Origin of the sequence: Aromatoleum toluclasticum ATCC 700605 (genome assembly GCF_000378245.1) — a bacterium.
Taxonomy (GTDB): domain Bacteria; phylum Pseudomonadota; class Gammaproteobacteria; order Burkholderiales; family Rhodocyclaceae; genus Aromatoleum; species Aromatoleum toluclasticum.
This window is the reverse complement of sequence record NZ_KB899497.1, coordinates 1-230686: the sequence shown is the minus strand read 5'-3', so window position 1 is coordinate 230686 and position 230686 is coordinate 1. Positions and strand designations below refer to the sequence as shown.

At 66.7% G+C, this 230686-nt stretch carries 211 protein-coding genes, 1 tRNA gene, 1 other RNA gene and 2 pseudogenes; 87 read left to right on the top strand and 128 right to left on the bottom strand.

All coding sequences use genetic code 11. The features are described 5' to 3' along the window. Positions 1-204: 204 nt before the first annotated feature. From F464_RS0113965 to F464_RS28535, 4 genes are all read right to left on the bottom strand, one after another. Positions 205-450: a CDGSH iron-sulfur domain-containing protein gene (locus F464_RS0113965; protein ID WP_018990446.1), complete on the bottom strand. Its 246-nt coding sequence runs from the start codon at positions 448-450 to the stop codon at positions 205-207. Positions 451-571: 121 nt separating this feature from the next. Beyond that, on the bottom strand, positions 572-1165 hold the full coding sequence (locus tag F464_RS0113960) for a YceI family protein (protein WP_018990445.1): 594 nt from the start codon (positions 1163-1165) through the stop codon (positions 572-574). A gap of 26 nt (positions 1166-1191) precedes the next feature. After that, on the bottom strand, positions 1192-1734 hold the full coding sequence (locus F464_RS0113955; RefSeq protein WP_018990444.1) for a cytochrome b: 543 nt from the start codon (positions 1732-1734) through the stop codon (positions 1192-1194). A gap of 38 nt (positions 1735-1772) precedes the next feature. Further along, on the bottom strand, positions 1773-2645 hold the full coding sequence (locus F464_RS28535; protein WP_040395111.1) for an SDR family oxidoreductase: 873 nt from the start codon (positions 2643-2645) through the stop codon (positions 1773-1775). Between the two features lie 108 nt (positions 2646-2753). Here F464_RS28535 and F464_RS0113945 point away from each other — a divergent pair, with 108 nt between their 5' ends. Continuing rightward, positions 2754-3650, top strand: a complete 897-nt coding sequence (locus tag F464_RS0113945; protein ID WP_018990442.1) for a LysR family transcriptional regulator — start codon at positions 2754-2756, stop codon at positions 3648-3650. A 4-nt stretch (positions 3651-3654) separates the two neighbouring features. Here F464_RS0113945 and F464_RS0113940 read toward each other — a convergent pair whose 3' ends face one another. The 3 genes from F464_RS0113940 to F464_RS0113930 all read right to left on the bottom strand — a co-directional run bounded on the left by F464_RS0113940 (position 3655) and on the right by F464_RS0113930 (position 5486). After that, positions 3655-4368 carry an ABC transporter ATP-binding protein gene (locus F464_RS0113940; RefSeq protein WP_198292264.1) on the bottom strand — a complete coding sequence of 238 codons (714 nt, stop codon included), beginning with the start codon at positions 4366-4368 and terminating at the stop codon, positions 3655-3657. A 2-nt stretch (positions 4369-4370) separates the two neighbouring features. Beyond that, positions 4371-5075, bottom strand: a complete 705-nt coding sequence (locus F464_RS0113935; protein WP_018990440.1) for an ABC transporter permease — start codon at positions 5073-5075, stop codon at positions 4371-4373. Between the two features lie 102 nt (positions 5076-5177). Then, positions 5178-5486: a hypothetical protein gene (locus F464_RS0113930; RefSeq protein ID WP_018990439.1), complete on the bottom strand. Its 309-nt coding sequence runs from the start codon at positions 5484-5486 to the stop codon at positions 5178-5180. 281 nt (positions 5487-5767) lie between these two features. Here F464_RS0113930 and F464_RS0113925 point away from each other — a divergent pair, with 281 nt between their 5' ends. After that, a complete protein-coding gene (locus F464_RS0113925) occupies positions 5768-7099 on the top strand; it encodes a protein kinase family protein (protein WP_018990438.1) in 1332 nt (443 codons plus the stop codon). Between the two features lie 6 nt (positions 7100-7105). Here the strand turns inward: F464_RS0113925 and thiS are convergent, their stop codons facing one another. The 5 genes from thiS to F464_RS0113900 all read right to left on the bottom strand — a co-directional run bounded on the left by thiS (position 7106) and on the right by F464_RS0113900 (position 13213). Continuing rightward, positions 7106-7357 carry a sulfur carrier protein ThiS gene (gene thiS / locus F464_RS0113920; RefSeq protein WP_018990437.1) on the bottom strand — a complete coding sequence of 84 codons (252 nt, stop codon included), beginning with the start codon at positions 7355-7357 and terminating at the stop codon, positions 7106-7108. 19 nt (positions 7358-7376) lie between these two features. Next, positions 7377-8648: an NAD(P)/FAD-dependent oxidoreductase gene (locus F464_RS0113915; RefSeq protein ID WP_018990436.1), complete on the bottom strand. Its 1272-nt coding sequence runs from the start codon at positions 8646-8648 to the stop codon at positions 7377-7379. Positions 8649-8741: 93 nt separating this feature from the next. Continuing rightward, complete coding sequence (locus F464_RS0113910) at positions 8742-10589, bottom strand: aldehyde ferredoxin oxidoreductase family protein (RefSeq protein ID WP_018990435.1); 1848 nt, start codon at positions 10587-10589, stop codon at positions 8742-8744. Positions 10590-10604: 15 nt separating this feature from the next. Further along, positions 10605-11081, bottom strand: coding sequence for a 4Fe-4S dicluster domain-containing protein (locus F464_RS0113905; RefSeq protein WP_018990434.1), 477 nt, complete (start codon positions 11079-11081; stop codon positions 10605-10607). Positions 11082-11179: 98 nt separating this feature from the next. Continuing rightward, positions 11180-13213, bottom strand: coding sequence for a sigma-54-dependent Fis family transcriptional regulator (locus F464_RS0113900; RefSeq protein WP_026295993.1), 2034 nt, complete (start codon positions 13211-13213; stop codon positions 11180-11182). A gap of 251 nt (positions 13214-13464) precedes the next feature. Between F464_RS0113900 and pedF the strand changes: the two genes are divergently transcribed. Together pedF and F464_RS0113890 are read left to right on the top strand one after the other, a co-directional pair. Then, positions 13465-13926 carry a cytochrome c-550 PedF gene (gene pedF / locus F464_RS0113895; RefSeq protein WP_040395108.1) on the top strand — a complete coding sequence of 154 codons (462 nt, stop codon included), beginning with the start codon at positions 13465-13467 and terminating at the stop codon, positions 13924-13926. Beyond that, positions 13916-14758 carry a substrate-binding periplasmic protein gene (locus F464_RS0113890; protein WP_018990431.1) on the top strand — a complete coding sequence of 281 codons (843 nt, stop codon included), beginning with the start codon at positions 13916-13918 and terminating at the stop codon, positions 14756-14758. Before pedF ends, F464_RS0113890 begins: the two co-directional genes overlap by 11 nt. 141 nt (positions 14759-14899) lie before the next feature. Here the strand turns inward: F464_RS0113890 and F464_RS0113885 are convergent, their stop codons facing one another. The 9 genes from F464_RS0113885 to adh form a co-directional block, all read right to left on the bottom strand. Continuing rightward, positions 14900-15712 (bottom strand): ABC transporter permease, encoded by an 813-nt coding sequence (locus F464_RS0113885; RefSeq protein ID WP_018990430.1) that lies wholly within the window; start codon positions 15710-15712, stop codon positions 14900-14902. A 16-nt stretch (positions 15713-15728) separates the two neighbouring features. Further along, entirely contained in the window at positions 15729-16925 is a 1197-nt protein-coding gene (locus F464_RS0113880) for an ABC transporter substrate-binding protein (RefSeq protein WP_018990429.1), read from the bottom strand. 11 nt (positions 16926-16936) lie between these two features. Next, a complete protein-coding gene (locus F464_RS0113875; protein ID WP_018990428.1) occupies positions 16937-17914 on the bottom strand; it encodes a PQQ-dependent catabolism-associated beta-propeller protein in 978 nt (325 codons plus the stop codon). 56 nt (positions 17915-17970) lie between these two features. After that, positions 17971-18756: an ABC transporter ATP-binding protein gene (locus F464_RS0113870; RefSeq protein ID WP_018990427.1), complete on the bottom strand. Its 786-nt coding sequence runs from the start codon at positions 18754-18756 to the stop codon at positions 17971-17973. 4 nt (positions 18757-18760) lie between these two features. Continuing rightward, the gene (locus F464_RS0113865) at positions 18761-19525 is read right to left on the bottom strand and encodes an ABC transporter ATP-binding protein (protein ID WP_018990426.1); all 765 of its coding nucleotides are present in this window, start codon (positions 19523-19525) and stop codon (positions 18761-18763) included. Further along, on the bottom strand, positions 19526-20347 hold the full coding sequence (locus tag F464_RS0113860; RefSeq protein ID WP_018990425.1) for an ABC transporter permease: 822 nt from the start codon (positions 20345-20347) through the stop codon (positions 19526-19528). It abuts the gene before it with no gap. Next, positions 20347-21339 carry an ABC transporter substrate-binding protein gene (locus F464_RS0113855; RefSeq protein ID WP_018990424.1) on the bottom strand — a complete coding sequence of 331 codons (993 nt, stop codon included), beginning with the start codon at positions 21337-21339 and terminating at the stop codon, positions 20347-20349. The genes F464_RS0113860 and F464_RS0113855 overlap by 1 nt, the downstream gene beginning before the upstream one ends. Before the next feature lie 229 nt (positions 21340-21568). Further along, the gene (locus F464_RS0113850; protein WP_018990423.1) at positions 21569-21850 is read right to left on the bottom strand and encodes a DUF779 domain-containing protein; all 282 of its coding nucleotides are present in this window, start codon (positions 21848-21850) and stop codon (positions 21569-21571) included. Positions 21851-22036: 186 nt separating this feature from the next. Beyond that, positions 22037-23557, bottom strand: a complete 1521-nt coding sequence (adh, locus tag F464_RS0113845) for an aldehyde dehydrogenase (protein WP_018990422.1) — start codon at positions 23555-23557, stop codon at positions 22037-22039. Positions 23558-23910: 353 nt separating this feature from the next. Here adh and F464_RS0113840 point away from each other — a divergent pair, with 353 nt between their 5' ends. Further along, on the top strand, positions 23911-25488 hold the full coding sequence (locus F464_RS0113840; protein WP_018990421.1) for a sigma-54-dependent Fis family transcriptional regulator: 1578 nt from the start codon (positions 23911-23913) through the stop codon (positions 25486-25488). A 12-nt stretch (positions 25489-25500) separates the two neighbouring features. On the opposite strand, the gene F464_RS0113835 is transcribed toward F464_RS0113840, so the two are convergent. Further along, positions 25501-26406, bottom strand: a complete 906-nt coding sequence (locus F464_RS0113835) for a DMT family transporter (protein WP_018990420.1) — start codon at positions 26404-26406, stop codon at positions 25501-25503. A 324-nt stretch (positions 26407-26730) separates the two neighbouring features. Here F464_RS0113835 and rocF point away from each other — a divergent pair, with 324 nt between their 5' ends. From rocF to F464_RS0113815, 4 genes are all read left to right on the top strand, one after another. After that, entirely contained in the window at positions 26731-27672 is a 942-nt protein-coding gene (rocF, locus tag F464_RS0113830) for an arginase (RefSeq protein WP_018990419.1), read from the top strand. Positions 27673-27868: 196 nt separating this feature from the next. Next, positions 27869-28477 carry a hypothetical protein gene (locus F464_RS0113825; protein WP_018990418.1) on the top strand — a complete coding sequence of 203 codons (609 nt, stop codon included), beginning with the start codon at positions 27869-27871 and terminating at the stop codon, positions 28475-28477. 164 nt (positions 28478-28641) lie between these two features. Continuing rightward, entirely contained in the window at positions 28642-29445 is an 804-nt protein-coding gene (locus tag F464_RS28530) for a flagellar brake protein (RefSeq protein ID WP_018990417.1), read from the top strand. Positions 29446-29606: 161 nt separating this feature from the next. Further along, entirely contained in the window at positions 29607-31469 is a 1863-nt protein-coding gene (locus tag F464_RS0113815; RefSeq protein ID WP_018990416.1) for a potassium transporter Kup, read from the top strand. Between the two features lie 9 nt (positions 31470-31478). Here the strand turns inward: F464_RS0113815 and F464_RS0113810 are convergent, their stop codons facing one another. The 9 genes from F464_RS0113810 to F464_RS0113770 all read right to left on the bottom strand — a co-directional run bounded on the left by F464_RS0113810 (position 31479) and on the right by F464_RS0113770 (position 40377). Continuing rightward, positions 31479-32072 (bottom strand): HD domain-containing protein, encoded by a 594-nt coding sequence (locus tag F464_RS0113810; RefSeq protein WP_018990415.1) that lies wholly within the window; start codon positions 32070-32072, stop codon positions 31479-31481. 16 nt (positions 32073-32088) lie between these two features. After that, complete coding sequence (gene hmpA, locus F464_RS0113805) at positions 32089-33330, bottom strand: NO-inducible flavohemoprotein (protein ID WP_018990414.1); 1242 nt, start codon at positions 33328-33330, stop codon at positions 32089-32091. 207 nt (positions 33331-33537) lie between these two features. Next, positions 33538-34353 carry a 3-keto-5-aminohexanoate cleavage enzyme gene (gene kce, locus F464_RS0113800; RefSeq protein ID WP_018990413.1) on the bottom strand — a complete coding sequence of 272 codons (816 nt, stop codon included), beginning with the start codon at positions 34351-34353 and terminating at the stop codon, positions 33538-33540. A gap of 7 nt (positions 34354-34360) precedes the next feature. After that, on the bottom strand, positions 34361-34762 hold the full coding sequence (gene kal / locus F464_RS0113795) for a 3-aminobutyryl-CoA ammonia lyase (RefSeq protein WP_018990412.1): 402 nt from the start codon (positions 34760-34762) through the stop codon (positions 34361-34363). A gap of 10 nt (positions 34763-34772) precedes the next feature. Continuing rightward, entirely contained in the window at positions 34773-35537 is a 765-nt protein-coding gene (kamE, locus tag F464_RS0113790; RefSeq protein WP_018990411.1) for a lysine 5,6-aminomutase subunit beta, read from the bottom strand. 1 nt (position 35538) lies between these two features. After that, positions 35539-37086, bottom strand: a complete 1548-nt coding sequence (kamD, locus tag F464_RS0113785; RefSeq protein ID WP_018990410.1) for a lysine 5,6-aminomutase subunit alpha — start codon at positions 37084-37086, stop codon at positions 35539-35541. Then, complete coding sequence (gene kamB / locus F464_RS0113780; protein ID WP_018990409.1) at positions 37083-38156, bottom strand: lysine 5,6-aminomutase reactivase subunit KamB; 1074 nt, start codon at positions 38154-38156, stop codon at positions 37083-37085. Before kamB ends, kamD begins: the two co-directional genes overlap by 4 nt. Further along, positions 38149-39186 carry an L-erythro-3,5-diaminohexanoate dehydrogenase gene (kdd, locus tag F464_RS0113775; RefSeq protein ID WP_018990408.1) on the bottom strand — a complete coding sequence of 346 codons (1038 nt, stop codon included), beginning with the start codon at positions 39184-39186 and terminating at the stop codon, positions 38149-38151. Before kdd ends, kamB begins: the two co-directional genes overlap by 8 nt. A 9-nt stretch (positions 39187-39195) precedes the next feature. After that, the gene (locus tag F464_RS0113770) at positions 39196-40377 is read right to left on the bottom strand and encodes a KamA family radical SAM protein (protein ID WP_018990407.1); all 1182 of its coding nucleotides are present in this window, start codon (positions 40375-40377) and stop codon (positions 39196-39198) included. 166 nt (positions 40378-40543) lie between these two features. Here F464_RS0113770 and F464_RS0113765 point away from each other — a divergent pair, with 166 nt between their 5' ends. Continuing rightward, the gene (locus F464_RS0113765) at positions 40544-40975 is read left to right on the top strand and encodes an Lrp/AsnC family transcriptional regulator (RefSeq protein WP_018990406.1); all 432 of its coding nucleotides are present in this window, start codon (positions 40544-40546) and stop codon (positions 40973-40975) included. Between the two features lie 139 nt (positions 40976-41114). Beyond that, entirely contained in the window at positions 41115-44399 is a 3285-nt protein-coding gene (locus F464_RS0113760; protein WP_018990405.1) for a DEAD/DEAH box helicase, read from the top strand. Positions 44400-44588: 189 nt separating this feature from the next. On the opposite strand, the gene F464_RS0113755 is transcribed toward F464_RS0113760, so the two are convergent. The 5 genes and pseudogenes from F464_RS0113755 to F464_RS31610 all read right to left on the bottom strand — a co-directional run bounded on the left by F464_RS0113755 (position 44589) and on the right by F464_RS31610 (position 47310). Then, positions 44589-44882 carry a type II toxin-antitoxin system RelE/ParE family toxin gene (locus tag F464_RS0113755; RefSeq protein WP_018990404.1) on the bottom strand — a complete coding sequence of 98 codons (294 nt, stop codon included), beginning with the start codon at positions 44880-44882 and terminating at the stop codon, positions 44589-44591. Continuing rightward, positions 44870-45142 carry a CopG family ribbon-helix-helix protein gene (locus F464_RS0113750; RefSeq protein WP_018990403.1) on the bottom strand — a complete coding sequence of 91 codons (273 nt, stop codon included), beginning with the start codon at positions 45140-45142 and terminating at the stop codon, positions 44870-44872. Before F464_RS0113750 ends, F464_RS0113755 begins: the two co-directional genes overlap by 13 nt. A gap of 47 nt (positions 45143-45189) precedes the next feature. Further along, positions 45190-45885, bottom strand: a complete 696-nt coding sequence (locus F464_RS31615) for a hypothetical protein (RefSeq protein WP_026295991.1) — start codon at positions 45883-45885, stop codon at positions 45190-45192. A 163-nt stretch (positions 45886-46048) separates the two neighbouring features. Beyond that, positions 46049-46135, bottom strand: a pseudogene (locus tag F464_RS31970) (hypothetical protein); the annotation flags it as partial. Next, positions 46135-47310 (bottom strand): DNA methyltransferase, encoded by a 1176-nt coding sequence (locus tag F464_RS31610; protein ID WP_026295990.1) that lies wholly within the window; start codon positions 47308-47310, stop codon positions 46135-46137. The pseudogene F464_RS31970 and the gene F464_RS31610, both read right to left, overlap by 1 nt. Before the next feature lie 224 nt (positions 47311-47534). On the opposite strand from F464_RS31610, the gene F464_RS32030 reads away from it, so the two are divergent. Further along, complete coding sequence (locus F464_RS32030; protein ID WP_084600500.1) at positions 47535-47783, top strand: DUF4160 domain-containing protein; 249 nt, start codon at positions 47535-47537, stop codon at positions 47781-47783. Then, positions 47770-48186 (top strand): DUF2442 domain-containing protein, encoded by a 417-nt coding sequence (locus F464_RS0113735; protein ID WP_018990402.1) that lies wholly within the window; start codon positions 47770-47772, stop codon positions 48184-48186. The genes F464_RS32030 and F464_RS0113735 overlap by 14 nt, the downstream gene beginning before the upstream one ends. A 15-nt stretch (positions 48187-48201) precedes the next feature. Here the strand turns inward: F464_RS0113735 and F464_RS0113730 are convergent, their stop codons facing one another. From F464_RS0113730 to F464_RS0113695, 8 genes are all read right to left on the bottom strand, one after another. Continuing rightward, positions 48202-49257, bottom strand: a complete 1056-nt coding sequence (locus F464_RS0113730) for an arginine N-succinyltransferase (protein ID WP_232428923.1) — start codon at positions 49255-49257, stop codon at positions 48202-48204. Further along, on the bottom strand, positions 49250-50263 hold the full coding sequence (locus F464_RS0113725; RefSeq protein ID WP_018990400.1) for an arginine N-succinyltransferase: 1014 nt from the start codon (positions 50261-50263) through the stop codon (positions 49250-49252). The genes F464_RS0113730 and F464_RS0113725 overlap by 8 nt, the downstream gene beginning before the upstream one ends. Then, positions 50257-51303, bottom strand: coding sequence for a GlxA family transcriptional regulator (locus F464_RS0113720; protein WP_018990399.1), 1047 nt, complete (start codon positions 51301-51303; stop codon positions 50257-50259). The genes F464_RS0113725 and F464_RS0113720 overlap by 7 nt, the downstream gene beginning before the upstream one ends. Before the next feature lie 24 nt (positions 51304-51327). Beyond that, complete coding sequence (locus F464_RS0113715) at positions 51328-52110, bottom strand: ABC transporter ATP-binding protein (RefSeq protein WP_026295989.1); 783 nt, start codon at positions 52108-52110, stop codon at positions 51328-51330. Between the two features lie 110 nt (positions 52111-52220). Further along, positions 52221-52955, bottom strand: a complete 735-nt coding sequence (locus F464_RS0113710) for an ABC transporter permease (RefSeq protein WP_018990397.1) — start codon at positions 52953-52955, stop codon at positions 52221-52223. A 16-nt stretch (positions 52956-52971) separates the two neighbouring features. Next, entirely contained in the window at positions 52972-53562 is a 591-nt protein-coding gene (locus F464_RS28520) for an ABC transporter permease (RefSeq protein ID WP_018990396.1), read from the bottom strand. A gap of 289 nt (positions 53563-53851) precedes the next feature. After that, complete coding sequence (locus F464_RS0113700; protein WP_018990395.1) at positions 53852-54643, bottom strand: ABC transporter substrate-binding protein; 792 nt, start codon at positions 54641-54643, stop codon at positions 53852-53854. Positions 54644-55106: 463 nt separating this feature from the next. Beyond that, positions 55107-57416, bottom strand: a complete 2310-nt coding sequence (locus F464_RS0113695) for a cadherin-like domain-containing protein (RefSeq protein ID WP_018990394.1) — start codon at positions 57414-57416, stop codon at positions 55107-55109. Between the two features lie 322 nt (positions 57417-57738). On the opposite strand from F464_RS0113695, the gene F464_RS0113690 reads away from it, so the two are divergent. Continuing rightward, on the top strand, positions 57739-58041 hold the full coding sequence (locus F464_RS0113690) for a hypothetical protein (RefSeq protein WP_018990393.1): 303 nt from the start codon (positions 57739-57741) through the stop codon (positions 58039-58041). Between the two features lie 76 nt (positions 58042-58117). Here F464_RS0113690 and F464_RS0113685 read toward each other — a convergent pair whose 3' ends face one another. The 3 genes from F464_RS0113685 to F464_RS0113675 all read right to left on the bottom strand — a co-directional run bounded on the left by F464_RS0113685 (position 58118) and on the right by F464_RS0113675 (position 61888). Then, on the bottom strand, positions 58118-58969 hold the full coding sequence (locus F464_RS0113685) for a hypothetical protein (RefSeq protein WP_018990392.1): 852 nt from the start codon (positions 58967-58969) through the stop codon (positions 58118-58120). 79 nt (positions 58970-59048) lie between these two features. Then, the gene (locus F464_RS0113680; protein WP_018990391.1) at positions 59049-59903 is read right to left on the bottom strand and encodes a cache domain-containing protein; all 855 of its coding nucleotides are present in this window, start codon (positions 59901-59903) and stop codon (positions 59049-59051) included. Positions 59904-60085: 182 nt separating this feature from the next. Continuing rightward, positions 60086-61888, bottom strand: coding sequence for a methanol/ethanol family PQQ-dependent dehydrogenase (locus F464_RS0113675; RefSeq protein ID WP_018990390.1), 1803 nt, complete (start codon positions 61886-61888; stop codon positions 60086-60088). Positions 61889-62240: 352 nt separating this feature from the next. Between F464_RS0113675 and F464_RS0113670 the strand changes: the two genes are divergently transcribed. The 5 genes from F464_RS0113670 to F464_RS0113650 all read left to right on the top strand — a co-directional run bounded on the left by F464_RS0113670 (position 62241) and on the right by F464_RS0113650 (position 66505). Further along, positions 62241-63032: a quinoprotein dehydrogenase-associated SoxYZ-like carrier gene (locus F464_RS0113670; protein WP_018990389.1), complete on the top strand. Its 792-nt coding sequence runs from the start codon at positions 62241-62243 to the stop codon at positions 63030-63032. Then, on the top strand, positions 63029-64012 hold the full coding sequence (locus tag F464_RS0113665) for a quinoprotein relay system zinc metallohydrolase 1 (RefSeq protein WP_018990388.1): 984 nt from the start codon (positions 63029-63031) through the stop codon (positions 64010-64012). The genes F464_RS0113670 and F464_RS0113665 overlap by 4 nt, the downstream gene beginning before the upstream one ends. Further along, positions 64002-65375: a sensor histidine kinase gene (locus F464_RS0113660; protein WP_018990387.1), complete on the top strand. Its 1374-nt coding sequence runs from the start codon at positions 64002-64004 to the stop codon at positions 65373-65375. Before F464_RS0113665 ends, F464_RS0113660 begins: the two co-directional genes overlap by 11 nt. Further along, complete coding sequence (locus tag F464_RS0113655; RefSeq protein WP_018990386.1) at positions 65359-66006, top strand: response regulator; 648 nt, start codon at positions 65359-65361, stop codon at positions 66004-66006. The genes F464_RS0113660 and F464_RS0113655 overlap by 17 nt, the downstream gene beginning before the upstream one ends. A gap of 193 nt (positions 66007-66199) precedes the next feature. After that, entirely contained in the window at positions 66200-66505 is a 306-nt protein-coding gene (locus tag F464_RS0113650) for a hypothetical protein (RefSeq protein ID WP_018990385.1), read from the top strand. Between the two features lie 85 nt (positions 66506-66590). Here F464_RS0113650 and F464_RS28510 read toward each other — a convergent pair whose 3' ends face one another. Then, entirely contained in the window at positions 66591-67055 is a 465-nt protein-coding gene (locus F464_RS28510; protein ID WP_018990384.1) for a hypothetical protein, read from the bottom strand. Between the two features lie 116 nt (positions 67056-67171). Continuing rightward, positions 67172-68350, bottom strand: coding sequence for a methyltransferase (locus F464_RS0113640; RefSeq protein WP_018990383.1), 1179 nt, complete (start codon positions 68348-68350; stop codon positions 67172-67174). Between the two features lie 304 nt (positions 68351-68654). On the opposite strand from F464_RS0113640, the gene gstA reads away from it, so the two are divergent. From gstA to F464_RS0113625, 3 genes are all read left to right on the top strand, one after another. Next, the gene (gstA, locus tag F464_RS0113635) at positions 68655-69260 is read left to right on the top strand and encodes a glutathione transferase GstA (RefSeq protein WP_018990382.1); all 606 of its coding nucleotides are present in this window, start codon (positions 68655-68657) and stop codon (positions 69258-69260) included. 252 nt (positions 69261-69512) lie between these two features. Next, entirely contained in the window at positions 69513-69995 is a 483-nt protein-coding gene (locus F464_RS0113630) for a glutathione peroxidase (protein WP_018990381.1), read from the top strand. Positions 69996-70085: 90 nt separating this feature from the next. Further along, positions 70086-70451, top strand: coding sequence for a YajD family HNH nuclease (locus F464_RS0113625; protein WP_018990380.1), 366 nt, complete (start codon positions 70086-70088; stop codon positions 70449-70451). A 31-nt stretch (positions 70452-70482) separates the two neighbouring features. Here F464_RS0113625 and F464_RS29930 read toward each other — a convergent pair whose 3' ends face one another. The 5 genes from F464_RS29930 to F464_RS0113600 all read right to left on the bottom strand — a co-directional run bounded on the left by F464_RS29930 (position 70483) and on the right by F464_RS0113600 (position 77753). After that, positions 70483-73320, bottom strand: coding sequence for a PAS domain S-box protein (locus F464_RS29930; RefSeq protein ID WP_018990379.1), 2838 nt, complete (start codon positions 73318-73320; stop codon positions 70483-70485). Between the two features lie 180 nt (positions 73321-73500). Then, positions 73501-74763: an NTP/NDP exchange transporter gene (locus tag F464_RS28500; RefSeq protein ID WP_018990378.1), complete on the bottom strand. Its 1263-nt coding sequence runs from the start codon at positions 74761-74763 to the stop codon at positions 73501-73503. Between the two features lie 62 nt (positions 74764-74825). Next, positions 74826-75614: an NADPH-dependent F420 reductase gene (locus tag F464_RS0113610; protein ID WP_018990377.1), complete on the bottom strand. Its 789-nt coding sequence runs from the start codon at positions 75612-75614 to the stop codon at positions 74826-74828. Between the two features lie 57 nt (positions 75615-75671). Beyond that, positions 75672-76637, bottom strand: coding sequence for an aldo/keto reductase (locus F464_RS0113605; protein ID WP_026295988.1), 966 nt, complete (start codon positions 76635-76637; stop codon positions 75672-75674). Between the two features lie 174 nt (positions 76638-76811). Continuing rightward, complete coding sequence (locus tag F464_RS0113600) at positions 76812-77753, bottom strand: DMT family transporter (RefSeq protein WP_018990375.1); 942 nt, start codon at positions 77751-77753, stop codon at positions 76812-76814. 118 nt (positions 77754-77871) lie between these two features. On the opposite strand from F464_RS0113600, the gene F464_RS0113595 reads away from it, so the two are divergent. Continuing rightward, entirely contained in the window at positions 77872-78654 is a 783-nt protein-coding gene (locus F464_RS0113595) for an AraC family transcriptional regulator (RefSeq protein WP_018990374.1), read from the top strand. An 11-nt stretch (positions 78655-78665) separates the two neighbouring features. Here the strand turns inward: F464_RS0113595 and F464_RS30955 are convergent, their stop codons facing one another. Next, positions 78666-78821: a hypothetical protein gene (locus tag F464_RS30955; protein WP_018990373.1), complete on the bottom strand. Its 156-nt coding sequence runs from the start codon at positions 78819-78821 to the stop codon at positions 78666-78668. Between the two features lie 28 nt (positions 78822-78849). Between F464_RS30955 and F464_RS0113585 the strand changes: the two genes are divergently transcribed. After that, positions 78850-80955 (top strand): DUF1631 family protein, encoded by a 2106-nt coding sequence (locus F464_RS0113585; protein ID WP_018990372.1) that lies wholly within the window; start codon positions 78850-78852, stop codon positions 80953-80955. A 429-nt stretch (positions 80956-81384) separates the two neighbouring features. Here F464_RS0113585 and F464_RS28495 read toward each other — a convergent pair whose 3' ends face one another. The 9 genes from F464_RS28495 to F464_RS0113540 all read right to left on the bottom strand — a co-directional run bounded on the left by F464_RS28495 (position 81385) and on the right by F464_RS0113540 (position 91581). Beyond that, a complete protein-coding gene (locus F464_RS28495; RefSeq protein ID WP_051092292.1) occupies positions 81385-81855 on the bottom strand; it encodes a MaoC family dehydratase in 471 nt (156 codons plus the stop codon). A 116-nt stretch (positions 81856-81971) separates the two neighbouring features. Further along, positions 81972-82991, bottom strand: coding sequence for an NADPH:quinone oxidoreductase family protein (locus tag F464_RS0113575; protein WP_026295987.1), 1020 nt, complete (start codon positions 82989-82991; stop codon positions 81972-81974). A 14-nt stretch (positions 82992-83005) separates the two neighbouring features. Beyond that, positions 83006-84658 (bottom strand): acyl-CoA synthetase, encoded by a 1653-nt coding sequence (locus F464_RS0113570; protein WP_026295986.1) that lies wholly within the window; start codon positions 84656-84658, stop codon positions 83006-83008. A gap of 17 nt (positions 84659-84675) precedes the next feature. Further along, on the bottom strand, positions 84676-85428 hold the full coding sequence (locus F464_RS0113565; protein WP_026295985.1) for a nitroreductase: 753 nt from the start codon (positions 85426-85428) through the stop codon (positions 84676-84678). 91 nt (positions 85429-85519) lie between these two features. Beyond that, on the bottom strand, positions 85520-86878 hold the full coding sequence (locus F464_RS0113560; protein WP_018990367.1) for an MFS transporter: 1359 nt from the start codon (positions 86876-86878) through the stop codon (positions 85520-85522). Between the two features lie 375 nt (positions 86879-87253). After that, entirely contained in the window at positions 87254-88273 is a 1020-nt protein-coding gene (locus F464_RS0113555) for an AraC family transcriptional regulator (RefSeq protein WP_026295984.1), read from the bottom strand. A 304-nt stretch (positions 88274-88577) separates the two neighbouring features. After that, positions 88578-89645: an alkene reductase gene (locus F464_RS0113550; protein ID WP_018990365.1), complete on the bottom strand. Its 1068-nt coding sequence runs from the start codon at positions 89643-89645 to the stop codon at positions 88578-88580. 66 nt (positions 89646-89711) lie between these two features. Beyond that, positions 89712-90524 (bottom strand): SDR family NAD(P)-dependent oxidoreductase, encoded by an 813-nt coding sequence (locus F464_RS0113545; RefSeq protein ID WP_018990364.1) that lies wholly within the window; start codon positions 90522-90524, stop codon positions 89712-89714. A gap of 55 nt (positions 90525-90579) precedes the next feature. After that, complete coding sequence (locus F464_RS0113540; protein ID WP_018990363.1) at positions 90580-91581, bottom strand: NADP-dependent oxidoreductase; 1002 nt, start codon at positions 91579-91581, stop codon at positions 90580-90582. Between the two features lie 232 nt (positions 91582-91813). Between F464_RS0113540 and F464_RS0113535 the strand changes: the two genes are divergently transcribed. From F464_RS0113535 to F464_RS0113515, 5 genes are all read left to right on the top strand, one after another. Further along, positions 91814-92257, top strand: coding sequence for a winged helix-turn-helix transcriptional regulator (locus F464_RS0113535; RefSeq protein WP_018990362.1), 444 nt, complete (start codon positions 91814-91816; stop codon positions 92255-92257). 509 nt (positions 92258-92766) lie between these two features. Next, entirely contained in the window at positions 92767-94080 is a 1314-nt protein-coding gene (locus F464_RS29925) for a M23 family metallopeptidase (RefSeq protein ID WP_018990361.1), read from the top strand. A 325-nt stretch (positions 94081-94405) separates the two neighbouring features. Then, positions 94406-96271, top strand: coding sequence for a glycosyltransferase family 39 protein (locus F464_RS28485; RefSeq protein WP_018990360.1), 1866 nt, complete (start codon positions 94406-94408; stop codon positions 96269-96271). Positions 96272-96651: 380 nt separating this feature from the next. Continuing rightward, positions 96652-97563 (top strand): MlaD family protein, encoded by a 912-nt coding sequence (locus tag F464_RS0113520; protein WP_026295983.1) that lies wholly within the window; start codon positions 96652-96654, stop codon positions 97561-97563. Then, positions 97560-98180, top strand: coding sequence for an ABC-type transport auxiliary lipoprotein family protein (locus F464_RS0113515; RefSeq protein ID WP_018990358.1), 621 nt, complete (start codon positions 97560-97562; stop codon positions 98178-98180). Before F464_RS0113520 ends, F464_RS0113515 begins: the two co-directional genes overlap by 4 nt. On the opposite strand, the gene F464_RS28480 is transcribed toward F464_RS0113515, so the two are convergent. Next, entirely contained in the window at positions 98125-98751 is a 627-nt protein-coding gene (locus tag F464_RS28480) for a cytochrome b (protein ID WP_018990357.1), read from the bottom strand. The genes F464_RS0113515 and F464_RS28480 overlap by 56 nt on opposite strands. 318 nt (positions 98752-99069) lie before the next feature. Between F464_RS28480 and F464_RS0113505 the strand changes: the two genes are divergently transcribed. From F464_RS0113505 to F464_RS0113455, 11 genes are all read left to right on the top strand, one after another. Then, positions 99070-99399, top strand: a complete 330-nt coding sequence (locus tag F464_RS0113505; RefSeq protein ID WP_018990356.1) for a hypothetical protein — start codon at positions 99070-99072, stop codon at positions 99397-99399. Between the two features lie 148 nt (positions 99400-99547). Then, complete coding sequence (locus tag F464_RS0113500; RefSeq protein WP_040395101.1) at positions 99548-101749, top strand: TonB-dependent receptor family protein; 2202 nt, start codon at positions 99548-99550, stop codon at positions 101747-101749. Positions 101750-101865: 116 nt separating this feature from the next. Continuing rightward, positions 101866-102288: a hypothetical protein gene (locus tag F464_RS0113495; RefSeq protein WP_018990354.1), complete on the top strand. Its 423-nt coding sequence runs from the start codon at positions 101866-101868 to the stop codon at positions 102286-102288. A 134-nt stretch (positions 102289-102422) separates the two neighbouring features. Further along, positions 102423-106466 (top strand): EAL domain-containing protein, encoded by a 4044-nt coding sequence (locus F464_RS0113490; RefSeq protein WP_018990353.1) that lies wholly within the window; start codon positions 102423-102425, stop codon positions 106464-106466. An 83-nt stretch (positions 106467-106549) separates the two neighbouring features. Continuing rightward, complete coding sequence (locus F464_RS0113485; protein ID WP_018990352.1) at positions 106550-107500, top strand: chitosanase; 951 nt, start codon at positions 106550-106552, stop codon at positions 107498-107500. 205 nt (positions 107501-107705) lie between these two features. Further along, positions 107706-108500 carry a caspase family protein gene (locus F464_RS0113480; protein ID WP_018990351.1) on the top strand — a complete coding sequence of 265 codons (795 nt, stop codon included), beginning with the start codon at positions 107706-107708 and terminating at the stop codon, positions 108498-108500. A 60-nt stretch (positions 108501-108560) separates the two neighbouring features. Further along, positions 108561-114344, top strand: coding sequence for a CHAT domain-containing protein (locus F464_RS0113475; RefSeq protein ID WP_018990350.1), 5784 nt, complete (start codon positions 108561-108563; stop codon positions 114342-114344). Positions 114345-114478: 134 nt separating this feature from the next. Then, positions 114479-115048, top strand: coding sequence for a carbonic anhydrase (locus F464_RS0113470; protein WP_018990349.1), 570 nt, complete (start codon positions 114479-114481; stop codon positions 115046-115048). A 149-nt stretch (positions 115049-115197) separates the two neighbouring features. Next, positions 115198-115638 carry an Hsp20/alpha crystallin family protein gene (locus F464_RS0113465; protein WP_018990348.1) on the top strand — a complete coding sequence of 147 codons (441 nt, stop codon included), beginning with the start codon at positions 115198-115200 and terminating at the stop codon, positions 115636-115638. A 13-nt stretch (positions 115639-115651) separates the two neighbouring features. Continuing rightward, positions 115652-116032: an Hsp20/alpha crystallin family protein gene (locus tag F464_RS0113460; RefSeq protein WP_018990347.1), complete on the top strand. Its 381-nt coding sequence runs from the start codon at positions 115652-115654 to the stop codon at positions 116030-116032. A 314-nt stretch (positions 116033-116346) separates the two neighbouring features. Further along, a complete protein-coding gene (locus F464_RS0113455) occupies positions 116347-117168 on the top strand; it encodes a mechanosensitive ion channel family protein (RefSeq protein WP_018990346.1) in 822 nt (273 codons plus the stop codon). 13 nt (positions 117169-117181) lie between these two features. Here the strand turns inward: F464_RS0113455 and F464_RS0113450 are convergent, their stop codons facing one another. Genes F464_RS0113450 through acsA form a run of 5 tightly spaced genes read right to left on the bottom strand, consistent with a single transcriptional unit; the run spans position 117182 to position 122385 of the window. Further along, positions 117182-117433: an acyl carrier protein gene (locus tag F464_RS0113450; protein WP_018990345.1), complete on the bottom strand. Its 252-nt coding sequence runs from the start codon at positions 117431-117433 to the stop codon at positions 117182-117184. 36 nt (positions 117434-117469) lie between these two features. Next, on the bottom strand, positions 117470-118639 hold the full coding sequence (locus tag F464_RS0113445) for a dihydrolipoamide acetyltransferase family protein (protein ID WP_018990344.1): 1170 nt from the start codon (positions 118637-118639) through the stop codon (positions 117470-117472). Next, positions 118632-119615, bottom strand: coding sequence for an alpha-ketoacid dehydrogenase subunit beta (locus tag F464_RS0113440; RefSeq protein WP_018990343.1), 984 nt, complete (start codon positions 119613-119615; stop codon positions 118632-118634). The genes F464_RS0113445 and F464_RS0113440 overlap by 8 nt, the downstream gene beginning before the upstream one ends. Next, on the bottom strand, positions 119612-120622 hold the full coding sequence (gene pdhA, locus F464_RS0113435; protein WP_018990342.1) for a pyruvate dehydrogenase (acetyl-transferring) E1 component subunit alpha: 1011 nt from the start codon (positions 120620-120622) through the stop codon (positions 119612-119614). The genes F464_RS0113440 and pdhA overlap by 4 nt, the downstream gene beginning before the upstream one ends. After that, positions 120619-122385 (bottom strand): acetate--CoA ligase, encoded by a 1767-nt coding sequence (acsA, locus tag F464_RS0113430; protein WP_018990341.1) that lies wholly within the window; start codon positions 122383-122385, stop codon positions 120619-120621. Before acsA ends, pdhA begins: the two co-directional genes overlap by 4 nt. 419 nt (positions 122386-122804) lie before the next feature. Here acsA and F464_RS0113420 point away from each other — a divergent pair, with 419 nt between their 5' ends. Continuing rightward, on the top strand, positions 122805-123458 hold the full coding sequence (locus F464_RS0113420; RefSeq protein ID WP_026295979.1) for a COG3904 family protein: 654 nt from the start codon (positions 122805-122807) through the stop codon (positions 123456-123458). Positions 123459-123517: 59 nt separating this feature from the next. Beyond that, positions 123518-126304 (top strand): AMP-binding protein, encoded by a 2787-nt coding sequence (locus F464_RS0113415; protein ID WP_018990339.1) that lies wholly within the window; start codon positions 123518-123520, stop codon positions 126302-126304. Here F464_RS0113415 and F464_RS0113410 read toward each other — a convergent pair whose 3' ends face one another. Then, a complete protein-coding gene (locus F464_RS0113410) occupies positions 126305-127204 on the bottom strand; it encodes a LysR family transcriptional regulator (protein WP_026295977.1) in 900 nt (299 codons plus the stop codon). A 143-nt stretch (positions 127205-127347) separates the two neighbouring features. On the opposite strand from F464_RS0113410, the gene F464_RS0113405 reads away from it, so the two are divergent. From F464_RS0113405 to F464_RS0113375, 5 genes are all read left to right on the top strand, one after another. Continuing rightward, positions 127348-128463, top strand: a complete 1116-nt coding sequence (locus tag F464_RS0113405) for an S-(hydroxymethyl)glutathione dehydrogenase/class III alcohol dehydrogenase (protein WP_018990337.1) — start codon at positions 127348-127350, stop codon at positions 128461-128463. A 19-nt stretch (positions 128464-128482) separates the two neighbouring features. Then, a complete protein-coding gene (gene fghA / locus F464_RS0113400) occupies positions 128483-129328 on the top strand; it encodes an S-formylglutathione hydrolase (protein WP_018990336.1) in 846 nt (281 codons plus the stop codon). Between the two features lie 120 nt (positions 129329-129448). Further along, positions 129449-131062, top strand: coding sequence for an MFS transporter (locus F464_RS0113395; protein ID WP_228216273.1), 1614 nt, complete (start codon positions 129449-129451; stop codon positions 131060-131062). A 423-nt stretch (positions 131063-131485) separates the two neighbouring features. After that, complete coding sequence (locus F464_RS0113380; protein WP_018990333.1) at positions 131486-132712, top strand: exonuclease SbcCD subunit D; 1227 nt, start codon at positions 131486-131488, stop codon at positions 132710-132712. Beyond that, entirely contained in the window at positions 132709-135771 is a 3063-nt protein-coding gene (locus F464_RS0113375; protein WP_018990332.1) for an AAA family ATPase, read from the top strand. The genes F464_RS0113380 and F464_RS0113375 overlap by 4 nt, the downstream gene beginning before the upstream one ends. A gap of 57 nt (positions 135772-135828) precedes the next feature. Here the strand turns inward: F464_RS0113375 and F464_RS0113370 are convergent, their stop codons facing one another. The 5 genes from F464_RS0113370 to F464_RS0113350 all read right to left on the bottom strand — a co-directional run bounded on the left by F464_RS0113370 (position 135829) and on the right by F464_RS0113350 (position 142262). Further along, complete coding sequence (locus F464_RS0113370; protein WP_018990331.1) at positions 135829-136950, bottom strand: mechanosensitive ion channel family protein; 1122 nt, start codon at positions 136948-136950, stop codon at positions 135829-135831. Further along, positions 136947-138095 (bottom strand): osmoprotectant NAGGN system M42 family peptidase, encoded by a 1149-nt coding sequence (locus F464_RS28475; protein ID WP_018990330.1) that lies wholly within the window; start codon positions 138093-138095, stop codon positions 136947-136949. Before F464_RS28475 ends, F464_RS0113370 begins: the two co-directional genes overlap by 4 nt. Continuing rightward, complete coding sequence (ngg, locus tag F464_RS0113360; protein WP_018990329.1) at positions 138085-139854, bottom strand: N-acetylglutaminylglutamine synthetase; 1770 nt, start codon at positions 139852-139854, stop codon at positions 138085-138087. Before ngg ends, F464_RS28475 begins: the two co-directional genes overlap by 11 nt. A gap of 16 nt (positions 139855-139870) precedes the next feature. Next, on the bottom strand, positions 139871-141649 hold the full coding sequence (locus F464_RS0113355) for an N-acetylglutaminylglutamine amidotransferase (RefSeq protein WP_018990328.1): 1779 nt from the start codon (positions 141647-141649) through the stop codon (positions 139871-139873). Positions 141650-141785: 136 nt separating this feature from the next. Further along, positions 141786-142262, bottom strand: a complete 477-nt coding sequence (locus F464_RS0113350; RefSeq protein ID WP_018990327.1) for an NUDIX hydrolase — start codon at positions 142260-142262, stop codon at positions 141786-141788. Positions 142263-142388: 126 nt separating this feature from the next. Here F464_RS0113350 and F464_RS0113345 point away from each other — a divergent pair, with 126 nt between their 5' ends. Then, the gene (locus F464_RS0113345) at positions 142389-142754 is read left to right on the top strand and encodes a hypothetical protein (RefSeq protein WP_018990326.1); all 366 of its coding nucleotides are present in this window, start codon (positions 142389-142391) and stop codon (positions 142752-142754) included. 54 nt (positions 142755-142808) lie between these two features. On the opposite strand, the gene arfB is transcribed toward F464_RS0113345, so the two are convergent. From arfB to F464_RS30950, 3 genes are read right to left on the bottom strand one after another with little or no spacing between them, the layout of a single operon-like run. Next, positions 142809-143213 carry an alternative ribosome rescue aminoacyl-tRNA hydrolase ArfB gene (gene arfB / locus F464_RS0113340; protein ID WP_018990325.1) on the bottom strand — a complete coding sequence of 135 codons (405 nt, stop codon included), beginning with the start codon at positions 143211-143213 and terminating at the stop codon, positions 142809-142811. An 18-nt stretch (positions 143214-143231) separates the two neighbouring features. Further along, complete coding sequence (locus tag F464_RS0113335) at positions 143232-144086, bottom strand: PA4780 family RIO1-like protein kinase (protein ID WP_018990324.1); 855 nt, start codon at positions 144084-144086, stop codon at positions 143232-143234. Then, positions 144083-144328, bottom strand: coding sequence for a VF530 family DNA-binding protein (locus F464_RS30950; RefSeq protein ID WP_157353768.1), 246 nt, complete (start codon positions 144326-144328; stop codon positions 144083-144085). The genes F464_RS0113335 and F464_RS30950 overlap by 4 nt, the downstream gene beginning before the upstream one ends. Here F464_RS30950 and F464_RS0113330 point away from each other — a divergent pair. Beyond that, positions 144327-144522 (top strand): annotated as a pseudogene (locus tag F464_RS0113330) (hypothetical protein); the annotation flags it as partial. The gene F464_RS30950 and the pseudogene F464_RS0113330 sit on opposite strands and share 2 nt — an antisense overlap. Positions 144523-144614: 92 nt before the next feature. Here the strand turns inward: F464_RS0113330 and F464_RS0113325 are convergent. The 11 genes from F464_RS0113325 to F464_RS0113275 form a co-directional block, all read right to left on the bottom strand. After that, a tRNA-Ala gene (locus tag F464_RS0113325) sits at positions 144615-144690 on the bottom strand. A 53-nt stretch (positions 144691-144743) separates the two neighbouring features. After that, positions 144744-145802, bottom strand: a complete 1059-nt coding sequence (locus F464_RS0113320; protein WP_018990322.1) for an L-threonylcarbamoyladenylate synthase — start codon at positions 145800-145802, stop codon at positions 144744-144746. Beyond that, positions 145789-146940 (bottom strand): 5-(carboxyamino)imidazole ribonucleotide synthase, encoded by a 1152-nt coding sequence (locus tag F464_RS0113315; protein ID WP_018990321.1) that lies wholly within the window; start codon positions 146938-146940, stop codon positions 145789-145791. Before F464_RS0113315 ends, F464_RS0113320 begins: the two co-directional genes overlap by 14 nt. Further along, positions 146937-147440: a 5-(carboxyamino)imidazole ribonucleotide mutase gene (gene purE, locus F464_RS0113310; protein ID WP_018990320.1), complete on the bottom strand. Its 504-nt coding sequence runs from the start codon at positions 147438-147440 to the stop codon at positions 146937-146939. The genes F464_RS0113315 and purE overlap by 4 nt, the downstream gene beginning before the upstream one ends. A 3-nt stretch (positions 147441-147443) precedes the next feature. Continuing rightward, on the bottom strand, positions 147444-148316 hold the full coding sequence (folD, locus tag F464_RS0113305; protein WP_018990319.1) for a bifunctional methylenetetrahydrofolate dehydrogenase/methenyltetrahydrofolate cyclohydrolase FolD: 873 nt from the start codon (positions 148314-148316) through the stop codon (positions 147444-147446). 138 nt (positions 148317-148454) lie between these two features. Then, the gene (locus tag F464_RS0113300) at positions 148455-149066 is read right to left on the bottom strand and encodes an indolepyruvate oxidoreductase subunit beta (RefSeq protein WP_018990318.1); all 612 of its coding nucleotides are present in this window, start codon (positions 149064-149066) and stop codon (positions 148455-148457) included. Positions 149067-149074: 8 nt separating this feature from the next. Next, positions 149075-150946, bottom strand: a complete 1872-nt coding sequence (locus F464_RS0113295) for a thiamine pyrophosphate-dependent enzyme (RefSeq protein WP_026295974.1) — start codon at positions 150944-150946, stop codon at positions 149075-149077. Between the two features lie 113 nt (positions 150947-151059). Beyond that, complete coding sequence (locus F464_RS0113290; RefSeq protein WP_026295973.1) at positions 151060-152700, bottom strand: methyl-accepting chemotaxis protein; 1641 nt, start codon at positions 152698-152700, stop codon at positions 151060-151062. A 127-nt stretch (positions 152701-152827) separates the two neighbouring features. Next, positions 152828-153427 carry a c-type cytochrome gene (locus tag F464_RS0113285; protein WP_018990315.1) on the bottom strand — a complete coding sequence of 200 codons (600 nt, stop codon included), beginning with the start codon at positions 153425-153427 and terminating at the stop codon, positions 152828-152830. A gap of 31 nt (positions 153428-153458) precedes the next feature. Further along, on the bottom strand, positions 153459-154094 hold the full coding sequence (locus tag F464_RS0113280; RefSeq protein WP_018990314.1) for a response regulator transcription factor: 636 nt from the start codon (positions 154092-154094) through the stop codon (positions 153459-153461). Further along, a complete protein-coding gene (locus tag F464_RS0113275) occupies positions 154069-156798 on the bottom strand; it encodes a PAS domain S-box protein (RefSeq protein ID WP_018990313.1) in 2730 nt (909 codons plus the stop codon). The genes F464_RS0113280 and F464_RS0113275 overlap by 26 nt, the downstream gene beginning before the upstream one ends. Positions 156799-157020: 222 nt before the next feature. Between F464_RS0113275 and F464_RS0113270 the strand changes: the two genes are divergently transcribed. The 14 genes from F464_RS0113270 (at position 157021) to F464_RS0113205 (ending at position 173355) form a co-directional block, all read left to right on the top strand. Then, positions 157021-158199, top strand: coding sequence for an ABC transporter substrate-binding protein (locus tag F464_RS0113270; RefSeq protein ID WP_018990312.1), 1179 nt, complete (start codon positions 157021-157023; stop codon positions 158197-158199). 371 nt (positions 158200-158570) lie between these two features. Continuing rightward, positions 158571-161240: a pyruvate dehydrogenase (acetyl-transferring), homodimeric type gene (aceE, locus tag F464_RS0113265; protein ID WP_018990311.1), complete on the top strand. Its 2670-nt coding sequence runs from the start codon at positions 158571-158573 to the stop codon at positions 161238-161240. Between the two features lie 21 nt (positions 161241-161261). After that, the gene (gene aceF, locus F464_RS0113260) at positions 161262-162947 is read left to right on the top strand and encodes a dihydrolipoyllysine-residue acetyltransferase (protein WP_018990310.1); all 1686 of its coding nucleotides are present in this window, start codon (positions 161262-161264) and stop codon (positions 162945-162947) included. A gap of 12 nt (positions 162948-162959) precedes the next feature. Then, a complete protein-coding gene (gene lpdA / locus F464_RS0113255) occupies positions 162960-164744 on the top strand; it encodes a dihydrolipoyl dehydrogenase (protein ID WP_018990309.1) in 1785 nt (594 codons plus the stop codon). Positions 164745-164935: 191 nt separating this feature from the next. After that, positions 164936-165097: a hypothetical protein gene (locus tag F464_RS30945; RefSeq protein WP_018990308.1), complete on the top strand. Its 162-nt coding sequence runs from the start codon at positions 164936-164938 to the stop codon at positions 165095-165097. A 109-nt stretch (positions 165098-165206) separates the two neighbouring features. Next, entirely contained in the window at positions 165207-167021 is a 1815-nt protein-coding gene (locus F464_RS0113245) for a GGDEF domain-containing protein (protein WP_018990307.1), read from the top strand. Positions 167022-167238: 217 nt separating this feature from the next. Continuing rightward, positions 167239-168369 carry a flagellin gene (locus F464_RS0113240; protein WP_018990306.1) on the top strand — a complete coding sequence of 377 codons (1131 nt, stop codon included), beginning with the start codon at positions 167239-167241 and terminating at the stop codon, positions 168367-168369. 80 nt (positions 168370-168449) lie between these two features. Next, positions 168450-168818 carry a flagellar protein FlaG gene (locus tag F464_RS0113235; protein WP_018990305.1) on the top strand — a complete coding sequence of 123 codons (369 nt, stop codon included), beginning with the start codon at positions 168450-168452 and terminating at the stop codon, positions 168816-168818. A gap of 16 nt (positions 168819-168834) precedes the next feature. Continuing rightward, positions 168835-170259 (top strand): flagellar filament capping protein FliD, encoded by a 1425-nt coding sequence (gene fliD / locus F464_RS0113230; RefSeq protein WP_018990304.1) that lies wholly within the window; start codon positions 168835-168837, stop codon positions 170257-170259. Positions 170260-170273: 14 nt separating this feature from the next. Next, positions 170274-170684, top strand: a complete 411-nt coding sequence (gene fliS, locus F464_RS0113225; RefSeq protein WP_018990303.1) for a flagellar export chaperone FliS — start codon at positions 170274-170276, stop codon at positions 170682-170684. Between the two features lie 11 nt (positions 170685-170695). Next, positions 170696-171028, top strand: coding sequence for a flagellar protein FliT (locus F464_RS0113220; protein ID WP_018990302.1), 333 nt, complete (start codon positions 170696-170698; stop codon positions 171026-171028). A 47-nt stretch (positions 171029-171075) separates the two neighbouring features. Next, the gene (gene fliK, locus F464_RS0113215) at positions 171076-172239 is read left to right on the top strand and encodes a flagellar hook-length control protein FliK (protein WP_018990301.1); all 1164 of its coding nucleotides are present in this window, start codon (positions 171076-171078) and stop codon (positions 172237-172239) included. After that, positions 172226-172546, top strand: coding sequence for an EscU/YscU/HrcU family type III secretion system export apparatus switch protein (locus F464_RS0113210; protein ID WP_018990300.1), 321 nt, complete (start codon positions 172226-172228; stop codon positions 172544-172546). Before fliK ends, F464_RS0113210 begins: the two co-directional genes overlap by 14 nt. Before the next feature lie 38 nt (positions 172547-172584). Further along, positions 172585-173355 carry a flagellar brake protein gene (locus F464_RS0113205; protein ID WP_018990299.1) on the top strand — a complete coding sequence of 257 codons (771 nt, stop codon included), beginning with the start codon at positions 172585-172587 and terminating at the stop codon, positions 173353-173355. A 67-nt stretch (positions 173356-173422) separates the two neighbouring features. On the opposite strand, the gene fliE is transcribed toward F464_RS0113205, so the two are convergent. From fliE to F464_RS0113190, 3 genes are all read right to left on the bottom strand, one after another. Then, entirely contained in the window at positions 173423-173743 is a 321-nt protein-coding gene (gene fliE / locus F464_RS0113200; protein WP_018990298.1) for a flagellar hook-basal body complex protein FliE, read from the bottom strand. Between the two features lie 228 nt (positions 173744-173971). Continuing rightward, positions 173972-175405 carry a sigma-54-dependent transcriptional regulator gene (locus F464_RS0113195; RefSeq protein ID WP_018990297.1) on the bottom strand — a complete coding sequence of 478 codons (1434 nt, stop codon included), beginning with the start codon at positions 175403-175405 and terminating at the stop codon, positions 173972-173974. Next, a complete protein-coding gene (locus F464_RS0113190; protein WP_018990296.1) occupies positions 175402-176574 on the bottom strand; it encodes a sensor histidine kinase in 1173 nt (390 codons plus the stop codon). The genes F464_RS0113195 and F464_RS0113190 overlap by 4 nt, the downstream gene beginning before the upstream one ends. Before the next feature lie 163 nt (positions 176575-176737). On the opposite strand from F464_RS0113190, the gene fliF reads away from it, so the two are divergent. The 13 genes from fliF (at position 176738) to fliR (ending at position 188119) form a co-directional block, all read left to right on the top strand. After that, on the top strand, positions 176738-178393 hold the full coding sequence (gene fliF / locus F464_RS0113185; RefSeq protein WP_018990295.1) for a flagellar basal-body MS-ring/collar protein FliF: 1656 nt from the start codon (positions 176738-176740) through the stop codon (positions 178391-178393). Then, on the top strand, positions 178390-179391 hold the full coding sequence (fliG, locus tag F464_RS0113180; RefSeq protein ID WP_026295971.1) for a flagellar motor switch protein FliG: 1002 nt from the start codon (positions 178390-178392) through the stop codon (positions 179389-179391). Before fliF ends, fliG begins: the two co-directional genes overlap by 4 nt. Before the next feature lie 39 nt (positions 179392-179430). Continuing rightward, positions 179431-180147 carry a flagellar assembly protein FliH gene (locus F464_RS0113175; RefSeq protein WP_018990293.1) on the top strand — a complete coding sequence of 239 codons (717 nt, stop codon included), beginning with the start codon at positions 179431-179433 and terminating at the stop codon, positions 180145-180147. Then, on the top strand, positions 180144-181547 hold the full coding sequence (gene fliI, locus F464_RS0113170) for a flagellar protein export ATPase FliI (protein WP_018990292.1): 1404 nt from the start codon (positions 180144-180146) through the stop codon (positions 181545-181547). The genes F464_RS0113175 and fliI overlap by 4 nt, the downstream gene beginning before the upstream one ends. Before the next feature lie 94 nt (positions 181548-181641). After that, positions 181642-182097 carry a flagellar export protein FliJ gene (gene fliJ, locus F464_RS0113165; protein ID WP_018990291.1) on the top strand — a complete coding sequence of 152 codons (456 nt, stop codon included), beginning with the start codon at positions 181642-181644 and terminating at the stop codon, positions 182095-182097. Positions 182098-182175: 78 nt separating this feature from the next. Continuing rightward, positions 182176-183453 carry a flagellar hook-length control protein FliK gene (locus F464_RS29920; protein WP_018990290.1) on the top strand — a complete coding sequence of 426 codons (1278 nt, stop codon included), beginning with the start codon at positions 182176-182178 and terminating at the stop codon, positions 183451-183453. Positions 183454-183545: 92 nt separating this feature from the next. After that, positions 183546-184106 carry a flagellar basal body-associated FliL family protein gene (locus F464_RS0113155; RefSeq protein WP_018990289.1) on the top strand — a complete coding sequence of 187 codons (561 nt, stop codon included), beginning with the start codon at positions 183546-183548 and terminating at the stop codon, positions 184104-184106. A gap of 9 nt (positions 184107-184115) precedes the next feature. After that, positions 184116-185120 (top strand): flagellar motor switch protein FliM, encoded by a 1005-nt coding sequence (gene fliM / locus F464_RS0113150; RefSeq protein WP_018990288.1) that lies wholly within the window; start codon positions 184116-184118, stop codon positions 185118-185120. Beyond that, positions 185113-185589, top strand: a complete 477-nt coding sequence (fliN, locus tag F464_RS0113145) for a flagellar motor switch protein FliN (protein ID WP_018990287.1) — start codon at positions 185113-185115, stop codon at positions 185587-185589. The genes fliM and fliN overlap by 8 nt, the downstream gene beginning before the upstream one ends. Positions 185590-185835: 246 nt before the next feature. Further along, complete coding sequence (gene fliO / locus F464_RS0113140) at positions 185836-186270, top strand: flagellar biosynthetic protein FliO (protein ID WP_018990286.1); 435 nt, start codon at positions 185836-185838, stop codon at positions 186268-186270. An 82-nt stretch (positions 186271-186352) separates the two neighbouring features. Next, entirely contained in the window at positions 186353-187045 is a 693-nt protein-coding gene (fliP, locus tag F464_RS0113135; RefSeq protein ID WP_198292266.1) for a flagellar type III secretion system pore protein FliP, read from the top strand. 16 nt (positions 187046-187061) lie between these two features. Further along, positions 187062-187331, top strand: coding sequence for a flagellar biosynthesis protein FliQ (gene fliQ, locus F464_RS0113130; RefSeq protein ID WP_018990284.1), 270 nt, complete (start codon positions 187062-187064; stop codon positions 187329-187331). Positions 187332-187339: 8 nt separating this feature from the next. Continuing rightward, positions 187340-188119, top strand: a complete 780-nt coding sequence (gene fliR / locus F464_RS0113125; protein ID WP_018990283.1) for a flagellar biosynthetic protein FliR — start codon at positions 187340-187342, stop codon at positions 188117-188119. 6 nt (positions 188120-188125) lie between these two features. Here fliR and F464_RS0113120 read toward each other — a convergent pair whose 3' ends face one another. The 12 genes from F464_RS0113120 to flgB form a co-directional block, all read right to left on the bottom strand. After that, complete coding sequence (locus F464_RS0113120; protein ID WP_018990282.1) at positions 188126-188575, bottom strand: hypothetical protein; 450 nt, start codon at positions 188573-188575, stop codon at positions 188126-188128. Between the two features lie 19 nt (positions 188576-188594). After that, on the bottom strand, positions 188595-189509 hold the full coding sequence (gene flgL, locus F464_RS0113115) for a flagellar hook-associated protein FlgL (RefSeq protein ID WP_026295970.1): 915 nt from the start codon (positions 189507-189509) through the stop codon (positions 188595-188597). 13 nt (positions 189510-189522) lie between these two features. Next, positions 189523-190968: a flagellar hook-associated protein FlgK gene (gene flgK / locus F464_RS0113110; protein WP_018990280.1), complete on the bottom strand. Its 1446-nt coding sequence runs from the start codon at positions 190966-190968 to the stop codon at positions 189523-189525. 64 nt (positions 190969-191032) lie between these two features. After that, positions 191033-192043, bottom strand: coding sequence for a flagellar assembly peptidoglycan hydrolase FlgJ (flgJ, locus tag F464_RS0113105; protein ID WP_018990279.1), 1011 nt, complete (start codon positions 192041-192043; stop codon positions 191033-191035). Between the two features lies 1 nt (position 192044). After that, positions 192045-193160 carry a flagellar basal body P-ring protein FlgI gene (locus F464_RS0113100; RefSeq protein ID WP_088179119.1) on the bottom strand — a complete coding sequence of 372 codons (1116 nt, stop codon included), beginning with the start codon at positions 193158-193160 and terminating at the stop codon, positions 192045-192047. Between the two features lie 28 nt (positions 193161-193188). Then, the gene (locus F464_RS0113095) at positions 193189-193866 is read right to left on the bottom strand and encodes a flagellar basal body L-ring protein FlgH (protein ID WP_018990277.1); all 678 of its coding nucleotides are present in this window, start codon (positions 193864-193866) and stop codon (positions 193189-193191) included. Positions 193867-193876: 10 nt separating this feature from the next. Beyond that, the gene (gene flgG, locus F464_RS0113090) at positions 193877-194659 is read right to left on the bottom strand and encodes a flagellar basal-body rod protein FlgG (protein WP_018990276.1); all 783 of its coding nucleotides are present in this window, start codon (positions 194657-194659) and stop codon (positions 193877-193879) included. A gap of 136 nt (positions 194660-194795) precedes the next feature. Then, positions 194796-195536, bottom strand: a complete 741-nt coding sequence (gene flgF, locus F464_RS0113085; RefSeq protein WP_018990275.1) for a flagellar basal-body rod protein FlgF — start codon at positions 195534-195536, stop codon at positions 194796-194798. 38 nt (positions 195537-195574) lie between these two features. After that, entirely contained in the window at positions 195575-196834 is a 1260-nt protein-coding gene (gene flgE / locus F464_RS0113080) for a flagellar hook protein FlgE (protein ID WP_018990274.1), read from the bottom strand. Between the two features lie 36 nt (positions 196835-196870). Further along, positions 196871-197548 carry a flagellar hook assembly protein FlgD gene (locus tag F464_RS0113075; protein WP_018990273.1) on the bottom strand — a complete coding sequence of 226 codons (678 nt, stop codon included), beginning with the start codon at positions 197546-197548 and terminating at the stop codon, positions 196871-196873. A 19-nt stretch (positions 197549-197567) separates the two neighbouring features. Continuing rightward, positions 197568-197972, bottom strand: coding sequence for a flagellar basal body rod protein FlgC (gene flgC, locus F464_RS0113070; protein WP_018990272.1), 405 nt, complete (start codon positions 197970-197972; stop codon positions 197568-197570). A gap of 17 nt (positions 197973-197989) precedes the next feature. After that, entirely contained in the window at positions 197990-198394 is a 405-nt protein-coding gene (flgB, locus tag F464_RS0113065) for a flagellar basal body rod protein FlgB (RefSeq protein WP_018990271.1), read from the bottom strand. A gap of 239 nt (positions 198395-198633) precedes the next feature. Here flgB and flgA point away from each other — a divergent pair, with 239 nt between their 5' ends. From flgA to F464_RS0113050, 3 genes are all read left to right on the top strand, one after another. Beyond that, positions 198634-199353 carry a flagellar basal body P-ring formation chaperone FlgA gene (gene flgA / locus F464_RS0113060; protein ID WP_018990270.1) on the top strand — a complete coding sequence of 240 codons (720 nt, stop codon included), beginning with the start codon at positions 198634-198636 and terminating at the stop codon, positions 199351-199353. An 88-nt stretch (positions 199354-199441) separates the two neighbouring features. Continuing rightward, entirely contained in the window at positions 199442-199738 is a 297-nt protein-coding gene (gene flgM, locus F464_RS0113055; protein ID WP_018990269.1) for a flagellar biosynthesis anti-sigma factor FlgM, read from the top strand. A 4-nt stretch (positions 199739-199742) separates the two neighbouring features. Continuing rightward, positions 199743-200216: a flagella synthesis protein FlgN gene (locus F464_RS0113050; RefSeq protein ID WP_018990268.1), complete on the top strand. Its 474-nt coding sequence runs from the start codon at positions 199743-199745 to the stop codon at positions 200214-200216. 140 nt (positions 200217-200356) lie between these two features. On the opposite strand, the gene F464_RS0113045 is transcribed toward F464_RS0113050, so the two are convergent. The 12 genes from F464_RS0113045 to fdhD all read right to left on the bottom strand — a co-directional run bounded on the left by F464_RS0113045 (position 200357) and on the right by fdhD (position 214314). Beyond that, positions 200357-200764, bottom strand: a complete 408-nt coding sequence (locus F464_RS0113045; RefSeq protein WP_018990267.1) for a thioesterase family protein — start codon at positions 200762-200764, stop codon at positions 200357-200359. 74 nt (positions 200765-200838) lie between these two features. Continuing rightward, positions 200839-202923 (bottom strand): CoA-binding protein, encoded by a 2085-nt coding sequence (locus F464_RS0113040; protein ID WP_018990266.1) that lies wholly within the window; start codon positions 202921-202923, stop codon positions 200839-200841. A 76-nt stretch (positions 202924-202999) separates the two neighbouring features. Next, positions 203000-204358, bottom strand: a complete 1359-nt coding sequence (paaK, locus tag F464_RS0113035) for a phenylacetate--CoA ligase PaaK (protein WP_018990265.1) — start codon at positions 204356-204358, stop codon at positions 203000-203002. Continuing rightward, positions 204348-205688, bottom strand: a complete 1341-nt coding sequence (gene padI / locus F464_RS0113030) for an NADH-dependent phenylglyoxylate dehydrogenase subunit beta (RefSeq protein WP_026295968.1) — start codon at positions 205686-205688, stop codon at positions 204348-204350. Before padI ends, paaK begins: the two co-directional genes overlap by 11 nt. A gap of 10 nt (positions 205689-205698) precedes the next feature. After that, positions 205699-206967 carry an NADH-dependent phenylglyoxylate dehydrogenase subunit epsilon gene (gene padH, locus F464_RS0113025; protein ID WP_018990263.1) on the bottom strand — a complete coding sequence of 423 codons (1269 nt, stop codon included), beginning with the start codon at positions 206965-206967 and terminating at the stop codon, positions 205699-205701. Positions 206968-206974: 7 nt separating this feature from the next. Further along, positions 206975-208228: an NADH-dependent phenylglyoxylate dehydrogenase subunit alpha gene (gene padG / locus F464_RS0113020; protein WP_018990262.1), complete on the bottom strand. Its 1254-nt coding sequence runs from the start codon at positions 208226-208228 to the stop codon at positions 206975-206977. Next, positions 208225-208524 carry an NADH-dependent phenylglyoxylate dehydrogenase subunit delta gene (padF, locus tag F464_RS0113015; RefSeq protein ID WP_018990261.1) on the bottom strand — a complete coding sequence of 100 codons (300 nt, stop codon included), beginning with the start codon at positions 208522-208524 and terminating at the stop codon, positions 208225-208227. The genes padG and padF overlap by 4 nt, the downstream gene beginning before the upstream one ends. Then, positions 208521-209093, bottom strand: a complete 573-nt coding sequence (padE, locus tag F464_RS0113010) for an NADH-dependent phenylglyoxylate dehydrogenase subunit gamma (RefSeq protein WP_018990260.1) — start codon at positions 209091-209093, stop codon at positions 208521-208523. The genes padF and padE overlap by 4 nt, the downstream gene beginning before the upstream one ends. Positions 209094-209248: 155 nt before the next feature. Beyond that, the gene (locus F464_RS0113005; RefSeq protein WP_018990259.1) at positions 209249-210157 is read right to left on the bottom strand and encodes a DmsC/YnfH family molybdoenzyme membrane anchor subunit; all 909 of its coding nucleotides are present in this window, start codon (positions 210155-210157) and stop codon (positions 209249-209251) included. Between the two features lie 7 nt (positions 210158-210164). Continuing rightward, complete coding sequence (locus F464_RS0113000; protein WP_018990258.1) at positions 210165-210812, bottom strand: 4Fe-4S dicluster domain-containing protein; 648 nt, start codon at positions 210810-210812, stop codon at positions 210165-210167. Further along, positions 210809-213568 (bottom strand): molybdopterin-dependent oxidoreductase, encoded by a 2760-nt coding sequence (locus F464_RS0112995; RefSeq protein WP_018990257.1) that lies wholly within the window; start codon positions 213566-213568, stop codon positions 210809-210811. The genes F464_RS0113000 and F464_RS0112995 overlap by 4 nt, the downstream gene beginning before the upstream one ends. A gap of 20 nt (positions 213569-213588) precedes the next feature. Then, a complete protein-coding gene (gene fdhD / locus F464_RS0112990) occupies positions 213589-214314 on the bottom strand; it encodes a formate dehydrogenase accessory sulfurtransferase FdhD (RefSeq protein ID WP_232428918.1) in 726 nt (241 codons plus the stop codon). Between the two features lie 372 nt (positions 214315-214686). Between fdhD and paaX the strand changes: the two genes are divergently transcribed. After that, positions 214687-215643: a phenylacetic acid degradation operon negative regulatory protein PaaX gene (gene paaX / locus F464_RS0112985; RefSeq protein ID WP_018990255.1), complete on the top strand. Its 957-nt coding sequence runs from the start codon at positions 214687-214689 to the stop codon at positions 215641-215643. Positions 215644-215718: 75 nt separating this feature from the next. Here paaX and F464_RS0112980 read toward each other — a convergent pair whose 3' ends face one another. From F464_RS0112980 to F464_RS0112960, 5 genes are all read right to left on the bottom strand, one after another. Beyond that, entirely contained in the window at positions 215719-216909 is a 1191-nt protein-coding gene (locus tag F464_RS0112980) for an MFS transporter (protein ID WP_018990254.1), read from the bottom strand. 20 nt (positions 216910-216929) lie between these two features. Continuing rightward, on the bottom strand, positions 216930-217337 hold the full coding sequence (locus F464_RS28460) for a MarR family winged helix-turn-helix transcriptional regulator (RefSeq protein WP_018990253.1): 408 nt from the start codon (positions 217335-217337) through the stop codon (positions 216930-216932). Positions 217338-217694: 357 nt separating this feature from the next. Next, positions 217695-217889: a YfhL family 4Fe-4S dicluster ferredoxin gene (locus F464_RS0112970; protein WP_018990252.1), complete on the bottom strand. Its 195-nt coding sequence runs from the start codon at positions 217887-217889 to the stop codon at positions 217695-217697. 89 nt (positions 217890-217978) lie between these two features. Further along, positions 217979-218818, bottom strand: coding sequence for a 2-oxoacid:ferredoxin oxidoreductase subunit beta (locus F464_RS0112965; protein WP_018990251.1), 840 nt, complete (start codon positions 218816-218818; stop codon positions 217979-217981). Between the two features lie 2 nt (positions 218819-218820). Next, positions 218821-220548, bottom strand: coding sequence for a 2-oxoacid:acceptor oxidoreductase subunit alpha (locus F464_RS0112960; RefSeq protein ID WP_018990250.1), 1728 nt, complete (start codon positions 220546-220548; stop codon positions 218821-218823). A gap of 168 nt (positions 220549-220716) precedes the next feature. Between F464_RS0112960 and F464_RS0112955 the strand changes: the two genes are divergently transcribed. Genes F464_RS0112955 through F464_RS0112940 form a run of 4 tightly spaced genes read left to right on the top strand, consistent with a single transcriptional unit; the run spans position 220717 to position 222065 of the window. Further along, entirely contained in the window at positions 220717-221178 is a 462-nt protein-coding gene (locus F464_RS0112955) for a MarR family winged helix-turn-helix transcriptional regulator (protein WP_018990249.1), read from the top strand. Beyond that, entirely contained in the window at positions 221175-221414 is a 240-nt protein-coding gene (locus F464_RS0112950; protein WP_018990248.1) for a VF530 family protein, read from the top strand. Before F464_RS0112955 ends, F464_RS0112950 begins: the two co-directional genes overlap by 4 nt. Next, the gene (locus F464_RS0112945; protein ID WP_018990247.1) at positions 221411-221608 is read left to right on the top strand and encodes a hypothetical protein; all 198 of its coding nucleotides are present in this window, start codon (positions 221411-221413) and stop codon (positions 221606-221608) included. Before F464_RS0112950 ends, F464_RS0112945 begins: the two co-directional genes overlap by 4 nt. Before the next feature lie 13 nt (positions 221609-221621). Then, complete coding sequence (locus F464_RS0112940; protein WP_018990246.1) at positions 221622-222065, top strand: OsmC family protein; 444 nt, start codon at positions 221622-221624, stop codon at positions 222063-222065. Positions 222066-222125: 60 nt separating this feature from the next. Here the strand turns inward: F464_RS0112940 and F464_RS0112935 are convergent, their stop codons facing one another. From F464_RS0112935 to F464_RS0112910, 6 genes are all read right to left on the bottom strand, one after another. Continuing rightward, on the bottom strand, positions 222126-223055 hold the full coding sequence (locus tag F464_RS0112935; protein WP_018990245.1) for a SphA family protein: 930 nt from the start codon (positions 223053-223055) through the stop codon (positions 222126-222128). Between the two features lie 26 nt (positions 223056-223081). After that, on the bottom strand, positions 223082-224524 hold the full coding sequence (locus F464_RS0112930; RefSeq protein WP_018990244.1) for an aldehyde dehydrogenase family protein: 1443 nt from the start codon (positions 224522-224524) through the stop codon (positions 223082-223084). Between the two features lie 9 nt (positions 224525-224533). Then, a complete protein-coding gene (locus tag F464_RS0112925; protein ID WP_018990243.1) occupies positions 224534-226081 on the bottom strand; it encodes an FAD-binding oxidoreductase in 1548 nt (515 codons plus the stop codon). 40 nt (positions 226082-226121) lie between these two features. After that, positions 226122-226520 (bottom strand): hypothetical protein, encoded by a 399-nt coding sequence (locus F464_RS0112920; protein ID WP_018990242.1) that lies wholly within the window; start codon positions 226518-226520, stop codon positions 226122-226124. A gap of 6 nt (positions 226521-226526) precedes the next feature. Further along, a complete protein-coding gene (locus F464_RS0112915) occupies positions 226527-226826 on the bottom strand; it encodes a c-type cytochrome (protein WP_018990241.1) in 300 nt (99 codons plus the stop codon). Between the two features lie 484 nt (positions 226827-227310). Beyond that, positions 227311-228600 carry an integron integrase gene (locus tag F464_RS0112910; RefSeq protein WP_018990240.1) on the bottom strand — a complete coding sequence of 430 codons (1290 nt, stop codon included), beginning with the start codon at positions 228598-228600 and terminating at the stop codon, positions 227311-227313. 217 nt (positions 228601-228817) lie between these two features. On the opposite strand from F464_RS0112910, the gene F464_RS30940 reads away from it, so the two are divergent. From F464_RS30940 to F464_RS30935, 3 genes are all read left to right on the top strand, one after another. Next, positions 228818-229027, top strand: coding sequence for a hypothetical protein (locus F464_RS30940; protein ID WP_157353762.1), 210 nt, complete (start codon positions 228818-228820; stop codon positions 229025-229027). Between the two features lie 186 nt (positions 229028-229213). Continuing rightward, positions 229214-229278, top strand: an RNA gene (locus tag F464_RS30355) — hammerhead ribozyme type II. Between the two features lie 858 nt (positions 229279-230136). Continuing rightward, positions 230137-230502 carry a hypothetical protein gene (locus tag F464_RS30935; protein ID WP_232428915.1) on the top strand — a complete coding sequence of 122 codons (366 nt, stop codon included), beginning with the start codon at positions 230137-230139 and terminating at the stop codon, positions 230500-230502. Positions 230503-230686 lie beyond the last annotated feature (184 nt).

Genomic DNA, 230686 nt, shown 5'->3' with positions numbered 1-230686 from the left:
GGTCGAGGATCCCGCAATCGAGCCAGGCCGGAACGCGCTCGTGACGCGATTATCACCTCGGCGTTGGCGGGATCGGCATGCTTTTACAACTGCACACACGAAGGGGAATGTTGCGGGTGAAATTCCCCAAAAACAACTAATAAACAGAGGGTTGCCCCGACCGCGAGACCTACGGCAGGGCGGCCCCGCCCCGGAGCTACATGCTTACAGCTTCTGGTGGGCGCCGTCACACATCACGCCGTTGCCCGACTGCTTACAGCCGCAGAAGTAGGCGGTCTTCGACTCTTCGGCCTTGTACTCGACCGGAGTGAAGCTGCTGCCCTGGTGGGAGCCGTCGCAGAACGGCTGCTTGGTGCTCTTGCCACAGGAACACCACCAGTAGCTCTTGCCGGCCTCGATGTCGACGGCGTAGGGGGATTGCTGGGCGATCTTTGCGGATTCGTTCGACATGAATCAATTCCTCGTGCAGTGGATAAAAGACCACCCCGGTTTCCGGGGTGGCAAAGGTGATCCCCAGGGGGAGGGATCAATGGAGACAAAGAGAAGCGGACGGTCTGGCTGGCGGAATCGTTTATTTCGCAGCGCGGCGTTCGGCTTCGACGTGGAAGCTGACCTTGATCTCGTCCGCGACGATCGAGGTATCGGACCAGGTGCCGTCGCCGATGGCGAACTCCAGGCGCTTGAGGGTGAAAGCGCCGTCGAACGCAGCAGTGTTGCCGTTCTGCGTGACGGTTACCGGAGTCGTCACGTCGCGGGTTTTGCCCTTGATCGTGAGCTTGCCGGTCATTTCGTAGCGGTCGCCGCCGAGGGGTTTCACGGACGACGAGACGAAGGTCGCGGTGGGGAAGGCCTTGACGTCGAACCAGGGCTTGCCGACGACTTCACTGTTGGCGTCGGACGAGCCGGCATCGATGCTGCCGAGGTCGAGATCGAGGCGAACGGTGGACTTCGCGGGGGCGGCCGGGTCGAAGGCAAGATCGACATTGGCCTTCTTGAAGTAGCCCTTGACGGGCACGTTCATCTGCTTGAAGACGAAATCGATACGGTTCTTTGCCGGCAGCACCTGATCGAACGTGCCGGCCGGTTGCGCTGCGTATGCGCCGGTGCCTGCCAGCGGTAGAACGAGAGATACGAGTGCGGTGGCAAGGATGCGGTTGCATTTCATTGTGTGTATTCCTTTGACGGTCCGGTTCAGCGTTTGAGCAGGGGCACCATCCTCGCCAGCGTTTCGTCGCGGTCGATGATGTGGTGTTTGAGCGCGGCGGCGATGTGCAGGCCCACGAGGATCAGCAGGCCGGACGTGAGGACTTCGTGAGCCGACTTGAGCACATTGCCCAGCGCTTCGTCCTTGCCGACGAGATCGGGCAGCGGAACGAGGCCCAGATAGACGACCGGGAAGCCCTTGGCCGAACTCATCAGCCAACCGCTGAGCGGCACTGCGATGATCAGGGCGTAGAGCACGGCATGGGTGATCGACGCCACGGCACGCTGCCAGCCGGGCATGGTGCCCACCGGAGCGGGCACCGGCTTCGTGAGGCGCAGGAACAGGCGGGGGATGAACAGCAGCAGCACCGTGAAGCCGATCCACTTGTGCCACGAGATGAGCTGCAGCTTGCGCGGCGACAGGGACAGATCGGTCATGTAGTAGCCGAGCGGCAAGGCGACGAGCACCAGGATCGCAATCATCCAATGCACGACTACTGCCGGTTTCGAGTACTGGTCCGGAGCATTCATCGCGTTTCCCCTTGTTCCTTTTGTTTTCGTTTCAGCATTCAGATTGCGCGGAAGAATTCCGCAATGAGGCAGTCGATCGACTTGGGCGGATGACCGACCAGTGCGGCGAAATCGTTGGTGGTACGCGCCATCCGGTTCGTGGCGACCGCGGTGAACATGTTGGCCATTGCGCGGGCGAGCCAGGCGGGCATGCCGACGCCCTCGAGCACGCGGGCATAGACGTCTTCGTCGACCGGTTCGTAGCGCAGCGTCTTGCCGGTCGCAGCCCCGACACGTGCAGCGAGGTCATGATAGTCGTGAGCGGTCTGGCCGGTGAGCTCGTAGATGCACTTTTCGAGCCGCGGCGCGACGGCTGCGGCGGCGATCGCGCCGGCAAGCTCGTTGCGCGACAGGTAGCTGACCGAGCCCTCCCCGGCCGGCAACTGCAGCAGGCCGTTCTGCAGCGCACCGGCGAAAGTCATCGGCAGGAAATCGGCGTACATGCCGTTGCGCAGGATGGTGTGGCCGACGCCGGACGCGACGAGCGCTGCCTCGCTGTCGGCATGCACCTGCGCAAATTCGGATGGCGACGCGGCGTCCGCGTCGAGGAAACTGGTGTAAAGGATGTGTTCGACCCCGGCGGCACGTGCGGCTTCGATCGCGTTGCGGTGCTGGGCGATGCGTTGTGCCTTGGGGCCGTCGGTGGACACGATCACCAGGCGCGATACGCCGGCGAAGGTCGCACGCAGGGCTTCGGGTGCGTCGAAGTTGCCGCAGCGCACTTCGATGCCGCGCGCTGCCAGCGCGCCGGCCCGCTCGGGATCGCGGACGCTGACGGCAAGCCGGCCGGCACCGGCCTCCGGCAGCCGCACGGCAAGCTGCTGCACTATCTGCAGGCCCAACTGCCCCGTTGCTCCGGTTACGAGAATCATCTGTTTAGCCCTGCGTAATGAGTCGTTAGCGTATGGGCGCACTTTATGGGATTGATTGGCCCTAAAATAGCGGAACCAAGCAAACTCTTTGTTGCATCGAGGACAACAATGGACCGTCTGCAGGCAATGGAAGTGTTTGTTCGCGTTGCGGAAGCCGGCAGTTTCACCGCCGTCGCGGATCGGTTGAATGTCGCGCGATCGGCAATCACGCGGCAGATCGCGGCGCTGGAGGCGCACCTCGGGACGAAGCTGCTCGCCCGCAGCACAAGGCGCCTGAGCCTCACTTCTTCGGGGTCGGCCTACCTGGAGAAGTGCCGAGAGATCCTGACCCTGGTCGAGGCGGCGGAAGGCAACCTGGAAGGCGAAAAACAGGCGCCGCGCGGGCAGATTCGCGCCAGCGTGCCGATGAGCTTCGGCGTGCGCCACCTGATGCCGCTGGTCGCCGACTTCATCACGACTTATCCGGAAGTCAGCGTGGACGTGGAATTCAGCGACCGGCGCGTGAATCTGATCGAGGAAGGGATGGATTTCGCCGTGCGGATTTCGGAGCAGATCGATCCGTCGCTGGTGATCCGCCGCTTGAGCCGCAGTTCGCTGACGGTGGTCGCCTCGCCCGAGTATCTGGACCGGCACGGACGGCCGCAACATCCCGACGACCTGCTGCAACACCACTGCCTGACCTACACGCTGGGGTCCAGCCTCGGCTGGAGTTTCAGCGTGAACGGGGAGTCGTACTCGGTGCCGATCAAGGGGCGTTTCCGCGCCAACAACGGCGATGCCCTGCTCGATGCCGCGATCCGCGGGCTGGGCATCGTGCGCGAGCCGACCTTCCTGACCTCGCAGGCAGTTCGCGCGGGGCTGCTGGAGGTACTGCTGCCGGAATTCTCGACGACGGAGTTGCACATCTACGCGGTATTTCCCGGCACGCGCTATGTGCCGCACCGCGTGCGCACGTTGGTCGACTATCTTGCGGAGCGAATCGGGCCTGTCCCCTACTGGGACTGAGCGCTCAGAAATTCATCCGCCACGGCAGCTCGCCCTGGATGAACAGGCGGGCTTCGTCGGATGCAGGGCGGGCGAAGAAACGTTGTACCGAGGCGTGTTCGCGCACCCGTCCGGCACTCATGAACACCACGTCGTCGCCAAGGCGGGTGGCCTGACCGAGATTGTGGGTGGTCATGACGATCCGCGTGCCGTCGGTGCGGATCTCGCGGACGATGCGTTCGACTTCGGCCGTCGCGGAGGGGTCGAGGCTGGCGGTGGGTTCGTCCAGCAGCAGCAGACGCGGTGCGGTCACCCAGGCGCGGGCGAGCGCGAGACGTTGCTGTTCGCCACCGGACAGCAATCTGGCGCTATCGGAGGCGCGCGCCAGCAGGCCGACGCGATCGAGCATGCGTGCCGCGCGGCGGCGGCGCTCGATGCGCGGTACGCCGTGGGGCTTGAGCGCAAGGGCGACATTTTCCAGCACCGGGGCGCGCAGCATCATCGGATGTTGGAACACCATCATCACGCCAAGATGAGGACGCGCACCGCCCCCCCAGTCGATCTGTCCGCCGGTGGGTTCGAGCAGGCCGCAGATCGTGCGCAGCAGCACGCTCTTGCCCGCACCGTTGGGACCCAGCACGAGCGTGATGCCCTCGCCGCCCAGCTCGAGCTCGATGCCGTCGAGGACCATGCGGCCGTTGGGCTGGAAGCGGACGTCGTGCAGGCGCAGCGGAAACATGGTCAGCCGTACCTGCGCATCGCCCACGCCCGCATCGCGAATGCCGCGGCGTTGAGGACGAGAATGACCGCGACGAGCACGATGCCCAGTGCGATCGCGAGCGGCAGGTCGCCCTTGCTGGTTTCCAGCGCGATCGCGGTGGTCATGACGCGCGTGGCATGGTCGATGTTGCCGCCGACGATCATCACGGCGCCGACTTCGCTCATTGCCCGCCCGAGTCCGGCGAGGACGGCGACGAGCAGGGAATGACGACAGTCATACAACAGGGTCGTTACGCTTTGCAGCCATGTGAAGCGCATGGCCCTGAATTCCTCGGCATAGCGCTGCCAGGTGTCGTCGATGATCTGTCGGGCGATGGCGGCCATCAGAGGGACGACGAGCAGGGTCTGCGCGGCGACCATCGCAGCGGGCGTGTAGAGCATTCCCAGCTCGCCGAGCGGGCCCGAGCGCGACAGGATCAGATAGACGACCACGCCGACGACGACGGAAGGAGCCCCCATCAGGCCGTTGATGACCACGAGCGCGGCGCTGCGGCCGGGAAAGCGGCCTACGGCGAGACAGGCGCCCAGGGGCAGGCCGAGGAGCGTACCGAGGATCACGGCCGAACCGCTGACCTGCAGCGACAGGCTGACGATTTCGACGGCGCGGTGGTCAAAGGTGGCGAGGAGAGCGAAGGCGTCGGAGAAGGTCGCGGCGAGTCCGTACATTGGCCGGAGCATAGCGCAAGCGCCGCGCTTAGGCAGCCCTGCGCCGCATGCGGATCGGAAATCGCCTCATCTGCCACCTGACTTGTCATCTCGCCTGGCCGCTCACCCGCCGCCCCGCTGCATTGCGCGGTCCAGCGGAAGGAGCAGCGCCCTGCGGTCGGATTCGTTCCCGCCGGAGAATTCGTAGCGCACACCTATCGTCTGCAACTGAAGCGCGCCGAGCCGTCGCATGCCGCGCGCTGCGACATGGATGTCGAGGCGGGTCGAACCGGCGTACAGGCGAAAATGATCAGGGCCGACGGTTTCCACGGCGCAGGGCGATCCCTTGCGCAGATCCCGCTCGAACTCGGCTGCGGAGGCCGTGACCTCCCGTTCAAAGCGCTCGGGCACAGGGCCGCTGACGAATGCCATGGAGTGCTCTCCTTTCATTGGGGGCTCGCCATCCCCAGGATTTTGGGCAATTCACCCGGAATCGGGGGAACGGCGGCGGTGCATTTCAGGGTACTTGAACAATCAAATCAGCCACTTGAGTTTTCTGGCGGGCTGGCGCACTTGTTGCAATTGCAGTGATGGCGTCCCGCACCGTCGCATGCGGGACGCCAGATGACAACAAACCTCCAACCCCATCGCGCCACGATCGGGTAATGCCTCCGGCCCATGCAGGACCGGGTTCGTGGTGCAACGAGAGCGACATGGAACACGCCGCGCTGCTGACCGATGGAGACGCAATGGCCCGCCCGCTGCTGCAACGGCTGGCCGGAGACGGCAATACACGCTGGGGCGTCGATGAATGCCGCGTCGTGCGGTCGCGGCGGCACGCCGCCCACCCGGCGCCCGGGGACCGCAGCGCATGGCTGGATGTATGTTACCGGCTCGCGCTGCAGGACCGGGATCGCGGCACAAGGCATGCACTGTGGCTGTATGCGAAGGCCTACTCGCAGGGGCGAAGCGCCGATGCGTTCCGGGCGGCCCTGCCCGCGGCGTGTGTGATTCCCGGCCTGGGCGAACCGGTGATGCAAATGCCGGAACTGGATCTCGTGGTGTGGCCGCTGCCCAACGATCCGGTGATGGAACAGCTCCCTGCCCTGCTCGATCCAGTCGCCGTACGGCCCCACCTGCCTCCGGCCGCAATGGGGCCGAAGGGATCCGGAATCGGGGAGATCAGCGTGGTGCGCTACGAGCCCGAGGACCACTGCCTCGCGCGGATTGCGACCCCCGATGCGGCGACCGAGGCGGCGATCTACGGCAAGAGCTACGCGGGCGAAAGATGGCGCGACGCGCGCGACTGCATGCACTCCTTGTGGTGCACGGGCTGCGTCGATCCACATGCATTCGTCGTCGGACGGCCGCTCGGTTCGTGCCCGGCGCTGCACACGGTGTGGCAGGCGGAAGTGCGCGGCGAGCCGATCGCGACGCGCCTGGCCGGCCCTCATGCGGAGGCAAGCCTGGACGCGGTGGCTGCGGCACTGGCAGCGCTGCATGCCGGCCCGCCGATCGCGCGCGAGGGTTCTCCGGCTGCCGCGACGGTGGCGCTGGCGCGTACCTGGTGCAGCGCACTGAGCGCTGCGGACGCCCGCTTCGCGGCGGATCTGGATGCGCTGCTGTTTCATCTGGTGCGCGGAGCGGCGCCGCCCCGTCGCGTGGTGACGGTACACGGCGACTTTCACGCGGATCGGATGCAGTGGTGGAACGGCCGCATCGCGCTGTTCGACTACGACAGTTTCACAATCGATTCGCCCGCACGTGACGTCGCCGGCTTCGTCGGCGGCCTGCTGTGCCGCGACGATGACAGCGCGGACTGGGCGCAGCTCGCGGCGACCTTCGTCACGCGTTACCGGGCGCACTGTGGCGGCAGGCTGGCGGAAGCAGAACTCGACTGGCATCTGCAGCTCGCGCTGCTGCGGGAGGCGCACCGATGCTTCGAGCGTCACCGCGCCGGGTGGCAGGAAAGGGCATTGCGCGCCTTGATCATCGCCCGCTCCGGCCTCGCGTCGCTGCCACACCGGGCAGGGAGTTTTCTCTAGCCGAATTCAGCCGCCGGCGATGGGTGGCCAGATGGCCAGTTCATCGCCGTCCGCGAGCGGCCGCGAGGCGCGCTGGGCGGGCGGGATGAAGTGGCCATTGACGAGCACGAGATGCGCGCTGCGCTCGGGGACGTTGAAGCGCACGATCAGCTCCGAGATGGTCGTCCCCTCGCCGACTTCCAGTTCGATGCGGTTGCCCTTGCGGTCGGACGGGAGGTGATCGGTGAGGGAGGCGAAGAGCTTGAAGCCGATCTTCATGGGCGCATCCACTCCGGCATCAGCGCGCGAGCGCCATCGGTTGCTGGGAACGGGCGACGTAGGCCTCGACGAACTGCAACGGGTTGGCGAGCAGGCGGTCCTTCCACGCGCCGAGTTTCACCTGGCCGTGGATCAGGCCGCGCAGCGCGCCAACATGCTGGGTGAGGCCGATGGAGGTCGCACCGATCATCACGTCGTCCTTGAACTGCAGGCTGAGGTAGCGGTAGCCGTTCTCGTCGACGTGTTCGACGCCCTTGCCCCCCGCTTCGCTCCCCTCGCCCCACCACTGGCCGAAGGACGCCGAGATCAGGCCCAGCGTGTCGAGCACGTTGATCGCAAGCACGCCATTGAGCTTCGTGTGGCGGCCGGCCATGTTGAGCGCGGCCACACGGGCCTGGTCGGCGGCGTTGGGCTGGATCGCGGCGACGAGATGGGCGCCGGTGAAGAGGTCGGGCGCCTCGGCGACGTCGCCCGCGGCGAAGATGCCGGGAACGGTGGTTTCGAGCGTTTCGTCGACGAGCACGCCCTTGGCGACATGGACGGGAGTGGAGTCGAGGAAGGCGACGTTGGGCGCGACGCCGGCCGCGACGATCACGAGGTCGCACGGCAGGACATCGCCGGTCGACAGGGTCACATCCACGACGCCTTCGGCACTGCTGCGATCGATGCGCTGCACGCCGGCATTGGTGACGACGCGGATGCCCTTGTGCTCGACCCAGCGCTTGATCATGCCGCCGGCCTTGGGCGTCATCATGCGCGGCACCATGCGGTCGCCCATTTCGACGACGGTGAGCTGCACGCCGCGCGCGGCGAGCGCCTGCATGATGATGCAGCCGATGAAGCCGGCGCCGAGCTGCAGCACGCGCGAGCCGGGCCTGGCGAGCCGGGCGATGGCGCGGGCGTCTTCGAGCGTCCAGCAGGTCTGCACTTCGGGGAGGTCGACGCCGGGGATGGGCGGGCGCACCGGATGCGAGCCGGTGGCGATGAGGAGACGGTCGTAGTCCTCGAAATGGCCGTCCTGGAACAGGATGCGGCGCTTGTCGGTATCGAGCGACACGGCACGCGCGCGCAGTTCGCCGATGTTGAGGCGGCGGAAGTGCTCGGGCGCCTTGCGCAGCCAAGTGCCCGACTCGTCGATGTTCTCTTCGAGCAGGTAGGGAATGGCCATGCGCGAATACGGCGGGGCGTTCTCGCTGCCGACCATCAGGATCTCGTCGGCGGGCGCGGCACGGCGCAGCGTTTCGGCCGCGACGACGCCGGCGGGGCCGTTGCCGAGTATCACGTGTTTCATCGGTTCGTCCTCGATTGGGCGATGAGGCACCCTTCCCGGCAGCGGGCCGCCGGGAAGGGCTCACACGCTCGACAGGCGAGCGTCAGGCGATGCTCAGAGTCCGAGTCGCGCCAGGGTTTCCGCAGTCGGCACGCCATCGGGCGTCCAGCCGCGCACCTTGTAGTACTCGGGCAGCATCTTGTCGAGACCGTTCACCAGGCCCTTGGCCGGGCCGGTCTTGGCCGGTTCGGTGAGCAGGCGCGGCGGCAGGTTGTCGTCCTTGCTGGTGAAGCCGGCCGCGTTGTTGAACTGGCGCTCGAGGTTCCAGATGCGCTCGCCGACGGCGTTGAGCTTCTCCATCGTCCATTCCTCGCCGCAGGCCGCCGCGAGTTGCGGCTGCACGTCGGCGAGCGTCCACGCGAAGGACGTGAATACGCAGATGCCGGCGGCGTCGAACACCGCGGTGGCGTCCTGGAAGGCCTTCACGAGTTCGGCCTTGCCTTCGGTGACGAGCGGATCGGTCTTGACCGGGATGCCCAGCACTTCGGACGCGACCGTGTAGCCGCGCAGGTGGCAGGCGCCACGGTTGGAGGTCGCGTATGCGAGGCCCATGCCCTGGATGCCGCGCGAGTCGTAGGCGGGGAATTCCTGCTTCTTGACGCTCATCGACAGTTCGGGGTGGCCGTACCTGGCGCACATGCGCGCCGAGCCCTCGCCGATTTCCTTGCCGAAGCCTTCGCCGTTCGCGGTCATTTCCGCGAGCTTCGCGAGCGCCTCGGCCGAGCCGAACGGGGTATCGAGGCCCATCTGCTCCTTCGTCAGCACGCCCATCTCGTACAGTTCCATCGCCGCACCGACGGTGGCGCCGAAGGAGATCGGGTCCATGCCCTGCTCGTTGCACAGCAGGTTCGCGTACTGCAGCGCTTCCAGATCGCCGACGCCGTTGGCCGCACCCAGCGCCCACGCGGCTTCATATTCCAGGCCACCCGACGCGCCCCAGTATTTCGGGTTGTTCTTGACGGTGAAGTGATTCTTGTCGATCTGCGAGATGCGTCCGCAGGCGATCGTGCAGCCGAAACAGGCGGCGTTGGTGACGAGATGGCTCTTGCCGTCGCTCGGGCGCTTCTCGTGCATGGCCTCCGCGGAGATCTTCGAGGCGTCCTCGAACTGCACGTCGCGGTGGTTGCGCGTGGGCAGCGCGCCGATCTCGTTGATGACGTTCATCAGCACCTGGGTGCCGAACTTCGGCAGGCCCTGGCCGGTGACGGCGTTGTCCGCGAGCACCTTCTTCGCGTCGGTCGTCGCCTTGAGGAAGGCGGGGAAGTCCTTGATGCCGGAGACGCCCTTGGTGCCGCGGATCGCGACCGCCTTCAGGTTCTTCGAGCCCATCACGGCACCGACGCCGGAGCGCCCGGCCGCACGGTGCAGGTCATTGATGACGACCGCGAACAGCACCTGGTTCTCGCCCGCCTTGCCGATCGAGGAGACGCGGATCAGCGGATCCTGGTGGTCGGCCTTGATCTGTTCCTCGGTGTGCCAGCAGCTGGTGCCCCACAGGTGGGAAGCGTCGCGCAGTTCGGCCTTGTCGTTCTCGATGAAGAGGTAGACGGGCTTGGGCGACTTGCCTTCGAAGATGATCATGTCCCAGCCGGCGAACTTCATCTCAGCGCCGAAGAAGCCGCCGGAGTTCGAACAGGCGATCGCGCCGGTGAGCGGGCCCTTGCAGGTCACCGTGTAGCGGCCGCCGGTGGAGGCCATCGTGCCGGTGAGCGGGCCGGTCGCCATGATGAGCTTGTTCTCGGGCGACAGCGGGTCGACCTTGGGGTCGATCTCGGAAACCAGGTACTTGGCCGAGAGGCCGCGCGATCCGAGGTATTCGTTGGCCCACTCCATGTTGAGGGGCTCTTCCTTGCACGTGCCCTGGGTGAGGTTCACCCGCAGGAGCTTGCGATTCCATGCCATGGTATTCCTCTCCTATCAGGCTGCCGACGCGGGGGTGTTGGCCTTGGCAGCCCAGGCCTGCATGCGGGCGAGGCCCGTCCAGTTGGCGTCGATGTAGGTGATCGCGCCGGTTGGACAGGCTTTGGCACAGGCGGGGTCGCCTTCGCACAGGTCGCATTTCTGGACCTTGCCGGTGGCCTGGTTGTAATTGACCGTGCCGAACGGACAGGCGATCGTGCACACCTTGCAGCCGACGCAGGTGTCCTCGAACACCATCTTGGCGCCGGTCGTCAGGTCGAGCCGGATCGCATCGACCGGACAGGAGTGCATGCACCACGCCTCGGTGCACTGAGTACAGGTGTAGGGCACCTTGCGCCCTTCGTGCTCGAAGTTGAAGACCTTGATCAGCGAGTTGCTGGGATTGATGACGCCGGTGTGTTCGTACGAGCAGGCCATCTCGCATTGCAGGCAGCCGGTACACTTCGCGGGGTCAATGTAGAGGGATTTCCACATCGATGTACTCCTCCGTCGGTTGATTCGCTTCGGGACACAACAGACCACTTTAGGCAAATACCATGCCCGTGACAATGTTTATCGCATAGACAGGGCGGTCAGCTCATACGGCCGAGTTTGCGATAGAGAGTGTTCCGACTGACGCCGAGGCGACGCGCGGCGGCCGAGACATTGCCGCCCACCTCACGCATGACCGTCGCAATCGCTTCAAGTTCGATTTCGTCCAGGCTGCGCGCACCGATTGCCGCCGCCGGCGCGGACGTCGCGACGGCGGCGACGGGCATACCCGGCATCGGGGCGGCCGGCGCAAAGGCTTCGCCGCAGTCCTCGCCATCGATGCCGAAGAGCTCCTCGGGCAGATGGATCGAGGCGATCTCGTGCTCGTTGTCGTCGAGCAGCGCGACGGCGACGCGGATGACGTTCTGGAGCTGGCGGACGTTGCCCGGCCACGGGTAGCGTTCGAAGAAGCCCATGACCTCTTCGCTGATGCCGATCGGCTCGCTCCGACGGTCGGCCGATTCGATCTCGAGCAGGTTCGACACGATGTGGCGGACGTCGGTGCGTTCGCGCAGCGGCGGCAAGGTGACGGTGAGGCTGTTGACGCGGTAGTAGAGGTCTTCGCGGAACAGGCCCTGCTTCACCGCGTCGCGCAGCACGCGGTGGGTCGCGCAGACGAGGGAGATGTCGACCGGGATCGACTTCATCGAGCCGATCGGGGTGACGCTGCGTTCCTGCAGCACGCGCAGCAGGCGCGCCTGCATGCCGAGAGGCATGTCGCCGATCTCGTCGAGGAACAGCGTGCCGCCGTGGGCCTGCTGCAGCTTGCCGACCGCGCCCTCGCGCCGCGCGCCGGTGAAGGCGCCGCCGACGTAGCCGAAGAGTTCCGATTCGATAAGGTTTTCGGGAATCGCCGCACAGTTGAGCGCGACGAAGGGGCCGTCGCAACGCACGCCGCTGTTGTGGAAAGCGCGCGCGAAGAGTTCCTTGCCGACACCAGACTCGCCCTGGATCAGCAGCGGGATGTCCTTGCCCTGGACGCGGCGCGCGCGGTCGAGCGCGAGCTGCAGGCGGGCGTCGCCGGTCGCGAGGCAGTCGAGCGTGATGCGGTGCTTCGATCCATCGGCCGCCTTCGCTGCAGCCTTCGCCGCTTGCGGTGCGGCGTCCTGCAACCTGGGTGCAGGGACTTCGGGGCGTGTGCGCCGGTGGCCACGCACCTGCACGTAGACGGCATCGCCGCGGCGCATTTCGAGGAGCAGCAGATCGTCCGGCGCGTTGGCCGCGCGGTCGAGCACCTGGCCGAAGCCGGCGCGGAAGAGCATACCGAAGGACGGCGCATCGGCGAGCCCGGCCGTCAGCCCCAGCCATTCGCGCGCGACCGGGTTGGCGCCGACGATGCGGCCGTCGGCATCGACCGCGAGCAGCGCTTCCTGCAGGCTGCCGACGTATTCGGGGCGCGGGTGGAAGGCGATGCGGATCTCCTTCGCGAACTCCGCCTCGAAGAGACGTTTCTCCAGCAGTTGCACGGAGAGGCGCACGAGGCCCAGCGTATGGCGCTGGTTGTTGCGCGAGTCGCCCGAGATGTCGAGCACGCCGGCGATGCGTCCCTGTGCGTTGAACACCGGCGCGGCACTGCAGGTCAAAAAGCCATTGCGTTCCAGGTAGTGTTCGGCGCCATGGATTTCGACCGGCGCAGCTTCCAGGATCGCGGTGCCGATCGCGTTGGTGCCACGGAACGATTCATCCCACGACGCGCCCGGCTGGAGAGCGACGCGATGCGCGCGGCCGACGAAGTCCGGGTCGCCGAGGCAGTGCAGGATCATGCCCTGCGTGTCGGCGAGGATGACCATGCTGCCGGAGGCGCGGATCTGCTCGAACACGTGTTCCATGATCCCGCCCGCGTGCTCCAGCAGACGGGCACTGCGGTCGCGCGCGTCCGAGAGCTGGGCGCGGCCGGCCGGGTCGATGAGGTAGGCATCGAGGTGGTCGAGCCCGCCGTTGCGGCAGCGCTGCCAGGAACGCAGCACAGGAGGGGCAAGCCCTGCCTCAGGCGTCTGGCCAAGCTCGAAGAAAAATCGTCGCGCGTCCGAAACGGTGTTCTCGCGGCGATCCCGCAATTGCGGCAATACAGCCATCTTCTCCTCCTCTCCTGCGCGTCACTTTTGGGACTATTTTTTTGTTTGTCCCTTGTGTCAGAAAGTAGCACCTGCACCAGGTCGAAGCAATCGGTCATCGGACCCGGCAACAACAGAGGAGCAAGTTTCCTGCCAACAGCTTTCAGGCGCCTTACCGGGGAAACACCCGGATTTGCGGCAGTTCGGCCAACGTGGCACAGGGCTTGCGAAGGACTGTGCAGATCCGGCACCCCGGGCGTCGTCAATCAGAGATGAGGAATCACAAGGTGGACAAGCACAACGACAAGGAGACATTGACCCGCAAACTGCGCACCGCGGCCCTCGCCGCCGGCCTTGCGCTCGGAGCGGGACTGGCCCACGCACATGGCGACGTGACGCCGCAAGCGGTGGACGTATCGACCCTGCCGAAGCTCGGCGAGGAATGGCGCGAGGTCAATCCGTTTCGGGACAACACGGAGGCGATCCGCATCGGCGATTCGGCCTTCAACCAGAACTGCGCGCGCTGCCACGGCCTGGGCGCGGTCTCGGGCGGCATCGCGCCTGACCTGCGCAAGCTCGACATCGCGCCGGAAACGGACGAGTATTTCCTGCAGCGCATCCGCCACGGCGTGAGCCGCAACGGCGCGGTATATATGCCGCCGTTCGAGGGCATGCTGTCGCAGGAGGCGATGTGGGCAATCAAGGCCTGGCTGGAGACCGTACGTGAAAAATGAACGACGCGCATTCCTGATCGCGGCGGGCGCCATGCTGGCCGGCGCCCTGCTCCCGGCCCACGCGGCGGCGCAGCCGGAAGTGCAGCAGGCGGGCACCCTGCGGGTGGCCGTGTATTCCGACTACGCGCCCTTTTCGGCGCGCGGCAAGGGCATAGAGGTGGCCCTCGCGCAATCCCTGGCCGAGCGCCTGGGCATGCGCGCGGAGATCGTCGAATTCCCGCCCGACGAGAACATGAGCGACGACCTGCGCAACATGGTGTGGAAAGGGCACTACCTCGGCCGGCGCCCGGCCGACGTGATGCTGCATGTGCCCGTGGATGCGCAATTCGCCGCACAGAACGACAAGGTGACGATCTTCGGCCCCTATCACCTGGAGACGATGGCGCTCGCGCGCAATCCGGCGCGCGTGCCGGCCGCAACCGGGTCGGCGGCGGTCGCCTTCGAGGCATTCACGCGCGAAAAGGTCGGCGTGGAAGTCGACACGCACGCCAGCGACTTCATGCTGAACGTGCTGAACGGGCGCCTGCGCGGCAACGTCGTCCATTTCCGCAGCATTGCCGAAGCCGCCGCAGCCATGGTGAAGGGCGAAGTCAGCGCCGTGATGGCCCCGCGCAGCCAGCTGGAAGCGGCATTGAAGGAAAACAGGCAGTTCGAGATCGACGCGCTGAACATGCCCGAAATGCGCGTAAAGGGCTGGCCGCTCGGCATGGCCGTGAAGGCCGACAGCAAGGAGCTGGCAGCGGCGCTGTCGGAGGCGTTGGCGGAACTGCAGCGTTCGGGCGAGCTGGGACGGATCTTCTCGGCCTACGGCGTCACGCACAAGGTTCCTTGAACGGCTTTCGGGGCACGCGGTGCCCCGAAAAAATGCCGGATGTTCGTCAAAACCCATGCACGGTTTTGCAGAACGTCCGGCTTATTTTTGCCCCTGCTGTTCCGTTTTGGAGCAACTGCTCCACGGCGTGACAGGAACAGCTCAGGCGGGCTTGCCCCCTGCCCGCCTCAACATCCCGCGCTGCGGATCGTAGCCGCGCACGGCGAGCGTGAAGAAGACCGCGAGGCAGCCGACGACGATCGCGAGCGAGCTCGCGGCGAGCTGGCCGTAAAGCGCGAAGCGGATCGCCTCGACGGCGTGGGTGAAAGGGTTCCACTGCGCGACCGCATGCACGATTGCCGCCCCCGACTCCTCCAGCTTCCAAAGCGGATAGAGCGCGGGCGAGACGAAGAACATCGGGAAGATCACGAAGTTCATCGTGCCGGCGAAGTTCTCCAGCTGGCGCACCTGCACGGACAGCAGCAGACCCAGCGCGCCGAGCATCATGCCGGCGAGCACGATCACCGGCAGTGCCGTGAGCCAGCCCATCCACGGCACTTCGACGCCGAAGAGCCAGGCGATCACGAGAAAGACGTAGGCCTGCAGCACCGACAGCAGGGTGCCGGCGAGGAGCTTGGCGAAGAGCAGATACCAGCGCGGAAGCGGCGCCGTGAGCAGCAGGCGCATCATCCCCATTTCGCGGTCGTACACCATCGCGAGCGAGGACTGCATGCCGTTGAAGAGCAGCACCATGCCCAGGAGCCCCGGCACGATGTAGACCTGGTACGGGATATAGGTGTCGTAGGGCGGAATGATCGACACGCCGAAGACGTTCTGGAAGCCCGCCGCGAAGACGACGAGCCACAGCAGCGGGCGCACCAGCGCCGAGGCGAAGCGCCCGCCCTGGCGCACGAACTTGGCGATCTCGCGGCCGGTGATGGCCTGCAGCGCGAACCATGCGTGGGAGAGTCTCATGGGCCGGTCTTTCCGTTCAGAACGCGCAGCGGCTGTCGCGCTGGTCGAAGCCGAGGGTGTCCATGTTGTTGGTCGGATGCAGGAAGCCCGCGATCGGCGCGCGCTCGATGACCGCGTTGTGGGTCGCGAGCAGGACGGGCTGACGCAGCTGGTTGTCCCAGGGACGGAAGCCGAGGCGGTTGCCCTTGAAGCCGTCGAGCGCGATCTCCTCGCCCTTGAGGTATTTCGCGACCGTGGCGAAGGGGGCGTTCTGCGTGCGCACGACCGCCTCGACGACGGCCTTCACGGCCATCCACGCGGCCCAGTCGGGGTCGGCCATCTTGCGTCCGGCGTGTTTTTCGAGGCGACTGTTCAGTTGTGGCGCACCGTGGCGCTCCCACGCCCACGACCAGGCGGCCGCCACCAGCCCCTCCGAGCCGACGACCGGGCGCGGGCGCACCGTGCGGTAGGGGACGCTGCGCGCGAACTCGCCGTCGCTGTCGGCGACGAAGACGGCGTCGTAGTCGGAGCCGGCGGTGAGCAGTGCGACGTTGCCCTGATCGCGCTGGCGCGGGTCGTTGCTGAGCACGAAGGGGCGGCGTTCGACGAGTTTGAGGCCGAAGCGTTTCGCGGCGCGGTCGAAGGCTTCCGCGAGAAGTCGATCCTCGGGGCGCGGGCCTTCGAGCATCAGCACGTTGCGCCACTTCCTTGACACGAGGTACTGGGCGAGCGCGTCCATGCGCATTGCGTCGTTCGGCAGCGTGTGCAGGAGGTTGGGCTGGCACTGCGCCTGGCGCAGCGCATCGTCCGGCGCGGAAACGTTGAAGAGCAGGAGTTCCCTGCCGCGCACGGCCTTGGCGACTTCGGCGACGACCGCGCCGGGGGCGTCGAGGAGAAAGTAGCGCACGCCCGCCTTGTTGAGTTTGTCGATCGACGCGACGAGCGCCTTGGCGTCGGCGCCCGCGACGCGTTCGAGTGCGAACTCGGCACCGACCGCCTGGCCGACGAAGCGCGCCTCGCGCAGCGCGACTTCGGCGCCGGCGAAGGGACGGCCCAGGGGCTGGGCGAGGCCGCGGAAGGCCAGGCGCGTCTCGTCGTAGCGCGCGTCCGTGTCGAGTTCGAGGTGGGCGATGCGCACGCTGGTCGCGGCGCTGGCAGCGGCGGCGAAACCGAACGCGGCGAGGAGCGCAGCCAGTGCGCCGAGGGTGCTTCGCAGGAGATGTTTCAGACGCATCGGCCCGGCCCTCAGTCGTCGATCACGACGGTGTGCGGCACACGCCCGACCGGCACCGAGCGCAGCACCTTGCGGCTCTTCGTGTCGACAATGGAGATGTCGTCGGAGAGGCCGTTGGCGACGAAGAGCAGGCTCGCGTCGCGGTTGAGGCTCGCGCCCCAGGCGCGGTTGCCCACCAGCACGTAGTCCTGCACCTTGCGGCTGGCGACGTCCACCACCGCGACGTGGTTGGCGCGCCCGAGCGTGACGTAGGCGGTCTTGCCGTCGGCGCTCATCGCGATGCCGACCGGGGTGACGTCGTCGGCGCGGAAGCCCTTGGGCGTGAAGGCGATCGTGGCCTTGATGGCACTCGTGGCACCGTCGAGCACGGTGACCTTGCCGCCCAGTTCGCTCGTGACCCACACTTCGGCGCCGTCCGGCGTCATCGCGAAGCGGCGCGGGCGGTTGGCGACGACGACGTTGGCGAGGATCTTGTGCGTCGCGGTGTCGATCACGTGCACCATGTTGGCGACCTCGGACGTCGCATACACGCGCTTGCCGTCGGGCGACAGGCGCACGCCTTCGGGTTCCTCGCCGACCTCGATGCGCGCGACCGGCTTCTTCGTCGCGACGTCGATCACCGACACCTGCGCGTCCTCCTCGTTCGAGACGTAGAGCCGCTTGCCGTCGGGCGAGAGATCGAACATCTCCGGGTCTTCGCCGACCGGGATGCTGTGCGTCACCTTGAGCTGGGCGATGTCGATGACGTCGATACGGTCGGCCTTGCTGGCGATCACGTAGAGCTGGCTGCGGTCGGGCGACAGGCGCATGTCGCGCGGACGCTGGCCGGTGGGGATGGTCTTGACGACCTGCCAGCTCTTGCTGTCGAGCACGGTCACGGCGTGGTCGTTCTCGCTGCTGACGAACACGTAGCCGGTGCCCTTGGCGACGGCGGCGGTGGCAGCGAGCGCGAGGACGCAGGCGGCGAGGAGGCGAATTGGGGCGTTCAAGCGGGTCTCCTGTCGGGGTCGGATTTCCGGGTCTGTTTTTGTTGGTTGAAAGGCGTTCAGTCGCTGCGCTCACTGCCGCCGGTCATCTGCAGGAAGGCGTCAGCAAGCGTCGCCGTACCGGCCCGCTCGGCGAGTTCCTGCGGGCGGCCCTCGGCGAGGATCTGCCCGCGGTGCAGCACGATGACGCGGTCGGCCGCTTCGGCCTCGTCCACGAGGTGGGTGGCCCACAGCACGGCGACACCGCGCGCACGCAGCGCGAGCACCTCGTCGAGGAGCTGACGGCGCGAGGCAGGGTCGAGGCCGACGGTGGCTTCGTCCATCAGCAGCACCGCGGGTTCGTGCACCAGCGCGCGGGCGAGTTCGACCTTGCGCCGGTTACCGCCGGAGAGTTCGCGCACCGGATCCCTGGCGCGCTCGGTGAGGCCCAGTCGGGCGAGCGCATCGGCGACGCGGTCGCGCGCGCGGGCGCCACCCAGGCCATGCAGCGCGGCGTGGAAGCTGAGATTCGCGGCGACACCAAGGTCGAGGTCCAGCGTGCTCTGCTGGAACACGACGCCCAGGTGCGCGAGCGCGGCGACCGGGGCCTTGCGGATGTCGTGGCCGCACACGGCGAGCCGTCCGGAGTCGGCGTTGAAAAGGCCGGTGAGAAGTTGGAACAGCGTGCTCTTGCCCGCGCCGTTGGGCCCGAGCAGCGCGACGAACTCGCCGCGCCGCACGGCCAGCGTGACGCCACGCAGCGCTTCGCGCGCGCCATAGGCCTTGCGCACATCGGCGAGATCAAGCGCGGCGCCCTCCTTCGCCGCGGCGGCACCGGTGGGAATCGCTTCTGGGGAAGGGTTCATGCGCTCATTCATCCTGGGTGACGTCCGCATCGCTCGTGAGGCCCGCGAGGAGCTCCGGATGCTGGGCGAGGAGCTCGGCGTGCAGCGCCTGAACCGCGGCATCGTCGGGGGCGCGCGGGCGTGCGAGCGCGAGGGTGCGATCGAGCACGACGCGCCCGGGGGCGGCCGAGAGGAAGCAGATGCGGTCGGCAAGGGCCAAGGCTTCGCGCAGGTCGTGGGTGACGAAGAGCACGGTCGCACCCGAGCGCTGCCACTGCTCGACCAGCATCGTGCGCAGGCGGTTGGCGGTGGGCACGTCAAGCGACACGAAGGGCTCGTCCATCAGCAGGAGTTTCGGTTCGATCACGAAGGCGCGTGCGAGCGCGACGCGGCGCTGCATGCCGCCGGAGAGCCGTCCCGGGTAGGCGTCGAGCACGTCGCCGAGGCCCATTGCGGCGAGGAGCTCGCGCGCGCGCCGCCGCGCTGCAGGGCTCGCGTCGGTGACCAGCAGCACGTTGTCGAGCACGGTGAGCCAGGGCATCAGGCGCGGCTCCTGAAACATGAAGCCGATGTCGTGCGTCGTGTCGGCTCCCGCGAGCCGCACGCGGCCCTCGACGTCATGGTCGAGGCCGCCGACGACGTTGAGCAGCGTGCTTTTGCCGCAGCCCGAGGGGCCGACGACGCACACGAACTCGCCCGGAGCGGCCGTGAGGCGCAGGCCAGCGAGCGCGAGGTGCGGGGCGCCGGCGCGGTCGGGGTAGGTCTTGCGGTCGATGGCGATGTCGAGCATTCAGGTTCTCCAGCGCGTGAGCCGCCGTTCGAGCGGGCGCAGGCCGGCCGCTTCGACGACGAGCACGACCGCCGCGAACACGAGCGTGTAGGCGAGGATGCCGGCAATGTCGAAGAGTTGGAAGAACATGTTGAGCTGGAAACCCACGCCGTTGCTGCGGCCCAGGAGTTCGACGACCAGCACGATCTTCCAGATCAGCGACAGCCCCGCGCGCGCCGAGGCCATGAGGTAAGGCACGAGCTGGGGCAGATAGACGTGGGTGAAGGTGCGCAGCCGCGGCAGGCGGTAGGCGTGGGCGACCTGCATCAGGCGGGCGTCCACGGCGCGCGCACCTTCGCGCACGGTCACGACGACGGTGGGGATCTTGTTGAGCGCGACGGCGACGATCGCGGCGGTGTCGTTGAGGCCGAACCACACGTAGCACAGGATGATGGTGACGAGCGCGGGGATGTTGAGCCCGAGCACGAGCCAGCCGTCGAGCAGCGCATCGAGCCGGCGCCAGCGCCCCATGGCGATGCCGATCGCGGCACCGATCGCCAGCGCCAGAAGGAACGCGACAGCGACGCGCGCGAGCGTGATGGCGAGATGCGTGGGCAGCGCGAGCGAGGCGGTCTCGGCGGCGATGCGCGCGAAGACGGTGGCCGGGGGCGGCAGCGTCGGACTGGCGAAAAACCACGCGGCGAGCTGCCACAACGCGAGGAAGGCAAGCAGCGAGGCCGCGCGCAGCAAGCCTTCGCCCCGTGGGCCGCGGCGTTTCATCGCGCGCCGCACGGGGACGGCCGGCGAGTGCCAGGCGGCGACATCATCGAGTCCGGCCTTCATCAGCGCGAGGCGCCCGCGCGCCAGAAGGTTCCGCCGGGCAGTGCGGTAGCGGCTCCGACGAGCTCCGCCCCGCCTTCCTGGGCGAGGATCGCGAACACGCGCTGCGCAGTGCGTTCGGCCTGCGCGATGTCCTCGCCGGGGATGCCGGCGCGGAAGCCGTCGCGCAAGGCCACGAGCGTCGCGTCGTCCTCGGCGCGCGTGAGCGGGCGCAGTTCCTCCCATACCGCATCCGATTCCCGCATGTGGCGGCGCGCCTGGGCGCCGGCACGGAGGAAGGCTTCGAAGGCCGCGCGGTGTTTCGTTGCCCAGTTCTCGCGGAACACCCAGCCGATCATCGGCAGTTCGCCGTCGACGCCCAGCCCCTTGAGGACGTCGTCGAGGGACAGGAGTTCGCGCATCCCGGCCGCGCGCAGGCGCGCCGAGAAGTGCCAGAAGTTCATCACCGCCGGCAGCTCGCCCTTGAGCATCAGCGCGTTCAGAAGCGGCGGCGCGCCGAAATCCGGTTTCACAAGCGTCGCGGCGTCCTCGCCAAGGGTCTTGCGCGAGTATGCGCGCAGCAGCAGCCAGCTCTTGTCCAGTGCGCCGCCGGCAACCCCCAGGCGCTGGCCGCGCAGGTCGGCGAGCGCACGCACGTTGGCGTCCGGGCGCACCATGATCCCGCCTACCGCACGCGAATACGGCACGAAGGCGAAATCGCGCCCTTCGGCGCGCTGGCGTGCGACCCAGATCCAGTCGTTCACGATGAGGTCCACCGCCCCGCCCTGCAGGGCGACGTTCGCGGCGTCCTTCTGCGCCAGCGGCACAACCTCGATGCGCACGCCCTCGCGCTCGGCGTAGCCCTGCCGCTTCATCACCTCGAGCTCCCAGCTCACGGTGCCGTACTGCAGCACGCCGATGCGGATCAGCGCCGGGTCGGCCGCACGTACCGGGGCGATCAGGCAGGCGAAGAGAGCGGCCGCCGCCAGGCATACACGCGCAAAGGGTCGCAGCATTGAATCGTCTCCATCGTTATTGTGTCAGCGTCCGCCGGATCGAGCCGGGGACGGTCATGGTACCAATGCAGGATTCGATCCAGCCTTGCGGCGCGGTCGCGATATACCTTGCCGCAAGTCGCATGTTCCGCAATGGAGCAGTTGCTCCATTTTGGAACATCGAACCGGGAAACGGCGCATCGCGGGCACTTCCGCTGGATCGAACATCCGCTTCAAGCATAGTGCATGATCAGCCCTCGTTCGCGAGGAGCGAGAGTTCCTCGTCCGCGAACGGGCGCGAACGCGTCAGGAAGGTCAGCCCCGCGGGCCCTTCGAGCGAGAACATCCCGCCGCGGCCTTCGACAACATCGATGATCAGCTGCGTGTGCTTCCAGTATTCGTACTGTGCGCGGCTGATGTAGAAAGGGCTGCCGCGGATCTCGCCGAGCAGGATATCCGCGGGGCCGTGCTTCACGATCAGGCGTTCGATCAGATTATCGGCACTTTCAGTGGCGATGACACGCTGGACCATGACTCACTCCTTGCACGCCACGAGGTGAGAAAAAAAACGGGCGGCCGGAGCCGCCCGTGAACCTCATCCGTTGTGGACGGAAGAGAGGGAGAGAAGACACAGAGCCACACGGCGCCCGGAAGAACCCGGACGCGCGTCCCGGCAACGCGTTCAGAAGAAACCGAGCGCGAGGTTTTGACTCCGCGCTCAGAAGAAACCGAGCGCGTTGGGGCTGTAGCTCACCAGCAGGTTCTTGGTCTGCTGGTAGTGGTCGAGCATCATCTTGTGCGTTTCGCGGCCGATGCCGGACTCCTTGTAGCCGCCGAAGGTGGCATGGGCCGGGTAGGCGTGGTAGCAGTTGGTCCATACGCGGCCGGCCTTGATGGCGCGACCCATGCGGTAAGCCGTGCTGCCGTCGCGCGACCACACGCCGGCACCGAGGCCGTACGGGGTATCGTTGGCGATCTCGAGCGCTTCCGCTTCGTCCTTGAAGGTCGTCACGGCCAGCACCGGCCCGAAGATCTCTTCCTGGAAGATGCGCATCTTGTTGTGGCCCTTGAACAAGGTCGGCTGGATGTAATAGCCCTCCGCCAGTTCGCCACCGAGACGGGCGCGGTCGCCGCCGATCAGCAGTTCGGCGCCTTCCTGCTTGCCCACATCGAGGTAGGACAGGATCTTGTTCATCTGGTCGGTCGAGGCCTGCGCGCCCATCATCGACGCGGTATCGAGCGGACTGCCCTGCTTGATCGCCTTGACGCGAGCCAGCACGCGCTCCATGAACTTGTCGTAGATCGACTCCTGGATCAGCGCGCGCGACGGGCAGGTGCACACTTCGCCCTGATTGAAGGCAAACAACACCATGCCTTCGACCGCCTTGTCGAAGAGGGCGTCATCGGCCGCCGCGATGTCCTCGAAGAAAATGTTGGGCGACTTGCCGCCGAGCTCCAGCGTCGCCGGAATGAGGTTCGTCGCCGCGGCCTGCGCGATGACGCGGCCGGTGGCGGTGGAACCGGTGAAGGCGATCTTGGCGATACGCTTGCTGGTCGCCAGCGGCATGCCGGCTTCGCGACCCAAGCCATTGACGACGTTGAGCACGCCCGGGGGCAGCAGGTCGGCGATCAGTTCGACCAGCACCAGGATGCTGACCGGGGTCGATTCGGCGGGCTTCAGCACCACGCAGTTGCCGGCGCCGATGGCCGGGGCAAGCTTCCACGCCGCCATCAGGATCGGGAAGTTCCACGGAATGATCTGGCCGACGACGCCCAGCGGCTCATGGAAGTGGTACGCGACCGTGTGCTCGTCGATCTCGCTAATGCCGCCTTCCTGAGCGCGCAGGCAGCCCGCAAAGTAGCGGAAATGGTCGATCGTCAGCGGAATGTCGGCGTTCAGAGTTTCGCGGATCGCCTTGCCGTTGTCGACGGTCTCGGCGTAGGCCAGCATTTCGAGGTTGGCTTCCAGCCGGTCAGCGATCTTGAGCAGGATGTTGGCGCGATCGGCAGCCGAGGTGCAGCCCCACTTGTCGGCTGCGGCGTGGGCAGCATCGAGGGCGAGATTGATGTCTTCCTCGGTCGAGCGGGCAACCTGGCAGAACGGCCTGCCTGAGATCGGCGTGATGTTTTCGAAATAATGGCCGCGCACCGGGGCCACCCACTTGCCGCCGATGAAGTTGTCGTAGCGCGTCTTGAACTGGACTTTGGCGCCTGCCTGGCCGGGCATCTCGTAGATCATTGAACTCGTCTCCAGAAGTGTGTCGATTGTGTGTCGATTGGTCGAAACGCTGTCTCGCGTCGCCATCCCTTCCGCAGGGCGCGTGCCAGCGCCGCCGAACATCCATTCCGGGAACGATTTCCCTTTTGAACACAATCATTTGCGCCCGCGATCCGGCATTCCCGGCAATCGCTCCCCTGCGTGCCCGGCCCTGTCGTCACCTGCTCAACAAGACAACACCTGTTCCGATGCGTGACAGATCCGCCTGTGCCACCACGCCCGTCGTCGCCGACGAACCTCGTGCGATGCCTTGGTTCCACGCAGGGGGAATGATTCATGCTTCGTGGCTTTCCATGATGGAAGCTTCACCCCCCATGTCTCCGCCGGAAACGCTCGTCGCATCGTGGCAACGCAGCCGCGAGCACGGGCTGCGGCCCGACGAACCGCTCAATGACACGGCGCTCGCGCCGGGCGAACTCACGGACCGCATCGCGGCGAACAACCGCCTGCTCGCCTTCTCGCGCCCGATGATCGAAGGCCTGTACCGCCAGATCGGCAGTCCCTCATCCACGGTGCTGCTGGCCGACCGCCAGGGCATGATCCTCAGCGCGCTGGGCCACACCGATTTCCTCGACCGCGCGACCCGCGTCGCGCTGCGGCCCGGTGTCGACTGGAGCGAAGCCACGATGGGCACGAACGCGATCGGCACCGCGCTGCACGCAGGAACGGTCGTCACGGTGCAGGGCGACCAGCATTACCTTGCGCGCAACCGCATCCTCACCTGCGTGGCGACACCCATCCTCGCGCCGACCGGCGGCATGCTGGGCATCCTCGACGTGTCGTCGGACGCGCACGAGAACCTCACCCATGCCGAGGCACTGCTGCGCACGACGGCCGAGCTGATCGAGCACCGTCTGCTCGAAACGCTGGACGACGGCTTCATCGTCCTGCACTTCCACACGCGCCGCGACGCGCTCGGCGACCCCCTGCACGCGCTGGTCGTGTTCGACGAAAGCGGCCGGCTCGTCGCGAGCAATCGCAAGGCGCGCGCAATGCTCGGCCTGGACGCACGACGTCCCGCGGCGACCTATGAGGCCTGCTTCGCGACGCCGTGGAACAGCCTGGTCGGATGGGCAGCGCAGGCGCCCGACGCGCCCTTTCCCCTCTACGACCTGAACGGCCGCACGCTCATCGCCCGCGCCAGCCTGCGTTTGCGGCATCACGCCGACGCGGCACCGCGCGCCGGAACGGCCCGCCGCGACGATTCCCGCCTGGGTGCGATCGGCCACGGCGACGAGCGCATGACGCGCATCGTCGAAACGCTACGCGACTGCGCCGCAGAAAACATGCCGCTATTGATCGAAGGCGAAATGGGGACCGGCAAGGCGCACCTCGTGCGCGCGTTCCATGAAGACCACAAACCGACCGTGGACGCACCGCTGATCGGCATCGACTGCACCGCCCTGCCCGCCGGGGAAGCCGCGGAGGCGGAACTGGACCGCGCCTGGACGCAGGCGGCCAACGGCATCCTCTTCCTCGTGGAGATCGACGCCCTGCCCGCCACGCTGCAGGCGCGGCTCTTCGATGCCCATGACGGCAGCCGCGCCCGCGTGATCGGCACGGCACGGCGGCCGCTCGCCGAACTGCGCCGCGAAGGACGCCTCGACTTGCGCAACTTCGAAGCGGCCGGCGGCCGGATCATCAGCCTGCCGCCGCTGCGCGAGCGCGACGATTTCGACGAACTCGTGCGCCGGTTCGTGCGCGAGGCCGGCGGCGGGCGACCGATCTACGTGTGCCCCGACGCGCTTGCGCTACTGCACCGCCACCTCTGGCCGGGCAACCTGCGCGAACTGCGCAACCAGCTGCGCCTCATGCTCGCGCTGATGGGGGACGAGGCCAGCCAGCTGTGCCCCGAGGACATCCCGCCGGAACTGTTCGAGAACGCCGCCTGAGCCCGCGCGGGATCAGGCCGGCTGCACCGCCTCGCTGCGCGCACGCACAAGCGGCAGCAACTGGATCGCCATCACGCACGCGAAGATGAGCGCGCCGCCCAGCAGCTGCATCGACGTGAGCACCTCGCCGACGAAGATGCGCGCGGCGATCGCCGCGAACAGCGTCTCGCAGCTCAGCAGGATCGCCGCGTCGGCCGCCAGCGTGTGGCGCTGCGCCACCACCTGCAGCGTGAAGCCCAGCCCCACCGAGAGGATGCCTGCATAGGCGATCGACGGCAGTGCGCGCTCCAGCGCATCGACGCTGACGACCTCCAACGAAAACCCGCTGACCATGCCCAGCGCGCCGCACATCAGGAACTGCAGGAACGCGATCGTGATCGGGGCGCCGCGCCTTGCCGCGACCCGCCCGACCACCATCACGTGCGCGGCCCAGAACAGCGCGCTCGCGATCACCCACAGATCGCCCGTCGACAGCGCCGAGAGGCTGCCGCCGCCGAGCAGGAAGGTGCCGCCGAGGCAGCCGGCGCTCGCCGGCCACACCGACCAGTGCAGGCGCTCACGCAACAGCAGCGCGCTCGCGACGGGCACCAGCGGCACGTACAGGGCAGTCAGGAAGCCCGCGTTGCTGACGGTGGTGCCGGCGATGCCGATCTGCTGCAAGGCCGCGCCGAGAAAGAGCACCACACCGAGCGCCAGCCCGCCCGCCAGGTCGCGACCGTCCAGCCATATGCCGCGCCGCCCGAGCCGGCGCAGCTCGCGCGCGACCAACGGCAGGATCACCACGGCACCGAACAGGAAACGCACGCCGGTAAAGGTGAAGGGGCCGACGTCGCGCATGCCCGTCTGCTGGGCGACGAAGGCCGTCCCCCAGATCAGTGCTGCAACCAGCAGGAGTCCGTTGGCCTGCGCGCGCTTCATTCACCTGCTCCCATACAATGCATATCGCCGCGAACCGGGCGACGCGACTTTATACCCGAGCCGCAGGCGTCGCTGGCGATGCAAAAATGCCCGTTTTGGACAAATCGCCAATCAACCCTGCCATTTCGCCAGATTGATGGCATTTCGATACAACATTGTCGATTCTGTTTGACGGCCACATCCGTCAAAGTTCGGCCCTGCAAAACGGCATCGACCAGGGCCGTGACGCTACGACCGGGCCCGGCGAACCACTCCTCGCCGGGCCCGGTCGAACCGAATCCTTAAACCGCCGCGTACGACGCGTGACAGGGGCAGACCAAGACCATGACGAACCTCAACGTTAGCCTGATCGGCGTTCCCACCGACGTCGGCGCCGGCACGCGCGGCGCCAGCATGGGCCCCGAAGCCCTGCGCGTGGCGGACATCCACGCGGCGATCGCCGCTTTCGGCGCCGACGTGCGCGACCGCGGCAACCTCGCCGGCCCGTCCAATCCCAACCTGCCCGCGGTCGATGGCTTTCGTCACCTGCACGAGGTCGCGCAGTGGAACGAAGTCCTGCACGAGGCGGTATACGCCGAGCTGCGCGCGGGACGCCTGCCGGTGATGATGGGCGGCGACCACTGCCTCGCGATCGGCTCCATCAGCGCCGTCGCACGCCATTGCCGCAGCGTCGGCAAGAAGCTGCGCGTGCTGTGGTTCGATGCGCACGCCGACCTCAACACCGCGACGATGACCCCTTCGGGCAACATCCACGGCATGCCCGTCGCCTGCCTGTGCGGCCACGGCCCGGAAGTGCTGACGCGCATCGGCGGCCACATCCCGGCGATGCAGCCCTCCGAGATCCGCCAGATCGGCATACGCAGCGTCGACGAGGGAGAAAAGCGCTTTCTGTGCAAACTCGGCGTCGAAGTCTTCGACATGCGCTACATCGACGAAGTCGGCATGCGCGCCGTGATGGAACAGGCGCTCGCCGGCGTCGACGAGAACACGCACCTGCACGTCAGCCTCGACGTCGACTTCCTGGACCCGACGATTGCGCCGGGCGTGGGCACCACCGTGCGCGGCGGGCCGACTTACCGCGAGGCCGAGCTGTGCATGGAGATGATCGCCGACACCGAACAGCTCGCCTCGCTCGACATCGTCGAGCTCAATCCCGCGCTCGACCACCGCAACATGACCGCCGAGCTGGCCGTCGACCTCGTCGAAAGCCTGTTCGGCAAGAGCACGCTGATGCGCATGCACCGGCAGACGCGCGGCAACCGCTGAGGCGACGGCTCGCCTCGACGCGCGGACGCGATTTCTGCGCCGTGCCGGAACTCGCCACACGCGTCGCCGATCTTCTGGAAGTGATGGACGCGATGCGTGCCCGTTTCGGGCGATACTGACGCACCCCCTCCCGGTGGAGGGAAACGCGGCTTCAGGCCGACGGCATCGGCGGGATCGACCAGGACGGAATCGAACCATGAAGCAGCTCGACGAACTGCTGGTGCGGATCCAGGGACTGCAGGAAGAACTGGAAGCCGAATACCGCGCACGCCGCGAGGAACTGGCGCGCAGACGGCTGGAGCTCGCCGACAACTTCCTGCGCCAGCAGCGGCGCTACAAGATCGGCCTGTTCCGCTACCTCCGGCGCACACGGCTGCTGGTGATCCTGACGGCGCCGGTGGTCCACATCGGCTGGATCCCCTTCCTGCTGATGGATCTCTTCGTCACCGTGTACCAGGCGATCTGCTTCCCCGTGTATGGCATCCCCAAGGTGCGGCGCTCCGACTACATGGTGTTCGACCGCACCGACCTGCCCTACCTGAACCTGATCGAGAAGATCAACTGCTTCTACTGCTCCTACGGCAACGGCGTCGCCGCCTACACGCGCGAGGTGGCGGCACGCACGGAACAGTACTGGTGCCCGATCAAGCACGCGCGCCGCATCCGCCAGGCGCACGACCGCTACCCCCATTTCTTCGACTTCGGCGACGGCGAAGCCTTCCGCGCCGGGCTCGAACGCCTGCGGCGGCAGTACGGGCAGGACGACGCGCCGGAAACGACACACAAGGCGCACAAGCCCGACTGACGCCGTCTGTTGCCGATGCGCCGGCGCGCGTGCGGCGCCGACGCGGCGGGACGACCTTCCCGGCGCCTGGAATGCAGACTGGATCACGCTCGCACGGATGTCCCTGCGGACAAGCCGCTGCAACGCATGCTATGGTGCCCCGTCTACATCCCGAACGATTTGTCATGGCACTGAATCCGACCGTTCAGAACCCCGTGGCCGCCGGTGGCGACACCGGCATCGATACCGATTCGGCCGCTGCGGCGCAAACTGCCGCGACCGCTTCAGGTCCCGAAATCAACAGCCCGCCGCGCAAGCTCTTCCCGTTCCGCGACATGCACCTCCTGGTCGGCGACCGGCTGCAGGTCGAATGTCCCGCGCATATGGGCGTCGGCAAGGTCTTCGTCCGCACCGTGGGCTACGTCGAGGCCGCCAGCCTGATCGTCACGACCCCCACGCGCGGCGGCCAGCGCGTGAATCTCGTGGAGAACGACCTGCTCATCGTGCGCGCCTTCTCGCGCCAGAGCGCATTCGCTTTCCGCTGCTCGGTACTGCGCGCCTGCCGGCTGCCGTTCGACTATCTGCACCTGTCCTTCCCCGACGTCGTGCATGGCAGCGAAATCCGCAAATCGACGCGGGTGCGCGTGCGCCTCGCGGCCCGGTGCGCTGCGGAGGGCGGCGAATCGCAGGACGTGATCCTCGAAAACATCAGCTCGACGGGCATGCTCCTCGCCGCGGAGCGCCCGCCTGGCGCGCCGGGCGATTCCGTGCGCCTCGACTTCGCGGCCCGCGTGCACGATGTCGACACCGGCCTGCGCATCGAAGCCAGGATCGTCAGCATTGCCCGGATCGACGACCGGGAACCGTCGGGCGCCGCCGCCATGTACCGCTGCGGGCTCGAATTCGGCCATCTGCAGCCGGGCGACCACATGGTGATCAAGGGGCTCGTGTATCAGCAGATCATCGAGAACCCCGCGAGCATCGTGTAGCGCGGCGAAGACTCGTCAGCAGCCACAGCCCGCCCCCCCAGCGACGGCGACCCGACGCTTGTCGGGACATCCGGCCCGCGGTGCCGCCGGTGCGCCGCCTCGCCTGTCGTCGTCTTACAATGCGCCCGCTGCACCCAAAACAACAACACAGGATTTAGCGCATGCATTCGCGCAAGGCATTGCCGGCCCTCACGGTCGGCGCGATCGGCGTGGTGTTCGGCGACATCGGCACGAGTCCGCTTTACGCCCTGAAGGAAATCTTCAACGGCCACCATCCCATCCCCGTCACCCCCGAGAACATCCTCGGCATCCTGTCGATGGTGTTCTGGTCGATCATGGTGCTGGTGACGCTCAAGTACGTGCTGATCATCATGCGGGCCGACAACCGTGGCGAAGGCGGCTCGCTGGCGCTGCTGGCATTGATCGTCGACAAGGCGAAAAGCCGGCGGCTGACCTGGGTCGTGTCGATGCTGGGGGTGTTCGCGGCGGCGCTGTTCTACGGCGACAGCATGATCACGCCGGCCATCTCGGTGCTGTCTGCCGTCGAAGGCCTGGGCATCGTCGCGCCGGGGCTGCAATCCTTCGTCGTGCCTGCCACCGTCGTCATCCTCACGGCGCTGTTCATGATCCAGCGCCGCGGCACCGGCGCCGTCGGCCTGTTCTTCGGCCCGGTCATGGTGGGCTGGTTTGCCGTGCTCGCCGTGCTGGGCCTGCAGGAAATCATCCGTCACCCGGAAGTGCTTGCTGCGCTGAACCCGCTGTACGCACTCCACTTCATCGGCAAGCACACCGCCCTTGCCTTCCTCGCCCTCGGCGCGGTCGTGCTCGCGGTGACCGGCGGCGAGGCGCTCTACACCGACATGGGCCACTTCGGCCCCTTCCCGATCCGCCTCGCGTGGTTCGGCTTCGTGATGCCGTCCCTGGTGCTCAACTACTTCGGCCAGGGCGCCCTGCTGCTGAACGAGCCGGCGGCCATCGAAAGCCCGTTCTTCCACCTCGGGCCGACGTGGGCCATGATTCCGATGCTGATCCTCGCGACGCTCGCGACGGTGATCGCCTCGCAGGCGGTCATCTCCGGAGCCTTCTCGGTGGCGCGCCAGGCCGTGCAGATGGGCCTTCTGCCGCGCATGCTGATCGTGCATACCTCGGGCCAGGAGGAAGGGCAGATCTACGTGCCCTTCACCAACTGGACGCTCTACCTCGCCGTGATCGCGCTGGTGCTGGGCTTCCAGAGTTCGTCCAACCTGGCCGCCGCGTACGGCATCGCCGTCACAGGCACGATGATGATCGACACCGTGCTCATCGCCTTCGTGATGATCCTGCTGTGGCGCTGGAACCGGCTGCTCGTCGCGCTAGTCGCCGGCTCGCTGCTGGCCGTCGACATCGCCTTCTTCGCCGCCAACGCGATCAAGATCCCGCAGGGCGGATGGTTCCCGATCGCGATGGGACTCGTGTCCTTCACGGTGTTGACGACCTGGCGCCGCGGACGCGGCCTGGTGCAGGAGGAAATCGCCAGGCAGGGGCTGTCGATGAGCGATTTCACGGCGATGATAGGCAGCGTGCACCGCGTGCACGGCACGGCGATCTTCATGACCAGCGCCAAGGACGGAGTGCCCGCCGCGCTGCTGCACAACCTCAAGCACAACCAGGTGCTGCACGAACGCGTCGTGCTGGTCACGGTACAGACCGCCGACACGCCTTACGTCAGCGAACTCGATCGCATCTACCTGCACCCCCTGAAGCAGGGTTTCATCCGCGTGGTCCTGCGCTACGGCTTCATGGAAGACCCGGACATCCCGAGCGCGCTGGACCACTGCAGCCGCTTCGGCGAGCCCTTCGACATGATGGAGACGACCTTCTACCTGTCGCGCGAAACGGTGATCCCGCGCCTGAGCCGCAGCCGCATCGCGCCGTGGCGCGCGCGCCTGTTCGCGTTCATGTCGAAGAACGCGACCAGCGCGACGGATTTCTTCCGCATCCCGAACAATCGCGTCGTCGAGCTCGGCACGCAGCTCGTGATCTAGCGGCCTTCGTTACGGCTCCTGCGGCGGTTCGCGGAAGTGCGCTTCCGCGAGCTGCGCCGCCACCGCCCACAGTGCCGGCGCGCCGCGCTCGATGGGCGGGCGGCAGCGGGCCTCGACCTGTTCCAGCGTGACGTCGCATTCGACCCAGGTGCCGCCGTCGGTGGCGGCGTTGTGCAGCATCGGCTGGAAACGGTCGAGCGCCTTGGCGAATTTCGCGTCGTCGCTCTCGGCCGCCTCGAACTCGAACCACAACTCGCGGAATTCGGCTGCCTGCGCATCGGGCAGCAGGCCGAAGATGCGCTCGGCGGCGAGCCGTTCACGCTCGGCCTGGCCCGCGTGCGTCGAAGGCACGTGGAAAGGCACGTCGCCCGCATCGATCTCGACGATGTCGTGAATCAGCAGCATCTTCACGACGCGCATCACGTCGACCTCGCCCGCGGCATGCCCCGCCAGCACTAGCGCGTACAACGCGAGATGCCACGAATGCTCGGCGCTGTTCTCGCGCCGCGAACGGTCGATCAGCGGCGACAGGCGCACGACGCTCTTGAGCCGGTCGATCTCCTTCAGGAAGGCCAGTTGCCGTTCGAGGTCGTGCAGGTTCACGATGCTGCGGTCTCCATCAAGCTGCGAGCGCCACGGAGTCTACCAGCCCTTTGGGCGCGGTCACGATCTGGTCCGGCCCGAAGACTTCGTAATGGACACGGCCGGCCGGCACGCCCCACGAGAGCAGCGTGTCGCGCTGTTTCAGCATGAAGGGCAGCGGACCGCACAGGTAGTAGTCGGCATCGGCGAGTTCGACCCTGCCGCGCACGCGTTCGAGATCGACGACGCCCTCGAAGTGGTAGTCGCGCCCCAGGACGTCCGTCGCGTCCGGAGCGTCATAGAACACGACATGCTCGACATGCGCATGTTCGGCCGCGAGTTGCTCGACGTGTCCCTTGAGCGCATGCACGCGTCCGTTGCGCGCGCCGTGGACGAACATCGCACGCCGCGTGGTCTGCGCGAGCGCGTTCAGCATGCTGATCATCGGCGTCAGGCCGACGCCGCCGCTGACCAGGACGACAGGGGTGGTCCGCTCCTCGTCGAGGTAGAAGTCGCCGTAGGGCGGGGACAGGCGGACGCGGTCGCCGACATTGACCGCGTCATGCAGGCGATTCGACACGGCGCCCTGCGGATCCTGGCCTTCCCGTTTGACGGAGATGCGGAAATAGCGGGTGTTGGGCGCTTCGGACAGGCTGTACTGGCGGATCTGCTCGTGGCCGAGCTCGGGGATGTACTGCACGAGGCTGACGAACTGCCCCGGCACGAAGGGCGGCAGCGCGCCGCCGTCGGCCGGGCGCAGGTAGAAGGAGGTGATCAGCTCGCTCTCGCTTTCCTTGCGCTCGACGACGAATTCGCGCCAACCGTCCCAGCCACCTGGGGCCGCGGCCGCCGCGCGGTAGAGCTCGGCCTCGGCGGCGATCAGCACGTCGGCGAGCTCGCCGTAGGCTTCGGCCCACGCGGCGATGATCTCTTCGGTCGCCGCGGTGCCGAGCACTTCGCGGATCGACGCGAGCAGGTGGCGACCGACGATCGGATAGTGCTTGGCGCGGATACCGATGCTCGCATGCTTGTGCGCGATGCGCGATGCGACTGGGGCCAGCGCCGCCGGGTTCTCGATGTTCTGGGCGTAGGCGAGCACCGCCTGCGCGAGCGCCTGTTGCTGCCGCCCGCCCGCCTGGTTGCCGAGGTTGAAGATGTTCCTGAGTTCGGGTTCGTGCGCAAACAGCCGCGTGTAGAAATGCGTCGTCAGCGCGAGGCCGTGCGCCTGCAGTGCGGGAACGGTTGCCTGGACGAGTTCGATCGTACGCTTTGAAGCCATTGGGGGTGTTTCCTATTAGATTCATATTTTTTGCATCTTTTCGGCCGCGAGCGTACACGCAAGTCCTTGCGCTCGCAAGCGGGCGCAGCGCCCGAAAGGAAATCGGCACAAGGTCCATCCTCCCACGCCCCGGCGACCGCCCCTCGGACAATCGGTCGAGGCGACCATCTGTTGCGACCGCGAGCGCCTCCCTGCCCTGCGGCGCGCTCAGCGCGTGATGCCCAGGATCTCCCGCGCCTCGTCCGGCGTCGCCAGCGGCCGCTCCATCTCCTTCGCGATGCGCGCGATGCGCGCGACGAGCTGGGCGTTGCTGGTCGCGAGCACCCCCTTCCGGTACCAGACGTTGTCCTCGAAGCCGACGCGCACATGCCCGCCGAGCGCAATCGCCATCGCGCCGAGCGGCAGCTGCGCGGCACCGATGCCGGCGACTGTCCACGTCGCCTCCGCCGGCAGTTGTGAGCGCAGGAACATCAGCGAGTCGGGCGTGCCGGCCATCGCGCCGGGGATGCCGAGCACGAAGTCGACATGAACAGGGTCATCGACAAGCCCCTTCTTCACCCAGCGCTGCAGGCTGTGCAGCATGCCGGCGTCGAAGATCTCGAACTCGGGTTTGACGCGCAGTTCCTTCATCGTGTGGAGGAAGTGCTCCATGTCGGCCGGCGGATTGAGGAACACGTCATCGCCGAAATTCACCGAACCCATCGACAGCGTCGCCATCTCGGGGCGCAGTTCGACCGGCGCGAGGCGCTCGGCAGCTGTCATGCCGACCGCGCCGCCGGTCGACACCTGCACGATCACGTCGCAGCGCGCGCGGATCTTGTCGATGATCTCGGCGTAGATCGCCTTGTCCTGCGTCGGCGTGCCGTCGGGGCGGCGGGCGTGGACGTGGACGATGGAGGCGCCCGCCGCCGCGCACTCCGCAGCGGCACGCGCGATCTCGTCGGGCGTGATGGGCAGCGCGGGCTGCTGTTCGCGGGTGACTTCGGCGCCGGTGAGCGCCGCGGTGATGATCAGCTTGTCCATGGCGCGCTCAACGCATGTTGCGCTGGCACTCGGTCGGCACTACGCAGGTGCCGGACGCGCGGCAAACGACGAGCGGTTCGGGCAGCACGTCGCAGGCCGAAGGCTGGCCTTTGACGCCGGCCGGCATGATGACCTTGCGTGCCTCGAACACCATCTTGCGCGAGGTCTTGCCCATGGAGACGATGCGGCCGGTGGCCTCGATGTAGTCGCCGGAACGCACCGGGGCGAGGAATTCGACGCTGTCGTAGGCGACGAAGAGGCCCTCGTCGCCGTCGCTGCGGATCAGCAGTTCGGTGGCGACATCGCCGAAGAGTTGCAGCATCTTCGCGCCGTCGACGAGGTTGCCGGCGTAGTGGGCGTCGTGGGCGCCGATGCGCAGGCGGATCATGCTCGTGATTTCGTTGTTCATGTTGTCTCCCTTATGCAGCGTGGCGCTTGATCCATTCGTTGATCGCGAAGGACGCGACATCCTCCGCGTACGACTTGGTGCCGAAACCGGCGTCGTAGCCGAGCTCCTTCGCGAGTTCGTGCGTGATGCGCGGGCCGCCGACGACGAGGATCACGCGGTCGCGGATGCCCTCGGCTTCGAGGAGATCGGACAGGCGCGTGAGGTTGTCGAGGTGGATGTTCTTCTGCGTGACGACCTGCGACACGAGGATCACGTCGGCCTGCTCCTCGATCGCGCGGGCGACGAGCTCCTCGGAGTCGACCTGCGCGCCCATGTTGATCGCGCACACCTCGTGGTAGCTCTCCAACCCCTTGTGGCCGTTGTAGCCCTTCATGTTCATGATCGCGTCGATGCCGACGGTGTGGGCGTCGGTCTCGATGCAGGCGCCGAGGAAGACCATCTTGCGGCCCATCTTGTCCGCGATCAGCGCGTCGATCGCTTCCTTGTCGAGCGTCTCGAACTCGGGCTTGGCGACCTTGATGCGCGAGAGGTCGACGCGGTGCTTGCACTGGCCGTACAGCACGTAGAACGAGAAGCCCTGCCCCATGTCCTCGGCGTGGACGACGGCGGGCTCGTCGAGCCCCATCTCCAGCGCGAGCTGGCGCGCGGCCTCCTTCGCGTTCTCGTCGAGCGCGACCGGCAGCGTGAAGGAAAGCTGCACGCGGCCGTCGTTCATCGTGTCGCCGTAGGGTTTCACCCAGTTTTCGGCGATTTGGTTGGTGAGGTGTTCGCTCATGTCAGTTCGCTCCCGCCAGCATCAGATCCGGGAAGGGGTTGTAGTAGTCGGAGGCCTTCGCGATCACGCCGTCCAGGCCCTTGCCGCCCTCCATCGTGCGCGAGATGTCGGCGAAGGTGCCGCGGCCGATCGCCGCCGGCAGGCCGATCTTCTCGATGTCGGCCAGTATCCCGACGGTCTCGGCCAGCACCTGCTGGGCGCGCGACTCGATCCGCCCGCCCGCCTTGAATTCGACTTCGTCGTGCAGGTCGCGCATCGTGCCGAACACGTACTTCGCGTTCTGGATCGCGAGGAAGCGGTCCTGGATGAAGGGCGTGTGGATCGCTTCCGTCATCATCCCGAGCAGGTGGATGTTCTGCCCGGTGAGCGTGCTGACGACGTTGAACAGCGCGTCCTGGATGTGGCCGCGGAAGATGTTCCCCGTCATGTGCTTGGTCGGCGGCATGTACTTGAGACACGCTTCCGGGAAGACCTGGCGCACGAGCTGGGCGTGGGCGACTTCCCACAGGAAGCCGTTCTCGAGGTCCGGGTTGATCTCGAAGGCGTGGCCGAGGCCCATCTGGTCGGGCTTCAGGCCCGAGATGTAGGCGAACTGCTCGTTGATGAGCTGTGACGCGAGCACGGTGTGCGCAGCATCGAACGCATCGGCGGTGGTCAGGTAGTTGTCCTCGCCGGTGTTGATGATGATGCCGGCGTAGGCGTTGACCATGCGCGAGAAGAACTGGTCGATGAAGGTGCGCTTCATGTTGATGTCACGGAAGATGATTCCGTACATCGAGTCGTTGAGCATCATGTCGAGACGCTCCATCGCCCCCATCGCCGCGATCTCCGGCATGCACAGGCCCGAGCAGTAGTTCGTCAGGCGGATGTAGCGGCCGATCTTGGCGCCTACCTCGTCGAGCGCGGCGCGCATCAGGCGGAAGTTCTCCTGCGTGGCGTAGGTGCCGCCGAAGCCTTCGGTGGTCGCGCCATAGGGCACGTAGTCGAGCAGGCTCTGGCCGGTCGAGCGGATCACCGCGACGATGTCGGCGCCCTGCTCCGCGGCGGCGCGCGCCTGCACGATGTCTTCATGGATGTTGCCGGTCGCGACGATGAGGTAGAGCCAAGGCGTGCGCGCCTCGCCGACCTTGTCGATCTGCTGTGCGCGAAGTGAGCGCTGGGCGGCGATGTGATCGCAGGTCTTCGCGGCAATCGCTTCAGCGGATTTGCGGGCAGCCTTGTCGTGCTTCGGCGCGGCGAGCACGAGCTTGCCGGCGGCCACCGCTTCGGCGACCTGCTGAGCGGTGAGGCCATGTTCCTCCATCGCCCCGGCGACGACGGCCGCGGCGCCGTGCGGCAGCAGCTTCTGCTCCTGCAGATGCGCGACCAGGCGGTTCGGCAGCGGAATCTGGTTGTCGTCCACGCCATCGACGCCCATCAGGCGCAGCGTCGCGCGCTCCACGGTGGTCGTCGTGTACTGGCTCATCTCGTCGAACACGCGATGCGCGATTCGGCGCGCCGATTCGCGTGCGCGGTCGATCTGGCCTTGGTCGAGATTGAGTCGGGTCATTCAAGAACTCCTTCGGTCTGTTCCTCGCGCATCACGTCGGCGACGACGTGATCGGGGAAGGCCCGGCGTGCCGCGTCGAGGAAGTCCCCCGCGTCGAAGCTGCCGCCGAGCGGCGAAAACGGGTTGACGGTGATGCCGGCGATGCGGATGCGCCTGAACGCTGCGAGGTGCGCGCCCATTGCGGTGAAGCCCGCGACGTCGTTCGCATCGACGAAGAGCTTGGTGCCGTCGGCGACGACGACGGTGAGGCCGGGATGGCGCGCGGCGAGCGTCTTCAGCGCGTGCCACAGCGCCCGGCCGACCGCTCCGCTGACGGCGATCGTCGCGGGATCGTGCAGGCCGAGCAGCGTCGGTGCGGCGTTGAGCGTCGGGATACGCGCGTCGAACACGACTTCGCCAGCGCCGTTCCACACGCCGATGCCGCCGTGTGCGAACACGTGTTCACAACGCGCGACAAGCACTTCATCCACAGCCGGAATGCCGAGGATCGCGAGCCGGTCGCGCGTCTTGCGGATCACGTCGGGAATACCGCCGCCGATCGCCGCGCCGGTCGCAAGCACGACGCCGTCCGCGATCGCGGGCGAGGCGTGGTGGCTGCGCCCGAGCGCGCCGTCGAGCAGCACCAGCGCGCAGCCGCAACCCTTCAGGATCCCGATCACCTTCTGCTGATCGGAGCTGCGCGACGCGCCGGCGATCTCCATCTCGCCATGGTCGAGCGCGCGCACGATCAGGATCTCGCCCATCGGGCTGTCGATGCCGGTCGTGCCGATCTGCTTCCAGCGAACCTTCGCGCGCAGCAGCGTGTCGCGCGCGGTCGCGACGAGGCTGCCGGGCCACACGAGCACCGGCGGCTTCGGAATCGAAAACACCTGGTCGCGGTCCTCGCCGTCGCGCCCGATCGAGGTGATGCCGACCGTCGTGCCATGAGCGTGCGCCTGCGCGAGGAGATGATTCAGGCACACGGTCTTGCCGGTGTTCTTCGTCATCCCCATCACCGCCAGCGTCGTCATGCCGGCCGCACGGATCTCGCGCCACAGCGCGCTCCCGGTCATGGCCGCGGCCTCAGACATAGAGCGTCTCGAACAGATGCCGCAGCACCGGGCTTTCGCGCAGCAATTCCAGCGCGAACACCGCATGGTCCTTCGCGTAGCCGTTACCGACGATCATCTCGACGTCCTTGCCCACGCCTTCGGCCCCGAGCGCCGCAGCGGTGAAGCTTGTCGCCATCGAGAAGAAGTAGATCTTGCCGCCGTCGCGCGTCGCGAGAATGCTGCCCATTTCGGTATTCGGGATGTTCACGCAGTTGATCACGACGTCGGCCATGCGCCCGCCGGTGAGCTCGGACACGGCTTCCATCATCCCCACCGCATCGGTCGCGTCCGCCCGCAGCGCGTGATCGACCCAGCCGAGCTCGCTCATGCGGCGGCAGTCCTTGTCGAAGGGCGACACGCCGATCACACAGCCGGCGGGGCCGACGCGCTTCTTCGCCTCGTAGGTGCAGAGCGTGCCGGACTTGCCGCCACCCCCGACGACCACGACCGTGTCGCCCGGACGCACGAGGCGCGCGGTCTGGGCCGGCGCACCGGCGACGTCGAGGATCGCGAGCGCGACCTTCTCCAGGATGTCGTCCGGCAGCTTCGCATACAGGCCCGTCTCGAACAGGACCGCCTGGCCGTCGATCTCGATCTGATCCTTGTCGGCGTGCACGGCGCGGACCGCGTCGATGCGCAGCGGCGTCAGCGACAGCGACACCAGCGTCGCGAGCTTGTCGCCGACCTTCAGGTCCGTCTTGCCGATGAGCTTCGGGCCGATCGCCGCGACGCGGCCGATCAGCATGCCGCCCGAGCCCGTCACCGGGTTGTGCATCTTGCCGCGCTGGCCGACGATGTCGCGCACGATGGCCGCGATGCGGTCGAGGTCACCCTCGGCCTCGGTCTTGATCTGCGTGAAGCTCGCGGCATCGATGTTGAGTGCCGCGACATCGATCAGGATCTCGTTGTCGCAGAGCGACATCGTGTTGTCGATCTTCCATGCGCCTTGCGGCAGCACGCCTTGCGGCTCGACGACGCGGTGCGTGCCGTAGGGGGAACCATGCTTCATGTCGCCCCCTTACGCGCGGCTCTGCGACGGGACGCGGAAGTCCAGGCCCAGCCCCGGCATCTCGACGGTGTCGCCCTTGTAATTGCGGCACTTGATCGTCGTGCCCTGGCCGTCGCGCCGGATCTCCTCCGTCACATAAGTCGGGATGATCGGCAGCTTGCCCAGCCCGCCCAGGCCGTCGACGACGAAGGTCGGCACCGCGGGACCGCTGATCCAGCCACGGATGCCTTCGTACAGCTCCAGCATGCGGTGGTAGGGCACGATGAAGTGATGCGCACCCTCGACCATGTCGGTCGAATAGACGTAATACGGCCGCACGCCCATCTCGATCGCCTGCATGAAGAGCTCGCGCAGCACCTCGACGTCGTCGTTCACGCCCTTCAGGCACACCGTCTGCAGGCCCATCATGATGCCGGCCTTCTGGATCAGCTTCACGCGCTCGCGCAACAGCGGCGTGATCTCCTTCGGGTGGTTGATGTGGATGTTCACCATCTGCACGCGGTGCTTCTCGAGGATCGCGCACAGCTCGGGCGTCACGCGCGTCGGCAGCTGCACGACCATGCGCGAGCCGATGCGCAGGAAGCGCACGTGCGGCGCACGCTCGCGGATCGCGCCGAGGATGTAGTCGAGCCGCTCGTCGTCGAAGGTCAGCGGATCGCCGCCCGACAGCAGCACGTCGTCGATGTCCTGATTGCTCGCGATGTAGTCGATCGAGCGCTCGATCTCGTCCTTGTGCACCGAACCGGCCGGCTGCGACACCATGCGCTTGCGGGTGCAGAAACGGCACAGCGTCGAGCAGGTGTTCGACACGAGGAAGAGCACCCGGCGCGGGTAGCGGTGCACGACGCTGGTGCCGGGAACGGTGTCGCCCTCCTCGCCCAGCTCGTCGAGCAGGGTGTGGAAGCCGGGCTTCTGCTCCTCGTGGCGCGACGGCAGATATTGCAGGCGGACCGGGCAGTTCGGGTCGTTCGGGTCCATCAGCTGCGCCATGTAAGGCGTGATCGACACGGCGAACTTCTCGTACACGGTGCCGTTCACGTCCTCCATGTTGTTCAGGACGTCCTTCAGCTCGGAGTGGTGCGTATAGCGGCGGGCGAACTGCTTCTGCCAGGACTCGGACGCCGGGTCGTAGGCTTCCAGTTCGGCGCGTGTGCGCAGCACGCGCGGAGAGATCGCGACTTTTTGCAGCATGTTCCTGTCCCTTTTGTTCGTCGTTATGAGTGGCGCGGGGGCCTGACGAAGACGAGTTTAGGGAATGGCTGCGCCGGTCTGAACGGGCAAAGTGACTTTGAATATGCCGGCAAATCGGTCAAAATGACCGACGTTCGGACAAACTGATTTTTACCCCGCAAAACCCATGGACGAACTCGACCGCCAGCTCATCGAGCTGCTCAAAGTGAATGCCCGCCTGCCCGTCGTGAAGATCGCGCAGGCGCTCGGCTGCGCGCGCAGCACGGTGCAGTTGCGCCTGAAGGCGCTGGAAGACTCGGGAACGATCAGCGGCTACACGGTCAGCGTGACAAAGCCGCAGTCGACGCGCTCGATCCAGGCGATGGTGCTGATCTCAATCGAATCGAAGAACGAGCCGGACGTCGTGCGCGCGCTGAAGAAGCGCCACGAGATCACCAAGCTCTACTCGGTCAGCGGCCGCTACGACCTGTGCGGGATGCTGGAAACCGAGACCACGCACGAGCTCGACGCCGTGATCGACCGCGTGCGGGCGATCCGGGGCGTGGTCGATACCTTCTCGACCATCCTGCTGTCGACGAAGCTGGACCGACCGGGCTGATCCGCGCCACTTGCGCCCAAGCCGAGCCGAGAGCGGTGAGGCAGCCACCCTTCGTTCTTCAGGGGCGCCGCCAATCCCGCCCGACTGCAATAGTGGCGTCACGTAAGCGCCCCGCTCCCCTGCTCCTCCCTCCGACCCAATGAGCATCCTCGACAGCTGCACCGAAACCGACATCACACGCTGGCTCGGTCCCCACGAGGTCGCGAAGGGGCGCGCCTATCTGGGCGCGGTCTCCGACCTCGTCCGCGATGGCGAAACCTTGCACGCCCGCGTGCAGGGCACACGGTCGCGGCCCTATCAGGTAGTGGTGCAATTCACGGGCGCCCCGCATCCCCGTTCCGCGCGACTCGTTTCGTACTGCTCCTGCCCCGTCGCCATCGACTGCAAACATGTCGCCGCCACCCTGCTCCGCTGGCTGGCGGTGCGCAGCAGCGATCCGTCACGCCCACGCGAACAGATCCTCGCCTGGATCGAGGCGTTCCGCGGCATCACGGCGCAGCAGCCGTCGACGGCGCGCAAGCCCGCGCCCACCACGCAGCACTCGCTCCTCTACCTGATCCGCTTCCACAACGGCTACCAGCAGTACGCCGTCACCTGCTTCAAGGCGCGGCTCGGTCGCGACGGTTCGGTTCGACAGGCCGAGAGCTGGCAGAACATCGAGCGGGCGCTCGACACGCCGCCGTCCTTCGTCAATGAAGCGGACCTGGACATCCTGGGCCTGCTCTGGAGCCAGCGCCCGCGCGGGCGCTTCTTCCAGGACGCGCTGCCGCTCGATGGCCGCAACGCCGAACAGTTGATGGCACGCCTCGCGCGCTGCGGACGCACGTATTTCAATGACCTTGGCGCCACCCCGCTGAGCTTGGGCGACGCACGCGCCGGGTCGCCGGAGTGGCACAGCACCGCAGACGGACGACGCGCGCCGGGACTGCGCCTGACACCTCCGGCGGAGGTCGTGCTGCCGCTGCTGCCGCCCTGGTACGTGGACCGCAAGGCGAACCAGATCGGACCCATCACCCTCGACGCCCCCGCCGAACACATCGTGCGTCTGCTGTGGCTGCCGCCGCTGACACCGGTCGAAGCCGAGATGATCAGCGTGACGCTGGCCGAACTCACTCCTGCCCTGCCATTGCCGAGCACGCTCGGCGAACCACCGCTGGAGCTGTCCGGCCCGCCCGTCCCGGTGCTGCGCATCGACACGCTCTCCGCATACGACATCAACTTCCGCAGCTACCCACGCTATGGCGCGACGCTGTTCGACTACGCGACGCTCGCGTTCCGCTACGGCCCGCTGACGATCCCGCCCGGCAACGCACCGATGTTCCACACCCTGCCAGACGGCCGCAGTGCCCGGTTGCAGCGCGACACCGCGGCAGAATCGGCCGCCGTCCGGCGCCTCGGTCAGGCCGGGCTGGGCAAGGTGGGCGTGCGAAGCGTCTCCAGCGCCTACGGCACCCTCCCCGAACATGCCTTCGGCCTCGCCAGCGAGGACGCCTGGGGCCCGTTCACTGCAAACGAAATCCCGGCCCTGCGCGCCGAAGGCTGGGCGATCGAACTGCCGCCCGATTTCCGCCACCACGCCATCGACATCACCGATGTGACGCTCGACGTGGATGAAGCCGATGGCGGCTGGCTCGCCATCTCGCCCGGCATCGAGGTCGACGGCCGCACGCTCGCCCTCGCGCCGCTGCTGGCCGAACTCTTCGGGCGCGACGGGCGCTGGCTGGGCGGCGGCCTCCATCGTATCGCCGACGAGGAGGCGATCATCCTGCACCACGAAGACCTCGGCCGGCTACGCATCGCGGCCGGGCGCCTCAAGCCGCTCGTCGGTGCGCTGGTGGACCTGTTCGACCGCCCCGAAGGGGCGCTGCGGGTGTCGCGTCTGGACGCTGCGCGGCTGGCCGACCTCGACCTGCCCGGGCGCGGTCGCGACGCGCTCGCCGAGCTCGCCCGGCGCCTGCACGACGCCCGCGGCATCGAAGCCGTCGCCGCCCCGGCGGGCTTCAACGCCGTGCTGCGTCCCTACCAGCTCGAAGGGCTCGCGTGGCTGCAACACCTCGTGCGTCACGATCTGGCCGGCATCCTCGCCGACGACATGGGGCTCGGCAAGACCGCGCAGGCGCTCGCCCACCTCCTCACGGAAAAACACGCCGGGCGGCTCGACCGGCCCGCCCTGGTGATCCTGCCGACCTCGCTGGTGTTCAACTGGCAGACCGAAGCGGCGCGCTTCACCCCCGGACTGCGCGTGCTGAACCTGCACGGCCCCGACCGCCACAGCCGTTTCGACCAGCTAGAGGACATCGACGTCGCGCTCACCACCTACCCCCTGCTGTGGCGCGACGCCGACGCGCTGCAGGCACGCGAGTGGAGCCTGCTGATCCTCGACGAGGCGCAGACGGTGAAGAACGCCGCGAGCAAGGGCGCCCAGGTCATTCGCCAGCTACGCGCCCGCCATCGCCTGGGCCTCACCGGCACGCCGCTGGAAAACCACCTCGGCGAGCTGTGGGCGCAGTTCGACTTCCTGCTGCCCGGCTTCCTCGGCACGAACAAGGAATTCACCCGCCTCTGGCGCACGCCGGTCGAAAAGCGCGGCGACACGCAGCGGCGCGACCTCCTCGCCGCCCGCATCAAGCCCTTCATGCTGCGCCGGCGCAAGGAAGACGTCGCCAAGGAGCTGCCACCCAAGACCGTGATCGTGCGCAGCATCGGCCTCGAAGGCGGCCAGCGCGACCTGTACGAGACCGTGCGCGCGGCGATGGACGACAAGATCCGCCACGAGATCGCCGCGAAGGGCTTCGCGCGCAGCCAGATCGTGATCCTCGACGCGCTGCTGAAATTGCGTCAGGTGTGCTGCGACCCGCGCCTGCTGAAGAGCACGGCTGCCGCGGCCAGGGTCAAGGAGCGCGCCAAGCTCGACCACCTGATGGACATGCTCCCCGAGCTGATCGCCGAGGGCCGCCGCATCCTCGTGTTCTCGCAATTCACGCAGATGCTCGCGCTGATCGCCGCCGAACTCGACCGCGCCAGGATCAGCTGGGTCGGCCTGACCGGCGACACGCGCGACCGCCGCACACCGGTCGAGGATTTCCAGCGAGGGCGCGCCTCCGTGTTCCTGATCAGCCTGAAGGCGGGCGGCGTCGGCCTCAACCTCACCGCGGCCGACACCGTGATCCATTACGACCCGTGGTGGAACCCTGCCGCCGAAAACCAGGCCACCGACCGCGCCCACCGCATCGGCCAGGACAAGCCGGTGTTCGTGTTCAAGCTGATCTGCGCCGGCAGCATCGAAGAACGCATCCTCGCGCTGCAGGACCGCAAGGCCGCGCTCGCCGCCGGCGTGCTGTCGGAGGACGCCGACGCGCTCGCCAAGTTCGGCGCGGACGACATCGCCGCACTGCTCGCGCCGCTACCGCCCGCGACGGTCTGAGTCAGCTGCGGACGACCGCGTGGAGCCGCAACCACTCAGCGAACGCGGCCTCGTCCAGCTCGCCCGCGCCGACTGCGAGCACCGTGGGGCGACGGGATCGCAGTTGCCAGATTCGGCCTTCGGCTCATCCGCGCTACAACAGTTGCTGATCCATCTTCGCGGTCAGTCGGCGAATTTCGTTCTTGCTCATCAGTAGCCCGCCTCTTTTTGGTGTCGGAAGGCCAGGACATACACCGCACGGTCGGACGGTTCATGGCGGTACAGAGCCACATAGCCGGAGTCCCCGAAGGCAATCACCAACTCGCGCAGTTCCGGAATGTCAGGGAAGGGCCGGCCAATGTCGGGGGCAGTTTCCAGCAGCAGGAATTGCTGCAGGATGGCCCGGCCGGCGCGCCTGGCAGCTTCCGGGTCCTTGGCGGCCAGAAACCGCCGGCATCGTTCCAAGCCTTGCGCGGCGCCTTCGGTGACGATTACTTGTGGCACTCAGGCGCCGCCTTCTCGTCTTCGGTGCCCCAGGTGTTCAACCAGGTGCGCACTTCCTGACCGGTCAGGTGCCGGCCGGTTTCCTGATAGGCCGCCCAGGATGCCAAGGCTTCCTGCTTGAAGCTCTCGCGGGCTTCCTCGCGCTCGACGTATTGCTGGATGGCTTCGAGCATGATCCAGTGGGCCGAGCGGCGGCGCTGACTGGCGAGGTGCTGGACACGACTTTTTAGCGTGTCGTCGATCTTGAGGGACGTTGCCATATCGGGCCTCTTATCACTTGGTAATACCAAGTGATAATCTAATCTTCTCACCCCGGTCCGTCAAACGACCATAAGCAACTCATTGCTCGCCGGCCTGATGATGATATCGGTAGCCATGCATCCGTGAGCCGCCCGCACCCCTGCAACCGGTATGCCTTGCCCTCGCGCTGCACCATGCCCAGCTCTTCCAGCGCCTCGATCACCGACAGCACGGCGGCTTTCGGCGAGCGTTTGAACTGCGCGGCGATGGCTTCGGCGGGGAGGCTCTGGCGGGCGAGCGCGGCGCGCACGGCGGCGACCTGTTCGCGCATGTTCTTCGGCCACGTCGCCTTACCGTTCACGGCGGCGGGGGCGGCTTCGGCGGCAGCGGTTTCTTCCGCGAGTTCGGCTTCGAGCGGCTGCGGCGCGGCGCCAGCGCCGGGGTTCTGGTAGTCCGGGCGCAGCCAGCGCACGAGGCCGCGCGTCTCTTCGGCGGCACGGCGGGCGTTGAGTTCGACGAGGCGGCGCAGCAGTTCTTCCTCGGCCTCCGCCTGCGCTTCCGGTTTGTCGGGCAGCGGGGTCGTCGCGCCGGGGCGGCCGACGAGCGCTACGGCGAGGTCGTTCCAGCCGTAGGCGTCGAACACCGCCGTGTCGAGCGCGTCGTGCAGCTCGCTCAGCACGGACACGAGGCCCTGTTCGTGGATCGTTTTGTCCTTGGCGTTCAGCGTCTCGCCGCTGCGCAGCTTTTCGAGGACGTTGTACATGCCGGTCAGCGTGAGATCCGGGGTGCTGCGTCTGCTGGCGCTTCCTGTGCGCGTCGAGCTGTTCGGCGAGCTCGCGGATACGGGATTGCTGCGCGGGGGTGGCGTCGGGGAAGGGGAAGGTTTCGAAGCAGGCGGACTTGATATAACGCGGACGATTTTCCAGCGTGCTTCCAGTTGTAGTGCTCCACGGAACGTGAATACGCGACGACAACACGCCCAGTACAGAGCAGTCGGAAATCGCTACGTTCATTAGGGCGTCATCTGGCAGGACATCCGCACTAAGCGATTGAAATAATCTGTGTTTCGCTGTGACGGGCGTCGCGATGAAGCGAGAGAGACCTCGGGCCATACGACGCCAGTCTCGACGTGCCTCCCCAAATATCCACCAATTATCTCGATACGTTGCCCGGCTATTGTGTTCACGTTCGGGTTTGACGTATTCAAGCACACGCTGATACACGGCCGAAAAGCGGGAACGGACGTCCTTAGCGGCAAGATCAGCTTGCAGCCGATGAACGGCGGATTCCCCACGATGTAATCCGCCTGCGGCCATTCGGCCTTCTTCGGATTCACGTAGCGCATCTGCACGACCTGCGCCGTCTCGTCCGGGATTGGCTCGCCGGTGACGGGACTGGTCTTGTACGTGACGCCGTCCCAGCGCGCGACCGGGCGGCCGGCTTCGTCGGTGACGAATTCCTCGCGCTCGTAGGCGATCAGCGCGTCGCGGTGTTCGATGTTCTTGAAGTCCCGCAGCACCGGCTCGGGCGGATTCACGGTGCCGTGCGTGCGGAAGTGCCATTGCAGGTAGCCGATCCACAGCACCATCTCGGCGATCTTCGCGGCGCGCGGGTTGATTTCGAGGCCGAGGAACTGGTGCGGGTCGACGGTGACGCCTTCGAGTTCCAGCAAACCCTGCGATTCGCCGAGGTCGTGCAGCAGGTTGAGTACTTCGCCTTCGAGGCGCTTCATGTGCTCCAGCGTCACGTACAGGAAGTTGCCGCTGCCGCAGGCGGGGTCGAGCACGCGCACTTCGCACAGGTGGCGGTGGAAGGCACGGATCTCGGCGACGGCCTCGCGGTGCTTGCCCTGCTGCTCGAAGGCGAGCGCGCGTTCCAGCAACGTGCCGAAGATCGCCGGTTCTACGTAGCGCCAGTCGGCTTCCGACGCTTTCAGCAGGAGTTCGAGCTGGTCGCGGTCGAGCGGGATGGCGGTGGCCTCGCTGAACAGGCCACCGTTGAAGCGCAGGACCTTGCCGCGCAGGATGGGCGAGAAACCGCCGCTGTTCATGTTCTGCCACAGACTTTCGAGCATGGGCGCGAAGGTCAGCGGCGAATCCTTGAGGCTCAGTAGCAACTCGGTGAAGCTGCGCGCGGGCAGCAGGCCGACGTCCTCGGCGAACATCGTGTCCAGAACGTGCAACATCATCCGGAGCCTCCTGCCCTCTGTTCAGGCGCAGGCTCGATCCCGGTTCCGGGCGGTGAGATCCCGGCCGGCGAACGTGATCCGATAACGGCATTTCCTGCGCAATGTTGCGCAAGCGGACAGCGGCATGCATTTAGAATACGCCGCACAATCGGCCGCCACCGGGTAATCATCCGATATGCACGAGCCGTCGCAGAACATTAACCCAAGCGTTTCGGTTTGCTAGAATGCCAACGATACTGGTGCTTTTCGGCTTGCGTGTGGTCGTCTATCCGAACGATCACCGGCCTGCACACGTCCACGTACAGGGTAACGGTTGCGAGGCGGTGTTCATGCTGAGCTGCCCGGACGGACCGCCCGTATTACGTGAAAATTATGGGTTCACGCAAAAGTATCTCGCGCGTGTCGCCGCGGGCCTCTCGCGGAATCTGCTGACACTTTGCGCTGCATGGAGGCAACTGCATGACGATTACTGACGCCGCCTTCGAAGACGCAAATCAGCGGGGCACGGCAACACTAGCCGCCTTTCCGGCGGCCGTCGCCGTGCGCTATGACCGACGCATCGCCCGCGTCGTGATCACGCTCGCCTCTGGCGTACAGATCGCTTTCGCCCCACGGGACGCACAGGGATTGGAGCACGCCCACCCGGCCGATCTGGCGGATGCCTGCATCAGCCCGTCCGGTCTCGGGGTGCATTTCCCGAAGCTCGATGCCGATATCTACATCCCCGCCCTGCTGGAAGGTTTGCTAGGGACGAAGCAATGGATGGCCGCACGGATGGGGCAGCGCGGCGGTAAAGCCACTACGCCCGCCAAGGCCGCCGCGGCACGCGAGAATGGCAAGCGTGGCGGTCGCCCAAGCAAGAAAGCTGTCGCATAAAGGCGTCTGCACCAATCACGCAGCAGTCGCCGCCAGCGCGCGGACCTTGCCGCCTGCCGTCATGCCGAGCCGGCGCAGGGCTTCGGACGGCAGGCTCAGGCATTCGCCCGCCAGCGCGCCGGCTCCCGCCGCCACGCGGAACCCCTCCCCCTCCCCGCCTGCGAGCCACCACGACTGGGCGCCGGCGGTGGCTTCGCCCGCTTCCACCACGAGTTCGCGGCTGTTCGCGACGCCGTTGAGCGTGCGCGTGTGCGCTTCGAGCACCATGCCGGCGTCGAAGATGTCGACGTGGTTCTCGAAGTGGAAGCCGTCCTGTTCGAGCAGCGGCACGAGCCCGGCGACGACCGGGTGGATGCCGCCGACTGTGGCCTGCGCGTTATCGGGAAGCAGGCTCAGGTAGACCGGGTGCTTGGGCATCAGCTCGGCGATGAAGGCCTTGCGGCCCTGCGCGACGAGGCGCTCGGCGCCGCGCTGGTCGACCTTGAAGAAGTGCCGGCCGACCGCTTCCCAGAACGGCGACGTGTCGTCCGGATCGCGCACGCCGTGCATCTCGATGATGGTGCGCGGTGCGAACTCGGCCGGGCGCGTGGCAATGAAGAGTTGTGCGGCCTTCGTCAGCAGGGCTGCGCCGCCCTGCCCGCGCGTGTCGCGCCGCACGTACAGGCTGTGCAGTTCGCTGCAGCCGGTGAGGTCGTTGCACAGGTACAGCACATCGTGGCAGCGCCAGGACTTCAGGCGCGAACTGGAATGGACGATCTTGCCGAGGCGGTAGTCATAGAAAGGCTGATCGAGGCCGATGCTGCACACGAGCTGCACGCAGCCGGCCACCTCCCCGCGGGCCGTATTCTCCAGCAGCAGCAGGTAGCTGCGCTCGGCGTCGCTCGCCTCGCCCGCGAGGCTGCGCAGGCTGCGCGCGATCGTCGCGCGGCTCGCGTCGATGGATTCGGCATGCCGTTCGAGTGCGCCGTCGGCCTCGATCACGAGCGCATGGAAGGCATCGACGTCGCCTGCGTTCGCGACGCGCACGACGAAGCGCTCGCCGGGCATCGAATGGGGCGTAAGCTCAGGCAAGGACACAGCGCACCTCGTCGTCGTCGATCAGTTCCAGTTTGTTCGCCGCTTCGGCCGTCGTCGCGATACGGCCGTCGGGGCGCCGCAGCGCGGGGGCGAGCACGGCCCGGAAACGGCCCGCCTCGCGGTTGGCGAGCAGGCATTCGGGCTCGCTGCGCCCGATCGACCCATCGACCGCGAGCGGCAGCGTTTGTGCGAGGTGGATCGAGCGCGCGAGCTCACGCTTCACGTTGAAGGTCGGGCCGCCGTCGAACACGTCCACGTAGCGCTCGGCCTCGAAACCCTCGTCGATCAGCAGCCCGTAGGTCGACATGTAGTCGGCGCGCGTCTGGCCGAGCACGTTCTGCGCCCATTCGGGCAGCAGCGGAACGTAGATCGGGTGGTGCGGCATCAGCTCGGCCATGAAGCTGCGGTCCATGCCGAGCGCGAGCCGTTCCGCTTCGCGGTACGAGACGCCGAAGAACTTGCTGCCGACCGCGGACCAGAACGGCGACTCACCGTCGTCGTCGATCATGCCGGGCAGCGGCGCGATGAGGTCTTCGGCGAAACGCGCGGGATGCTCGGCGATGAAGGCGAGTGCGGCCCGCAGCAGCGCCCGTTCGACGGCCGCGCGGCGCTCGCCGCGCGCGACCAGCGGCGGCCGCAGCAGCGTGAAGCCCGACAGGTCGTGGCTCAGCGTCAGCGCGTACATGCGGTGATTGACGCCCAGCTCGGGCGAGGCGTGGATGATGGTCTCGTTGCGGAAGGAGTAGTCGGCGCCGGGATGGCCGGCCGCCGCAACGACGAGCATCGCCCCGAGCAGCGCACCGTTCCCGGTCGCGACCAGCAGGTACTGCTCCTCGCTGGGAAAGCCGATGTCGTCCGCGAGCGCGTCCTCGCTCTGCGCGACGAGGCGTTCGAGCACCTTGGGGTCGTTCGGCAGCGATACGTCGGGCGCGGCGACGCGCGCGGCAATGTCGACGAGCGCGTCCAGGTCGGAATGCTGGGCAGGACGAATCGTCAGCATGAAGGCTCCGTTGCAGGGGTTCCGCCGGCGCGGGACTCGATGCCCTGGCTGCCGGTGAGCGTGGCGCGCGAGCGATCCTCGCGCGGCGTGATGCCGAAATGGGCGCGGTAGGCGGTCGCGAAGTGCGAGCCGGACGAAAAGCCGCAGGACAGGCCGATCTGGACGATGGACTGCTGCGTGCGGACGATGAGCTGGCGCGCGCGTTCGAGGCGCAGTTCCTGGTAGTAGCGCGAGGGCAGGATGTCGAGGTTCTGCTTGAAGAGCCGTTCGAGCTGGCGCCGCGAGATGCCCACGCACTCGGCGATCTCATCCGAACTCAAGGGTTCCTCGAGATTCGCTTCCATCACCAGCAAGGCCTCGTTCAGTTTCGGCGGATGCTGCGAGATGCGGCTCGTGGCCGGCACGGCCTGCTTCTCGTGGCCGGGGCGGATGCGGTCCAGCCCCAGCTGGCGCGCGACGTTGTCGGCGAGCTGGGGCGAAACCTGCTGGGCGATCACGCACAACATCATGTCCAGCGTCGCCTGGTTGCTCGACGCCGTCAGGCGGTCCGCGTCGATCTCGTACAGGCTTGCGCACAGCACGAGCGCGGGGTGGCGTTCGCGGTAGAGCGTCATGTCCTCCCAGTGCACGGCGACGCGGCGGTTGTCCAGCAAGCCTGCCGCCGCGAGCCAGCCGGTACCGCCGCGATTGCCGCAGAAGGCTGCGCCGATGCGGCCGATGCGGCGCAGCTGCGAGAGGATGTCGGACTCGTTGGCATCGGGCTGGTGCAGGTCGGACGCGATGATGAGGGCGTCGCAGCGCACCAGTGCAGGCAACGCGCCGCTGACCGACAGCCGCCCGCCCCCCGGCAGCGCGACGGGCGAACCGTCGGCCGACACCACATGCACGTTGTAGTGCCGCTGCGCTCCAAGGCGGTTCGCCTCGACGAGGGGGTCGACGATGGCGCCGACCGCGCCGAGCGACACCGGCGGCAGCAGCAGGACGACTACGTCGAGCGGGTGCCCGCCGTGTTCGCTGTCGACAGACCGGTCCCAGCGCATGGAGGCTCCGGGCCGGCCGCCGGCTTACTTCAGGTTGCCCGACAGGAACTGCTGCAGCCGCTCGCTCTGCGGGCGGACCAGCACTTCCCGGGGATTGCCTTCTTCCTCGACACGACCCTGATGGACGAAGATGACGTGGTTGGAAACCTCACGCGCGAAGCCCATCTCGTGCGTCACGACGAGCATCGTGCGCCCCTCCTCCGCCAGCGAGCGCATCACCTTCAGCACCTCGCCGACGAGCTCCGGATCGAGCGCCGAGGTCGGCTCATCGAACAGCAGCACGGAAGGCTCCATCGCCAGCGCGCGCGCGATCGCGACACGCTGCTGCTGGCCGCCCGACATGTGGGCCGGATAGGCATCGCGGAATTTCCACACGCCCACGCGCTCCAGGTAGCGCTCGGCGCGCTCCATCGCCTCGGCCTTGGGGATTCCCAGCACGTGGATCGGCGCCTCGATGACGTTCTCCAGCACCGTCATGTGGCTCCACAGGTTGAAGTGCTGGAACACCATCGACAGCCGCGTGCGGATCTGCTGCAGCTGTTTGGGATCGGCGACGACGAGTTCGCCCTTGCCGTTGCGCTTGAGGCCGATTTCCTTGCCGCCGACGGTGATGCGGCCCGCGGTGGGGTTCTCGAGGAAGTTGATGCAGCGCAGCCAGGTGCTCTTGCCCGAGCCGGACGAGCCGATGATGCTGATGACGTCGCCCGAGTTCGCCGACAGCGAGACGCCCTTCAGCACCTCATTGTTGCCGTAGGACTTGTGCAGGTCCTCGACGCGGACCTGCTCGACGGTGGCGGTCTGGTTCATTGCAGTTCCTTGCTTGCCGGCGCGCAGCACGTCCTCGAGCACCTCGTGCCCGGCGCGGGAGTTGTGCGGGTCATCGATGCAGAGCCGATCGAAAGTCGCAATGTTGTTCATTATGCCTCCTTGCGCCGGGCAGCCTTGCGCGGCGCGAGATGAGCGAGCCAGCGGCCTTCGGCGTACTTGAACAGGCCCACCAGCACGAAGGTGAGCACGAGGTAGATCAGGCCGACGAAAACGAAGGCCTCGAAGGGCGCGAAATGCCGCGAGTAGACGTTGCGTGCCGCGCCGGTGAGATCCACCAGCGTCACGGCGCTGGCGATCGCCGAGCCCTGCAGCATCAAGATGACCTCGTTGCTGTACGAGGGCAGCATCCTGCGCAGCGACGACGGCAGCACGATGCGCTGCAGCGCCTTGAAGCGGGTCATGCCCATCGCCTTGGCGGCCTCGATCTCGCCATGCGGCGTGTTGCGCATCGCGCCGGCGATGATCTCGATCGTGTAGGCGCAGGTGTTCAGCCCGAAGGCGAGCAGCGCGCAGAAGAAGGGCTCGCGGAACAGCAGCCAGACCGGATGCCCTGCTTCCCACGCCGCCTGCATCCAGGCCCACTGCCCTGCGCCGTAGTAGATCAGGAGCAACTGCACCAGCATGGGCGTACCGCGGAAGAAGTAGGTGTAGGCCGACACCGGGCCGCTGACCCAGGGGTTCTTCGAGACCCGTGCGACGGCGAGCGGGACGGCGACGATGAAGCCGCACAGCAGCGCGATACCGGTGAGCTGCAGCGTCATCAGCAAGCCACGCCAGAACTCAGGCAGGCTGGTGGTGATGACCTGAAAATCGAACAGTTCCATGATGTCTCCGGCCTCGTCAGACGTTGGCTTCGCGGACGCCGACGTTGTAACGCGCGGTCAGCCGGTTGAGGACGTAGCCCGACACCGCCGTCATCGCGAGATAGAGCGCACAGACGGCGAGGTAGAAGGTGAAAGGCTGATGCGTCGAGCGGCCCGCCTGGTCGGCGAGCGAGGTCATGTCGGACAGGCCGATCAGCGACACGATCGCGGTGCTCTTCAGCAGCACGAGCCAGTTGTTGCCGATGCCGGGGAGCGCGTAGCGCAACATTTGCGGGAACATGATGCGCCAGAACACCTGCCACGCGCTCATGCCGTAGGCGCGCCCCGCTTCGAGCTGCCCGGCAGAAACCGCGAGAAAGGCGCCACGGAAGGTTTCGGTGAAGTAGGCGCCGAAGATGAAGCCGATCGTCAGCACGCCGGCGACGAAGGGGTTGATCTCGATGAACTCCCACTCGAAGTAGTCGATGACCTCGTTAAGGAGCAACTGGCCACCGTAGAACACCAGCAGCATCATCACCAGATCGGGCACGCCGCGCACGAGGGTGGTGTAGAGCATGGTCCACAGGCGCAGCGGCAGGAAGTCCGACAGCTTGAACGCCGCGCCCATCAGCCCCGACCGCCAGCACGAGCGACAGCAGCGCCACCTTCAGGGTCACCCACGCGCCGACGAGCAGGCTGGGGGAGTATTCGATCAGGGCATCCATCGCACACCGACTCCGGGAAAACGGGTAAAGAAGACCTGATTGGCGACAACATTCAGCCGAGCGCGGAACCGGTCTTCCCCCTCCTCTGCAAGGGGAAGGGGCCCTTCGACCGCCGACTGAGGTTCATCACCGATCAGGAAATAAAAAGCGCCGCTTGCGGGAGCAATCCGGCGCTTGTTTTCCTGGCGGCGATCAGTTGCCGTAGATGTCCATCGGGAAGTACTTCTTGCGGATTTCCTCGTACTTGCCGTTGGCGCGGATGGCCGCGAGGGCCTTGTTGAACTGCGCGGTGAGATCCTTGTCCTTCTTGCGCACGGCGATGCCGATGCCTTCGCCGATGACGCCCTTCTCCTCGGCGTTCTTGCCGAACTGGCGGTCGCCCGCGACGTCGTAGCCGGCGCCTTCAGGCTTGGTCAGGAAGCCGCCGTAGGCTTCGAGGTAGTCGGCGAAGACCACGTCCAGACGCCCGGACTTGAGGTCGAGGTAGGCTTCGTCCTGCTTGGCGTAACGGACGAGTTCCGGCCCCTTGCCTTCCCAGTACTTGGTGGCGAAGTTGTCCGACACGGTGCCGCGTTGCACGCCGACCTTCTTGCCCTTGAGCGAAGCGGTGTCGGGGCGCAGCGGCGAGCCGCTCTTGGCGATCAGCGCGAGCGGCGACGCGTAGTACTTGTCGGTGAAGTCGACCTTCGCCTTGCGCTCGTCGGTGATCGACATCGAGGCGATGATCGCGTCGAACTTGCGCGCGACGAGCGCCGGGATCATGCCGTCCCATTCCTGCTTCACCCACGTGCACTTGGCCTTCATCTCGGCACACAGCGCGTTGCCGACGTCGACGTCGAAGCCCTGCAGCGAGCCATCGGCGGCGGTGATGTTGAACGGGGGGTAGGCGCCCTCGGACGCCAGGCGGATCTCTTTCCAGTCTTTCGCGAAGGCGCCGCCCGCGGTCAGGGCGAGCATGGCGAACAGCAGTGCAGTCTTCTTCATCCGGAATTCCTCATGAGTTCTTCACAGCGGTTTGGCGCCCGGGGTTCGGGGCGCACCAAAGACCACGACGACATTGGGTAAAAATCAGGAACGCTGCGCATGGTGGCAAAAAAACCCCCGCACCTCAATGAGGGCCCTCCACCGTTTTTGCAGCGCAGTAAATCTGCGCAGAAAAATGCCGGGCCCGCGCAAACCCTCTTTGCTACAAGGATCAGCCACTGTCAATCAGGTCCATCCGCAAACGGCGACGATGCGCCCGGAGGGGCAAAGCTGATAGCAAATGTCGCAAAACTGCAATCGGGGACTGCTTGCGCAGCGCGCCATCTCGCGGATGGCGGGGTGACGCAGGCGGAGGCAGGCGCGGCGTGCCGCCCGCAGCAGACAGAAGGCGTCACCCTGACCGGGTCCGGGCAACGCAGGGGTGGATGCGCGGCGAGCCGATGCCCGCCGCGCTTTGCTGCCGCTACTTGCGAGCGATGGTCGCCGTGCGCGAGGTGCCGTTCGACGAGGTCGCGCGGATGTGCGTCGCGTTTGCCGGAAGCGGCGTTGCAACGTCGATCGACCAGTTGCCGACGGCATCGGTGGTGCCGGTGCCGACGAAGCCGATGACCGCGCCGCTGACGTTGAGGAACTCGACGGCGATCGTCTGCCCTGCCACCGGGCTGATCGTGCCCTGCGCCCGCATGCGTCCCTTGCTGACGATGTACTCGGAACGGGTGATCGAAAGCGCTTCGGCCGCGGCCACCTGCACCGTCACCGTTGCCGGATTGGCCGACGTGACACCGGCCGCATCGAGCGCGTAATAAGTGAAGGAGTAGGTTCCGCCCGTGGGGGCCGTAAAGGTCACGACACCGCCATTCACCGTCACGGTAGCGCCGGTCGGCTGGGTGACGTTGGTCGCCGCGACGATGTCGGCCGCGCCGTCCGGGTCGGTGTCGTTCGCAGTCACGGCGATCGCGAGCGGCGTGTTGGCGACGCCTGCCATCGCATCATTGACCGCGGTCGGCGGATCATTCACCGGCGTGATCGTGATCGTCGCCGTGCCCGTGTTCGACACCTGGCCCGCAAGCGTCACCGTGTAAGTGACCAGATCGGTGCCGAATGCGTCCGGGGTGGGCGTGTAGCCGATCGTGCCGTCGGGGTTCACGGCGGCGGTGCCGAAGAGCGGTTGGGAGCTTAGCGCGACCGTTCCGCCTGTGGCGCCGGTATCGTTGGCGAGCACGTTGAAGCTCGTGAGCGGCGAGTCCTCGCTCAGCGAGAAGGTGTCGTTCACCGCAACCGGGACACCGACCGGCGCGCCGGAGGCAAAGGCGGTGCGGACCAGCTGATCGTCCGCGCCGAAGGCACTGGACAGGACGCGCACCGCGGACGGCGGCGCCAACAGATTGGGAACGCTGGTCTGGCCGGCGATCAGGTCCTGGCGGACTGTCCCGTAGGCGAGCGTCAGGACCGGAAGAACGAGTCGGTCGCTCGACTCCGCGCTCACGGAGAGGGTGCCGGTGGCACGATCGAAATCCGCAACCGAGATATTCACTTGGTCGCTCACGACCCGGGAATGATAAACGGGAACGACGTTGCCCGTGACGTCCCGCGCCGTGAGGTCCTTCACGCACACGGACGACGGCAACGCGGTCGGCGCCGTCTGGGCCCAGTACATGTCGGGGCTGGTCGCCACCAGCTGGGTTTCCGTTGCGGCAGCCGGGGCCGCATAGGGAGGCAGGACCGCTCCCGAAACCGGATCGATCGTCCCTGCGCACGGGGCATCGAAGAACGACAACTGCGGCGCGATGGGCACCGGCCGCGGTTGCGCCGGCAACCTGCCCGCCGACGTACCGCTGGCCGTGGCGAACACGTCGAGCTTGATCGCCGTGGCATCGCGCTCGTAGGTCGCCCGCTCGACCGCGACACGGCCCGGCAGCGTGCCGGTGAACACGCGGCCCATCAGCGAGAAGTCCGCCGTTTGGAGGAAATCGACGCGCGCACCACTCACCGGATCGACACCGAGCCCGGACCCCGCCGGCCCTTCGATACGGAAGATGTTGTGGTTGCGCAACTGCCCGGTCGAATCCGTGAAGGGCGGCAAGGCGCTGCCGGTCACCGGTCCGACGCGCGCCGGATCGGCAATGTACAGCTTGCCCGGCACCGGCCCTGCGACCGGCGGCAGTTCCGCGCCGCCGGGCGCGTTCGCCGGCAGCAGGAAGGGACCGACCGAGCCTTGCATCGCACAATCGTACTGACCGGGAGGACAGTTGATGCCGACGTCGTCGGTGAAGAAGATCTTGTCGCCGGCCTGTGCCTGGACCGTCTTTTCGCCGTACGGGTGAATGAAGCGATAGGTGCCTGTCACCGGCACCGGGTTCAGCACGAGACGGACGCGCGCAAAGGTGATCTGGCCTCCAGGCACGACATCCGCTACGAATGCGCCCTCCAGGGCCAAGGTCAGCAGCGCACGTCCGCCGCTCGCCGGGGTCACGCCCGCATCGGCTGCGAACCAGAAATGCTCGTCGAAATACGAGGTCGGGAAGACCTCCGGAATCGCGGGCACGTCTCCGGGTAGCAGCAGGCACCAGCCGCCCTCGACTTCGGCAAGGTTCATCGGATTGCAGAATTCGAGCGCGAGGCCCGTGGTGTCCTGGTACCACGCAGGATAGCCGCCGATCGCGGGCGCATTGTCTGGCGGACCGACGCGTTCGAGAACGGCCTGACTCGGTCCGGATGCCAGCGTAAGGGCCAGGATCCCCGCCGCAATCGCATTGCGTTTGAAGTTGTTCATCTTGTTCTCCTGTCGATGCTCGGGAGACCTCACCGGACTGGCGTGTGTAATAGCTCCCGTGCGCGAGCACCACTCAGCATCAACCGTACCAACACTCTATATCGTTGTTTTATAGATATTTTTTTAATTCTCACACTGATCCTCTACGGGTATTACGGTAGGTTATGCGGGGATTTTCCCCCCCGGAACGGGGTGATGGGGCATATCACCCATCTCATCCGGTACAGATATCGGGCATCGCCTCACCTATAGTGGACATACTCGACACGGCGGTCCTGCAAACACAGGGATCATCAGGGCGTCACTCACCGAGGAGAGGCTCATGACGCACAAATACACCGCACTGGCCTTGCTCGGCGCAGTGCTGATTGTGGCTCTCCCGTCCGCCGTCGCAGCGGACACGGTCAGCGATACATCCTTCGACCGGCAGGCCCGGGCGATCGATGAAGGGATGAAGCTGAAGGAAGACTCGGGCGTGTTCGGCCGGCCCGGTCTCAGCGGCGACGAAGGTCCGCGCTCAAGCGCGGTCGGCGACCGCGAACTCGATCGCTACGTGCAGCGTCTCGCGCTGGAGATCCGCCTGCGCAATGCGATCATGGACCGCGATCCGACCGGCTTCCGCTGATCGCGTCCAACACAGGCTCTCGACCGGCCGCGGCGGCGTCGGGAATTTCCGGCACGTCGTCGCCGGTCAGTCATGACTACCCCTCGCGCAGACCCAGGGTACTCGCGATGGCGTCGATGAACGACCGATACTCGTCGGGCACTTCCTTGCGCCACTCGCGGACGTAACCCGCAAATCCGTCGGAAGTTCCGGCCGCTTCCAGGTTGAGGTAGCGCAGCACGACCCAGCGTGCGGCGTCGCGCTCGAAGTGCGGCAGCAGCAGGTTGGCGACGACCTCGTTGTCGTCGCGACGATACGGGTCCGCCGCCAGCCCCGCCAGCCGCCCCTCCAGCCATGATGCCGCAGACACGCCCGGCGGCAGCTGCCGGTGCGGCTCGGCGACGAGACGCTCGGCGTAGGAAGCGAGGCTGGGCGCATACGCCTCCCACCCCGGATACGGCGCGTCGGTACGCCAGCGCACCGCCATGCTGCGCAACACGAAGAGGCCGGCGGCCTCGCACAGCGCCTCCTCGAACCACTGCGTCGTGCGCCGCGCCGCGTCGTGCGCACGCTGGTCGTAATTCGACAGGATGTGGCACAGCTCGTGGCCGAACTGGTAGACGTACTGCGCCCAGCCGCGATTGCGTGCGGACAGGTGCACGCGGTATTCGCCCTCGTGCCCCTTGTCGAACAGGGTCACCGGACTGCCCGCCGCGTAGCTGACGACGATGGGGCCCGCGAGTCCGTGCGCGGCGCCGCCTGTGAGTTCATCCGCGACGGCGTTGAGCAGGGTTTCGACCTCGTCGCGCGCGGCACTGCCCCAGCCCTCGCCTTCCACGCGAATCGTGAGGCCCGACAGCCCCGGAACGGGCGCAAGCCCGTCCGCCGCGCGCACGTGCGGTACCACGGCCGCCAGCGCCCACAGGGCGACCAGCACCTGCACCAACATCCATCGGAACGCCTGCCTCATCCTTGCCACCCTGCCCACCTCCGGCACCGGCACTTCCGACGCCCGGTGCTTGCGCACGTTACTCCACGTAGTGACCGACGCCAATCAGCGAGGCGCCCTCGCGCCGCACGTAGGAGCGCTTCTTCTCGACGCGGTTGGTCACCGGGTTGCGCCACACATAATCCACGGTCGCCGCGTCGGCCGATTTCAGCTTCTCGATCATCTCGGCGACGATCTTGTGGCCTTCGGCGTCCGCGAGACCGCTCGCATCGGTGTCCGACAGGGCGGGATTCATGCCCATCGCCTCGAACCTGCCGCTGTCCAGGTTCACCATGAACACGTAGAGATCGTCCTTCACGAAACTGCCGCGGCGGTCGTTGAACGCGGCGGCAGCCTTCGCATGGCCTTCGCCGCGCGCAAGCGCGACGGCGCGTTCGAGCATTGCGCGGGCGTCGTCCGCGCTCGCGCGCGGTGCCGAGTAGCCGACGCCCAGCACGTAGCCGCCGATCTTGCGCACGTAGCTGACCTTGGGCTCGACCTTGTTGGTCACGCGGTTGAGCCACATGTAGCGCACCGTCGCCTCGGGCGTGACGCGCGTGCTGTCGATCATCTCGCGGAACAGCGGGTTGCCGGCCGCGTCGGTCGTGTTCAGCACCGTCAGGCCGACGAGCGCCTCGGGTGCGGCGCCGCTCGCCTGATATACGCCCTTGTCGTCGATCACGAACACGTACAGGTCCTTGTGCACGAACTGGCCGCTACGGTCATTGAAAGCGGCAAAGGCGCGGTCGGGGCCGTTCGCTTCCATGTACTTCACGGCCTGATCGAACAGCGTGCGGGCTTCGCGCGGCGTGCTGCGATCAACCGCTGTGGCGGACTGCGCGGCGAGGGCAAGCAGGGTCGCAGCGGCGAGCGACTTCAGGGGGAGACGTTTCACGTGAGGGTCCTCTCAGGCGAGATGCGGAAAATCGGAACTTGAGGCGTTGGAAGGATTTTGGCGGGATGGCCGGCTGAACCCGCCCGGGCGCCAATAGGCAGACCCAGGCAGGCTCAGCGGGCCACCCCGGCGAACCGGGGTGGTAGCCGGGCGGACACGTCCGCCCGGACCCTGCCAGCCGATCAGGACTTGTGGAGCTTGAACACCCACACGGAACCGCCCTGCTCGAGCATGTTCACGCGCTTGGCGACGTCGCCGCCCCACAGCGGCACTGCACCACCCCAGCCCGACACCACGGCAATGTACTGCTCGCCGTTGTCTTCCCAGGTGATCGGGGGCGCGATGATCCCGGAGCCGGTCTGGAACTTCCACAGTTCCTTGCCGTTGGTCGCATCGATCGCCTTCAGGAAGCCCTCGGGCGTGCCGTAGAACACCAGGTTGCCGCCGGTGGTGAGCACCCCGCCCCACAGTGGCGCGTTGTTCTTCACCTCCCACACGATCTTGCCGCTGACCGGATCGACCGCGCGCAGCGAGCCGATGTAGTCCTCGTTGAGCGGCTTGATCGTGAAGCCCGCGCCGAGATAGGCCGCGCCGCGCTTGTACGACACCGGCTCGTTCCAGATGTCCATGCCCCATTCGTTGGACGGCACGTAGAAGTAGCCGGTCTTCGGGCTGTATGCCATCGGCATCTGGTTCTTGCCACCGAGGAAGGAAGGCGCGGCGAAAACCGGCTTGCCCTTCTTGGCCTCGCCTTCGCCCTGACCTTCGGCGAACGGGTTGGGCGGACGCTTGTCGTCGTTATAGACCGGACGGCCGGTTTCGAGGTCGATGCGGTCGGCCCAGTCGTGTCGATTGACGAACGGGAAGGCGTTCTTCAGTTTGCCATTGGTACGGTCGAGCACGAAGAAGAAGCCGTTGCGGTCCGCCTTGCCGCCGGCCTTGACCATCTTGCCGGACTTCGGATCCTTGTAGTCGAAGGACACGAATTCGTTCACGCCGTCGAAGTCCCAGCCGTCGTGCGGCGTCGTCTGGTAGTGCCACACGATCTTGCCGGTGTCGGGGTCGATCGCCAGCGTCGATGACGAGTACAGGTTGTCACCCGGACGCAACCAGCTGTTCCACGGCGAGGGGTTGCCGGTGCCGATGAAGATCAGGTTGACGTCGGGATCGTAGTAGGCGGAGAGCCACGGCGCCGCGCCGCCGGTCTTCCACAGGTCGCCGGGCCAGGTGGCATTGGTCGTGCCCGAGATACCGTTCTCGACCTGTTTGCCCTCCTTGTCGTACTTGAAGCCCATGTGGCCTTCGACCGTCGGTCGGGTCCAGATCAGCTTGCCGGTCTTGGCGTCGCGCGCATCCACGCGACCGACGATGCCGAACTCGCCGCCGGAGTTGCCGGTGATGACCATGCCCTTGACGATCTGCGGCGCGGCGGTGAAGGAGTAGCCGGCCTTGTAGTCCTCGATCTTCTCCTTCCACACGACCTTGCCGGTGTCCTTGTCGAGCGCGACGAGCTGCGCGTCGAGCGTGCCGAAGATCACGAGGTTGCCGTAGATGGCGGCGCCGCGGTTGATCACGTCACAGCACGGCATGATGCCGTCGGGCAGGCGGTGTTCGTACTTCCACAGCTTCTCGCCGGTCTTCATGTCGAGCGCGAAGATGCGGCTGTAGGAGGCGGTCACATACATCTTGCCGTCGAACACGATCGGCTGCGACTGCTGCCCGCGCTGCTTCTCGCCACCGAACGAGAAGGACCACACCGGCACGAGGTTCTTCACCGTCTGGGGGTTCACCTTCGCCAGCGGGCTGAAACGCTGCCCCTTGGTGCCGAGACCGTGGGTGACGACCTGCGAACTGTTGCCGGTACCGTCCGCGAGGATGTCCGCGTCGGTCACTTCCTTGGCCTGCACGCTCCCCATGGCTGCCAGGGACAGCGCGAGGGCGGACACCGCGACGGACCAGCCTGCGCGTTTCCGGATCTGCTCCATTTGAATCCTCCTTTTCGAATCTCGTCGTATTGTTGGAAACCGCCTCCCTGACCGGGCGACCGGATTCGGTAACAGGATTCGCAAAGGGCGTGCCATCGGGCCACAGCCCCCGAAAACCCTCTCCGGTTCCTGAAACATGGCCCAAGGAAGCAGTTTTTCAAGGCGATATCGTTACATCTAGCGATTTTCATTGCTCTGATTGACAGCACCTGTTCCGTTTTGGAGCAACTCGACCCCGCCGCCTGAGCAGATGCCCTGCTCCGCCGCGTGGCACACCCCTTGCTCGATCAGACGCATAAACTTGGCGCATAAACAAGGAGGGCGGCACCGACCGCCCCGCGGAGGAGACCCGATGCGCAGTTCAACCCTGCTCGTGCTGGCGACGATATGGCTGTGCCCCGTCACGGAGGCGCCGGCCGCGCCCCCGGCTGCCGTGGCCGCAGCCGCGGATCCGCTCGACTCGGCGCGCTGGGGCGACATGGTGAAGACCTTCTTCCCCGGCGCCAGCGTCGTGTTCGATGCACGCGTGAAAGTCCTTGCGCCCGCGATCGCCGAGGATTCGCTCAACGTCCCGGTTTCCGTGGATGCGGGCGAGCTCGCCGGCGTCGAGGAAGTGCTGGTCTTCGCCGACTTCAATCCCATCCTCGCGGTGCTGCGCTTCCAGCCGAAGAAGGCACGCCCCGCCCTCGGCTTCCGCCTCAAGCTGCAGCAGTCCTCGCCGGTGCGCGCGGCCGCCCGCACCGCGGACGGCGTGTGGCACGTGGGCGGTGTGTGGATCACGGCGACCGGCGGCGGCTGCACGGCGCCGTCGACGGGTTCGGGCTCCCCCGAGTGGCAGGAGCGCCTGAACGAAGTCAGCGGCCGGATCTTCCCGCGCGCCGACGGTGGCGAGCGCCTGCGCATGCGGGTGATTCATCCGATGGACACCGGCCTCGCTCCCGGCATCCCGGTATTCCACATCGAGAACCTGACGCTCGCAGACGAATCCGGCGCCGAGCTGATGCGCATCCGCGCCTACGAACCGGTGTCCGAAAACCCGCTGTTCACGATCGACATGCCTGCCGGCGCCTCGCCCGGAGCGCGCATTCATGCGCTCGGCCGCGACAACAATGGCAACCGCATCGACGCATGGGTGGCGCAATGAAAACGTCCGCCCTGCTGCGCACGCTGCTCCTCCTCGCGCTCGCGCTCGCACCGACGCTGAACTCGTCCGCCGCCCCCACGGAGGCGAAGCTCCCCGACCCGGCCCGCTTCGACTACCACCTCGAACCGCGCGAACTCGCGCCCGGCGCGTACGTCTTCGTCGGCTTGCGCGAGGACTTCACCCTCGCCAACGGCGGCAACATCGTCAACACCGGCTTCCTCGTCGGCACGGAAGGGGTCGTCGTCATCGACACCGGACCCTCGCGCCGCTACGGCGAACAGATGCTCGCCGCGATCCGGCGCGTGACCCCGCTGCCGGTGGTGCTGGCGATCAACACCCATCACCATCCGGACCACTTCCTCGGCAACCAGGCCTTCCCCGCCGCCACGCTCGCGGCGCTGCCCGAGACCCTGCACGGCATACGCAAGGACGGCGAGGCCTTCAACGAAAACCTCTACCGCATGTCCGGCGACTGGATGAAGGGCACCGAGCGCGTCACGCCCGCCCAGGCACTCGCACCGGGGCGGCGCAGCGTCGGCGGCCGCGACATCGAGATCGTCGCCCTTGACGGCCACACCCCCGCCGATCTGGTCGTGATCGACCATGCGACCGGCACCGTCTTCGCCGGCGATCTGCTCTTCCACGACCGCGCCGCGACGACCCCGCACGCCAACCTCGCGCACTGGCTCGCCGCGCTCGATCGTCTCGAGGCGATCCCTGCGAAACGATGGGTGCCCGGCCACGGCGAGCCCGCGGCCGGCGATGCGCCGATCCGCCAGACGCGCAGCTACCTCGAATGGCTCGCCGCCACGATGCGCGACGGCGCCGAGTCCGGCCTGGACATGACCGAGATGCTCGCCCGCCCGATTCCCGCCCGGTTCCGCGGCCTCGCCGAAGTCGAGCGCGAGTATCGCCGTTCGGTCGTCCATCTCTACCCGACCGCGGAACAGGCGGTACTGGAGAAAGCCCATGCACACTAGATCGACCACCCTCGGCACGCGCGTCGGCCTCGTGCTGGTCGCGGTCCTCGCGCTCGTGCTGCTCGCCGGTACCGGCTGGTGGGTGCGCGAGACGCGCAAATCGATCCACGAGGAAGTGCTCGCCGCGAGCCACGTCGCGCAGCAATGGACCACCGTGCTCGTTTCCGAAACCCTGCGCGACCGCGCCGACGGCCCGGAACGCTTGATGGCGCACCTGCGCGCGGTCGGGCGGCTGCGCGCGAACCAGCTGGAAGTGCATGCCCCCGACGGCACGCGCCTCTACGTGTCGCCCGAATCGACCTACAAGCCCGGCCGTTTCGCCCCGGAGTGGTTCGCCGAGCGCATGACGCCCACGCTGCCGGTGCGCCACTTCGACGCCGGCGACCGCCAGATCGTGCTGCGTCCCGATGCCTCGCGTGCCGTGCTCGACGCCTGGGACGACCTCGCCGCCGGCCTCGGCACCGCCCTCGCGCTGCTGCTGATCGTCGCGCTCGCCGCCCGCTTCGCGCTGCACCGCGCGCTCGCCCCGCTCGCACAGATCGACGCGGCCCTCACCCGCGGCGCCGACGGCCGCTTCGACCTGCGCCTGCCCGGCTACCGCGTCGCCGAACTCGACCGCGTCGCCGCGAGCTACAACCGCCTCGCCGACACGCTGGACGACACGCGCGCCCAGAACCTGCGCCTCGAAGAGGACCAGGCCTTTGCCCGCGCCGTGCAGGCCCGTCTCGAAGAGGAGCGCCGCGTGATCGCACGCGAACTGCACGACGAACTCGGCCAGGCCATCACCGCGGTGCGCGCGATCTCGGGCGCGATCCTGCAGCGCAGCGACAACCAGCCGCAACTCCACGGCAGCGCCCAGGCCATCCTCGCGATGACCGGCCAGATGCAGGACGGCGTGCGCGCGATCCTGCAGCGCCTGCGCCCCGCCAGCGCCGACGCCGGGCAGCTCGACCGCGCCGTGGCCGACTACTGCCGCCTGTGGTCCGGCCACCATCCCGACATCCGCATCGAATGCCGCACCGCACCCGCGAACGCGCCCACCGGCGAGGCGCTGGGCCTCACGGTGCTGCGCCTGCTGCAGGAAAGCCTCACCAACGTCGCGCGCCATTCCGGCGCCACGCAGGTCGAAGTGCGCCTCGAATTCCAGCCCGGCACGATCGCGCTCGAAGTCCGTGACAACGGCCGCGGCCTGCCGCCCGACCCGCGTCCGGGCCGCTACGGCATCACCGGCATGCGCGAGCGCGTCGCCGATCTGCACGGCGAACTCGAATTCCACACCTCCCCCGGCGGCGGCCTGCGCGTCAGCGCCCGCCTGCCCCACCCGATCTCCAGCGAGGAAAGCCTCCATGGCCTGCAGTCTTGAAAACCTCCGCCTCGTGCTCGCCGACGACCACGCCATCGTCCGCATGGGCTTCCGCATGCTGCTCGAAGGCGCCGGCGCCACCGTCGTCGCCGAGGCCGACAGCGGCGAGGCAGCGATCGCCGCGTTCGGCGAGCACCAGCCCGACGCCCTCGTCATGGACGTGACCATGCCCGGGCTGGGCGGCCTGTGCGCGCTGGACCGCCTGCGCGCGCACCACCCCGGCGCGCGCGTGCTGATGCTCTCGGCGCACGAAGACTCGCAGATCCCGATGCGCGCATTGCGCTCCGGGGCCACCGGCTACCTCTCGAAGCGCGCCCAGCCGCAGGAACTGGTGCGCGCCGTCGCCCAGGTCGCACGCGGCCAGCGCTACGTCGACCCCGAACTCGCACCGCAACTCGCGCTCGCACAGTTCGGCGGCAGCAACGACCCCGCCGACGCGCTCACCGACAAGGAATTCGCCGTCTTCCTCGAACTCGCGAAAGGCAATTCCGTGACCCAGGTCGCGGACACCCACAAGCTCAGCCCCAGCACCGTCGGCACCCATCTCTACCACATCAAGCAGAAACTCAACGCCGCGAATGCCGCCGAGCTGGCGCTGATCGCCGTGCGTTCCGGGCTGATCGAACCCTGAGCGGCGAATCGCGCGGCGGCACATCCGGCCGCCGGCACGCCGGAGTGCTCGCGGAATCGTTCATGAAGGCGCGCGGCCTTAGCGCCCCGTCATGCGATCGCAATGCCGTCGTTGTAGTATGCTGGCACCTTTCCGTCGTACCGGCCCCCGGCACGACGGATCGCATCCGGAACTTTGCCGCCAGCCCAGGACCATGTTCAGCTCACTGCGCAAGGATTTATCCAGGAAGTACTGCCCCCGATTCGGCCAGATCGCCATCGAGCTCGGATTCCTCACCGAATCGCAACTCACCGACGCGCTGGCGCGCCAGGTCCGCGAAGAACTGAGCGGCCAGGGCCACCGTCTGCTGGGCGCAATCCTCTTCGACACCGACATCCTGTCGGCCACGCAGGTCGAACAGATCACGACGGAACTGTTCCGGCGCCTGCGCGGCGCGGACACGCCCGCCAACGACGCCCCCCGCCGGCCCCGCTACTACGGCCCGCGCGACGCCAGCTAAGCGGGGAGTCCGGACTTCCGGCCTGCACAGGCCGACCAAGTCCGGACCACAACGATGAGGGTCGGATCGGGCGCGGCCGCGACGCTCAGTGACGCTCGTCGTTACGATCCCACCAGGGGCGGTCGCCACCGTCATCACCGCGGCGGTCGCGCCTGCGATCGTCGTCGTCGCCCCGGCGGTCGTCATCACGATCGCGGCGGCGCTCCTTATCGCGTTCCCAGCGACGCTGGTCGTCACGATCCCAGCGTCGATCGTCACGATCGCGGTTGTCGCCACGCCAATCTTCCCTGCGGCCCTTGAAGCGGATTTCCCGCGGGTAATGACTGCGGGGCAACTCCACCCACGGTCCCGACCGGGAGCTCGAATAGCGCCAGCGGGCGTTCTCGTAATAGTAGTAATAGCCGCGATAGAAGTAATACGGCTCCACGTCGAATTCGACAATGGCCGGCAGTGCCGGCGCGACGACCACCGCAGCGCCACGCGGGGGCGTCACGACACACGCACTGAGCACGAGGGCCGCGAGCGACGCAATTGCGAGCTTCTTGTACATTTTTATTCTCCCGAACGGATGGCTCACCGGATCCCACCGGCTTGGCAGACCGGCAAGCCGGAACATTCCGGCCGAATATTATCCTCCTGCCCGGGACGATCACACGTTTCCAAACGTCACGCACGCCGCCGCGCGAGCAGCAGCAGGTTGCGCGGCGTGAGCGCGCGTGCGCAGAAGGTGCCGGCCTGCACCTCGAAGCCCGCATCCTCCAGCCCCAGCGCGAGGTCCATCACGAGCCACACTTCCAGCGCGCGGCGGAACGCGTGGCGGACCACCTCGAGGCGGCGGACCTCGGCGCGGCGGCGCTCGCCGGCGGCAAGCCAGTGACCCCAATCCACCGCCGCCGGCAGGCGCACCCCTTCGCGCTCCGCCAGCGCCCGGCAATAATCCGCGAAATCGCGCGACAGCCATGACGCCGGCACCGGCTTGAAACTGCGCGGGGCTTCGCCTTCGATCTCGTTGCGCAACGCGACGAAGCCCAGCTTCCACGCCTGGTCGCGCGCCAGGCGCGTGCGCACGTTGCGCGGCGCGGTGACGGTCTCGGTGACCGCCAGGCGCAGCGCCCGCTCGTCGAGCGCCAGCGTGGCCTCGCGACTCAGGGGCCGGTAGCCCTCACCGGCGCCGAGGTGATAGCAGCATGGCGCGATACGGTAGCTGTGCGCGTGATCGTGCGCCGCGTGGCGGACCAGCGTGCGATGCAGCTCGCCGCAGGCATGCAGCGCGACGACCGCGTGGCCGCGCACATGGCGGCGGGCGGCCTCGTCCAGCGCATCGCCGCATGTCACGCTCTGCTCCACCCCGCTCCCGTCGGCGAGGCGCTCCGCGGCCCGGCACAGCGCGGGGTCGATCTCCAGCAGACGCACCGGCACCCGGTCGAGCAGCGCCAGCCGCCGCCCGAGATGCCCCTTGCCCGCACACCACTCCAGCACCGGCGCCGCGGCGGCCGGCCCGTGTGCGGCGAAGGCGTCGATCTGCGCGAGCTTGCGCCCCGGGATGAACAGGTCGGCACGCGGATCGCGCTGCGGCAGGTCGCGCGGAGCGAGCTGCCGCAGCGTGCACAGGGCTTCCAGCGTTTCGACGACGGGCAGGCGCGGCGCGAGCCACGCGCGGCAGGCGTCGGGATCGACAATGAAGCGGTCGAGCGTCGCCTCGTCGAGACCGAGCACCGCGTCGGCGAGGGCCGGCAGCTCCTCGCACCAGGCGGGCCTGCGCACCTGGAAAGGCGACGGCCGCCAGAACGCCTCGTGCGCGTGCAGTCCGGATTGCAGTTCGAGAAGGCGCTCGCGGTGATTCATGCGCTACGGCGGGACGTGATCATGGAGGCGCGAGTATCGCAAACTCCCGCCCTTCGCGGGCAGCTCTGCACGGCTCCCGCCCCTTCCTGCCCCTTCCCGCCCCTTCCGATTGCCACGGACACGGCTGGCGCGTAGGCTCTGCGGAACCCCGGACGCGATCCGGGAGTCATTGCCCCATGTCCGGACACCGCCGCCGGCGGGCGTTCACGGACACCCGAGTCACCGGAAGTCGCACCGCCGCGCACGCATGCGCCGGGCGCGACCTCCCCTGCATCAACCTCTTACCCGGTCAAGGAGCCCATCAATGAAGCTGTTTTTGAAACCCGGCGCATGCTCGCTCTCGCCCCACATCGTCCTCGAGGAAGCGGGCCTGAAGTACGAAACGGAAGTCGTCGACCTGCAGACGAAGGTCACCGCATCGGGCGCGGACTACCTGAAGATCAACCCCAAGGGCTACGTTCCCGCGCTCCAGCTCGACAACGGCGAAGTGATCACCGAAGGCCCCGCAATCGTCCAGTACCTCGCCGACCAGGCGCCGGGCAAGAAGCTGGCGCCCGCCAACGGCACCATCGAGCGCTACAAGCTGCAAGGCTGGCTCACCTTCATCGGCACCGAAATCCACAAGACCTTCAGCCCCTTCTTCAATCCGGCAACACCCGCCGAGTGGAAGGCGACCTGCCGCGCGAACCTCGAACGCCGCTTCGGCTACGTGGCCGAACAGCTCGCGGGCAAGGACTACCTGATGGGCTCGGATTTCAGCGTCGCCGACGCCTACCTGTTCACGGTGGCTGGCTGGGCGAAGTACATCGAACTCGACCTGTCACAATGGCCTGCGCTCGCCGCCTACCAGGCCCGCGTCGCCGCCCGCCCGGCAGTCGTCGCGGCGATGAAGGCCGAAGGCTTGCTGTGACGGCAATCAAGGCGGTGTCGTAGGATTCCGCCCGGAATCATCCGTCGGGCACGGACTCGTAGGGCGGGAGGACCCGAAGGCGGATCCCGCCATGCGGCGTTGGAATACCTTCGTCCGGCGGATTGGCGGGATGCGCTGTGCCCCTCCCGCCCTACGAAGGTCCGCGCGATTGCCTTGGGGGAGGGAGTCTCTGCGCTGACCCCAAGCTGATATGTTGTACCTGGTAACCCGGTCAACAAGGAGGAACAGGCCATGGATACGCATCTCAAGGACATCGCCGTCGAACGCCTCGCCGGCGGTAGCACCACGATGGGCGAATTCGCAGGCAAGGTGCTGCTGATCGTGAACACCGCCAGCCAGTGCGGCTTCACCCCGCACTATGCCGGGCTCGAACAGCTCTACGAGAAGTACCGCGACCGCGGGCTGGTGGTGCTGGGTTTCCCGTGCAACCAGTTCGGTGCGCAGGAACCGGGCGACGCCGCGGAGATTACCGCGTTCTGCGAGACGAATTACGGCGTCAGCTTCCCGATGTTCGCCAAGATCGAGGTCAATGGCGACAACACCCACCCGCTCTTCGCATGGCTCAAGGCCCACGCGAAAGGCGTGCTCGGCACCGAAGCGATCAAGTGGAACTTCACGAAATTCCTCGTCGATCGCAATGGCACGCAGGTCGAGCGCTACGCATCGATGACTCCGCCGGAAGCCATCGCCGACGACATCGAAGCGCTGCTCTGAGCGCGCCCGGACCGACGCCTTTCCGCCCGATGAACCGGCAGGCTCCCCGCTGAATCGAAACCTCTACCAACACATGCGAATCGTCCAGCCATGAAGACCTTCGACCACGGCAAACTCGACCGTATCGTCGCCGACGCCCGGCGTACTGCCGACACGCGCAGCGACGGCTATCGCGAACGCGCGCTGAAGATCTACCCGTGGATCTGCGGCCGCTGCGCGCGCGAATTCACCGTCACCAACCTGCGCGAACTGACGGTGCATCACCGCGACCACAATCATGACAACAACCCGCCCGACGGCAGCAACTGGGAACTGTTGTGCATCTACTGCCACGACAACGAGCACCAGCGCCAGCTCGAAGCGCAGGCGGGCAGCTCGATCCAGACGGAAATCGGCGCAGTGGCGACGCACAACCCGTTTGCCGATCTGAAGGCGAGGCTATCGAAGGGGAAATGACCCGCCCCTGCCCCCCCGCGCCGGCCGACGGTCAGCCGAGCGCCTCCGGTTCCGCAAGCATGGATCCTTCCTCCGGATCGATGAAGCGGATCGCCCCGCGGCCGGCCTCCTTGGCCTGATACATCGCGGCATCCGCACGCTTGAGGATGAGGTCTTCGCTCGCGTCGGTGTCCAGGAACATCGCCACGCCGATGCTTGCCGAACAACGGTGCCTGACCGTGCGGGCGCGCTCGCCGGCGTGCTCGGCCGTCAGCTCGTAAGGGTCGGACAGGCGCTCCAGGACCTTCTGCGCAACGAACTCGGCGTGGCGGCGCGACTCCACGCGATCGGGCTGCAAGTCGCCGAGCATCACCACGAATTCGTCGCCGCCAAAGCGCGCCACGGTGTCGATCTCGCGCACGCAGCTCTGCAGCCGCCGTGCCACTTCCACCAGCAGCAGATCGCCGACGTCATGGCCGTGGGTATCGTTCAGCGGCTTGAAATTGTCCAGATCGAGGAACAGCAGGGCGCTCTGGCAGCCCGTGCGCTTTCTCGCCGCCAATGCCTGACGCAAGCGATCGTGGAACAGGCGGCGATTCGGCAGGTTGGTCAGCGGATCATAGAAGGCAAGCTGCCGGATCTGTTCTTCCATGTTCTTGCGCTCGGTGATGTCGGAACCAAGCGCAACGTAATGCCGAACCTGGCCATGCTCGTCGCGAACGGCAGTGATGGTCTTTTGTTCGGGATAGATTTCCCCGCTCTTGCGACGGTTCCACATCTCCCCCTGCCAGCTGCCCTCCTCGGCAAGACGCTGCCACAGTGAGGCGTAGAACGCCTCGTCATGCCGCCCCGATTTCAGGATCCGCGGGTTGCCGCCCAGCACTTCCTCCCGGCTGTAGCCGGTGATGCGGCAGAAGGCGTCGTTCACATCGATGATCTCGCCCGTCACCGTGGTGAGCGCGATCCCTTCATAGGCATGGGTGAAAACGCTGGCGGCAAGGCGCAAGCCGTCCTCCGCGAGCTTGCGCGACGTGATGTCGCTGTGCATGACCACCACGCCCTTGCGGCTGGCCCCCAGGGGATTGACGGTCATCGTGAACCAGCGCTGGGCATGGGGGGAATGGCAGGGATATTCGAGGCTGAAACTCGGCAAGCGGCCGTCGAGCACTGCCCGGATGCCGTCGCTGGCCCCGCCGCTGGCGCCGTTGTCACTTGCGCCGCAGATCGCCAGGTAAGAGGTTCCCACATCGGTGTTGGGCGCGGGTTTTCCGGGCTCGACACCGTTCTCGATGGCAAATCGCCGCCACGGTTCATTCACGGCGACGATCATTCCGTCACTGTCGAGAACGGCGATCTGGTTGGGGACGGAATCGAGTACGCCCTGCACGAATACGCGGCTCTCGCGCAAGGTTTCCTCGACCTGCTTGTGCTCCGTAATGTCCGTCGAGATACCGCACAGTGCGTAGATCTCGCCACGTTCATCGCGCAGGGGAAGCTTGAAGGTCAGGTAGGTCGATGTGCTGCCATCCTTGCTGATTTGGACGGTTTGTTCCGTCCTGACCGAGTCCCCGTTCTCCAGAACCTGTGCGTCGTCGATGCGAATCCGCGCCACGGTCTCTGCGTCGAAGAGCTTTTCGTCGCCATAACCGACGATTTCCGATTCGGCCAGGCCGAACGGTTCGCACGCCTTGCGATTGGCAAACAGGTACCGCCCGTTCCTGTCCTTCATGTAGATGTGGGCATCGACGCTCTGGAGGATGGTGGCGAGTTTCTGTTCGTTCTCCTTCAACGCGCGCTTGCGCTGCGACAGCGCATCCAGAAGGCGGTTGAACCCGCCGATCAACTCCCCAACCTCATCCGCTCGAACGATGGGCAGGGGGTGCGGGAACTGCTCCGAATCCGAAAACGCGGCCAGGGTCTTGACGGTATTGAGTATCGGCGCGAGCTGGCGCTTCAGGAGCACCCAGGTGAGCCCCGCAACCAGCAGACTGAGCAGGAACGCGGCGGCCAGCACGCGCCGCTGCACTTCGCGAATGGGCGCGAAAGCCTCTTCGATCGGCAGCACAACGGCCACGTACCAGCCCGGCAGCGGAACGCCTTTCGCCGAACCCAGGATCTCCACGCCAGCGACGTTGCGGAAGACGGCAGACCCTTCATAGCCGTCGAGGAAGCGGTCGATTGCCGGGATGACGCCACGCGCGGGCAACACCTCCATGATGCGGCGCTTGTCGGACGCTGCGAGCACGACGCGATATTGCGGCGCAACAAGAACATAACCGCCGGTGCGGCCGTAGACGTTGCGGGCGATCTTGTCGATGAAATTCGCCTTCGACAGGTCGGTGACTCCGAATACCGCGCCAAGCACCCTCCCCTGTGCGTCGCGAATCGGCACCGACATGCCCAACACGGGCGCCGACAGCTTCTTGCCGATGACCGGCCGGCCGACCATCGCCCGGCCCTCCCCGAGCGCAGCGGCAACGTGATCCCGTTCCATGTAGTTCAGGCCAATCCGCCCGACCGAGCGCGGCATGTCGGCGATCGCGGTGCCATGGACATCCAGGACCATCACACCGCCGTTGAACAGGTCCACGAGGACCGGATACCGTTCCAGGCGCATCTGCAGCTCGGACGGATCCCGCGCGGCCGCCTCGACAAATGTCCCGGCGACGACCTCCAGCGCGTGCAACCGCTCCGCGAGATCATCGTTGACGCCCGCGGCCATGATGGTGGCTGTGGAGAACTGCTGCTCGCCCAGCAGGCGCTGCATGTCCCCGCGCAGAACATGGCTAGCGTACCAGGCCAGCAACCAGATGCTGGCCAGGAAGATGCATAGCGTGACAAAGGTGACGCGCGTATTGAGCGTCCGCCACCTGAAGTTGGGCAGCTTCATTCGATCATCTGTCAATGACGTTGTCTGTCCGGAGTTGTCGGAGACTGTCCTGCGCCGGGACGCAGGGGCGGCACGCGTGCGGAAAACCGGGCCGCCGCACGCCCGCCCTTGCCATGTAAAGTTTACTGTAACATTTTATAGCAAACACCTCCGGAAATGATCAACGCCAGACGTCGGGCCTCACGCGGGATCCTGCTCCTCCCAGTGTCCCAACTGGCGCGCAACCAGAATCCAGCCGGCCGCGACCGGCACCGCGGCCAGCGCGATCGCCCCGACCGACAGGCCCAGCGCCGCCAGCCCGGCATAGATCCAGCCGCTCGCGAGATCCCCGCCGCGATACACCACCGCATCGATGAACGCCTTGGCCTTGTAGCGCTCCTCGCGGCCGACCAGCGTGAACAACACCTCGCGCGCCGGCTTGGCGAGCGCATGGCGGCTGCTGTCGTAAAGCACGCGCACGACCACCAGCGCGGCCAGCGCCGGCACCATGCCGAGCGTGATGAAACCGACGAGCGCGACCGCCGGCAGCAGGGCCAGCGTCAGCCCCACGCCGAGGCGGCGAAGGATGTGGGCGGTCAGGAAGATCTGCGTCGCGATCGTCACCACATTCACGGCGAGATCCACGCGGGCGAGGAAGACGCGCCGCAGCGCGCGGTCCGTGTAGGCCTCACCCAGCAGGTGCGCCTGCACGAAGTACAGGATCGTCGACGCGAAGGTCATCAGCAGCAACCACAGCGCGATGCGCAACAAGGCCGGCGACCGGAACACGAGGCGGCCCCCGCTCCATGCGCTGCCGCCGATGCGCGCCTCCGGTTCGCGCGCGAGCGTGGCGGGCTGGCGCTGCGCATGGCGGTCGAGCGCCCGCGCGCACCACGACGCCGCTTCCAGCGGCAGCACCGCGATCAACAGGAACAGGAACACCGGCACCTGCTGCGCCAGCGCCGCCGCCGTCGCCGACCCCGCGATGCCGCCGAGCGAGGAGCCGACCGCGATGAAGCCGAACAGGCGCTTGCCCTGTTCATGGCGGAAGAGATCCGCGACGAAGCCCCAGAACACCGTCACGACGAACAGCGCGAACACGCTCACCCACACGTAGAACACGCGGTCTATCCACTCCCTCGCGGACTCCGGCAGCAGATACAGTGCGGCATAGAAGGCGAGCAGGTTCGCCGCGAAGAAACGGTTCGCCAGCGGCACGAACACCGCCCGCGGCCAGCGCGACACGGCGGCCGAATACAACGGCACCGCCAACAGCATCACGACGAACACGGCCGTCCACAGGATCTGCAGGTTGCCGCGATCCGCCGCGCCGATCTCGTCGCGCACCGGGCGCAGCAGGTAATAGGAATACAGGATCGCGAAGCCGTAAGCCGTCGCCAGCAGCAAGGGCTGCGTCTCGCCTTCGCGCACCGGAACCACACGGCGGAGGAGCGACCCGAACATCGCTCACCCGTCCGCAGCAGCGCCCGGGGCGCGTTCGACACGCGAGCGCATCGCCGACGCCCTCAGCGCAACAGACCCAGTGCCTGCCGCAGCTCGCGCGCCGTCAGCGCCCGGCCGAACACCGGCGAACCGACGTCGAAATCCCTGGCACGCGCGAGCCCGCCGACCGGCACCGGCTCGAAGCCCGCGTCCTCGACCAGGCGCGCGGCCACCGCCAGCGCGTCCTGGTCGTCTGCCGCCAGCGGCACGCCGATGCGCTCGCCGTTGCGATGCGCCTCGCTGCGCAGCGCCAGATACGGCACCGACGTGAAGACCCGCACCAGGCGCACACCGGGCAGATACTCGGCCGACGCCACCCCGGTGCCCCGCTCCAATGCCGGCGTCGCCATCGGCCCGTCACGCTCGCGCCGCGGATTGCCGGTTTCCAGCACCACCTTCCGCGCCATCAGCCCCGCATAGTCACGCCCCACCTGCGGCAGCGCCCCGTACGGCACCGCGATCAGCACGACATCGCCGAAGGCTGCCGCCTCGCGCGGCGTTCCCACCCGCACGTTGGCACCCAGCCGCGCCGCGAGCGGCTTCAAGTCATCGGGGTGGCGCGAGGAGATCAGCAGCTCATGGCCGGCCTTCGCCCACAGTTCCGCCAGCGCGCCGCCGATCCGCCCGGTGCCGATGATGCCGATGCGGAACCCGTCCGACGCGCCGATCGCGACGCCCGGCAGCACGGCCAGCGCGGCAGCCGCGAAGAGCAGCGCGCGGCGCCGGCGATCGGGCGGGGAGCCGGAGGCGGGATCACATGGAAAATCGGGCCGGACATGGCCCCTGGAACGGGACCGGATTCGCGCACTCATCCTCGCCTCCGCAACATGAAAGCGGGCCCTGCGGCCCGCAGCGCCCTGCCCCGCGGCTCAGGCGTCGATCGAATCGACATGGCGCTTCCAGAACGCCGCATCGGGAAGCGTACCGAAGGCCGCACGCACGTTGTCCGCCACATGCTCCGCCCGCCCGGTGCCCGGAATCGCGCACGTCACGGCGGAATGGCTCAACACGAACTTCAGCAGCACCTGCGCCCAGCTCGTCGCCCCGATCTCCGCCGCCCACGGCGGCAGCGGCCTGTCACGCAGCCGGCGCAACACCCCGCCGCCGCCGAAAGGCCGGTTGATCAGCACCGCCATGCCGCGCTCGGCCGCCAGCGGCAGGATGCGCCGCTCCGCCTCCCGCTCGTCGACCGAATAATTGATCTGCAGGAAGTCGACCTGCGCCTCGCGCATCACCGCCTCGAGCTCGCCGTAGGCGCCGCTCGTGTAATGCGTGATGCCGACGTAACGCACGCGCCCCGCGGCCTGCCAGTCACGCAGGGTGGACAGATGCACGCGCCAATCGATGAGGTTATGCACCTGCATCAGGTCCAGGCGCTCGACCTGCAGCAGCCGCATCGACTCCTGCATCTGCCGGATGCCCTCGGCCCGCCCGCGCGTCCACACCTTGGTCGCGACGAAGGCGCGGCTGCGCAGCCCGCCCGCAGCGAGCAGTTCCCCCGTCACCGCTTCCGCCCGCCCGTACATCGGCGACGTGTCGATCACCGACCCGCGGGCCTCGAACAAGGTCCGCAGCACCTCGGGCAACCGGCGATACTCCGCCGACTCGCGCTGCACATCGAAACCCACGTAGGTACCCAGGCCGATCACGGGCAGCGGCTCCTGGGTCGAAGGAATCGGGCGCGTCGGCATCGCAGCACCGGAAGGCTCGCCGGGCATCTGCGCCTTTGCCCCGCCTCCGACGAGAAGCCCCGCAGCAGCACCCGCCGCGAGGCGCAGAAATTCCGCTCGCGTCATTCCGCGGCCGGCAATCATCCGTGACGACGGGCTGGACATGCCCCTCCCTCCACAAAACGGCCGCAGCACGGCCTCCGCAAACTCTGACCGCGGCGATGCCCCGCGAGTGCCGCGATGCGCGGGAAATTCGACTCCGCTCAACTCATTCCGACGAGCGCGCGCCCTTCCTGTCCGGCTCCGACACCTCGATCAGCCCCGTAACCCCGCACGCATTCACGCACGCATCCCCCGCGCCGCGCTCCGCATCATCGCAAACGCGCCGCCGATCCATGCATGCGTGCTGACGACCAGGATGCCCAGCAGCACGAGCGCGGTTCCGCCCACGAACCGCGGTTCCGGCGTCTCGCCCAGCAGCACCACCCCGAGCGCGACCCCGAACACCGGGGTCAGGAAGGAGAACACCCCCAGCCGCGACGCGAGATAGGTGCGCAGCAGCCAGAACCACGCGAGAAAGCTCGCGAACGACACGATGATCGACTGGAATGCAAGGCTCGCCACGGCCTGCGGCGTCGCGACGAACCCGCTGCGGCCGGTCGCGCATGCCGCCGCCAGTAACAGCACGGCGGCGCCGGCCAGCTGGTACAGCAGCGTCTGCGCCGGGGATGCCGTCGACAGGCGCGAGATGCGGATCGTCACGGTGGTCGCGCCCCAGGCGAGTCCGCCCAGCAGCGCGAACAGATCGCCCCACAGCGACCCCGACCACCCCGCGGCGGCCGAGTCGTCATTGCCGAGAAAGGTCACGCCCACGCCCGTGAAGGCCAGCGCGATGCCCAGCCACTGCAAGCGCGACAGCCGCTCGGCGGGCACTTTCCAGTGCAGGCCCAGTGCCGCGAAGATCGGCGCCGTATAGAGCAGCACCACCGTGTGGCCGGCGCTGGTGAGGCCCAGCGCCTCGCCGACGAACAGGTATTCGGCGGCAAACAGAACGCCGACCAGCAGGCCCGGCCGCCACGTGTCCCATGCGAGCCGCTCACGCCGCCACACCACGACCGCTCCGACCAGCACCGCGGCGATGCCAGAGCGCAGTGCGATCTGCAGTACGGGAGCGATGTCGGCGGCGACCGCCTTCAGTACCACCTGCTGCATCCCCCAGATCAGGCACAGCAGGGTCATCAAGCCGGCGGCACGAGTATCGAGGGCAAGGCGAGTATCCATCGGAAGGCTCCGGCGAGTCGTTGATGGGGAGATTGTGACGATGGCGGGTTCGACTGATATAGTGAGAAATCGCCAACCGCTAGCGACGATCCGCCAATTTCGCGGCGCCCCTTCGCACATGAAGCAAACCCGCAGCACCTGCCGCATGGAGCCGCAGGGCGAGCAACTGCCCGCGCCGATCCACTTCCGCGCCGCGGCCTTGCCCGCCAACACCGTCTACCCGATGCACAAGCATGCCGGCGGGGAGTTCGTGTACTCGTTCAAGGGCGTGATGGAAATCCAGGTCGAAGGCGAGCACTTCCTCGCTCCGCCCCCTTACGGCGTATGGCTGCCGCCCGGCGTGGCGCACGTCGGCCTCAACCGCAACGAAGCCGGACACTGCTCGCTGTACGTCGCCGCGCCGCTATGCGATCGCCTGCCGCGCAAACCCTGCGCGCTCGCCGTCAGCCCGCTCATCGTCGCGCTCCTCGACCACCTGCGCCTGCAGGCGCCCGACGCGCTTCTCGACGCCGAAAACACTCGCCTCCTGCAGGTACTCGTCGACCAGCTCGCACACGCCCCCTGCGCCGGGAGCTACCTCCCGTCTTCGTCCGACCCCGCGCTGGGCGCCGTGCTCCGCTTCCTCGACGCCCACCCCGACGACAACCGCACGATGGTCGAGCTTGCACAGCTCGCCAACACCACCGAACGCACCCTGATCCGCCGCGCCCAGCGCGACCTCGGCATGCCCCTGTCCGAATGGCGCCAGCGCCTGCGCATCCTCAAGGCCATGCCGCTGCTCGCCGCCGGGCGCACCGTCGAAGCCGTCGCCCTGGAACTCGGCTACGCCAGCGCCTCGGCCTTCATCGTGATGTTCCGTCGCCTGATGCAGCAGACCCCGGCGGAATTCCGCAAGGGTTGAGGGGAAGGTCGTCACGCATCCTTGTCGCGCCGATCGGCGGCCACGAAGCGCTCTCGTGTCGCCCACGCGGTGTCGGGAGGATGACCGGGGCTTCCGCGCCTGCAGTCGAGGAAGGTGCCGGCGCGCGCGAGCCTGCAATATGCCCCCTGCGGCATGTGATAATCCATCACTGGATTCTCCTTGCATCAGGCCTAAATGACAGAACAGGACGCTGCAACGCTCGGCAGGATCGTGGCTGGCTGCCGCGAGCAGATGGAAAGCGACTTGTGCGAGCTGTTCGACGAGTTGGGACCCGTGCTGACCCAGATGGCGATCGCGCATGACGAAGCCGGCCGCGAGCGCAGCGAGAGGATCGCCGCCGTCGCGCTCCAACTGGCCCTGCCTTCCGCCTGGCCGAAGGTGGCCCCTTCTCTCAGGAACAAACTGAAGACGCGCGAAGTGGAAGCGGCGAAGTCCGGCTACGGCGCGACCGACCAGTCGGACATCCGGCTCCTGAGCCAGGAGGAGGAGTCCGTGCATCTCGCGATGCGCGAGGTGCTGGAGCGTGTCGCCCTGGCGTGCCGCGACGAAACCAAAGCGCTGGACAGGCGGATCAATTACCTCGTGTTGCGCCGCGCGATGCAGCCGGGCGACTCGACTTTCAGGGTCTCGGCGCTCTGGTCCTGCATCGAGGCGGCCTGCGTCGAGGCTGTGACCGCCACGGACGCGCTCATCCTGCTGCTGCAACTCATCGGCGAGCAGATGTCCACCGAGATGCCGCAACTTTATCGGGTGGTCAACGAAGCGATGATCGAGGCCGAGATCCTGCCTCGGCTCAAGCGCAGCTACAGGGACACGATTCCGGTGGACGCACAGGAGGTCGCGGACGAATCCACCAGAGTGGCGAGCGCCCTCGACCGTATGGTAAAGGCACGCACGGCGGAAACCGGTGCCGCGGAGGTGTCCCGGGTCACGGCTGCCAACGGGGAGCTGTTCAAGTCCCTGACGACGCTGCAAGCGGCGCCCCCACCGGTAAGCCCCGGCAAGCACACCAACGTTGTCCGCATGGCGCGCGACAGCGATGCGGCGCGCAACATGAAGCCGCTCGAGGCATTGACGCTCGATATCGTCGCCAAGCTGTTCGACCTGATCTTCAGCGACCCCAACGTTGCCGATGACATCAAGGCGCTGGTTGCCCGCCTGCAGACCACGGTGCTGCGGGCTGCGATGTTGAACCAGCGCTTCTTCGCCGACCGAAGCCACCCGGCACGGCGCTTTCTCGACAGTATTTCGGTCGTCACCTTACGCTGGGGCAAGGTGGTGAACGTGGACGACCCGTTCTACCTCAAGCTCGCCGAGCTGGTCGACAAGGTGCAGAGCACCTACGACGGCGACATGGGGGTGTTCGATTCTGCCAATGCCGAACTGGACGCCTTTCTCTCTGAGCGCGAAGAGTTCGAGGAACAGCAGAACCGGGCGCTGGCCGACGCGGTGCGCGCGCACGAAGAGGAGCTGCGCCTGAAGCGCGAGGCCCAGGTACGCGCCCAGAAGATGGCGGACGCGTGCATTGCCCGCATGCTGGAACCGGGTGTGCCGATCGAGATCGAGGAATTTCTCCGCAGCTATTGGCGAGACGTCGTGCAGAGCCACATTTCGCAGGCCGGCGAGGAATGCGCTGCGACCACGGAAGCCCTGCGGGTCGCTACCGATCTGCAGCAGTCCGTTTCGCCCAAGCACGTGTCAGCCGACCAGCAGCTGCAGGCCGCCGCGCTGCCGGCGCTACTGAGCAGGATCAACGCCGGCTTCGACGAGATCGGTGCCGCACCCACCGAGCGCAAGGCCTTCATGGACAAGCTGATCGACCTCCAGCTGGCCGCCCTGCGAGCGAAAAAGCGCTTCGCCACGCAGGCGATGGAAGCCGCGAGACTACGCAGGCGCAGCGCCGGGCCGACCCTGCAGGTCAGTCACGCCACAGGCAACGGCATTCGCGTGCAGGACATCTCGCTGCCGTCCGGCGGGGGGCTCGACGAAGAAGACACTCCGGACCGTGCAGACCTGCGCCGGGTGCGTCAGCTGGTGCGGGGCGACTGGCTGGACTTCATGACGGCAGGCCAGACCCGGCGCGAGCGCCTGACCTGGATCAACCGGAGTCGCACACTCTTCCTCTTCACCAACAGCGCTTCTGCCTGCGCAATCTCGATCACGCCGGAAGCGCTGGCCGTGCGACTGAAGAACGGCACGGCGCACGTCGTCAAGCCGGATCGTCCGATCTTTGAACGCGCCATCCACGGCGCCATCAAGTCGCTCGACCAGCATGCCTAGGCGCGAAAGCGGATTTCAGGCAACGGGTGCTGCTGCGCCGTACCCTATGCATCAAGACAAAAGCATCAGCTCGACCCGATAGCCGCCATAGGGCTTCTGCCTTGACGTCCGACCGCATTGGGTCTGAGGGTCGGGTTCGCTGCCGCAGACGGCTTCTCGGCCAATGCTGCCGGCCAGCCCGCGCCGGCTGAGCGGCAGCGGTGTGGAGGGAAGCTGCCGCACGGAGTTCCGCACCGTCGAACGACAGGTCTTCAATGCTTCGAACTGCTCGTCACGACCCGTTGCTGCCGTTCGGCGTTCGGCAGTTGCGACGGCAGCTTCTTGAGTAGAGCATCCGCGCATTGCGGCAACTGACAGACCACTCGACCTGTCGGCAATGGATTCCCACCTGCCCAATAACGAGCTGCATTCTTGATCTTGTCATTGACGCTATTCGCTCGCTGCCGCCGCTTGTTTTCGAAAGGTAGCACCGACAAGCACACGCCCGCGGGCCCGCACTCGAACGTCTTCCGCGCAATCCCTTATTTCCCCCTCCAGGTCCAACAACTGCCCCCCTTTGGGATGGTACGAAGCTGACTTCACCACCCACTCAAGAGTGACCGTTTCGGTGGATCCGACCGGGCGCAACAAATCCACCGAGAATTGAAGCCCGAGCACCGTTCCTCGCTGCGCGAAGTGTGACGCCACGAGCCCCATCATCAAGGCAGTCGTGTGAGTCGCACTGACGATTAGACCTCCGAAACGTGTCCCAGACGCGAACTCCCCGTCGTGATGAATCGGATTGTCATCGCCAGCCAAATGCGCAAAAGCGCTTGCTTGCTGCGGGTCGAAGGTATGGCGGCGGGCGAACCGGTAGCCCGCCGCCACCGACTCCGCCCAGGCCGCCAATTGCTCAGCCACCGCCTGTCGAGCAGCCGGGACTAGCCCGCCAGTTTTGTAATGGCTTCACGACTGCCCGCTTTCTTGTCGCATCGGCGGCGTGCAAGCAGCCGGTGCCTGCATGAGTCACGGAGCATCTACTCTTCTGCACCCGCGTCCATGTGAGGCAGCAGAAGGATCTTTCCATGCCTGTCTCGACTGAATACGGCCTGTACAGCGTCTCTTGCGCTAGCGAGGGGAAACGTGATGATCGCGGGTGGCAGAAGATGGCCGCGGGCAGCCATTGAAAATAGCGAGCTGCGTATGCGCCGAGCCCGTTCCGGCCGGTTGGACAGGAAATACCGGATATCGACCCCATGCAAGGTGGCGTTCTTGAGGAGTGCCAGGTTGACCGGAAGCGACGGAATCGCTCCGCCCGCGAAACCAATGACGAGATATCGACCGCCTTTGGCCAATGATCGAAATGCAGGCTCGAACATGTCGCCACCTACAGGGTCGAACACGGCATCGATGCCCTCGGTCGCCAGCTGCTTGAGCGCTTCACGCCAATCTGGAAGACTGTAGTCAATCGCATGCACCGCGCCGAGCTCACAGGCCGCCTTGCGCTTGTGTTCGCTCGCAGCTGCGGCAATCACGCGTGCGCCGGCACGCACGGCAAGCTGGATGGCAGCCGAGGCCACTGCGCCTCCTGCACCGAGTACCAACAACGTATCGGCGGCAGTCAATCGTCCCTGATCGAACAGCGCATAGTGTGCCGTCTGGAAATCAACCAGCATGGCCGCTGCGATGGGCAGAGGAAGTTCATTCGGCACCGTATCGACGTCTGCGGCATCGACGACAACGTATTCCGCGAAACCGCCCCCGAGTTGCCACGTGACAACCCGTTCTCCGACGGCCGGCACCGTCACGCCTGGACCGACTGCATCGACGACGCCGGCAATTTCGCCGCCCGGCACATAGGGCAAGGGCGGTTTGATCTGATAGCGGCCCTGCATCATCAAACCGTCGACGAAACCCAGCGCCGTCGCTTCGACGCGAATTCGCAGTTGGCCGGGAGCCGGTTCGGGGAGAGCCTGGTCCACGATCGCAAACGAGTCGATATCAAAACGGGTACCCAAGAAACTCTGCATTCCTGACCCCTTGTATCGGATTTTCATCACCAGTCGCGCAACTAGCCTGCCAATTTCGTAATGGCCTCGCGGCTGCCCGCTTGCTCCCGCAGGCGGAACTTTTGAATCTTTCCTGTGGCAGTCTTCGGCATTTCGCCGAAGACTACGCGACGCGGGCATTTGAAATGAGCCAGACTGCCTCGGCAGAATGAGATGACGTCCGCCTCGGTGATATCCGATGCGTCGGGCTTCAGTTCGATGAAGGCGCAAGGGGTCTCACCCCACTTCTCGTCGGGCTGAGCAACGACGGCAGCGAACAACACTCCTGGCATGCGGTAGATGACCTCCTCGACTTCCACAGAGGAAATGTTCTCCCCGCCGGAAATAATGACGTCCTTCGAACGGTCCGTGATTTGCATGTAACCGTCAGGATGGACTACGGCCACATCTCCGGTATGGAACCAACCACCAGCGAAGGCCTTTTCCGTTGCTTCGGGATTTTTCAGATATCCCATCATGACGGTATTGCCGCGGACCAGCACCTCGCCAGTGGTCTTGCTGTCAGCTGGTACCAGCTCGAGTGTTTGAGAGTCCGCGACGGACAGATTTTCCAATGCTGCCGCGCGCACACCCTGACGCGCTTTCAGGCGTCCTTGTTGCTCTGGTGGCAAAGCATCCCATTCGTCGTGCCACGCACAACTGATGGGGGTTCCGGAGATTTCGGTAATTCCGAAGACATGGTCGACGTCGAAGCCCATGGCACCAACCGCCTCGAGAACAGCGGCAGGCGGAGGCGAGCCGGCAGTCAGGACTCGCACCCGACGTGGCAGCGGTTTCCGTTCCGATTCAGGGGTGCTTGCGATACCTGACAGAATAATCGGCGCCGCGCAAAAATGATCGACGCCATGCTCGGCGATGGCAGAAAGAACAGTGGCGGCATTGACCTTACGCATGCATACATGCGTTCCCGCCGCAGCAGTAATTGCCCACGTAAAGCACCAACCATTCGCGTGGAACATCGGGAGTGTCCACAAGTAGATCGGTGCGCGAGGGAGCGGCCAGTTCGTCATCTGAATGAGGCTCATGAGGTACGTTCCGCGATGACTCGGAACAACCCCCTTCGGATCTCCCGTCGTACCTGACGTGTAGTTCAATGCAATCGGTGTCCACTCATCGGTCGGCCAGCGCCCAGCGAAGGCCGGATCACCGCTGGCCAGCAGCGACTCGTAATCGGTTTCACCGATGGCAGGGCCATCAGGTGCTTCGTGATCGTTGATATCAATCACACGCGGCGGATTGGGGACCGACTGCAAAGCCTTCTGAATCAGCGGAGCAAATTCGCGATCGACCAACAAGAGCTTGCATTCACCGTGGCGGAGAATAAAAGCGACCCCGTCGGCATCAAGGCGGCAGTTGATGGCATTAAGTACGGCCCCGGCCAGCGGTACGCCGAAGTGAGCCTCAAGCATTGCAGGAGTATTGGGCGCAATGATGGACACCGTGTCGCCCGATTCAATCCCCAGTCGAACGAGCGCCGACGCGAGACGATAGCAACGCGTGCGGGTTTCCGACCATGTCTGCTTGAACCGGCCGTGGATGATGGCCGTTCGCTGCGGATAGACGTCAGCGGTCCGGTCGAGGAAAGTCAATGGCGTCAATGGCACATGGTTTGCCGCGTTTTTATCGAGTCCCCGTGCATAAGCTTTTGCGCTCATGGTCTTGTCTCCTTTCATTATCTGTGGAAGGTGGTGAAGTCGATGACTGATGCACGGTCTGTCACCAGAGAATTTTCAATGGAATCTGGATCCGCGTAGCCGAGACTCATGCCGCAAACAAGCATCTGCTTGTCAGGAAGGGAAAGATCGGTGGCAATGACCCGGTGGAACTTGTTGAAGGCCTGCTGCGGGCAGGTGTCGAGACCGCGGGCCCGGGCAGCAATCATGATGTTTTGCAAGAACATGCCGATGTCCAACAGGCTTCCTTCGCCCATCACTCGGTCGACGGTGAAGAACAACCCCACCGGTGCGTCAAAGAAGTGGTAATTGCGCCCGTGTTGCGCATGCATCCGCTTCTTGTCACCTTTCTCGATTCCTAGCAGTCCGTATAGACGCCAGCCGACATTGCGACGGCGCTCCAGATAGGGCGCAATCCATTCATGCGGGTAGTAATCGTAGGGTTCTTCCAGCGCGGAACTGCGTCCCGGATCGTCATTGATCTCTTTGATCGCAGAAGACAGGCGGGCCTTAGCCAGGCCTGTCACAACATGCACATGCCACGGCTGCAGGTTGACGCCGGTGGCACTGAAGCGGGCGACGTCGAGGATGGATTCGATCTCGTCGCGAGGAACCGGTGTGTCGAGGAACGCTCGCACGCTGCGTCGCGTGATGAGCGCCCAGTCGACGGCTCGACGCACGTCGTCAAGTGAGGCAAAAGGCGGAGGGGATAGACGGTTCATTTCTTGCTCGCATTCAGAATCAATCTTCACGAAGTGATCCTGTGTCTCTGGAGGAGGGAGCGCGTACGTGCCGCACTCCCTCCTCGCGTCGTTGCTGAAGGCGCGATGCGCGGCAGAGACCTCAGTCCCGTACACCAGCCGTTGCAGGCTCCATCAGCGCCCTGCTTACACGTGATGACTCGGCGCGAGCCTGATTGATCAGCGTCACTGCAACCGCGCCGAACAGGCCAGCCAGGGCGATCGCCAAGAAGTTTTGCTCAAGCGGCAACTTCAGAGATACGAGCCAACCGATAAGCACGGGCGCCGCGATTGCACCGATTCGGCCCACTCCGGAAGCAAAGCCAACACCGGTTGATCGAATCGCGGGGGGGTAGAAGTCGCCGGCGTAGGCATACGCAAACAACTGAGTACCGAGCGTCGACGCCCCGACAATGAATACGACGACAAACAGCAACTCAGTCGATTTGGTGTACCCCATTGCTGTTAACGCTAGTGCCCCGACGACATAGAAGGCAATCAGCACACGCTTGATGTTGACCTTGTCGCTCAGCCAGCCACCAAGGACTGCGCCGGCGATGGCCCCGACATTGAAGACAATCACGAAGTTCAGTGCCGAACCCAAGGTGTATCCGGCCATCGCCATCAATTTGGTCAGCCATGAGCTGAGTGCGTAGACCATGAACAGACCTGTCATGAATGCAACCCAGATCATCGCGGTACTAAAGCCGCGCCCTTCTTGGAAGAGGCGTCGGACCGGAGCATCCTTATTGTTGCCCGCTGAGGAGTCAGCAAACTGTTCGCGGCCGCTCAACGGATATTCGGGTACCAGACGCTTCAACAAGCGGCGCAACTCTTCGTGGCGGCCGTTCTTCGTCAGGAATGCCATTGATTGCGGCATCGATTTCATGATGAACGGAATCAGCACCACAGGCAGGCCCGCGGCAAAAAACACCGACTGCCAGCCGTAGCTCTCGATAAGCTGCTTGGCAGTCAGCGCGACCAGAATTCCGCCAATGGAATACCCCGCAAAAACCAGAGTCACCAGTCGTGTCCGCAGGGCGTTTGGCGAAAACTCGGCCATCTGAGCGGTGACGATCGGCAAGACTCCGCCGATCCCAAGGCCCGCGATGAATCTCGTTACGCTGAAGGTGACGGGATCGTGGGTGAACCCAGCGGCTGCCGTGAACAGACTGAATAGGGCGACGCAAACGCAGATCATTGCCGGACGGCCAAATCGATCGGCCAGCGTACCAAGGGAAATGGCCCCGATCATCATGCCAAAGAGTGCGGATCCGGCCATGATGCCGGCACTGGTGGCGTCGACTCCCATGTCCTTCATGATCGATGGAAGCGCCGCGCCGACTACCGCAAGGTCGTAGCCGTCGAGGATCAGCATCAATACGCACCAGAACAGGACCAAGCTGTGGAAGCCGTTGAATTTGGCCTTTCCGGCGAGTGAGTGCACGTCTATTTGGTTCATCTTGCCTCCTTTGGATTGACGTCGTGGGCTTTGCCCACAGCGACTCCAACGGCGCCCTCAATGGGACAGTCTTGGGGTGACTCGTACTGGCCGTTGGTTTGTGCTGGCAGAAGTGTCGGCGCCACCGAGCAAGCGGTCGATGTCCAACAACTTCAACTTGGATGAGGTCGTTGAACACCCAGGGTCGTCCGCGCTCGCATCAGAGGAAGCAGAGAGCGGTAATCGACGTCGTGCGCCACAATTCAGGCGCAAGCGAACGCAGACCGTTACCGGCGGCTCCGGGAGGAAACCGCGCAGTAATTCGGAGAAATCATTTGGGGACCAGCAAGACCCGCTTTGCCGACTTGAAGCGTCGGACGTCCTATTAAGGATCGGTCAGGCCGTAGCCGCCTTGCCATGTCGGTAGATTCCCGGACTTGCTCCAGTCCATTTCCGGAAGGCACGATGAAAGGCGCTGGTCTCCTGAAATCCGGTCTGTGCAGCGACTTCAGCGACCGTGAGCGAACTGTTGGACAGCAGTTCGATGGCGACGTCGCGCCGCAACTCGTCCTTCAAGCGCCGATAGTTCGTGCCATCCGCCGACAGGCGGCGCTGCAGCGTCGCGCATGACATGTTCAGTGATGGCGCCAGCGCGTCGAGATCGGGCCACTCGTCTGGGAGTTGGTTTCGCAACCGGCGCCTTATCAGCGCCGTCGTGCTGGATTCGTTGCGGTACTTCACCAGGATGTTTGCCGGTGCGGCCTGTAGGAATGCGCGCAGGGTAGTTTCCGTTTCCGTCACTTTTAGCTCGAGGAAACTGCGATCGAACCGGATCAGGGTTTCCGGTGCGGAGAAGGTCACTTCTTCGCAGAAGCGCAAGCGGTAGTCGCTGTCGTCGACCGGCGAGGAAGCGCGGAAACTCATTTCTATCAATGGAATTCGCCTGCGTGCGAGCCAGCACGCTAGGCCGTGCACGAGGATGAACCACGTTCCATAGGCATAGAGGCGGCGTGTCGGTCCTCGATCATGCAGCACGATGAGGGCGTGCTCGCCGTCGCAGTGTAGCTCTCCATACATATCGTCAAGGACTACGCGAAGAAATCGCAGCATTCGACGCAGCGCATGCTCCAGATTTTCGGCATGGAGAGCCGAGTGACACATCAGCGCGTAACTGCCTCGACGCATCGGATGGCTATCCAAGCCGAAGAATTCGTCGTCCATCAGATCGGCCAGAGCCGCCCACAGGCGGGCAAAGGCAAGCGCTGGTACGCGGGCTCTTGGGGAGTTCAGCAATTCAACCGCAATACCAGCACGATGCAATGCGGCATTTACGTCCAGATTGCGTTGTGTAGCCGCAAAAATCGCTTCACGCACCAAACTGATCGAGGTTGTGCCTTTGTCTTGAGCCTCAGTCATGGGTGGGTTCCAGCTGCAGAAGTGCAGATGATGTTAATCGCTGTCGTTGCAAAACTCAGCACGGATCGGGGACGTTGCTATCAATCGACTACCATCGATGGCGTGCTCGAATCAATCAGGTGTCCGAGAGGCTCATGCACGAAGACGTCTGCGGGCATGGGCAGGCTCCGGCCCGCCTCCTAGGATAACGAACAACCGAATGACGGCTACGATTGCTTTGGAAGCTACCGGAATGGTCAGTCCGGTGGCATTTCACTGGATCGTGACCGATCCGGCGAAATGCACCAACAGACTCAAGCTTCCGTCAGTAATCGGTATAGCCCTTTTCTCCCGACGTATAGAAAGTCGCGAAATCGGGCGCCACAAGTTCCTGCCCTGACCTCAGCTTGGAGACCAGGTCCGGATTTGAAATGAACGGGCGACCAAAAGCCACCAGGTCGCCACGCTGCGCGACGAGATCGGCATCGGCTCGGGCGACGTCATAGCCACCGGAAAGAATGTACTTTCCCTTGAACGTCGCGCGGATTGCGGCTTTCAATTCCGGACTGACTTGCGGCGCTCCCATGGCGCTGTGGTCCACGATGTGGATATACAGCAGGCCGAGTGCGTTCAACTCGTCGATCAAACGCAGGTACAGCGTATTCATCTCGGCATCCGGCACTTGGGCGTTGCATACGCCATACGGCGAGATACGCATGCCAACACGGTCAGCGCCAATGGCTGCGACGGTGGCTTTGGCAACTTCGACGGCGAAGCGGATGCGGTTCTCGACGCTGCCGCCCCAGCGGTCGTTGCGCTGGTTGGAGGCAGTATTGAGGAACTGGTCGATCAGATAACCATTCGCGCCATGCAGCTCGACGCCATCGAAGCCGGCCAGCATGGCCAGCTTGGCCGACGTCGCATATTCGGCGATGCTCTGGGCGATGTCCGTCTCGCTCATTTCGCGCGGCACAGGATGCGGCTGCGTTCCTAGCGCATCGGTCCACATCTCGCCCGGAACGGCGACCGCCGAGGGGGCCAGAACGCTGGCGCCGACCGGCATGTTGGCGGGATGACTGACCCGCCCGGTATGCATCAGTTGCACAAAAATCCGGCCACCTGCCTGATGGACGCCATCGGTTACGCGGCGCCAGCCTTGCACCTGTTCCTCGTTGAACAGTCCGGGAATGCGCGCATAACCCAGGCCATTGGGTGAAGGCGAGGTTCCTTCGGTGATGATCAGCCCCGCCTCGGCACGCAAGCGGTAATACTGTTCCATCAGGGCATTGGGCAGATTTCCGGTCGCCCGGCTACGCGTCAGCGGCGCCATGATGACGCGGTTTTTCAGCGACAAAGCGCCGAGTTGGGTAGGCGTAAATAGCGTGCTGCTCATAAAGGTCTCCTGGAGGTGAGGTTCAGGTCGGGTCGAATTGCACGAAGGGCGCTTCGCCCTGGCTGTTCAGAGGGTAAGCGAAGTCGCGGCACCGGCTCGGACTGGCGACCGATAGCGCTCGGCCGCGTGGGCCTGCCGAAGGTCCGACATCAGCCCCTGGCGTGCGCCCTCCAGCGCGTCCCAGCGCCCGGAGACGTGCAGCGGCGGGATCGTGACCAGCTCGCGGCGGTCGAAGCCGACCAGTGCCGCATCGACCAGTTCACCGACATCCATCACCTCGGGGAGGGTGTTGACGTCAATGCCGGCGCGCTCCCAAAGTTCGGTGCCGGTCGACGCCGGCAGCACCGCTTGTACGTAGACGCCCTTGGGCGACAACTCCACGTTCAGACCCTGCGACAGAAACAGCACGAAGGCTTTGGTGGCACCGTAGATCGACATACCGAACTCGGGCGCGAAACCCACCACCGAGCCAATGTTGACGATCGCGCCATGACCGGACTGCGCGAAGCGCGGCGCGATCGCCGCGGCGAGCCGCGTCAACGCCGTGGTGTTGAGCGTGATCAGGCGTTCGATGCCCTCGGCGGTTTGGTCCACGAAGCTCCCGGCTTGAGGCATGCCAGCGTTGTTGATCAGGATGCCGATGCGGACGTCATCGCGCAGGCGAGTTTCGAGCGCCGACAGGGCGGCGGGGCGTGTCAGGTCGGCCGGCAGCACGTCGACGGCCACATTGCTTTCCGCACGCAGGCGTGCTGCCACGTTTTCCAGGCGCGACTTGTCGCGCGCCACCAGGATGAGGTCGTGGCCACGGCGAGCGAAGCGCTCGGCATAGGTGGCGCCGATGCCGCTGGAGGCACCGGTAATCAAGACAGTCGGAAGCATGGATGTTTTCCTTTGCTGAGGTTGTTCTGGTGGGGGGGTAAGCACGGGGCAGCTGCTATCTCATCCTGACGACAACCTTGCCCTTTGAACGTCCTTGGGCAAGGTATTCGAGCGCTTCCTTTGCCTGCTCGAAAGGAAACACCTTGTCGATCACGGGCTGGATGCGATCCGTTTCGAGGAGCTTGCCGATCGCGGCGAGTTGAGCACCATCGGGACGCACGAAAAGAAACGAGTAGGCGACGTCCTGCTTTTTCGCCAGCCGCATGATCTTGCGGCTCATCAAGCCGAAGACGTACCTGATGACGAAGTTCAGGCCTCGCGCGCGAGCAAACGCGGCGTCCAGCGGCCCGATGAGCGAGACGATCCGGCTCCCCGGCTTGAGGATGCAGATGGACTTTTCGATCGCGTCGCCCCGGACAGTGCCCAGCACCGCGTCGTAGTCGCGCAGCACGTTCGCGAAGTCTTGCTGCTTGTAGTCGACCACCTCGTCTGCGCCAAGGCGACGGACCAGGTCAAGGTTGCTCGTGCTGGTAGTCGTGCCTACCTTGGCGGCAAGGTGCTTTGCCAACTGGATCGCAAAGGTGCCGATGCCGCCTGAGCCTGCCGGGATGAACACTTTCTGTCCGGCGCGAAGATTGAGGCGTTCCTTCAGCGCTTGCCACGAGGTGAGCCCGACCATCGGGATCGAGGCGGCCTGCACGAAGTCCAGATTGGCCGGCTTCAGCGCGGCAGCACTCTCCGGCACCACCGCGAGTTCGGCGATCGACCCTCGGCCCAGGTCGAAGATGCTGGCGAAGACGGCATCGCCCGGCTTGAAGCGCGTCACGTGGCTGCCCACCTCGGTCACCACACCGGCCAGATCGCTGCCCAGCGTGGCGGGCAGTTGGAAATGCAGGACCGGTTTGAACATCCCGGTCGGAATCATGTTGTCGATCGGGTTCACGCCGGCAGCATGAACCTGTACCAGCAATTCGTCGGCATGCAGCGTGGGGCGGGGAACGTCGGCGAGACTGATTTCGGGTGATTTGCCGTAGCGTTTGAAGGTGAGAGCTTTCATGGTTTGGGTCTCATCGGTGGCCTCTCGTTGTTGTTCGATTAGTTGGCGAGGAAATCCAGGACCGCCGGTACAAAGGCCTGGTGGTGCTGAAAGTCGCCACGTGTCCTGAACCCGGATAGATCGTCCGCCTGGCATCGCTCCAGATAGGATGGATCGCCCGATGTCAAAGTGTTACTATCGAATTGAAACTAACGATACTACTAATTTGAAAGCGAGTCACTACTAAACTAGTATGGACAACGAAAATATCTCCAGTGATTCATGCCCGATCGCGCGCAGCCTGGCATTTGCCGGCGACGCGTGGAGCATCTTGATCCTGAGGGACGCCCATGGCGGTCTCACGCGCTTTGACCAATTCCGGAAGAGCCTGGGCATCGCACCGACGATGCTGACCCGGCGGCTGGCGACATTGACTGAGGAGGGATTGCTGGAGAAACGGCGCTACTCGGAGCACCCGCCGCGTGAGGAATATCTGCTGACCGCTGCCGGTCGCGATTTTCTGCCGGTGCTGTTCATGATCGGCGAGTGGGGACGTCAATACCGGGGCGGCGGCAAGCTGGTTCGTTTTTTCGATGCTGAAAACGGAACGGAGATCAAAGCCGTGGCCGTGGATGAAGTCACCGGGGCGAAGATAGGGACTCGTCCGATCCGCATGGTGATGCCCGATGAAAGCTGACTGTTGATTTAACAGGTTAGATGGCTATTGACCGGGCCAGTCAATCTCCCCACCTCGATCGCATTGCTGACTTTGCCACCGAGACTGCCACTGGAAGAGTTGGTCGACGCTTGCGCGCTTGCGAACGGCCACTGGATTTTCTTACCTGCCTTTCAGCATGTGGCGTGCACAAGGTCGGCAACGGGTCGGGGCCGGCGATAGCGCGGACTTCGGAGCGGACGTAGCGGCGAACTTTCGGAGCTACGACCGTTGACCGACTGGTTGCTGCCGTTGGCGGCGACATACCCCAACGGCCGATCAGGCCAAACTCCAGCCGCACAACTACTCCGCCATGACCCCGTGAGACATCGTACCCCCCTGATCGCTCGATCACCTTTTCCTCTCCCGCGGCGCCGATCGAGTCCACCGATCATCCGGAAGGACAGCTCCCGGCAGCATGCAATGTGCAGCGCTTGAGCAAGGCCAACGCGCGCTATCATTCGATCATACCTCCACGTCGTACATGAGCAATGCGCGCGACATTGTTGCTGATCCTGGCCCATTTCCTTATTGGCCCCTGCCTTGCAGCGCCCAACGACAATTACCCCTTCACGGTGGAAAGCGAGCCGGAGGGCGACGGGCATCGGATCGTTGCTCGCAACAACGGACCGGCACCGGTTTCGGTGAAGGTGGCTCTGCTCTATTCCGTGTATGCAACGCCGGATCGCGAGTTTCCCGTGTTCGCGGTCGTGCCGCCGAATGGCGGAGTCCTGCATCTGGGGCGGTTCAAGCGCACGATGTCGGGCGTCGGCTATTCGTTCCGGTATTCGAGCTCCTGGCTGTTGGGTGATTTCAACGCACGACAAAGTGCCGATGCCTTGTATCGGCTTCCCTATCGCGATGGCAGTGGATACCCGATCGGCCAGGCCGCGGGCGGAGCGATCACGACACATCACTCTGCGGATAGTGCGCACGCGGTCGACATCGTGATGCCGCAGGACACGCCGGTGCTCGCCGCGCGCGACGGGACGGTGATCTATACCGAAGCGAACCAGAGGTATGGTGGCAAGACGCCCGATCTGCTGGACAAGGCGAATGAGGTGAGGATTCGGCACGCTGACGGGACGATCGGCGTATACGCACACCTCGCCCACGGGGGCGTGCATGTGTATCCGGGTCAGCGTGTGGCAGCCGGGGAACAGATCGGATTGGTGGGATCTACGGGATATTCGTCGGGCCCGCACTTGCATTTCGTCGTGCAGCAGGTTGTCCGGAACGGCGACGATCTGGGGATGGCGTCGATCCCGTTTCGCTTCTACGTCGGCAACCCGCCGGTTCCGTTCCGTCCGAAATCCGGCGCACTCATAGTGGCGAACTACTTGTCGTCCGTGCCAGCATCGAACGGCGCGTCGTCGCGTGCGACGCAGGACGGGCCGTCGACCGGCCTGCTGCAGCTGGCAACGGCGTACTTCCCGGCGGCCCCGGATCTGTTCCTGAAAACTGGCGTCCCGCAGGTTCGCACCTACCTGCGAACCCTTCCGGCATGGGTCTGGTTTGCGATGATGTTCGGGGTCGTGTTCCTGATCCTGCGCCTGGGAAGGTGGCGCGCCGAGAGGAGGATGCGTGCGGTATTCGAGCCGCGCGAGCCTTCGCTCGGAGCGCGCCGCTCCGCAAAGCCGGACTTTGGCGCGCAGACGCCGTGGGCAAGGCTGCTCCGGGCTTGCGGCGGCGATTACGGAAAGGCAGAGCGCCTGCTGGATTACGAGCAGCGGAGGGCTCCGGGAATTTCGCGTGACGAAGCTGCGTCGCGCGCGGCCGAGCGACTGGAGCGGGACAGGCGCTAGATGCCACGCCTTGCGAGTCGGGGCGGGCAATGAGCGCCTCGCCCGCACTTCGCGAAAGGAATCGATCCCGCCGACCGCGCTCTCGCGCCATCCGGAACCTCCCTCCCCGACATGGCACCACCGCGCGAGCGCCCGCGCAGCGACCCCGATCGCGAGTTGCGACGAATGATGGACCGGAGCCATGTCAACGGCCGGGGACGTCGGGCCGTTAATTGCTTGTTCACGGTCATGCTCGCCCTTCCATGGAAACGTCCGTCACGTCGTGTCGCTGCCCGATTCCCCCTTCCCCGCTTCGCGGATCGCGGCCGCTCGAGGCAGTCGGGCGATGACGCACGGATTCGACATCACGGTCGACACTGCGGCCAACGCTGCGGCCGAAGGGCTGCCGACGATATCGGAGCTGCGCGTTCGGCGCGTGGCATTCGCGCTGATGGTGGCGGTCGGCCTCTTCATCGTGTTCGCCTTCCGGCAGTACGGGATCAGCAATGACGAGGAAGTGCAGCACACCTATGGCCGCCTGCTGGTCGATTTTTACGGCTCGGGTTTCGCCGACCGCAGCGCCTTTGCCTACAAGAACCTGTACCTCTACGGCGGACTCTTCGACCTGATCGCGGCCGGGCTCGAACGCATCGTGCCGATGAACGTCTGGGACTTGCGTCACCTCCTGTCCGCGGGCTTCGGGCTGCTCGGCCTTGCGGGCACCTGGATGCTCGCGCGCCGCCTGATGGGGGAGGTGCCGGCCCTCGTCGCGCTCGCCCTGCTCTCGCTGACCGGAGCATGGACCGGGGCGATGTTCACGCACACCAAGGATGTACCCTTCGCCACGACGATGGTGTGGTCGCTGTATTTCACGACGAGTTTCGCGTCACGCCTGCCGGCCATCCGCAAGCGGGACGTCGCCGGGCTCGGCATCGCGATCGGCTGCGCCTTCGGGCTGCGCGTCGGCGCGGTGTTCGCCGTGATGTACCTCGGCGCCGCCGTAATCGCCGCGGCCTGGCTTAACGGCCGCGATCTTGCGGCGCGGGCGGCGATCCTGCGCCGTGCGGTGCTCGGCCTGGTCCCCGCGGGCATTGTCGCAGCCGCGCTGACCGGCCTGTTCTGGCCCTGGGTGGCCTTGTCGCCGGGGAACCTCGTCCGTGCGATGCAGGCGTTTTCGCATTTCGCTTTCGACCTGGAAACGATCGTCGACGGCGTCGTGATGAACATCGGGGCGCTACCGCGCACCTATCTGCTGGATTATCTGCTCGTCCGCCTGCCCGAACTCCTGCTGCTCGGCATTGCCGTCGCGCTGGTCACGGGCCTGCTGTCGATGCACTTGCTGGTCGGCAACCGGCACGCGCGCGTCGCAGCGCTGCCTTGGCTGCCCGTCGTGCTCGCCGCGGCCGTCCCGATCGCCTACACGCTCGCCGCTGCGCCGCCGTTGTACAACGGCATCCGCCACTTCACCTTCCTGCTTCCGCCGCTGGCGATCGTCGCCGCTGCGGGCCTCCGGACGGCATGGCGGGCAAGCGTTCGCTGGCCGGGGGCCGGAGCGGTGACGTTGGGGGCCTGCCTGCTGCTGGCGTTCGTGCATCTCGCGACGCTGATCAACCTCCATCCCTATGAATACCTCGAATACAACGACCTCATCGGCGGGCTGCGTGGCGCCGCAGGCCGCTGGGAGGAGGACTACTGGGCGAGCAGCCTGCGCGAGGCGACCGGCCTGCTGAATGCTTACGTAGGTCCGCAGCACCACGCCTACACCGTCGCGGCCTGTGCCGAGCCGGTGCAGGCGGCGGCCTGGCTGGCGCCGGGGCTGACGATGACGACCGACTGGCTGGCGGCCGACTTCTTCATGTCGCCGACACAGATGAACTGCCATCTCGCCGTGGCCGGACCGATCATCGCGGAAGTGGTGCGCGACGGGGTGACGATCGCTGTCGTGCGCGACCGCCGTGCGCTGAAGAGCGCACAAACGAAGCAGGCGTCGCCCGAGCCCGTTCCGGCATCCCCCGTTCCCGCCCGGGAGACAAGCCACCTCGCGGGGGCCTTGAATCAGGTGTCGTCCACGCAAGCGAAGGAATTGAAGGCCCGTGTTGGATACGGCGCTCATTCGACGAGCTTGCACATCTCACGGGTAAGGTCGGCCTTGCCTTCGAAGCCGATACCCGGTAGTTCCCCTGCTCGGCGCGAGGAGATCAGCAGCTCGTAACCAGCCTTCACCCACAGCTCCGCGAGCGCCTCGCCGATCCGCCCGGCGCCGGGGGTCGGGCGCCGCAGATAGACCGCCGAGAGCCCCCCGAGTGCCGCGATGCGCGGTTACAAGAAATCCCCGATCCCGGACCCGGCTTTGCGCACTTGCCGGCGCACTGCCTGCTCCGGGCTTCGATGGCATCGGCGTGCAGGAACCATCTCTCTTGCATCGGTGTCTCCCTGCAGTGCGGGACGCCGTTGCCCGGGGCCGCCGATGCCCTCGGGGCGGCCGAACGTTCAACCGGCTGCGAGGATTTCCCGCGCGCGGGGCTTTTCGGGGCCTTCGCATCGCGACGCCGTCCTCGCAACCACCGCGCCGTGTCGCCGAAGCAGAACAAGATGAAGCTTGATGCGGATAACAAGGCCAGAATTGCGTTCGCCGCGTTCCTGCTGCTCCTGGCCGCGGGCGGGTTCGGCTGGTATCTGCTGTCGGCCCGTCAATACACGATTTACGAGATCCGCACCAACGACGCGGTCTCCGGGCTGATTCCGGACGCGCCGGTCGAATACCACGGCGTGGAGGTGGGGAAGGTCGAGCGGGTCGAACTGATCGACTCGCGCTCGATCCGGGTGGTGCTCGCCGTGCGCGAGGACGCCCCGGTGACCGCGGCGACCGTCGCGACGATCACGAGCAGGGGGGTCGCGACGCGCGGATTCACGGGCTACGTGTACATTTCCCTCGAGGATGCCGGCACGGATTTCGGCCGGCTGGTGGCGCGCGCCGGCGAGCCGTATCCGACGATTCCGACGACCGCGTCGAAATCGATGAGCCTCGATCTGCTGATGAGCCAATTGAACGACAACGTCCAGTCGCTGACCGGGCTCGTCCACGGCCTGCTCGACCACGACACCGTCGCCGCGCTGAAGGAATCGGTGGATAACCTGCGGCTGGTCACGAAGACGCTCGCGGACAACAACGCCCGCCTGAACGTGCTGATCGCCAATGGCGAGGACGCGAGCCGGCGGCTGCGGCCGCTTCTGCAATCGAGCCAGCAGACCATCGACACGCTGCAGCCGCTGGTCCGGTCGAGCCAGGACATGGTGGACGCGATGCGACCGCTGGTCCGCTCGAGCCGGGAAACCGTCGATGCGCTGCAGACCCAGGTTGTGCCGCAAGCCTACCGGGCGCTCACGCAACTGGACGATCTCGCGGTGTCGCTTGGCGCCACGGCAGACAAGGTCGGCAGGGATCCCATGACGGTCGTCCGCGGTGCTCCGGCGCGGCGCCCCGGACCGGGGGAGCGGCAATGACGGGCGGGCGGGTCGCCGCGCGCTGCACGGTGCTGGCTGCCACGCTCATTGCCGTGATCTCGAGCGGTTGCGCACTGCTCGCCCCGCCCGGCGTCGAGCCCGACAAGGAGGTGCTGACCGCGATCCCGGCCGACTTTCCCGCCCGTCCGCGGCGCGCCGCGACGCTGCTGGTATTCCCACCCGAAGCGAGCGCGGTCTACGACACGACGCTGATGGCCTACGTGGTCCGCCCCCCGCAGATCGCCTACTTCAGCCGCACCGAATGGGCGGCGCGGCCGCCGCAGATGATCAAGGGGCTGCTGGTGCGGGCACTGGACAAATCGGGCTATGTCGGCGCGGTGGTGACGCCGCCCTTCGCGGGGCGCGTCGGCTACGCGCTGCGCACCGAGATCATGGCGCTCGAACAGGATTTCACGATCGAGCCGCCAGCCTTCCACCTGGTGCTCCGCGTCGCGCTGATGGCGGCCGGGGACACCGCGGTCGTCGCCACCCGGGAGGTCGAGCTGCGCGAACCGCTGCCGGAGAGGACGCCGCACGGCGGAGCGGTGGCGGCGAATGCGGCTATCGCGAAGGCGCTGAAGGAAGTGGCGGAATTCGTCCACGCCCACGCGACCTGACGCCCTCGGCCCGGACCGATGCCGGAAGCATTTTGCGCAGCGTCTCGTCGCGGAGCAGGAAATGATGCTCGAGCGCCGCGCCGACATGCACGCCGACCAGCAGCGCGAGCGCGTACCCCAGCCAGCGGTGGAGCTCCAGCAGGAAGCGGAACAGGTATTCGTCGTAGCGGACCAGGTCGGGCAGGTAGAACAGGCCGAAGAACGACACCGGGATCGCCGCCGCGGACGACATCACCCAGCCCGTGATCGGCTGCGCGAACATCAGCGCGTACAGGCACAGGTGCACGAATCGCGCCGCGACCTGCTGCCATTCGGGCAGCCCCGCGACGAGCCGCGGCAGCCGGTTGCCGATCCGCCACGCGAGCCGCAGCGCCGCGAGCCCCAGCGCGAGGACGCCGAGTTCCTTGTGCAGTAGGACCAGGCGGATTTTCGTCTTGTCGAAGCCGACGTCGGGAAGTTGCGCCATGTAGAGGCCGAGCACGACGAGACCGGCAAGCAGGCCGGCCATCGCCCAGTGCAGGGCCATGGCCACGATGCCGTAGCCATGCGTGGTGTTGGCGAAACGTGTCATCGCTCGCGATGTCCTCAAGCAGGCCGGACGGGACCGGCATGCGCGCCCGGCAGGAGCGCCACCGCGGTTCGACACTGCCCGCCCGCGCAAAGCTCCCGCGCGCCCTGCGGAACGTCATCCGGCAGGCTATAAATCAAGTATCGGCCGCGCAAGCGAACGGGATGAAGGCTCGCCCGCCTTCGCTCGCACCGGGCCGAGGCAAGGCCTCGCTGGCTGCGCGCGGTTCGCGGCTGGCTGCCGCTCCGCCGACCCTGGCGTATGGAACGAGCGGGATGCCTTGTCGGGCTTGCCCTGGAAACGCAGACCCTGGAGAGCGTGATGCTTCCGCGTGCCGATGACGCCCCTCGCCGCGAACGGCTGCCGCATCGCTGGCATGTGCTGCAGATGCTGCGGTCCATGCATGCGGGGCATCCGTTCATACACCTGTGGGATCTCTCCTGCCTCACGCATCTCGAAGGCGCGCCGATGGCGGTGCATTACTTCGGCTTTCTCGAACGCAACGGCTACATCGTGCCGTGCGCGAAGGAGGGGCCGCGGGCGCACTATTACACCTTGTCGTCCGATGGGGTTGCGCTTTACGAGGCCGGGGAGCGGTGGTGGCGCTCGTTGCGCTGGCGGCAGAAGTATCTGGTGATCTGGCACGGCTGAAACGGCGCGGGGCGGCGGTCTGCGTGGGCGATCTCATGATTTTCTGTAGGGCGATTCCGCGGACTTATGGACGCGGGACTGTGCGCGGATCCTTAAAGTTGGTACAAACGCCAGACGCGGCGTACTCCAACTGACAGGATCCGGAATCATGTTCGCTTCCACCCCCAGCTCGCGCGCACCCTCCCTGCGTACCCGCCTTCGACCCCGTCTTCGTCCCCTTCCGCTGGCCTTGCTCGCCTGTGTGGGGGCGTCCCACGCGCTTGCCGCGGAGCCGACCCCGACCCTGAACCCGGTGGTCGTGACGGGCAGCCGCGTCGAGGCCGCAAGCTTCGACCTGCCCTTCTCGGTCGATTCCGTCGACATGCAGGCGGTGCAGGCGGGCAATCTCGGCGTGAATGCGTCCGAAGCGCTCGCGGGGGTGCCGGGGCTGGTGGTGCAGAACCGCCAGAACTACGCGCAGGATCTGCAGATTTCCGTGCGCGGCTTTGGCAGCCGGGCGGCTTTCGGCGTGCGCGGCGTGAAGCTGATCGCCGATGGCATTCCCGCCAGCACGCCGGACGGTCAGGGCCAGGCGGCGACTTTCAACCTCGACACGGCCGAGCGCATCGAGGTGATGCGCGGGCCCTTCTCCACCGTGTATGGCAACCATGCCGGGGGCGTGATCCAACTGTTCTCGCGCGACCCGAAGGGGGCGCCGATGGTGCGCGGCGGGGTGATGGGCGGCTCGTGGGGCACGAGCAAGGTCGACATCGGCGCGGAAGGCGAGCAGAACGGCGTCGGCTATGTCGTGGATGCATCACGCTTCGATACCGACGGTTACCGCGATCACAGCGCCGCGACGCGCGACCAGCTCTTCGGCAAACTGCTGTTCCGGCCCGATCAGGACAGCAAGCTGACGCTGGTGGCGAACGCGCTGCGGCAGGACGATACGGACGATCCGCTGGGGATCAAGTGGGAGACGTTCAAGGACGATCCGCGCGACGGCGAAATCGACCAGAACGACACGCAGACGCCCAAGCGCACGGTCGCGGAACGGTTCGACACGCGCAAGAGCATCGACCACCGCCAGGGCGGCGCGACGTACGAGCGTCGCTTCGGCGCGGGGCGGCTACAGCTCTCCGCCTATGCGGGCGAGCGCAGCGTGATCCAGTACCAGGCGATTCCCCGCGGGCCGCAGCTGGCGGCGCGCCATTCAGGCGGCGTGATCGATTTCGACCGCGACTTCCACGGCCTCGGCGCACGCTGGACTCATACGCTTGCGGCCGGCCCGGGCGAACTAACGCTCACGGGCGGCGTCGACTACGACCGCTCGGAGGACGCACGCAAGGGCTATCAGAATTTCCTTGCCAGCAGTCCCAACGTTTTCGGCGTCAAGGGCGCGCTGCGCCGCGACGAAACCGACACCGTGACCAGCCTGGACCCGTATGTGCAGGCAAGCTGGAAACTCGAAAAGTGGACGCTGCAGGCCGGCCTGCGCCACAGCGACGTGAAGTTCGAGGTGGACGACAAGTACATCGTGGCGGGCAACCCGGACGACAGCGGCGACATCCGCTACCGCAAGACGACCCCGGCGCTGGGCATCGTCTACCAGTTGAGCCCCGTCGTGAACCTGTACGCGAGCGCCGCGCGCGGCTTCGAGACGCCGACGCTGACGGAACTGTCTTATTCCGGCACCGGCCCCACCGACGGTTTCAATTTCGGACTGAAACCCGCCACCAGCAAGCAGTACGAACTCGGTGCGAAAGCCTTCGTCGGAGAGAACACGCGCATGAACGTCGCGGTGTTCGAGATTCGTACCAAGGACGAGCTGGTCGTCGATTCGGCAGCCGGCGGGCGCACGGTGTTCAAGAATGCCGGATCGACGCTGCGCCAGGGCATCGAGCTCGCGGCCGACACGGAGTTCTCGCGCAACTGGCGCGGAAAGCTGTCGGTGACGCGCCTGCACGCGATCTACGACGAAGCCTTCGTCACGGGCACCGGCGCGACCGCGAAGACTGTCGAGGACGGCAAGCGCATCCCCGGCATCCCCGCGCTGTCGGCCTACGCCGAGCTGGAATGGAAGCCGCGTGAAGGCCTGGCAACCGCGCTGGAAGTCCTGCACCGCGGCAAGGTCTACGTCGAAGACACGAACACCAAACACGCCGCACCGGCCTACACGCTGGCGAACCTGCGCCTGACCGCCGAGCAGCGTTCGGGGCACTGGACCTTCCAGCAGATGGTCCGCGTGGATAACCTGTTCGACAAGGAACACGTCGCCTCGGTGATCGTCGGCGACGGCAACGACCGTTTCTATGAACCCGGCCCCACCCGCAGCGTGTACGCGGGCATCAAGACGAGCTACCGATTCTGACCGGCACCGCACTCCTCCTTCGCGGCGTCCTCCTTCGCTGCGAGCGCTTCCGCCCTGCCCGGCTCGTCCGGGCGGGGCTCGTTTTTTTCGTCACGGCCCTGCTCCTGGCAGGCGCCGTGGCACGGGCTGCGGACGACATCGTCGTGCGCGAACTGCAAGCGCTCGCCTATGCGGACGCCCGCGCGGCGCTGCTCGATGCCTTCGTCGACGAGGGGCTGGCGCCGCCGGCGGTGAGTCCGTTCGGCGACATGCTGGCGCGCACCGCGCCGGATCTGGGCCACCGGGCGGATTTCTACGGCGAGGCGGAGATTTTTTCCTTCTGCAGCGCACAGGTCTCGGGCCGCATGATCGGCGAGGACGTCCGCAACATCGCGCTGTGCCCGATGACGGTGGCGCTGTACACGCTGCCCGGCCGGCCGCGCACGGTGTTCCTGGCCCTGCGCCCGCCCGCGCTGCAATCGCCCGCCGGCGAATTCGCACGCGCCCTGCTGCGCCGCATCGTCGAGCGCACGATCGACAACGCCGGTCTGTCGCGCTGATCGCCGCCCGTTGCGGCCGGCAGCCCCCGTTCCGTAAAAAATTGGGTGCCCGATCGGCATTTCTACATCTCTCGGTCGCCTTAATACGTTAGATTTGACGAGATCGGTCGGTCCCCCAGCGAATCAGGTGGCGTGTGAAAGCTCCGCAGCTCAACCGGGTCGTGCTCATCGCGTACGCCGCAGTGATCGGGCTGGCGGGCTTCGGCTTCTACGAACTGTGGTCCTTCCGCGTCGCTGCGGCGCTGCGCCTTTCCGGCGAGAACCTGCAGGCGATGGGCAGTGCGCTCGACGCCACGGCGAAATCCGCCACGGACCACGTCGCGATCCTGCGCGTGGAGGCGGAACGTGCGCTGCGCGACGAGGTCGTCCATGGATACAACCCGATGCGCAAGGCGTTCGCGGTGTTCCCCGAGCCGGGTCTGTTCGCGACGACGCACCTCCCCGATGACGTGCCGCCCGGCCAGGGCGCCTATGTCTTCGGGCGCGGCGACCCAACAGCCTTTCCCGCGCCGATGGAACGCGAGATCAAGGTGGCGCTGCACCTGATCCCGGTGTTCCAGCGCGTGCGCGAGAACGTTCCGCAGGCGGCCTGGGTGTATTACACGTCGCGCTCGGGCTTCGTCAGCATCTACCCGCTCGATGCTCAGTGGAAATACCTGTCGTGGCACGACGAGATGCTCACGCATCCGGTCGTCACGCGCGCCGCACCGGAAGACAACCCGGAGCGCCGCATACGCTGGAGCGAGGCCTACGTCGACGAAGCCGGCAAGGGCATGATGAGTTCGGTGACGGCTCCCGTTTACGACGAAACGGGCCGTTTCCGCGCCATCGTCGCGCTCGACATCACGCTCGCGACCCTGAATGGCTACCTCGCCGGTCCGGGCATGGAGATCGGCCGGATGTTCGTCGCCAACGAGCAGGGCCAGCTCATTGCCGACCCCGGGATCGTGAAGCCGGACGATTCCGAAGTCAGTCTCGTCGACCGCACGCTGCCGCGCGAGCTCGCCGGCGGCCTTCGGCAGCTCGTCGATGTCTCGAAAACCGGCTACGGCGAGCACGGGGGCTGGCTGCTGGCGGGTGTGCGCCTGAACCACGCGCCGTGGACGGTGTACCACGTGGTCGACCGTTCCGCACTCGGATGGACGACGCTCGTGCACATGCACGTCGAGATCATCGCGATGCTGCTGATCGCGCTGGCCGGGGTGCTGCTGGAACAGCGCCGCCGCGCAGCACACCGGCTGCGGCTGTACCAGGCGGCGGTCGATGCGAGCACCTCGGGAATCATCGTCACCGACCGCTCCGCGAAGATCGAATACACGAACCCGGCGTTCTCGCGCATCACCGGCTACCCGGCGCGCGAGGCCATGGGGCAGACGCCTGCGCTGTTCCGCTCGGGCGAGACTCCGCGCGAGGTGTACGAGGACCTGTGGACGGTGATCCTGCGGGGCGAAAGCTGGCAGGGCGAGCTCCTCAACCGCAGCAAGAACGGCGAACTGTACTGGAGCGACCTGCGCATCGCGCCCATCCTGTCCGCCAGCGGCGAGCCGCAGCAATTCGTCGGCGTGATGAACGACGTCTCGGCGCCGAAGGAGGCGATGCAGGCGCTGGTCGACAGCGAGTCCTACAACAAGACGCTGTTCGAGCATTCGCACATCGCGCAGGCGATCCTGGACCCCGACACGCGGCGCTTCATCGACTGCAACGATGCGGCGGTGGCGCTGTGCGGCTACCCGGACCGGCGCAGCATGATCGGCCGGTCCCCGCTCAGCCTGTCCGCGGCGAAGCAGCCGGACGGACGTCCTTCGGGCGAAGCCGGCAACGATCAGCTCGCGCGCTGCCTGGATACGCGCGTGAACGTGTTCGAGTGGCGCAACCGCCGCCCCGACGGCGAGGAATGGGACGCTGAAATCCGCTGCATGAGTTTCCGCCATCGCGACCGCACGCTGCTGCAGCTCAGCATGCAGGACATCACCGGGCGCAAGCGCATCGAAACGCGCATGAAGCAGGCGATGGTGGTGTTCAGCGCGTCGAGCCAGGGCATCATGACCACCGACGCGAATGCGGTGATCACGGCGGTCAACCCGGCGTTTACCGCGATCACCGGCTACGCTGCCGAGGAGGTACTGGGCCGCCGGCCGTCGCTGCTCGCTTCCGGGCGCCACGACGAAACCTATTACGCCAACATGTGGGATTCGCTGACGCACCAGGGGCGCTGGGAGTCCGAGATCTGGAACCGGCGCAAGAACGGCGAGATCTACCCGCAGTGGCAGACGATCTCCGCCATCTACGATGGCCGCGGCGCCGTCACCGGCTACATCTCGCTGTTCAACGACATCACCCAGCGCAAGCAGCAGGAAGAGGCCATCTGGCGCCAGGCCAACTTCGACGCGCTGACCGGACTCGCCAACCGCAGCCTGCTGCAGGACCGCCTGGACCAGACGATGACGCATGCGCGGCGCAACCGCACCCGCGTCGGCCTGCTGTTCCTCGACCTCGACGGTTTCAAGTGGATCAACGACACGCTGGGGCACGACACCGGCGACGAACTGCTGGTCGAAGTCGCACGCCGCCTGACCTTCTGCGTGCGCGAGCAGGACACCGTGGCGCGCTTCGGCGGCGACGAGTTCACGATCGTGGTGAACGACCTCGCCGAGCCCGACGACCTGAACGCGATCGCCGAAAAGATCGTCAGCGTGCTGCGCGATCCGTTCCATCTGCGCGGCATCCAGCATCGCATGTCGGGCAGCGTCGGCATCACCGTCTACCCGGACGACGGCGAGGATGTGCAGACGCTGTTCCGCAACGCCGACATCGCGATGTACAAGTCCAAGCAGGGCGGCAAGAACCGCTTCCAGTTCTACGCCCGCGACATGCAGAGCGACGCGCTGGCGCGCATGAAGCTCGAAGCGGACCTGCGCACCGCACTCGAACGGCAGGCCTTCTCGCTGCACTACCAGCCCATCGTCGATGCCGACAGCGGCGAACTGATCGGGGCAGAGGCGCTGATACGGTGGACCCACCCCGTGCGCGGCCCCGTGTCGCCGCTGGAGTTCATCCCCGTGGCCGAGGACAGCGGCCTCATCATCGGCATCGGCGAATGGGCGCTGCGCGAGGCCGCGCGCCAGTCCCGGGCATGGCGCGAACGGGGACACGGTACGCTGCGGCTGGCGGTTAACATGTCCGGCGTGCAGTTCCGCGAAGCCGGGCTGCCCGACCTGATCGCCGGCGTGCTGGCCGAATTCGGCATGGACCGCGGCAGCCTCATGGTCGAGATCACCGAGTCGGTGCTGATGGGCGGCAGCGAATCGATGGAGGCGCGCATGCGCGACATCAAGGCGCTGGGCATCGGCTACGCGCTCGACGACTTCGGCACCGGTTTCTCCTCGCTGTCCTACCTCAAGCGCTTCCCCGTCGACATCGTCAAGATCGACCGCAGCTTCATCAACGACTGCCCGGATGACCGCAACGACGCGCACCTCGTCGAGGCCATCATCAACATGGCCCACAGCCTGGGCCTGCACGTCACCGCGGAAGGCGTCGAGACCGACGAGCAGGTGACCTTCCTGCGTGAGCTCGGCTGCGACTTCCTGCAGGGCTACCTCATCGGCAAGCCGCTGCCGCCCGAGGAATTTGAGGCGATCCTGCAGAAGCACTTCCTGCTGCCCTCGACCGACGATCTCGGCCCGGAAGAGTCGCGCCTGCTCACCGCATTGCGCCGCGACGACCTCGACATCGACGCGTGGCTGCGCCGGCTGCTCGGCGAACGATCGCCCGACCTGGCCGCGTTCCTGGAACGGGAAGGCTGGAAGCGGCACGGCCTGGACCTGAAGCAGGCGATCGAAGCCCACCTCAGCTGGCGCAAGCGGCTCAACGCCTACGTCAGCGGACGATCCGCCGCCGACGCGCTGGAGGATTCCGCAGCCGCTTCGGTAAGCCTGTGCGAGCTGGGCCAATGGATAGCGGGCAACGACGCGCTGCCCGCCGACCGCCTCGCGCATCTCGCGCGCATGCACAAGGACTTCCACAAGCTGGCGGGCCAGATCGTGGCCGACTATAACCATGGCTATCAGGCCTCGGCACACCGCACGCTCGCCGGCCTCAAGTTCCGCACGGCATCGCGCGACCTGGTGATCGCGCTGATCGATTGTTTCGACGACCGTAGCGCCCCTGACGGCTGACCGCCGCGCCGCTTCCGGCAGCCAATGCAGGGCAGTAGCACCCCACATCCTTCACGAGTTTCCCCACGACAGGAGCCGAGCCCATGCTGACCGCCACGCAGAAGAAGACCGCCGAGAGCATCGTCAACCTTTTCGAGACCGGACAAGTGCTGGGCGACTACGGCATGGTCACGATCATCCGCGGCGATACCGGCCACCTCACCTACGGGCGCTCGCAGACGACGCTCGGTTCGGGCAACCTCGCCACGCTGCTGCGCCAGTACTGCTCCACGCCCGGCGCCGAATTCGCACCGCTGCTCGAGCGCTACCTGGCGCGCTTCGACGCCGTCGACCTCGCACTGGACAGCGACGGCGCACTGCACAACATCCTGCGCGCCGGCGCCGACGACGCGGTGATGCGCGACGTGCAGGACGCCTTCTTCGACGAGACCTACTGGCAGCCCGCGATGCGCGCGGCCGCGCGCGAGGGCATCGCCTCGCCGCTGGGCTGCGCCGTGGTGTACGACAGCTTCGTGCACGGCGCATGGAAGGCCATGCGCGACCGCTGCAACGCCGCGCATGGCAGCGTCGCCGATGCCGGCGAGCGGAACTGGGTCGCCGGCTATGTCGCGACACGGCGCGCCTGGCTCGGCGGCCACGCGCGCGCCGATCTGCGCCCGACGGTGTACCGCATGGATGCCTTCCAGCGTCTGATCGACCAGGGCTACTGGAACCTCGAACTGCCGCTTGTCGTGCGTAGCGCCGAGATCTCGCCGGCGACGCTGGCCGCCCTGCCCCCGGGCTGCTTCGACGGCCCGGCCCCGGGTTCGCGTCCGCTGTCGGTCGGCTCGCCGATCATGCGCGGGCTCGACGTGCGCCGCCTGCAGCTGGGCCTGTCGCTGCGCGGCGTGGACATCAAGGCAGACGGCCTCTTCGGCCAGACCAGCGCGCGCTGCATCAAGGCCTGGCAGACGAGGAACGGCCTGCCCGCCACCGGCGTCGCCGACATCGCCCAGGTCGCCCGCCTGTGCGCGTTCGATGACGTTACGGTTTGACAAAGTCGAGGTTTGACAAAGGGGTAAGCGGGCGCTACACAGATAGTTAAACAGAATAAATGCGCGGCGCCGCCCCGTCCCGGGAGCTGCAGCCCACATGCCCCGAAAGCAAGGTTGCGCCCCATTCCGCCCGCATCGCTCCGGCATGCGGGAGGCAGAGGCCGCCGCGGGAGGCGGGGATGCTCCACATCCGAAGGAGACTCTCATGGCAAGGCGCGCACTCTGCATCGGCATCAACAACTACCCCGGCACCGACAGCGACCTCTCCGGCTGCGTCAATGACGCCAGCGACTGGGCGACCGCCCTCACCGAACGCGGTTTTTCGACCAGCAAGCTGCTCGACTCGGCAGCGACCAAGTCGGCGATGGTGCAGGCCATCGACAGCCTCGTCACCGGCGCGGCGAAGGGCGACACGATCGTGCTCACGTATTCGGGCCACGGCACCTGGCTGCCCGACACCGACGGCGACGAACCCGACGCCCGCGACGAGGCCTTGTGCCCGTGGGACATCGACAGCGGCAACGTGCTGCTCGACGACGAACTGCACGACCTCTTCAGCCGGCGTGCCGGCGGCGTGCGCATCGTGCTCATCTCGGACAGCTGCCACTCCGGCACCGTCACGCGCGGCGACGAAAGCGACCTCGATCCCGGCATGCCGCGCGCCCGCTTCCTGCCCCCGGCCGTGTGGATGAAGCGCAACGCGCTGCCGGCAGACACGACGCGCCCGGTGCGGCTTTCCGGCGGTTTCACGCGCGCCGGCGGCGACCTGCTGCTCGCGGGCTGTCTCGACACCCAGTTCAGCTGGGACACGAGCTTCAACGGCCGCCCCAACGGCGCCTTCACCTTTTACGCGCTGAAAACGCTGAAGAACCTGCCCGCGACGGCGACCTACGAGCACTGGTTCAGGGACATCCGCAACTACCTGCCTTCCACCCGCCTGCCGCAGGATCCGCAGATCTTCGGCACCCGCAGCGCGCGCCGCTTCAAGGTCTTCGCGTAACGCCCGGCGCCGGCCCGTCGACGGCCGGCGCGTCCTTCCCCACCGCCGCAGGAGGCACGGATGCCGGCACCCCGCAAACCGGGCGAACTCGTCCTTCACCTGCCGGGCGCGCCGCGCGAAGCCGATACCCTGCCCGCAGCGCTCAGGGTCGGCACGCGCGCCGCCGCTGCGGCCCCCGATCCCTTCCTCGACGGCGTCGTCGCGGTGCAGGCCGCCTTTGCGCTCACCGCACCCGGCCGCGATGCGGCTGCCGCGACCGACGCGCGCTTGCGCGAGGACAGCCTCCTCGCGCTGGAGACGAACGACGGCACCACCGTCTTCATCCGCGCCGACAAGCTCCGCGAAGACCTCGCACGGGTGCGCCCCGACGCCGTGCGCGCCGACGGCTCGATCGACTTCGCCGCCCTGCGCGACCCGGCCGCGGCCGCACGCGGCATTCCCGACTGGCTGTGGTCGGGTGTGTCGGTGCTCACGCTGGGGCACGACGCGATCGCCGACGCCGCGCGCGACAAGGCGCTGGAATGGCTGCAGGACTGGCTGGGCGAGCGCAGCGAGGATCTCGCCGCGCCCGGCGCATCGTGGCTGGGCACCAAGGCGCTGATGTGGGCGATCGAAAGCCGCCTCGCGGGCGAACCGGGGCTCTACCAGTGGCGCAACGGCGACGGACTGGCGGGATCCGACCGCTGCGCCGCCAACGATCCGCGCCTCGCCGCGATCGGCGACGGGCCGACGCTGCTCTTCATCCACGGCACGGCCTCGCACACGCTCGGGAGCTTCAAGGATCTGCGCGCCGGCAGTGCGGCCGCCGACTGGGAACCGCTCGCGCGCCGCTTCGGCGAGCGCATCTTCGGCTTCGAGCACCGCACCTTCTCCGAAAGCCCGATCGACAACGCGCTGCAGCTCGCCCGCACCCTGCCGGCCGGCGCCCGCCTGTCGGTCGTCACACATTCGCGCGGCGGTCTCGTCGGCGACCTGCTGTGTCTCGCCGGCCTGAGCGACGACGCCATCGCCGCCTACCGCCACGCGCCGCCATCCAACGCGGGCGAATCCGAACGCGAAAAACACCTGCGCGACCTCCTCACCGCGCGCGAGCAGGACACGCTGCGCGCACTGCGCCAGGAGCTCGCGGACAAGAATTTCCGCATCGAGCGCTACGTGCGCGTGGCCTGCCCGGCGCGCGGCACGACGCTGCTCTCCGACAACCTCGACCTGTTCCTGTCCGGGCTCCTGAGCCTGACCGCCCGGCTCGTCGGCGCGGTGACCGGCCCCGCCGGCGGCGCTGTGCTGTCCGCATTCAAGCGCATCGTGCTGGAGATCGCCGACAAGCGCCTCGATGCGCGCCTGGTGCCCGGCATCGAGGCGATGCTCACGGACGCGCCGATGGGCCCGCTGCTCGCCAACGCTCAGCGCAAGCAGGGCATCGCGATGGCCGTCATCAGCGGCGACATCCAGGAAACCGGCGTGCTCAAGCGCCTCGGCGTGATGTTCACCGACTGGATGCTGTTCGACCGCCACGACAACGACCTCGTCGTCGACACCGACTCGATGTATGCCGGCCTCGCGATGCGCAACGAGGCGCGCTACATCTTCGACCAGGGCGCCTCGGTCAATCACTTCAGCTACTTCGCCAACCGCCACACCCGCACGGCGCTGCGCGACTGGCTCACGAGCAGCGATCCCGCTGCCCTGCCCACCTTCAGCGCCATCGCCCGCCGCCGCGAACCCGGCGCCGCCGAGGCGCGCGACCGCGCCGCCAGCCGGGCCGCCCTGCGCGAGGCGCCGCGCCCGGACAGCCGCCCGGTGGTGATCTTCCTGCCGGGCATCATGGGTTCGCACCTCGAGCTGCGCAAGGAAGGGCGCAAGCCCGGCGACGGCGACCGTGTGTGGTTCGACTTCCTCGACCTCGCGACCGGCGGGCTCGCCAAGATCGCGATGGACAAGGCCGACGTGCGCGAGGAAGCGCTGTTCGACATGTTCTACGGCGAGCTTGCCGAGCACCTCGAAGCGACGCACACCGTCATCCGCTTCCCCTACGACTGGCGCAGGCCCATCCATGCCCCGGCCGGCGCCGCCGAGTGTCTCGCCCACACGCTGGAACAGGCGCTCAATACGCACCCCAGCCAGCCGGTACGACTGCTCGCGCACAGCATGGGCGGCCTCGTGACCCGCACGATGATCGCGCAGCGTCCCGACCTGTGGGCGGAAGTCGTGCGCCGCCCGGGTGGACGGCTGGTGATGCTGGGCACGCCCAACAACGGCTCGCACCTCATGGTCGAGACCCTGCTCGGCAAATCCGGCACGATGCGCCAGCTCGCGCGCATGGACCTCGTCCACGGCATGCAGGGGGTGCTCGACATCGTCGCGGGCTTCCCCGGTGCGATGCAGCTGCTGCCGCGCCCCGGTTTCGCCGACGCCGGATCGACGCTTCACGACGATTGGCTGCTTGCCCCCATCTGGCCTGAAGCCGCCAAGGCCAACCGCGACCGCTGGTTCGGCGACGGCATCGGCGGGCAACCGGACGCCGCCACGCTCGCCGCCGCCCGCGGACTGTGGGAGACGGCGCTCGCGACGAACGACGCGCCGCAGCCCGTCGAGCGCGTCAGCTACGTCTTCGGCCAGGCCGAGAACACCCCCTGCGGCACCACGAACGAAGGCGGCCGGATCAAGTTGCTCGGCACCCCGCAGGGCGACGGCTCGGTAAGCTGGGCGTCCGGCCGGCTCGCGAACCTGCCGGCCGAGCAGTACTGGTACATGCCCGTCGACCACGGCGCGCTGACCGGCACCGAGGAATACTTCCCTGCCGTCGCGGACCTGCTGCAGACCGGTACGACGAGCCGCCTCGGCCGCCTGCCCGCCGCCCGCGGCACGGCCGCTCCGACCGCCGCCTACGACGCCCCGCCGCCCGTGCTGCCATCCGAGGAAGAACTCGCCTGCAGCCTCGTCGGCACCCGCCCCCGCCGCCGCCGCCCGGTATCCGCGATCCATCCGCTGCAGATCTCGGTCAGCGCGATGGACCTGCGCTTCGCGCGCCAGCCCGTCCTGTGCGGCCACTACCTCGGCGATGCGATCGCCGGCGCCGAGGCGGCGATCAACGACGCGCTGGTCGACGGCGCCCTGCGCCAGCGCGAACGGCTCGGCGTGTATGCAGGTGAAATCGGCTCGGCGGCCGTCGTGCTGCAGGCGCGCAGCCGGGAAGACCGCCTGCACGGCACCGGGCGCGGCGCCGTGATCGTCGGCCTGGGGCGCTTCGGCGAGCTGTCCACCGCCGACGTCGTCGAGACCGTGCGAGCCGGCGTGCTGCGCTACCTGCTCCATTCGCACGACCGCCAGGGCACCGAGGGCGACGCCAACACCGAACTCACGCTCGGGAGCCTGCTGATCGGCTACAACTCCACCGCCCACATCAGCGTCGACGACTCCATCGAATCCATCGTGCGCGGCGTGCTCGCCGCCAATCGCCAGTTCGCCGAGGCGATGCCGCTCACGCGGCTGCGGGTCGCGCGCCTCGACCTGATCGAGCTGTTCATGGACACCGCGATCAGCGCCGCGCGCGCGATACGTCACCTGCCCGCACGCATGACGGGTGACCTGCGCCGACTCGAGTCGCGCATCGAAGTCGCCGAGCAGCTCAACGAGGGCGAAGGCGCCCGTCCGCGCCTGTCGGTGTCTGCCCCCTTCGGCAATTGGCCGCACATGATGGTCACGGCAGACGGTTGCCCCGCAGACGCCGCCGCACCGGTCCCGGAGGGCGGCAGCCGTGCCATTGCCACGCGGCTGAAGTACGTCTTCCTGTCCGAACGCGCGCGCGCCGAAAGCATCCTGCAGCAGCGCCAGCCCGGCCTCGTCGAGGCGCTGGTGCGCAACGCGATCACCCAGGACCGCTACAACGCCGACCTGTCGCGCACGCTGTTCCAGCTGATGGTGCCGCTGGATTTCAAGGCGGCTGCGCGCGAAGCCGAGCAGCTCGTCCTGGTCGTCGACGGCTACACCGCGAACCTGCCGTGGGAGATGCTGCAGGCCGACGAGCAGCCGATGGCGCTCAACACGGCGATCGTGCGCCAGTTCGCCTCCGCGCGCTTCCGCCGCAACCCGCTCAGCATCACGCGCAAGCTCGCGTGCGTGATCGCCAACCCGTCCACGCACGGCTATTACGCCCAGTTTGGCGCCCCGTCACGGCCGCTGCCCGCGCCGCAGGACGACCATCTGCCCGACCTGCCCGGCGCGGCGGCCGAAGGCGCGGCGATCCGCGACCTGCTCGGCGAGTGCGGCTACGAGCTCAGCTACGGCGAAGGCCTGGAAGCGCTCGACGTGTTCGCGCGCCTCTTCCGCCAGCCGTGCAAGGTGCTCGTCATCGCCGCCCACGGCGTGTTCGAGGTCACGGCGCGCGACGGCACGCAGCGCACCGGCGTCGTCCTGTCCGACGGCATGCTGCTGACCGCCGCCGAGGTGTCGCAGCTCGAGGTCGTGCCCGAACTCGTCTTCCTCAACTGCTGCCACCTCGGCGCGATGTCCGTCTCGCCGGACACCGCGAACCGGCTCGCCTACAGCCTCGCGCGCGAACTGATCGAGATCGGCGTGCGCTGCGTGGTTGCGGCCGGCTGGCAGGTCAATGACGACGCCGCCCGCGTCTTCGCGACGAGCTTCTTCGAGAGCTTCGTGCGCAACGGCGAGCCCTTCGGCTCCGCCGTCTTCAGCGCGCGCAAGAGCACATGGGAGGAGTTTCCGCAGTACAACACCTGGGGCGCCTACCAGGCTTACGGCGATCCGCATTACATGCTCGAAGCCCCGGCGGACGACGGCACGACGCGGGTCCCGACCGACATCGTCTCGCCCGTCGACCTCGCTGACGCCTTCGCCCGCCTGCGCGTCAACCTGTCGCACAGGGCGCGCGGCCTTGCCGACGTGGAGCGCCAGATCGCGGCCATCCTCGCGCATGTCCCTGCCGCGTGGAAGGATCTGCCCGAAGTGCAGGCCGCGATCGGTGCAACCTACGCCGAACTCGGCCCCGACGGCTTCGAACGCGCCAGCGCCGCCTATCGCACCGCGCTCGCCGGCGAGGACCGCAACGGCCGCGTGCCCGTGCGCATCGTCGAGCAGCTCGCCAACCTCGAAGCCCGCATGGGCGAGACGCGCGGCGACGCGCCCCTGATCGAATCGGCCATCGCGCGCCTCGAAAACCTCATCGCCCTGGCGAAGCCGATGCCTCCCGGCACGATCCTGCCGCCCAACGCCGAACGCCGCGCCCTGCTCGGCAGCGCGCTCAAGCGCGAGGCGGCGGTGCTCGCCGCGCAGGACAAGGACTGGCCGACCGTGCGCGCGGTGGTCGCGCGCGCACGCGATGCCTACGCCGGCGCCGAGGGCAGCCCGGGCGATGTGGGTTTCGACCCCTACCTGATGATCAACCGCCTGCAGCTCGACTGGCTGCTCGTCGAGCCCGGCGACGCCACCGCGCAGCAGCGCGCGACGGAGCAGGCATCCATGTGCGCCCAGGCAGCGCGGGCCCTGTTCGCCCGCAGCGGCGACTTCCTCGACGCCGTGAAGCCTGCCGACGCCGAACTCGCTGCGCGGCTGCTCGCGGGAGTCGGCGCCGACGACGCTCCGGCCCTTGCGCGCATCTACGAGGAAGCGATCGACAACGTGCCGCCCAGCGCGCGCAAGTTCGACTCCGTCGTGAAGCAGATCTGCCTGCTCGCGCGCCTGGCCGGCTTGCGCGGCCACCCCTACGATGCGACGCACGCCCGCGTGCTGGGCGAACTGGCGCGCAGCCTCGGGCAGCAGGACTGCCCCGGGCTCCTGCCGCCTGCACACACCAGAAATCCCAAACGCATCAAGAAAAATAAGTAACAAACCTTTCGCATCAACGGACTGGCGATATCGACCAATGCATATTAAATATATTTAATGCATATCTCCAAAGTTTGCAGAGGTATAACATTTCGCCCGCCTCCATCCGAACCCAATCAAAAGAACATAGAACAATGGACACTCACCACCACTGCAACTGCAAGCACGCCCCGGGCGAAAACCACTCCGGCGCCCGTCGCAACTTCCTCACGCGCGCCACGCTCGCCGCCGGCGTCGCCCTGCTCGGCACCGCCGCGCCGAGCGGCCCCGCGCGGGCCGGCGGCCACACCGACATCTTGCTGCTCACCTGCATGGATTTCCGCCTCATGGACAGCGTCGAGCAATACATGGCGGGCCGCGGCCTCACGCACAAGTACGACCACATCGTGCTCGCGGGCGCCTCGCTGGGTGCGCTGACCGACAAGTATCCGGCCTGGAACCGCACCTTCTGGGATCACCTCGCCGTCGCGATCCAGCTCCACGACGTGAAGAAGGTCGTCGTCATGGATCATCGCGACTGCGGCGCCTACAAGGCGATCCTCGGCGAGGACCTCGCGCCGGATCCCTTGCGCGAAGCCGACGTGCATCGCGACCATCTGGATCGCCTCGCCGCTGCCATCAAGGACAAGCACCCCGGCTTGCAGGTCGAGACCCTGTTGATGGCGCTCGACGGATCGGTGGAGGCGCTCGGCAACTTCGCCTGAGCATCCCCGTCCGGGAGCCGCCATGCGGCTCCCCGCCTCCTTCGGCGCCGGCGATCGGCGTGTGGACTTGAAGTCCCGCCGACCGCCTCTATATCGGGAGTCATGGGTGTTGCATGCGGATACCCGTCCCTGTCCGATGGAGGATCATGATGTTCTACCGATCAGTGTTTCCCCGCGATCTGTTGTCCGAACTCGATCGTCTGCAGCGCGAGATGCAGCAGTCGTACGAGTTCTCCCCCAGCATCCGCGGACTCGCGCGTGGCGGCTTTCCTGCGATGAACGTCGGCAACACGCCGCATTCCGTCGAGATCTACGCCTTTGCGCCCGGCATCGACCCGGCGACGATCGCCGTGCAGCTCGAAAAAGGCGTGCTGACGATCGCCGGCGAGCGCGCGAGCGTTCTGCCACCCAGGGAAGCCAATGCCACCGTGCATATCGAGGAGCGCTTCTCCGGACGTTTCCGCCGCGTCGTGACCCTGCCCGACGACGCCGACCCCAACGCCGTGAGCGCGAAGTACCGCGATGGCGTGCTGCACGTCAGCGTCCAGCGCCGGCAGGCCGCCCAGCCGCGCCGCATCAGCATCGAATGACGAGGAACCGGACATGAACGACAACACCAACGTCACCCGCAAACCCGACACCGCCGCCAGCGACATGGCGCTGCTGCCCCCCGTCGACGTCATCGAGGATGCCGGCGGGATCACGCTGTATGCCGACCTGCCGGGCGTGCCGAAGGACAAGCTGAACCTGCTGGTCGAAGGCGACACGCTGACGATCGAGGGCGAGGTCAGCCTCGAAGCGCCCGAGGGCATGGAGTCGTCCCACGCCGAAGTGAGCCTGCCGCGCTACCGCCGCATGTTCACGCTGTCGAAGGAACTCGACGCGAACAAGGTCTCGGCCGAGTTCAACCAGGGCGCGCTGAAGCTGCGTATCCCGAAGGCCGACCACGCGCAGCCGCGCAGGATCGAAATCGCAGTGATGTAAGGTTTTCTCCGCGAAGACTTCCCCCCACGAAGACTTCCCACACAACGCCGGCCCGGCCCGGGTGAGCAATCGCCCGGCCCGGGCCGGAGTCATGTCTACGCTCCGCGCGCGCTTCCCGCCCGCGTGCGCCGCAACGCATGGCCGACCATGCACCCGTCCCATGACGCTGTCGCATCCGCAGCAGACAAAAGGTTCATGACCGATTACCGTGCATTTGCAATATTTACGGTCTAGCCTTATCGCATGACGCGCCTGACGTCACCGGCCTTCCCACACTCGACTCCGCATCCCATCACCCGACCTGGAGCATTGCCATGGAACCGATGGACACCTACCGCCAACTCGCCGCGACATATGTTGCCGACGTCGGATTGAAGATCCTCGCCGCCATCATCTTCTGGATCGTCGGCCGCTGGCTGATCGGACTCGCCGGACGCCTGCTGCAGCAGGCGATGGAACGCCAGAAGGTCGACCCGACGCTGATGCGCTACGTCGGCAGCTTCCTGTCGGTCACCCTGAACATCATCCTGGTCGTCGCCATCCTCGGCTACTTCGGCGTGCAGACCACCACCTTCGCCGCCCTGGTCGCCGGTATCGGCGTCGCCATCGGCGCCGCCTGGGGCGGCCTGCTCGGCAACCTCGCCGCGGGCATCTTCGTCGTGGTGCTGCGCCCGTTCAAGGTCGGCGACTTCATCAGCGCGGGCGGCGTCGTCGGCACCGTGAAGGAAATCGGCCTGTTCGCGACCGCGATCAACACCCCCGACAACGTCATGACCCTGATCGGCAACGGCAAGGTGTTCGGCGACACGATCCAGAACTTCACCGCCAACCCCTACCGCCGCGTTGAACTGAAGTGCCAGCTCGCCAGCAGCGCCGACCACCTCACGGCGATGCAGCTGCTGCGCGAAAAACTCCTCGCCGTACCGAACGTGCTCGCCGATCCCGCACCGGAGGTCGACATCCTCGAGTTCAACCTCGTCGGCCCGGTGCTCGCGGTGCGCCCCTTCTGCCACAACGACCACTACTGGCAGGTGTATTTCGACGGCAACCGCGTGATCCGCGAGACCCTTGCGGCAGCGGGCTTCCCGGCGCCGATGCCGGCGCAGGTGATGATCATGCAGCAGCCGGGCGTCTGAACACCTGGCGGCGCTAGCCGAGCTTCGCGCGCAGGTAGTCGAGCAGGTTCCCCAGCGTCACGAGGCGGCCATAGTCCGCCTCGGGGATGCTCACCTTCAGCTGCTCGCTGATCCCGATCAGGAAGTTGAGCCAGTCCATCGAATCGAGGTCGACCTGCTGGCGCAGTGGGCGGTCGTCGCGCAAGTCGTCCGCCTCGACCTCGGGCGCGATGCCGCGCAGGATCGCGATCACGTTCGCCCGCAGCTCAGGATATTTCTCGGACATCGCCTTCCCCTTGTTTGTCCCTGTCGCCCTTCCCCATCACAGCTCCTCCGGCCGCTGCAGGCACTCCCGCAGCTCGGCGAGGAACAGCGCGCCACGATGTCCATCCGACACGCGGTGGTCCGCCGCGAGGCTCGCGACGACCGTCGGCGTCACAACCAGCGTGCCGTCCTCCACCCACGGCCGCTCCATGATGCGGCCGAAGCCGACGAGCGCGACCTGTGGCGGGTAGATCACGCCCATCACGGATTCGACGCCCTGCTCGCCGAGGTTGGTCACGGTGATCGTCGGATCGGACATCTCCGAGCTGCGTAGCGAGCCGGCACGCGTGCGCTTCACGAGATCGGCGAGCTCGCGCATCAACTGGTCGAGCGGTTTGCTGCCGACATCATGCAGCGCAGGCGCGATAAGCCCGCCCTGGCGCAGCGAGATCGCGACGCCGATGTGCGCGGCCGGCACCGACTCGAAACGGCCGTCGCGGAAGAAGCCGTTCATCTCCGGATACTGCGCGAGCGCAGCCGCAACCGCCTTGAGCTGCAGCACCGCCATCAGCAGGCGCCCGGTGATCGGCCGCCCCTCGTTCACCTGCGCAAGCCACCGCTGCGCGCGCGCCATCGGGATCGTTTCGACGAGGTAGTAATGCGGGATCTCGCGCTTCGAACGGCTCATCGCCGCGGCGATCGCGCGGCGCATCTCGGCGTTCCTGTCGGCCTCGGGATGTGCCACCGGGACGGTTTCGGCGGATTTCGACGCGCCGGGCTGCGCGGCGGCCTCGACATCCGCAAGCGTCACGGCACCGCCCGGTCCGGAGCCCATGAGTCGCGCGATATCCACCCCGAGCGCCTCGGCACGCCTGCGCGCCGCCGGCGAGATGCGCTGGCGTGCGGCCTCCGAGGCGCCGGGGGCGGCAGCAGGCGTGAGCTTTCCGGCCCGTTCGCCGGCACTCGCGGCGCCCTCCGGTGGCGGCTTTTCGCCTGGCTCGAGCAACGTCGCCAGCACCGTGCCGACGGGAATCCGCTCCCCCGGTTCGACCAGCAGCTCATGCACGACGCCGTCCTGCCAGATCTCCACATCGACCGCCGCCTTCGAGGTGTCGACGATCGCGACGACCTGGCCCTTGCGCACGGTGTCGCCGGGCTTCACCTTCCATTCGATGAGCTTGCCCTCGTCCATGTCGGCGCCGAGGGAGGGCAGCGTGAAGTCAAACATTCAGTACCTCCCTGACCGCAGCGACGATCTTGGCCGCCTGCGGCAGCGCGGCGTCCTCCATGTGCTTGGCGTAGGGGATCGGCACTTCCTCGCTGCACACACGCACCGGCGGCGCGTCGAGATCGTAGAAGCAGCGCTCGACGATGCGCGCCATCACCTCGGCGGCGAGGCTGCCGCTGCGCCAGCCTTCATCGACGATCACCGCGCGGTGCGTGCGGCTCACCGACTCGGCGATGGTCTCCGTATCCAGCGGACGCAGCACGCGCAGGTCGAGCACCTCGACGTCGATGCCGTCGCGCGCCAGTTCGTCCGCGGCCTCCAGCGCCTTCGGCAGGCTGCCGCCGTAGGTGATCACGGTGAGCCGGCTGCCGGGGCGGCGAATCGCCGCGCGCTCGATGTCGCACCGCCAGTCCTCATTTGGCTCATCTCGCAGTTCGTCTTCCGTGTTGTAGAGCTGGGCGTGCTCGAAGATCACGACCGGGTCCGGGTCGGCGAGCGCCGGCGCAAGCATGCCGCGGGCGTCGGCGATGGTCGCCGGGGCGAGCACGCGGATGCCGGGAATGTGCGCGTACCAGTTTTCCAGGCTGTGCGAGTGCTGGGCCGCGAGCTGGCGCCCGGCGCCGGTGGCCATGCGGATCACCAACGGCACCGACACCTGCCCGCCCGACATGTGGCGCAGCAACGCGGCGCTGTTCACGATCTGGTCGAGCGCGAGCAGGCTGAAATTCACCGTCATGACCTCGACGATGGGCCGCATGCCGCCCAGCGCCGCGCCGATGCCGGCGCCGACGAAACCGAGTTCGGAGAGCGGCGTGTCGCGGATGCGCTCGGGACCGAATTCGTCATAGAAGCCTTTCGACACCGCATAGGTGCCGCCGTAGCGGCCCACGTCTTCGCCCATCAGGAAGACACGCGGATCGCTGACGAGCGCATCGTGCAGCGCCTGGCGCATCGCCTCGCGGTAGCTGACCCTCATGACCGCCCTCCCGGTGTCGTGACGTCCCGCAGCAGGTCCTCGACCGGCTCCCACGCTGCGGCCTCGGCGAACGCGACCGCAGCGGCAACCTCGGCCTCGGCCGCCGCGTCAAGGTCGAGGAAGCCATCCTCGCTCAGCTCGCCCGCCGCCTTCAGTTGCGCGGAGAAACTGTGGATCGGCCCGCGCTTCTTCCACTCCTCGACCTCGGCCTTGTCGCGGTACAGCTCGGGGTCGAACATCGAGTGCGCGCGGAAACGGAAGGTGCGGAATTCGACGAAGAAGGGGCCGCCCTCCTCGCGCACCTGCTGTGCGGCGCGACACGTCGCCTCATGCACCGCCCGCACGTCCATGCCGTCCACCTTCAGCGTCGGCACTTTGTAGCTCGCAGCCTTCACGCACAGCTCGGTCTGGGATTCCGAACGGTCCAGCGCGGTGCCCATCGCGTACAGGTTGTTCTCGCACAGGAACAGCACCGGCAGCCGCCACAGCGCGGCAAGGTTCATGCCTTCGTGGAACGCACCCTCCGCCACCGCTCCCTCGCCGAAGAAGCACGCCGTCACGCGGCGTATGCCCTGCATGCGGTCCGCGAGCGCGAGCCCCACCGCCAGCGGCAGGCCGCCGCCGACGATGGCGTTGCCGCCGTAGAAGCGCCGCGCGGCGTCGAAGAGGTGCATCGAGCCGCCGCGCCCGCGCGAGCAGCCGGCCGCCTTGCCGAACATCTCGGCCATGATCGCGTCCATCGGCACGCCGCGCAGCAGCGCGTGGCCATGCTCGCGGTAGGTCGCGACGACGTTGTCGCCGGCGTCGAGCGCGTGCATCGCGCCGGTCGCGCAGGCCTCCTCGCCGATGTAAAGGTGCAGGAAGCCGCGGATCTTCTGCGCGCCGTAGAGCTCGGCGCATTTCTCCTCCATGCGGCGGATGCGCAGCATGTCGGCGAGCAGCCGATGCGCGAACGGGCGCTCGGGCATCCCTGTCACGGCCTCCGTCATGTCGCCCGTCTCGTTCATGCTCCGGCCTCCAGTGTCGACGTATCCCCTTCGGGCAGCCCCAGCTCGCGCGCCTTCAGCAGCCGGCGCATGATTTTGCCGCTGCGCGTGCGCGGCAGCGTTGTCGCGAAGTCGATCTCCTTCGGCGCGACGGCAGCGCCGAGCTTCTTGCGTGCGTGCGCGAGCAGCTCCATGCGCAGCGCCTCGCCCGGCTCGAAGCCCTTCTTCAGCGACACGAAAGCCTTCACGATTTCGCCGACCATCGCGTCCGGCTTGCCGATCACGCCCGCTTCGGCGACCGCGGGATGCTCCATCAGCGCGCTCTCGACTTCGAACGGGCCGATCAGGTGGCCGGCCGACTTGATCACGTCGTCCTTGCGCCCGACGAACCAGAAGTAGCCGTCGGCGTCGCGCCGCGCCAGGTCGCCGGTGAGGTACCACACGCCCGAGAAGCACTTGCGGTAGCGTTCCTCGTTGTTCAGGTAGCCGCGCAGCATGGCCGGCCAGCCGCGCAGCAGCGCGAGTTCGCCTTCGACGTCGGGCTCCTCGATGACCTCGACGAGGCCGTCCTTGCCCTCCCGCACGATGGCCGCCTCGACGCCCGGCAGCGGCCGGCCCATCGAGCCGGGCTTGATGTCCAGCGCGGGCAGGTTCGCGATCATGATCCCGCCCGTCTCCGTCTGCCACCAGTTGTCGTGGATCGGCAGGCCCAGCACCTCCTTGCCCCACCACACGGCCTCGGGGTTGAGCGGCTCGCCGACGCTCGCGACGAAGCGCAGGTCCGGGAATTCGAAGCGCTGCGCGAGCTCCGGCCCCGCCTTCATCAGCATGCGGATCGCGGTCGGCGCGGTGTACCACACGCTAACCTTCTGCTCGTGCAGGATGCGGTACCAGCGCTCGGCGTCGAAATCGCCCTCGTCGACGATGGAGGTCACGCCATGCAACAGCGGCGCGATGATGCCGTAGGACGTGCCAGTGACCCAGCCGGGGTCGGCCGTGCACCAGAAGACGTCGTCGGGATGCAGATCGAGCGCGTAGAGCCCGGTCGCCCAGTGCGTCGCGACCGCGCCATGCACGTGCATCGCGCCTTTCGGCGTGCCGGTCGTGCCGCTCGTGAAGTGCAGCAGCGCGAGCTCGTCGGGGCGCGTCGGCACGGTGGGGAAATCGTCCGAGGCCGCGGCCATCAGGCGCCCGAGGTCGTGCGTATCAGGTACGTCGGTGGGCGTGCCGTCGTCGGACACCACCAGCACGTGGCGCAGCGTCGTGAGTTGGCTGCGGATCTTCGCGACCTTGCGTTCATACAGCGACTCGGTCGTGACGAGCACCGCGCCTTGGCCGAGGTTCAGCCTTGTCGCGATCGGCTCCGGCCCGAAGGCCGAGAACAACGGCGACACCGCACAACCGGCGCGCAGGCCGCCAAGCACTGCGGCGTAGAGTTCGGGGATGCGCCCGGTGAGCACGAACACGCGCTCGCCGCGCACCACATCGAGCCCGCGCAGCACGTTGGCGAAGCGTGCCGTGAGCGCCGCGAGATCGCCGTAGCTGAGATCGCGCACCCCTCCGCCCTGGCCGAGGAAGCGGAACGCCAGATGGTCGCGCAGCCGCCCGCCCGCGTGGCGCACGACCGTCTCGTAGGCGATGTTGAGCGCCCCGCCGGGCAGTCCCGCCAGCGCCTCGCGCGCGAGATCCCACGAGAAGGCATGCCGCGTCGCCTCGTAATCGACCAGGTTCGGCCGGGTCCGAAGCTCTGCCGTCGTCTTGCGAATGATCGACGTCCGTTCCATCACTCCCTCCCCCGTTCTCTGCGGATTTCTGTTCAGCCCTTGATGCACACTGGCGGCTCATCGCCTCGCCGGCCGCCCTCATGTACCGATCGCACGGGCCGGACCGAAGCGCGCCCCTTCACCGCGTGCTCCTGTCATGCTCAGCATAGCCAATAGCGGCCCGCATGGCTCACACATCGACCACACATTGCGCAAGCCGGACGCCGTCATCGGCGTCGACATTCAGCTCGAAACGCGAGAACAGCATGCGCCGCACCACTTCGGGCGGGCGCCCCTGCTATGATATTTTTGTAAGCCGGCAATCCGGTACATGAAGTCTGCCCGGACACGTCGTTCCTCCCCCTCAAGGCGGGAGCCGGCGTTCGGCACTCGACCCGACACCACGTCAACTTGCCGCAGACCACCAGGAGAGAGCCCTCATGCACGTCCGCTTCCCCCGGCATCTCCTTGCCGCCGCCGCGACCGGACTGGTCGTCGCGGCCTGTGGCGTTGCCCCGACCGTGGAACCGAAGGCGGATGCGAAGGCGGATCATTTCACCTACCAGGGCGGCGACGTCGCGACCGCGCAACGCGGCACGGACTGCGAACTCGCGCTGCGCGGCGCACTCACACCCGCCGCCGTGTCCTCGCTGCGGCTTGCCAGCGACGCGCTCGCGAAGCGCTCGTGCCAGGGCAAGACCGTGGTCCTCGATCTTGCCGACGGCAGCGTCGGCGCCGCGATCACCGTCGGCTCGATGCTGCGCAACCGTGGTTTCGACACCCGCATCGCCTCCGGCAGCACCTGCCACACGCTGTGCCTGCTCGTCTTTGCCGCGGGCACCCGACGCGAGATCGCCCCCAATGCGCGGCTCGGCTTCTCGCAGATTCCGCCCGACGAGGACTTCGGCCGCGCGAACTGCGACACCGAACTCGACAACCGCCAGATGCTCAACCTCGCCCGCTACCTGCGCGCGATGCTGCCCGGTCTGACCGCCGACTACATGCTGCAGCAGATCCGCGCGACCGACTGCCGCAGCGTGCGCCCGCTGCCCGCGAGCGACGCCGTCACGGCAGGACTCGCGACCAAGGGCTAAAAAGGGGGGAAGACCCGGCCCGTGCGCGCCGCTACGGACCTCGCGGTCGGAACCTCATCATGAACCGAAGCCGTCCGGCAATCGACGCGGCCGAGGTGCTCGGGATCGTGCGCGGGCTCGTCGGCGAGCTGCGCCCCGGCAAGCCGCCCGAAGCCGGCCTCGACAGCCACCTCGAACGCGAACTCGGACTCGACAGCCTTGCGCGCGTCGAGTTGCTCGCACGTATCGAGCGCGCCGCGCACGCACGCCTGCCCGAAGACACCCTCGCCTCGGCGGAGACCCCGCGCCAACTCTTTGCCGCGCTGCGCGCCGCACGGCCGGACGCGACCTCCTCCGCGCCGGGGCTCGCCGCCGCGCCGGACACCACGCGCATCGAGGCGCCGACCGGCGCAGCCACGCTCGTCGACGTCCTGCTCTGGCACGCCGAGCGTTCGCCCGACCATGTGCACATCCGCCTGCTGCACGACGACGCCGAGGTCGGCACGCTCACGCACCGCGAACTGCTGCAGGGCGCGCAGCGCATCGCCGCCGGGCTGCGGCGGCGCGGCCTCACCCAGGGCGAGGCGGTCGCGATCATGCTGCCGACCTCGCTGGAATTCTTCACCAGCTTCTTCGGCGCGCTGCTAGCGGGCGGCGTGCCGGTGCCGATGTATCCGCCCACGCGCCCGTCCCAGCTCGAAGACCACCTGCGCCGCCAGTCGGGCATCCTGGAAAGCTGCCGCGCGCCGGTGCTGATCACCGACGAGCAGGTGCAGCCGGTCGCGCGCCTGATCTCCACGCCCTCGGGCAGCCTCAGGCACACCGTCACCGCGCACGAGCTCGCGGCCGGCACCGGCAGTCCGGCGGCTGCGACGCCGCGGCCGGACGAGCTCGCGCTGCTGCAATACACCTCCGGCAGCACCGGTAATCCGAAGGGCGTGATGCTCACGCACGCGAACCTGCTCGCCAACATCCGCGCGTGGAGCCGCAGCGTCGCGATCACGGCCGCCGACGTCACGGTGAGCTGGCTGCCGCTGTACCACGACATGGGGCTCATCGCCGCCTGGCTCGGCAGCCTGTACAACGGCTGCCCGCTGGTGCTGATGTCGCCGCTGGACTTCCTCTCGCGGCCCGTGCGCTGGCTGCGCGCGCTGCACCGCTACCGCGGCACGCTCTCCGCGGCACCGAACTTCGCCTACGAACTCGTACTGAAACACGTCGAGGAAAGCGAACTGGCCGGGCTGGACCTGTCGCACTGGCGCATCGCCGCGAACGGCGCCGAGCCGGTGAATCCGGACACGCTGGAACACTTCGCCGCGCGCCTCGCCCCCTATGGCCTGCATCGCGAAACCATGACGCCCGCCTACGGCCTCGCGGAGAACGCCGTCGGCCTCGCCGTGCCGCCGCCCGGCCGCGGCCCGCGCATCGACCGCGTCGTGCGCGAAGCCTTCTTCCGCACCGAGGCTATTCACGCCGCCGCGCAGGACGCGAGCGCGATCCGCTTCGTCGGCTGCGGCCAGCCCCTGCCGGGCCATGATCTTCGCATCGTCGGACCGGATGGCGACGAGCTGCGCGAGCGCCGCATCGGCCGCATCGAATTCCGCGGCCCGTCGGCGACGGCCGGCTACCTGCGTAATCCCGACGAGACGCGCAAGCTGCTGCGCGCCGGCTGGCTCGATACCGGCGACCTCGGCTACCTGGCCGAAGGCGAGCTCTTCGTGACCGGCCGCGTCAAGGACATGATCATCCGCGGCGGGCGCAACCTCTACCCCTACGAACTGGAAGACGCCATCGGCGCATTGCCGGGCGTGCGCCGCGGCTGCGTCGCCGTATTCGGGGTCGCCAATCCCGCAACCGCGAGCGAACGGCTCGTCGCCGTGGTCGAGACGCGCAGTGCCGACGAGGCCGAACGCCACGGGCTCGAACATGCGGTCGGCAACCTCGCGGTGGACCTGCTGGGCGTGCCGCTCGACGAGGTCGTGCTCGCGCCGCCGCACAGCGTGCTGAAGACCTCCAGCGGCAAGATCCGCCGCGCTGCGACGCGCGAGCTGTACCAGAGCGGCGTGCTCGGCCGTCAGCACAGCGTGCGCATGCAGATGCTGCACCTCGCCGCGACCGCCGCGACGCGCAAGGCCGCGCAAGGATTGCGCCGCGCACTCGGCACGCTGTGGGCCGCCTGGGCATGGACCGCGCTCGTGCTGCTCGCGGTGCCGGTGTGGATCTCCGTCGCAACGCTGCGCCGCCCGGCGCTCGGCTGGCGCATCGGACGCGCGGGGGCACGCCTGCTCGCGGCCCTGGTCGGCATCCGCATCGACGTCCGCGGACTGGAAAACCTGCCCGCATCCGCACCCTGCATCGTCGTCGCGAACCATGCGAGCTACCTCGACGGCCTGATCGCCGCCGCCGCCCTGCCCCGGCCCTTCGTCTTCGTCGCCAAGCGCGAACTGCTCGACAACACGATCGCGCGCCGCTTCCTGCAAGGACTCGGAACCGAGTTCATCGAGCGCTTCGCGGTGCAGGACAGCGCGGACGCCGCAAAGCGGCTCGCCGAGCGCGCACGGCTGGGCGCGGCGCTGTTCTACTTCCCCGAAGGCACCTTCGTGCGCAGGCCCGGCCTGCAGGAGTTCCGCCTCGGCGCCTTCCTCGCCGCGAGCGAGGCCGAGCTGCCCGTCGTGCCCGTCACGATCCGCGGCACGCGCGCGGTGCTGCCCGACGAGACCTGGCGCCCGCGCCGCGGCCCGGTCAGGGTGACGATAGGCCGTCCCATCCTGCCCCGGGGCAGCGACTGGAATGCGGCGCTGGCGCTGCGCGATGCGGCGCGTCGGCAGATCCTCAAACACTGCGGCGAGCCCGACGCCGCAGCGTGATCAAACGGCCGTGCCCCGGTACTCCGGGCACTTCGCGAGCCCGTCCTTCAGCGCCTCGACGAGCAGGCGCACTTTGGGCAGCGGATGGCGGCGCTGCGGCGACACCGCCCACACGGCGGTATTCGGCGGCCGGTTCGCCTCCAGCAGCGGCACCAGCTCACCGCGCTGGAAAGGCCCGAGCACGTAGTAATCCGGCAGCTGGCACAGCCCGAAGCCGCGCAAGGCCGCATTCAGCACCGCATAGCCGCTGTTGCAGCGCCAGTTGCCGCTGGGCTTGAACGGGTACTCGCGCCCGTCGAGCTGGAACATCCACGTATCACCGGTGCCGAGCAGGCAGTTGTGGCGACCCAGCTCGGACAGCGTGTGCGGCCGGCCGTAGCGTTCGAGATAGGACGGCGCGGCGCACAGATACATCGTGCGCGGCGCGATGCGGGTCGCAACGAGGCTGGAATCGCTCAGCCGCCCGAGCCGGATCGCGAGGTCGAAGCCCTCGTGCACGAGATCGACGTTGCGGTTCGTCAGCTCGATCTCGACGCTGAGCTGCGGATGCTGCGCCATGAAATCGTTCACCAGCGGCACGATGAAGCGCTCGCCGTAGGCCACCGCTGCGCTCATGCGCAAGAGGCCGGCCGGCGCGCTCTGCAGGTCGCTGATCGCGAGGAAGGCCTCGTCGCGCTCCTCGACGAGGCGCTGGCAGCGCGCGAGGAAGATCTGCCCCGCCTCGGTGAGCGACACGCGCCGCGTCGTGCGATAGAAGAGCCGCGCCTGCAACCTGTCCTCGAGGCGCGCGACCTGACGGCTCACGTGCGAGGACGACACGCGCAGATGCTCTGCGGCGCGGTAGAAGCTGCCGTGCTCGGCCACGGCGAGGAATTCGTCCAGGCCTTCCCAGCGGTTCATGCCCAACACCCCGACAAGGCCACGCGGATGCGGCGATTATTGCTCATGAGCAACAGTATATTGCCGACGTGCAGATTATCCGTATCACCGCATCAATTAGACTTCGTCGCCTACCCTCGACAACAACAGAGAGAGCCCTCGCCATGACCATCAAGTCGCGCGCCGCCGTCGCCTTCGGCCCCAAGCAGCCCCTGCAGATCGTCGAAGTCGATGTCGAGCCGCCGAAGAAGGGCGAGGTGCTGGTGCGCATCGTCGCGAGCGGCGTGTGCCACACCGACGCCTTCACGTTGTCCGGCGACGACCCGGAAGGCATCTTCCCCGCCATCCTCGGCCATGAAGGCGGCGGCATCGTCGAGGCGGTCGGCGAAGGCGTTACCTCGCTGGAAGTCGGCGACCACGTGATCCCGCTGTACACGGCCGAATGCCGCGAGTGCAAGTTCTGCAAGTCGGGCAAGACCAACCTGTGCCAGGCCGTACGCGCCACCCAGGGCAAGGGCCTGATGCCGGACGGCACCACTCGCTTTTCCTACCAGGGCCAGCCGATCTACCATTACATGGGGACCTCGACCTTCTCCGAATACACGGTCGTGCCCGAGATCTCGCTCGCGAAGATCCCCAAGGATGCGCCGCTGGAAAAGGTGTGCCTGCTCGGTTGCGGCGTCACGACCGGCATCGGTGCGGTGCTCAACACCGCGAAAGTCGAGGAAGGCGCGACGGTGGCGATCTTCGGCCTGGGCGGCATCGGCCTCGCGGCGATCATCGGCGCGAAGATGGCCAAGGCCTCGCGCATCATCGCGATCGACATCAACCCGTCGAAGTTCGACATCGCGAAGCAGCTCGGCGCGACCGATTTCGTGAACCCGAACGACCACGACAAGCCCATCCAGGACGTGATCGTCGCGCTGACCGACGGCGGCGTGGACTACTCCTTCGAATGCGTCGGCAACGTCAAGCTGATGCGCGCGGCACTGGAGTGCTGCCACAAAGGCTGGGGCGAATCCACCATCATCGGCGTCGCCGGCGCCGGCCAGGAAATCAGCACCCGCCCCTTCCAGCTCGTCACCGGCCGCGTGTGGCGCGGCAGCGCCTTCGGCGGTGTGAAGGGCCGCACCGAACTGCCGGGCTACGTGCAGAAGGCGCAAAAGGGCGAAATCCCGCTCGACACCTTCATCACGCACACCATGCCGCTGGAGCAGATCAACGACGCCTTCGACCTGATGCACGAGGGCAAGAGCATCCGCACGGTGATTCATTTCTGACGCGAGGCAGGGGATTTCCATGACCCTCGAAAACCTCTCCTGCCAGAAAAGTTTCGGCGGCTGGCTCAAGCGCTACCGCCACCGCTCCCAGACGCTGGGCTGCGACATGGTGTTCGCCGTGTACCTGCCGCCGCAGGCCGAACAGGGCGGGAAACTGCCCGTGCTGTACTGGCTGTCGGGCCTGACCTGCACGGACGAGAACTTCATGCAGAAGGCCGGCGCGCAACGCATGGCGGCCGAGCTGGGCCTCGTCATCGTCGCGCCCGACACCAGCCCGCGCGGCGCGGACGTGCCGGGCGACCCGGACGGCGCGTGGGACTTCGGCCTCGGCGCGGGCTTCTACCTCAACGCGACGCAGGAGCCGTGGGCGCGCAATTACCGCATGCACGACTACGTGGTCGAGGAGTTGCCGGCGCTGATCGAAGCCAGCTTCCCGGTGTCGGATGCGCGCGGCATCAGCGGCCACTCGATGGGTGGACATGGCGCGCTGGTGTGCGCGCTGCGCAACCCCGGCCGCTACCGCTCGGTGTCGGCCTTCGCGCCGATCGCCAACCCGATGAACTGCCCGTGGGGCGAGAAGGCCTTCTCGCGCTACCTCGGCGAGGATCGCGCGCGCTGGCGCGAATGGGATGCGAGCGCGCTGATCGCCGACGCGAAGGAGCGCCTGCCCCTCCTCGTCGACCAGGGCGACCGCGACGACTTCCTCGCCACCCAGCTCAAACCCGAAACCCTCGAAGCCGCCGCCCGCAGCGCCGGTCACCCTCTGACGCTACGGCGCCAGCCGGGCTACGACCACAGCTATTTCTTCATCGCGAGCTTCATCGAGGACCACCTGCGCCACCACGCCACGGCGCTGGCAGGATAGCTCGCGAACGCAGGGCGATTGCCGGGGTCGTCCTCCACGGGCGCGGGCGTTGCGGGCGGAGTATGCTGTCCCCCCCCGCCCCCGGGCTTCGCGCGAGGACGAAACGAGGTGCCAGCCGACTTGAGCGAAAATCCGTCCACACTGGCGCCGCTGCGCCTGCCCATGTTCCGCATGCTTTGGCTCGCGTGGCTCGCGGCGAACATCACGATGTGGATGAACGACGTCGCGGCCGCGTGGCTGATGACGTCGCTGACGAGCAGCGCCTTCATGGTCGCGATGGTGCAGGCCGCCTCGACGCTGCCCGTGTTCGTGCTCGGCCTGCCGAGCGGCGCGCTGGCCGACATCATCGACCGGCGCAAGTACTTCGCCGCGACGCAGCTGTGGGTTGCGATCACCGCGGTGCTGCTGAGCGGGCTGGCCTTCTCCGGCGCGCTGACGGCCGAACTGCTGCTCGCGCTCACCTTCGCCAACGGCATCGGCCTCGCGATGCGATGGCCCGTGTTCGCAGCGATCATCCCCGACGTCGTGCCGCGCCGCGACCTGCCCGCGGCGCTCGCGCTCAACGGCGTCGCGATGAACATGTCGCGCATCATCGGCCCGGTGGTCGCGGGTGCACTGCTCGCCGGCGCCGGCAGCGTCTACGTCTTCATGCTCAACGCGCTGCTGTCGATCTTCGCCTTCGTGATGATCCTGCGCTGGAAGTCCGAGCCGAAGGTCAGCACCCTCCCCGGCGAACGCTTCGTCGCGGCGATGCGCGTGGGCCTTCAGCACGTGATGCAGTCGCCGCCGATGCGCGCGGTCCTCGCCCGCATCTTCCTGTTTTTCCTGCAATCAACCTCGCTGACCGCACTGCTTCCGCTCGTCGCACGCGACCTCCATGCGGGCGGCGCGACGGCCTACACGAGCCTGCTCGCGGCGATGGGCGGCGGTGCGATCCTCGCCGCGCTCAACCTCGAGCGCCTGCGCCGGCGGATGGAGCGCGAGGACTTCGTGCGCTGGGGCACCCTCCTGCACGCCGCAAGCGCCGCCGTTGTCGTCCTCGTGCCGACACTATGGGTCGCGGTTCCGGCGATGTTCGTCGCCGGCATGGCGTGGATCGCAACAGCGAACGCGCTCACGGTGGCAGCGCAGATGGGGCTCCCGAACTGGGTTCGCGCCCGCGGCATGTCGATCTACCAGATGGCCCTGATGGGCGGAAGCGCCGCCGGCGCTGCCTTGTGGGGCTACGTGGCGAACCTGACGTCGGTCACCACCAGCATCCTGGTCGCGTCCGTCGTCGGCCCGGTGCTGCTTCTGCTCACCCGCCGCCACGCCGCCATCCGGCCACACGACGTCGACCACAGCCCCGCGGCCGTCGTCGCGACACTGCCGCCGCTGGCGATCGACATCGAACCGGACAAGGGGCCGGTCATGGTCACCATCGAATACCTCATCGACCCCGCGCGCGCCGCCGACTTCAACGCCGTGATGCAGGAAACCCGCCGCGCCCGCCTGCGCCAGGGCGCGCTGTCCTGGGGCCTGTTCCGCGACACGTCGCGCGCCGAGCGCTACATCGAATACTTCCTCGACGAGAACTGGATCGAACACCAGCGCCGCCTCGAACGCTTCACCGCCGCGGACCTGGGCCTGCGCGAACGCCGGCTCGCCTTCCATATCGGCCCCGAGACGCCGCTGATGCGCCGCTACGTCGCCGAAACCTTCGACGGCCGCACAGGCACTGCCGACACGCGCTGAGCAGCCGGCTCCACCGGCGTCGTGCAGGTCGACGCCGACCGCAGTGGCGACGCCGCCCGGCCTTCGCCAGGCGGCCGCCATCGCATGACTGCGGCTACGTGCGCGGCCTGCGCATCGCCCGGATGCAGGCCCAGGCAATGATGCCGAAGAGCGCAATCACGCCCAACACGTGCTCCATGCGTATCTCCTTGGTCGGGAATGAGCGCTGATTATGCACTCAACGCTGACAAGCTGGCGGCGCGTTGCGCGACGCGCGCACGGCCGGGATGACGTCCTGCGCGTTCACCCCCGACTCGATCAGCAGGCACGCCGGCACGCGGCCTTCGAATGCCTTCGTCCGGCGGATTGGCGGAATGCGCCGGGTTCCTTCCTCCTTGCGGGGCCTCATGCGATTGCACTGGAGCAGTGGCCAGGCGGGCCGCGATGAGCGATATTTCACGTCCGGCCGCGTCCCGCCAGCCGAGTGGCACCACACATCCCGTCGAGATCAACGAATTGAGAATCCTCCATACTGCCGACTGGCACCTCGGCCGCGTCTATCACGGCGTGTCGCTCCTCGAAGACCAGGCGCAGGTTCTGGATGAGCTCGTTGCGCTGATCCATTCCGAAAAACCGGACGCGGTGCTCATCGCCGGGGATATCTACGACCGCTCCGTGCCGCCGGCCGAGGCAGTGCGCCTGCTCGACGACACCCTCACCCGCATCGTGATCGGCGAGCGCGTGCCGGTCATCGTGATCGCCGGCAACCACGACAGCCCGGACCGGCTCGGTTTCGGCGCCCGCCTGCTGTCCGAAGCCGGCCTGACCGTCCGCGGCACCGTGACGGCCGACGTCGCGCCGGTGATCCTGCGCGATGACGACGGCGAAGTCGCGTTCTATCCCCTGCCCTATGCCGAGCCCTCCATGCTGCGGCACTGCCTGGCCGAAGAATCCATCGCCGATCATCACGCCGGCCTCCGGGCGCAACTGAACCGCGTGCGCGCACTCCATGATGCGTCACGGCGCTCCGTCGTCCTCGCCCACGCCTTCGTGATCGGCGGCACGGCCTCGGAATCGGAACGCCCCCTCTCGGTCGGCGGCAGCGGCGCAGTCGGCAGCGACGTCTTCGACGGCTTCGATTTCGTCGCCCTGGGCCACCTGCATCGACCGCAGGCACTGGAAGGCGGCCGCCTCGACTACGCAGGCTCGCTGATGAAGTACTCCTTCGCCGAAGCCGGCCACGGCAAGAGCGTCTCGCTGGTCGACATCGACGGCCGCGGGCAAACCTCGATCCGCCGCCTGCCGCTCGCCCCGCGCCGCGACCTGCGCATCCTGGAAGGCCCGCTCGAAGACATCGTCCACCGCGCGGCCGGCGATCCGCGGCGCGACGACTACGTGCTTGCGCGCATCTCCGACACCGGCGCGATCCTCGACGCGATGAGCAAGCTGCGCACGGCCTACCCCAACGCGCTCTCCATCGAACGCCCGCAATTGTCCGGAAGCGGAGCCGGTCTCGAAGCCGGCACGGATCACCGCAAGGTCGAGACGCAGGACCTCTTCGCCAGCTTCTATCGCGAGATGACGGGCGCCGCGCTCGGCGAACAGGCCGGACAGCTCCTGCACGCCGAGATCGCCGCCCTCGCCGAGACCGATCGGGAGGCCGCGCGATGAAACCCTGCCGTCTCGCACTGCAAGCCTTCGGCCCCTTCGCGGGGCGCGAGGAAATCGACTTCGGCGCGCTGCCTTCGGACGCCCTCTTCCTGATCCACGGCCCGACCGGCGCGGGCAAGACCTCGCTGCTCGACGGCATCTGCTACGCCCTCTACGGCGAGACCTCGGGCAGCGAACGCAGCGCCCGCGAGATGCGCAGCCACCACGCCCCGGACAACGTGCCGACCGAAGTCGAGTTCGAGTTCGAACTGGGCGGCACGCGCTACCGCATCCGCCGCTCGCCCGAGCAGGAACGCGCCGCCCTGCGCGGCAAGAAGGAACTGGTCAGAACACCCGCCAAGGCCGAGCTGCACGTCCGCGACACCGCGCGGGCGGGCGACTGGACCCCGCTGGTGAGCAAGACCACCGAGGTCACCGGACGCATCATCGCGCTGCTGGGCTTCGAGGCGGACCAGTTCCGCCAGGTGATCATGCTGCCGCAGGGGCAGTTCCGGAAGCTCCTCACCGCCGACTCCAAGGATCGCGAGAAGATCCTGGAGGCGCTGTTCTCGACCGAAACCTACAAGCGCCTGCAGGAACGCCTCAACGGCTCGGCGCGCCAGCTCGAACAGCAGGCGGACGCCGCCAGGGCACGGCGCACGACGCTGCTGGAACAGGCCGGCGCGCCATCCGAAGAAGAACTCCTGACCCGCGTCGGCGAGTCCGATGCCCGGCTTGCCGAGCTGGCCATCGAAGAGAAGCAGCGCCGCAGCGAAGACGCCGTGGCTTCCGCGGCGCTGACCGCGGGCGAAGCGCTGGCCGCCCGCTTCGCCGAAGTCCACACGGCGCGCCAGGCCCTGGAGACGCTGGCCGCCGGCACCGTGCTCGTGGATGCGCAACGACGCGAGCTCGAAGCCGCGACCCGCGCACAGAACGTCATCCCGGCACACGCGGGGTTCGCGGACGCGCGCCGGCACATGCAGCAGCTTGCCGAACAGGCGCGCAAGGCCGAAGCCGGAGCCGATAGCGCGAGGGCGGCGCTCGCCCAGGCCGAAACCGCACTGGATACCGAGACGGCCCGCGCAGCCGAGCGCGATGCCGCGACGCGCGAATCCACCCGCCTCGACGGCCTGCGCGAAATGGTGCAAGGCCTCAAAGCCGCACAACGCGAGCACGCAGAGGCCGACGCCGCGGCACGGTCGGCCCTCCAGTCGCTCGCGGGATTGCAGACGCAGCACGACAAATCGGCTGCCACACGCCGCGCGCTGCAGCAGACGATCGAACTCCACACCCCCCAGGCCAACCGCGTCGACACCCTGCAGGTGCAGATCGAGCAGCAGAGCCAGCGCGTCGCGGCGCTCACCAAGCTCGCCGCGGCAGAAACCGACCTCGCGGCGAGCCGCACGGAAGCCGCGAAGCGCCAGCGGGACTTCGAAGCGGCGCAGGACGGACGCCGACACGCCGTCGAGCACAAGGAAGCCCTCGAAGCACGCTGGCGCGAAGGCCAGGCCGCAGTGCTCGCGCACCACCTCGCGGACGGCCACGCCTGCCCCGTCTGCGGCAGCCTCGAACACCCTCACCCTGCCTCCAGCGGCGACGCCGTTCCGACCGAAGCCGAACTGCGCACGGCCGCAGCCGCCCTGCAGAAAGCCGAAGGGGCCCTGGAGCACGCCCGATCCCTTCATCATGAAGCCGCCAACAAGGTCGCCGCCGATGAATCGACCGTCAACACCCTGAAATCCGGCCTGCCCGCCGAAGCCCCCGATCCGGTGGCTGCGCGGCAGGCCCTGCAGACGCTGGAGCGCGAACTCGACGCCGCCAGGCAGGCGGCAGCGGCCTTGAACCAGGCGAAAGCCGGGATCGAAACCTGCGATCGGGACATCGCCGCGACGACACAGGCGGTGGAGCTCGCGCGCGGCAAGAGCGGGGAAGCCGGACTCAAGGCGGCCACCGCGGCGTCCCGGGTCGCCGAACGGTCGGCGCACATCCCCGAGCCCCTGCGCGAAGACGACGCGCTAGAACATGCGATCGCTGCGGCGAAAGCGCGCTGCGACCAACTCCTCGCACAGCTGAAGGCGGCGCAGGACACGCACCGACTGGCACAGGCGGCGGACGCTGCCGCCCGTGCCACGCTGGCAACCCTGCACGAATCCCTCGCGGCGGCAGACCGCCGCAGCACGGAGGCCCGCGAAACCCTCGCCCGCAGTTTGCACGAACACGGATTCGCCGATGAGGGCGGCTTCCTGCAGGGCCGCCGCTCCCCCGATGCGATCGCGGGCTTGCGCAGCCGCCTGCAGACGCACGACGAGGCGCTCGCCGCCGCGAAGGAGCGCGTGGCGCGCGCCGAAGGCTGCGTCGCGGACAAGACGCCGCCCGACCTGCCCGCGCTGAAGGCCGCCCAGGCCGCAACGCGCGAGCGCATCGAACTGCTGGTCGCGCAGCACAACACCCTCAAGGAGAAGATCACCCACGAGCGCAGGACGCTCGACACCCTCGCCGGCATTCGCCGCGAGCTCGGCGACATCGAAGACCGCTACCGCGTGCTGGGCGATCTCGCAGCCGTCGCCAACGGCGACAACAGCCGCAAGCTCACCTTCCAGCGCTTCGTCCTCGCAGCCCTCCTCGACGACGTGCTGCGCCAGGCGTCCCTGCGCCTCAAGGCCATGAGCCGCGGCCGCTACACCCTGCAGCGCCGCATGGACGTCGCCGACGCGCGCAAGGCGTCCGGCCTGGATCTGGAAGTGTTCGACGACTACACCGGACGTGCCCGCCCCGCCAACACCCTCTCGGGCGGGGAAGGCTTCATGGCCTCGCTGTCGCTCGCGCTCGGCCTGTCGGACGTCGTCCAGTCCTACGCCGGTGGCATCCAGCTCGACACCCTCTTCATCGACGAAGGCTTCGGCAGCCTCGACCCCGAATCATTGGACATGGCCATGAAGGCGCTCATCGACCTGCAGCAGAAAGGCCGCATGGTCGGCATCATCTCGCACGTCGATGAACTGAAACGGCAGATCGACACCGGCATCGAAGTGAGCCTCGGCGCCGCCGGAAGCCACATGCGGATCCGCGGCTACGCCTGAACGGCCCCCGACGGGCGCCCTGCACGCGCCGGGCGTCCGGCTCCGGCACGCGCGCGTTCAGGCTGCCTTGCGGGCACGCGCGGCCGGCGTTTCGAGCGCTTCATCGCCGCCCTCGCGCAGCAGGCGCACACCGCCGTTCAGATGCAGCGTGCGCGTGGGGAACGCGAACTGGATGCCCCGCGCGGCGAACTCGCGCACGAGCCGCAGGTTGATCGCCTGCTGCGCGTCCATATAGCGCACGATATCGGGCTCTTCGACGTAATACACCACCTCGAAATCGAGGGACGACGGACCGAAGGCCTTGAAGTGCGCGCGATCGAAACGCACACCCGGCTGCGCCTCCACCGCTTCGCGGATCACGCCCGGAATCTCTTCCAGCTGCGCCGCCCGGGTGTCGTACGTGACCCCGACCGCGAACACCGCGCGCCGCTCCTGCATGCGCTTGTAGTTGCGTATGCGGCTGCCCAGCAGGTCGTTGTTGGAAAACACGATCTGCTCGCCGCCGAGACTGCGGATGCGGGTGGTCTTGAGGCCGACATGCTCGACGGTGCCCATCAGGTCATCGACGATGATGAAATCGCCGATCACGAAGGGCTTGTCGATCGCGATCGACAGCGAGGCAAAGAGATCGCCGAGGATGTTCTGCACGGCCAGGGCCACGGCAACGCCACCGATGCCCAGGCTCGCGACCAGCGCGGTGACGTTGAACCCCATGTTGTCGAGGATCAGCAGCAGCACCACCGCCCACAGCACGACACGGCCGATGAAGGACAGCAGCGAGCGCGTCATTTCGCGCGCCCCCTCGTCGCCGCTTTCGCCGCCTCCGAAACGCCGCTTCAGGAAGAAGTCCAGCCCGCGATTGGCCCACATACCCGCCTGCAGCACGAGCAGGGCGACGAAGGCGCGGTCTATGGCCTTGTCGAAACTCGCCGGCAGCTCCAGCAGTTGCGTGGCGATGTAGAGCGCGATCGCGGCGGCGAGCAGCACGCGCGTGGCGGCAAGGAGATCGACCAGCAGTGCGATCGGGCCGTCGTTGCCGGCGGCCAGGCGCTTGCGCAGCCGTTCCAGCGCCAGGCGGCGCACGGTATGCAGGCCCAGCATGCAGGTGGCGATCGCGAGCAGGGCGATGGTCCACTCCTGGGGGCCGTTGTCGTTGAGGAGTTGTTTGAACAAGTTCATTCCTTATGGGTCTCCGCAGGGGGTGCATCGAGGTCGGGCATCTGCATCTCGGCCGGCGGGAAGTCGTCGAGCGGGCCGAGCGGCGTGCGGTCGCGATGGAACAGCGGCGGACTGGTCAGATAGACCACCAGCAGGCGCGCGAGCGCGTCGAGCGAGTCGATATGCACCCGCTCGTGTCCGTGCGAGGCATCCAGGCCGAAGCACACGAGCGCGGTGCGGATGTCGTTGCCCGCTTCGATGGCCGCGGCCGCGTCGCTGCGGTAGAAGCGGAACACGTCGCGGGAGTGCTCGATGCCCTCGGCCGCGCACAATTCGAGCAGACGGCGCGTAAGGTGCCAGTCGAAGGGGCCGCTGGAGTCCTGCATCGAGATCGTGACGCCGTATTCGCAGGTGTATTGGCCGGGTGCGACCGTGCCGTTGTCGATCGAAACGAGCTCCGCGACGTCGCCGTGCAGCACATGCGAGGCGCCCACGCCGATCTCCTCGGAGATCGTGAACAGCGGGAAGCAGTCGACCGGCAGCTTGACCCCGCTCTCGCGGATCGCCCGCAATGCGGCGAGGATGGCCGCGACCCCGGCCTTGTCGTCGAGATGGCGGGCGTTGATGAAGCCCTCGGGCCCGAATTCGGGATTCGAATGGACGGCAATCGTGTCGCCCACGTGGATGCCCAGCGCGCGCGTCTCCGCCTCGCTCGCGGTGCGCGCATCGACGCGCAGCTCGACGTTGTCCCAGCTCACCGGCTGGGTGTCGATCTCGGTGTTGAAAGTGTGCCCGGAGGCCTTCGCGGGCAGCAACGTGCCGCGGTGGATGACGCCGTTGTCCGAGTAGATCGTGACCCGCGCGCCTTCGGCAAAACGCGAGGACCAGAACCCGATCGGCACGACCTGCAGCCGGCCGTCGGCTTTGAAACCCTTCACCATCGCGCCGAGCGTGTCGAGGTGAGCGACGACCGCGCGCGCCGGGTTCCGCTGCCGGCCCTTGATGCAGGCACGGATCGCGCCGCGGCGGGTGAGCTCGTACGGAATGCCCAGCACATCGAGTTCGCTGCACGCCACATGGACGACGGCGTCGGTCATGCCCGACGGGCTGGGCGTGTTGAGCAGGCGGCTCAAAACCTCCTGCAGATAATCGCGGTCAGGGTGCATGCGTCCTCCGTTCCGGTTCGTCGCGCGTCGCGCTGCGCGTCTGCGGGAAAAGCAGGTCCATGAAGCGCTCGGCAGTCGGCTGCGGCTCGTGGTTGGCCAGCCCCGGACGCTCGTTCGCTTCGATCACGACATACTCGGGACGGTCGGGCGCCGCGACCATGAAATCGAAGCCCACGAGGGGAATCTCGAGCGCGCGCGACGCGCGTTCGGCGGCCTCCCTGAGCTCGGGGTGCAAAGCGGCCGTGACGTCGTGAATGGTCCCGCCGGTATGCAGGTTCGCGGTCTTGCGCACCTGGATGTGCAGACCGGCGGCGGGAACGTCCTCCAGCGCGCAGCCTTGCGACTTGAGGCAGCGCACGGTTTCGTCGTCGAGCGGGATGCGGCTCTCGCCTGCGGTGGCGAGCTGGCGACGGCGGCTCTGCTTCTCGATGAGCTGCCGCAGCGTGTGCCGGCCGTCGCCGACGACCGCGGCGGGACGGCGCGTCGCGGCAGCGACCACCTGATGGTCGATGACGATGATGCGCAGGTCCTCGCCCGACACCATCTGCTCGACGATGACGCTCTCGCAGAACCTGCGGGCGGCGGCGATGGCGGCGTGCACCTCGGCGAGATCGTCCAGATCGACGCACACGCCCTGGCCCTGCTCGCCGCGGGCGGGCTTGACGACGACCCGGCCGTGGCGCGCGAGGAAGGCGGCGACCGCGGCATCGTCGTCGGCCGCGATCTGCTCCGGCACGGCCACCCCCGCGCCAGCAAGGATGCGCAGCGTGACGCGCTTGTCGTCGCAGCGGCTCATCGCGACCGCGGAGGTCAGCTCCGACAGCGACTCGCGGCAGGTGACGATGCGCCCGCCGAGATTGAGGCGGAAGTAGCCGTGCTCGGCGTCCAGCACCTCCACCCCGATGCCCCGCCGCCGCGCCTCGCGCACGATGATGCGGGCATAGATATTGAGATCCTCGGCCGGATCCGGGCCGAGGAAGAGCGGTTCGTTGATCGGATTCTTCTTCTTCACGCAGTACACCGGAACGCGCGCGAAGCCGAGCTTTTCATACAGCGCAATGGCCGGCGCATTGTCGTGCACCACCGAAAGATCCAGGAAGCTGCGTCCGCGTCCGCGGTACAGCACGGCCAGCGCGCGTACCAGCGCCTCGCCCACGCCGGGATGGGTACATTGCGCATCGACGGCCAGCGACCACAGGCTCGCGCCGCCGTCGGGGTCCTGAAAGACCCTGACATGATCGACGCCGGTGACGACGCCGAGGATGCTGTCCCCGTTGGCATCTTCCGCCACCAGCAGATCCACGTCGTCGCGCGCCTTCAGTCCCGCGAAGAAGGCGCGCGGGGGCGACACCATCCCGCGCGCCTGGTAGATGCGCCGGATCGCGTCGGCATCGTCGCGGCCCGCGGCACGTATCGTCCAGCCTTCGGCCGCGGCCTCAGCGACGCGCTGCCTGAGTGCGAGCCGGAAGGTGTAGGACGGGTCGATGAAGAGCTCCTGCGGCGCGAACGAGATCACGACCTGCGGATCGCGCAGATACAGCGCGATGTCCCGCCTGCCCGGCTGTTCGCGGCGGATCGTCTCGGCCAGCGCCTGCGGATCGGCGAAAGTCTGGCCGAAGATCAGGCGCCCCCAGCCGCAGTCGACGATCGCCTCGCTCTCCATCTCGGCATGCGCAGGCAGCTCGGCGGCGCTCTCCCAGTGGCGCAGCGACATCATGTCGGCGGGGTCGAGCGGGTTACGTTCGTCGGCGACGTTCATCGTGTTCTCCTTCCGGTCAGACGCCATGCGACTGCAGCCACAATTCGAGCAGGGCGACCTGCCACAGCTTGGAACCGCGCAGCGGCGTGATGTGGCTTTCGGGCGCCGCCAGCAGGCGCTCGATGCAGGCCGGGCGGAAAAGGCCGCGTTCGCGCGCCGCCGGACTGTGCAGCGCGTCCCTGACCCACTCCAGCGTCGGGCCGGCAAGGTATTTCAGGGTCGGCACCGGGAAATAGCCCTTCGGCCGGTCGATGACCTCGCGCGGCAGCACGCGCCGCGCGATCGCCTTGAGGATGCCCTTGCCGCCGTCGCCGAGCTTGTCCTCGGCAGGCAGGCGGGCGACGAGCTCGACGAACTCGTGGTCGAGGAAGGGCACGCGCGCCTCCAGCCCCCAGGCCATGGTCATGTTGTCGACGCGCTTCACGGGGTCGTCGACGAGCATCACCGTCGCATCGACGCGCAAGGCCTTGTCCAGCGCCGTCGCCGCGCCGGGACGGGCGAAATGGCGGGCGATGAACGCGCGGCTCGCGCCCGGACTCGCATACGCCTCGGCCACCGTGTGCAGGTATTCGTCCTCGTCCCGGTCGAAGAAGACACGGGCGTAGTCGGCCACCGGATCCCTGCTCTGCGCCAGCGGCGGATACCAGTGGTAGCCCGCCAGCACCTCGTCCGCCCCCTGCCCGCTCTGCACCACCTTCACGTGCCTGGAGACCTCCTTCGAAAGCAGGTAGAAGCCGATGTTGTCGTAGCTCACCATCGGCTCGGACATCGCGTGGATGGCATCCGGCAGGCGCGCGAGCAGCGTCGCATCGTCGACCCGGATCTTGTGGTGCCGGGTGCCGAACTCCTTCGCGACGAGATCCGAGTACCTGAACTCGTCGCCGTGCTCGCCGTTGGCCGCCTCGAAACCGATCGAGAAGGTGTTCAGCCCGTCCTGGCCGGCGCGAGCGAGCATCGCGACGATGAGGCTCGAATCGACCCCGCCCGAGAGCAGCACGCCCACCGGCACATCCGCCACCATGCGGCGCTCGATCGCCTTCTCTAGCGCAAGCTGCACCATGCGCTCGCGCTCCTTGTAGGGCGTATCGGCCAGCGCCGGATCGGTCCCGAAGGGCGGATTCCAGTAGCACAGGTCGCGGCGGTTGCCATCCGGCTCGAACACCGCGACCGTCGCAGGCGGCAGCTTGCGCACGCCGCGCAACATCGTGTGCGGTGGCGGCACCACCGCATGCCACATCAGATAATGCTCGAGCGCGACCGGGTCGATGCCCGTATCCACGTCGCCCGCCGCAAGGATTGCCGGCAGGGACGAAGCGAAGCGCAGGCGCTTGCCGTCGGCCGATTCGGACAGGTACAGCGGCTTGATGCCGAAACGGTCGCGCGCCATCACCACGCGGCCGCTGTCGCGCTCCCAGATCGCGAACGCGAACATGCCGTGCAGGCGGGCGACGCAGTCGGTGCCCCAGCGGCGATAGGCGCGCAGCAGCACCTCGGTGTCGCCGTCGGAAAAAAAACGCTCGCCTTCCCCTTCGAGCTCGGCGCGCAGTTCGCGGTAGTTGTAGATACAGCCATTGAACACCAGCGTCAGGCCGAGATCCGCGGCCACCATCGGCTGCTGGGCGCGTTCGCTGAGGTCGATGATCTTCAGGCGGCGATGGGCCAGCGCGACGCGGCCCTGCTGGAACGCACCACCGGCATCAGGGCCGCGCGGGCGCAGTGTGTCGGCCATCCGGCCGACGGCGGAAGCATCCGCTTCCATGTTGTCGAAGCGGATTTCTCCGGCAATTCCGCACATGGAATCGTCTCCTCTTGCTGTTCGAGGGACGGACTATTGTATTACAGCAATTATATTTGTCCAAATATACATGTACGTAAATATGTGGACAGCCCCGGACGCGGGACGCCCGGCGCGCCCGCGCACGCACGCTCGACTATTCGCGTTCGCCGGCCGGATCGACCTCGGCCCGCGATCGGGCGTCGGCCAGCAAGCCCTTATCCAGCAGCAAAACGCGCATGCTCCTCGCCAGCAGCGAACCAAGCTGCGCGTCATCGGCCCACGCGAATCCATCCACCTCCGGCACCTGCCGGCCCGTCACGTAATGCGCGAAGTAACTCGTGCACCGGCACCGCTCCGCCTGCGTCTCCCCGGACGACGTGCGGACGACAAACAGATGCAGATCCTTGCCGCGATAGTACGCATGACGACCGAGATCGGTGAGGCGGCCGGCATCGAACACCAGTCCGAACTCCTCCCGCGTCTCCCTCAGCGCACAGGCGAGCGGCGTCTCCCCCTCGTCGATGAGCCCCTTGGGCAGGTCCCAATGGCGGCTTCCGGTCGAATGACCGACGAGCAACTCGCCGCGCTCGTTGATGACCAGCAGGCCGCAGGAAAGCTGAGTGGCAGTCATGACGATTCCCACCGATAGACAAGATAGTGAAGTGTTGCACGCTATGCGTGCACTTATCGGCGCGGTGTTGTGCTCCCTCCCTTTCAAGGGGAGGGTCGGGGTGGGGATGGGTTACAGTAAGGCCCGATGCATCCACAGCCCCCTTCCCTTCCCCCTGCCGACAGCCGCGGCACCCGCGCCGCGCTGCTCTTCGCCTTGACGGCCGAGCGCCTGTCCGTCTTCTACGAACACGGGCAATGGCCTACCGCGGCGCAGGGTGCGAGTCTCGTCGCCGATTGGCTCGGCCGCAGCGGGCGCAACCTCCCGCTGGCCGATCGACGTCACCTGTCGGATCTGACCGACCAATTCGCCCGCCAGATTGCCGGCTCACTGTCGCGCGAGGCGGGGCTGCAGACCACGCACGAGATGATGGAGGCGCTCGACCCCAGGTACGACTCCGACCTGGCCCGCACACTGATGGACGAATGCACGAAGCTGCTCGACGCGACCTGATTCCTTATCGCGCGCCGCAACGCCCCCGCATCCGCCACCGGCCAGGCGTGCGCCCTACTCCCCCACCTTCCCCCGCCCTGCCTTCACCGAAGCGCGCCGCGCCTTGCCCTCCAGGCGCCGGGTAACGGAGGCCCGCGTCGGGCGGGTGGCGCGACGGGCCTTGGGCGGCGCCGCCACGCGGTTGATCAGCTCTTCCAGCCGCCGCAGCGCCTCGGTCCGGTTCTTCTCCAGGCTGCGGAATTTCTGCGCCTTGATGATCACGACCCCGTCCTTGCTGATGCGCTGGTCGCCCACCTGCAGCAGCCGCTCCCGTATGTCCGCCGGCAGCGACGAGGCGGTGATGTCGAAGCGCAGATGCACCGCATTCGACACCTTGTTGACGTTCTGCCCGCCCGCGCCCTGGGCGCGGATAGCCGTGATCTCGACTTCGTCGGGCGAGACGGTCACATGGGAGCGCATCTGCGTCCGCCTTGCGGCTCAGGCGCCGGCAAGCGCCGCCCTGCCCGCCTGGCGCGCGGCCTCTTCCTTGCGCGCCGCATCGATGATCTGCATGACTTCCTCCACATCGGCATGTCCCGCATCCGCCCTGAAGACCCCGGTGAGCGGACTCTCGGGCTGGAGCTTGCCGGATTCGTACAGCGACCAGATCTCCTTCCCGTAATCCGTGTCGCGCAGATCCGGGGCGAACTGGCCGAAATAGGCGGCGAGGTTGTCGACGTCGCGCTCGAGCATGGCCCGCGCATTGTTGTTGGCCGCAGCGTCGACGGCCTGCGGCAGATCGATGATCACCGGCCCGTCGCGATCGACCAGCACGTTGTATTCGGACAGATCCCCATGCACGATACCGGCGCACAGCATGCGCACGACCTGGCGCACGAGGTCCGCGTGGTAACGCCGCGCATCCTCCTCGCTCAGCGCAACGTCGTTCAACCGCGGTGCCGGCTCGCCGTCCTCGTCGGTCACCAGCTCCATCAGCAGCACGCCCTCGTGAAAGTCGTACGGCGTGGGCACGCGCACCCCCGCTGCGGCGAGCAGGCGCAGCGCATCGACCTCCGCATGCTGCCACGCGGCTTCCTGTTCCTGCCGCCCGTAGCGCGAGCCCTTGGCCATCGCACGCGCCTGGCGGCTGTTCTTGATCTTGCGCCCTTCGGTGTAGTCGGCGGCCTTGTGGAAGCCGCGTTTGTTGGCTTCCTTGTACACCTTGGCGCAGCGCACCGTATCGCCGCACTGCACGACATAGACCATGGCTTCCTTGCCGCTCATGAGCTGACGCATGACGTGGTCCACGAGGCCGTCGGCCACCAGCGGTTCGATTCTGCTCGGGGTCTTCATGTGTCGGGTCCTATCCTCGGCGCCTTGCCATCAGTCTCAGCCGCCGACCCGGAGGCGGCGCGCAACATGTCAATATACAGTGCCTCCACCCGTTCGCGTGCCCACGGCGTGCGGCGCAGGAACTTGAGCGCTTGAGGAGCGCGATGCGGCCCTTGGTGAAGCTGCGCTGCTCGCGGATCACATGGGGTGCAGTACCCCAGTCTGCCCGACCAGCCGGGGCGTGACGTACTCGCGGCATGCATCCGTTTCGGTAATCACGCCTGTTTTTCCGACTTGGAGTACGCTGCAGGGAAGCAGCAGACGCGGCGCGACCGCTTCCTCGGCGAGAGCGAAGTGATCCCGAGGTTGGCGCTGGTGGCCGAGATCGAGCCGTTCTACCCGAAGGGTAGCGGGCAGTGACCGACCGCCGGCCGGTGTGGCGCGGATGCTGCGGATGTAGGTGACACAACACCGCAAAAAACTGCCTTCCAAATGCAAAACAGCGCATCACACTTCAAGGTGTAATGCGCTGTTTTTACTACTAAATTCTGGTGGACCGAAAGGGGATCGAACCCTCGACCTCTGCATTGCGAACGCAGCGCTCTCCCAGCTGAGCTATCGGCCCAAGAGCGGCGAATTATAGCCGGGGTTTTCCGCTTTTGGAAGGATGATTTTCAGTCAGGTTTCATCGTGCTCGTCGACCGGCACGCTGCCGTCGCCCGAGCCGACGGCGGCGCGGCCGAGGCGGTCGGCGATCGCGTGCCACTCCGGCGTGTCCGGGAGCGCCTCGACGACGATGAAATCGGCGCCGCAGGCGTCGAGCTCGCGCAGGTTGGCGTAGAGCTCGTGCGCGAAGCCGGAGGGGTCCGCCGGGGCGTTGTGCCAGGTCAGGCGGGCGTCCCTGGGATCCGGACAGGTTCGTGCGAGGACGGCGACGCGGCTGCCTTCGCCGGCGAGGGTGGCGGCTTCCTCGACCAGACGGGCGGCAGGGATGAGCTGCAGCGGCGTGCGCGGTGCGTAGTGCGCGGCGAGCGAGCCGGAGACGCGCGGCTGCTCGGACTCGGCCGCGGCAGCGCCCTCCTCCGCATGCGCGGTGCGCGTCGCCGGCCGGCGGCCGATGACGCGGGCGATGTCGTCAGCGGAAATCGCGCCGGGGCGCAGGATCACCGGGGCGTCGCGCGACAGGTCCAGGATGGTCGATTCGATGCCGACCTGGCAGGGACCGCCGTCGAGGACGAGCGCGACCTTGTCGCCCAGTTCCTCGCGCACGTGAGCGGCGGTGGTGGGGCTGATGCGGCCGAAGCGGTTGGCGGACGGCGCGGCGATGCCGGAATCGAATGCGCGCAGCAGGGCGAGTGCGACGGGGTGATCCGGCACGCGCAGGCCGACCGTGTCCTGCCCGCCGGTGACGGCGTCGGGGACGCCCTCCTCGCGTTTCAGGATCAGGGTCATCGGACCGGGCCAGAAGGCGTTCGCAAGGGCGATCGCCTCTTTCGGGATCGCGCGCGCCCAGCGCGTGAGGTGGCCGGCGTCGGGGAGATGGACGATCAGCGGGTGGTCGGCCGGCCGCCCCTTGGCGCTGAAGATCTTGCCGACGGCCTCGACGTTCAGGGCGTCGGCGGCAAGCCCGTAAACCGTTTCGGTCGGCATGCCGACGAGTTCGCCGGCGCGCAGCAGTTCGGCGGCGCGCCGGATGTCGTCTGCGGCCGGTTGCAGCGCCGGATCAGTGCCCGTCATCGCGGATGCCAATCGCCGCGCGCGCCTGCAGCGCGGTGGCGAGAACCTGCTCCGCGTTCTCGCCGATGACGGTGAAGTGCCCCATCTTGCGACCCGGACGCGCGTGGTGCTTGGCATACAGATGCACGCGCAGGTTGGGCACGGCCTGCAGGACCGACCAGTCCGGTTCGCGGTAGTTGTCGTCCGCGTCGTACCACAGCTCGCCGAGCAGGTTCACCATCACCGCGGCGCTGTGGGCGCGCGGTTCGCCGAGCGGAAGTCCGCACAGCGCCTTGACCTGCTGTTCGTACTGGCTGGTGACGCAGGCATCGATGGTGTGGTGACCGCTGTTGTGCGGCCGCGGCGCCATCTCGTTGACGACGAGCTGACCACCGCAGACGAAGAATTCGACGCCCAGCGTGCCGACGTAGTCGAGGCGCTCCGCGATGGCCTGCGCCACGTCGCGCGCGCGCGCGGCCAGCACCGGCTCGATGCGCGCCGGCATGATCGTGACGTCGAGGATGCCGTGCCGGTGGCTGTTCTCGCCAGCCGGGAAGCAGCGCACGTTGCCGGCTTCGTCGCGCGCGAGCACGACCGACATCTCGCTGTCGAGCTTGAGCATCTTCTCGAGCACGCACGATTCGCCGCCGAACTGGTGGAAGGCGTGCAGCGCCTCGTCGCGGTTGGCAACGCGCGCCTGCCCCTTGCCGTCGTAGCCGAAGCGGGCGACCTTGAGGACCGCCGGAAACAGCGACTCGTCGGCGGTGCGCAGGTTCTCCTCGCAGCGAATGGCCGCGAAGGGGCCATGCGGCAGACCGTTGTCCGCTAGGAAGGACTTTTCGGCGACGCGGTTCTGGCACACGGCGACGGCGCTCGCCGACGGGTGCACGGGAACGAACTTGGCAAGGTAGTCGAGCGTCGTGGCCGGAACGTTTTCGAATTCCGTCGTGATGGCTGCACAGCCGTTCGCCAGTTCGTCGAGCGCGGTGTAGTCGTCGTAGGCAGAGACGATGTGGTGGTCGGCGATCAGCCCCGCGGGGCTGTTCGGATCAGGGTCGAGCACCCACACCTTGTAGCCCATTTCGTGGGCGGCAGAAACGAAGAAGCGGCCAAGTTGGCCGCCACCGAGCATTCCCAGGGTCGCGGGAGGCAGGATCATTGTTCATCCAGGGTCATGTCGAGCACCGTCTGGGTCTGGCGGGTGCGGAATTCCTCGAGCTTCCTGGCCAGCGCAGCGTCCTCGTTGGCGAGCAGCGCGACCGCGAAGAGGCCCGCGTTCGCCGCGCCCGCCTCGCCGATCGCGAAGGTCGCCACGGGGATGCCCTTGGGCATCTGCACGATGGAGAGCAGCGAGTCCTGGCCGGACAGCGCCTTCGACTGCACCGGCACGCCGAGCACCGGCACGGTGGTCTTGGCCGCGACCATGCCCGGCAGGTGCGCGGCACCGCCGGCGCCGGCGATGATGGCCTTCAGCCCGCGGCTGCGGGCGGTGTCCGCATACGCGAACATCAGGTCCGGAGTGCGGTGGGCGGAGACGACACGCGCCTCGTAGGGGACGCCGAACTCCTTGAGGATCTTTGCCGCGGCCTGCATCGTGGGCCAGTCGGAATTCGAGCCCATGATGATGCCGACCAGGGGTTTTTCGTTTGCCGGGCTCATGTATCAACTTTTCCTGCGCAGCGCGCGTTCGGCCGACTCTACGGTGTTCGCGAGCAGCATGGTGATGGTCATCGGCCCGACGCCGCCGGGCACCGGGGTGATCGCCGACGCGACTTCCTTCGCGGATGCGAAATCGACGTCGCCGCACAGCTTGCCGGCGTCCGGCCCTTCGGTCAGGCGGTTGATGCCGACGTCGATGACGACGGCACCGGGCTTGATCATGTCGCCGGTAACGAAGCGCGGCTTGCCGATCGCGGCGACGAGGATGTCGGCGCGGCGGGTGTGGAAGGCGAGATCGCGCGTCTTCGAGTGGGTGACGGTGACGGTCGCGCCGGCATTCGTGAGCAGCATCGCCATCGGCTTGCCGACGATGTTCGAGCGGCCGATGATGACGGCTTCGGCACCCTGCACCGGCACGTTCTCGGCCTCGAGCATCTTCATGACGCCATGCGGCGTGCACGGCAGGAAGGCTTCCTGGCCCTGCGACAGGCGCCCGACGTTCTCGGCGTGGAAGCCGTCGACGTCCTTCTCGACGCTGATCGCCTCAAGCACTTCCGCCTCGTTGAACTGCTTGGGCAGCGGCAGTTGCACGAGGATGCCGTGCACGGCGGGGTCGGCGTTGAGTGCGGCGATCTTCGCCATGACTTCGGCGGCGGCGACATCGGCCGGAAAATCGTAGCGCAGCGAGCGGATGCCGGCCTTTTCGCAGCCGGACACCTTGTTGCGGACGTATACGGCGGAAGCCGGATTGTCGCCGACGAGGATCACTGCGAGGCAGGGCTGCACCCCCTGCGCACTGAGCGTTGCCGCGCGGTCGGCAATTTCGCCGCGTACGCGCGCCGAGAGGGCGTTGCCGTCGATGATGCGAGCAGTCATGGAAGAAATGCCCTGATGAAAAACCGAGCATTTTATCGCAGGATCAGGGGCTTGTGCGAGACCTATGCGTAGGACGCAGCGTAGTCGCACGACTGCAGTTCACAGGTTCAGCCCGAACGGTGTTTTCTTGCCGGACTATTACGACGCGGCGAGTGCCTCACCCGCGACCGCGCGCCGCCCTGCCTCGAAGGCCTCGCGGTTCGCCTCGACGAGCTGCGGCTTGCGCGTGCCGAAGCGGGCCAGCACGGCGTCGCGCAGGACTTCTGCCGGGAAGGGGAGCCTGTCGGCGCAGGCGCCCAGCATGACGGTGTTGCCGAGACGGATGTTGCCCAGTTCGATCGCGAGCGAGCTGGCATCGAACGCATGCACCGTCAGTCCCAGTGCGCGCATCTGCGATACGGGATCTTCGGGATAGTCGAACAGCCCGAGATTGACGACCGGCGGCACGATGCGCCCCGAGTTCACCAGCGCGACACCGTCCGGGCGCAGCATGTGGCTCCAGCGCAGCGCTTCGGCGGATTCGAAGCCGATCATCAGATCCGCCTCGCCCGGGGCGATCTGCGGCGACAGGACGACATCGCCGAAACGCAGGTGCGAGGTCACGACTCCGCCGCGCTGGCTCATGCCGGCGACTTCGGTCTTCTTCACGTCGAAGCCGAGCGAGATGGCCGCTTCGGCGAGGATCTCGGTGGCCGTCATGACGCCCTGGCCGCCGACGCCGCACACGAGGATATTGGTGATCTTGGACATGGAGGCGCTCACTTCCTGACGAACTGGACGGACTGGACCGATTGCACGGGCCGGGCGTGCACGATGGCCTCGGGCGCGCAAGGCTGCACGCACAGGCCGCAGCCGGTGCAGGCCGAGGTTTCGATGCGCACGAAGGAGAGATCGACTTCCTTGCCGGAGGCCTTGACCACCTTGTCGCGGCGCGTGACGTGGATGGCCGGGCAGCCGACTTCGACGCAGTTGCCGCAGCCGGTGCAGCGGTCCTCCTCGACCGTGTAGGACGTGGCCGGCTCGTAGTGGTCGATCAGCACACAGGGGCGGTTGGTGATGATGACCGAGGGCTCCTCGATCTTCGTTTCCTCGCGCAGCGCCTTGAACAGCACCGGCAGCTCGTAGGGATCGAGGACGTGGATGCGCTCCTTCTTCACGCCGAGCGCCTCGCACAGCTTGGCGAAATCGACACGCGCGGTTTCCTCGCCGTGGATGTCGCGCCCGGTGCCGGGGTTGTCCTGGCCGCCGGTCATGCCGACGGCGCGGTTGTCGAGCAGCAGCACGGTGACGTTGCCGCGGTTCCAGGTGATGTCGAGCAGGCCCTGCATGCCCATGTGCATGAAGGTGGAGTCGCCGATCACCGCGACGACCTTCTTGTTCTCGTCCGCCTTGCCGCGGCCCTTGTCCATGCCCAGCGCGGTGCCCATCGACGCCCCCATCGAGATGCAGGTGTCGAGCGCATTCCACGGGTGGCCGGCGCCCAGCGTGTAGCAGCCGATGTCGCCGGAAATGATGACGTTGCGCATCTGCGACAGCGTGTAATACACGCCCAGGTGCGGGCACGCGACGCACATCGTCGGCGGGCGCGGGAAGACCTGTTGCGCCGGGACATGCTCCGGCTCGGGCACGGCCTCGCCGCGCAGTCGCCTGACCGCGGGTTCCAGCACGTCGGGCGCGAGCTCGCCGATGCGCGGCAGCACGTCCTTGCCGTGGCAGGCGATGCCGGCGGCCTTCATCTCGGTTTCGAGCAGCGGCTCGGTCTCCTCGACGACCAGGACGGTGTCGACCGTGGCGGCGAAGCGCCGCAGGCTTTCGAGCGGCGGCGGACAGGAGAGGCCGAGCTTGAACACCGGCGCATCGGGGAAGGCGTCGCGCACATGCATGAAGGTGGGGCCGGAGGTGACGAAGCCGATGCGGCGGTCGCTCCCTTCGATCCGGAAGTTGAGCGGCGAGGCTTCCGCCTCGGCACGCGCGACGGCCTCGCGTTCGAACATCGAGGGCAGGCGCGGCTTGGCGTTGCCGGGCACCATGACCCAGTGGCGCGGATCCTTGACGAAGCCCTTGGGTTCGACCTCGACGCGCTCGCCGGTCTGCACCACGCCCTTGACGTGGCAGATGCGCGTCGTCAGGCGCAGGATCACCGGGCTCTTCAGGCGTTCGGACAGCTCGAAGGCGGCGAGCGTCATCGCGTAGGCTTCCTGCGAGTCGGCGGGCTCGAGCACCGGCACGTGCGCGAAGCGACCCCAGTAGCGCGAATCCTGCTCGTTCTGCGATGAGGACATGCCGACATCGTCGGCGACCGCGATCACCAGACCGCCTTCGGTGCCGGTGACGGTCATCGTCATCAGCGCGTCGGAGGCGACGTTGAGGCCCACGTGCTTCATCGCGCAGAACGCGCGCGCACCGACCATCGAGGCACCGAGGGCCACTTCCATCGCGACCTTCTCGTTTACCGACCATTCCGTGTGCAGGCCGGCATAGCGCGACAGGACTTCGAGGATCTCGGTCGACGGGGTGCCCGGATAGGCGGCGGCGACACGGGTGCCCGCTTCCCAGACGGCACGCGCGACCGCGTCGTTGCCGGAGAGGAACATGCGGGCAGCCGCGGGAACGGTCTGAGTGGCAGGCATGGGATGACCCTGGATGAGGTGAATCGGAGAGAGCAAAGTTTACCGATCGGTCAACTTTGCCCTATTGACCAGGATCAAACGGGGCAAAATGCCCCGCATTGAAAGGGAGTCGCTCAGTCGACGCGGAAGCCTGCGGTGAGGGCTTCGAGCGCCTCGGCGCTGTGTCTGAGCTTCTCGGTCGATTCGGTGCTGCTGCGGATTTCGCTGCTGCTGCGTTCGGCCATCTGCGCGACTTCCTGCATGTTGGTGGCGACGCTATTGCTCGCCGCGGTGAGCTCCTTCATCGACGAGACGACGTCTTCGAGGCGCCCGAGCGTGTCGCGCGCGCCTTCGCGGATCTCGCGCAGCGCATCGGCCGCCTGCTGGGAGCGGCGTGCGCCGGAATCGACCTTGGGCACGATCTGCTCGATGCTCGCCACCGCGCTTTCGGTCTCGGCCTTCACGGACTGGATCACCTGCGAGATCTGCGCCGTGGCCGCGCCGGTGCGCTCGGCAAGCTTGCGCACTTCGTCGGCGACGACGGCGAAGCCGCGCCCCTGTTCGCCCGCACGGGCGGCCTCGATCGCGGCGTTGAGCGCGAGCAGGTTGGTCTGGTCGGAGATTTCGCGGATCACGTTGGCGATCTCGCCGATTTCGCCGGAACGGTCGCGCAGCACCTGGATCTGCTTCGCCGCGCTAGTCACCGTCTCCGATATCTGGGCGATGCCTTCCGAGGCGTCACGGGCAAGATCCTCGCCGCGTTGCGCGACCTCCGCGGTGTGCTGCGAATTGCCGCGCGCCTCGTCGGTGTTCTCGGACACGTGGGCGATGCTCACGGCCATCTGCTCGATGGCGGCGGCAGTGCTGCCGGCCACTTCGGTTTGATGCAGCGCTGCGTCGTGGATCGCCTGCCCGGCATCGGCCGCCTGGCGCACGGCGTCGGTGACGTCGTGGGCATTGTCGCGCACGCGCCGGATCACCTCCGCCAGCCGCGACTGCATCTGGTCCATCGCATAGGTGATGCTGCGCGAATCGCCCTCCTTCACCTTGACGTGCGAAGTCAGGTCGCGCTCGGCGATACGCGCGGCGATGCGCTGCAGCTCCGAGGGCTCGCCACCGAGCTGGCGCAGTATGCCGCGACCGATGCGCCACGACACCAGGACCAGCAGCAGTGCCGCAAGGCCGGCAAAGGCCAGGGTCTGCATCGTCTGTCGCCAGAACACCCGATCCATGTCATTAACATAGACACCGGTTCCGAGGATCCAGCCCCAGGGAGCAAAAGCCTTGACGTATGAGATCTTCGGCTGCGGCTCGCTTTCGCCCGGTTTGGGCCAGAGGTAGTCGACGAAACCGGCTCCATCCTTGCGCACGACCTCGACGAACTCGACGAACAGGCGCTTGCCCTTGGGGTCGGCAACATTGGTCATGTCCCGCCCGTCGAGCTCAGGCTTGATCGGATGCATCAGGGTATGGGGGTGCATGTCCGTGATGAAGAAGTATTCACCCTCGCCGTGGCGCAGCCCCTTGATTGCCGCTTTCGCGGCGGTCTGCGCGTCCTCACGGCTCATTTCGCCGGAGGTTTCGCGCTTGTGGAAATACTCGAGCGTCCCATGCACGGACTCGACCGCGTGCTGCACACTTCCCTTGCGCTCTCCTTCCATCGCCCCCCGGGAAGACACCACGGCCTGGGCCATCACCGCCGCGAACAGCATGAACGCCACAACCACGATGAGCCGCAGGCGGAATCCCACACTCAGACTGTAAAGATTCGGCACAAGTTATCCCCTCTAATTTTAATGGCTGCAAATATTCATTTAATAAGCTCCATTAACGGGTGTACGTACCCTAACTTGAGCCACGACGATGAACAAAAGCGGTCGGCGACAAGCCCGCCGACGGTTTTCACTCCATCACGCTGAGAAACTTCGCGACCGCCTCGATCTCCGCGTCGGCGATGTTCTCCACCACCGTGTGCATGACCATGTTGGGCGAGGTGCGCGAATGCTCGCGGAAGGCCCGCAATTGCGTCGCAAGATACTGCGCGTGCTGGCCCGCAAGGCGCGGCAGGTACATCGCGCCACGGCCCTGCGGACCGTGACAGGTCGTGCAGGCCGTGACGCCTTTTGCGGGGATGCCGGAATAGTAGATGTGGCGGCCGATGTCGACCTGCGCCGGATCGGCGCCCTGCTCCGGGACCATCGGCTTTGCGCTGAAATATTCGGCCAGTGCGCGCATTTCACCGCCGGAGAGGTCTTCGACGCGCTGCTTCATGCGCTTGCTGGTGCGCACGCCGGTCTTGAAGTTGGCCATCTGCCGGGTGAGGTACTCGACGTCCTGACCCGCAAGCTTGGGAAACTCGGCCTCGCCGCTGAGGCCGTTCGTGCCGTGGCACTTGCGGCAACGCTCGCGGACCAGTTGCTCCGCCGGTCGGTCGGGCGCAGCGATGGCCGGTGCCATGCACCCGAGGACGAGGGCCGCAACCAGACACTTCCCGACGCTCATGATTCCCTCTCCTCCAACAGGCTGCAATCCGTCAGCGGCTGCCACCTCCGGGCGCCGCGAGCACGTTCTGCACGAGTTCGGCCAGCGAGTTGGCCTCCATTTTCTCCATCACCCGCGCCCGGTGCACTTCCACCGTCTTGATGCTGATACCGAGGACATCGGCAATCTGCTTGTTGAGCTTGCCCGCGATGATGAGATCGAGCACCTCCCGCTCGCGCTGCGTCAGGTGCGTCAGGCGCCGTGCGGTCTCCGCCTCGAGCTGCCGCTTGTCGCGGTTCTGCTGCTCGGCTGCGAGGCATTCCGAAATCAGCTCGAGCATGTCGCGCTCGCTGAACGGCTTCTCGATGAAATCGACGGCGCCCTTTTTCACTGCAGATACTGCCATCGGCACGTCGCCATGACCGGTGATGAAAATCACCGGCAGCGTGAAGTGGCGGCGCTTGAGCTCCTCGAAGAGTTCCAGCCCGCTCATGCCGGGCATGCGCACGTCGAGCACGAGGCAGCCCGTCATCGCCGGCAGGTAGTCGCGCAGGAAGCTTTCGGCGGATTCCCATGCCCGCACGCAATGTCCGCTCGATTCGAGCAGCCACACGAGCGAATCGCGCAGGGCTTCGTCGTCATCGACGATGTAGATGCATTGTTCAGCTACGGCGGACGGTGCGGTCACTGGCGATCTCGGTGGGCAAAGTGAATGAGAAGATGGTACCCCCTTCCGGATTGGAGTCCACAATCAGCCGTCCGTCATGAAATTCGATGATGGAGCGGCAGATGTTGAGGCCCATGCCCATGCCTTCCGACTTGGTCGTATAGAAGGGCGTGAACAGGTGGCCGCGCTCCTCCTCGCCGATGCCGTGGCCGCGGTCGATCACGGCGACTTCCACCGCCCTCGGCCCCAGCGCGCACGCGCGCACCGTCAGCACGCGCTGTTCCGACGGCAGGTCGGCCATCGCGTCGATACCGTTCTTGATCAGGTTCAGGACGACCTGCTCGATCATGATGCGGTCCGCGAATACCGCCGGCAGTTCGGGGGTGACCTCCGACACGATGCGCGAACTCATGCGCCGCGCGTCGATCTCGGCAAAGCCGATCGCATCGTCGAGCACGTCGGCAATCTGCACGGCGCTACGGCGCGGCTCGCTCTTCTTCACGAACTCGCGGATGCGGCGGATGATCTTGCCGGCGCGCTCGGCCTGGAAGCTCGCCTTCTGCATCGCCGCCAGCAGGTCCTCCTCGCGCGCGCTGCCGGACTGGATGCGCGTCACGCAGCCCATGCAATAGTTGGCAATGGCCGACAGCGGCTGGTTGAGTTCGTGCGCGAGCGTGGACGCCATCTCGCCCATCGTGATCAGGCGCGAGGTGCGCTGCAGGCGCTCGGCCTGCTGGCGCGAAACTTCGGCCGTCTGCTTGCGCTCGGTGATGTCGGTCGCGATGCCCATGCGCACGACGCGCCCGTCCACCCAGCGTGTCGCGTGCTCGCGCACGTGGTACCAACGGCCGGAAAGCGGATGCTGCAGTTCGCCGTCGAACAGCTCGCGCGGCAAGTCGGCAGCAGTCAGGCCGCGCGGATCGACCGGGTAATCGCCACGTTCCGGCTGCGGCACGGCGACGCCGCGCACCGTCCGGCCCACGGCATCGAAGCCGTGGATGCTCTTGAACGCGCGGTTGGCGAACAGGATCTCGTCGGTGCGCGCATCGGCGACGAACACCGCGGCTTCGAGACCGTCCAGCACCGCCTCGAAGCGCTCGTGCGCCGCCTCGAGCGCGGCGCGGACGCGCTTGGGTTCGGTGATGTCGGTGACCGAGGCCATCCAGCCGGTCTGCACGCCGTTGGCGTCGATCAGCGGCGAGAGGTAGAAGCGCGCGTCGAGGCGCTCGCCGTTCTTGCGCCGGATGTGCATCTCGAAACCGCTCGGGGGCGCACGTCCCAGCAGGGTCAGGTCGAGGTTGTGGCTGCACAGCTCGAGTTCCTCCGGCGCCCAGTACGGGAAGGGGCGCGTCGCGCCAAGGAGCTCGTCCTGCTCGAAGCCGACCATGCGGCAGAAGGCGGAGTTCACATAGATGATCCGGCCCGTGAGGTCGATCGCGCGCATGCCGGTCATCACCGACTCTTCCATCGCCTTGCGGAAGGCCGACTCCGCCCGCAGCGCCTCCTCGCCCGCCTTGCGGCCGGTGATGTCGTGCGCGACGGCATACACCAGCTTTTCCTCGCGCACCGGGTTGATGCTCCATTCGAGCCAGCGGAAGCTGCCGTCCGCACAGCGACAGCGGATCTCGAAACTCACCGGTTGGCCGTCCGCGAGGCGGCGCAATTGCTCGACCGCAAAGGGCACGTCGTCGGCATGCACGAGATCGAGCAGCGGCCACCCGGGCAGCTCGTCCGGCAGGTAGCCGAGAATGCGCTCGAACGCAGGGTTCGCGCGGCGGAACACGCCGTCGAGGCCGACGATGCACAGCAGGTCGAGCGACAGGTTGAACAGCCGGTCGCGCTCCTTCTCGACGCGCACGCGCCGCTGCACGTGGGAGCGCAGCAGCCACAGGCTCCACAGCACGATCACGGACAGGCCGATGATCATCGCCGTCGGCAGGGCCTGCGGCAGCTGGCTCGGCGTGCGGAAGGCGGTGGCGCGCAGCACGAGGCCGGTGCCGGGCGGATCGAGAGGAATGGAATACGAGATCGACTGGTCGAGGTCCACGACGCTGGAGTTCACCGCCAGCGTCTCGCCCTGCGGGCCGATCAGCGCGAGGTGGTATTTCTCGCCGAACCAGCTGGGCACGAGGTACTGCAGCACGCGCTCGATCGAGTACACACCAACGATCGCACCGAGGAACTCACGCCCGTGCCGCACGGGCACGAACACGTCCAGCACGTGGCGCTTGCCCGGCGTCTGGTAGGCCTCGCCATAGGTCGCATGCCCGGTGTCCCGGGCCCGGTACAGGGTCGCCGCCTGCACGCGCGACAGCGCATCGCCCGTCAGCCAGTCGGTGGTATCGAAGGGCGCGGTCCAGCGCACAAGCTCTTCCGGGCCGACCCAGACGACGTTCACCAGTTCGCCGTTGTTGGCGATGTGCTGGTTGGCGCGCACCTGAAAGCCGTTCTGGTCGAGCGCCGACACGGCCAGGTCGCGTGCGAGCTGGTTCAGGAACTCTTCCGTGCCCTGCATGTGCAGGCGCATCGTCTGCTCCGCCCACTGCACGTCGCGGGCGACGGCGTTGCGCTGCGTTTCGGCGTCGCGCAGCTGGAGCAGCCACACCAGACCCAGCATCGTGAGCGCGAAGATGCCCACCGCTACATATGGGGCGGTCCAGTACAGGCGGGTCCGCGCAAGGCGGCCGGATTCAGCGGGGTCGGCGGGGTCGACGAAGTCGGGCATCGGGATGTGGAGCAGGCGGCAGGATCGGACAACGGACCGCCAACACGCGCACCTGCGCAAGCGGCCGGGTCCGCTGCAATTGTCATGGCGACGGCGTTCAGGCGTCAGTCGGGTTTTCCCCTAAATCCTCGCGCCGCCGGACGCTGAGGGTTTTCGCCAATTCAGCAGGATCGGCCCCGCACGTACATTGTTGGCCTTCCCCACCTGACATGAGATGTCCGCGTGCTGCGCCTGATCCTTGCACTGCTGTATCTCCTTACCGTACCCGCGCTGGCGGCCGACCCCGTACGCATCGGGGTGTCCGGGCCGTTCACGGGCGGCTCCAGCCCGATGGGGATATCCATGCGCGAGGGCATCCGCATCGCCGCCGCCGAGGTGAATGCGCGAGGCGGCGTGCTGGGGCGCCCGATCGAACTGGTGGAGCGCGACGACGAGGCGCGCAACGAGCGCGGCGCGCAGGTCGTGCAGGAACTCATCACCCGACAGCGCGTCGTCGCCGGGCTGGGCATCGCCAACACCGGCGTCGCCCTCGCGAGCCAGCGCTTCTACCAGGAGGCGCGCATCCCGGTGGTCACCTCGGTCGCCACGGGCTCGATCGTGACCCGGCAATTCCTGCCCCCGCAACATCCGGACAATTTCGTCTTCCGCGTCTCGGCGAACGACACGCTACAGGCGGCGATGATCGTCACCGAAGCGGTCGAGCGGCGCGGGCTGAAACACGTCGCGATCTTCCACGACGCCACCAACTACGGCCAGCTCGGACGCGAGGACCTCGAACGCACGCTCGCAGAGCGCAACCTGAAAGCGGTCGTCGTCGAGCGCTTCAATCTCCAGCAGACCGACATGACCATGCCGCTGCGCCGTGCGCGCGACGCCGGCGCGGAGGCGATCCTGACCTACGGCATCGGACCGGAACTCGCGCAGATCGCCAACGGCATGGCGCGCATCAACTGGCGCGTGCCACTGATCGGGAGCTGGACGCTGGCGATGTCGAACTTCATCGACAACGCCGGCCCCAACGCCGAAGGCGCACGCATGCCGCAGACATTCATACCGGAACCGACGAGCCCGCGACGCCAGGCCTTCCTCGAGGCGTGGCGCGCGGCGACCGGCAGCGAACGCATTCCCGTCCCCCCTGCAGCCGCGCAGGGGTATGATTCGCTTCTTCTGCTCGCCGCAGCGATCCGCCAGGCCGGCACCACCGATGGCGACCGCATCCGCGAGGCGCTGGAAAACCTGAACGAGAAGATCGAGGGCGTGATCATGACGTATCGCACCCCCTTTTCGAAGGACCGCCACGAGACGATCACCAGCGTCCATGATATTTTCATGGGCGAGGTACGCGACGGGCGCGTGGTGTTTGCCTACGATGACGACCGTCGCAGGGCATCGGGCCGCTAGCCCCGCAGTAGTCAGTTTTCCGAATCGGCCGGGAGATCTTCCTCTCCCTCCCTTTCTCCCGGCCGATTTTTTTCCCGCGCCCGCCCGGGCGAACCGGTTTTTCCCCGCAGCTCCCGCCCCGCTCCCGACCGCCCCGAACGCGCCCGATGCCGTTCGCGGCGCGACTTGTGCCGTGCTTTCCGCGTACCCGTTTCCATGCCGGAGTTCATACCCGAAACGAGCGCTCCGAGTTATTGCACATCCTGAAATCTCGTTTTAGAATGCGAAAAATGCTGCTCGACGACCTCGACCGGCGTCTTACGGATTCGACCCCAATCACCTCGCAAGGGCGGATTCGCCAAACCGCGAAGCTCAACACAAGGAGACAGAGCATGGCCGCGACACCCAACGTAACGCTGCAGACGGACCCGGACACGGTTGAAACCCAGGAATGGCTCGACGCACTTCAGGCCGTCGTCGCCAATGAAGGCCAGGACCGCGCACATTTCCTGATCGAAAAGCTGATCGAAGCCGGCCGTGAGGAAGGCATCGACATCCCCTACTCGGCGACGACCCAGTACATCAACACCATCCCCGCGAGCCAGCAGCCGAAGTACCCGGGCAACCCGGACATGGAGATCAAGCTCCATTCGTACATCCGCTGGAACGCCATGGCGATGGTCGTGCGCGCGAACAAGCACACCAACGTCGGTGGCCACATCGCCTCCTTCGCGTCCGCTGCAGCCCTCTACGACGTGGGTTTCTCGCACTTCTGGCGTGCTCCGTCGGAGAACCACGGCGGCGACCTGATCTTCTTCCAGGGCCACTCGGTCCCCGGCGTCTATGCGCGCGCCTATATGCTCGGCCGCCTCACCGAAGACCAGATGGACGGCTTCCGCCAGGAAACCGGCGGCAAGGGCATCTCGTCCTACCCGCACCCCTGGCTGATGCCGGACTTCTGGCAGTTCCCGACGGTGTCGATGGGCCTCGGCCCCCTGTGCGCGATCTACGCCGCACGCTTCATGAAGTACATGGACAGCCGCGACATGGCCAAGGCGCAGGACCGCAAGGTCTGGGCCTTCCTGGGCGACGGCGAGACCGACGAGGTCGAGTCGCTGGGCGCGATCGGCATGGCCGCGCGTGAAAAGCTCGACAACCTGGTCTTCGTCATCAACTGCAACCTGCAGCGCCTGGACGGCCCGGTGCGCGGCAACGGCAAGATCATCCAGGAACTGGAAGCCGAATTCCGCGGCGCCGGCTGGAATGTCATCAAGCTGGTGTGGGGCACGCATTGGGATGCCCTGCTCGCCCGCGACACCCAGGGCCTGCTGAAGAAGCGCATGATGGAAGCGGTCGACGGCGAGTACCAGACCTTCAAGGCGAAGAACGGCGCCTACGTGCGCGAGCACTTCTTCAACACGCCGGAACTGAAGGCGATGGTCGCCGACTGGACCGACGACGAAGTCTGGCAACTGAACCGCGGCGGCCACGACCTGTTCAAGATCTTCTCGGCCTACAAGGCCGCCGTCGAGCACAAGGGCCAGCCGACGCTGATCCTCGCCAAGACCGTCAAGGGCTTCGGCATGGGCCAGGCGGGCGAGGCGATGAACATCTCGCACCAGCAGAAGAAGCTCGACGAAGAGGCGATCCGCCGCTTCCGCGACCGCTTCGGCATCCCCGTGCCGGACGACAAGCTTGCCGAACTGCCCTACCTGAAGTTCGCCGAGGATTCGCCCGAATACAAGTACATGATGGAGCGCCGCGTGTCGCTGGGCGGCTTCCTGCCGCAGCGCCGCCGCAAGGCCGATCCGCTGGCCGTGCCGGCGCTCGACCACTTTTCCGCGCTGCTGAAGGCGTCGGGTGAAGGCCGCGAGCTGTCGACGACGATGGCGATCGTGCGCATCATGAACACGCTGCTCAAGGACAAGCAGATCGGCCGCCACATCGTGCCGATCGTGCCGGACGAGTCGCGTACCTTCGGCATGGAAGGCATGTTCCGCCAGTACGGCATCTGGAACCAGCAAGGCCAGAACTACGTGCCGGAAGACCATGACCAGCTGATGTTCTACAAGGAATCGAAGACCGGCCAGGTGCTGCAGGAAGGCATCAACGAAGCCGGTGCGATGGCCGACTGGATCGCCGCCGGCACTGCCTACTCGGTGCACGGCGTGCAGATGGTGCCGTTCTACATCTTCTATTCGATGTTCGGCCTGCAGCGCACGATGGACTTGTGCTGGGCGGCAGCCGACCAGCGTACCCGCGGCTTCCTGATCGGCGGTACCGCCGGCCGCACGACGCTGAACGGCGAAGGCCTGCAGCACGAGGACGGCCACAGCCTGGTCCTCGCCAACATGATCCCGAACTGCGTCAGCTACGACCCGACCTTCCAGTACGAAGTCGCCGTGATCGTCCAGGACGGCATGCGCCGCATGTTCGCCGAGCAGCAGGACGTGTACTACTACATCACGGTGATGAACGAGAACTACGAACATCCCGAGATGCCTGCCGGCGCGGAAGCCGACATCATCAAGGGCATGTACGCGTTCCGTAAGGGTAGCGAAGGAAAGCTGCGCGTGCAGCTGCTGGGCTCCGGCACGATCTTCCGCGAAGTCATCGCCGCGGCCGACCTGCTGAAGAACGACTGGGGCGTCGAAGCCGACATCTGGGGCTGCCCGAGCTTCAACGAACTGGCCCGCGACGGCCAGGACGCAGAGCGCTGGAGCATGCTGCACCCGATGGAAGCGCCGCGCCTGTCGCACGTCGAGAAGTGCCTCAAGGACACGACCGGCCCGGTCATCGCTGCGACCGACTACATCCGCATGTTCTCCGAGCAGATCCGCCCCTTCGTCAAGCGCACCTACGCGACGCTGGGCACCGACGGCTTCGGTCGTTCGGATACGCGGGAAAAACTGCGCCACTTCTTCGAAGTCGATCGCCACTGGGTCACCGTCGCTGCTCTGAAGGCACTCGCCGACGACGGCCTGATCGAGCGCGACAAGGTCGCCGCCGCACTGCTTAAGTACAACCTCGATCCCAGCAAGCCCAACCCGATGAGCGTCTAAGAGAGCGAGGGAGACAAGAACATGAGCCAGATCATTGAAGTGAAAGTCCCGGACATCGGCGATTTCTCCGAAGTACCGGTCATCGAACTGTTCGTAAAGGTCGGCGACACCATCAAGGTCGACGACGCTATCGCGACACTGGAATCGGACAAGGCGACGATGGACGTGCCCTCGTCCGCGGCCGGCATCGTCAAGGAAGTGCTGGTCGGCCTCGGCGACAAGGTCGGCGAAGGCAGCGTGCTGATCAAGGTCGAGTCTGCAGCCGCCTCGGCAGACACCGGTGCCACGACCGCTGCAGCGCCGGCAGCTGCCGCCTCTCCGGCGCCGGCAGCTGCCGCTCCGGCCCCCGCGCCTGCTGCTGCGCCGGCCGCATCCGGCCCGATCGAAGTCGCCGTACCGGACATAGGCGATTTCGATTCCGTCCCGGTGATCGAGCTCTTCGTGAAGGTCGGCGACACCATCAAGGTCGACGACGCGATCGCGACGCTCGAATCCGACAAGGCGACGATGGATGTGCCCTCGTCCGCCGCCGGCGTCGTCAAGGAAGTGAAGGTCAAGCTCGGCGACAAGGTGTCGATGGGCAGCGTGCTGATCGTCGTCGAAGGCGCAGGCGCAGCCCCGGCCGCCGCGGCGGCTGCTCCGGCCGCCCCTGCAGCCCCCGCCGCTGCCGGAACCACCGCCGTCCAGGCGACACCGGCCGCTTCGACGGCCGCCTTCAGCCAGTCGGCGCTCTCCGCTCCGGCCGCTGTCGCAGCGCCGTCCGCCGTCACCCTCGGCGGCAAGGTGCACGCCAGCCCGTCGGTGCGCGCCTACTCCCGCGAACTCGGTGTCGATCTCGCGCAGGTGAAGGCGACCGGTCCGAAGGGCCGCGTCCTGAAGGAAGACGTCACCGCCTTCGTCAAGGGTGCGATGCAGACCGGCGTCGTCCCGGGCAAGGCCGTGGCAGCCGCCGCGGTTGGCAGCCTGGGTGGCGGGCTCGACCTGCTGCCCTGGCCGAAGGTCGATTTCTCCAAGTTCGGTGAAGTCGAATCCAAGCCGCTGTCGCGCATCAAGAAGATCTCCGGCCAGAACCTCGCCCGCAACTGGGCAATGATCCCGGCCGTGACCTATCACGAAGACGCCGATATCACCGACCTCGAAGCCTTCCGCGTTCTGATGAACAAGGAAAACGAGAAGTCGGGCAGGAAGCTCACGATGCTCGCCTTCATCATCAAGGCCTCGGTGCGTGCGCTGCAGGAATTCCCCGAGTTCAACACCTCGCTCGACGGCGACAATCTGGTCTACAAGAAGTACTTCAATATCGCCTTCGCGGCCGACACCCCGAACGGCCTGGTCGTGCCGGTGGTGAAGAACGCCGACAAGAAGAGCGTGTTCGAGATCGCCGCGGAAACCGGCGAACTGGCGAAGAAGGCGCGCGACGGCAAGCTCGGCCCGGCCGACATGTCGGGTGCGTGCTTCACGATCTCCTCGTTGGGCGGCATCGGCGGCACCTACTTCGCGCCCATCGTCAATGCGCCGGAAGTCGCGATCCTGGGCGTCAACAAGTCCGTAATGAAGCCGGTGTGGGACGGCAAGCAATTCGTGCCGCGCCTGACCCTGCCGATGTCGCTGACCGCCGACCACCGTGTCATCGACGGCGCGCTGGCGACCCGCTTCAACGTCTATCTCGCGCAACTGCTGGCCGACTTCCGTCGGGTCATGCTGTAAGGAGGCCGCGCCATGAGCCAAGTTGAAGTCAAGGTTCCGGACATCGGCGATTTCGATTCCGTCCCGGTGATCGAGCTGTTCGTGAAGGCCGGCGACACCATCAAGGTCGACGACGCCATCTGCACGCTCGAATCGGACAAGGCGACGATGGACGTACCCTCGTCGGCCGCCGGCGTCGTCACCGAAGTGCTGGTGAAGGTCGGTGACAAGGTCGGCGAAGGTGCCGTGCTGCTGAAGATCGAAGCTGCCGGCGCTGCCGCTGCGGCAGCGTCGGCAGCGGCCCCGGCTCCGGCCGCTGCCCCCGCGGCACCGGCTGCTGCTCCCGCCGCCGCCCCGACCGCCGCGAGCCACGCCGGCGGCGCCGACATCGAGTGCGACATGCTCGTGCTCGGCGCCGGCCCCGGCGGCTACTCCGCCGCGTTCCGCTCGGCCGACCTCGGGATGAAGACCGTCATCGTCGAGCGCTACGCGACCCTCGGTGGCGTGTGCCTGAACGTCGGCTGCATCCCGTCGAAGGCACTGCTGCACGTTGCCGCGGTGATGGACGAGGCCGAGCACATGTCGGCCGCCGGCATCACCTTTGCCAAGCCGACTGTCGATATCGACGCGCTGCGCGCCCACAAGGACAAGGTCGTCGGCAAACTCACCGGCGGCCTCGCAGGCATGGCCAAGGGCCGCAAGGTCGACGTCGTGCGCGGCTACGGCAGCTTCCTCGACCCCAACCACGTCGAAGTCGAAGTCACCAGCGGCGACGCGCAGGACAAGACCGGCGAGAAGAAGGTCATCAAGTTCAAGCAGTGCATCATCGCCGCCGGCTCGGCTGCGGTGCACCTGCCCTTCATCCCGCGCGACCCGCGCATCGTCGACTCGACCGGTGCGCTGGAACTCCGTCAGGTGCCTGCGAAGATGCTGGTCATCGGCGGCGGCATCATCGGCCTGGAAATGGCGACGGTGTATTCGACGCTCGGCACCCGCGTCGACGTCGTCGAAATGCTCGACGCCCTGATGCAGGGCCCGGACCGCGACGCCGTCAAGGTGTGGGAGAAGCAAAACAGCCACCGCTTCGACAACGTGATGCTCAAGACCAAGACCGTCGCCGTCGAGGCGAAGGACGACGGCCTGTGGGTCACGTTCGAAGGCGAGAAGGCTCCGGCCGGAGCGCAACGCTACGACATGATCCTGCAAGCCGCCGGTCGCAGCCCCAACGGCAAGAAGATTGCCGCCGACAAGGCGGGCGTCGTCGTCACCGACCGCGGCTTCATCCCGGTCGATGCGCAGATGCGCACCAACGTGCCCAACATCTTCGCGATCGGCGACGTCGTCGGCAACCCGATGCTCGCGCACAAGGCGGTGCATGAAGCCCACGTTGCGGCCGAAGTCGCAGCGGGCGAGAAGTCCGCCTTCGACGCCACTGTGATCCCGGGCGTCGCCTACACCCATCCGGAAGTGGCCTGGGTCGGCTACACCGAAGAACAGGCGAAGAAGGAAGGCCGCAAGGTCGAGACCGCCAAGTTCCCCTGGGCCGCTTCCGGCCGCGCGATCGCCAACGGCGCCGACTACGGCTTCACCAAGCTGATCTTCGACGCCGAAACGCACCGCGTGATCGGCGGCGCCATCGTCGGCCCCTCGGCCGGCGACATGATCGGCGAAGTCTGCCTCGCCATCGAGATGGGCGCGGATGCAGTGGATATCGGCAAGACCATCCACCCGCACCCGACGCTGGGCGAGACGGTCGGCATGGCCGCCGAAGTCGCACACGGCAGCTGCACCGACGTGCCAGCGCCGCGCAAGAAGTAAGCACTGCATCTCCAAGTTCAAGGGGCGCTTCGGCGCCCCTTTTCATTTTCCGCGCCGCCCTTCCCCTCCGTCGCATGTCCGCCCAGGACCATAGAAACCCCGGATTTGCTCCGCCGCCCGAATACTGTATATACTTACAGCACTCGATCAACGCGACCCCGCAGAGGGTTTGCTTTCCGACGGAGACCAAGATGGAACTGTGGATCAACCGACTTCTCATGGGTTGCGGCGGCACTTCCGGGCTGATGCTCGGCACCGGCCAGGTCGTCGAAGCCGCCACGCTCGCGGCTGCCACCGCCTTCGCCGTCTGCCTCATGCGCCTCCAGGCCCGCACCACCTCGCACGACCGCTGACCCTGCTCCCGCAGGGCGGGATTTGATCCCGCCCTGCGTTGGCGTCCACAGCGCCCGGCTGCCACGCGTTAATATTGCCGTTCACCCTGTCCCCTGAACGCCGTCGTCGATGCCCGCTCCTACCCAGCCATCGGAAATTGCCCGCGAAGTCCTGCGCCTGTTCGCGGCCTGGCGCATCTCACCGACACCGGACAACTTTCGCTCCCTCTACTACGAGGTCGCCGGAACGACGGACACCGAAGGCCTCTTCCCCGACAGGTTCATGCGTGCCCTCGCGCGGCAGTTGCCGCGCGACACCGCCGAACGCGCACGGATTGCCCGCCAGCTGGACCAGACTCTGACGGAAAACAATAACGACGCCAGCCGTCAGGCACTGACCGATTACCTTGCCAGCCTGAAGAACGAGCAGCCGCCCGGCTGGAACGAACTGATCGCCAATCTGCTCAGGCAGTGGGAAGCGCGCCAACTCGGCTGGACCACGGCGCGCAAACGCGAATCGCTCGAACGCGTCCTCGCAGCCAACGATCCTGCAACACTCCATGCGCGCCTTCAGGCGCTCGTCCGCTCGTGGGCTCAAGCCGCGTGCGACCCCGAATCACCGGTAACGCGCGCCGGCGCCGCGAACGCACCCGCGGACGTGACCTTCGACGACGCCCCGTCTCGCCCGGCGGAACTCGAATCGGAAGTACGCCATATCGCACCGGGGGAAGTCGGCGAACTGCTGGCCGCAAGCCAGGAGCTGCTGCAACTCGCGCTCGATACGGTGCTTCCCCCCCTGCTCGCCGAGCAGCCCGAACTCGCGCACGAAGCCGACCGGCTCGCCGGATCGGTCAGGACCGCCAGCAGCGCCGACGAACTGCGCAACATTGCCACACGCATGCGCAAGTTCGCCTACCGGCTCGAAATGGTCGCGGGTGACCGGGGCGAGATCAACGCCGGACTGCTCAACCTGCTGCGCCTGCTACTCGACAACATCGACCAGATCGTCGTCGACGACAGCTGGCTCAGCGGCCAGGTCGACGTATTGCGCGACGTCCTCGGCAAACCGGCGAACGTGCGCCTGATCGACGACGCCGAGCGCCGCCTGCGCGACATCATCTACAAGCAGAGCCAGCTCAAGCACAACCACTCCGAAGCCCAGCGCGCGCTCAAGCAACTGCTCGCCGGCTTCGTCGACCATCTCGCCGGCTTCGCCGAAACCACCGGCGCCTACCACGACCGCATCGGCAACTGTGCCGATCGCATTTCAGCGGCGCGCGATATCACCGAGATCAGCGGCGTCCTCGGCGAAGTGATGCGCGAAACGCTCACGATGCGCGACACCGCCCGACGCTCGCGCGACGAACTGGACGCCACGCGCGAACGCGCCCGCGACGCCGAACAACGTATGAACGAACTGCAGCGGCAACTCGACGAGACCAGCCGCCTGATGCGCCACGACCAGCTCACCGGAGTGCTCAACCGCCGCGGACTGGAAGAAACCTTCGAGAAGGAAGCCGCGCGCGCCCGTCGCCACGGAGGCCCCCTGAGCCTCGCCCTGCTCGACCTCGACAACTTCAAGCAGCTCAACGACACCTTCGGCCACCGCACCGGCGACGACGCCCTCATCCATCTCGCCACCATCGTCCGGCAAAGCCTGCGACCGCAGGACACCCTCTCCCGCCACGGCGGCGAAGAGTTCATCCTGCTTTACCCGGACACCACGCTCGTGCAGGCCCAAGCCGCCCTCGTGCGCCTGCAACGCGAGCTCACGCGCAACTTCTTCCTGACGCATGAGGACAAAGTGCTGATCACCTTCAGCGCCGGCGTCACCGAATGGAATCCCGACGACACGGTGGACAGCATCGTCCAGCGTGCAGACGCGGCGATGTACCGGGCAAAGCAGGCGGGCAGGAACAAGGTCGTCGCACATCCGATCGCCTGAACCGGTTGCGCTACGCAGCGCACGGCATCCACATGCCATCAGCGACCCGACCGCGCCGATGCCGTCGGAAGCCCGGGGATAAATCTCCTTGCAAATTCCCTAAAGTTTTTTCGGCGCCCTCCGTTAATGGATTCAACGGCAGACAAAACGCCCGCGCAAATGCAAACTGGGCATGAAGCCGGGATAACCGAAGTCACCTCTCGCTAGGAGAAGCATCATGGCACAAGTCATTAACACCAACGTTTCGTCGCTCAATGCGCAGCGCAACCTGAACACTTCCGGCGCCGCGCTCGCGACCTCGCTGCAGCGCCTGTCCTCGGGCTTGCGCATCAACAGCGCGAAAGACGATGCGGCCGGCCTCGCGATTTCGGAACGCTTCGGCGCGCAGATCCGCGGCCTCAACCAGGCCGTGCGCAACGCCAACGACGGCATCTCGCTCGCACAGACCGCCGAAGGTGCACTCGGCGAGATCGGCAACAACCTCCAGCGCATCCGCGAACTGGCCGTGCAGTCGCGCAATGCGACGAACTCCTCCGAAGACCGCACCGCGCTGCAGAAGGAAGTCATTCAGCTCAAGGCGGAAATCGACCGCGTCGCCAACAACACGACGTTCAACGGCAAGAAACTGATCGACGGCAGCTTCACCAACGAGGTCTTCCAGGTCGGCGCGGATCAAGGACAAACGATCGCCATCGCTGGAATCGCCGACGCTAACATTGCGGCGCTGGGCTCTTGGACCGATATCGCGTCTGTGACCGGCGGTGCCCTCACGGCCGGGACGGTCAGTGGCCTGACAGTCAACGGTGAAACGGTTGCCGATACGGTGGTGACCGCGGACGCAGCCGGCGCGACTGCACTTGCCAATGCAATTAACACGGCTCTGACCGATGGCGGGGTTACAACCGTCTCGGCTTCCGTCAGCGGCAGCAACGTTGTGCTCACCGCCTCGGATAATTCGACGAGCATTGTGGTCGGCGGGACTGTAACGAATTCCGGCTTGACCGCGGCCACAACCGCCCCTGAAGCACAGACCGGGTTCTCGAGCCTCGATATTTCCACGACGCTCGGCGCCGACAATGCGATCCTCGCGATGGACGCGGCACTGACGGCGGTGAACGGCGCCCGCGCGGATCTGGGCGCGATCCAGAACCGCTTCTCCTCGACGATCGCCAACCTGCAGACCACGTCGGAGAACCTGTCCGCCTCGCGCAGCCGCATCCTCGACGCCGACTTCGCACAGGAAACCGCGAACCTGACCCGCGGCCAGATCCTGCAGCAGGCCGGCACCGCGATGCTCGCGCAGGCGAACTCGCTGCCGAACAACGTGCTGAGCCTGCTCCGCGGCTAAGCGTCGGTTAGACTGGCAACACCCACAGGCGCGGGGCTCGTGAGGGTCTCGCGCCTGTGGCCCATCGGAGAGGTGGAATCATGACCATTCAGAACATCACCAGCAACGCAGCAGCGATGACCGCTAGTGCGGCGCGGGCGGTCACCGGCGAACGCGGCGCGATTCCCAGTCCGGCCGCGCCCCAGGCGACGCAAGCCACCTCTCCCCCCGGCGCAACCGCCCCCACGCACGAAGCGCTGCTGCAGGCCGTGGCCGAAGTGCAGAAAGTGATCGCGCCGGTGGCACAGAACCTGCGTTTCTCGATTGACGAAGACACCGGGCGTACACTGGTAAAACTCGTCGATTCGACCACCGACGAGGTGATCCGCCAGATTCCGTCCGAAGAGGTGCTGGCGATTTCCAAGGCCCTCGACCGACTCCAGGGCCTGCTGATACAGCAGAAAGCCTAGCCGCGAGGAGGACATCATGGCTTTGACCGCATCAGGACTCGGCTCCGGACTCGACATCAGCGGCATGGTGTCGCAGTTGATGGCCGTCGAACGCCAACCGCTCGCGGCGCTGGCGAAGAAGGAAGCGAGCTTCCAGTCCAGGCTGTCGGCGTTCGGCCAGATCAAGAGCAGCCTGGCCGCACTGCAGACCGCGGCAAAAGCGCTGAACGACGCGGCAAAATTTTCCGCCACCAAGGCCACCGTCGGCGCCGACGCGGGCTTCACCGCCACTTCCGCCGCGAGCGCGACGACCGGCAACTACGCAGTGCAGGTCGGCAGCCTGGCAGCAGCGCAGCGCGTGGCCAGCAACGCGACTACTCAGTTCGTACCCGCCGACGGCAGTGTCACGCCTCAAACCCTGGACATCCGCTTCGGCAAGATGATCGACGGCGCATTCGTGGCTGGCGAAACCGTCGACGGCACATTTACCGCCGGGGCGGGCACGACGAAGACGCTGAGCTTCACAGGCAAGACCATCGAGGAGTTGCGGGACGCGATCAATGCGGCAGACCTCGGGGTCTCCGCCAACCTGGTCAACAACGGCACCGCGAAACAGCTGGTGATCACCGGCAAGAGCACGGGCGACGACCAGGCATTCAGCATCGGCGGCAGCGTCGGTCTGAACTACGACCCGGCGACACCGGCAGGCTCTCCGACCACCACCCGGATACAGTCTTCACAGGATGCGGCATTTACGGTCGACGGCATCGCCATCACGCGCAGCAGCAATACCGTCAGCGATGTCATCAGCGGCGTCACGCTGACCCTGACGAAAGCGACCACGACGGCCGCCAGCCTCACCGTCGCGACCGACAAGAGCGGCGCACGCAGCGCCATCGACGCCTTCGTCAAGGCCTACAACGACACGCAGACCACGCTCAGGAATCTGACCAACTACGACGCCGAAAAGAAAGCGGCGTCTGCACTGACCGGCGACTCCACGGCACGCAGCGTGCAGAGCCAGGTGCGTAACATGGTCGGCAGCGCCCTTTCCGGCTTGGGCAATGTCAGCCGCCTCAGCGACATCGGCATCACCTTCCAGACCGACGGCAAGCTGGCAGTCGACAGCGCCAAGCTGGACGCCGCGCTGCAGGACCCGAAGCTCAACGTCGGAAGCTTCTTCGGCGGCGTCGGCAGTGTGAAGGGCCTCGCCGCCACGATCTCCGACGGCCTCGACAACTTCCTCTCCAGCGACGGCCTGCTGGCCGGGCGCACCGACGGCATCAACGCCTCCATCAAGTCGATCGGCAAACAGCGTGAAGCGTTCGAAGCGCGGCTGGAAGGTATCCAGAAGCGCTACATGGCGCAATTCACGGCGCTCGACTCGATGGTGGCCCGCATGACGCAAACGAGCAACTATCTCACGCAGCAACTCGCGAACCTGCCCAAGATTGGCGAATAACCCGGAGCAACGCAATGTTCGGCTCATCATCCAACCGCGCATCGGCCTATGCCAAGGTCGGCGTCGAAACCGGCGTGAGCACGGCCGATCCGCACAAGCTGATCCTGATGCTTTTCGACGGCGCGATTCTTTCGATCGCCACTGCGGCAGCAGCAATGGAAAGGAACGATATTTCGACCAAGGGCCAGTCCATCTCCAAGGCCATCGAGATCATTGTCAACGGCCTGAAGGCCAGCCTCGATCCGGTCGCCGGAGGAGAACTCGCCGGTCGGCTCGATGCGCTGTATGTCTACATGGGCGAACGCCTGCTTTACGCGAACCTGCACAACAACCGCGCGGCACTCGACGAGGTCCGCAACCTGCTCGCCACGTTGCGCGAAGCCTGGGCCGGCATCGCACCGGATGCGGCAACTGCGGCAGCCTGAGGAGATCCGTGATGGCATCCCCTCTTTCCCTGTTCGAGTCGATGAGTGTGGTTTCCGCCACGATGGTCGAAGCGGCGCAGGCGAACGACTGGGACCGCCTCGTCACGCTGGAACGCGAGATGGCCGCGTTGCGCGACGAGATCATGCGCACCGCGGGCGCCTCACGCGAGGATCTCGGCAATGAGGAGGCTGCCCGCAAGGCGGAACTGATCGCCACCATGCTCGAAAACGACGCCGAAATCCGCAGACACGTCGAGCCGTGGCTCGCCAGCGTACGCAAGCTGCTGTCGGGCAATGCACGCGACCGTGCCGTGCGCGCCGCCTATGGCGCCTTCGGCCCCTGAGGATCTGACCGGCCTCCGGACGGTCTGACGACACAGGAGCGCACACGATGATTCCGTCAGATCTCGCCGCCCGCCTGCGTCTGATCACCGAGGCGAGCCTCTTCGACAGCGAGCCGCCGATCAACGGCCCGGCGCGCGTGCGCGAGGTCCAGGCACGCCTTCCCGAACTCCTGCCCGGCGAGCGCTTCATCGCGACGATCGACCGCCGCCTGCCCGACGGTACCTTCAAGGCCATCGTCGGCGGACGCGATTACACGCTGGCCCTGAACCACTCGGCAAATGCCGGCGACACGCTGGAACTGGTCGTCACTCAGAGCACGCCCAAGGCGGTGTTCGCACAGCTAGCCGAGCCGACGCTCGCGGGCAACGAAGGGGTCCGCCCGACGCTCAGCGCTGCCGGGCGGCTGATCGGATTCCTGCTCACGGGGCAGCCGGCTCCGCAGCCGGCGACGCTCGCCGCGGGAAAACCCATCGTCGCCGCGCCACCGGCAAACAATGCTGCCGCCACGCTCGCCCCTGCCCTGCAGCAGGCGCTGTCCCAGAGCGGCCTGTTCTACGAATCCCACCAGCTGCGGTGGCTGTCCGGCAAACTTGCTACCGCAGCGCTGTTGCAGGAGCCTCAGGGCGAGCAGCTGCGGGGGCCGGCGCCCCAGCCTGCCGGCCCGGCGGATGTAGCCGTACTCGCTCGGCCGGCAAGCCCGCTACGTGCCACCGCCGAAATGGGGCCAAACGCACCTGCACAGGGATCGACCGCGACGGCGTCGGCGGCGAACGAGTCCGACGCCGCTGCAAGCGCGAATCAGGCGCCGGCTCCGGGCATGCGCACCGCAGCCATTCCCGATAGGCTCTTCCCCGTCGTCTATCAGCAGCTGGACGCGATGGCGACGCAGAACTACGTCTGGCAGGGCCAGGTCTGGCCGGGGCAGACGATGGAATGGGAAATCGAGGATCCGCAGCGCGACCGCGAACCGGGTGCGGACGAGCCGCCGGCGGAGTGGAAGACCACCTTGCGGCTCAGCCTGCCGCGGCTTGGCGGTGTCGAGGCAAATCTGATCCTGACGCCGGCGGGCGTGGCCCTGCGCCTGATGGCCGACGACACCACCACGGTCGCCGCGCTGGCCAACGCCCGCGCCGAGCTCGACAGCGCCCTCGAAGCGGCCAACGTGCCGCTCACCGGTTTCGTCGCGGAGCGCCGCGATGGCGAAAACTGAGCACGATCCGGGACCACGCGGCGAGGCCGTCGCGCTCGCCTACAGCAAGGGAGACGCCGCGCCGCGCGTGGTTGCGAAGGGACGCGGCCTGATCGCACGCGAGATCATCGAGCGTGCGCGGGAAGCGGGGGTGTTCGTGCACGAATCCCCCGAGCTGGTCGGCCTCCTGATGCAGGTCGACCTCGACGCGCGCATCCCGCCCGAGCTATACATCGCCGTGGCGGAACTGCTCGCGTGGATCTACCGTGTCGAACAGGGCGTACCGGGCACGCAGGCGCGAGCGCCAGGCGGGCCTGCTCGCGCCTAGTCGTGCTATAAACGCGACTTTGCCTCAACTCGTTGCCGATGCCCGAACCGTCCGAAACCACGACGACGCTGCGGCCGCTGGATACCGACACCTTCGCCCGCTACGCGGTACACGACCCGCGTGAAATCGTTCGGCTGCTCGGCGCGGTGGTCGAGAAACGCCTGCTCCTGACTGCGTTCATCGATGGAGGGGAGTCGTTCATCACGCTGGCGCTCGCGCTGACCGACGACGGAGCCGTGATCGTCGATGCCTGCCCCGACGAGGTGCGCAACGCCCGGGTGGGGAGCGCCGCCCGGCTCGTCTGCACGACACGCCTCGACAACGTGAAGCTGCAATTCGCGCTGGCAGTACCGGCGCGCATCGAATACGAGGGCAGACCTGCCCTGCGCGCGGCGCTGCCCGACAGCATCGTCCGCCTGCAAAGGCGGGAGTTCTACCGCCTGCCCACCTCTCAGGTCGAACCGCTCATGTGCGTGATCACCCACGCAGGCGAGGACGGCCGCCGGCAGGAGGTGCAGGTGCGAATCGTGGACATCAGCGGCGGCGGACTGGCGGTCCTCGTTCCGCCACGGGAACTTCGCTTCGAGCCGGGCACGGAATACAGGCAGTGCTCGCTCCGGCTGCCCGACGGCAATCCCCTGCCCGTGGGCCTGAAGGTCAGGAACCTGTTCGAGATCGAGAAGGCGAACGGAGTGAAGGTGCAGCGCGCCGGGTGTGAATTCATGGGCCTGTCGAACCAGGCGACGGCAAGAATCCAGCGCTACATGTTCAAGCTCGAACGTGACCGCCGAATGACCGGGGAACACTGAAACCCGGTCGCAGGAAATGAAAAGCCGCCCTGCAGGCGGCTTCTTGATCTGTTCGCACGACACCCGGTCAGACCGGCATGTTCATGATGTCCTGATATGCCGTGACGAGGCGGTTGCGCACCTGCACCATCTGCTGGAACGACAGGTTGGCCTTCTGCAGGTTGACCATCACGTCCTGGAGATTGACGTTTGGATCGCCGGCGGAAAACTCCTGCGCCATGCCGCGGGCTTCCTGCTGCGCGGCACTCACGTCCTTCAGCGCCCCCTGCAGCACTTCGGCAAAATCGACGCCGCCGGCCTCCTTGGCAGGGGCGGTCGACTTCGCACCCGCCGCCTGGGCGGTGGCGCGCAATTCGCCGATCATCTGGTTGATTCCACGCGTATCCATTCGCTCGACCTCAAGACCGAGTATCCGTTGCACTCAGTCTAGCAGAGCAATCGTCGTGCCAAAAGCTTGTAACGGCAAGCGGCTTCCGTGGGAGCGGCTTCAGCCGCGAATTGGCGCATGAGGGAACCCCGCCGGTTGATTCGCGGCTGAAGCCGCTCCCACAAAAACCCCATCGGCCGTTAAGCAAACCCGTCCAGCCACTTTGTGCTTGCCTTTCAGCCCCATGCGCTACACCTCGTAGCCCTCGTCACGGTACTGCTGCAGCTTGTAACGCAAGGTCCGTTCCGAGATCCCGAGCTTTTCGACTGCCCTCTTCCGCGACCCGCCGACTTCGCGCAGCGTCGAGAGAATGTGTTCGCGCTCGAGGTCCCTCATGTTTGCCGGCCGACCGACGGCTGCAGGATCGGACCGGGAAGGGGATGAAACGGCAAGGTTTTCCGGCCGCACGGCAAAATTTGCCGCCTCCGATACGGACACCGGCTCCATTTCGATCCGGCTTGGCACTTCTGCGCTTCGGGCCGGTCCCGCCACGACGCGGTTCGGCAGGCACAAATGCACCGTCTCCGCCGTGATCGTGTCGCCGACGGCGAGGATCAGCGCACGCTGCATCGCATTTTCCAGTTCGCGCACGTTGCCGGGCCAGGCATGGAGCACGATCAGCTGCTCGGCTTCCGGGCTCAGCCGGGCGCGGCGCTTGAGGCGTTCGCCGTGACGGGCGAGGAAATGGCGGGCGAGCGGAAGGATGTCGCCGGGGCGTTCGCGCAGTCCCGGGATCACAAGCGGGAAGACATTGAGCCGGTAATAGAGGTCTTCGCGGAAGCGGCCGGCCGCGATTTCCCGCGCCATGTCGCGGTTGCTCGTCGCCAGCACGCGGATATCGAGCTCGACCGGTTTCTTGCCGCCGACGCGCTCGACCTCCCGCTCCTGCAGCACGCGCAGGAGCTTGGCCTGCAGCGAGAGCGGCATTTCGGAGATCTCGTCGAGCAGGATGGTGCCGTCCTGCGCCTGCTCGAACTTGCCCGGCTGCGCCGTCTGCGCACCGGTGAACGCACCCTTTTCGTAACCGAAGAGGGTCGCTTCGAGCAGGTTCTCGGGGATGGCGGCGCAGTTGATTGCGACGAAGGGCCCCGCCCTGCGCGCCGAATGGTCGTGGATGTAGCGCGCGAAGACTTCCTTGCCGGTGCCCGATTCGCCGGTGAGCAGCACCGTGGCGTCGGTGTCGGCGACACGCGCGGCGAGCGCGAGCAGGTTGCGGGTGTGCGGATCCTCGGCCACGGTGTCGTCGGCCCCCGGCGGTTGAGACGCGTAGCGCCGCACGTGTTCGAGCAGGACGTCGGGTTCGAACGGCTTCATGAGGAAGTCGCAGGCGCCGCCGCGCATCGCCGCGACGGCCTTGTCGACGTCGCCGTAGGCAGTCATCAGCAGGACGGGAAGCTGGGGCAGGCGCGCGCGGATTTCGCCGAGGAGCTGCAGGCCGTCCATCGGCAGCATGCGCAGGTCGCTGACGACGAGGTTGAAGGCCTGCCGGCCGATCTCGATGAGCGCGGCCGGTCCGCCATCGACGCCGGTGACGCGATGCCCGCCCATTTCCAGCGTGAGGCACACGGCGTCACGCAATGCGGCGTCGTCCTCGACGACGAGGATGTTGATCTGTTCGATCATGCAGGTACCTTCGGTGCCGGTGCTGCTTCGCCCTCGTCGGGACATGGCAGCGGCAGGCTGAGGATGAACATGGCGCCCTTGCCGGGGCTGGATTCGACGGCGATGTCGCCGCCATGGGCCCGCGCAACGCCGCGCGCGATCGCGAGCCCCAGGCCGGTGCCGTCCGCCCGCGTCGTGAAGAAGGGGTCGAACAGACGCGCCTGGTGGGCCGGCTCGATGCCGCGCCCGTTGTCGCGGATACGGAAGAAAACGGTGTCGCCTTCGAGCGTGGCGGACAGGTCCACCGCTCCGCCGGCCTCGGTGGCCTGGATGGCGTTTTCAAGCAGGTTCGTGATCGCACCGCCCAAAGCCTTGCGGTCGCCGAGCAGGGTGGCATCGCCGCAGTCGCAGGTGGACGAGAAGTCGACTTGCCGCGCACGGGCGAGCGGTTCGAGGGTATGCACGAGCTCCCCGGCGAGCTCGCAGACGCCGAAACGCTGACGGCCGAGGCTGTCGCCGCGCGCGAAGAGCAGCATGTCGCGGATCAGGCGCTCGAGGTAGCGCAGGCGCTCGATCGCGCGGTCGGCGACGCGTGTACGGTCGGCGGGGGCGAGTTCGGCTTGCTTCAGGTTGCCGGTATACAACAGCGCTGCGGCAAGCGGCGTGCGCAGCTGGTGGGCGAGGCCGGCGACCATCTCGCCCATCGCCGCCAGCCTTTCGTTGCGTTCGGCCTGCAGGCGCATGCGGTGCGTGTCGGTGACGTCGTGCAGCAGGATGATGCGCCCTTCGCCGGATTCCAGCGCCGCCTCCGACAGCGAGACGCGGCGGGCGCCGGTGTCGTCGCCGACGGTCAGTTCGCCCGGCGTTTCGGTGGCATTCAGGGCGGCAGCCAGTTCGTCCCACGGGCGGCCGGCGAGATCGCCGCCCAGCAGGGTCTCCGCGGCACTGTTGCACTGCCCGACACGACCGGCGCGATCGAGCATCACGACGCCCGCGGGGAGAGCGCCGAGCAGCACCGCGAGACGTTCGGTGAGCTGCGCGACCTGGCCCTGCAGCGCGTTGTAGGCGGTCGATAGCTCCTCGGACGCGCGCGCGAACATCTCGAAGGCCTCGGCAAGCTGCGCCGCATCGAGGCGCTGCTCCGGTCCGGGCGCGGCATTCGTGGCGGCAGGAGGCGTTTCAGCGGACATGGCGTGCAGGACCTGTTTTCACGGCTGGCAGATTAAGCCCCGATGCGTCCATGGTAACCGGCAAATAGACGGCAAAAAATGCCGCTTTTCCGCTCGCGCGATTTGCGCGCACGGACGGACAATGCCGTCATCCGTAAAAGTGACGTGATCGAAGGACTCCACCATGGCCACCGCCGACACCGCCGTTGATCGGGGAACCCTGCCGCCGGCCCAACTGGCGCTGCAGCGCCTGAATGAGCTGAGCCAGCGCCAGAAGCTCGCCGCGGGCACGGCCGTGGCAATCGCCATTGCAATGCTGGTGGGCGTGTGGCTGTGGTCGCGGACGCCGGACTACGCGGTGCTGTTCTCGAACTTCGAGGAGCGCGACGGCGGCGCGATCGTCGCGGCGCTGCAGCAGCAGAACGTTCCCTACAAGTTTTCGCCCGGCGGCAATGCGATCCTGATCCCGTCCGGGCAGGTGCACGACGTGCGCCTGCGCCTTGCCGCACAGGGCCTGCCCAAGGGCGGGCTGGTCGGCTTCGAGCTGATGGAGAACCAGAAGCTGGGGGTGTCGCAGTTCCACGAGCAGGTCAATTTCCAGCGCGCCCTCGAAGGCGAACTGGCGCGCACCATCCAGGCGATCGCGTCGGTCGCGTCGGCGCGCGTGCATCTGGCGATTCCGAAGCAGTCCGGTTTCCTGCGCGACGAGCAGACGCCGACCGCCTCCGTGATGGTGAACCTGCATCCGGGACGGACGATGGATTCGACCCAGGTCGCCGGTATCGTTCATCTGGTCGCATCGAGCGTGCCGCAGCTCGCGAACGACCGCGTCAGCGTGATCGACCAGAACGGCACCCTGCTCACGAACCGCCCCGACCCGCTGCGCAACGCGGGCCTGGACGCGACCCAGCTCAACTACGTGCGCGAAGTCGAAGCGGGCTACATCCGCCGCATCGAGACGATCCTCACGCCGATCGTGGGTCAGGACAATTTCAAGACGCAGGTGACCGCGGACGTCGATTTCAACCAGGTCGAGGCCACCGCGGAGACCTTCAAGCCGAATCCGTCGCCCGACCAGGCGATCCGCAGCCAGCAGATCAACGAGCAGGGGATGCGCGAACCAGCAGCGCAAGGGGTACCGGGTGCGCTGAGCAACCAGCCGCCCGTTCCCGCCACAGCGCCGATCACCTCCCCGTCGGTCGCGGCTGGCGGCCCCCCCGGCGGCGCAGCCACGCCGTTCGGCAATCGCGCAGCGACAATCAACTATGAACTCGACCGCACGATCCAGCACACGAAGCAGGCGCTCGGCCAAGTGAAGCGCCTGTCGGTGGCGGTCGTCGTGAACCACCGCAACGAAACGCTGCCAAACGGGGAGTCACGCCCTGGCGCATTGTCGGACGAGGAAATCGCGCGCATCACCAACCTCGTCCGCGAAGCAATGGGCTTCAGCCCGACGCGCGGCGACAGCCTGAACGTGTCGAGCGCACCGTTCGCCGCCGGCCGCGCCGAGTCGCAGGCGCAATTGCCGGTGTGGAAGGATCCGGAGATGGTGGACCTCGGCAAGGAAGCGCTGAAGTACGTCGTGATTCTCGTCGCCCTCGCCCTCGTGTATTTCGGCGTCGTGCGCCCGCTGCTACGGACCGTGGCACCGCCGCCTCCGCCAGCCCCTGCACCCGAGGCGGAAGATGAAGACGCCGTCGTGAGCCTGTCGCACACCGGGCCCGCAAATACCTTCGACGACAAGCTGGCGCGCGCCAAGGAACTCGCGATGTCCGACCCGCGCGTCATCGCGAACCTGATCAAGGAGTGGATGGGCGTCAATGAGGAAGGCAAAAAATGAGCTCAATGGATGAAGGCCTCGAGAAGAGCGCGATGCTGCTGCTGACGCTCGGTTCGGACGAGGCGGCGGAAGTTCTCAAGCTGCTCGGCCCAAAGGAAGTCCAGAAGCTCGGCATGGCGATGGCCAGCCTGCCTTCGCAACAGCGCTCGAAGGTCGAGGAGGTGCTCGACGAGCTCGAGGCCCATCGCATCAAGGGCGCGCCGGTCGAAGCCGACGAAGAGCAGATCCGCGCGATGCTGACCAAGGCACTCGGCGACGAACGCGCCGGACACATCATCGCGCGCGTGCTGCAAGGCTCCGACACCGCGGGCATCGAGAGCCTGAAGTGGATGGATGCCGCGACCGCGTCCGATCTGATCAAGAACGAACACCCGCAGATCATCGCGACCATCCTCGTACACCTCGAATTCGATCAGGCGGGCGAAATCCTCAAGCAGTTCCCCGACCGCCTGCGCAACGACGTCATCCTGCGCATCGCGACGCTGGACGGCGTGCAGCCCACTGCCCTCAAGGAACTCAACGAGGCGCTCGCACGCATGCTCGCGGGGGCTTCCACGGTCAAGAAGGCCTCGATGGGCGGCGTGCGCCATGCGGCCGAGATCCTCAACTTCGTCGGCGTGGCGGCGGAGACGGCGGTGCTGGACAACGTGCGCGAGTACGACCCCGACCTCGCGCAGAGGATCCTCGACGAGATGTTCGTGTTCGAGAACATCATGGATATCGACGACCGCGGCGTGCAGACGCTGCTGCGCGAGGTGCAGTCCGATTCGCTGGTCACCGCGCTGAAGGGTGCGGCGCCGGAACTTCGCGAGAAGATCTTCAAGAACATGTCCCAGCGGGCGGCCGACATGCTGCGCGAGGATCTGGAGGCGAAGGGCCCCGTGCGCCTGTCCGAGGTCGAGGGGGAACAGAAGGAGATCCTCAAGGTGGTGCGTCGTCTCGCCGAGGAAGGCCAGCTCGTGCTCGGCGGCAAGGGGTCCGAAGATGCCTTCGTGTAAGCGGCCCGCGGGGCACCGCAAATCCTGCCGGAGCCCGTCATGAGCATCTCGCGCCATCAGGCGGTCGGCGCTTACCGTCGCTGGGAGCCGCCGGCCTTTGGCGAGCCGGAAGAGCCGCAGCAACCGGCACCGGACGCCGACCTTGCCCCATCCCCTCCCGCTTCCCCTCCACCGGAGCCGGTTGTCGAAGCGGCGCCGGCGCCCGAACCTCTGCCCGAGACTCAGCCGGAAATCCAGCTACCGACGGCGGCCGAGATCGAGTCGATGTACGACGACGCACGCCGCGAAGGCTATGAGGCCGGCTTTGCAGAGGGGGCTGAACTCGCACGCCAGCAGGCGAACCGTCTGGGCGAGCTGGGCGACGGTCTCGACACGGCCCTGAAGCAGCTCGATCAGGAGGTCGCAGACGAAATCGTCGCGCTGGCGATCGAGGTCGCGCGCCAGATGGTCCGGCGCACGCTGGCCGAAAATCCGGAAGAGGCGCTCATCGAAACCGTGCGCGCGGCACTGAACCAGCTGCCGCAGGCGCAGGTGCGCATCCACGCGCATCCGGACGACATCGCACTGATCCGCAGCTACCTGGCGGACCAGCCCACGCATCTGCACCACCAGATCATCGAAGACGATTCGCTGACGCGGGGCGGCTGCCGGCTGCAGGCGCCCGCAAGCGAGATCGACGCGACAGTCGAGACGCGCTGGCGCCGGATTCTGGAAGGCATCGGCCACCGCGGCTCGACCTGGGACGACGGCAAATGAACGCGAGGGGCGCAGCCGCGTGGACCGGCTACCTCGACGCCCACCGGCGCCAGATCGCGAACGTGAATCCGTTCGAGATCTCCGGTCGCCTGACGCGGATCAACGGTCTGGTCATGGAAGCCGCCGGGCTCCGGCTGCCGCTGGGTGCGGATTGCCGCATCCTCGCAAGCGGCGGTGCGACCGTCGAGGCGGAGGTGGTCGGCTTCAACGGCGACAAGCTCTACCTGATGCCGACCGACGACGTCTTCGGCCTCGCGCCGGGCGCCGCGGTCATGCCCGTCGAACCGGCACCGCCGCGCATCGTCCTCGGCGCCCGGCCCGTGCCCCGGCGCCGTACCTCCGACCGCGCCAAGCACCTGCCGGTCGGCGAGCACATGCTGGGGCGTGTCGTGGACGGCGCGGGCCGCCCGCTCGACGGCCTGGGCCCGCTCGATGCGACCGAAAGCCGCTCGCTGCAAAGCCGGCCCTTCAACCCGCTCACGCGGGCGCCGATCGACACCGCGCTGGACGTCGGCATCCGTGCGATCAACGCACTCCTGACGGTCGGGCGCGGGCAGCGCCTGGGCCTCTTCGCCGGCTCGGGCGTCGGCAAGTCCGTGCTCATCGGCATGATGGCGCGCTACACCTCCGCGGACGTGATCGTGGTCGGCCTGATCGGCGAGCGGGGCCGCGAGGTCAAGGAATTCATCGAACAGAACCTCGGCGCCGAAGGCCGCGCACGCTCGGTCGTGGTCGCCGCACCGGCCGACACCAGCCCGCTGATGCGCCTGCAGGGTGCCGCCTACGCGACGACGATCGCCGAATACTTCCGCGACCGCGGCAAGCAGGTCCTGCTGATCATGGACTCGCTCACACGCTATGCGATGGCACAGCGCGAGATCGCCCTCGCGATCGGGGAACCGCCGGTGACACGCGGCTATCCGCCGAGCGTGTTCGCGCGCCTCCCGGCCCTGGTCGAACGCGCCGGCAACGGGCTCGAAGGCAGCGGCTCGATCACGGCCTTCTACACGGTGCTCGCCGAGGGCGACGACCAACAGGATCCGATCGCCGACTCGGCGCGCGCGATCCTCGACGGACACTTCGTGCTGTCGCGCACCCTCGCCGACCAGGGGCACTACCCCGCGATCGACATCGAGCAGTCGATCTCGCGCGCGATGCATAGCCTCGTCAGCCCCGAGCATTTCGAGGTGGTGCGGCACTTCAAGCAACTGTTCTCGCGCTACCAGCGTTCGCGCGACCTGATCGCAGTGGGCGCCTACCAGCCCGGTTCGGACCCGCTGCTCGACCGGGCTGTCGCCATGTACCCCAAGCTGGAAGCATTCCTGCAGCAAAGGATCGAGGAGCAGGAAAGTTATCCGAACGCGCTTGCGGGCCTCGGCGCCCTGTTTGCCCCGGGGTGAGCGTTGTCACGGGTCGAAGTGACCGCGCTCGTTTAGAATGCTCGCAAACCGACAACAAACCCGGGCATCCGGCACCGCAGACCCATTCCGCACCATGAGCAAACCCTTCCACCTCAAGCCACTGCTGGAACTCAGCCAGACGCGCATGGACGATGCCGCACGCCGCCTGGGCGAACTCATCGCCAGCGAGCAGGAGGGCGCGCGCAAGCTGGAATTGCTGCAGAACTACCGCGACGAGTACGAATCGCGTTTTCATGAAGCCGCGCGCAACGGCATCAGCCCCGACGAGTGGCGCAACTTCAGCGCCTTCATCTGCCGCATCGACGAGGCCATTGCCGTGCAGAAGGCCAACGTCGAACGCTCGCGCGAGATGACCGTCGCCGGCCAGCACGCGTGGATGACCCAGCGCAACAAGGTGAAGGCCTTCGACACGCTGCAGAAACGCCACGACCTCGGCGAGGCACGCAAGGAAGCCCGCCTCGAGCAGCGGCAGTCCGACGAGCACTCCGCCAAACGCTACGCGAACCGCGAAGACAGCGGCGAATCCTGAGTCTCCGTCCCTCGCTCAACAGCTTGGCATGCCCCTTGCTGTAATCACGACAGATACAGCCGTGAAAGGGAATCCACCATGTCGAATCCGCTCTTGACCAGCATGCTGCGCCTGAATGCCCCGTCCGCGCCGGCTCAGCCGCTCCAGCGCGCCGCAGAGGAAAGCCGGGCAGGCGAAAACGAGCTGAACGACGACAGTTTTTCCCGCGCCCTCGACCGCCGCATGAACGCGGCCGAACGCGCCCCCGCCCGCCCGGAAAAAGAGAGGCCGCAGGAACGTGCGGCGCAGGCGGCCGAACGCCCGCGCAGCGAAGCGCGGACCGAGACGCAGCGCAGCGGGGATGCGAACGCGACGGGCGCGAAGAGCGAAACCGGCGGCAGCGCAGCATCCAGTCCCGAGAAGACCGGCGAACAAACGGCGTCGGACAGCAACACCGCGGAAGGCGGAACCCAGGACGGCAATCCGGCCCAAGCCGGCATCACGCCGGCGGATCCCGCCGCCCAGGCGGCAAGCCTTGCCGCCCTGATGCCCGGCATTGCCGCCCTGCCGACCGATGACGCCGCCGCGAAAGGCGACACCTTGCTGACCTCCGACGTGCTCCTCGATGCACCCAAGCGCAAATCCGGCGCCTTCACGCTCGGCCAGTTGATCGCGGAAGCCGCAGCACAAGCGGGGTCGCCCGAAAAGCCCGGTGAGGAATCCGGCGGGGTTGCCGACGCGGTCGCCAAGGTGAAGGCCGACATTGCCGCCGGCAGCACGCCCGCGGCCTTCGGCGCGCGCTTGCAGATGGCTTCGCAGGAGTCCGCGCCGCCCGTGCCCGGCCTGCACGCCCAGGAACCGGACGCGCAGGCCGCCGGCCTCCACGCCTCGGCCTTTGCCCCCGGCACCGCGCGTGCGGAACAGACGCCGCCGCAGTTGCAAGTGCACACCCCGGCCGGCCAGCGCGCCTGGGCCGAGGACGTCGGCAATCGCATGATGTGGATGGTGGGACGCAACGAATCGAAGGCGGAACTTGTGCTCACGCCGGCCCATCTGGGCAAGCTCGAGGTTTCGATCCAGATCTCCGGCGACCAGACGACCGCGCATTTCGTCGCCGCGTCGGCGGCCGCCCGCGACGCACTCGAACAGGCAATGCCGCGTCTGCGCGAAGTCCTGCAGCAGGCGGGCATCAACCTCGGCCAGACGAACGTCAGCACGCAGGGCGACCCGCGCGCGCAGCAGGATGGCGGAAACGGAAGCGGTCGCGGGCAACGTGGCGCAACGGGGACGGATCAGGCGGGTGAGGCCCGGACCGTCCCCCTTTCCCCTGCGTCCTGGTCACGCACCGGCCTGGGAATGGTCGACATCTTTGCATGACAAATTGAATTGGGGCCGGTCTTCCCCACTTTTCCGCAATTGGGCGACGCAATTTATCGCGGATAATTCAGTTGTGGAAACAGGAGAACTTCATGGCCAAGGCCCCTACCCCCCCTCCCGCAGCAGCAGCCCCCCCCGCACCGGCGCCGAAACGGAGCAAGAAGCTCCTGATCCTGCTGATCGCCGCCGTCGTCGTGGTGGCTCTGCTCGCGGCCGCGGTGGTGGGCCTGTTGCTGATGAAGAAGAGCCAGTCGGCCGCGGGGGATTCCGAGGACGCGCCTGCGGTCGCCGCCGTCGATCTGAGCAAGCCGCCGACCTTCGTGCCGATGGACCCCTTCGTCGTGAACCTCGCGCCGGCAGAGGGCGAGCGCTACCTCCAGGTCGTCATGGCCCTGCGGGTGGTCGATGCGAAAACGGGCGAGAACCTCAAGGCCTTCATGCCGGAGATCCGCCACCAGATCAATCTTCTGCTGTCGAGCAAGCTGCCGTCCGAACTGTCTACGATGGAAGGGCGCGAAGCGCTGGCGGACGAAATCGTCCACCGCACCAACGGCGTGCTCGGCGCGCGCCCTGCGAAGACGGGCGACGGGAAGATCAGCGCCCCCACCGGGCCGATCCAGGCGGTGCTGTTCAACTCGTTCATCATTCAATAAGAGGACGTCATGTCTTCCGATTTTCTCTCCCAGGATGAAGTCGACGCACTACTGAAGGGCGTCGCCGGGGAGCCCGAGGAACAGGAAGAAGAACTCGGGGACGAGGCGGGCGTTCGTCCGTACAACCTGGCCACCCAGGAACGCATCGTCCGTGGGCGCATGCCCACGATGGAGCTCATCAACGAGCGCTTTGCCCGGTACCTGCGTATCGGGCTTTTCAACTACATGCACCGGAACGCCGAAGTGTCGGTCGGACCGGTGAAAGTGCAGAAGTACGGCGAGTTCGTGCGCAACCTGGTGGTGCCGACGAACCTGAACCTGATCCTGGCAAAGCCCCTGCGCGGCACCGGGCTGATCGTCTTCGACCCGAACCTCGTGTTCATCGTCGTCGACAACATGTTCGGCGGCGACGGCCGCTTCCATTCGCGGGTCGAGGGGCGCGACTTCACGCCCACCGAGCAGCGCATCATCCAGGGCATGCTCAACGTCGTATTCACCGAATACACGCGGGCCTGGGCACCGGTGTTCAAGATCGAGATGGAGTACGTCCGCTCGGAGATGAACTCGCAATTCGCCAACATCGCCACGCCGTCGGAAATCGTCATCTCGGCGAGCTTCTCGCTCGAATTCGGCGGCTCGCAGGCGGACATGCACATCTGCTTCCCGTACTCGATGGTCGAGCCGATCCGCGACCTGCTCTATTCGACGATGCAGAGCGACCACCTGAGCCAGGACAACCGCTGGATCAGCCTGCTCACGCGCCAACTGCAGAGCGCCGATGTCGAACTGGTGTGCAATCTGGGCAGCGCGAAAATCACCCTGCGCGACATCGTCAATATGCGCGTCGGCGACGTGATCCCGATCGACGTGCCCAGGATGCTCGAGGCCGAAGTCGACGGCAGCCCGGTTCTGGAAGTGAGCTACGGCAGACAGGGCACGAACTACGCGATCAAGGTCGAACGTTTCCTCGCCAACAAAGACGACCCCACAACATTCGGAGGCCGAAATGGCTGACAACGACAACGATCCCGACAACCAGGTCACCGAAGACGACTGGGCGGCGGCGATGATGGAACAGGCTGCGGCCGAAACCGGCCCGGATGCGGAAGCGCGTCGCGTTGCCGCGGACCTTGCCGCCGCCGCGGAATCCCCCTACCAGGCGAAGCCGGCGAGCCACCTCTTCCCTGACTTCGGTGCGTCCGCGCCCCGCGCGGGCGGGCTCAACGACTTCGACATGATCCTGGATATCCCCGTCCAGCTCACCGTCGAACTGGGCCGCACCAAGATCTCGATCCGCAACCTGCTGCAATTGGCACACGGCTCGGTGGTCGAGCTCGACGGCCTGGCGGGCGAACCGATGGACGTGCTGGTGAACGGCACGCTGATCGCCCAGGGCGAAGTCGTGGTCGTCAATGACAAGTTCGGCATCCGCCTGACCGACATCATCACGCCCGCCGAGCGCATGCGGAAGATCCGCGGCTGAACGCCCGGGGATTATTCAATACATCCGTTCGCCCTGAGCCCGTCGAAGGGCACTGGCAGGGTTTCGACAAGCTCGGCCCGGACCGTGGTTGGCTGCGGCGCTCCTGTTGCGCGCGGCACGCGGCAAATCACCGAATTGTCCCCTTTTTGCCCGTCTTATCGCCCCCTCGGCAAGACAGGCGCGCGGGTATGCTTCTTCCATCCCAAGAAGCGCAGATCCGCCGTGATGCAATTTCCGAAACTCCCCGTGGCAGTCCGACTCGCGCCGCTCGCGCTGGCCGGCGTCGGCGCGCCGCTCTTCGCCGCGGACGCGGCAGTACCGGCCGCCCCCGGCATCACCGACGGCCTTGGCCAGATGCTGCTGGGCCTCGCAGTGGTCCTCGGCCTGCTGCTGGGCTGCCTGTGGCTGATCAAGAAGCTTTCGGCGCCGCACGGGGCCGCCGCCGGTCTGCGCGTGCTCGGCGCCGTGCCCGTCGGCCCGCGTGAGCGCGTGGTGCTCGTCGAAGTCGGCGGACAGGTGCTGGTGCTGGGGGTCACGCCGACCAACGTGCGCACGCTGCACACGCTGCCCGCGGACGCGCTGCAGAACGCAACGCCCAATGCCCCCCTTCCCTCCGGCCCGTTCGGAGACTTCCAGGGCTGGCTGAAGCGTTCGATGGAGCGTCGCAACGATGCGAAATGACGCCCCCTGCGCGCCGACCCGCGCCCTCACCTCCTGCGCGCTGATCCGCGCACTCGCTCCGTTCGCCCTGCTGCTCCTTCCGATGGCGGCCGGCGCCCAGGGCCTGCCGGCAATCACCGGCACGCCGGCGCCGGGCGGCGGCACGACCTACAGCCTGAGCGTGCAGACCCTGCTGCTGCTCACCTCCTTGAGTTTCCTGCCCTCGGTCGTGCTGATGATGACGAGCTTCACGCGCATCATCATCGTCTTCGCGCTGCTGCGCACCGCGATGGGCACGCAGACCTCCCCGCCCAACCAGGTGCTGCTCGGGCTGGCACTGTTCCTGACCTTCTTCATCATGTCGCCGATCATGGAGAAGGTGTACACCGACGCCTACCTGCCGATGTCGCGCAACGAGATCCAGTTCGACCAGGCTCTCGAACGCGCGTCGGTGCCGGTGAAGGGCTTCATGCTCAAGCAGGTGCGCGAGCCGGACATCGCGCTGTTCGCGAAGCTGGCCAAGACCGCGCCGGTCGAAAAGGCCGAGGATCTGCCGATGCGCGTCGTCGTGCCGGCCTTCGTCACGTCGGAGCTGAAGACCGCCTTCCAGATCGGCTTCCTCGTGTTCATCCCCTTCCTCATCATCGACATGGTGGTCGCGTCGGTGCTGATGTCCATGGGCATGATGATGATGTCGCCGGTGATCGTTTCGCTGCCGTTCAAGATCATGCTGTTCGTGCTGGTCGATGGCTGGACCCTGATCGTCGGGTCGCTGGTCGGCAGCTTCGCGGTGTAAGACAGGAGAATTCGCCATGACCCCGGGTACCGTCGTCGATATCGGCCGCCAGGCCGTCGAGATCACCCTGATGCTGGCCGCGCCGATGTTCCTCGCCGCGCTGATCACCGGCCTGATCGTGAGCGTCTTCCAGGCCGCGACGCAGATCAACGAGATGACTCTGACCTTCGTGCCGAAACTCATCGCGGTGTTCGTCACGATGGTCGTCGCGGGTCACTGGATGATCGCGCTGATCACCGACTTCACGCGGCGCCTGTTCGAATCGATCCCGACGATGATCGGCTAGCGTCGGCAATGCTGAGCGTCACCTCCGCCCAGCTCGACGCCTGGCTCGCGGCGCTGATGTTCCCGCTCGCGCGCCTGCTCGGGCTGGTGAGCGCCGCCCCGCTGTTCAGCAACCGCATGGTGCCCGTGCGCGTCCGCCTGGCCATCGGCATGGCGATGGCGATGGCGGTGCTGCCCGCCCTGCCGCCCATGCCCGCAGTGCCGGCCGACTCCATGCTGGCGCTCGCAGTCCTGGCCCAGCAGGCCTTCATCGGCATCGCGATGGGCTTCATGATGCGACTGATGTTCGCCGCGGTCGACGTCGCGGGCGAACTGATCGGCCTGCAGATGGGCCTGTCCTTCGCGGTGTTCTTCAGTCCGCAGACCGGCGGCCAGACGTCGGTGATCGCCGAGTTCCTCGGCCTGCTCACGCTGCTCGTGTTCGTCGCGATGAACGGCCACCTGATGCTCGTGAACGTCGTCGTCGCGAGCTTCGAATGGCTGCCGGTCGGCAAGCTGCCCAAGGGCGAGGGGTGGATGCTGATCGCGTCCTACGCCGCCGTGATGTTCGCGTCAGGCCTGCTCCTGGCCCTGCCCATGGTCGCGGCGCTGCTCATCACCAACACGGCTCTCGGCGTGCTCACGCGCGCGGCGCCGCAGCTCAACCTCTTCGCGGTGGGCTTTCCGGTGACGCTTTCGGTGGGTTTCGTGGTGCTGCTGCTGAGCCTGGGCAGCTTCGCGCCGGTGCTGCAACGCATCTTCGAATCCGGCTTCGACGGGATAGACCGGCTGCTGCGCGCCTTCGTTTAGCCGGCTTCAGATGCCGGGAAAGGTGCGCGAACGGTGATAGCGCACTTCGCCGCTGGCGACGCGGTGCGCGAACGGGCGGGTCGAGTCGATGCCTTCCTCGAAACGCATCACGTCATACCCCGCAAACCCCTTCGATTCGGCGATTTCCCGCGCATTGCGGGCAAACACCTGCCGCGCCTCGCCCTCGCCGCCCGTGAGCAGCCTCTTCATGCGCAGGTCGAAGCGCACGCGCTCCTCGTCGAGGCGGGTCACCGAGATGTCCCAGGTGGGCGCCAGCGGATCGTAGATCGCATAGGCGATCAATGCCCCGCCGATGTACTCGGCCTCGAACAGATCCAGTTCCGAGGCCGTGATCGCGGCCCCCACGCCCGCGGCCACCTTCGCGCCGTGATCCTGCAACAGCGCGCAGCCTGCGAAGGCGGGCACGATCAGGCACAGGGCGAGACGGGCTGGCACGCGAGACACGTTCGGGACCTCAGCTGAGCAAGTTGAAGAGCGACAGACCCGTTACACGCACGTAGGACTGCTGTGCGGCCTCGAGGATCGTCTGCTGCTGCGTGAAGCGCGAGATGGCCTCGTTGTAGTCGAGGTCCTGCAGTTGCGACAGCGTCTCGGCGTACTGCTGATCGTGCGCCGCCGCCAGTTCGCCCAGCGCGTCGAGTTCCACCATGCGCGAACCGACCGAGGCGCGAATCGTGCTGACGTTCTCCAGTGCCGCATCCATGTCGCCGATCGCCTGCGACACCGCCGCCCCCTTATCGCTGGCCGGATCGCGCAGCGCAGCGATGAACTGCGAGATCGCGCCGAACACCTGCGACTCGCCGGTCGCGGGATCGGCCATGAACACCTTGCTGCCCGGCTCGGCGACGGGCATCACACGGGTAGAACCGACCTGCATGGCCCGCTCGCCCGCATCCCCCTCGTAAATCACCTCGCCGGATACGCCAACGGAAAATGCCGGCTGCGCCGACTGATAGCCCGCGAACTGGTAGTCTCCCGTCGCATCCTTGACGTTGGCGATGCCCAGCAGCGCGTTGAACTGCGCTTCGAGGTCGGTCGCGATCGCCCGATGCTCGCTGTCACTGAAGGCCCCGTTGCCCGCCTCCACTGCACGGGTGCGGACGTCAGTCAGAATTTCGGTGATGCTGCCGAGCGTGCTCTCGAGCGAAGCGAGCGCGCCCTTCGCATAGCCCTGATTGGTCTGGAACTGCGTGTTGACGCTCTTCGATTGCGTCACTTCGAGCGCACGCGCGGCCGCAATGGGGTCGTCCGACGGACGCAGGACGCGAAGCCCGGAGGAAAGCTGCTGCTGCGTATGCACGAGATCCGCGCTCTGCCGCATCATCGAGTTGCGGCCCGCGTCGAAGATCATGCCGGTCGAGATTCTCATGATGTCACCCCGTTCAGCGCGAAATCGCCAGGATTTCGTCGAACAGCGTCCCGGCCACCGACATCACGCGCGCTGCCGCCTGGTAGGACTGCTGGAAGCGGATCAGGTTGGCCGCCTCTTCGTCGAGATTCACCCCGGAAAGGGATTGCTGCGCGTCGATAGCCTGCTGCAGCTGCGATTCCTGGCTGCGTTCGCCGATCTGCACTTCGCGCGTCTTGTTGCCGACGAAGCTGACGAGCTGCGCGTAGGCCGACTGGAAGGTCGCGGTGTCGCCGTTCATGAGCTTTTCGGTCTGCAGCGCGGCGAGCGCGAGTGCATTTTCGTTGTTGCTGCCGCCTGCGCCCACTGTGGCCGTCGGTGCGCCCGAAGCGGCGACCTTGCGCGGATCGGTGAGCACGACGGCAAAGGCCCCGGCCGCCTCGCGGCGCCCGATGTCGGTGGCGGCGAAGCTGCTCAGGTCCTTGAAGAAGGCAATGCCGGTGCTCGTCCCGTCGAGGTCGTAACCGGCAGCATGAATCGCGTTGAATTCGGAAGCGAACGCGATCGCGAGATCGCCGAGCTGCTCGCGCGCCGCGTTCAGCGTCTCGTTGCGGAAGCGCAAGTACCCGCCGAGCTGGCCGCCGGTGAGCACCGAGTCCGGCATCAGCACCGAGCCGCCGCCGGGGGTTGCAAGGCGGATCTCGCCGCGGAAGGGATCGGACGGCACCGATGAATCCGCCGCGACGACAAGTTGCGACACCGCGGTGCCGACGACGAGCGGCTGGCCGCTGCCGATGAACACGCTGAGCGAGCCGTCCGACTCCGTCGTGGTGCTCACCTTCACCAGCTTGTTGAGCTCCGCGACGAGGTTGTCGCGCTGGTCCAGCAGATCGTTCGCCGGAATCGACGGACCGCCCACCTGCGCCAGCGCGATGCGCTCGTTGATGTCCGAGATCTGGCGCGCGTACGCGTTGATCGAATCGACCGTGCTGACGATCTGGCCCTCGTTGATGTCGCGGATCTCGTTGAGCCGCGTGTCGAGGCCATTGAAGCGCGCCGCCAGCGACTCTGCGCTCGAGATCAGCGCCTGGCGTGCCGGGACGCTCGACGGATTGGTCGCCACGTCCTGCACGCCGGCGAAGAAATCCGCCAGCGCGGGCGAGAGTCCCGAGCTCGTGTCGGCGAGCAGGTTGTCGATCTGCGAAATCTGCGTGCTGTAGGCGGAAAATTCCTCCTTGCGTGCCGATGCGTTGAGCACCTGCTGACTGAGGAACTGGTCGTACAGGCGCCGCACCCCGTCGACCTCCACGCCCTGGCCGAAGAAGCCGGCGCCGGAGAAGAACGGATTCGCCGTGGTCAGGATCGTCGTCTGGCGATTGAAGCCCGGCGTGTTCGCGTTCGTGATGTTATGGCTGGTCGTCAACAGGTTCGCTTGCGAACTGTTGATGCCCGTCAGACCGATGCTCAGTAGTCCAGCCATGATATTTCCCTCGTTACCGCTGCTCTTGCGTCATTCGCTTGCAAGTTCCCTGCCAGCGGCAGACTCAGCCCGCCAGTGCCGTGCGCAACGTGGCGCCGCCGATGATGCGCGTGAGCTTGTCGGCGTACATGGGATCGGTCGCGTAGCCCGCCTGCTGCAGGCTGCGCGCGAAACCCGCGGCATCGGTCTGGCCGAGCACCTCCGCGTAGCGCGGATTGCCGCGCAGCAGGTTCGCGTAGTCGCGGAACGCCTCGGCATACGAGCCGTAGGCGCGGAAACGCGCAGTTTCCGTGTAGGGACGGCCGTTCGTGTACTCGGTCACCGGCACCTCGACCACCGCCCCCTTCCAGTTCGGCCCCGCCTTGATGTTGAAGAGGTTGTAGCTCGGCGAACCGTCTGCACGGCGTAGCTCACCGCGCCCCCAGCCGGTCTCGAGCGCCGCCTGCCCGACCATGAAATGCGCCGGGATGCCCGTGCTGCGGCTGGCTTCGCCCGCGTGCGCCCACACGCGATTGACGAATTCGCGCGCGCCCTCGGGAACCGGGCGCGACGACTGCGCGTCCGCCGCCTCCCCGGCATCACCCGCACCCCGAAGCCCTCCGGCCTCGCTGCGCGGCCTGCCGATCACCGCCCCGAGCCGGGCGGCAAACTCCGCCAGCTCGTCGGCATCGGCGGCGGGCTTTGCCGCCGGCAACTCGCCGCCGGCAACGATTGCCGCCCGCCGCGGAATGCGCGACACGTCGAGGCTGCCTTCGCCCGCGGCAGCCTGCACCGGAGCTTCGCCGCCAAGCTGGCGCACGATCGCGTCGGCAAGGCCGACACCGCGCCCCTGCGCCATGTTCATCGCCATCTGCTGGTCCTGCAGCGCCTGGAAGAGCCTCGTCTGGTCGCTGTCGAACATGCCGTTGGACGGCACCGCGTCGCGCATCGACTTCAGCACCATCTGCATGAACAGCGCCTCGAACTGCTTGGCCGCCGCGCGCAGGCCTTCGGGCGAATTGCCGTCGCGCGCGAGCCGCTTCATGTCGGCCAACGCCCGCGGATCCATCGCATTGATCTGGGTGGCCGCAACCATGTCAGATCACCTCCAGCTCCGCACGCAGCGACCCCGCGGCCTTCATCGCCTGCAGGATGCTCACGAGGTCCATCGGCGTGGCGCCGAGCGCGTTCAGGGCCTTGACCACCTCGGCGAGATTCGCACCGCTGCGCACGTTGTGCAGCGTGCCCTGGCCCTGCTTGATGTCGACCGACCCGCTCTGCGTCGTCACCGTGCGGCCGCCGGAAAGCGGCGCCGGCTGGCTCACCGCGGTATCGACCCCCACCGTGACGGTCAGATTGCCGTGGGCGACCGCAACGTTCTGCAGCGTCACGGCCTGGTTCATCACGACCGAACCGGTGCGCGAGTTCACGATCACCTTCGCCGCCTGCAGCACCGGCGTGACCTCGATATTCTCGAGCTTGCCGAGGAAGGCGACGCGGTCGGAGGGATCGAGCGGCGCGCGCACCTGGATGCTGCGTCCGTCGAGCGCCTGTGCGGTGCCGCCGGAAGTCGCCTGATTGATCGCATCGACGACGCGGCGCGCGGTGCCGAAATCTGTGTCCTTGAGATCGAAGGTCACGAACTCGCCCTGCGCGATCGAGGTCGGTACGGCCCGCTCGACCGTCGCGCCGCCCGGAATCCGCCCGGCCGAGAGGTGGTTGATGGTCTGCGATGCACCGCCGCCCGAGGCCCCCGCGCCACCCACCAGCAGGTTGCCCTGCGCGACGCCATACACCTGGCCATCGGCGCCCTTCAGCGGCGTCATCACCAGCGTGCCGCCGCGCAGGCTCTTCGCGTTGCCCATCGACGACACGGTGACGTCGATCTGCTGCCCCGGCCGCGCGAACGGCGGCAGGCTCGCGGTGACCATCACCGCGGCGACGTTCTTGAGCTGCAGGTTCGTGCCCGGCGGCAGCGTCACGCCCATGTTGCCGAGCATGTTGATGATGCTCTGCACCGTGAAGGGCGTCTGCGTGGTCTGGTCGCCACTGCCGTCGAGACCGATCACGAGGCCGTAGCCGGCGAGCTGGTTCTCGCGCACGCCGGCGATCGTCGCCAGGTCCTTCAGCCGCTCGGCGGCGGACGCCGTTCCCGCGACCAGCATCGCCAACGCGCATACCAGTGCGCGAATCCCCCTGCCATTGCCCGACATCATCGACTCCTGCGACGCATCAATGCACTCAGAACGGCGACACCGCTACAAAGAAGCGCTGCAGCCAGCCCATCGTGTTCGATTCGTCGATGTAACCGCTACCCTTGTATTCGATCCGCGCATCCGCGACCTGCGTCGACTGCACCGTGTTCGCGGCCGTCACCGTGATCGGATTGATCACGCCCGAAAAGCGGATGAATTCGTTGCCCTGATTGATCGCCATCTGCTTCTCGCCGGACACGAGCAGGTTGCCGTTCGGATACACCTCGATCACCGTCACCGTGATCGTGCCGTTGAACACGTTGTTCGCTGCCGAGGCACCCTTTCCCTCGAAATCCGACTTCACGCCGGCCTGCAGATCCATGCCCGCCAGGCCCGACAGCGGCACCTTCGACGCCGCGGTGATGCCGCCGGTGACGTCGGAATCGCGCGTGGCGCTGCTGTTGGCGCGCTTCTGTGCCGTGTTGCGCTCGACGAGATTGATCGTCAGCGTGTCGCCGACGAGGCGCGCGCGACGGTCCTCGAACAGCGGCCGCAACTGCGCCGCCTGGTAGATGGAGCCGTTCGCCGGCGCCATCTGCGTGCGAGCCTCGGGCCGCACCGTCATCGGCTGATGCACCACCGTGGGCGGCGTCGAATAGATCGACGCGCAGCCCGACAGCAGCAACACCGCCATCGCCATCGCCCCCAGCGCCTGACCCTTCATGATCCGCTCCTTACAGCTGCGTCAGCCGTCCCAGCATCTGGTCGGACGTCTGCACCGCCCGCGAGTTGAGCTCGTAGGCGCGCTGCGTCGTGATCATGTTCACCAGTTCCTCGGCGACGTTCACGTTCGAGGTCTCGACGTACTGCTGGTTGAGCACCCCGGCGCCATTGGTTCCGGGCGCGTTCGGCGTCGGTACGCCGCTCGAGGCCGTCTCACGGAACAGGTTCTCGCCCGCGCTCGACAGGCCGCCCGGATTCACGAAGGTCGCGATCTGGATGTTGCCAACCACGGTCGGCGCGGTCTGCCCGGCCTGCAGCACGCTCACCGTGCCATCCTTGCCGATCGTGATCGTCTGCGCGTCGTTCGGGATGATGATCGCCGGTTCGAGCGGATAGCCGCTGGCAGTCACGATCTGCCCCTGCGAATCGAGCTGGAACGCGCCGTCGCGCGTGTAGGCCTGCGTGCCGTCGGGCAGCGTCACCTGAAAGTAGCCGTTGCCCTGCACCGCCATGTCGAGCGGATTGCCCGTCTGCTGCAGGCTGCCCTGCGTGTGGATGCGCTCGGTCGCCACCGTGCGCACGCCAGTGCCGATCTGCAGGCCGCTGCCGATCTGGTTCTGCTGCGTGTTCTGCGCACCCGGCTGGCGGATCGTCTGGTAGAGCAGATCCTCGAACACCGCACGCGCCCGCTTGAACCCGTTGGTCGAAACGTTCGCGAGGTTGTTCGAGATCACGTCCAGCTGAGTCTGCTGCGCCTCGAGGCCGGTCCGTGCAATCCACAATGAGCGAATCATGATCCTGACTCCCTTTCCTTCGCAGGCAGACGGTCTGCCTGCAGTCTCGGGGTCAGTTTACGGCGGGGCGGATCGACTCGATCTCCGGAACACCCGCGGAAAAGCCCCGCTAATTCCCCTGCTCGCCCGCCGCCCGTCAGCGGGCCGCAAGCACCTGTGCGCCAGCACGGTCGTTGGCCTCGGCGGTCTGCAGCATCTTTATCTGCATCTCGAACTGGCGGGCGAGCGAGATCATCTGCACCATCTGGTCGACCACGCTCACGTTGCTGCCTTCGAGGTAACCGCCCGCCACGCGCACGTTCTCGTCCTGGGGCGCAACGGCGCCGTCCTGCAGGCGGAACAGCCCGTCGTCGCCACGCACCAGCGAGGCCTCGGGCGGATTCACGAGCTTGAGACGGCCGATTACATTGATGACGTTCTCGGCCCCGCCCGCCTGGAGTGCGGAAATCGTGCCGTCCTTGCCGATCAGGAACTCGTTGTCGGGCGGAATGGTCACGGGGCCGCCGTCGCCCAGCACCGGCAGGCCGCTGCGCGTCTGCACCACACCGTTCGCGCTCAGCTGCAGGCTGCCGTCGCGCGTGTAGGCCTCGCGCCCGTCCGGCAGTTGCACCGCCAGCCAGCCCTTGCCTTCGACCGCCACATCCAGCGGGCGCCCGGTGTGCTGCATGGGCCCGGATTCGAAGTTCGTTGCCACGCTCGCGTCCACGACGAAGGCGCGCGTCGCGAGCCCTTCGCCCTGCACCGGCACCGCGCGCAGCTTGTGCAGCTCGGCGCGGAAGCCCGTCGAGGTGGCGTTGGCCAAGTTGTGCGACACGGCGGCCTGCTGGCCCATCGTGTTCTTCGCCCCGGTCATCGCCGTGTAGATCAGCCGATCCATGATCCTCTCTCCCTATCCCGCGAAGCCGGCTATGCCGGTCAGCGCAGGTTCACCAGCGTCTGCAGGATCTGGTCCTGGGCGCGCACCGACTGCGCATTGGCCTGGTAGGCGCGCTGCTGCACGATCAGCTGCACCAGCTCGGCCGTCAGGTCGACGTTCGCTTCCTCGACCGCCCCTGCGTTGAGCAGGCCGAGGTTGGCGCTGCCCGGCACGCCAACGATCGGCTGGCCCGAATCCGGTGATTCGGCCCACAGGTTGCCGCCGAGAGACAGCAGCCCGTTGGGGCTCTGGAAGTTCGCCAGCACCACCTGGCCGAGATCGCGACTCTGGCCGTTGCTGTAGCGCCCGAGGATCACGCCGTCGTCGCCGATCGTGATGCCCGTCAGACGACCCGACGCAAAGCCGTCCTGGCGCAGCGTATTCACGCCGAAGGCGCTGCCGAACTGCGACGAAGCCGCCAGATCGAAGGAGATCGTCTGGGTTGCCGAGGCGCCGGTGCCGGCGAACTCGGGGAAAGTAAGGTCAAACTGGCCGCCGGATGTCATCGCGCCGGCGGTGTCGAACTGCAGCGGCGAACCCGGCGCGGGAATCGCGATCGCGTCGCCCGTGCCATCCACCTGGTAGAAGCCGTCCCACGTACCCGCCGCGGTCTTCTGGAAGAAGAAGGTCAGCGTGTGCGCATTGCCCAACGTGTCGTAGGCGGTTGCCGAGGTGGAGAAGTTGTAGCCGCCCGCGGTCACGTTGGTACGGTCCAGCGGTGTCGGGTTGGTCGGATCGAAGGACGGCGAAATCGGCTCGCGCGAGTCGAAGTTCATCGCCAGCGTCATCTGCGAAGACGGATTCGGCTGCACGTCGGAGAAATCCAGCTGCAGGCGCTGCGGCTCGCCGCCGGTCAGGATCACGCCGTTCGTTGCCGCATAACCGGTGAGCTGGTAGCCCTGCGAATTGACGATGAAGCCGTCCTTGTTCACGTCGAACTGGCCGTTGCGGGTGTAGGCGATCGACCCGTCCGGCGCCGACATGCGGAAGAAGCCGTTACCGTTGATCGCGACGTCGAGCGGATTGTTCGTCGTCGTGATGTTTCCTTGCGAGAACAACTGCGTCACGGCGCCGATCGCAGCACCGATGCCCACCTGTGTCCCGCCGCCGGCGCCGTTCAGCGCCGCCGCGAACACATCGGAAAACTCCGCGCGCCCCGCCTTGAAGCCGACGGTATTCGAGTTCGCAACGTTGTTGCTGATGACATCGAGGGCCTTCGAGGACGAATTAAGTCCGCTCAAACCTTGCTGGAAAGCCATGGCCGTCTCCCTGGAAACTCGGTCTCAAACAATTCTTCAAACAATCTGCCGGACATCGGACATCTTGAAGATGCCGAGCTCGCCGACCTGCAGGTCGGTGCCCTTGGTGCCCCGCACCACGCTCGTCACCGCCCCGAATTCGAGCGCTTCGGCCGCGACGGGCTTGCCGCCGGTCACCGCCTCGATGCTCACCGTGTATTTGCCGTTCGCCGCACGGCTGCCGTCCTTCGTCGTGCCGTCCCACTGGAAGTTGTGCGTGCCGACGTCGAAGGAACCGAGATCGACCGCCGCGACCTCCAGGCCCTGCGCATCCTTGATATGCATCGTCACCGCGTCTGCCGGCACGTCGAGGGCGAAACCGCCGATTGCACCCGCATCGCCCAGCTTCAGGCCGGAACCGGGGATCAGCACGCCGCGCCCCACCAGCGACGCCGCCTGCATCGCCTCGGACGACTGCTGGCCGTCGAGCAGCTGCGTGAGCATCGCGTTGAGCCGCTCGATGCCATCCACCGTGCTGATCTGCGCGAGCTGCGAAGTCACCTGCGCGTTGTCGAGCGGATTCATCGGATCCTGGTTCTTGAGCTGCGCAGTCAGCAGCGTCAGGAAGCGCCCCTGGCTATCGACGTCGTCCTTCGACGAAGTGCTGTCCTTGCGCCCGAGCAAGGCCAATGCCGAGTCGGCTGCCGAGGAAACCGTGTTGTTGACCGTTGCCATGATCCGCTCCCGAAAACCCTTACTGGCCGATCTGCAGCGTGCGCTGCAGCAGCGTGCGGGCCGTGTTCATCACTTCCGCGTTGTTCTGATAGGCACGCGAGGCCGAGATCATGTTGGTCATCTCCTCGACCACATTCACATTCGACATCTCGACGTAGCCTTCCGTGTTCGCCGCCGGGTTGCTCGGGTCATAGGTCAGGCGCCCGGGCTCGGCGCTCTCGACGACGTTCGAAACCGTGACCCCGACGCTGTTCGGACCGGCCACCGGCGCGGCGGTGAACACCACCTGCTTGGCACGGTAGGGCTGGCCGTCCGGCCCCGCGACGCTGTCGGCGTTCGCCAGGTTCGATGCCGTCGCGTTCAGGCGCGCCGATTGCGCGTGCAGCGCCGATCCGGCGATCGCAAATACGTTGAACATGCTCATGGACGCCTGTCCTCCGCTCACTGGCCGCTGATCGCCGTCTGCATGCTGCGCAGCAGGCCGTTGATGAAGGTCACGCTCGCCTCGTAATGCACCGAGTTCTCGGCGAAGGCGGCGCGCTCGACGTCCATGTTCACGGTGTTGCCGTCCACACTGGACTGGAACTCGCGGCGATACCCGACGAAGGCCCCGAACGGCATCTCCGCCGCCACGTCGAGATGGCGGGAAGACGTGCTCGCCAGCGCGAGCGGCCCCATCCGCCCGTCCACCGCTCCTTTCAGCGCGGTGCGGAAGTCGATGTCACGCGCCTTGTAGTTCGGCGTATCCGCATTCGCGATGTTCGACGCCAGCATCTGCTGCCGCTGCGCCTGCAGATTCAGTGCCGTCTGGTGAAACTGCAGCGCGTTGTCGAGTTGGGTCTTCATGGCATCACCTCAAGTTACTACACCGGTTGCCGATAAGTGCCTCATCGGCCGGCACTCGCTCCATTGCACCTTCCATGCCAGCGATCTTAGTCCTGCCCCCACAAGCCCCTGACCGCGATAAGACCGGCAAATACCGGCCAATTCCGCCGCTTTCGACAGTGGTGCGGCGGCAGCCGGCAAGCCGCGGCGGAAAACTTTGCCGGTTGCCGATCGCCCGGCCGCATGGTGGAATGCGCCCCATGCTTTCGAACCGCCTCATGCCCCCTTCCTGCCGCAGCGCCGTCATTTCCCTGCTGGCCCTCAGCCTCACGCTCGCGGGCGGAAGCGCCGGCGCACAGCAGCCCCTGCCGCCGGTCCGACAGGCCGTATCGGTTTTCCTCGCCCAGCAGACTTCGGGCCTGCCCGGCAAGGTCGGTGTCACGATCGAAGGCGTCGATCCGCAGAACCAGCTCCCCGCCTGCGCCGAACTCGTTCCCTTCCTTCCACCGGGCACACGCGCCTGGGGCCGGATCAACGTCGGCGTGCGCTGCGAGTCGCCGGTCAACTGGACGATCTACGTGCCCGCGCAGGTCTCCGTCATCGGCGATTACCTGGTTGCCGCGCGCCCGATCCGTTCCGGCCAGGTGATCGCACCGGCGGACCTCGAACGTCGCAGCGGCGACCTCGCGGGCGAAGCCCCCAACACCCTGACCGACATGACGCAGGCGGTCGGCCACAACGCCCGCTTCACGATCGCCGCTGGCAACACGCTGCGAACCGACATGCTCCGCCTGCCCCAGGCGGTGCGGCAGGGCCAGAACGTCAAGGTCGTCGGAACCGGCACCGGCTTTGCGGTTACCAATGAAGGGCGGGCGCTCAATGCCGCGGCCGCAGGCGAACCGGTTCGCGTGCGGCTAGGGAGCGGTCAGGTCATCTCCGGCAAGGCCCGTGCCGACGGGAGCGTCGAACTCGATTTCTGATCGCGCGGCCATCCGGAAAATATTCGCCTAAAGTTTTCACTCCGGCGGTCGTGAACACGAGCAGAGACCGCTTAATGGGAGTGCCGCCATGAAAATCGAAGGAACAATGAAGCCGTCGGGGTCAGCCCCGACCGGTGAGGCCCGCGGAAAACGTCCGGCCAGCACGACGATTGCCGGCGACGCGAATGAAAAGGTCGAACTGTCCTCGCTCTCGTCCAGCCTCAACAAGGCGGAAGCAGCGATGGCCTCGGCGCCCGAGATCGACCGCGCCCGCGTCGATGAAATCCGTCAGGCGATCAGCGAAGGACGCTTCAAGATCGACGCCAACCGCGTCGCCGACGGCCTGATCGAGAGCGTGCGCCAGATGCTTGGCGCGCAGAAATAGTGCCGTGAGCCTGCAGCCCGAACTTCAGCGACTCGTCCAGCTGATCGACAGCGAGGCGGTTCTGCTGCGCGGCTTCCTTGCGCTGCTCGAACGCGAGGAAGCCCTGCTCATTGCCGGCGACGCCGACGGCCTGCTCGTCCTGACGCGGGAAAAGACGGAACGCTTCCATCAGCTGCAGCGCATCCACAACGACCGCGCCCTGCTGCTCGGCAGGCTCCGTCGTCCGAACACCGACGCCGCGATCCGCGAGGTGTGCCAACCGCTGCCCGACACGCTGCGGCGCTGGGACGAGATTCACGCGCTCGCACGCGACGCGCAGGCGCGCAACGAACTCAACGGCAAGCTCGTTTCCGAACGGCTCCAGCATAACCAGGCAGCGATGTCGATCCTCCTCGACGCGGCACGCCAGCCTTCGCTCTACGACGCCGCAGGCATCGCCCGTCCTAGCGGCGGCGGCCGCCACCTCGGCAGCGCCTGAAACGGCGAGGCCCGCTCGAGCTCTCGCCGAACGGGCCTCGCAAGCAATCTCGCAGCGACATCGCAACCCTCGCGAGGCGGGTCGCTACCGGCTTGCCCTCGCCGGGCTGCGAAACAGCCGGAGGGCAAGCCCGACGCCGATCACGCCGCAGCCATCGCCTTTTCGAGCTTGGCCTTGAGGCGCTGAGCGGTCTTCTCGGCGCCGACGACAAAGCGGCTGTGCTTGCCGCGGGCGACTTCCTCGAGCGCGTCGCGCGCGGTGAATTCGAAGGTCACGGCGGGGCCGTTCACTTCGACGAGCTTCACGGTGATCTCGATCCACATGCCCAGCAGCGTCGCGCCGACGTGGTCGAGCTCGACGCGGGTGCCGACCGAATCCTTGCCGGCTTCGATGTTTTCCAGCAGCAGGTCACGGCAAACGACTTCGATGTCGTAGAGCAGCGACGGCGTCGAATAGACGCGGCAGTCGTCGCCCATGAAGCCGATGGTGCGGCCCTTGTCGATGTCGTAGCGGCGGGTGGACGTCAGTCCGGCTTTGAGTTCGCTCATCTTCCAGTCTCCTTGGTGTTGGACGCCGGTCCCTGCCGGCGTCGGATTCGTACGATTTCGTTGTGCTTCGGTGCTTACTTGTTGCGTTCGCGGATCGCGTCCGCTTCCAGCCGTGCCTCGACGTAGCGGGCGAGCGCCTTCGTGCCACGGCCGCAATTGCGGAACACGCACACGCCCTGGTCCATCAGCTTCGCGGCCATCGCGTCGTACAGCGAGCCGCCGTCGACGATGCCGATGACGGGCTTGTCGCTCTTCGAGGCGAGCGGCGGGTAGATATGGACGGTGCCTTGCGGGTCCGAGAGGTCGTAGCCGGGGCGCAGCTTGCTCGTTTCGAGGCCGCGGATCGACGGTGCGGTCGGGTCGAGGCCGACGACGACGGCGTCGATGTTCGGGTCGTCGAGGAAGGCTTCGGTGATCTGCAGGTGGACGCCATCGTCAGCCCCGGGGTTGATGTCGATGGGGTTCCTGACCTCGACCAGCGCGTCGAGGCGCTTGGCGGCGAGGATGGCCTGCACGCGTTCGACGGTTGCGGCTTCGAGCGCGCCCATTTCCAGCGAGGAGGTTTCGGTCGCAACCGAATCGGCCATGCCGACGGCCTCGAAGCCCGCGCCGCTGATCGCACCAAGGCGCTTGCCGACCTTCTTGCCGTGCAGCGAGCCGGCGATGTAGAAGAGGTCGTCGAAGGTGTTGAAGTCCTCGGCGACGATCGCGCCGGCCTGGCGCAGCACGGCCTCGAACAGGACCGGATCGCCGGCGATAGACGCGGTGTGGCCCATCACGCCGCCCGCGCCCGCTTCGGTGCGGCCGGACTTGTAGACGACGACCTGCTTGCCCTTGAGCACCGCCTTGCGCACCGCGCGGGCGAAGTCGAGGCCGTCGCCGTCCTTGAAGCCTTCGATGTAGATGCCGAGGGTGTCGATGCCGTCGCGTTCGGCAAAGAAGCTCAGCATGTCGCCGTGCGTGAGGTCGGTCTGGTTGCCCAGCGCGAGCATGTAGGCCGGGTCGAGCCAGGGGTTCTGCGAGATGCGCGTGATCATGAAGGCGCCGGACTGGCTCAGCATGACCGAGTTGCGTTGCGCCTTCTTCTGCGGCTTCGGGAGCCGTTCCAGCGGGATGAACCAGGAGTCGTAGCCGCCCGGATGCGAGACGACACCGAGGCAGTTCGCGCCGAGGAAGACCGGTCCGCCGCCCGGGTTGGCGTGGGCGGCGTTGATCTTCGCGGCGAGCGCGGCGGCGGGTTCGCGGCTCTTCGCGGTCTCGCCGAGGCCGCCGGGGATCAGCATCACTGACTCGACGGCATCGGTCGCGATGATCTCGTCGACGAGTTCGTATACCGCTTCGTTGGGCACCGCGACGATCAGGAGATCGAGCTTCGCGGGCAGCGCACGCAGGCTGTCGACGCAGCGCACGCCGTCGATCTCGGTCTCGCCGGGCCGGATGATGGTCAGCTTGTCCTTCGTGTAGCCGCTGCCCATCAGGTTCTTGAGGATGATGCGGCCGAAGTTCATGCCGCTCGCCGACACGCCGATGATGCCGATCGACTGGGGATGGATGAGCTTGTCGATCTTGTGCAGCGGACGCGGCAGACGGCCGGCGACGGGCTTGCCGAACTCGACGCGCGCGGCGCCGACGGTCGGCTTCTTCGCGAATTGCACCTGATCGAGTTCGAGTTCGCGGATCACGAATCCGGCCTGCGGGTTCTGCGCGGAATATTCGCGGCCGAGACCCAGCATCAGGCCGAAGCAGAATTCGAGCACCGGATCGGGCGCACGGCGGCCGTCGCGCTGCGCCAGTGCCGCCATCTTCTGGTAGGCGACCGTGCGGCGGAAGAGGCGCAGGAAGTCCGCGGCGTCGGTAAGTTCGACGGCGGCGGACACGGCGGCGCGATCCTTGCGGAAGTTGGCGCGGTCGAGTGCACCATCGAGGCCACCTGCGCCGGCCGTGAGGACCATGCCGAACTCGCGGGTGTTTTCGAGGGCGATGCGCAGGTCGACGCCGCCGGGGACGCCTTCGGCGAGGGCGGCGCCGAAGCTCGCGACGAAGCGTTCGCACTCGACGGCGTCGAAGGCGTTCCTCCCCTGCCCTGCCGCCTGCCTGAACAGCTCGCCGGTCGCGGCATTCAGCGCGTCGCCGGGACTGATGGTGGTTCGGTCATTCACTGTGTTGTCTCCGTCCGTGCCGCCTCTGGGGCGGCCATTGTTTGTTTTCTGACCCCTGGCCTCAACTTCCCCTGCTTTACCCCTTCGGCCGCTTGTCGATCACGCGCTTGGCCTTGCCGACCTGGGTGCGCTCGATGCGTCCTGAATCGAGGATCTGCACGTCCGCGCTCACGCCCACGCGGCTCTTGATCTCGTGCCGGACTTCGGCGGCGATCTTCGAGCGCTGGGCATCGGTGAGCCCGTCCGACAGGTCGTGGCGCACTTCGGCGAGCACGGCGAGTTCGTCCATGTGGCCCGGCCGCGTGATCTGCAGCTGGTAGTGGCCGCAGAGCTGGTCGTGGCGCAGGATGATTTCCTCGATCTGCGTCGGGAAGACGTTCACGCCGCGGATGATCAGCATGTCGTCGCTGCGGCCGGTGATCTTGCCCATGCGGCGCATCGTGCGCGCGGTGCCGGGCAGCAGCATCGTCAGGTCGCGCGTGCGATAGCGGATGATGGGCAGCGCTTCCTTCGTCAGCGAAGTGAAGACGAGTTCGCCCGGTGTGCCGTCGGGCAGGACTTCGCCGGTCACGGGGTCGATGATCTCGGGGTAGAAGTGGTCTTCCCAGATGTGCGGGCCGTCCTTGGTCTCGATGCATTCGCAGGCGACGCCCGGACCGATCACTTCCGACAGACCGTAGATGTCGATGGCGTCGATGCCCAGCCGCGTCTCGATCTCGCGGCGCATCTCGTTGGTCCAGGGCTCGGCGCCAAACACGCCGATACGCAGCGTCGTCGAGGCGGGGTCGATGCCCTGCTCCTGCAGTCCGTCGGCGACCGTGAGCATGTAGGACGGGGTCGCCAACATCATCGTCGGCTTGAACTCGCGGATCAGCTGGATCTGCTTCTCGGTGTTGCCGCCACCCATCGGGATCACGGTCGCGCCGAGCGCCTCGCAGCCGTAGTGGGCACCGAGGCCGCCGGTGAAGAGGCCATAGCCGTAGGAGTTGAGGATGATGTCGTCAGGGGTGCCGCCGGCCGCGCGCAGCGAACGCGCGACCACCGAGCCCCACATCGCGATGTCGTTCTTGGTGTAACCGACGACGGTCGGCAGGCCGGTGGTCCCGGACGACGCATGCACCCGCACGATGTCACGCATCGGCACAGCGAACAGGCCGTAGGGATAGTTCTCGCGCAGCTCCTTCTTGGTGGTGAAGGGGAACTTCGAGAGGTCGGAAAGCTGCTTCAGGTCCGACGGATGCACGCCCGCCGCGTCGAAGGCCTGCTTGTAATGCGCGACGTTGTCGTAGGCATGCTGCAGGCTCCACCTGAGCCGTTCGAGCTGCAGCGCGGCGAGCTCGTCGCGGCTGGCCTTCTCGATCGGATCGAGCGTCTCCGGCGCCGCGCCCTTCCCCGTTGCCCCTTTCGATGCTGCAAAACCGTCCCTAGCCGACATGTGCATGCTCCGTCATCCGTTCCACGAATTTCTGGTTTTCAACGACTTTCTTCTGGATGTGCTCGACCTGCTCGGACGAGAGGTGGCGGAAGCGGCCCATCGCCTTGAGGTAGTCCGTAACCGGCAGCGGGTCGTCCACCGGCTTCGTGAAGTGTAGCCCGTCCTGCGGCGTGTATTCCCACAGCATTACGAAGTTGGTCTCGACGGCCTTGCGCGCGACTTCCATGTTGAGGTTCGACGGGAAGCGCCAGCCGGTCGTGCAGGGCGAATAGACGTGCAGGTAGGCGAAACCGGTCTTCGACGCGGCGATGGCCTTGTCGAGCTTTTCGTACAGGTCTTCCATGTACGCGGTGGAGGCCGTCGCGACGTAGGCGCAGCGGTGGTTCACCATGATCAGCGGCAGGTTCTTCGCGTCCTGCGTCTTGCCGCGCGAGGTCTCGCCCACCGGCGTGGTCGAGGTCCAGGCGCCGTAGGGCGTGCAGCTCGAACGCTGCATGCCGGTGTTCATGTAGCCCTCGTTGTCGACGACCATGAACAGCATCTGCTCGCCACGCTCGGCCGCTCCGGAAAGCGACTGGAAGCCGACGTCGGACGCGCCGCCGTCGCCGGCGATCGCGAGCGCCTGCACGTCGCGGCCGACGCGCTTGTACTGGCGCTTGATGCCGGCGAGCATCGCCGCGGTGTTGGTGAGCAGCGGGTGGAAGACGGGGACCTTGGTGCCGGTCGTGCCGTTGAAGCCGACCGAGCCCATCCCCGGCACGCAGCCCGGCGGCGTCGCGAGCACGGTGTCGGGGCCGACGCGGCGCAGCGTGTGGCGCATCAGCAGTTCCGTGTTGCAACCCTGGCAGCCGGCGAGACCCGGCGCGAACAGATCTTCCCAGTCGCCCACTTCGTTGTAGATGTTGGCGGTGGTGACATATTTCAGCGCGCCGTGCGGACAGGCGGGCACGCAGGCCGGGTTGCCGTCGCAGGTGTCGCACTTCGACACGTGGCCCGCGGTTTCATCCAGCGCGATGCCGGCGTAGGCACAGCCGACCGTGCATAGCAGGCAATCGACACATTTCGAGGCGTCCCAGCCGATCACGCCGCTCGTGCTGTCCTTGTTCAAGGCGCCCGCGGGGCACACGGTGACGCACTTCGGGTCCGCGCACTGGCGGCACAGCGCGAGTTCGAAGGTCTTGTCCGGGGCGCCCTCTCGCCCGTAGATCTGGATGCGCGAACGCGCGATGTCGTCCGTGCCGGTCTTGGCCTGCGCGCAGGCCGTCATGCAATCTCCGCAACCGTCGCACTTGGCGGGGTCGAAGGCGATGGTGCTGTAAGCTCGTCCCATTGATGGCTCCTTAGCGCCAGGTCTGCGACATGATTTCGCGGCCGACTGCGAGCGGGTTCGCAACGAAGCGCTCGCGCAGCGGCGTGAGGTCGGTGCGGCGCAGGATCAGTTGCGCCATCACGCCACCGTCGAAGAATTCGTTCACGCCGAAGATGCCGGTGAGGCAGCCGTCGGCGCCGAAGATAGCCTTCAGGTAATGCCCGGTCTGCTCGTCGAAGCGGGTGACGACCTCGCCGCCTTCGGGCACCTTGCTCGACCCGACCGAGATCGCGTGGCGGCCGAAGAAGTGGTAGGTGTTGAGCGGCACGCCGCCGGCGTAGTCCTGGATGCCCGGGTCGCCTGCCATCGCCATGCCGGCGACACGGCCCTGGATCGTCGCGTCGGGCAGGATCGCGTTCATCACTTTGGTATCGGTGAAGAAGCCGCGCGCCTGTGCGCAGTCGCCCGCGGCCCAGACGTTGGCGGCGGTCGTCTGCATGCGGTCATCGACGAGGATGCCCTGTTGGTGCTCGACGCCGCTGCCGTTGAGGTAGCCCATGTTGGGCTTCACCCCGGTCGCGACGAGCAGCAGGTCGGCTTCCAGCGTCGTGCCGTTCTCCAGCGTCAGCTTCGCGCCGGCAGGAGAAGGCTCCAGACGCACGACGCGGCTGCCGGTCATGATCTTCGCGCCGGCGTCACGGAAGGCCTGCTCGATCATGTCGGCGGCGACCTTGTCGAAGTAGCCCGACGTGAGCTGATCGCTCATCTCCACGATGGTCACGCTCGCGCCGGCCTTCACGAGGTTCTCTGCGGCGTGCATGCCGACGAGGCCGGCGCCGAGGACGACGGCCTGCTTGGACTCGGCGATCGCGCCGCGCAGCTTGAGCGCGTCATCCAGCGTGCGCAGCACGTGGTAGGAGACGGTGTCAATGCCGGGGATCGGTGGGATCGCAGGTGATGCGCCGGTCGCGAGCAGCAGCTTTTCGTAGACGACCGAGGAGCCGTCCACGAGCTCCACGCTGTTGCGATCGGCGTGCAGCGCCTTCAGCCCCGACTCCGGTCGGTAGCTCACCTTGTTGCGCGCGAAGAAGTCTTCGTCGCGCAGGAAGATGCGTGCCGGCGCGGATTTGCCCGACACGACGTAGGGCAACACGGTGGGCGAATACGGCAGGTGCGAATCGCGCGTGACGACGGTGATCGGCCCTTCCGCGTCGTGCATGCGGATCGCGTTGATCGCCTCGAGCGCCGCGTGGCTGCTGCCGGCGATCAGGTATTTGGTGTGTTCGATGGCTCGGTCCATGCTGGCCTCAATCCTTTTCGTTGAGCCACACGGGCTCGGTCGGGGCGACGGCGCCGTTCAGGAGGGCTTCGGTCTCGGCGATGACGCGATGCACATGCGGGATCGTGATGTCCGCACCGGCCAGCCCGCCGATGAAGCTCATCGACGGCATGAAGCGGCCGAGGCGGTACAGCACGCCCAGCGTCTCCTGGTACATCGGGCCGCAGTTCCAGCGGAAGGCCACCGAGCGGTCGATCACGCCCAGGGCCTTGACCTTGGCCAGCGCCTGTTTCAGCGCCTCGACCGGGAAGGGGCTGAAGGTCTTGATCTTGATGAGGCCGACCTTCTTGCCGGCGTCGCGCGCCTCGTCGATGGCGTCCTTGGCGGCGCCCGACATGCTGCCCAGCGTCATGATCGCGAAGTCGGCATCGTCGAGGCGATACTCCTCGACCAGCGGCGCGAAGCTGCGGCCGATGCGCTTGGCCCAGTCCGCATGCACCTCCTCGATCACGCGCAGCGCGTTCTGCATGCCGCTGCACTGGCCCTTGCGGTAGCGCACGAAGGTCTGCGGGCCCTTGCCGGTGGTGCCGCCGGTGAGCGGATCGACCGCCATCGGGCGCAGCGGGTCGAGCGCGACGTGCCAGTTCACGTCCTTGTCGCCCATGAAGGCATCGACGTCGGCCGGGTCGGGCAGCTCGACGCGCGAGGCGCCGTAGGAGAGGTAGTTGCCGTCGAGGCACACGTTCACCGGCAGCATCACGTCGTGGTGCTCGGCGATCTTGAACGCCATCACGGTGGTGTCGAGCACTTCCTGCACGCTCTCGCAATACACCTGGATCCAGCCCGCCTCGCGCACCGTCATCGCGTCCTGGTGGCCGCCCCACACCGACTGCGGCGTGATGCCGTCGCGCGTGACGATGGTCAGCACGATCGGCAGGCGCATGCCGGGGGTGCGGAAATACGGCTCGAACATGAAGGCGAGGCCGGGGCCACAGGTCGCGGTGTAGGTGCGCGCGCCGGCGAGCGCCCCGCCCTGCAGCACGGACAGCACCGAGTGCTCGCCTTCGGCGTCGACGATGTCGGCGTCCATGTGGCCGTCTGCGATCAGCTTCGCGAGGTGCTCGACGAGCGACGACTGCGGCGTGATCGGGTACACCGACACCATGTCGGGCCGCGCGAGCGCGACGCCCAGCGCGGCGGCCTCGTTGCCTTCGGCGAGGATCACCTTCTGCTTGCGCGGCGCCTCGGTTGCCGCGGCCTTTTCCAGCGTGGCTGTCGTCATTGGGTTTCCCCCACCATCGTGATCGCCCGCTGCGGGCACTCGTTCGCGCAGATGCCGCAGCCCTTGCAGGTCTTGAGGTTGAAGTCGAACCACGCGGCGTGTTCCTCGACGCACTGCACCGGGCAGTACAGCCAGCACACCGCGCATTTCACGCATTTGTCGCGATTCACCACCGGCCGCATGCTGCGCCAGTCGCCGGGCAGCATGGGGCTGACGACGGTCGCGACCGGACAGAGGTCGTCCGGAACGCCGGCCTGTTCGAGGTTGAACAGCGGATAGCTTTGGTGCCGGCTCATGCCGCGGCCCTCCTTTCGATCTGATGCACGGCCACCTCGGAGTAGCCGCGCTCCAGCGCCGTCATGTTCTGCGCGAGGCCGGCGTCGCGGAAGTCGGAGTCCTCGAGCGCGCGCTTGAGCGAGTCGAGCGACACGACACCGGTCGTGCGGGCGAAGGCGCCAAGCATCAGCGTGTTGGTGATCGGACGCTTGAAGATCTCGAGCGCGATCTTCACCGCGTCGAGCAGGCCGACGGTGCCGATACAGTCGGGCAGCGTGAGCTCCGCGAACGGCCGATGCGTCGCCTGCACCAGGGTGCCGCCGGCCTTCACGCCGGCGAAGATATCGACGGACGTCATGAGCGTCGGGTCGACGCACACGATGCAATCGGGCTGATAGATGTTGGTGAGCTGGCGGATCTCGCGCTCGCTCATGCGCAGGAAGGACACCACCGGCGCGCCGCGACGCTCGAACCCGAAGGACGGGATCGACACCGCGTACTTGCCCTCCTCGACCATCGCCGCGGCGAGAATGCCGGACGCCATCACCGAACCCTGGCCGCCCCGGCCGTGGAATCGTACTTCGTACATCTCGTCTCCTCCTGCGTTGCAGGGACGGGGCTCGATGGCCCCGCGTTGTCATGAATGCCGCGAAACTCAAGTTGTGCAGGAGAACCGAAGCGCATCCCGCCGATCAACCACTTCCCACCGCAGTGTGGCGGGACCCGCCTCCGGCTCCTCCCGCCCTACGCCCCGCCCCAGCCGGGCTTCACACCCGCACCCGAGGTGCCACGCCCGCGCACCGGCAGGTGCGGCAAGGCAAAACCCTGCGTAAAAGCCGCGCGGCGCACCAGGGTGTACTTGAACCACCAGCCCCCCGCGACTGCCACCAGGCCGGCCAGCACCAGCGCTGCGCCTGCCAACGGCGTCCCGAGCACACCCACCATCAGCAACACGGCCGGCAGCAGGTTGCCGTATTTCAGGAAAGGCCCATCGATCGCCGAGAGGGCGCGCAAGCTACCCACCGGTGCCCCCTCGCTGCGCAGGCCACGCAGGTAGTTGCGCCACAACAGCACGCGCACGAAGAGCAGCACGAGCGCGCCGGTCGCCACCGCGATCTGCCCGGCGACATGCGGAATCAGGAAGGGGGTCGCGACGGCCAGCAGGCTCGCGCCTTCGGCGAATCCGGTCGCCGCCACGAGCGGCAGGCAGCGCCGGTGGCGCCAGGCCGGGATGCCCTTGTCGGCAGCGAGGATGCGGGCCTGCGCATACACGAAGCAGGCGCCGAAAATGCCGGTCAGCAGCACGAAGAGGCCCAGGCCCGTCGCCAGCGCCAGCACGCCGGTGCCGAACACGAAGGGCGCGACGGCCGCCTCGCGCGTCATCCACGAAGTCGCCGCATGGCGATACACGTTGAGCGCCCGCCACGGCTTGCCGATCTCGAACCACACGCAGGTGAGCCCGGCGCCGATCAGTGCCATGCCGGCGACGAGCAGCGCGCGCACGTCCGCGCCCCACAGGCTCGCGAAGGCCGCAAAGGCGAGCAAGCCGCCGCCCGTGCCGCCGGCGATGAAGTTCGACGCCGCGCGCCAGTCCCAGTTGTGTTGCTGCCGCGGCCCCACGCGCTCGCCCGGCCGGATCTTGGGAGTTTTCATGCCGGCTTTACCCCTTGTCCCAGATGTAATACACGCCCGGCCCGGTGCCGAGTTCCTCGTGCATGCGGAAAGTCTTGTTCTCGGCGATCAGGCGGCTGACCTTGCTGTCCGGGTCGTCGAGATCACCAAAGGCCATCGCGCCCGAGATGCAGGAATTGACGCAGGCGGGGGTGACCTCCGGGTCGCGCCCCGGCACCTGCCCGGTCTGCGCTGCGAGGTCGATGCGGTCGATGCAGAAGGTGCATTTCATCGACACGCCGATGCGCGCCGGGTCGAAGCGCACTTCTTCCGACTTGATCGGCTTGTCGCCGTAGGCGAACTTCACCTCATGCACGATCGAGCGCGCCTCGTAAGGACAGGCCATCACGCAGTTGGCACAGCCGATACAGGTGTCGTAGTCGATGGCGACGAGGCCGTCGGGGCGCTTGGTGGTGGCCTTGGTCGGACACACTTCCTCGCACGGCGGCTCGTCGCAGTGCATGCACGCGACCGGCACGAAGCTGCGGCGCACGTCGGGGAATTCGCCCGTTTCGAGGTCCAGCACGCGCCGCCACTGCACGCCCGGCGGCGTCGCGTTGGCGTTCTTGCACGCGGCGGTACAGGTCTGGCAGCCCACGCAGCGGCGCAGGTCGATGGCCATCACGTAGCGGGTCATACTGCAGCCTCCTTGCGTTCAACCTTGCGCACCGCAACCCGCACGATGTCCGACCCTGAACCGGTCGCATCCGTCAGCTCCATCGACATCGGTGCGATGGTGTTCAGGCTCGGCATGCCGAAGTCCTTGGCAACCGGCGTCGCCCAGTGGTCGAACTGGCCGAGGATCACCAGCGTATCGGGGCGCACGCCCTGCGCCAGCACCGCGTCGCCGTAGGTCGCACCGATGTGCGAGCGGATTTCCACGCGGTCGCCGTCGGCGATGCCCAGGCTCTTCGCGGTCTTCGCGTTCATGATCACGCCGGTGTGGCCGCGCACGTTCTGCGCGACCTCGCGCATCAGCGCGATGCTGGCGTTACCGCCGGTGTGGTACTGCATGCTCTTGGTCGCGAGCAGCCACAGCGGGAAGTCCTCCGGCTTGCCGCCGGCGTTCTTGATCTGCTGCGTCCAGCGCCCCGGCACGTCGTGCCATTCCGGCAGGGCCATGTATTCGGAAAGCTGCTCGTCCCACCAGTGCATCTGGTGCTCGTGCAGGCGGTTGCCCAGTTCGCGGCCGATGCGCAGCAGCCGCTCCTGATAGGGCATCTCGTAGCGCAGCCCCTGCTTTTCCAGCGTCGGGCTCAGGTACCACTCGGTCTTGGACATCGGCACGGTGTAGAAACCGTGCTCCTTGAACCACTCGAGGTCATGCACCTCGCGCCCTTCGCTCAGGCTCGCGCTCGACGCGCGGCACACGGCGTCCCAGATCTCCTCGACGCCGTGTTCCTTGCTCGCGTCGAGGCTGTAGTCGTAGTTCTCCGCCTTCAGCGGCGCGCCACCGCCCGCGCCGCGGTTCAGCGCGTTGTTGTATGCCTCGAGCAGACCGGTGCGCTTCGCCAGTTGGGTGCTGATCCAGGTGAAATCGCGCGTGTCGCCCTGCGGTTCCACGGCCGGTTGGCGCAGCACGACGCCGCGGTGCTCCCAGAACTGCTCGACGAACTTCGTCCCGCCGACCTTGATCATCTGCAACGATTCGAGGTCGGTCGCCTCGGGCAGCAACAGGTCCGCCATCCAGTTCGTCTCGTCCAGCGTGTAGGCGAAGGAAACCGTGAAGGGGAACTTCGCGATCTCCTCGACCAGCGTGCGCGTGTCCCAGAACGAGATCGCCGGGTTGGTGCGGTAGATGAACCACACGTCCGGCAGCGTCGGCATGGGCATGTTCCAGTCTTCCGGCACCTCGCGCTGGAACATCCACGCAAGCTGCGTCGGCCCCAGCGCCTGGCTCCACGCCGTGTTGCCGACGATGGGCACCAGCGTGCGGTGGATGTTGCGCCCCGTCGGCTTCGCGACCCAGTGTTCCTTGTCGGTCGGGTTGAAGTACTGCGCCATGAAGCCGTCTTCGCCGGCCTTCACGCTCAGCAGGCGGTTGTCGTGCGGGCGGTTCAGGCGCACGGTCGTGCCCAACGTGCCGCCCGGGTTCTCCAGCGCGCCGACCAGCGTCGCGAGCAGAGTGCGCGCCCAGCAGCACTCGAAGGCGCCCCAGCCGTTGTTCACCGACTTGCCCAGCGTCACTGCGACCGGGCGCAGCGGCAGCGTCTGGCCGTCGATCTCGATGGTCTCGCCGATCGAGGCGTTTTCCAGGTATTCGTTGGCGATGCGGCGGATCGTCGCGGCCGGGACGTCGCAGATCGACTCGGCCCATTCGGGCGTGTATTTCCGCATGTGCTCGACGAGCTTCGTGTAAGCGGTCACACCTTCCGCCACGTCGAATTGCTGCCGCGCATCGTCCGCGTCGACGCTGATCGCGCCTTCGACGCGGAAGCGCCCCGCCACCGCCGGCACCGCGCCTTCCGTATCGAAAGGCACGGCACGGCCACTCTTCTCGTCCCACAACAGCGGCTTGGCCGTAGCCGCATCGCGCAGATACAGGCCATCCGGCCCGACCAGATAGGGCGACGAGCTGCGGTCGCGCAGGAAGGGGACGTCGAGCTTGTCTAGTCCCTGTTCGCACACCAGTACGTGGATCAGCGCAAACATGAAGGCGGGATCGGTCTTGGGACGGATCGGCACCCATTCCGCGGAACAGGCGCCCGTCACCGACAGGTGCGGTTCGACCTGCACGCGCTTGTAGCCCCGCACGCGTGCCTCGGCGTGACGCGTCACCGCACAGGGGCCGCCGGAGGCCTCGACGTTGGAGCCGATCGAGATCACGTAGCGCGCAAGCGGGGTGTCGGCCGCGACGGTAAAGCCGCGGTGCCAGAATTCACCGTAGAGGTGCTCGGAATGCACGCACTTGACGCCCTGGCCCGAGCCGAAGCTGTAGTCGATCGGTCCCCACGCGGCGAGGAAGGCCGGCAGCGAACCCATGTACATGCCGGGCGTGCCGCCATGACCGAAAGTTGCGGCGACGCGCGGCAGGCCGGAGTCATCGACCAGCCCCTTCGCGCGCACCGACGTCAGCTTCGCGGAGACCAGGTCCAGCGCCTCGTCCCACGAGATCGGCACGAAGCCCGGATCCTCGTTGCGCCCCTTCTTCGGGTTGGTGCGCTTCATCGGCTGCAGCACGCGGTGCGGGTTGTAGGTCTTCTGCACCAGACCATAGGCCTTCACGCACACGCGACCGCGCGCCGGATGGATGTCCTCCGCGGCGAAGTTGGGCTCGATCTCGGTCGCGACGCCGTCGACGACCTTCACGTTCATGAAGTCGGGACCCGCCACGCAGTTGTAGCAATAGGTCGGAACCTTCCGCACGGATTGCGGATTGGCAGCTGAGGACATGTCTCCCCCGTTTTACTTTTTTAGTGAACCCGCTCGGGGTGGGAATAGACGCTGTGGCGTTCGCCACGCGCGAAGCCGATCAGCGTCAGGCCCGCGGCCTGCGCGACGCGCACCGCCATGCCAGTCGGCGCGGAAACCGCCACCACCACCGCGATGCCGACCGCCGCGGACTTCTGCACGATCTCGTAGCTCGCGCGACTGGTCATGAACAGGAAGCCTTCATTGAAGGAACCACGCTGGGCCGCGATGGCGCCGATGAGCTTGTCGAGCGCGTTGTGCCGGCCGACGTCCTCGCGCACGAGCTCGACGCGCCCGTCGAAGCCGCACCACGCGGCGGCATGCACGGCGCCGGTGAGGTCGAACAGATGCTGGCGCGACTGGAGTTCGGCCTGGGCACGCTGCAGCGCGCCGGCATCGAGCATGCCCGTCGCCCCGACCTTCGCGATCGGCCGACAGGCGAGCTGATCGAGGCTTTCGACGCCGCAGATGCCGCAGCCGGTGCGCCCAGTCATCGCGCGGCGACGTGCCCGCAGCTGGGCGAAGCGTTCGCCCGCCAGCTGCATCTGCACTTCGGTGCCGTGCGCATGCTCGACGACCTCGATGTCGAGGATCTCGCGGGCGTTGCCGGCGATGCCTTCGCTCAGGCTGAAACCGACCGCGAAGTCCTCGAGATCCTGCGGAGTGGCCATCATCACGGCGTGAGAGAAGCCGTTGTACACCAGCGCGACGGGCACTTCCTCAGCCACGGAGTCCTCCGCGCGGACCGCTGCGCCGTCGGTCCACCGATCCACGCCGTACATCCCGTGAGCATCTGCCATCGAAACCGCACCGTGCCGCATCGTCCACCTCGCTAACCGGATTCGAGTCGCCTGCCGAAACCGACGCCCCACCCCCGACGTCTTGCGTTAACGATACAAATCGATCGCCGTCTGGTCAAGGTTTCTGTATCGCTTTTTTCCTCATTGTTTGATTTTAATCAATAACGCAAAATACCCCTCTCGCCGTTCATGACGCTGCTCCCCTCGCGTTCATTTCCAGCGCTTCCGACATGGCGTTAGAATCGAGCGACCCCATCACGAACGCGTCCCGCGGACCTACGAAACAACGGTGCAAAAACGATGAAAAGCCGTTTCCTCGAACAGTGGATCGGCGACTACCTGGCCGAGCGCCGGGTGCGCGCGAACTCCCTGATCATCACCGTGTACGGCGACTTCATCGCCCCGCACGGCGGCACCGTCTGGCTCGGCAGCTTCATCCGGCTGGTCGAGCCGCTGGGCCTGAACGAGCGCATGGTGCGCACCAGCGTGTATCGCCTGTCGCAGGACAACTGGCTGGAATCGGAGCAGATCGGGCGCAAGAGCTATTACAGCCTCACCGCCTCGGGCCGGCGGCGCTTCGAGCACGCCTATCGCCGCATCTACGACACGCCGCAGGACACCTGGAACGGTGAATGGCAGCTGGTCGTGCTGCCTTCCACGCTGGGTTCGCCGGAGCGCGACACGCTACGCAAGGAGCTCTCGTGGGCGGGTTACGGCAACGTCGCGCCGGGCGTCATGGGCCACCCATCGACGAACACGGGCACCTTGCTGGAAATCCTCCAGGACACCGGCACGCAGGACAAGGTCGTGCCCATGCAGGCGGCGACGATCGGCGCCCTGTCGACCAAGCCGCTGCAGGATCTCGCACGCGAATGCTGGAATCTCGACGACATCGAGGCGACCTACGGCGAATTTTCGGAGCGCATGCGCCCCGTGCTGCGTTCGCTACGCAGCACGCGCACGCTGGATCCGGAGCAATGCTTCCTGATCCAGACACTGACGATGCACGAGTTCCGCCGCGCACTGCTGCACGATCCGCAACTCCCCGCCCAGCTGATGCCGCGGGATTGGAGCGGCTCCGCCGCGCGCACACTGTCGCGGGCCATCTACCAGATCACGTGGCGGCACGCGCAACAACACCTGATGGCGGTATGCGAAACACCGAGCGGCGCACTGCCGACCGCAGCACCCTACTACTACAAACGCTTCGGCGGACTCGAAACGGAACCCACGGAAGACGAACTGGCTGAGAACTGAGCCCCGAGGCAAGCGCACAGCGCACCCGCCCGACGTGTCGCGCGGGCCCCTCGCGGGTCCCACACAGCCGCTCGCTCAATGGCCGTCAGCAGCGCGCAGGCGTGCCACATGCCTACCATGCAGCAGGTAAAACGCGCCCATGCACAGGACCGCGAGCGCCGCCATCGCCCAATACAGGTTGCGGTAACCGATCTGGGAGATGGCGAGACCCAGGAGATAGGGGCCAAAGCCCAGGCTCGCATCGAGGAAAATAAAGAACGTCGAGGTCGCCAGGCCCATGCGCTGGGGTGTGACCACCTTGACCGCGACCGCGTAGAAGACCGATTGCAGGTTGCCGAATCCCAGCCCGATCAATGCAGCAGCGGCCAGCAGCATGACCGCGCTCTGCACGTTCGCGAGCAGGACCAGACCGAGCGCGAGGAGGATGCAGCAGGGAAATACCACCACGTTCGAGCCCTTCCGATCCATCAAGCGTCCGGTCCAGGGACGGGACAACAACACCACCGCCGAATACACGATGAAGAAGAAACTCGCCGCCGTCACCAGATCGAGTTCGACCGCGTAGACGTTTATGAAAGCCAGCACGCTCGCGTAGCACAGTCCTGCCATGAAGGCGACCACGGCAACTGGAACGGCCCGCCGCTCGAGCAGGCGGCCGAACGAGAACTCGAAACCGCGCATCGCGCGGTGCGCCGCGTCGAGTTCGGGCACCTGCAGCCGGGTCGCCGCCAGCAGGCCGATCACCGACACCGCAAGGCTACACGCGAAGATCCAGTCGAAGCTCGCATGCTGCAACAGCCACAGGCCCAGGAAGGGGCCGATCGCCGAGGAGAGCGTCGTGCTAAGGCTGAAATGGCCAATGCCTTCGGCCTTGCGGTCCGGCGGGATGATATGCGCCACCGCAGTACCGGCTGCGGTACTGCCCACGCCCAATGCCGCCCCATGCAGAAAGCGCACTATGATCAGTGTCGAAACGGAATCGCTCAGGAAATACAGGCAGGTGGTCAGTGCAAAGGCGGCCGTGCCGGCGATCAGCGTCCTTTTCCTGCCGATGACGTCGATCAGCTGTCCAATGACCAGCCGACCGGACAAGGTACCGATGACGAAGATGCCGGCGACGAGACCCGCCTCGCTCAACGACGATCCGTAGGCCTCGATCGCATACGCGCCGACCACCACGATCAGCATGTAAAACACCAGGGCGAGAAGGAAGTTTACGCCCGCGACGATCAGGAAGTCGCGGGTCCACAGCGGTGACGATTTCATGTCGGGAAGGACCGGGATTGTTATTTGAGATTGCCGAGTAGCTGCCTGAATACGACGACCGTCTGTTCCAGCGCAGCGACGTCGATTCCGGCGGTGATGCGTTGCTCCAGCGCGGAGATCTTCACGCGGCACTCAGAATAAACGTGCAGGCCCTGCTCCGTCAGCGCAACCGACTTCTCGCGCCGGTCATTGCCCGGAACGCAGCTCAGATACCCCAACTCCTCGAGACGCTGCACCCTGCGGGTAACGCCGGGTTTTTCGATGCCGTAGTACTGCGAAATCTCGACGAGCGACGCATGCTCATGCTCGTGCAGATAGAGCATTACTTGCCACAGGGAATACGACAGCTCGTAGGGATGAAGCAGGTGGTTCAGGGCCTGGATCAGGGGCCGGTAGACCGACAGGTAGGATCTGAAAAATCCCTGCATCGTGCGATATAGTTGCTTTGATTAACCATTAACCAACGCAACTATAGGGGCGAACCGCTCAGCCGTCAATCGCGCGGATCTTCACCACCCGACGGGCCATCGGGTTCGGCGGAACAGAAAGTTGTCAGGGCGGCGATTAACTACAACCGCTCGCCCCTGAGCCGGTCGAGGGGCACTGGCAGGGCGTCGACAGGCCCAGCCCGAACGGTATGGGCCTGCCGGGTTGAGAGTCCGCAGCGTCGCGGAACCGGAACATGGAGCTACCGGGCGCCGGCTTCACGGCTGCGCAGCGCCCACAGTCTTCGCGGGACCGAAGGCGCTGCGGATTTCCCGGCAACGGCAAAATCGATTGAGAACTCACGCCGCCAGCGGCACGATCGCATCGACCGGACAGACCTCCTTGCACTGCGGCGTGTCGTAGTGCCCTACGCACTCCGTGCACTTCCCCGCATCGATGACGAAGATGTCGCCCCCCGCCGCGATCGCCTCGTTCGGGCATTCCGGCACGCACACGTCACAGGTGATGCAGTCGTCGATGATTTGCAGCGCCATTTGCTTGATCTCCTGATTATTTTAGAAATGATGGACTCTGATGGGGTTGGGGGTGCGCTCGATGGGCCCGCACCCCGCGCTGATCGCCGTCACAGCGCGAAATCGGCTTCCAGTTCGGCCACCGCGGCCACGCCCTTGGGTTCCGGCTGCCAGGCCGGGCGGTCGCCCTTGTACAGCACCTTGCCGACGTTGAAGCCGTCGTCGGTCATCAGGCGGCGGGCGGCGCGCGCGGCGTCGTCGGTCACGTCGACGGTGGCGGTGCGCACCATGTGCTTCCATTCGAGCTGCTCGGGGCGGAAGGTCACGCACGGGCTCAGGACCTGCACCAGCGAGAAGCCCGGATGGCGGATCGCCTGCGTGATGATGTCGGCAACGTTGTTGGGGTCGGAGCTCGAGCAGCGCGCGATGAAGTTCGCCCCCGCGGCGAGGCCCACGACCAGCGGATGGAAGGATTCGATGCCCGCCCCGTCCGGCGTGAGCTTGCTGCCTTCCCAGTCCGGTTCGGTGGTCGGCGAGGCCTGGCCCTTGGTCATGCCGTAGACCTGGTTGTCCATGACGATGTAGGTGAGGTCGACATTGCGCCGGCATGCATGCATGAAGTGGTTGCCGCCGATCGAGAAGCCGTCGCCGTCGCCACCGGTAACCAGCACCGTGAGGTCGGGGCGCGCGATCTTCAGTCCCGTGGCGACCGGCAGCGCCCGTCCATGCACGCCGTGGAAGCCGTACACGCTGGTGTAGGCGGGAATGCGCGAGGAGCAGCCGATGCCCGACACCACCGCGACGTTCTCGGGGGCGAGCTGCATCGAGGCGAGCGCGCGCGTGATCGCGGCGAGCACGGAGTAGTCACCGCAGCCCGGGCACCAGATCGGTTTGACTTCCGACTTGTAGTCCTTGGCGGTGTAGTCCCGCTGTTTTACACAGGCATCCATGTTCAGCTCCACTGGGTGATGTGTTCGACGATGGCGCCGGGGTGGACCGCCAGCGGGCCGGGATGGTGGAGCGCCCTGACCTGGCGCGGCAGGTCGTACTGGGCACGCAGGTAGCGGTGGAACTGCCCGCTGTGCGATTGCTCGACGACGAGCACGCGTTCGACGCCTTGCATCGCCTCGGCGAATTGTTCGGGCTGCACCGGCGAGATCAGGCGCACGGCGACGAGTCTCACGCGATGACCCGCGGCACGCAGGCGCTCCAGCGCTTCGCGCGCGGGGCCGGCACTCGACCCCCAAGTGAGGATCGCGGTGTCCGCGTCTTCGTCGCCGGTGATGTCGGCCCAGTGGTCGCCGTAGTGGTAGCCGGTGAGTTTCCTCAGACGCTTGTCGAGTTGGGCCTGATGGTCGGAGGCTTGCGACGAGGGGGTGCCGGTCTCGTTGTGTTCGAGGCCGTCGGCGGTGTACATGAGGCCCGCCATGCCGGGGATGGCCATCGGCGACACGCCCGAGGCGGTGTTGGCGTAACGCTTGTACTGCACACCTTCGGCCAGGGCGGCGGGTTTCTCGCGTTGGCCGATGAAGCTGACGGCGGCCGAGCGCGGCATCACCGCCCTCGCCTGCCCCATCGCCTGGTCGGTGAGGACGATGGCGGCGGTCTGCAGGCTTTCGGCCAGATGCACGGCCCACTGCGTGGTGAAGAGGCAGTCGGCAACCGAGGTCGGCGCGAGCACGAGGTGCGGGGCGTCGCCGTGCAGGCCATACACGGCGATGTTGAGGTCGGCCTGTTCGGACTTGGTGGCGATGCCGGTGGAGGGGCCGACGCGCATGACGTCGATGACGACGATGGGGACTTCGGCGGCGACCGCGAGGCCGAGCGATTCGGTCATCAGTGCGAGGCCGGGGCCGGAGGTGGCGGTGAGGGACGGCACGCCGCCGTAGGAGCCGCCGATGATCTGGTTGATGGAGGCGAGTTCGTCTTCGGCCTGCACGAGCACGCCGCCGACCTTGGGCAGCGCCGGGGCGAGCCATTCGAGCACTTCGGTGGCGGGGGTGATCGGGTAGGCGGCGACGAAGCGCACACCGCCGCGCAGCGCGCCCATACCGGTGGCTTCATTGCCGGTGATGCTCCAGCGCTCGGTGGTGTCGGCCTTGCCTGCGGGCAGGCGCGGCACCGCCGGGAATTCAGCGGCGGCTTCGACGCCGGCGCGGAAGGCGGCGAGGCTCGCGGCGATGGCGTCCTCGCCCTTGCGCTTCAAGGTGTCGCGCAGCACGCCGACGACGACGTCTTCGGTGAGGCCGATCATCGCGGCGATGGCGCCGAAGGCGACCATGTTCGGGCGGCCGTCGGGGATCTTCTTGGCGAGCGCTTTCATCGGCAGCGCGATCTGCTGTGCGCCGCTGCGCACGAACACTTCAGGCACTTCGCCTTCGCCCGGGTCGCCGATGATCAGGCTGTCGGGGCCGAGCGGAATCTCGGCGGCGAAGCGGCCGACGTTCTGCCAGTCGACGCCGACCAGCAGGTGAAAGCAGTCGTCATGGGAGGCGATCGGTTGCGTGCCCAGCCGCAGCATCACCGCCGCCTCGCCCCCGCGGATCTGCGGGCCCGACGAGCGCGTCATGTACGCGTACCACCCCGCCCGTGCCGCCGCCTCCAGCAGCAGGCTGCCCGCGGTCACTACCCCCGCTCCGCCGCTGCCCGCCATCACCAGGGAAACCGTCTGTCCGCTCATCCGACCCTCCATCTGCGACGACTGGATTCGGCGCGTACAGAACGCGCCCCGATGAGCGAACTCTATCGATCTGATTGCTTTCTGTCAAATTGTTTGTGTTCCACTATTTTTTACACCGTTTGGACGGCATACTTCGGACACCCAATGTTCTGTATTTCCCCGTATTCCATGACACAAAAAAAATCGACGGACAAGAAAGGGCTCGACTACGGCATGCTGCCCAGCCTGGCCGGCTACCAGCTGCGCCTCGCACAGATCGCGATCTTCCGCGACTTCGCCGAAGGACTCGGCGAATTCGACGTCACCCCCGGCCTGTTCGGCATCCTCGTGATCATCGAGTGCAACTCCGGACTCAAGCAGACCGAGCTCGCACGCGCTGCCCACCTCGACCGCTCGACGGTGGTCTCCGTCATCGACAACCTCGAACGCCGCAGCCTCGTCGAGCGCCGGCCGGCCGAAAACGACCGCCGCTCGAACTCCCTCGTGCTAACCGCCGACGGCGCAGCCCTGCTCAAGAAGCTCAAGCGCCGCGTGCAGGACCACGAAAAACGGCTCGTGGAGCACCTCTCGGATGACGAGCGGAGCACGCTCGTGAGCCTCCTGCAAAAGATCTTCCCGGAACATCGGTGAGCGACTCGCAACCCCGAAACCCGCTCCACGGCGTCACGCTCGAAGCCATGCTGACCCGCCTGGTGGAGCACTATGGCTGGGACTCGCTCGGCGAGCACATTGCCATCCGCTGCTTCACGCACGATCCCGGGATCCCTTCCAGCCTGAAGTTCCTGCGGCGCACCCCTTGGGCGCGCGAAAAGGTGGAGTCGCTGTACCTGTACATGCTGCGCGCGCAGGCAAGGAATACGAAATGACCTACGAAGAACATCTGGATGAAGTCACGACGCTGATCACCGAGAAATACAACGTCGAAGACCAGGCCGCCATCGACATGGTGATGCGCGCCCAGGCGGACGATTTCTTCACGCTGCACGACGACGATCCGTCGATCTGCACGCTCGACCGCGCCCACGCCGACGCGCGGGCGGTTTATCAGAAATATCGCTGAGGAGATGCACACGATGTCGCAACACTCCGCCGCAATCGAATGGTCGCGCGCCCCGCACGCGACCGACCCCAAGACCTACTCGCGCAACCACGTCAGCACACTGGCAGGCGGCCAGAAGGTCAACATGTCCGCCTCACCCGGCTTCCTCGGCGACCCGGACTGTGCCGACCCCGAACAGATGGTGATCAGCGCGCTGGCAAGCTGCCACATGCTGTTCTTCCTCGCGATTGCCGACCTGAAGGGGTTCCCGGTGGCCCGCTACACCGACACCCCAGCCGGCGAACTCGGCAAGACCGAGAAGGGCCAGGCCCTCACGCGCATCACGCTGTCGCCGCGCGTCACCTTTGTCGACAAGGCGCCCGACGCCGCGACCCTCGCTGCGATCCACGACAGCGCCCACAAGCGCTGCTTCATCGCCAACTCACTGACTGCCAAGGTCGAACTGGATCTCGGCTGATCGCGGGCAAAGGGTGTGGTGGCGGGATTTCCTCCCGCCACCACACCCTCGATCCGCCCTTCAGAACGGCAACACCAGCTTGAACCACGCCTTGTCGCCGCGGAAGCGGTTCTCGGCTTCGGTTTCGTGCTGCCACTGGACGATGAACGTCGTGCCGTTCTTGTTCGTGTAGCCGACACTCGGGCCGATCGCGAAGACTTTCCCCTTGCGCCCGTTCGACCACGGACCGAGCGCCGACGACAAGGTCTCGCCATCGAGCTTGTCGTTGGTCGTCTGCTTCAGGTAGTAGCCGGACAGCCCCGCCGACCACGGCCCGAAATGCTTCCCGACCGTGTAATCCATGTGGAAATCGTCGCCCGACTCGTAATCCATCTTCGGTGCGCCGGGCGCCGGCCGGAAGTCCTTGTTCTTGCTCTTGATGTTGTACATGAACTTGGCTGACAGCTCCCAGCCGTCGTCGGACAGCCAGGTCGTCGCGAAGATCGGCTCGATGCTCCAGTAGTTCGTGCCGATGCTCTTGCGCGGGTCGCCCGACTTGTACTGGCCCGTCGGCATGTTGAGGTCGAGCGCGACCAGCCAGTGCAAGTTCTTGGTGTGCCACGCCACGATGAGCGGATTGAAGGTGATGTCACCGACCCCGGTCACCGTCTTGCTGTCGCCGCCGAGCTTCACCTCCTGTTGCACGAGCGGCACGACCAGGTGCATGCCCCAGTCGCCGCCGAGAATCTTGGTGTCGGTCATCTTGATGAAGCGCAGCGCATCAAACCACGCATCCACCGACGCGCCCGGCACCTTGTCGCCATCGCCGTCGCGCAGCGTGCCACGGTAGTGGCCAACGTAGTTGAGGAAATAGTTGCCCGGCGGCGGCGCCGCGCCGGCGAGCCAGTTTTCAACGCCGTTCGGGTACTGGTCGCCACCCTCCTTCGCCTGCACGCCGCCCATGAGGCCGGCCGCCAAAACCACGGCCATCGTGATCGTCCTGATTTTCATGTCTCCTCCCTGATTTTTCTTGTCGTTCAGAACGGGAACTGGCGCTGCCCCATCTGCACCGTGATCCACTTGAGTTCGGTCATCTCGTCCATCGAGTGATGTCCGCCCTCGCGTCCCATCCCGCTGTCCTTGATGCCGCCGAAGGGCACGTGCGGCTCATCCATGATCGACGCGTCGTTGATGTGCACCATCCCCGCCTCCAGGCGCAGCGACAGGTCGAAGGCCTTCTGCAGATCGTTGGTGATGAGGCCCGACGACAACCCGTAGCACGAGTCGTTGGCGAGCCGCAGCGCCTCCTCGCTGTCCGCGGCGCGGATCACCGACACCGCCGGCCCGAAGCTTTCCTCGCGGAACACCACCATGTCGGGCGTCACACCGGCGAGAATGGTCGGCTGGTAGAACGCTCCGTCGCTCTTGCCCCCATGCAGCAGCTTCGCCCCCTTCGCCACTGCGTCGGCCACATGCCGGTCGAGCACCGCGCACTGCTTGCGGTCGATCAGCGGCCCGATCACCGTGTGCGGATCGTGCGGGTCACCGACCTTGAAGCCGCTGATCTTGGTCGTGAGCTTGTCGCAGAACGCATCGAAGATCGGCGCTTCGACGATGAGCCGCGAGTTCGCCATGCACACCTGCCCCTGATGCAGGAAGATGCCGAAGGCCGCCGCGTTCACCGCGTAATCGACGTCCGCGTCCTTCAGCACGATCAGCGGGCTCTTGCCGCCGAGCTCCAGCGTGATGCGCTTGAAGTGCTTGCCGGCCTCCGCCGACAGCTCACGCCCGACCTCGGTCGAACCGGTGAAGGTGATCATGCGCACGCGCGGATCGGCGACGAACTTGTTGCCGAGCACCGAGCCCTGCACCGGCACCACGTTCAGCACGCCCTTCGGCAGACCCGCCGCCTCGAAGATCTCCGCGATCTTCAGCCCCGTCACCGGCGTATAGGTCGCGGGCTTGAGGATGAAGGTGTTGCCCGCTGCCAACGCCAGCGCGACTTTCTTCGTCGCGAGCAGGAAGGGGAAGTTGAACGGCGCGATGCCTGCGATCACGCCCAGCGGACGGCGCACGCTCATCGAGAACACGCCAGGGCTGTCGGACGGGATCGTCTCGCCGGTGATGCGCCGGCACTCGCCCGCAGCGCTGCGCAGCAGATTCACGACGAAACTCGCCTCGAACATCGCCTTGCCGAAGGTCGAACCCGCCTCGTCGATCAACACCTCGGCCACTTCCGGGATGCGCTTCTGCAGCTCGTCCGCCGCACGCAGCAGGATCGCCTCGCGTTCGTTGGCGAGCGTATTGCCCCAGCTTTCACGCGCGCGGTACGCGGCGGCGATGGCACGTTCGAGGTCGTCGGCGGAGGCCTGATGCACCCGCCCCCACACCTCGCCGGTCGCCGGGTTGATGTCGTCTAGGATGGTTTCGGTCGACGACGACACCCATTCGCCGTCGATGAACAGCTTGTATTCCTTCATGCTTCCCCCTTACAGGCTGATGCCGCACCGGCCCGGCGCGATGATGTTGTTCGGGTCCAGCGCCTTCTTCAGGCGCTTCTCGACGTCGCGCTTCACCGGCCCGTAGGTCGCCGCGACCTTCTCGGCGAAGGCGGTGTTCGCGCGGTACATGCCGTAGCCTTCCTTGGCGAAGGTATGCAGCAGCTCGTCGTAGCACGCGTAGGCCTTCTCCATCTCCTCCGGCTTCGAGCGGTCGTACAGCAGATCGATGACGTGGTGCATGTCGCGCCAGCCGACGATGAACTCGCCGACATAATCGAAGCCGTACTTCGCGAGGATGGTCTTCGCCATCTGCATCTGCTTGAGCGTCTCGGCGCCCTTCGCCTGCGACACCGGCGCGAACCAGATCGAACCGCCACCCCCGCGCCAGTTGTACAGGCCGAACTCGCCCAGATTCGGCTTACCCTTCATCAGGTCGAAGCGGTACTCCAGCGCCTTGCTGCCCTTCGACGCCTCTTGCGTGATGATCTTGCCACCCGTACCCGCGGCGACCGCCTCGATGATCTTCCAGTTGGCGTCGTTGGTTTCCTTCGTGCCATACAGGCCCGCATACACATTCCACGCGCCGATGTTGTGATCGGCCTGGATCTTCTTCACCGCCTCGTCGCTGATCGCGCCCGGCCCGGTGTGATAGTCGGCACGCTTCACCGGCGTGCAGGGTGCTTCCCACAGCGTGTGCGCGATCACCACCGCGTTCGGGATCACCATCGCGATGCGCAGCGGCCGCAGCGCCTCGACGATCTTGGTGATGTCGGTCTCGTTCGGATACTGGATGCAGAAGGGGCGGAAATCCGGCGGCGCCGGCATCAGCCACATCCCCATCTTGGTAACGACACCGAAGTTCGACTGCGTGAAGATGCCGTCCAGCGTCGGCCCGTAGCCCCACTTGAACACCTGCCAGGTGTTCGAGTTCTCCATCGCGCCCATGCCGGTGCGCAACACCTGCCCGTCCGCCAGCACCACCTCCATGCCGCACGAGAACATGAAGTGTTCGCCGTAAGGCGTGTAGCCGACGCCGCGGTCCACCATGTTGCCCACCGGCCCCGCAATCGCCGACGGCGCCGGGCACGAGAACCACAGCGGCAGCTTGTGCTCCTGCAGGTAGTCGTAGAGCTGCTGGTAAGTCACGCCCGGCTCGACCAGCGCCGTGCACAGCTCCGCATCGACCTCGATGATGCGGTTCATGCGTCGCAGGTCCATCACGATCTGCCCGCGCTGCACCGGCGCCGCCGAACCGTAGCCGAGGTTCTTGCCGGTCGAGATCGGATAGACCGGAACCCGGTACTTGTTCGCCACCTTCATCACACGCTGGATCTGCTCGACGCCGTCCGGCATCACCGACGCCGACAGCTCGTGCTGCGCCTCGGACACCGGCATCATGATCTTGCGATACGGCGCCAGCTTCTCCTCATCGACCAACACATGCTCGTCGCCCACGATGGCCCGCAGCTCCCGCACCGCCTTGTCGAACTCCGCTGCGCTGATCCCCTTGGGCAGCACCTTGCTCTTCGAAACCATTCGATTGTCTCCGTTGTATTTGTGCCTGCCGCGCGCTGCGTCAGGTGTTGATCGCGAAGGAAACGAGGCTGGCCGCCCCGATGCGACGATGCGTGTCCATCACCAGGCCCGCACCGCGCGCCGCCGCGATCTGCTGGAAGATCAGGGCCGACGCGTCATCCATCACCCCGATCACGCGCCCCTGTCCCGCGCGATCGAGCAAGGCCGTCACGCCCCCGAAGCTGCCCAGCTCGCGCACGCCCGCCGCCACCGGCCGCACACCCAGCTCCACCCCCAGTCCGCGCGCCATCGCCAGCGCCTCGGGCGACTCCGCCTGCGCCACCACCATCACCGGCCGCTCCGCGATGCCGAGCTCGTCCAGCTTCGCCGTGGCCGCCAGCGGCACCGCGCCCAGCGCTCCGCCGCCCAGCACTCCTTTCAGGAAAATCCGTCTGTCCATGACGCATCACTCCTGCGCAACCGCCGCGCTACCACTGACCCGCCGCGCCACGTCGGCCAGCGTCGCGTCGTCGATCTCGCTCGGCCGGAACGCCGGCATCGCCCGGTTGCCCATGCGCACCACCCGCTGGATGTACTCCGTCGGCAACGCACGCCCCTTCAGCACCGGCCCGACGTTCGCCTCGTGGCAATAGCGGCACACCTTGTCGTACACCTCGCCCCCATCCCGCCACGCCGCCTGCGCCCCACCCGCGACCACCAGCGTCGCCACGCTTCCCAGGCAAACGGCCAATCTCCTTGCGTACATCTTGATCTCCTCCTGATTGTTGGCCTTCCAACTTCTTCGGACGAGATAACGCAAGAGCAATGCCCGCTTTGCGCGAGGAACAACTAATCATTTATTTACAGCCACTTGGAGTCAGAACGTGCCGAATTGCGCAGCCCGCTCCGCAACGCACGCTTGTACAGAAAGCAGACACGTCCCCATCGAACCAAGCCGGCAACGCCGTTGGACCGTGGGGTATGGTCCATCCAGCACGGGATTTCGCAAATTCAGACACTGTCCAGATTTGCGACAATGAGCTCCGGCGGTGCTCAACAGGGCGATCGTATGACTGCACGTGTCGTCAGGTCGATTGCGGAACTGTTCGCGGAAGCACGGACTCGTAGGGCGGGCGGAGCCGAAGGCGTACCCCGCCATGCGGCCCTTGGGCCGCTTCCGACGCCGGGACTGGCGGGATACGCTGCGCTCCTCGCGCTCTACACGGGTTCGTGCGACTGCCCTGCGGTATTCAGCCGACTCGGTCCAGCGGGCTCACGACTCCTCGCCCGCCGCGATTGAGCACATGGGTGTAGATCATCGTCGTCGACACATCCGAATGCCCGAGCAGCTCCTGCACCGTACGGATGTCGTAACCGGCCTCCAACACATGCGTCGCGAAACTGTGCCGCAGTGCATGGCAGCTCACCGGCTTGCTTAAGCTCGCCTCGCGCGCCGCGCGATGCACGGCCTTCTGCAAGCTGCTCTCATGCAAATGGTGCCGTCGCACCACACCGCCGCGCGGATCGGCCGACAAGCGGCTCGCCGCAAAGACGTACTGCCAGCCCCACTCCCTCGGCGCCGCCGGATACTTGCGCTCCAGCGCGTCGGGCAGGAACACGGCGCCCGCCCCCCGCGCCAAGTCCTCCTGATGGAGCCCCCTCACCTTCGCCAGATGCGCCTGCAAGCCATCCACCAGACGCGCGGGCATCGGCACGACCCTGTCCTTCTGCCCCTTCCCGTCGCGAACCACGATCTGCCGATACTCGAAGTCGAGATCCTTCACCCGCAGTCGCACACACTCCATCAGGCGCATCCCCGTGCCATACAGCAGCGCCGCCATCATCCCGTGCACGCCGTCCATCCGCCCCAGCAGACGCACCACCTCGTCCCGCGACAACACCACCGGCAGAGGCTGCGGACGCTTGGCCCGCGCAAAGCTCCCCAGAGCTCCCAGCGGACGCTCCAGAACCTTGTCGTAGAGAAACACCAGCGCATTGAGCGCCTGGTTCTGCGTGCTCGCCGCCACCCGCCCCTGCACCGCAAGATCCTGAAGAAAGGCCTTTACCTCCACCGCTCCCGCCGCGCGCGGATCCGCCCCTTTCAGAAAGCGCGCAAACCGGTCCAGCCACCCGCAATACGCCTCCTCGGTCCGGATCGAATAATTGCGTTGCCGGATAACCGCCACCACCTGACCGCGCAACGCATCCACGCCCTTGCCGCCCTCCACTTCGCCGGCTGGGGGCTTCGGCGCAAGGCTACGGGCAAGCGTAGGGTGCGTCGCCGGCAGCTCGCGCCCGGCCTCCCGCCAGTAGTCCCAGTCGACCGCCGCCTCAGCCGGCGCGTGTGCCAACTGCAACAACAGCCTCACCGCCTCCACCATCTGGCAAAACTGCCACGACTGCAATCGGCCTATCCTGCCGCGCTCCGCCAGCCATGCCTCCACCTCCACCGCCGTGTGCGTCGCCAGCCGTCGCCCCTCAAAAGTCTTCAGATACGCCTCCGCGTGTCGCACGTACCACTCCGCAGCACCGGGCTTCACACCGGAATTCCTCAACAGAGTCTGATAGTTGCGCCAAAACCGTAGTACCGCATCGGGGGCGTTTGACAGAGTCATATGCGTCGGCTATGTTGCGTTGTAAGAAACCGTTACGGAGGTCGCAGTCAATGCTATCGTCATCCGTCATAGCCAACAATAGGCCGAATCGGTCTATCTCACTACTGATCGATTCCGTCTACTACAACTGTTAGGGATTCGCGTGGATACGATCATTCACTTTGTATTCTGGGGTTTGGTTGAGCACCTCTTCTTCCGCATTGGACGCTTTGTTCTGCGGGGCATCTCGTTCGGTCGAGTAAAGCTTCAACGCCCAGCGCCACTTCACGTTTTTCTTGTGGCGATAGTTGGCTTTTTAGCGATCTTTCTCGCTGTCTTTGGTATCGTCAAACTGCTCATTCTTTCGCAATGAACAACACGCCCTTCTACCATTCAGCGCCCCCGGAACTAAAGCAGGCTGAGGGTATGTGGAGCTTTTGCCCTAACACGGCAGTCGAGGGGACAGCCAAAAGCGACGCTTTTGGTGCCCTCCGCGCTACGCGCTCCGGCTGCCCCTCACTTTGAACGTTGGACCCATTTGCGCAGTGCCGTTGTTACATGCCGAAACGCATAATCGTGCGTCTCTCAGAGGTGGCCTCCTGAGACTGATGATGGCAGGCTTTGTTCATGTAGTTATTGGCCCTACCAGCTTCTGGCTAGGGTTTTTAATCGCGGAAACCATTGCAGGTCTATCTACAGTTCGAAAGGAGGGTTTGCTTATGGTCAAGAAGGCAGTTTGTGAGGTAATGGCATATGCAGAGCGCAACATCAAACACGTCATCGTGTCGTGGGAGCGCCACCTCCCTTCCGGGTATAGCCCGCTGATGAGCTTGTGAGAGCCAAGCGAAAAGGGAGCTGAGAATCCATGGCCCAACCCATCATTCCACCGGACCTGCGCGAAGAAGCCGCGCAGGTCCGGTGAATTCAGACGTTAGAAGTTTCCTGAACAGCCCAATGAAAAACGCATTGCGTGATCGGCCGGCAGTTTCATTGGTTTTTCGTCGGCGTTTGTGCCGCCAACCGCAGTCAAGGGCTGAATCGTCGTCTGGAATCGCTCGTCGGACGTCACGGTGTGTCGCTCACGCCCAGTATCCGAGTCCGTGCCGGCTCCACAACTCTGCGCTGTTCAGCCGCGTGGCGTCGCTCATCCGCTTTGCGTTTGTGCAAGGCCAACCGCCTTGCCACAACCACGAGCGCGCCGCCGTCAGCTCCATGGCATACTCCACGGTTTCTGCCTTCGGCTCTTCTAACATGGTGCTCAACCTCGCTCCCTTCGGTCGCTGGACAGCCAAAAGCTACGCTTTTGGCTGCCGGTTAGCTCTACGTTAGCCGTCACAAGCCATGACCTTCGCCCTTCCGACAGATTTGTACCTTTCCGTTGCTCGCGCCTCGGCAACCATGTCTCTACATGTTGAGGAGGGTGCCCTCCGATCATCAGAGTCATTCGCCCTAGTCCTCCGTGCTGCTCACGACACAAACGTCGTGCTTTCTACTGGTCAACGTCTAGCAGACGTTGACATCCACCTCACGCTTTTCACGAAATACCGTAACGCGCAGGAACTCGATCGAGATCTAAAGACCGACGATGTAGGTTTTCTTGCACATACGGAAGGGGAGTATGGCGCACCGTTTGTTCATGGAGCAGCGCTGCTATTCAACACCACCGCTGTCGCAGCACTGCTCAGTGACGGCATGTGCGGTAAGGTAAGAATGGGCCTTCCGACGGTTCCATTCAACGATAGTAAAGACGCCCCCTACATGTGGGACAAGAATAGACCAAACATGCTGCGCATAAGCGATCTTGAAATCTCTGTTTTCCGAGGCGAGGGGGTGCAAAGTGCCGGCTAACCCTACCCCAAGGGACTTCCCGTCAACCCCTTCCTTGCAGACCGGCCGCAGGTCGAACCGACCGTTGATCATGTGCGCATCTTCATCTCCTGCTGACCACGCCAAGGCGTGACCGGGTTTGGACTGCCGACGTTGCGATGGACAAGGACAGAACAGACTGCCTTTCCCCAATCGGCCTTGTTCG

Excerpts from the sequence above, each read along its gene's own strand:
- F464_RS0113965 (WP_018990446.1), bottom strand. The coding sequence starts at position 450 with ATGTCGAACGAATCCGCAAAGATCGCCCAGCAATCCCCCTACGCCGTC.
- F464_RS0113960 (WP_018990445.1), bottom strand. The coding sequence starts at position 1,165 with ATGAAATGCAACCGCATCCTTGCCACCGCACTCGTATCTCTCGTTCTA.
- F464_RS0113955 (WP_018990444.1), bottom strand. The coding sequence starts at position 1,734 with ATGAATGCTCCGGACCAGTACTCGAAACCGGCAGTAGTCGTGCATTGG.
- F464_RS28535 (WP_040395111.1), bottom strand. The coding sequence starts at position 2,645 with ATGATTCTCGTAACCGGAGCAACGGGGCAGTTGGGCCTGCAGATAGTG.
- F464_RS0113945 (WP_018990442.1), top strand. The coding sequence starts at position 2,754 with ATGGACCGTCTGCAGGCAATGGAAGTGTTTGTTCGCGTTGCGGAAGCC.
- F464_RS0113940 (WP_198292264.1), bottom strand. The coding sequence starts at position 4,368 with ATGTTTCCGCTGCGCCTGCACGACGTCCGCTTCCAGCCCAACGGCCGC.
- F464_RS0113935 (WP_018990440.1), bottom strand. The coding sequence starts at position 5,075 with ATGTACGGACTCGCCGCGACCTTCTCCGACGCCTTCGCTCTCCTCGCC.
- F464_RS0113930 (WP_018990439.1), bottom strand. The coding sequence starts at position 5,486 with ATGGCATTCGTCAGCGGCCCTGTGCCCGAGCGCTTTGAACGGGAGGTC.
- F464_RS0113925 (WP_018990438.1), top strand. The coding sequence starts at position 5,768 with ATGGAACACGCCGCGCTGCTGACCGATGGAGACGCAATGGCCCGCCCG.
- thiS (WP_018990437.1), bottom strand. The coding sequence starts at position 7,357 with ATGAAGATCGGCTTCAAGCTCTTCGCCTCCCTCACCGATCACCTCCCG.
- F464_RS0113915 (WP_018990436.1), bottom strand. The coding sequence starts at position 8,648 with ATGAAACACGTGATACTCGGCAACGGCCCCGCCGGCGTCGTCGCGGCC.
- F464_RS0113910 (WP_018990435.1), bottom strand. The coding sequence starts at position 10,589 with ATGGCATGGAATCGCAAGCTCCTGCGGGTGAACCTCACCCAGGGCACG.
- F464_RS0113905 (WP_018990434.1), bottom strand. The coding sequence starts at position 11,081 with ATGTGGAAATCCCTCTACATTGACCCCGCGAAGTGTACCGGCTGCCTG.
- F464_RS0113900 (WP_026295993.1), bottom strand. The coding sequence starts at position 13,213 with ATGGCTGTATTGCCGCAATTGCGGGATCGCCGCGAGAACACCGTTTCG.
- pedF (WP_040395108.1), top strand. The coding sequence starts at position 13,465 with ATGAGGAATCACAAGGTGGACAAGCACAACGACAAGGAGACATTGACC.
- F464_RS0113885 (WP_018990430.1), bottom strand. The coding sequence starts at position 15,712 with ATGAGACTCTCCCACGCATGGTTCGCGCTGCAGGCCATCACCGGCCGC.
- F464_RS0113880 (WP_018990429.1), bottom strand. The coding sequence starts at position 16,925 with ATGCGTCTGAAACATCTCCTGCGAAGCACCCTCGGCGCACTGGCTGCG.
- F464_RS0113870 (WP_018990427.1), bottom strand. The coding sequence starts at position 18,756 with ATGAACCCTTCCCCAGAAGCGATTCCCACCGGTGCCGCCGCGGCGAAG.
- F464_RS0113865 (WP_018990426.1), bottom strand. The coding sequence starts at position 19,525 with ATGCTCGACATCGCCATCGACCGCAAGACCTACCCCGACCGCGCCGGC.
- F464_RS0113860 (WP_018990425.1), bottom strand. The coding sequence starts at position 20,347 with ATGAAGGCCGGACTCGATGATGTCGCCGCCTGGCACTCGCCGGCCGTC.
- F464_RS0113855 (WP_018990424.1), bottom strand. The coding sequence starts at position 21,339 with ATGCTGCGACCCTTTGCGCGTGTATGCCTGGCGGCGGCCGCTCTCTTC.
- F464_RS0113850 (WP_018990423.1), bottom strand. The coding sequence starts at position 21,850 with ATGGTCCAGCGTGTCATCGCCACTGAAAGTGCCGATAATCTGATCGAA.
- adh (WP_018990422.1), bottom strand. The coding sequence starts at position 23,557 with ATGATCTACGAGATGCCCGGCCAGGCAGGCGCCAAAGTCCAGTTCAAG.
- F464_RS0113840 (WP_018990421.1), top strand. The coding sequence starts at position 23,911 with ATGTCTCCGCCGGAAACGCTCGTCGCATCGTGGCAACGCAGCCGCGAG.
- F464_RS0113835 (WP_018990420.1), bottom strand. The coding sequence starts at position 26,406 with ATGAAGCGCGCGCAGGCCAACGGACTCCTGCTGGTTGCAGCACTGATC.
- rocF (WP_018990419.1), top strand. The coding sequence starts at position 26,731 with ATGACGAACCTCAACGTTAGCCTGATCGGCGTTCCCACCGACGTCGGC.
- F464_RS0113825 (WP_018990418.1), top strand. The coding sequence starts at position 27,869 with ATGAAGCAGCTCGACGAACTGCTGGTGCGGATCCAGGGACTGCAGGAA.
- F464_RS28530 (WP_018990417.1), top strand. The coding sequence starts at position 28,642 with ATGGCACTGAATCCGACCGTTCAGAACCCCGTGGCCGCCGGTGGCGAC.
- F464_RS0113815 (WP_018990416.1), top strand. The coding sequence starts at position 29,607 with ATGCATTCGCGCAAGGCATTGCCGGCCCTCACGGTCGGCGCGATCGGC.
- hmpA (WP_018990414.1), bottom strand. The coding sequence starts at position 33,330 with ATGGCTTCAAAGCGTACGATCGAACTCGTCCAGGCAACCGTTCCCGCA.
- kce (WP_018990413.1), bottom strand. The coding sequence starts at position 34,353 with ATGGACAAGCTGATCATCACCGCGGCGCTCACCGGCGCCGAAGTCACC.
- kal (WP_018990412.1), bottom strand. The coding sequence starts at position 34,762 with ATGAACAACGAAATCACGAGCATGATCCGCCTGCGCATCGGCGCCCAC.
- kamE (WP_018990411.1), bottom strand. The coding sequence starts at position 35,537 with ATGAGCGAACACCTCACCAACCAAATCGCCGAAAACTGGGTGAAACCC.
- kamD (WP_018990410.1), bottom strand. The coding sequence starts at position 37,086 with ATGACCCGACTCAATCTCGACCAAGGCCAGATCGACCGCGCACGCGAA.
- kamB (WP_018990409.1), bottom strand. The coding sequence starts at position 38,156 with ATGTCTGAGGCCGCGGCCATGACCGGGAGCGCGCTGTGGCGCGAGATC.
- kdd (WP_018990408.1), bottom strand. The coding sequence starts at position 39,186 with ATGAAGCATGGTTCCCCCTACGGCACGCACCGCGTCGTCGAGCCGCAA.
- F464_RS0113770 (WP_018990407.1), bottom strand. The coding sequence starts at position 40,377 with ATGCTGCAAAAAGTCGCGATCTCTCCGCGCGTGCTGCGCACACGCGCC.
- F464_RS0113765 (WP_018990406.1), top strand. The coding sequence starts at position 40,544 with ATGGACGAACTCGACCGCCAGCTCATCGAGCTGCTCAAAGTGAATGCC.
- F464_RS0113760 (WP_018990405.1), top strand. The coding sequence starts at position 41,115 with ATGAGCATCCTCGACAGCTGCACCGAAACCGACATCACACGCTGGCTC.
- F464_RS0113750 (WP_018990403.1), bottom strand. The coding sequence starts at position 45,142 with ATGGCAACGTCCCTCAAGATCGACGACACGCTAAAAAGTCGTGTCCAG.
- F464_RS31615 (WP_026295991.1), bottom strand. The coding sequence starts at position 45,885 with ATGTACAACGTCCTCGAAAAGCTGCGCAGCGGCGAGACGCTGAACGCC.
- F464_RS31610 (WP_026295990.1), bottom strand. The coding sequence starts at position 47,310 with ATGATGTTGCACGTTCTGGACACGATGTTCGCCGAGGACGTCGGCCTG.
- F464_RS32030 (WP_084600500.1), top strand. The coding sequence starts at position 47,535 with ATGCCAACGATACTGGTGCTTTTCGGCTTGCGTGTGGTCGTCTATCCG.
- F464_RS0113735 (WP_018990402.1), top strand. The coding sequence starts at position 47,770 with ATGACGATTACTGACGCCGCCTTCGAAGACGCAAATCAGCGGGGCACG.
- F464_RS0113725 (WP_018990400.1), bottom strand. The coding sequence starts at position 50,263 with ATGCTGACGATTCGTCCTGCCCAGCATTCCGACCTGGACGCGCTCGTC.
- F464_RS0113720 (WP_018990399.1), bottom strand. The coding sequence starts at position 51,303 with ATGCGCTGGGACCGGTCTGTCGACAGCGAACACGGCGGGCACCCGCTC.
- F464_RS0113715 (WP_026295989.1), bottom strand. The coding sequence starts at position 52,110 with ATGAACCAGACCGCCACCGTCGAGCAGGTCCGCGTCGAGGACCTGCAC.
- F464_RS0113710 (WP_018990397.1), bottom strand. The coding sequence starts at position 52,955 with ATGGAACTGTTCGATTTTCAGGTCATCACCACCAGCCTGCCTGAGTTC.
- F464_RS28520 (WP_018990396.1), bottom strand. The coding sequence starts at position 53,562 with ATGGGCGCGGCGTTCAAGCTGTCGGACTTCCTGCCGCTGCGCCTGTGG.
- F464_RS0113700 (WP_018990395.1), bottom strand. The coding sequence starts at position 54,643 with ATGAAGAAGACTGCACTGCTGTTCGCCATGCTCGCCCTGACCGCGGGC.
- F464_RS0113695 (WP_018990394.1), bottom strand. The coding sequence starts at position 57,416 with ATGAACAACTTCAAACGCAATGCGATTGCGGCGGGGATCCTGGCCCTT.
- F464_RS0113690 (WP_018990393.1), top strand. The coding sequence starts at position 57,739 with ATGACGCACAAATACACCGCACTGGCCTTGCTCGGCGCAGTGCTGATT.
- F464_RS0113685 (WP_018990392.1), bottom strand. The coding sequence starts at position 58,969 with ATGTTGGTGCAGGTGCTGGTCGCCCTGTGGGCGCTGGCGGCCGTGGTA.
- F464_RS0113675 (WP_018990390.1), bottom strand. The coding sequence starts at position 61,888 with ATGGAGCAGATCCGGAAACGCGCAGGCTGGTCCGTCGCGGTGTCCGCC.
- F464_RS0113670 (WP_018990389.1), top strand. The coding sequence starts at position 62,241 with ATGCGCAGTTCAACCCTGCTCGTGCTGGCGACGATATGGCTGTGCCCC.
- F464_RS0113665 (WP_018990388.1), top strand. The coding sequence starts at position 63,029 with ATGAAAACGTCCGCCCTGCTGCGCACGCTGCTCCTCCTCGCGCTCGCG.
- F464_RS0113660 (WP_018990387.1), top strand. The coding sequence starts at position 64,002 with ATGCACACTAGATCGACCACCCTCGGCACGCGCGTCGGCCTCGTGCTG.
- F464_RS0113655 (WP_018990386.1), top strand. The coding sequence starts at position 65,359 with ATGGCCTGCAGTCTTGAAAACCTCCGCCTCGTGCTCGCCGACGACCAC.
- F464_RS0113650 (WP_018990385.1), top strand. The coding sequence starts at position 66,200 with ATGTTCAGCTCACTGCGCAAGGATTTATCCAGGAAGTACTGCCCCCGA.
- F464_RS28510 (WP_018990384.1), bottom strand. The coding sequence starts at position 67,055 with ATGTACAAGAAGCTCGCAATTGCGTCGCTCGCGGCCCTCGTGCTCAGT.
- F464_RS0113640 (WP_018990383.1), bottom strand. The coding sequence starts at position 68,350 with ATGAATCACCGCGAGCGCCTTCTCGAACTGCAATCCGGACTGCACGCG.
- gstA (WP_018990382.1), top strand. The coding sequence starts at position 68,655 with ATGAAGCTGTTTTTGAAACCCGGCGCATGCTCGCTCTCGCCCCACATC.
- F464_RS0113630 (WP_018990381.1), top strand. The coding sequence starts at position 69,513 with ATGGATACGCATCTCAAGGACATCGCCGTCGAACGCCTCGCCGGCGGT.
- F464_RS0113625 (WP_018990380.1), top strand. The coding sequence starts at position 70,086 with ATGAAGACCTTCGACCACGGCAAACTCGACCGTATCGTCGCCGACGCC.
- F464_RS29930 (WP_018990379.1), bottom strand. The coding sequence starts at position 73,320 with ATGAAGCTGCCCAACTTCAGGTGGCGGACGCTCAATACGCGCGTCACC.
- F464_RS28500 (WP_018990378.1), bottom strand. The coding sequence starts at position 74,763 with ATGTTCGGGTCGCTCCTCCGCCGTGTGGTTCCGGTGCGCGAAGGCGAG.
- F464_RS0113610 (WP_018990377.1), bottom strand. The coding sequence starts at position 75,614 with ATGAGTGCGCGAATCCGGTCCCGTTCCAGGGGCCATGTCCGGCCCGAT.
- F464_RS0113605 (WP_026295988.1), bottom strand. The coding sequence starts at position 76,637 with ATGTCCAGCCCGTCGTCACGGATGATTGCCGGCCGCGGAATGACGCGA.
- F464_RS0113600 (WP_018990375.1), bottom strand. The coding sequence starts at position 77,753 with ATGGATACTCGCCTTGCCCTCGATACTCGTGCCGCCGGCTTGATGACC.
- F464_RS0113595 (WP_018990374.1), top strand. The coding sequence starts at position 77,872 with ATGAAGCAAACCCGCAGCACCTGCCGCATGGAGCCGCAGGGCGAGCAA.
- F464_RS30955 (WP_018990373.1), bottom strand. The coding sequence starts at position 78,821 with ATGGATTATCACATGCCGCAGGGGGCATATTGCAGGCTCGCGCGCGCC.
- F464_RS0113585 (WP_018990372.1), top strand. The coding sequence starts at position 78,850 with ATGACAGAACAGGACGCTGCAACGCTCGGCAGGATCGTGGCTGGCTGC.
- F464_RS0113575 (WP_026295987.1), bottom strand. The coding sequence starts at position 82,991 with ATGAAAATCCGATACAAGGGGTCAGGAATGCAGAGTTTCTTGGGTACC.
- F464_RS0113570 (WP_026295986.1), bottom strand. The coding sequence starts at position 84,658 with ATGAGCGCAAAAGCTTATGCACGGGGACTCGATAAAAACGCGGCAAAC.
- F464_RS0113560 (WP_018990367.1), bottom strand. The coding sequence starts at position 86,878 with ATGAACCAAATAGACGTGCACTCACTCGCCGGAAAGGCCAAATTCAAC.
- F464_RS0113555 (WP_026295984.1), bottom strand. The coding sequence starts at position 88,273 with ATGACTGAGGCTCAAGACAAAGGCACAACCTCGATCAGTTTGGTGCGT.
- F464_RS0113550 (WP_018990365.1), bottom strand. The coding sequence starts at position 89,645 with ATGAGCAGCACGCTATTTACGCCTACCCAACTCGGCGCTTTGTCGCTG.
- F464_RS0113545 (WP_018990364.1), bottom strand. The coding sequence starts at position 90,524 with ATGCTTCCGACTGTCTTGATTACCGGTGCCTCCAGCGGCATCGGCGCC.
- F464_RS0113540 (WP_018990363.1), bottom strand. The coding sequence starts at position 91,581 with ATGAAAGCTCTCACCTTCAAACGCTACGGCAAATCACCCGAAATCAGT.
- F464_RS0113535 (WP_018990362.1), top strand. The coding sequence starts at position 91,814 with ATGGACAACGAAAATATCTCCAGTGATTCATGCCCGATCGCGCGCAGC.
- F464_RS29925 (WP_018990361.1), top strand. The coding sequence starts at position 92,767 with ATGCGCGCGACATTGTTGCTGATCCTGGCCCATTTCCTTATTGGCCCC.
- F464_RS28485 (WP_018990360.1), top strand. The coding sequence starts at position 94,406 with ATGACGCACGGATTCGACATCACGGTCGACACTGCGGCCAACGCTGCG.
- F464_RS0113520 (WP_026295983.1), top strand. The coding sequence starts at position 96,652 with ATGAAGCTTGATGCGGATAACAAGGCCAGAATTGCGTTCGCCGCGTTC.
- F464_RS0113515 (WP_018990358.1), top strand. The coding sequence starts at position 97,560 with ATGACGGGCGGGCGGGTCGCCGCGCGCTGCACGGTGCTGGCTGCCACG.
- F464_RS28480 (WP_018990357.1), bottom strand. The coding sequence starts at position 98,751 with ATGACACGTTTCGCCAACACCACGCATGGCTACGGCATCGTGGCCATG.
- F464_RS0113505 (WP_018990356.1), top strand. The coding sequence starts at position 99,070 with ATGCTTCCGCGTGCCGATGACGCCCCTCGCCGCGAACGGCTGCCGCAT.
- F464_RS0113500 (WP_040395101.1), top strand. The coding sequence starts at position 99,548 with ATGTTCGCTTCCACCCCCAGCTCGCGCGCACCCTCCCTGCGTACCCGC.
- F464_RS0113485 (WP_018990352.1), top strand. The coding sequence starts at position 106,550 with ATGCTGACCGCCACGCAGAAGAAGACCGCCGAGAGCATCGTCAACCTT.
- F464_RS0113480 (WP_018990351.1), top strand. The coding sequence starts at position 107,706 with ATGGCAAGGCGCGCACTCTGCATCGGCATCAACAACTACCCCGGCACC.
- F464_RS0113475 (WP_018990350.1), top strand. The coding sequence starts at position 108,561 with ATGCCGGCACCCCGCAAACCGGGCGAACTCGTCCTTCACCTGCCGGGC.
- F464_RS0113470 (WP_018990349.1), top strand. The coding sequence starts at position 114,479 with ATGGACACTCACCACCACTGCAACTGCAAGCACGCCCCGGGCGAAAAC.
- F464_RS0113465 (WP_018990348.1), top strand. The coding sequence starts at position 115,198 with ATGTTCTACCGATCAGTGTTTCCCCGCGATCTGTTGTCCGAACTCGAT.
- F464_RS0113460 (WP_018990347.1), top strand. The coding sequence starts at position 115,652 with ATGAACGACAACACCAACGTCACCCGCAAACCCGACACCGCCGCCAGC.
- F464_RS0113455 (WP_018990346.1), top strand. The coding sequence starts at position 116,347 with ATGGAACCGATGGACACCTACCGCCAACTCGCCGCGACATATGTTGCC.
- F464_RS0113450 (WP_018990345.1), bottom strand. The coding sequence starts at position 117,433 with ATGTCCGAGAAATATCCTGAGCTGCGGGCGAACGTGATCGCGATCCTG.
- F464_RS0113445 (WP_018990344.1), bottom strand. The coding sequence starts at position 118,639 with ATGTTTGACTTCACGCTGCCCTCCCTCGGCGCCGACATGGACGAGGGC.
- F464_RS0113440 (WP_018990343.1), bottom strand. The coding sequence starts at position 119,615 with ATGAGGGTCAGCTACCGCGAGGCGATGCGCCAGGCGCTGCACGATGCG.
- pdhA (WP_018990342.1), bottom strand. The coding sequence starts at position 120,622 with ATGAACGAGACGGGCGACATGACGGAGGCCGTGACAGGGATGCCCGAG.
- acsA (WP_018990341.1), bottom strand. The coding sequence starts at position 122,385 with ATGGAACGGACGTCGATCATTCGCAAGACGACGGCAGAGCTTCGGACC.
- F464_RS0113420 (WP_026295979.1), top strand. The coding sequence starts at position 122,805 with ATGCACGTCCGCTTCCCCCGGCATCTCCTTGCCGCCGCCGCGACCGGA.
- F464_RS0113415 (WP_018990339.1), top strand. The coding sequence starts at position 123,518 with ATGAACCGAAGCCGTCCGGCAATCGACGCGGCCGAGGTGCTCGGGATC.
- F464_RS0113410 (WP_026295977.1), bottom strand. The coding sequence starts at position 127,204 with ATGAACCGCTGGGAAGGCCTGGACGAATTCCTCGCCGTGGCCGAGCAC.
- F464_RS0113405 (WP_018990337.1), top strand. The coding sequence starts at position 127,348 with ATGACCATCAAGTCGCGCGCCGCCGTCGCCTTCGGCCCCAAGCAGCCC.
- fghA (WP_018990336.1), top strand. The coding sequence starts at position 128,483 with ATGACCCTCGAAAACCTCTCCTGCCAGAAAAGTTTCGGCGGCTGGCTC.
- F464_RS0113380 (WP_018990333.1), top strand. The coding sequence starts at position 131,486 with ATGAGCGATATTTCACGTCCGGCCGCGTCCCGCCAGCCGAGTGGCACC.
- F464_RS0113375 (WP_018990332.1), top strand. The coding sequence starts at position 132,709 with ATGAAACCCTGCCGTCTCGCACTGCAAGCCTTCGGCCCCTTCGCGGGG.
- F464_RS0113370 (WP_018990331.1), bottom strand. The coding sequence starts at position 136,950 with ATGAACTTGTTCAAACAACTCCTCAACGACAACGGCCCCCAGGAGTGG.
- F464_RS28475 (WP_018990330.1), bottom strand. The coding sequence starts at position 138,095 with ATGCACCCTGACCGCGATTATCTGCAGGAGGTTTTGAGCCGCCTGCTC.
- ngg (WP_018990329.1), bottom strand. The coding sequence starts at position 139,854 with ATGAACGTCGCCGACGAACGTAACCCGCTCGACCCCGCCGACATGATG.
- F464_RS0113355 (WP_018990328.1), bottom strand. The coding sequence starts at position 141,649 with ATGTGCGGAATTGCCGGAGAAATCCGCTTCGACAACATGGAAGCGGAT.
- F464_RS0113350 (WP_018990327.1), bottom strand. The coding sequence starts at position 142,262 with ATGACTGCCACTCAGCTTTCCTGCGGCCTGCTGGTCATCAACGAGCGC.
- F464_RS0113345 (WP_018990326.1), top strand. The coding sequence starts at position 142,389 with ATGCATCCACAGCCCCCTTCCCTTCCCCCTGCCGACAGCCGCGGCACC.
- arfB (WP_018990325.1), bottom strand. The coding sequence starts at position 143,213 with ATGCGCTCCCATGTGACCGTCTCGCCCGACGAAGTCGAGATCACGGCT.
- F464_RS0113335 (WP_018990324.1), bottom strand. The coding sequence starts at position 144,086 with ATGAAGACCCCGAGCAGAATCGAACCGCTGGTGGCCGACGGCCTCGTG.
- F464_RS30950 (WP_157353768.1), bottom strand. The coding sequence starts at position 144,328 with ATGCATGCCGCGAGTACGTCACGCCCCGGCTGGTCGGGCAGACTGGGG.
- F464_RS0113320 (WP_018990322.1), bottom strand. The coding sequence starts at position 145,802 with ATGACGGGCACTGATCCGGCGCTGCAACCGGCCGCAGACGACATCCGG.
- F464_RS0113315 (WP_018990321.1), bottom strand. The coding sequence starts at position 146,940 with ATGATCCTGCCTCCCGCGACCCTGGGAATGCTCGGTGGCGGCCAACTT.
- purE (WP_018990320.1), bottom strand. The coding sequence starts at position 147,440 with ATGAGCCCGGCAAACGAAAAACCCCTGGTCGGCATCATCATGGGCTCG.
- folD (WP_018990319.1), bottom strand. The coding sequence starts at position 148,316 with ATGACTGCTCGCATCATCGACGGCAACGCCCTCTCGGCGCGCGTACGC.
- F464_RS0113300 (WP_018990318.1), bottom strand. The coding sequence starts at position 149,066 with ATGTCCAAGATCACCAATATCCTCGTGTGCGGCGTCGGCGGCCAGGGC.
- F464_RS0113295 (WP_026295974.1), bottom strand. The coding sequence starts at position 150,946 with ATGCCTGCCACTCAGACCGTTCCCGCGGCTGCCCGCATGTTCCTCTCC.
- F464_RS0113285 (WP_018990315.1), bottom strand. The coding sequence starts at position 153,427 with ATGAGCGTCGGGAAGTGTCTGGTTGCGGCCCTCGTCCTCGGGTGCATG.
- F464_RS0113275 (WP_018990313.1), bottom strand. The coding sequence starts at position 156,798 with ATGCCCGACTTCGTCGACCCCGCCGACCCCGCTGAATCCGGCCGCCTT.
- aceE (WP_018990311.1), top strand. The coding sequence starts at position 158,571 with ATGGCCGCGACACCCAACGTAACGCTGCAGACGGACCCGGACACGGTT.
- aceF (WP_018990310.1), top strand. The coding sequence starts at position 161,262 with ATGAGCCAGATCATTGAAGTGAAAGTCCCGGACATCGGCGATTTCTCC.
- lpdA (WP_018990309.1), top strand. The coding sequence starts at position 162,960 with ATGAGCCAAGTTGAAGTCAAGGTTCCGGACATCGGCGATTTCGATTCC.
- F464_RS30945 (WP_018990308.1), top strand. The coding sequence starts at position 164,936 with ATGGAACTGTGGATCAACCGACTTCTCATGGGTTGCGGCGGCACTTCC.
- F464_RS0113245 (WP_018990307.1), top strand. The coding sequence starts at position 165,207 with ATGCCCGCTCCTACCCAGCCATCGGAAATTGCCCGCGAAGTCCTGCGC.
- F464_RS0113240 (WP_018990306.1), top strand. The coding sequence starts at position 167,239 with ATGGCACAAGTCATTAACACCAACGTTTCGTCGCTCAATGCGCAGCGC.
- F464_RS0113235 (WP_018990305.1), top strand. The coding sequence starts at position 168,450 with ATGACCATTCAGAACATCACCAGCAACGCAGCAGCGATGACCGCTAGT.
- fliD (WP_018990304.1), top strand. The coding sequence starts at position 168,835 with ATGGCTTTGACCGCATCAGGACTCGGCTCCGGACTCGACATCAGCGGC.
- fliS (WP_018990303.1), top strand. The coding sequence starts at position 170,274 with ATGTTCGGCTCATCATCCAACCGCGCATCGGCCTATGCCAAGGTCGGC.
- F464_RS0113220 (WP_018990302.1), top strand. The coding sequence starts at position 170,696 with ATGGCATCCCCTCTTTCCCTGTTCGAGTCGATGAGTGTGGTTTCCGCC.
- fliK (WP_018990301.1), top strand. The coding sequence starts at position 171,076 with ATGATTCCGTCAGATCTCGCCGCCCGCCTGCGTCTGATCACCGAGGCG.
- F464_RS0113210 (WP_018990300.1), top strand. The coding sequence starts at position 172,226 with ATGGCGAAAACTGAGCACGATCCGGGACCACGCGGCGAGGCCGTCGCG.
- F464_RS0113205 (WP_018990299.1), top strand. The coding sequence starts at position 172,585 with ATGCCCGAACCGTCCGAAACCACGACGACGCTGCGGCCGCTGGATACC.
- fliE (WP_018990298.1), bottom strand. The coding sequence starts at position 173,743 with ATGGATACGCGTGGAATCAACCAGATGATCGGCGAATTGCGCGCCACC.
- F464_RS0113195 (WP_018990297.1), bottom strand. The coding sequence starts at position 175,405 with ATGATCGAACAGATCAACATCCTCGTCGTCGAGGACGACGCCGCATTG.
- F464_RS0113190 (WP_018990296.1), bottom strand. The coding sequence starts at position 176,574 with ATGTCCGCTGAAACGCCTCCTGCCGCCACGAATGCCGCGCCCGGACCG.
- fliF (WP_018990295.1), top strand. The coding sequence starts at position 176,738 with ATGGCCACCGCCGACACCGCCGTTGATCGGGGAACCCTGCCGCCGGCC.
- fliG (WP_026295971.1), top strand. The coding sequence starts at position 178,390 with ATGAGCTCAATGGATGAAGGCCTCGAGAAGAGCGCGATGCTGCTGCTG.
- F464_RS0113175 (WP_018990293.1), top strand. The coding sequence starts at position 179,431 with ATGAGCATCTCGCGCCATCAGGCGGTCGGCGCTTACCGTCGCTGGGAG.
- fliI (WP_018990292.1), top strand. The coding sequence starts at position 180,144 with ATGAACGCGAGGGGCGCAGCCGCGTGGACCGGCTACCTCGACGCCCAC.
- fliJ (WP_018990291.1), top strand. The coding sequence starts at position 181,642 with ATGAGCAAACCCTTCCACCTCAAGCCACTGCTGGAACTCAGCCAGACG.
- F464_RS29920 (WP_018990290.1), top strand. The coding sequence starts at position 182,176 with ATGTCGAATCCGCTCTTGACCAGCATGCTGCGCCTGAATGCCCCGTCC.
- F464_RS0113155 (WP_018990289.1), top strand. The coding sequence starts at position 183,546 with ATGGCCAAGGCCCCTACCCCCCCTCCCGCAGCAGCAGCCCCCCCCGCA.
- fliM (WP_018990288.1), top strand. The coding sequence starts at position 184,116 with ATGTCTTCCGATTTTCTCTCCCAGGATGAAGTCGACGCACTACTGAAG.
- fliN (WP_018990287.1), top strand. The coding sequence starts at position 185,113 with ATGGCTGACAACGACAACGATCCCGACAACCAGGTCACCGAAGACGAC.
- fliP (WP_198292266.1), top strand. The coding sequence starts at position 186,353 with ATGGCGGCCGGCGCCCAGGGCCTGCCGGCAATCACCGGCACGCCGGCG.
- fliQ (WP_018990284.1), top strand. The coding sequence starts at position 187,062 with ATGACCCCGGGTACCGTCGTCGATATCGGCCGCCAGGCCGTCGAGATC.
- fliR (WP_018990283.1), top strand. The coding sequence starts at position 187,340 with ATGCTGAGCGTCACCTCCGCCCAGCTCGACGCCTGGCTCGCGGCGCTG.
- flgL (WP_026295970.1), bottom strand. The coding sequence starts at position 189,509 with ATGAGAATCTCGACCGGCATGATCTTCGACGCGGGCCGCAACTCGATG.
- flgK (WP_018990280.1), bottom strand. The coding sequence starts at position 190,968 with ATGGCTGGACTACTGAGCATCGGTCTGACGGGCATCAACAGTTCGCAA.
- flgJ (WP_018990279.1), bottom strand. The coding sequence starts at position 192,043 with ATGGTTGCGGCCACCCAGATCAATGCGATGGATCCGCGGGCGTTGGCC.
- F464_RS0113100 (WP_088179119.1), bottom strand. The coding sequence starts at position 193,160 with ATGTCGGGCAATGGCAGGGGGATTCGCGCACTGGTATGCGCGTTGGCG.
- F464_RS0113095 (WP_018990277.1), bottom strand. The coding sequence starts at position 193,866 with ATGAAGGGTCAGGCGCTGGGGGCGATGGCGATGGCGGTGTTGCTGCTG.
- flgG (WP_018990276.1), bottom strand. The coding sequence starts at position 194,659 with ATGATTCGCTCATTGTGGATTGCACGGACCGGCCTCGAGGCGCAGCAG.
- flgF (WP_018990275.1), bottom strand. The coding sequence starts at position 195,536 with ATGGATCGGCTGATCTACACGGCGATGACCGGGGCGAAGAACACGATG.
- flgE (WP_018990274.1), bottom strand. The coding sequence starts at position 196,834 with ATGGCTTTCCAGCAAGGTTTGAGCGGACTTAATTCGTCCTCGAAGGCC.
- F464_RS0113075 (WP_018990273.1), bottom strand. The coding sequence starts at position 197,548 with ATGGCAACGGTCAACAACACGGTTTCCTCGGCAGCCGACTCGGCATTG.
- flgC (WP_018990272.1), bottom strand. The coding sequence starts at position 197,972 with ATGAGCATGTTCAACGTATTTGCGATCGCCGGATCGGCGCTGCACGCG.
- flgB (WP_018990271.1), bottom strand. The coding sequence starts at position 198,394 with ATGAAGACCCAACTCGACAACGCGCTGCAGTTTCACCAGACGGCACTG.
- flgA (WP_018990270.1), top strand. The coding sequence starts at position 198,634 with ATGCTTTCGAACCGCCTCATGCCCCCTTCCTGCCGCAGCGCCGTCATT.
- flgM (WP_018990269.1), top strand. The coding sequence starts at position 199,442 with ATGAAAATCGAAGGAACAATGAAGCCGTCGGGGTCAGCCCCGACCGGT.
- F464_RS0113045 (WP_018990267.1), bottom strand. The coding sequence starts at position 200,764 with ATGAGCGAACTCAAAGCCGGACTGACGTCCACCCGCCGCTACGACATC.
- paaK (WP_018990265.1), bottom strand. The coding sequence starts at position 204,358 with ATGTCGGCTAGGGACGGTTTTGCAGCATCGAAAGGGGCAACGGGGAAG.
- padI (WP_026295968.1), bottom strand. The coding sequence starts at position 205,688 with ATGGGACGAGCTTACAGCACCATCGCCTTCGACCCCGCCAAGTGCGAC.
- padH (WP_018990263.1), bottom strand. The coding sequence starts at position 206,967 with ATGGACCGAGCCATCGAACACACCAAATACCTGATCGCCGGCAGCAGC.
- padG (WP_018990262.1), bottom strand. The coding sequence starts at position 208,228 with ATGACGACAGCCACGCTGGAAAAGGCCGCGGCAACCGAGGCGCCGCGC.
- padF (WP_018990261.1), bottom strand. The coding sequence starts at position 208,524 with ATGAGCCGGCACCAAAGCTATCCGCTGTTCAACCTCGAACAGGCCGGC.
- padE (WP_018990260.1), bottom strand. The coding sequence starts at position 209,093 with ATGTACGAAGTACGATTCCACGGCCGGGGCGGCCAGGGTTCGGTGATG.
- F464_RS0113005 (WP_018990259.1), bottom strand. The coding sequence starts at position 210,157 with ATGAAAACTCCCAAGATCCGGCCGGGCGAGCGCGTGGGGCCGCGGCAG.
- F464_RS0113000 (WP_018990258.1), bottom strand. The coding sequence starts at position 210,812 with ATGACCCGCTACGTGATGGCCATCGACCTGCGCCGCTGCGTGGGCTGC.
- F464_RS0112995 (WP_018990257.1), bottom strand. The coding sequence starts at position 213,568 with ATGTCCTCAGCTGCCAATCCGCAATCCGTGCGGAAGGTTCCGACCTAT.
- paaX (WP_018990255.1), top strand. The coding sequence starts at position 214,687 with ATGAAAAGCCGTTTCCTCGAACAGTGGATCGGCGACTACCTGGCCGAG.
- F464_RS0112980 (WP_018990254.1), bottom strand. The coding sequence starts at position 216,909 with ATGAAATCGTCACCGCTGTGGACCCGCGACTTCCTGATCGTCGCGGGC.
- F464_RS28460 (WP_018990253.1), bottom strand. The coding sequence starts at position 217,337 with ATGCAGGGATTTTTCAGATCCTACCTGTCGGTCTACCGGCCCCTGATC.
- F464_RS0112970 (WP_018990252.1), bottom strand. The coding sequence starts at position 217,889 with ATGGCGCTGCAAATCATCGACGACTGCATCACCTGTGACGTGTGCGTG.
- F464_RS0112965 (WP_018990251.1), bottom strand. The coding sequence starts at position 218,818 with ATGGATGCCTGTGTAAAACAGCGGGACTACACCGCCAAGGACTACAAG.
- F464_RS0112960 (WP_018990250.1), bottom strand. The coding sequence starts at position 220,548 with ATGAGCGGACAGACGGTTTCCCTGGTGATGGCGGGCAGCGGCGGAGCG.
- F464_RS0112955 (WP_018990249.1), top strand. The coding sequence starts at position 220,717 with ATGACACAAAAAAAATCGACGGACAAGAAAGGGCTCGACTACGGCATG.
- F464_RS0112945 (WP_018990247.1), top strand. The coding sequence starts at position 221,411 with ATGACCTACGAAGAACATCTGGATGAAGTCACGACGCTGATCACCGAG.
- F464_RS0112940 (WP_018990246.1), top strand. The coding sequence starts at position 221,622 with ATGTCGCAACACTCCGCCGCAATCGAATGGTCGCGCGCCCCGCACGCG.
- F464_RS0112935 (WP_018990245.1), bottom strand. The coding sequence starts at position 223,055 with ATGAAAATCAGGACGATCACGATGGCCGTGGTTTTGGCGGCCGGCCTC.
- F464_RS0112930 (WP_018990244.1), bottom strand. The coding sequence starts at position 224,524 with ATGAAGGAATACAAGCTGTTCATCGACGGCGAATGGGTGTCGTCGTCG.
- F464_RS0112925 (WP_018990243.1), bottom strand. The coding sequence starts at position 226,081 with ATGGTTTCGAAGAGCAAGGTGCTGCCCAAGGGGATCAGCGCAGCGGAG.
- F464_RS0112920 (WP_018990242.1), bottom strand. The coding sequence starts at position 226,520 with ATGGACAGACGGATTTTCCTGAAAGGAGTGCTGGGCGGCGGAGCGCTG.
- F464_RS0112915 (WP_018990241.1), bottom strand. The coding sequence starts at position 226,826 with ATGTACGCAAGGAGATTGGCCGTTTGCCTGGGAAGCGTGGCGACGCTG.